At 55.8% G+C, this 230,686-nt stretch carries 211 protein-coding genes, 3 tRNA genes, 1 riboswitch and 1 other annotated feature (2 of these 216 only partly in view); of the genes, 120 read left to right on the plus strand and 94 right to left on the minus strand.

The window, feature by feature from the left end:
- The 5 genes from dndA to MT962_RS13025 form a co-directional block, all read left to right on the plus strand.
- Positions 1-206: the final stretch of a cysteine desulfurase DndA gene (dndA, locus tag MT962_RS13005; RefSeq protein WP_247365809.1), read on the plus strand. Its footprint begins 919 nt before the window's first position; 206 of the gene's 1,125 nt are visible here — the last part of the coding sequence; the start codon falls outside the window, past its left edge; the stop codon is at positions 204-206.
- Positions 193-1,038, plus strand: coding sequence for a restriction endonuclease (locus MT962_RS13010; RefSeq protein ID WP_247365810.1), 846 nt, complete (start codon positions 193-195; stop codon positions 1,036-1,038). Before dndA ends, MT962_RS13010 begins: the two co-directional genes overlap by 14 nt.
- Positions 1,039-1,341: 303 nt before the next feature.
- Entirely contained in the window at positions 1,342-1,449 is a 108-nt protein-coding gene (locus MT962_RS13015; RefSeq protein WP_247365811.1) for a DUF3289 family protein, read from the plus strand.
- A complete protein-coding gene (locus tag MT962_RS13020; RefSeq protein ID WP_247365812.1) occupies positions 1,442-1,831 on the plus strand; it encodes a DUF943 family protein in 390 nt (129 codons plus the stop codon). Before MT962_RS13015 ends, MT962_RS13020 begins: the two co-directional genes overlap by 8 nt.
- A 40-nt stretch (positions 1,832-1,871) precedes the next feature.
- A complete protein-coding gene (locus MT962_RS13025) occupies positions 1,872-2,276 on the plus strand; it encodes a putative T6SS immunity periplasmic lipoprotein (protein ID WP_247365815.1) in 405 nt (134 codons plus the stop codon).
- A gap of 53 nt (positions 2,277-2,329) precedes the next feature.
- Here the strand turns inward: MT962_RS13025 and MT962_RS13030 are convergent, their stop codons facing one another.
- Positions 2,330-2,581: a helix-turn-helix transcriptional regulator gene (locus MT962_RS13030; RefSeq protein ID WP_028019940.1), complete on the minus strand. Its 252-nt coding sequence runs from the start codon at positions 2,579-2,581 to the stop codon at positions 2,330-2,332.
- A 209-nt stretch (positions 2,582-2,790) separates the two neighbouring features.
- Here MT962_RS13030 and MT962_RS13035 point away from each other — a divergent pair, with 209 nt between their 5' ends.
- Positions 2,791-3,105 (plus strand): helix-turn-helix transcriptional regulator, encoded by a 315-nt coding sequence (locus MT962_RS13035; protein WP_247365817.1) that lies wholly within the window; start codon positions 2,791-2,793, stop codon positions 3,103-3,105.
- An 11-nt stretch (positions 3,106-3,116) separates the two neighbouring features.
- On the opposite strand, the gene MT962_RS13040 is transcribed toward MT962_RS13035, so the two are convergent.
- A complete protein-coding gene (locus MT962_RS13040; protein WP_247365819.1) occupies positions 3,117-3,389 on the minus strand; it encodes a hypothetical protein in 273 nt (90 codons plus the stop codon).
- Entirely contained in the window at positions 3,386-4,330 is a 945-nt protein-coding gene (locus MT962_RS13045; protein WP_247365821.1) for a hypothetical protein, read from the minus strand. The genes MT962_RS13040 and MT962_RS13045 overlap by 4 nt, the downstream gene beginning before the upstream one ends.
- 207 nt (positions 4,331-4,537) lie before the next feature.
- Here MT962_RS13045 and MT962_RS13050 point away from each other — a divergent pair, with 207 nt between their 5' ends.
- The 4 genes from MT962_RS13050 (at position 4,538) to MT962_RS13065 (ending at position 8,328) form a co-directional block, all read left to right on the plus strand.
- Positions 4,538-4,756 (plus strand): hypothetical protein, encoded by a 219-nt coding sequence (locus MT962_RS13050; RefSeq protein ID WP_247365823.1) that lies wholly within the window; start codon positions 4,538-4,540, stop codon positions 4,754-4,756.
- A 456-nt stretch (positions 4,757-5,212) separates the two neighbouring features.
- Positions 5,213-6,391 (plus strand): M20 aminoacylase family protein, encoded by a 1,179-nt coding sequence (locus MT962_RS13055; protein WP_247365824.1) that lies wholly within the window; start codon positions 5,213-5,215, stop codon positions 6,389-6,391.
- Positions 6,392-6,405: 14 nt separating this feature from the next.
- Positions 6,406-7,182 carry an ABC transporter substrate-binding protein gene (locus MT962_RS13060; RefSeq protein WP_024559729.1) on the plus strand — a complete coding sequence of 259 codons (777 nt, stop codon included), beginning with the start codon at positions 6,406-6,408 and terminating at the stop codon, positions 7,180-7,182.
- Positions 7,183-7,290: 108 nt separating this feature from the next.
- Complete coding sequence (locus tag MT962_RS13065) at positions 7,291-8,328, plus strand: hypothetical protein (protein WP_247365827.1); 1,038 nt, start codon at positions 7,291-7,293, stop codon at positions 8,326-8,328.
- Between the two features lie 44 nt (positions 8,329-8,372).
- Here MT962_RS13065 and MT962_RS13070 read toward each other — a convergent pair whose 3' ends face one another.
- The 8 genes from MT962_RS13070 to symE form a co-directional block, all read right to left on the minus strand.
- Entirely contained in the window at positions 8,373-9,326 is a 954-nt protein-coding gene (locus MT962_RS13070; RefSeq protein ID WP_024556538.1) for an ABC transporter permease, read from the minus strand.
- On the minus strand, positions 9,323-10,294 hold the full coding sequence (locus MT962_RS13075; protein ID WP_024556537.1) for an ABC transporter permease: 972 nt from the start codon (positions 10,292-10,294) through the stop codon (positions 9,323-9,325). The genes MT962_RS13070 and MT962_RS13075 overlap by 4 nt, the downstream gene beginning before the upstream one ends.
- Entirely contained in the window at positions 10,287-11,771 is a 1,485-nt protein-coding gene (locus MT962_RS13080; protein WP_024556536.1) for a sugar ABC transporter ATP-binding protein, read from the minus strand. Before MT962_RS13080 ends, MT962_RS13075 begins: the two co-directional genes overlap by 8 nt.
- A gap of 48 nt (positions 11,772-11,819) precedes the next feature.
- On the minus strand, positions 11,820-12,815 hold the full coding sequence (locus MT962_RS13085; protein ID WP_029591329.1) for an autoinducer 2 ABC transporter substrate-binding protein: 996 nt from the start codon (positions 12,813-12,815) through the stop codon (positions 11,820-11,822).
- A 352-nt stretch (positions 12,816-13,167) separates the two neighbouring features.
- Positions 13,168-14,448, minus strand: a complete 1,281-nt coding sequence (locus tag MT962_RS13090) for a DUF445 domain-containing protein (protein ID WP_024556534.1) — start codon at positions 14,446-14,448, stop codon at positions 13,168-13,170.
- A gap of 219 nt (positions 14,449-14,667) precedes the next feature.
- Positions 14,668-16,461 carry a DUF262 domain-containing protein gene (locus MT962_RS13095; RefSeq protein WP_024559732.1) on the minus strand — a complete coding sequence of 598 codons (1,794 nt, stop codon included), beginning with the start codon at positions 16,459-16,461 and terminating at the stop codon, positions 14,668-14,670.
- A 142-nt stretch (positions 16,462-16,603) separates the two neighbouring features.
- Positions 16,604-17,404 carry a hypothetical protein gene (locus tag MT962_RS13100; protein WP_024556533.1) on the minus strand — a complete coding sequence of 267 codons (801 nt, stop codon included), beginning with the start codon at positions 17,402-17,404 and terminating at the stop codon, positions 16,604-16,606.
- A gap of 131 nt (positions 17,405-17,535) precedes the next feature.
- Positions 17,536-17,880 (minus strand): endoribonuclease SymE, encoded by a 345-nt coding sequence (gene symE / locus MT962_RS13105; RefSeq protein ID WP_029697670.1) that lies wholly within the window; start codon positions 17,878-17,880, stop codon positions 17,536-17,538.
- A gap of 410 nt (positions 17,881-18,290) precedes the next feature.
- Between symE and MT962_RS13110 the strand changes: the two genes are divergently transcribed.
- The 7 genes from MT962_RS13110 (at position 18,291) to MT962_RS13140 (ending at position 25,211) form a co-directional block, all read left to right on the plus strand.
- Positions 18,291-19,157, plus strand: coding sequence for a MurR/RpiR family transcriptional regulator (locus MT962_RS13110; RefSeq protein ID WP_247365829.1), 867 nt, complete (start codon positions 18,291-18,293; stop codon positions 19,155-19,157).
- A gap of 14 nt (positions 19,158-19,171) precedes the next feature.
- Positions 19,172-19,756, plus strand: a complete 585-nt coding sequence (ddpX, locus tag MT962_RS13115; RefSeq protein ID WP_024559735.1) for a D-alanyl-D-alanine dipeptidase — start codon at positions 19,172-19,174, stop codon at positions 19,754-19,756.
- Positions 19,757-19,872: 116 nt separating this feature from the next.
- Complete coding sequence (locus MT962_RS13120) at positions 19,873-21,333, plus strand: ABC transporter substrate-binding protein (RefSeq protein ID WP_229701854.1); 1,461 nt, start codon at positions 19,873-19,875, stop codon at positions 21,331-21,333.
- A gap of 45 nt (positions 21,334-21,378) precedes the next feature.
- Positions 21,379-22,401 carry an ABC transporter permease gene (locus MT962_RS13125; RefSeq protein ID WP_024556528.1) on the plus strand — a complete coding sequence of 341 codons (1,023 nt, stop codon included), beginning with the start codon at positions 21,379-21,381 and terminating at the stop codon, positions 22,399-22,401.
- Positions 22,398-23,291: a D,D-dipeptide ABC transporter permease gene (gene ddpC / locus MT962_RS13130; RefSeq protein ID WP_024556527.1), complete on the plus strand. Its 894-nt coding sequence runs from the start codon at positions 22,398-22,400 to the stop codon at positions 23,289-23,291. The genes MT962_RS13125 and ddpC overlap by 4 nt, the downstream gene beginning before the upstream one ends.
- On the plus strand, positions 23,291-24,277 hold the full coding sequence (locus tag MT962_RS13135; protein ID WP_024559736.1) for an ABC transporter ATP-binding protein: 987 nt from the start codon (positions 23,291-23,293) through the stop codon (positions 24,275-24,277). The genes ddpC and MT962_RS13135 overlap by 1 nt, the downstream gene beginning before the upstream one ends.
- A complete protein-coding gene (locus MT962_RS13140; RefSeq protein WP_024556525.1) occupies positions 24,270-25,211 on the plus strand; it encodes an ABC transporter ATP-binding protein in 942 nt (313 codons plus the stop codon). The genes MT962_RS13135 and MT962_RS13140 overlap by 8 nt, the downstream gene beginning before the upstream one ends.
- A gap of 46 nt (positions 25,212-25,257) precedes the next feature.
- On the opposite strand, the gene MT962_RS13145 is transcribed toward MT962_RS13140, so the two are convergent.
- From MT962_RS13145 to MT962_RS13185, 9 genes are all read right to left on the minus strand, one after another.
- The gene (locus MT962_RS13145; protein ID WP_024556524.1) at positions 25,258-26,226 is read right to left on the minus strand and encodes an oligopeptide/dipeptide ABC transporter ATP-binding protein; all 969 of its coding nucleotides are present in this window, start codon (positions 26,224-26,226) and stop codon (positions 25,258-25,260) included.
- On the minus strand, positions 26,223-27,227 hold the full coding sequence (locus tag MT962_RS13150) for an ABC transporter ATP-binding protein (RefSeq protein ID WP_024556523.1): 1,005 nt from the start codon (positions 27,225-27,227) through the stop codon (positions 26,223-26,225). The genes MT962_RS13145 and MT962_RS13150 overlap by 4 nt, the downstream gene beginning before the upstream one ends.
- Complete coding sequence (gene opp4C / locus MT962_RS13155) at positions 27,224-28,171, minus strand: oligopeptide ABC transporter permease (protein ID WP_024556522.1); 948 nt, start codon at positions 28,169-28,171, stop codon at positions 27,224-27,226. Before opp4C ends, MT962_RS13150 begins: the two co-directional genes overlap by 4 nt.
- Entirely contained in the window at positions 28,171-29,130 is a 960-nt protein-coding gene (locus tag MT962_RS13160) for an ABC transporter permease (protein ID WP_048887808.1), read from the minus strand. The genes opp4C and MT962_RS13160 overlap by 1 nt, the downstream gene beginning before the upstream one ends.
- Positions 29,131-29,187: 57 nt before the next feature.
- Positions 29,188-30,882, minus strand: coding sequence for an ABC transporter substrate-binding protein (locus MT962_RS13165; protein WP_024559400.1), 1,695 nt, complete (start codon positions 30,880-30,882; stop codon positions 29,188-29,190).
- Between the two features lie 117 nt (positions 30,883-30,999).
- Positions 31,000-32,235, minus strand: coding sequence for an anaerobic sulfatase maturase (locus MT962_RS13170; protein ID WP_247365831.1), 1,236 nt, complete (start codon positions 32,233-32,235; stop codon positions 31,000-31,002).
- A gap of 2 nt (positions 32,236-32,237) precedes the next feature.
- Positions 32,238-33,068, minus strand: coding sequence for an ABC transporter permease subunit (locus MT962_RS13175; RefSeq protein WP_024559398.1), 831 nt, complete (start codon positions 33,066-33,068; stop codon positions 32,238-32,240).
- 7 nt (positions 33,069-33,075) lie between these two features.
- Complete coding sequence (locus MT962_RS13180; RefSeq protein ID WP_024559397.1) at positions 33,076-33,912, minus strand: ATP-binding cassette domain-containing protein; 837 nt, start codon at positions 33,910-33,912, stop codon at positions 33,076-33,078.
- Between the two features lie 99 nt (positions 33,913-34,011).
- Positions 34,012-34,944, minus strand: a complete 933-nt coding sequence (locus MT962_RS13185) for a LysR substrate-binding domain-containing protein (RefSeq protein WP_024559396.1) — start codon at positions 34,942-34,944, stop codon at positions 34,012-34,014.
- Between the two features lie 98 nt (positions 34,945-35,042).
- Here MT962_RS13185 and betC point away from each other — a divergent pair, with 98 nt between their 5' ends.
- The 6 genes from betC (at position 35,043) to MT962_RS13215 (ending at position 42,076) form a co-directional block, all read left to right on the plus strand.
- A complete protein-coding gene (betC, locus tag MT962_RS13190) occupies positions 35,043-36,587 on the plus strand; it encodes a choline-sulfatase (RefSeq protein ID WP_024559395.1) in 1,545 nt (514 codons plus the stop codon).
- Positions 36,587-37,534: a choline ABC transporter substrate-binding protein gene (gene choX, locus MT962_RS13195; protein WP_200864106.1), complete on the plus strand. Its 948-nt coding sequence runs from the start codon at positions 36,587-36,589 to the stop codon at positions 37,532-37,534. Before betC ends, choX begins: the two co-directional genes overlap by 1 nt.
- A 147-nt stretch (positions 37,535-37,681) precedes the next feature.
- Entirely contained in the window at positions 37,682-38,224 is a 543-nt protein-coding gene (locus MT962_RS13200; protein WP_048887758.1) for a hypothetical protein, read from the plus strand.
- A 118-nt stretch (positions 38,225-38,342) separates the two neighbouring features.
- Positions 38,343-40,010 (plus strand): methyl-accepting chemotaxis protein, encoded by a 1,668-nt coding sequence (tsr, locus tag MT962_RS13205; protein WP_048887757.1) that lies wholly within the window; start codon positions 38,343-38,345, stop codon positions 40,008-40,010.
- Positions 40,011-40,409: 399 nt separating this feature from the next.
- On the plus strand, positions 40,410-40,820 hold the full coding sequence (locus MT962_RS13210) for a DUF2382 domain-containing protein (RefSeq protein WP_247365834.1): 411 nt from the start codon (positions 40,410-40,412) through the stop codon (positions 40,818-40,820).
- 41 nt (positions 40,821-40,861) lie between these two features.
- On the plus strand, positions 40,862-42,076 hold the full coding sequence (locus MT962_RS13215) for a YsnF/AvaK domain-containing protein (RefSeq protein WP_024559390.1): 1,215 nt from the start codon (positions 40,862-40,864) through the stop codon (positions 42,074-42,076).
- A 57-nt stretch (positions 42,077-42,133) separates the two neighbouring features.
- Here the strand turns inward: MT962_RS13215 and MT962_RS13220 are convergent, their stop codons facing one another.
- From MT962_RS13220 to MT962_RS13275, 13 genes are all read right to left on the minus strand, one after another.
- Positions 42,134-42,520, minus strand: coding sequence for a VOC family protein (locus tag MT962_RS13220; protein ID WP_024559389.1), 387 nt, complete (start codon positions 42,518-42,520; stop codon positions 42,134-42,136).
- Positions 42,486-43,304 (minus strand): DeoR/GlpR family DNA-binding transcription regulator, encoded by an 819-nt coding sequence (locus MT962_RS13225; protein WP_024559954.1) that lies wholly within the window; start codon positions 43,302-43,304, stop codon positions 42,486-42,488. Before MT962_RS13225 ends, MT962_RS13220 begins: the two co-directional genes overlap by 35 nt.
- Before the next feature lie 114 nt (positions 43,305-43,418).
- The gene (gene dsdA, locus MT962_RS13230) at positions 43,419-44,735 is read right to left on the minus strand and encodes a D-serine ammonia-lyase (protein WP_188723988.1); all 1,317 of its coding nucleotides are present in this window, start codon (positions 44,733-44,735) and stop codon (positions 43,419-43,421) included.
- Between the two features lie 102 nt (positions 44,736-44,837).
- Positions 44,838-47,126, minus strand: coding sequence for a phosphatidylglycerol--membrane-oligosaccharide glycerophosphotransferase (gene opgB, locus MT962_RS13235; RefSeq protein ID WP_247365836.1), 2,289 nt, complete (start codon positions 47,124-47,126; stop codon positions 44,838-44,840).
- A 322-nt stretch (positions 47,127-47,448) separates the two neighbouring features.
- On the minus strand, positions 47,449-47,958 hold the full coding sequence (locus MT962_RS13240; RefSeq protein WP_024559956.1) for a DUF2501 domain-containing protein: 510 nt from the start codon (positions 47,956-47,958) through the stop codon (positions 47,449-47,451).
- 132 nt (positions 47,959-48,090) lie between these two features.
- Positions 48,091-48,216 carry a hypothetical protein gene (locus MT962_RS22235; RefSeq protein WP_268743918.1) on the minus strand — a complete coding sequence of 42 codons (126 nt, stop codon included), beginning with the start codon at positions 48,214-48,216 and terminating at the stop codon, positions 48,091-48,093.
- Between the two features lie 40 nt (positions 48,217-48,256).
- The gene (dnaC, locus tag MT962_RS13245) at positions 48,257-48,994 is read right to left on the minus strand and encodes a DNA replication protein DnaC (RefSeq protein ID WP_024559384.1); all 738 of its coding nucleotides are present in this window, start codon (positions 48,992-48,994) and stop codon (positions 48,257-48,259) included.
- Positions 48,995-48,996: 2 nt separating this feature from the next.
- Complete coding sequence (gene dnaT / locus MT962_RS13250; RefSeq protein WP_024559383.1) at positions 48,997-49,542, minus strand: primosomal protein DnaT; 546 nt, start codon at positions 49,540-49,542, stop codon at positions 48,997-48,999.
- Positions 49,543-49,752: 210 nt separating this feature from the next.
- Positions 49,753-50,181 (minus strand): organic hydroperoxide resistance protein, encoded by a 429-nt coding sequence (locus MT962_RS13255; protein ID WP_024559382.1) that lies wholly within the window; start codon positions 50,179-50,181, stop codon positions 49,753-49,755.
- 99 nt (positions 50,182-50,280) lie between these two features.
- A complete protein-coding gene (locus tag MT962_RS13260) occupies positions 50,281-50,736 on the minus strand; it encodes a MarR family transcriptional regulator (RefSeq protein ID WP_024559381.1) in 456 nt (151 codons plus the stop codon).
- Between the two features lie 44 nt (positions 50,737-50,780).
- Positions 50,781-51,422 (minus strand): TetR family transcriptional regulator, encoded by a 642-nt coding sequence (locus tag MT962_RS13265; RefSeq protein WP_024559380.1) that lies wholly within the window; start codon positions 51,420-51,422, stop codon positions 50,781-50,783.
- A 112-nt stretch (positions 51,423-51,534) separates the two neighbouring features.
- Complete coding sequence (locus MT962_RS13270) at positions 51,535-52,008, minus strand: threonine/serine exporter (RefSeq protein WP_048887754.1); 474 nt, start codon at positions 52,006-52,008, stop codon at positions 51,535-51,537.
- Entirely contained in the window at positions 51,999-52,775 is a 777-nt protein-coding gene (locus MT962_RS13275) for a threonine/serine exporter ThrE family protein (protein ID WP_024559378.1), read from the minus strand. The genes MT962_RS13270 and MT962_RS13275 overlap by 10 nt, the downstream gene beginning before the upstream one ends.
- Positions 52,776-53,071: 296 nt before the next feature.
- Here MT962_RS13275 and pobA point away from each other — a divergent pair, with 296 nt between their 5' ends.
- From pobA to bglJ, 4 genes are all read left to right on the plus strand, one after another.
- Positions 53,072-54,256 carry a 4-hydroxybenzoate 3-monooxygenase gene (pobA, locus tag MT962_RS13280; protein ID WP_024559959.1) on the plus strand — a complete coding sequence of 395 codons (1,185 nt, stop codon included), beginning with the start codon at positions 53,072-53,074 and terminating at the stop codon, positions 54,254-54,256.
- A 50-nt stretch (positions 54,257-54,306) separates the two neighbouring features.
- Entirely contained in the window at positions 54,307-55,197 is an 891-nt protein-coding gene (locus MT962_RS13285; protein ID WP_247365837.1) for a helix-turn-helix domain-containing protein, read from the plus strand.
- 356 nt (positions 55,198-55,553) lie between these two features.
- Positions 55,554-56,261 carry a LuxR C-terminal-related transcriptional regulator gene (locus MT962_RS13290; protein WP_024559502.1) on the plus strand — a complete coding sequence of 236 codons (708 nt, stop codon included), beginning with the start codon at positions 55,554-55,556 and terminating at the stop codon, positions 56,259-56,261.
- Positions 56,237-56,890, plus strand: a complete 654-nt coding sequence (bglJ, locus tag MT962_RS13295; RefSeq protein ID WP_024559503.1) for a DNA-binding transcriptional activator BglJ — start codon at positions 56,237-56,239, stop codon at positions 56,888-56,890. Before MT962_RS13290 ends, bglJ begins: the two co-directional genes overlap by 25 nt.
- A 104-nt stretch (positions 56,891-56,994) precedes the next feature.
- Here the strand turns inward: bglJ and MT962_RS13300 are convergent, their stop codons facing one another.
- Positions 56,995-57,453: a YbaK/EbsC family protein gene (locus MT962_RS13300; RefSeq protein ID WP_024559962.1), complete on the minus strand. Its 459-nt coding sequence runs from the start codon at positions 57,451-57,453 to the stop codon at positions 56,995-56,997.
- A 213-nt stretch (positions 57,454-57,666) separates the two neighbouring features.
- On the opposite strand from MT962_RS13300, the gene MT962_RS13305 reads away from it, so the two are divergent.
- Together MT962_RS13305 and MT962_RS13310 are read left to right on the plus strand one after the other, a co-directional pair.
- Entirely contained in the window at positions 57,667-57,972 is a 306-nt protein-coding gene (locus MT962_RS13305) for a PTS sugar transporter subunit IIB (RefSeq protein ID WP_247365838.1), read from the plus strand.
- Positions 57,973-57,985: 13 nt separating this feature from the next.
- Complete coding sequence (locus tag MT962_RS13310; protein ID WP_024559506.1) at positions 57,986-59,338, plus strand: PTS sugar transporter subunit IIC; 1,353 nt, start codon at positions 57,986-57,988, stop codon at positions 59,336-59,338.
- Between the two features lie 29 nt (positions 59,339-59,367).
- Here MT962_RS13310 and fhuF read toward each other — a convergent pair whose 3' ends face one another.
- Both fhuF and MT962_RS13320 read right to left on the minus strand, forming a co-directional pair.
- Positions 59,368-60,156, minus strand: a complete 789-nt coding sequence (gene fhuF, locus MT962_RS13315; protein ID WP_048887751.1) for a siderophore-iron reductase FhuF — start codon at positions 60,154-60,156, stop codon at positions 59,368-59,370.
- Between the two features lie 129 nt (positions 60,157-60,285).
- A complete protein-coding gene (locus tag MT962_RS13320; protein WP_247365839.1) occupies positions 60,286-61,350 on the minus strand; it encodes a diguanylate cyclase in 1,065 nt (354 codons plus the stop codon).
- 210 nt (positions 61,351-61,560) lie between these two features.
- Between MT962_RS13320 and MT962_RS13325 the strand changes: the two genes are divergently transcribed.
- Positions 61,561-61,833, plus strand: a complete 273-nt coding sequence (locus tag MT962_RS13325) for a DUF1435 domain-containing protein (protein ID WP_048887750.1) — start codon at positions 61,561-61,563, stop codon at positions 61,831-61,833.
- A 52-nt stretch (positions 61,834-61,885) separates the two neighbouring features.
- Here MT962_RS13325 and MT962_RS13330 read toward each other — a convergent pair.
- The 4 genes from MT962_RS13330 to rsmC form a co-directional block, all read right to left on the minus strand.
- Positions 61,886-61,971, minus strand: a tRNA-Leu gene (locus MT962_RS13330).
- Positions 61,972-62,001: 30 nt separating this feature from the next.
- A tRNA-Leu gene (locus tag MT962_RS13335) sits at positions 62,002-62,087 on the minus strand.
- 27 nt (positions 62,088-62,114) lie between these two features.
- Positions 62,115-62,201, minus strand: a tRNA-Leu gene (locus tag MT962_RS13340).
- A 131-nt stretch (positions 62,202-62,332) separates the two neighbouring features.
- Positions 62,333-63,361: a 16S rRNA (guanine(1207)-N(2))-methyltransferase RsmC gene (rsmC, locus tag MT962_RS13345; RefSeq protein WP_024559510.1), complete on the minus strand. Its 1,029-nt coding sequence runs from the start codon at positions 63,359-63,361 to the stop codon at positions 62,333-62,335.
- A 105-nt stretch (positions 63,362-63,466) separates the two neighbouring features.
- On the opposite strand from rsmC, the gene MT962_RS13350 reads away from it, so the two are divergent.
- From MT962_RS13350 to deoD, 12 genes are all read left to right on the plus strand, one after another.
- Complete coding sequence (locus MT962_RS13350) at positions 63,467-63,877, plus strand: DNA polymerase III subunit psi (protein ID WP_024559964.1); 411 nt, start codon at positions 63,467-63,469, stop codon at positions 63,875-63,877.
- Complete coding sequence (gene rimI, locus MT962_RS13355) at positions 63,846-64,289, plus strand: ribosomal protein S18-alanine N-acetyltransferase (protein ID WP_024559512.1); 444 nt, start codon at positions 63,846-63,848, stop codon at positions 64,287-64,289. The genes MT962_RS13350 and rimI overlap by 32 nt, the downstream gene beginning before the upstream one ends.
- A gap of 21 nt (positions 64,290-64,310) precedes the next feature.
- On the plus strand, positions 64,311-64,988 hold the full coding sequence (gene yjjG, locus MT962_RS13360) for a pyrimidine 5'-nucleotidase (RefSeq protein WP_024559513.1): 678 nt from the start codon (positions 64,311-64,313) through the stop codon (positions 64,986-64,988).
- 94 nt (positions 64,989-65,082) lie between these two features.
- On the plus strand, positions 65,083-66,672 hold the full coding sequence (prfC, locus tag MT962_RS13365) for a peptide chain release factor 3 (RefSeq protein WP_024559966.1): 1,590 nt from the start codon (positions 65,083-65,085) through the stop codon (positions 66,670-66,672).
- 428 nt (positions 66,673-67,100) lie between these two features.
- Entirely contained in the window at positions 67,101-67,715 is a 615-nt protein-coding gene (osmY, locus tag MT962_RS13370) for a molecular chaperone OsmY (protein WP_024559515.1), read from the plus strand.
- 127 nt (positions 67,716-67,842) lie between these two features.
- Positions 67,843-68,004, plus strand: coding sequence for a DUF1328 family protein (locus MT962_RS13375; RefSeq protein ID WP_002437547.1), 162 nt, complete (start codon positions 67,843-67,845; stop codon positions 68,002-68,004).
- A gap of 110 nt (positions 68,005-68,114) precedes the next feature.
- Positions 68,115-69,182 carry a patatin family protein gene (locus tag MT962_RS13380; protein WP_024559516.1) on the plus strand — a complete coding sequence of 356 codons (1,068 nt, stop codon included), beginning with the start codon at positions 68,115-68,117 and terminating at the stop codon, positions 69,180-69,182.
- Entirely contained in the window at positions 69,179-69,961 is a 783-nt protein-coding gene (locus MT962_RS13385; protein ID WP_024559517.1) for a TatD family hydrolase, read from the plus strand. Before MT962_RS13380 ends, MT962_RS13385 begins: the two co-directional genes overlap by 4 nt.
- Before the next feature lie 431 nt (positions 69,962-70,392).
- Positions 70,393-71,172, plus strand: coding sequence for a deoxyribose-phosphate aldolase (deoC, locus tag MT962_RS13390; RefSeq protein ID WP_247365840.1), 780 nt, complete (start codon positions 70,393-70,395; stop codon positions 71,170-71,172).
- A gap of 55 nt (positions 71,173-71,227) precedes the next feature.
- Positions 71,228-72,550 (plus strand): thymidine phosphorylase, encoded by a 1,323-nt coding sequence (gene deoA / locus MT962_RS13395; RefSeq protein WP_247365841.1) that lies wholly within the window; start codon positions 71,228-71,230, stop codon positions 72,548-72,550.
- Between the two features lie 52 nt (positions 72,551-72,602).
- Positions 72,603-73,826 (plus strand): phosphopentomutase, encoded by a 1,224-nt coding sequence (deoB, locus tag MT962_RS13400; protein WP_247365842.1) that lies wholly within the window; start codon positions 72,603-72,605, stop codon positions 73,824-73,826.
- 58 nt (positions 73,827-73,884) lie between these two features.
- A complete protein-coding gene (deoD, locus tag MT962_RS13405; RefSeq protein ID WP_004857662.1) occupies positions 73,885-74,604 on the plus strand; it encodes a purine-nucleoside phosphorylase in 720 nt (239 codons plus the stop codon).
- Positions 74,605-74,782: 178 nt separating this feature from the next.
- On the opposite strand, the gene lplA is transcribed toward deoD, so the two are convergent.
- Positions 74,783-75,799 (minus strand): lipoate--protein ligase LplA, encoded by a 1,017-nt coding sequence (gene lplA / locus MT962_RS13410; RefSeq protein WP_247365843.1) that lies wholly within the window; start codon positions 75,797-75,799, stop codon positions 74,783-74,785.
- 75 nt (positions 75,800-75,874) lie between these two features.
- Positions 75,875-76,537, minus strand: a complete 663-nt coding sequence (locus MT962_RS13415) for a YtjB family periplasmic protein (RefSeq protein WP_024556410.1) — start codon at positions 76,535-76,537, stop codon at positions 75,875-75,877.
- A gap of 106 nt (positions 76,538-76,643) precedes the next feature.
- Here MT962_RS13415 and serB point away from each other — a divergent pair, with 106 nt between their 5' ends.
- The 3 genes from serB to nadR all read left to right on the plus strand — a co-directional run bounded on the left by serB (position 76,644) and on the right by nadR (position 80,347).
- The gene (gene serB / locus MT962_RS13420) at positions 76,644-77,615 is read left to right on the plus strand and encodes a phosphoserine phosphatase (protein ID WP_024556409.1); all 972 of its coding nucleotides are present in this window, start codon (positions 76,644-76,646) and stop codon (positions 77,613-77,615) included.
- An 11-nt stretch (positions 77,616-77,626) separates the two neighbouring features.
- Entirely contained in the window at positions 77,627-79,009 is a 1,383-nt protein-coding gene (radA, locus tag MT962_RS13425) for a DNA repair protein RadA (RefSeq protein WP_024556408.1), read from the plus strand.
- A gap of 105 nt (positions 79,010-79,114) precedes the next feature.
- Positions 79,115-80,347: a multifunctional transcriptional regulator/nicotinamide-nucleotide adenylyltransferase/ribosylnicotinamide kinase NadR gene (nadR, locus tag MT962_RS13430; RefSeq protein WP_024556407.1), complete on the plus strand. Its 1,233-nt coding sequence runs from the start codon at positions 79,115-79,117 to the stop codon at positions 80,345-80,347.
- 107 nt (positions 80,348-80,454) lie between these two features.
- On the opposite strand, the gene MT962_RS13435 is transcribed toward nadR, so the two are convergent.
- Positions 80,455-81,456: a zinc-binding alcohol dehydrogenase family protein gene (locus tag MT962_RS13435; protein WP_247365844.1), complete on the minus strand. Its 1,002-nt coding sequence runs from the start codon at positions 81,454-81,456 to the stop codon at positions 80,455-80,457.
- A gap of 118 nt (positions 81,457-81,574) precedes the next feature.
- Between MT962_RS13435 and MT962_RS13440 the strand changes: the two genes are divergently transcribed.
- The 6 genes from MT962_RS13440 to MT962_RS13465 all read left to right on the plus strand — a co-directional run bounded on the left by MT962_RS13440 (position 81,575) and on the right by MT962_RS13465 (position 88,926).
- A complete protein-coding gene (locus tag MT962_RS13440; protein WP_247365846.1) occupies positions 81,575-82,480 on the plus strand; it encodes a LysR family transcriptional regulator in 906 nt (301 codons plus the stop codon).
- 382 nt (positions 82,481-82,862) lie between these two features.
- On the plus strand, positions 82,863-83,639 hold the full coding sequence (locus MT962_RS13445) for an ABC transporter permease (RefSeq protein ID WP_247365848.1): 777 nt from the start codon (positions 82,863-82,865) through the stop codon (positions 83,637-83,639).
- Positions 83,636-84,316 carry an ABC transporter ATP-binding protein gene (locus tag MT962_RS13450; protein ID WP_024556403.1) on the plus strand — a complete coding sequence of 227 codons (681 nt, stop codon included), beginning with the start codon at positions 83,636-83,638 and terminating at the stop codon, positions 84,314-84,316. The genes MT962_RS13445 and MT962_RS13450 overlap by 4 nt, the downstream gene beginning before the upstream one ends.
- Before the next feature lie 46 nt (positions 84,317-84,362).
- A complete protein-coding gene (locus MT962_RS13455; RefSeq protein ID WP_247365850.1) occupies positions 84,363-85,169 on the plus strand; it encodes a stealth family protein in 807 nt (268 codons plus the stop codon).
- Positions 85,170-85,453: 284 nt separating this feature from the next.
- Positions 85,454-87,751: a CDP-glycerol glycerophosphotransferase family protein gene (locus MT962_RS13460; RefSeq protein WP_247365851.1), complete on the plus strand. Its 2,298-nt coding sequence runs from the start codon at positions 85,454-85,456 to the stop codon at positions 87,749-87,751.
- Positions 87,748-88,926 (plus strand): DUF6270 domain-containing protein, encoded by a 1,179-nt coding sequence (locus MT962_RS13465; protein ID WP_247365852.1) that lies wholly within the window; start codon positions 87,748-87,750, stop codon positions 88,924-88,926. Before MT962_RS13460 ends, MT962_RS13465 begins: the two co-directional genes overlap by 4 nt.
- Before the next feature lie 10 nt (positions 88,927-88,936).
- Here the strand turns inward: MT962_RS13465 and MT962_RS13470 are convergent, their stop codons facing one another.
- From MT962_RS13470 to ettA, 5 genes are all read right to left on the minus strand, one after another.
- On the minus strand, positions 88,937-90,133 hold the full coding sequence (locus MT962_RS13470) for a capsular biosynthesis protein (protein ID WP_247365853.1): 1,197 nt from the start codon (positions 90,131-90,133) through the stop codon (positions 88,937-88,939).
- A 15-nt stretch (positions 90,134-90,148) separates the two neighbouring features.
- The gene (locus MT962_RS13475) at positions 90,149-92,170 is read right to left on the minus strand and encodes a capsular polysaccharide biosynthesis protein (protein WP_247365854.1); all 2,022 of its coding nucleotides are present in this window, start codon (positions 92,168-92,170) and stop codon (positions 90,149-90,151) included.
- A 12-nt stretch (positions 92,171-92,182) separates the two neighbouring features.
- Positions 92,183-93,853, minus strand: a complete 1,671-nt coding sequence (locus MT962_RS13480) for a polysaccharide biosynthesis/export family protein (protein WP_024556397.1) — start codon at positions 93,851-93,853, stop codon at positions 92,183-92,185.
- Positions 93,854-93,871: 18 nt separating this feature from the next.
- A complete protein-coding gene (locus MT962_RS13485; protein WP_247365928.1) occupies positions 93,872-94,912 on the minus strand; it encodes a capsule biosynthesis protein in 1,041 nt (346 codons plus the stop codon).
- Between the two features lie 590 nt (positions 94,913-95,502).
- Entirely contained in the window at positions 95,503-97,170 is a 1,668-nt protein-coding gene (gene ettA / locus MT962_RS13490) for an energy-dependent translational throttle protein EttA (RefSeq protein WP_247365855.1), read from the minus strand.
- Positions 97,171-97,406: 236 nt separating this feature from the next.
- Here ettA and sltY point away from each other — a divergent pair, with 236 nt between their 5' ends.
- Positions 97,407-99,341, plus strand: a complete 1,935-nt coding sequence (gene sltY, locus MT962_RS13495) for a murein transglycosylase (RefSeq protein WP_247365856.1) — start codon at positions 97,407-97,409, stop codon at positions 99,339-99,341.
- A gap of 55 nt (positions 99,342-99,396) precedes the next feature.
- Positions 99,397-99,726 (plus strand): trp operon repressor, encoded by a 330-nt coding sequence (gene trpR / locus MT962_RS13500; protein WP_024556393.1) that lies wholly within the window; start codon positions 99,397-99,399, stop codon positions 99,724-99,726.
- Here the strand turns inward: trpR and yjjX are convergent.
- Positions 99,717-100,232 (minus strand): inosine/xanthosine triphosphatase, encoded by a 516-nt coding sequence (yjjX, locus tag MT962_RS13505; protein ID WP_024556392.1) that lies wholly within the window; start codon positions 100,230-100,232, stop codon positions 99,717-99,719. The genes trpR and yjjX overlap by 10 nt on opposite strands.
- Before the next feature lie 54 nt (positions 100,233-100,286).
- Between yjjX and gpmB the strand changes: the two genes are divergently transcribed.
- Entirely contained in the window at positions 100,287-100,934 is a 648-nt protein-coding gene (gene gpmB / locus MT962_RS13510; protein WP_024556391.1) for a 2,3-diphosphoglycerate-dependent phosphoglycerate mutase GpmB, read from the plus strand.
- On the opposite strand, the gene robA is transcribed toward gpmB, so the two are convergent.
- A complete protein-coding gene (gene robA, locus MT962_RS13515; RefSeq protein WP_247365858.1) occupies positions 100,931-101,800 on the minus strand; it encodes an MDR efflux pump AcrAB transcriptional activator RobA in 870 nt (289 codons plus the stop codon). The two genes, gpmB and robA, sit on opposite strands and share 4 nt — an antisense overlap.
- A 210-nt stretch (positions 101,801-102,010) precedes the next feature.
- Between robA and creA the strand changes: the two genes are divergently transcribed.
- Positions 102,011-102,481, plus strand: a complete 471-nt coding sequence (gene creA, locus MT962_RS13520; RefSeq protein WP_024556389.1) for a protein CreA — start codon at positions 102,011-102,013, stop codon at positions 102,479-102,481.
- Between the two features lie 46 nt (positions 102,482-102,527).
- Here creA and arcA read toward each other — a convergent pair whose 3' ends face one another.
- Complete coding sequence (gene arcA / locus MT962_RS13525; RefSeq protein WP_024551224.1) at positions 102,528-103,244, minus strand: two-component system response regulator ArcA; 717 nt, start codon at positions 103,242-103,244, stop codon at positions 102,528-102,530.
- A 96-nt stretch (positions 103,245-103,340) separates the two neighbouring features.
- Here arcA and yjjY point away from each other — a divergent pair, with 96 nt between their 5' ends.
- The 7 genes from yjjY (at position 103,341) to MT962_RS13560 (ending at position 110,095) form a co-directional block, all read left to right on the plus strand.
- On the plus strand, positions 103,341-103,481 hold the full coding sequence (gene yjjY / locus MT962_RS13530; RefSeq protein ID WP_049293858.1) for a protein YjjY: 141 nt from the start codon (positions 103,341-103,343) through the stop codon (positions 103,479-103,481).
- A 396-nt stretch (positions 103,482-103,877) separates the two neighbouring features.
- Positions 103,878-104,564 (plus strand): tRNA/rRNA methyltransferase, encoded by a 687-nt coding sequence (locus MT962_RS13535; protein WP_247365860.1) that lies wholly within the window; start codon positions 103,878-103,880, stop codon positions 104,562-104,564.
- A gap of 210 nt (positions 104,565-104,774) precedes the next feature.
- Complete coding sequence (gene thrL / locus MT962_RS13540) at positions 104,775-104,843, plus strand: thr operon leader peptide (protein WP_071788444.1); 69 nt, start codon at positions 104,775-104,777, stop codon at positions 104,841-104,843.
- Positions 104,782-104,899 (plus strand) — a sequence feature (Thr leader region). Its footprint overlaps the gene before it by 62 nt.
- A 24-nt stretch (positions 104,900-104,923) precedes the next feature.
- Positions 104,924-107,386, plus strand: coding sequence for a bifunctional aspartate kinase/homoserine dehydrogenase I (gene thrA / locus MT962_RS13545; protein WP_188724004.1), 2,463 nt, complete (start codon positions 104,924-104,926; stop codon positions 107,384-107,386).
- Between the two features lies 1 nt (position 107,387).
- A complete protein-coding gene (gene thrB / locus MT962_RS13550) occupies positions 107,388-108,317 on the plus strand; it encodes a homoserine kinase (RefSeq protein ID WP_024556386.1) in 930 nt (309 codons plus the stop codon).
- A gap of 3 nt (positions 108,318-108,320) precedes the next feature.
- Complete coding sequence (gene thrC / locus MT962_RS13555; protein WP_024556385.1) at positions 108,321-109,610, plus strand: threonine synthase; 1,290 nt, start codon at positions 108,321-108,323, stop codon at positions 109,608-109,610.
- A 224-nt stretch (positions 109,611-109,834) separates the two neighbouring features.
- Complete coding sequence (locus tag MT962_RS13560) at positions 109,835-110,095, plus strand: DUF2502 domain-containing protein (protein WP_281732723.1); 261 nt, start codon at positions 109,835-109,837, stop codon at positions 110,093-110,095.
- A 31-nt stretch (positions 110,096-110,126) separates the two neighbouring features.
- On the opposite strand, the gene yaaA is transcribed toward MT962_RS13560, so the two are convergent.
- Positions 110,127-110,900 carry a peroxide stress protein YaaA gene (gene yaaA / locus MT962_RS13565; RefSeq protein ID WP_247365862.1) on the minus strand — a complete coding sequence of 258 codons (774 nt, stop codon included), beginning with the start codon at positions 110,898-110,900 and terminating at the stop codon, positions 110,127-110,129.
- Positions 110,901-110,979: 79 nt separating this feature from the next.
- Positions 110,980-112,413, minus strand: coding sequence for a sodium:alanine symporter family protein (locus tag MT962_RS13570; protein WP_188724008.1), 1,434 nt, complete (start codon positions 112,411-112,413; stop codon positions 110,980-110,982).
- A 203-nt stretch (positions 112,414-112,616) separates the two neighbouring features.
- Here MT962_RS13570 and tal point away from each other — a divergent pair, with 203 nt between their 5' ends.
- The 3 genes from tal to MT962_RS13585 all read left to right on the plus strand — a co-directional run bounded on the left by tal (position 112,617) and on the right by MT962_RS13585 (position 115,688).
- Positions 112,617-113,570: a transaldolase gene (tal, locus tag MT962_RS13575; RefSeq protein WP_188724009.1), complete on the plus strand. Its 954-nt coding sequence runs from the start codon at positions 112,617-112,619 to the stop codon at positions 113,568-113,570.
- Between the two features lie 94 nt (positions 113,571-113,664).
- Positions 113,665-114,252 (plus strand): molybdopterin adenylyltransferase, encoded by a 588-nt coding sequence (gene mog / locus MT962_RS13580; protein ID WP_024560535.1) that lies wholly within the window; start codon positions 113,665-113,667, stop codon positions 114,250-114,252.
- A 128-nt stretch (positions 114,253-114,380) separates the two neighbouring features.
- Complete coding sequence (locus MT962_RS13585) at positions 114,381-115,688, plus strand: MFS transporter (protein WP_024556379.1); 1,308 nt, start codon at positions 114,381-114,383, stop codon at positions 115,686-115,688.
- 47 nt (positions 115,689-115,735) lie between these two features.
- Here the strand turns inward: MT962_RS13585 and satP are convergent, their stop codons facing one another.
- Positions 115,736-116,338 carry an acetate uptake transporter gene (satP, locus tag MT962_RS13590; RefSeq protein ID WP_024556378.1) on the minus strand — a complete coding sequence of 201 codons (603 nt, stop codon included), beginning with the start codon at positions 116,336-116,338 and terminating at the stop codon, positions 115,736-115,738.
- 295 nt (positions 116,339-116,633) lie between these two features.
- On the opposite strand from satP, the gene dnaK reads away from it, so the two are divergent.
- The 4 genes from dnaK (at position 116,634) to nhaR (ending at position 122,221) form a co-directional block, all read left to right on the plus strand.
- Complete coding sequence (dnaK, locus tag MT962_RS13595) at positions 116,634-118,550, plus strand: molecular chaperone DnaK (protein WP_024556377.1); 1,917 nt, start codon at positions 116,634-116,636, stop codon at positions 118,548-118,550.
- Positions 118,551-118,636: 86 nt separating this feature from the next.
- On the plus strand, positions 118,637-119,773 hold the full coding sequence (gene dnaJ / locus MT962_RS13600; RefSeq protein ID WP_024556376.1) for a molecular chaperone DnaJ: 1,137 nt from the start codon (positions 118,637-118,639) through the stop codon (positions 119,771-119,773).
- Between the two features lie 308 nt (positions 119,774-120,081).
- On the plus strand, positions 120,082-121,254 hold the full coding sequence (gene nhaA, locus MT962_RS13605) for a Na+/H+ antiporter NhaA (RefSeq protein ID WP_024561323.1): 1,173 nt from the start codon (positions 120,082-120,084) through the stop codon (positions 121,252-121,254).
- Between the two features lie 67 nt (positions 121,255-121,321).
- Positions 121,322-122,221, plus strand: coding sequence for a transcriptional activator NhaR (nhaR, locus tag MT962_RS13610; protein ID WP_024556374.1), 900 nt, complete (start codon positions 121,322-121,324; stop codon positions 122,219-122,221).
- Between the two features lie 63 nt (positions 122,222-122,284).
- Here nhaR and rpsT read toward each other — a convergent pair whose 3' ends face one another.
- The gene (gene rpsT / locus MT962_RS13615) at positions 122,285-122,548 is read right to left on the minus strand and encodes a 30S ribosomal protein S20 (RefSeq protein WP_024551208.1); all 264 of its coding nucleotides are present in this window, start codon (positions 122,546-122,548) and stop codon (positions 122,285-122,287) included.
- Positions 122,549-122,878: 330 nt separating this feature from the next.
- Between rpsT and ribF the strand changes: the two genes are divergently transcribed.
- The 6 genes from ribF to rihC all read left to right on the plus strand — a co-directional run bounded on the left by ribF (position 122,879) and on the right by rihC (position 129,685).
- Positions 122,879-123,817 carry a bifunctional riboflavin kinase/FAD synthetase gene (gene ribF, locus MT962_RS13620; protein ID WP_247365863.1) on the plus strand — a complete coding sequence of 313 codons (939 nt, stop codon included), beginning with the start codon at positions 122,879-122,881 and terminating at the stop codon, positions 123,815-123,817.
- 47 nt (positions 123,818-123,864) lie between these two features.
- Positions 123,865-126,681, plus strand: coding sequence for an isoleucine--tRNA ligase (gene ileS, locus MT962_RS13625; protein WP_247365864.1), 2,817 nt, complete (start codon positions 123,865-123,867; stop codon positions 126,679-126,681).
- Positions 126,681-127,187: a signal peptidase II gene (gene lspA, locus MT962_RS13630; protein WP_024556371.1), complete on the plus strand. Its 507-nt coding sequence runs from the start codon at positions 126,681-126,683 to the stop codon at positions 127,185-127,187. Before ileS ends, lspA begins: the two co-directional genes overlap by 1 nt.
- 107 nt (positions 127,188-127,294) lie before the next feature.
- Positions 127,295-127,765 (plus strand): FKBP-type peptidyl-prolyl cis-trans isomerase, encoded by a 471-nt coding sequence (gene fkpB / locus MT962_RS13635; RefSeq protein ID WP_024556370.1) that lies wholly within the window; start codon positions 127,295-127,297, stop codon positions 127,763-127,765.
- Positions 127,746-128,696 carry a 4-hydroxy-3-methylbut-2-enyl diphosphate reductase gene (gene ispH, locus MT962_RS13640; RefSeq protein ID WP_024556369.1) on the plus strand — a complete coding sequence of 317 codons (951 nt, stop codon included), beginning with the start codon at positions 127,746-127,748 and terminating at the stop codon, positions 128,694-128,696. Before fkpB ends, ispH begins: the two co-directional genes overlap by 20 nt.
- Before the next feature lie 71 nt (positions 128,697-128,767).
- Positions 128,768-129,685, plus strand: a complete 918-nt coding sequence (gene rihC / locus MT962_RS13645) for a ribonucleoside hydrolase RihC (RefSeq protein ID WP_247365865.1) — start codon at positions 128,768-128,770, stop codon at positions 129,683-129,685.
- A gap of 13 nt (positions 129,686-129,698) precedes the next feature.
- Here the strand turns inward: rihC and MT962_RS13650 are convergent, their stop codons facing one another.
- Complete coding sequence (locus MT962_RS13650) at positions 129,699-130,607, minus strand: LysR family transcriptional regulator (RefSeq protein WP_048887732.1); 909 nt, start codon at positions 130,605-130,607, stop codon at positions 129,699-129,701.
- A 94-nt stretch (positions 130,608-130,701) separates the two neighbouring features.
- Here MT962_RS13650 and MT962_RS13655 point away from each other — a divergent pair, with 94 nt between their 5' ends.
- The 7 genes from MT962_RS13655 (at position 130,702) to kefC (ending at position 140,119) form a co-directional block, all read left to right on the plus strand.
- Positions 130,702-131,334: a serine-tRNA(Ala) deacylase AlaX gene (locus MT962_RS13655; RefSeq protein ID WP_024556366.1), complete on the plus strand. Its 633-nt coding sequence runs from the start codon at positions 130,702-130,704 to the stop codon at positions 131,332-131,334.
- Positions 131,335-131,539: 205 nt separating this feature from the next.
- Positions 131,540-132,361, plus strand: coding sequence for a 4-hydroxy-tetrahydrodipicolinate reductase (gene dapB, locus MT962_RS13660; RefSeq protein ID WP_024556365.1), 822 nt, complete (start codon positions 131,540-131,542; stop codon positions 132,359-132,361).
- Positions 132,362-132,829: 468 nt separating this feature from the next.
- Positions 132,830-133,978 carry a glutamine-hydrolyzing carbamoyl-phosphate synthase small subunit gene (gene carA, locus MT962_RS13665; RefSeq protein ID WP_024561320.1) on the plus strand — a complete coding sequence of 383 codons (1,149 nt, stop codon included), beginning with the start codon at positions 132,830-132,832 and terminating at the stop codon, positions 133,976-133,978.
- Between the two features lie 17 nt (positions 133,979-133,995).
- Positions 133,996-137,220, plus strand: coding sequence for a carbamoyl-phosphate synthase large subunit (gene carB, locus MT962_RS13670; protein ID WP_028019947.1), 3,225 nt, complete (start codon positions 133,996-133,998; stop codon positions 137,218-137,220).
- Positions 137,221-137,360: 140 nt separating this feature from the next.
- Positions 137,361-137,591 carry a YgdI/YgdR family lipoprotein gene (locus MT962_RS13675; protein WP_024558809.1) on the plus strand — a complete coding sequence of 77 codons (231 nt, stop codon included), beginning with the start codon at positions 137,361-137,363 and terminating at the stop codon, positions 137,589-137,591.
- Between the two features lie 142 nt (positions 137,592-137,733).
- Positions 137,734-138,264, plus strand: coding sequence for a glutathione-regulated potassium-efflux system oxidoreductase KefF (gene kefF / locus MT962_RS13680; RefSeq protein WP_024558808.1), 531 nt, complete (start codon positions 137,734-137,736; stop codon positions 138,262-138,264).
- Positions 138,257-140,119 (plus strand): glutathione-regulated potassium-efflux system protein KefC, encoded by a 1,863-nt coding sequence (gene kefC / locus MT962_RS13685; RefSeq protein ID WP_024558807.1) that lies wholly within the window; start codon positions 138,257-138,259, stop codon positions 140,117-140,119. Before kefF ends, kefC begins: the two co-directional genes overlap by 8 nt.
- A 28-nt stretch (positions 140,120-140,147) precedes the next feature.
- Here kefC and MT962_RS13690 read toward each other — a convergent pair whose 3' ends face one another.
- Positions 140,148-140,762: a LysE family translocator gene (locus tag MT962_RS13690; RefSeq protein WP_247365866.1), complete on the minus strand. Its 615-nt coding sequence runs from the start codon at positions 140,760-140,762 to the stop codon at positions 140,148-140,150.
- 258 nt (positions 140,763-141,020) lie between these two features.
- Between MT962_RS13690 and folA the strand changes: the two genes are divergently transcribed.
- Positions 141,021-141,500: a type 3 dihydrofolate reductase gene (folA, locus tag MT962_RS13695; RefSeq protein ID WP_028019948.1), complete on the plus strand. Its 480-nt coding sequence runs from the start codon at positions 141,021-141,023 to the stop codon at positions 141,498-141,500.
- A 75-nt stretch (positions 141,501-141,575) separates the two neighbouring features.
- Here the strand turns inward: folA and apaH are convergent, their stop codons facing one another.
- Genes apaH through lptD form a run of 6 tightly spaced genes read right to left on the minus strand, consistent with a single transcriptional unit; the run spans position 141,576 to position 148,327 of the window.
- Positions 141,576-142,427, minus strand: coding sequence for a bis(5'-nucleosyl)-tetraphosphatase (symmetrical) ApaH (gene apaH, locus MT962_RS13700; protein ID WP_024558805.1), 852 nt, complete (start codon positions 142,425-142,427; stop codon positions 141,576-141,578).
- Positions 142,428-142,431: 4 nt separating this feature from the next.
- Positions 142,432-142,809: a Co2+/Mg2+ efflux protein ApaG gene (gene apaG / locus MT962_RS13705; protein WP_024558804.1), complete on the minus strand. Its 378-nt coding sequence runs from the start codon at positions 142,807-142,809 to the stop codon at positions 142,432-142,434.
- A 3-nt stretch (positions 142,810-142,812) separates the two neighbouring features.
- Positions 142,813-143,634: a 16S rRNA (adenine(1518)-N(6)/adenine(1519)-N(6))-dimethyltransferase RsmA gene (rsmA, locus tag MT962_RS13710; protein WP_024558803.1), complete on the minus strand. Its 822-nt coding sequence runs from the start codon at positions 143,632-143,634 to the stop codon at positions 142,813-142,815.
- Positions 143,631-144,626 carry a 4-hydroxythreonine-4-phosphate dehydrogenase PdxA gene (gene pdxA / locus MT962_RS13715; RefSeq protein WP_247365867.1) on the minus strand — a complete coding sequence of 332 codons (996 nt, stop codon included), beginning with the start codon at positions 144,624-144,626 and terminating at the stop codon, positions 143,631-143,633. The genes rsmA and pdxA overlap by 4 nt, the downstream gene beginning before the upstream one ends.
- A complete protein-coding gene (gene surA, locus MT962_RS13720) occupies positions 144,626-145,912 on the minus strand; it encodes a peptidylprolyl isomerase SurA (protein WP_024558801.1) in 1,287 nt (428 codons plus the stop codon). Before surA ends, pdxA begins: the two co-directional genes overlap by 1 nt.
- A 51-nt stretch (positions 145,913-145,963) precedes the next feature.
- Positions 145,964-148,327 (minus strand): LPS assembly protein LptD, encoded by a 2,364-nt coding sequence (gene lptD, locus MT962_RS13725; protein ID WP_247365868.1) that lies wholly within the window; start codon positions 148,325-148,327, stop codon positions 145,964-145,966.
- A gap of 184 nt (positions 148,328-148,511) precedes the next feature.
- On the opposite strand from lptD, the gene djlA reads away from it, so the two are divergent.
- Complete coding sequence (gene djlA / locus MT962_RS13730; protein ID WP_247365870.1) at positions 148,512-149,330, plus strand: co-chaperone DjlA; 819 nt, start codon at positions 148,512-148,514, stop codon at positions 149,328-149,330.
- A 202-nt stretch (positions 149,331-149,532) separates the two neighbouring features.
- On the opposite strand, the gene rluA is transcribed toward djlA, so the two are convergent.
- The 7 genes from rluA to araB all read right to left on the minus strand — a co-directional run bounded on the left by rluA (position 149,533) and on the right by araB (position 160,317).
- Positions 149,533-150,189: a bifunctional tRNA pseudouridine(32) synthase/23S rRNA pseudouridine(746) synthase RluA gene (rluA, locus tag MT962_RS13735; protein WP_247365872.1), complete on the minus strand. Its 657-nt coding sequence runs from the start codon at positions 150,187-150,189 to the stop codon at positions 149,533-149,535.
- Between the two features lie 13 nt (positions 150,190-150,202).
- Complete coding sequence (gene rapA, locus MT962_RS13740; protein WP_247365874.1) at positions 150,203-153,109, minus strand: RNA polymerase-associated protein RapA; 2,907 nt, start codon at positions 153,107-153,109, stop codon at positions 150,203-150,205.
- 133 nt (positions 153,110-153,242) lie between these two features.
- A complete protein-coding gene (gene polB, locus MT962_RS13745; RefSeq protein ID WP_247365875.1) occupies positions 153,243-155,603 on the minus strand; it encodes a DNA polymerase II in 2,361 nt (786 codons plus the stop codon).
- Between the two features lie 64 nt (positions 155,604-155,667).
- Positions 155,668-156,282 (minus strand): YdcF family protein, encoded by a 615-nt coding sequence (locus tag MT962_RS13750; protein ID WP_247365876.1) that lies wholly within the window; start codon positions 156,280-156,282, stop codon positions 155,668-155,670.
- Between the two features lie 56 nt (positions 156,283-156,338).
- Positions 156,339-157,034, minus strand: a complete 696-nt coding sequence (gene araD / locus MT962_RS13755) for an L-ribulose-5-phosphate 4-epimerase (RefSeq protein ID WP_247365877.1) — start codon at positions 157,032-157,034, stop codon at positions 156,339-156,341.
- A 57-nt stretch (positions 157,035-157,091) separates the two neighbouring features.
- The gene (gene araA, locus MT962_RS13760; protein ID WP_024558793.1) at positions 157,092-158,594 is read right to left on the minus strand and encodes an L-arabinose isomerase; all 1,503 of its coding nucleotides are present in this window, start codon (positions 158,592-158,594) and stop codon (positions 157,092-157,094) included.
- A gap of 10 nt (positions 158,595-158,604) precedes the next feature.
- Positions 158,605-160,317 (minus strand): ribulokinase, encoded by a 1,713-nt coding sequence (gene araB / locus MT962_RS13765; protein ID WP_247365878.1) that lies wholly within the window; start codon positions 160,315-160,317, stop codon positions 158,605-158,607.
- A 340-nt stretch (positions 160,318-160,657) separates the two neighbouring features.
- Here araB and araC point away from each other — a divergent pair, with 340 nt between their 5' ends.
- Both araC and MT962_RS13775 read left to right on the plus strand, forming a co-directional pair.
- Positions 160,658-161,503, plus strand: a complete 846-nt coding sequence (araC, locus tag MT962_RS13770) for an arabinose operon transcriptional regulator AraC (RefSeq protein WP_029697791.1) — start codon at positions 160,658-160,660, stop codon at positions 161,501-161,503.
- Between the two features lie 122 nt (positions 161,504-161,625).
- A complete protein-coding gene (locus MT962_RS13775) occupies positions 161,626-162,396 on the plus strand; it encodes a DedA family protein (RefSeq protein WP_024558791.1) in 771 nt (256 codons plus the stop codon).
- On the opposite strand, the gene thiQ is transcribed toward MT962_RS13775, so the two are convergent.
- From thiQ to sgrR, 4 genes are all read right to left on the minus strand, one after another.
- Positions 162,393-163,091, minus strand: coding sequence for a thiamine ABC transporter ATP-binding protein ThiQ (gene thiQ, locus MT962_RS13780; protein ID WP_247365879.1), 699 nt, complete (start codon positions 163,089-163,091; stop codon positions 162,393-162,395). The genes MT962_RS13775 and thiQ overlap by 4 nt on opposite strands.
- Complete coding sequence (thiP, locus tag MT962_RS13785) at positions 163,075-164,685, minus strand: thiamine/thiamine pyrophosphate ABC transporter permease ThiP (protein ID WP_048887723.1); 1,611 nt, start codon at positions 164,683-164,685, stop codon at positions 163,075-163,077. Before thiP ends, thiQ begins: the two co-directional genes overlap by 17 nt.
- Positions 164,661-165,644 (minus strand): thiamine ABC transporter substrate binding subunit, encoded by a 984-nt coding sequence (gene thiB / locus MT962_RS13790; RefSeq protein WP_024558238.1) that lies wholly within the window; start codon positions 165,642-165,644, stop codon positions 164,661-164,663. Before thiB ends, thiP begins: the two co-directional genes overlap by 25 nt.
- A gap of 32 nt (positions 165,645-165,676) precedes the next feature.
- Positions 165,677-165,777: riboswitch (TPP riboswitch) on the minus strand.
- A 35-nt stretch (positions 165,778-165,812) separates the two neighbouring features.
- Entirely contained in the window at positions 165,813-167,471 is a 1,659-nt protein-coding gene (gene sgrR, locus MT962_RS13795) for an HTH-type transcriptional regulator SgrR (RefSeq protein WP_024560450.1), read from the minus strand.
- An 88-nt stretch (positions 167,472-167,559) separates the two neighbouring features.
- On the opposite strand from sgrR, the gene sgrT reads away from it, so the two are divergent.
- Together sgrT and MT962_RS13805 are read left to right on the plus strand one after the other, a co-directional pair.
- Complete coding sequence (gene sgrT, locus MT962_RS13800) at positions 167,560-167,742, plus strand: glucose uptake inhibitor SgrT (RefSeq protein WP_024558240.1); 183 nt, start codon at positions 167,560-167,562, stop codon at positions 167,740-167,742.
- A 102-nt stretch (positions 167,743-167,844) separates the two neighbouring features.
- Positions 167,845-169,023 carry a sugar efflux transporter gene (locus MT962_RS13805; protein WP_024558241.1) on the plus strand — a complete coding sequence of 393 codons (1,179 nt, stop codon included), beginning with the start codon at positions 167,845-167,847 and terminating at the stop codon, positions 169,021-169,023.
- Between the two features lie 107 nt (positions 169,024-169,130).
- Here the strand turns inward: MT962_RS13805 and leuD are convergent, their stop codons facing one another.
- Genes leuD through leuA form a run of 4 tightly spaced genes read right to left on the minus strand, consistent with a single transcriptional unit; the run spans position 169,131 to position 173,812 of the window.
- Positions 169,131-169,736 carry a 3-isopropylmalate dehydratase small subunit gene (gene leuD / locus MT962_RS13810; protein ID WP_024558242.1) on the minus strand — a complete coding sequence of 202 codons (606 nt, stop codon included), beginning with the start codon at positions 169,734-169,736 and terminating at the stop codon, positions 169,131-169,133.
- A gap of 10 nt (positions 169,737-169,746) precedes the next feature.
- Positions 169,747-171,147 carry a 3-isopropylmalate dehydratase large subunit gene (leuC, locus tag MT962_RS13815; RefSeq protein ID WP_024560682.1) on the minus strand — a complete coding sequence of 467 codons (1,401 nt, stop codon included), beginning with the start codon at positions 171,145-171,147 and terminating at the stop codon, positions 169,747-169,749.
- A 2-nt stretch (positions 171,148-171,149) separates the two neighbouring features.
- Positions 171,150-172,241: a 3-isopropylmalate dehydrogenase gene (gene leuB / locus MT962_RS13820; RefSeq protein ID WP_024558244.1), complete on the minus strand. Its 1,092-nt coding sequence runs from the start codon at positions 172,239-172,241 to the stop codon at positions 171,150-171,152.
- The gene (gene leuA, locus MT962_RS13825; RefSeq protein ID WP_247365880.1) at positions 172,241-173,812 is read right to left on the minus strand and encodes a 2-isopropylmalate synthase; all 1,572 of its coding nucleotides are present in this window, start codon (positions 173,810-173,812) and stop codon (positions 172,241-172,243) included. Before leuA ends, leuB begins: the two co-directional genes overlap by 1 nt.
- 832 nt (positions 173,813-174,644) lie before the next feature.
- On the opposite strand from leuA, the gene leuO reads away from it, so the two are divergent.
- Positions 174,645-175,592 carry a transcriptional regulator LeuO gene (leuO, locus tag MT962_RS13830; RefSeq protein ID WP_024560681.1) on the plus strand — a complete coding sequence of 316 codons (948 nt, stop codon included), beginning with the start codon at positions 174,645-174,647 and terminating at the stop codon, positions 175,590-175,592.
- On the opposite strand, the gene MT962_RS13835 is transcribed toward leuO, so the two are convergent.
- A complete protein-coding gene (locus MT962_RS13835; RefSeq protein WP_247365881.1) occupies positions 175,573-175,758 on the minus strand; it encodes a hypothetical protein in 186 nt (61 codons plus the stop codon). The genes leuO and MT962_RS13835 overlap by 20 nt on opposite strands.
- Before the next feature lie 236 nt (positions 175,759-175,994).
- Here MT962_RS13835 and ilvI point away from each other — a divergent pair, with 236 nt between their 5' ends.
- The 22 genes from ilvI to mutT all read left to right on the plus strand — a co-directional run bounded on the left by ilvI (position 175,995) and on the right by mutT (position 201,791).
- Positions 175,995-177,719, plus strand: coding sequence for an acetolactate synthase 3 large subunit (ilvI, locus tag MT962_RS13840; protein ID WP_024558247.1), 1,725 nt, complete (start codon positions 175,995-175,997; stop codon positions 177,717-177,719).
- A gap of 2 nt (positions 177,720-177,721) precedes the next feature.
- The gene (ilvN, locus tag MT962_RS13845; protein ID WP_024558248.1) at positions 177,722-178,213 is read left to right on the plus strand and encodes an acetolactate synthase small subunit; all 492 of its coding nucleotides are present in this window, start codon (positions 177,722-177,724) and stop codon (positions 178,211-178,213) included.
- Positions 178,214-178,391: 178 nt separating this feature from the next.
- Complete coding sequence (gene cra, locus MT962_RS13850) at positions 178,392-179,393, plus strand: catabolite repressor/activator (protein ID WP_024558249.1); 1,002 nt, start codon at positions 178,392-178,394, stop codon at positions 179,391-179,393.
- Positions 179,394-179,955: 562 nt separating this feature from the next.
- Positions 179,956-180,414, plus strand: a complete 459-nt coding sequence (gene mraZ, locus MT962_RS13855; protein WP_024558250.1) for a division/cell wall cluster transcriptional repressor MraZ — start codon at positions 179,956-179,958, stop codon at positions 180,412-180,414.
- A 2-nt stretch (positions 180,415-180,416) separates the two neighbouring features.
- Complete coding sequence (gene rsmH / locus MT962_RS13860; protein ID WP_024558251.1) at positions 180,417-181,358, plus strand: 16S rRNA (cytosine(1402)-N(4))-methyltransferase RsmH; 942 nt, start codon at positions 180,417-180,419, stop codon at positions 181,356-181,358.
- A complete protein-coding gene (ftsL, locus tag MT962_RS13865; protein WP_024558252.1) occupies positions 181,355-181,720 on the plus strand; it encodes a cell division protein FtsL in 366 nt (121 codons plus the stop codon). The genes rsmH and ftsL overlap by 4 nt, the downstream gene beginning before the upstream one ends.
- Before the next feature lie 15 nt (positions 181,721-181,735).
- On the plus strand, positions 181,736-183,502 hold the full coding sequence (locus tag MT962_RS13870) for a peptidoglycan glycosyltransferase FtsI (RefSeq protein ID WP_024558253.1): 1,767 nt from the start codon (positions 181,736-181,738) through the stop codon (positions 183,500-183,502).
- Positions 183,489-184,976 (plus strand): UDP-N-acetylmuramoyl-L-alanyl-D-glutamate--2,6-diaminopimelate ligase, encoded by a 1,488-nt coding sequence (gene murE, locus MT962_RS13875; protein WP_034882084.1) that lies wholly within the window; start codon positions 183,489-183,491, stop codon positions 184,974-184,976. The genes MT962_RS13870 and murE overlap by 14 nt, the downstream gene beginning before the upstream one ends.
- Positions 184,973-186,331 (plus strand): UDP-N-acetylmuramoyl-tripeptide--D-alanyl-D-alanine ligase, encoded by a 1,359-nt coding sequence (murF, locus tag MT962_RS13880; RefSeq protein WP_024560678.1) that lies wholly within the window; start codon positions 184,973-184,975, stop codon positions 186,329-186,331. The genes murE and murF overlap by 4 nt, the downstream gene beginning before the upstream one ends.
- The gene (gene mraY, locus MT962_RS13885) at positions 186,325-187,407 is read left to right on the plus strand and encodes a phospho-N-acetylmuramoyl-pentapeptide-transferase (RefSeq protein WP_024558256.1); all 1,083 of its coding nucleotides are present in this window, start codon (positions 186,325-186,327) and stop codon (positions 187,405-187,407) included. The genes murF and mraY overlap by 7 nt, the downstream gene beginning before the upstream one ends.
- 2 nt (positions 187,408-187,409) lie before the next feature.
- The gene (gene murD, locus MT962_RS13890; RefSeq protein WP_024560677.1) at positions 187,410-188,726 is read left to right on the plus strand and encodes a UDP-N-acetylmuramoyl-L-alanine--D-glutamate ligase; all 1,317 of its coding nucleotides are present in this window, start codon (positions 187,410-187,412) and stop codon (positions 188,724-188,726) included.
- Complete coding sequence (gene ftsW, locus MT962_RS13895) at positions 188,726-189,964, plus strand: cell division protein FtsW (protein ID WP_024558258.1); 1,239 nt, start codon at positions 188,726-188,728, stop codon at positions 189,962-189,964. Before murD ends, ftsW begins: the two co-directional genes overlap by 1 nt.
- A gap of 2 nt (positions 189,965-189,966) precedes the next feature.
- Positions 189,967-191,034: an undecaprenyldiphospho-muramoylpentapeptide beta-N-acetylglucosaminyltransferase gene (murG, locus tag MT962_RS13900; RefSeq protein ID WP_188724025.1), complete on the plus strand. Its 1,068-nt coding sequence runs from the start codon at positions 189,967-189,969 to the stop codon at positions 191,032-191,034.
- A 70-nt stretch (positions 191,035-191,104) separates the two neighbouring features.
- A complete protein-coding gene (gene murC / locus MT962_RS13905; RefSeq protein WP_247365882.1) occupies positions 191,105-192,580 on the plus strand; it encodes a UDP-N-acetylmuramate--L-alanine ligase in 1,476 nt (491 codons plus the stop codon).
- The gene (locus MT962_RS13910; protein ID WP_024560674.1) at positions 192,573-193,493 is read left to right on the plus strand and encodes a D-alanine--D-alanine ligase; all 921 of its coding nucleotides are present in this window, start codon (positions 192,573-192,575) and stop codon (positions 193,491-193,493) included. The genes murC and MT962_RS13910 overlap by 8 nt, the downstream gene beginning before the upstream one ends.
- Before the next feature lies 1 nt (position 193,494).
- Positions 193,495-194,325, plus strand: coding sequence for a cell division protein FtsQ (ftsQ, locus tag MT962_RS13915; protein ID WP_024558262.1), 831 nt, complete (start codon positions 193,495-193,497; stop codon positions 194,323-194,325).
- A complete protein-coding gene (gene ftsA, locus MT962_RS13920; protein ID WP_024558263.1) occupies positions 194,322-195,578 on the plus strand; it encodes a cell division protein FtsA in 1,257 nt (418 codons plus the stop codon). Before ftsQ ends, ftsA begins: the two co-directional genes overlap by 4 nt.
- Before the next feature lie 63 nt (positions 195,579-195,641).
- Positions 195,642-196,793, plus strand: coding sequence for a cell division protein FtsZ (gene ftsZ, locus MT962_RS13925; RefSeq protein WP_024558264.1), 1,152 nt, complete (start codon positions 195,642-195,644; stop codon positions 196,791-196,793).
- A gap of 101 nt (positions 196,794-196,894) precedes the next feature.
- A complete protein-coding gene (lpxC, locus tag MT962_RS13930) occupies positions 196,895-197,812 on the plus strand; it encodes a UDP-3-O-acyl-N-acetylglucosamine deacetylase (protein ID WP_024558265.1) in 918 nt (305 codons plus the stop codon).
- A gap of 259 nt (positions 197,813-198,071) precedes the next feature.
- Entirely contained in the window at positions 198,072-198,581 is a 510-nt protein-coding gene (gene secM, locus MT962_RS13935) for a secA translation cis-regulator SecM (RefSeq protein WP_024558266.1), read from the plus strand.
- 55 nt (positions 198,582-198,636) lie between these two features.
- On the plus strand, positions 198,637-201,342 hold the full coding sequence (secA, locus tag MT962_RS13940) for a preprotein translocase subunit SecA (RefSeq protein WP_024560673.1): 2,706 nt from the start codon (positions 198,637-198,639) through the stop codon (positions 201,340-201,342).
- Between the two features lie 56 nt (positions 201,343-201,398).
- A complete protein-coding gene (gene mutT / locus MT962_RS13945; RefSeq protein ID WP_024558268.1) occupies positions 201,399-201,791 on the plus strand; it encodes an 8-oxo-dGTP diphosphatase MutT in 393 nt (130 codons plus the stop codon).
- On the opposite strand, the gene yacG is transcribed toward mutT, so the two are convergent.
- From yacG to coaE, 3 genes are read right to left on the minus strand one after another with little or no spacing between them, the layout of a single operon-like run.
- The gene (gene yacG, locus MT962_RS13950; RefSeq protein WP_024558269.1) at positions 201,788-201,982 is read right to left on the minus strand and encodes a DNA gyrase inhibitor YacG; all 195 of its coding nucleotides are present in this window, start codon (positions 201,980-201,982) and stop codon (positions 201,788-201,790) included. The two genes, mutT and yacG, sit on opposite strands and share 4 nt — an antisense overlap.
- A gap of 18 nt (positions 201,983-202,000) precedes the next feature.
- A complete protein-coding gene (gene zapD / locus MT962_RS13955; RefSeq protein WP_024558270.1) occupies positions 202,001-202,744 on the minus strand; it encodes a cell division protein ZapD in 744 nt (247 codons plus the stop codon).
- Positions 202,744-203,364: a dephospho-CoA kinase gene (gene coaE / locus MT962_RS13960; protein WP_024558271.1), complete on the minus strand. Its 621-nt coding sequence runs from the start codon at positions 203,362-203,364 to the stop codon at positions 202,744-202,746. The genes zapD and coaE overlap by 1 nt, the downstream gene beginning before the upstream one ends.
- A 276-nt stretch (positions 203,365-203,640) precedes the next feature.
- Here coaE and MT962_RS13965 point away from each other — a divergent pair, with 276 nt between their 5' ends.
- Complete coding sequence (locus MT962_RS13965) at positions 203,641-204,684, plus strand: GMP reductase (RefSeq protein WP_188724026.1); 1,044 nt, start codon at positions 203,641-203,643, stop codon at positions 204,682-204,684.
- A 32-nt stretch (positions 204,685-204,716) separates the two neighbouring features.
- On the opposite strand, the gene hofC is transcribed toward MT962_RS13965, so the two are convergent.
- The 4 genes from hofC to nadC all read right to left on the minus strand — a co-directional run bounded on the left by hofC (position 204,717) and on the right by nadC (position 208,818).
- On the minus strand, positions 204,717-205,916 hold the full coding sequence (gene hofC, locus MT962_RS13970) for a protein transport protein HofC (RefSeq protein ID WP_247365884.1): 1,200 nt from the start codon (positions 205,914-205,916) through the stop codon (positions 204,717-204,719).
- The gene (gspE, locus tag MT962_RS13975) at positions 205,909-207,291 is read right to left on the minus strand and encodes a type II secretion system protein GspE (protein ID WP_048887714.1); all 1,383 of its coding nucleotides are present in this window, start codon (positions 207,289-207,291) and stop codon (positions 205,909-205,911) included. Before gspE ends, hofC begins: the two co-directional genes overlap by 8 nt.
- A gap of 11 nt (positions 207,292-207,302) precedes the next feature.
- Positions 207,303-207,740: a prepilin peptidase-dependent pilin gene (gene ppdD / locus MT962_RS13980; RefSeq protein WP_024558275.1), complete on the minus strand. Its 438-nt coding sequence runs from the start codon at positions 207,738-207,740 to the stop codon at positions 207,303-207,305.
- Between the two features lie 187 nt (positions 207,741-207,927).
- Positions 207,928-208,818: a carboxylating nicotinate-nucleotide diphosphorylase gene (gene nadC / locus MT962_RS13985; RefSeq protein WP_247365886.1), complete on the minus strand. Its 891-nt coding sequence runs from the start codon at positions 208,816-208,818 to the stop codon at positions 207,928-207,930.
- 87 nt (positions 208,819-208,905) lie between these two features.
- Between nadC and ampD the strand changes: the two genes are divergently transcribed.
- Positions 208,906-209,469, plus strand: a complete 564-nt coding sequence (gene ampD / locus MT962_RS13990; RefSeq protein WP_024560669.1) for a 1,6-anhydro-N-acetylmuramyl-L-alanine amidase AmpD — start codon at positions 208,906-208,908, stop codon at positions 209,467-209,469.
- Positions 209,466-210,320 (plus strand): beta-lactamase regulator AmpE, encoded by an 855-nt coding sequence (ampE, locus tag MT962_RS13995; RefSeq protein ID WP_024558278.1) that lies wholly within the window; start codon positions 209,466-209,468, stop codon positions 210,318-210,320. The genes ampD and ampE overlap by 4 nt, the downstream gene beginning before the upstream one ends.
- Before the next feature lie 12 nt (positions 210,321-210,332).
- On the opposite strand, the gene MT962_RS14000 is transcribed toward ampE, so the two are convergent.
- The 4 genes from MT962_RS14000 to aroP form a co-directional block, all read right to left on the minus strand.
- The gene (locus tag MT962_RS14000; RefSeq protein WP_029697756.1) at positions 210,333-211,289 is read right to left on the minus strand and encodes a family 43 glycosylhydrolase; all 957 of its coding nucleotides are present in this window, start codon (positions 211,287-211,289) and stop codon (positions 210,333-210,335) included.
- Entirely contained in the window at positions 211,286-212,695 is a 1,410-nt protein-coding gene (locus tag MT962_RS14005) for an MFS transporter (protein WP_247365888.1), read from the minus strand. The genes MT962_RS14000 and MT962_RS14005 overlap by 4 nt, the downstream gene beginning before the upstream one ends.
- A 171-nt stretch (positions 212,696-212,866) precedes the next feature.
- Positions 212,867-213,820, minus strand: coding sequence for a family 43 glycosylhydrolase (locus MT962_RS14010; RefSeq protein WP_188724030.1), 954 nt, complete (start codon positions 213,818-213,820; stop codon positions 212,867-212,869).
- 246 nt (positions 213,821-214,066) lie between these two features.
- A complete protein-coding gene (aroP, locus tag MT962_RS14015; RefSeq protein WP_024558282.1) occupies positions 214,067-215,440 on the minus strand; it encodes an aromatic amino acid transporter AroP in 1,374 nt (457 codons plus the stop codon).
- Between the two features lie 535 nt (positions 215,441-215,975).
- Between aroP and pdhR the strand changes: the two genes are divergently transcribed.
- From pdhR to traT, 5 genes are all read left to right on the plus strand, one after another.
- A complete protein-coding gene (gene pdhR, locus MT962_RS14020; RefSeq protein WP_024558283.1) occupies positions 215,976-216,740 on the plus strand; it encodes a pyruvate dehydrogenase complex transcriptional repressor PdhR in 765 nt (254 codons plus the stop codon).
- 241 nt (positions 216,741-216,981) lie between these two features.
- Positions 216,982-219,645 carry a pyruvate dehydrogenase (acetyl-transferring), homodimeric type gene (gene aceE / locus MT962_RS14025; protein ID WP_048887709.1) on the plus strand — a complete coding sequence of 888 codons (2,664 nt, stop codon included), beginning with the start codon at positions 216,982-216,984 and terminating at the stop codon, positions 219,643-219,645.
- 14 nt (positions 219,646-219,659) lie between these two features.
- Positions 219,660-221,564: a pyruvate dehydrogenase complex dihydrolipoyllysine-residue acetyltransferase gene (aceF, locus tag MT962_RS14030; RefSeq protein ID WP_024560665.1), complete on the plus strand. Its 1,905-nt coding sequence runs from the start codon at positions 219,660-219,662 to the stop codon at positions 221,562-221,564.
- Positions 221,565-221,771: 207 nt separating this feature from the next.
- A complete protein-coding gene (lpdA, locus tag MT962_RS14035) occupies positions 221,772-223,196 on the plus strand; it encodes a dihydrolipoyl dehydrogenase (protein ID WP_024555107.1) in 1,425 nt (474 codons plus the stop codon).
- A gap of 366 nt (positions 223,197-223,562) precedes the next feature.
- Positions 223,563-224,294, plus strand: a complete 732-nt coding sequence (gene traT / locus MT962_RS14040; RefSeq protein ID WP_024558286.1) for a conjugal transfer complement resistance protein TraT — start codon at positions 223,563-223,565, stop codon at positions 224,292-224,294.
- 123 nt (positions 224,295-224,417) lie between these two features.
- On the opposite strand, the gene MT962_RS14045 is transcribed toward traT, so the two are convergent.
- Genes MT962_RS14045 through MT962_RS14055 form a run of 3 tightly spaced genes read right to left on the minus strand, consistent with a single transcriptional unit; the run spans position 224,418 to position 227,090 of the window.
- On the minus strand, positions 224,418-225,212 hold the full coding sequence (locus MT962_RS14045) for a DUF2950 family protein (protein WP_024560664.1): 795 nt from the start codon (positions 225,210-225,212) through the stop codon (positions 224,418-224,420).
- 10 nt (positions 225,213-225,222) lie between these two features.
- Positions 225,223-226,767, minus strand: coding sequence for a DUF3300 domain-containing protein (locus MT962_RS14050; protein ID WP_247365890.1), 1,545 nt, complete (start codon positions 226,765-226,767; stop codon positions 225,223-225,225).
- Positions 226,764-227,090 carry a hypothetical protein gene (locus tag MT962_RS14055; protein ID WP_247365892.1) on the minus strand — a complete coding sequence of 109 codons (327 nt, stop codon included), beginning with the start codon at positions 227,088-227,090 and terminating at the stop codon, positions 226,764-226,766. The genes MT962_RS14050 and MT962_RS14055 overlap by 4 nt, the downstream gene beginning before the upstream one ends.
- A gap of 582 nt (positions 227,091-227,672) precedes the next feature.
- Between MT962_RS14055 and acnB the strand changes: the two genes are divergently transcribed.
- On the plus strand, positions 227,673-230,270 hold the full coding sequence (gene acnB, locus MT962_RS14060; RefSeq protein WP_125454218.1) for a bifunctional aconitate hydratase 2/2-methylisocitrate dehydratase: 2,598 nt from the start codon (positions 227,673-227,675) through the stop codon (positions 230,268-230,270).
- Between the two features lie 78 nt (positions 230,271-230,348).
- Here acnB and MT962_RS14065 read toward each other — a convergent pair whose 3' ends face one another.
- Positions 230,349-230,686, minus strand: partial view of a hypothetical protein gene (locus tag MT962_RS14065; protein WP_348773187.1) — the 3' portion only. 46 nt of this gene lie beyond the right edge of the window; 338 of the gene's 384 nt are visible here — the last part of the coding sequence; the start codon falls outside the window, past its right edge — the gene reads right to left on this strand; its stop codon occupies positions 230,349-230,351.

Consider the following 230,686-nt stretch of genomic DNA (forward strand, 5'->3'; position numbering starts at 1 on the left):
AAGCTGCTATGGTTGCGCTGAAAGGACTAATCGCTGTTTCGAATGGCTCTGCCTGTACTTCTCAAAGCTATTCCGCAAGCCATGTCTTAGAAGCTATGGGGCTCGATGATGAAAGAATCGATAGCGCAATTAGAATTTCTTGGTGTCATATGACTAAAGATATTCCTTTAATGGATATAAAGGAGAGGATTCGTGGGCTTCTTTAACCAACGGACTATAGCAGATGCTGCTCGTCAGGCTTTACTTTTTCTGGGTGGATCAGGCAGTTTGGAGGAAATTTATGAGCGGATTTGTCTCCATAGTCTATATAATTTTGGTGCTAAAGAACCAAAAACTGTTCTACGCATTACATTAGACAGACATTGCGCTAATAAAAGCTTAAGCGTAATGAATAGTAAAAAGATATTTATTAAGAGGAGCAATGGGGCATATTCCCTTATACAAGAGGAAGATAATAAAATTGTATCTGCTGAATACGTAATTAAAGATGACGAAGTTAATCTGTCTATAATAGAGATGAAAAAAATGGCAAAGCAGCAAAGAGATAAGGTAAAACAGGAAATTGCAGCTTGCTTAAGGAATTTGCCTCCAGAAAAATTTGAGAATTTTTGCCGCATCTTTTTGAAAAGATATGGTTTTTCGAAAATGGCTTTAACAAGCCGTGGAAGAGATGGTGGTATAGATATCTATGGGCTACTAAAAGTAGGGATTGCTAATATGAGGGTCGCTGTACAATGTAAAAGATATGCTTTAGATAATAAAGTAGGGCGGCCAGCTATTTCGGGTTTTCGTGGTGATATTACCGGAGAATACGAACAAGGAATTTTTATTACTACAAGCTCATTTACTAAGGAGGCTGAAGATATTTCCTTTAAACCTGGCTGTGTCCCAGTAATTTTAATTGATGGGGAGCAGCTTGCAGAATTTATGCTTGAGCGCCAAATTGGAGTGATTCAAGAGTCTATAGCTGTATATTCTTTTGAAGAAGATCTTCTTTGGAATGAGTCAGATTATTTGTATTTAACTCAACCACTCTAAACGGGTGCTGATTTTATATTTCCTGCTTTAATTTCGGCTTGTTTTGTTATGATAGCCCCGGATATCTTTATATTTAATTAGTTATGTAGATGTTTCGACTGTATTGATCATAAGTGAGAGTACCTCGGTCTCCTTATAAAAAAACGCCCCTCGGGCATCTCAACCTTCACTCCATTCTTCAACCCCTCCGCCTTATCAATCCGCCCCCTCCAAACTCCATCCTTGAAATACTGACTCGGCCAAATAACTTGGAGATCAAAGCCTATCGCCTCATTAATCAAACATTCTCCTTTAGACCAAAGGATGTTTAAAATTTGGTTTGTTCTTCAACGTTGGGTAAAATACGGTTATAAGCCCTTCATTACAGAAATAAACGCAACGGTGACTATTGAAGGAACAAAGTATGATTAAACGGATATTTTTAGTAGCAAGCTTAGCCATTCTGGCAGTGGTGGTATGGTGGTCTTTAAAACCAGTTGAGATTGTTGCAGTTCACGACCACAACACATTGTTGGTAAAAAATTTTCCGTTATTGAAAAGTCGGCAAATCGCCTGGTGGGAAGCCAACAAAGAGATGATAAAAGAGAAATACGGTATTTCTGTGCTGGATGAGGAAGGGTTCTATACCGTTTATTTTCAGGGGTTCGGGGAGGGTTACCGTGCCGACAGCGGTACGGATGAAGACTCAGACTTACTCTGTTTTGAGGATATGCCGGGTCCGGCAAATTGTATTGAAAAAGATCCTTTATTCAGTGTTTCTCATAGCCCGAATGTTGATATCTCATACGACTAATTCACTGCATAAAATTCTACCAGGATGAAAGCAGGGAGACATGAAAAAACTTCTCTTACCAGGCGCGGTGTTTCTGCTTACTGGCTGCCCCGGACCGATGGACCCTGTACGGGTTGAATTGCCTGCTCAGGTAACGTTGGTAAATAACAAAGTCTGTATTTTGGTTCCGGCAGAAGAAGGTGAGCGGATATTCTCCGTTCAGATAGGCAGTGAGGCCGAGCAGGAAATGCTCAAGACATTTGGTGATCCTGCTTCGCAGCCTCGAGCAGTGAAGGGGGAATGCCTCCCCACGTATGGTTTTGAGTTCAAGCGGGGCAACAGCTACGCAGCTTATTACAGTCTGGAAAAGACAACTATGGAGAAAGGGCGACTCTTTGCTGCAAGGTTCACTTTATCTCAAGACGCAGACGGCAGACTTAAAATCCTTCAGCAAAACCAACGCTGAACTTTTATAAAAAAGACGCCCCCTCCGGGCGTCTCAACCTTCACTCCTCAACCTCAACCCCTCCGCCGTATCAACACACTTCGCTCCACCATAACCCCGTCCTTGAAATATCGGCTCGGCCATATCACTGAAGGATGAACACCCACCGCCTCGGCAATTAAATATTCCCCTTTCGGCCACGGGCGGGTAAGCGCGTTGGCAAGCGTTGAAGAACCCAGCCCGGCAGCGCGTGAAAGCGCGGCGAGTGAAGTGCCCTTTTTGCGAAGCGCGGCGATGATGTCGGCCTGGTGCCAGTCGTTTGTCATGATTCCCTCCTGACGTTATTGCGTTAAACGTTACATTCTTAATTAAATGCTACGTTATTCGTAGTTTTGCTTTCAATGAGATTGTTACGTATTTCGTAGCTCTGTGACTGAAAGCAGAAAGCTATGAAACGCCGATGTAATGCCTTAAACAATTCATGCTACGTATAACGTAGTATCGTTGCGCTTAGAAAACTACGACTATCGTAGTCATGAGCGAATCGACTAACTACCCTCAAATTTTTTGTCTGCGTCTGAAATCGGCACGTGAGGCGAAAGGGCTATCTCAAAAGAAACTCGGCATACTCGCCGGGATAGATGAGTTCGTCGCGAGTACACGTATAAACCGTTACGAGAAAGGTGTGCATCAGGCGAGTATTGAAGTTGCACAGCAGCTAGCGGACGTTCTGAATGTTCCGCTTGCCTACTTTTATACTGAAGATGATGAGCTGGCCACGCTACTGCTTCACTGGAAACAGCTCGATCAGCAAACCAAAGACGCTATCTTCAAGCTCATTGTTCGCTAAATTAATGAGCACTAAGATTTGACGCGCTGTATTTCATGTTGCCTTGACCCTACGGCTATGCATTTTCCTTCAACCATACTGATGTAATAGTAAGAAGGCTCAGGCATTTCTTCTATCATCCAGGGAAGCTCTGTTGAGTAAGCAATAGCTGACGTGGCAATCATCCACACCGGTTCGCCTTCTAACGTTATGGCTGTGGCTTCCTGGAAATGCTCATCCCATCCTCTGCCACTCGTTTCCGCCCAAGACTTGGCTATGGCTAAGGCCTGTTGTTTCGTAATCATCTCTGCACCCCATACCACACGTTATACATCAATCCACCGACAACAACCGGCCCAAGAAGAATGCCAGCCGCTTCATGCCTCAACAAGGAAAAGGTAATCTCGTAAGTATTGCCTAGGGGAAATTTAAAGCCTTCAATAATATATTGGGCGCTCATACCTCTTGCGCGCATTAAACCAACCGTTTCTGCAAAAGCTTCCTCAAGGTAACGGAGCAGGTAAGACTTGTTGTATCCACTCTGTTTCAGGAATACGCGCAATTCACGTAACAAATAGAATTTTGGCGCTAGGGCCATATGTACCTGCTCATGATAAAGCGTGGTAAGCATCTTCAGATAAGCTTCATCTTTCGGCATAGCAGCAGGGTAGTAATTACGTCCGACAACCGCATCACCCCAGGGCTTAGTTGCCCCCTGATTGACATCTTTACGCTTGCTTATTTTTATCGTTGGGGTATATCGCCACCCTCCATTTTTCGGCAGGTTCATACGAGCCGCGATTGATTTACTGTAAGTAGGCATGGACACGCCTCGAAAAGGCTTCTTAAACGTGTCGTTTGGTTTCTTTTTAAGCAAAAGCGCGAGAAAAGTATTAACACCAATAAGCGTAATGGCTTCAGCAAGTTCACTGGCCGCAATATCGAGTTCTGCCTCTATATGCGCTTCATTCGTTTTGATGGCAAAGCTGTAGAGTTTTTGTCCTGCTTGCAGAGCTATTCCTCCCGTTGCCGCCCAGCCCACTATAAGCAAAATGAGATCAGCGATTTCGCCGATGCCAAAGAAATGGGCTCCTGCCCAAATAGTAATAACTGAAGCCATAACAGCCAGCGATTGCGGGGAGATAATAGCCAGTAGCTGCTGCCCAATGTCGGCTGGCAGTAAAGCTGCTGTTTTAGTGAGAACAACCCGAAGCCGTGCCTGTAAATCTAAATTTTGTACATCCATATAAATACCTTCCTGAAAGCCCTGAGAGCTCGCACCTTAAAAGGGATTAGTTTAGGTTAATTCTTTTGCAAGCCTTTTTCCAGACCTCTTCAATTACGCTTTTATGTAACCAGAATTACTAAGCTTTAAATTTTAACGCATACCTTAATAATTGATCCTGTATCCTCTTAATAACCTTTTCCATCGCCCACTATCCGGAACCCCGATATGACCAAAGCCGAAGCCGTCCGCACGCTAATAAAAAAGCACCTGTCGAAAATAGAAGGGAACGCGTCGCTTAGCACCAGAAAAATCGCCGTGTTGGCGAAGGAAGCTGAAGAGTATTTCGAATCGCTGGTAGTGGATTTAACCGGGTTTACCTTCTTTACCTGTTTCCCAGGTGAGGGCTCGGGTTCCTGCCGAACGCCATCGCGCCAGCCTGTATAAAACTGAATCATCACGAAGGCGCGTTATCCACTCTGCAATTACTGATTGAGCTCACAGAGGCCGGACGCAGGCTATTTGATTAACACGGTTTACCTGTGCAGCATTAACTTTTACGCAGCGTTATTATTCCATTGTGATATCATTCGCCTTCAGCTGTTTATGCATTTTCCACGCCAGGAAACACCGCCTGCCCATGCCTCTGAAACAACGTCGAATTTGCATCAGGTCAGCCGTTACCTCTGCAAAATTTCACACGTAAAGAATAAACAAAATAAACACAACGTAAATTAAGGAGGAAGTAAAAAATTATTTAAAATGCACGTTATGCACTTTTAACTGCATCATTAATAATCCCGATAATTTACCGCCTCGTCATAAGAAATCCTGCTTGCATAAATAACCGATAAAGATAATTTACCTGTTGCGCTAAAAAATAAACCCAGCCGGAGACCCCGCATGTCTGATTTCGTTATTCCAGAAATAAAAGCGTCTGAAGATGAAATGATTGCCATCCGTCATCATCTGCACGCTCACCCAGAATTAAGTCTGGAAGAGTTTCACACCAGCGAACTGGTCGCCGGTAAGCTTGAAGAGTGGGGCTATCAGGTCACCCGCGGCCTTGGCAAAACGGGCGTCGTCGGCTCGCTCAGTAAAGGCGCGGGCGGCAAGTCCATCGGTCTGCGTGCAGATATGGACGCGCTGCCGATATTCGAATCCACCAACCTGCCGTGGGCCAGCACGTCGCCTGGCAAAATGCACGCCTGCGGCCACGACGGCCACACCACCATCCTGCTGGCTGCCGCCAAATACATCGCGTCGCCTGCCTGTCAGTTTAACGGCACCGTGCACCTTATCTTCCAGCCTGCGGAAGAGGCCATCGGCGGGGCGGATCTCATGATCAAAGACGGCCTGTTCGAGCGCTTCCCGTGCGACTGCGTCTTCGGCCTGCACAATATGCCCGGCCTGCCGGTCGGCAAGTTCGGCTTCTATGCCGGCAATTTTATGGCCTCTGCGGATACGGTGAAGCTCACCGTGAACGGCTACGGCGGCCACGGCGCGCACCCGGACCGCACGGTAGACCCGATAGTCACCGGCGCGGCCATCATTATGGCGCTGCAAAGCATCGTCTCGCGCAACGTCACGCCGGGCGAGACGGCCATCGTCACCGTCGGCACCTTCCAGTCCGGCATCGCCTCGAACGTCATCCCGGAAAGCGCGGTCATGGAGCTCACGGTTCGCGCTATGAAGCCAGACGTGCGCAACCTGCTCATCAAACGCATCCAGGAAATCGCCGAGCTCACCGCCAAAAGCTATGGCGCGACGTGCGATGTGGAGGTGTACGACTCCTACCCGGTGCTGATTAACCGCGATGAAGAGACGGCGTACGCCCGCGCGCTGGCGGTGGAGGTGTTCGGCGCCGACGCGGTGCTGGATGAAATCCACCCCTCCACGGGAAGTGAAGATTTTGCCTTCATGCTGGAAAAACGCCCCGGCACTTATTTCCTGCTGGGCAATGGCGAAAAAGGGGAGAAGGGCGGCTGCATGGTCCACAACCCGGGCTACGACTTTAACGATGAAATCATCTCCACCGGCGCCTCCTTTTTCTCGCGCCTGGTTGAATCTTACTGCCGCTAATACAGGATGTTGCTATGAAAACGTTTATGCTGCCGCTGCTCGCGCTGTTAATCAGCGCGCCCACGCTTGCGAACAATATTAAAGAGATTCGTTTTGGGGTGGATCCAACCTTCGCGCCGTTTGAATCGAAAGATATCGACGGCAAGGTAATTGGTTTCGATGTCGATTTAGGCAACGCCATTTGCCAGAAGCTGCAGGCGAAATGCGTCTGGGTGGAAAATAACTTCGACGGTATTATTCCGGCGCTGAAGGCGCGTAAGTTCGACGCCATTCTCTCCGGCATGTACGTCACCGATAAGCGCAAAGAGCAAATTGATTTCTCCAACAAGCTTTATAACGGCCCGGTATTTTTAGTGGCGCGCAAGGGCGCGTTTACCGCGCCGGATGTGAAAGTATTGAAAGGCAAAACCATCGGCGTGGAGCAGGGCTCCGCCCAGGAAACCTACGCCAATAAATACTGGCGCAACGCGGGCGTGAACGTGGTGGCCTACCAGGGCGCAGACCGCGTGATTCAGGACCTGGAGTCCGGGCGTATCGACGGCGCCGTGCTCTCGGGCGTGATGGCGGAATACAGCTTCCTGAAAAAGCCGCAGGGGAAAGATTACGCATTCGTGGGCGGCGCGCTGCAGGATAACGACCTGTTCGGCGCGGGCGCGGCGATTGGCCTGCGTAAAGACGACGCCGCGCTTCGCGAGGCGATTAACGGCGCCATTGCCGAGATCCTGGCGGACGGCACCTATAAAAAGCTGGCCTCGCAATATTTCAGCTTCGATATTTACTCCGGCGCGTAATGACATCAGGCGGCCTTACGGGCCGCTTATTCCCCTCCCTGAATTGATGAATGTCCCTCTCCCTCCGCTTGCTTTACACTTCCCGTAACTGAATAAAAGGAATAACAGATGGCGGGTTACTGGAAAGATCTTCTCGACAGAGACAACAGCTGGCAGGGGCTGGAATTTACGATTCAGGATAACCCCGCCACGGGGCTCGCCATGGAGATGCTGAGCGGCTACTATGGTCGGATGGCGCTCACCGCCCACGGCACGCCGCTGTTCTGGGCCTCGGTGCTGGAAGACCACTCCGGCGTCTGGCTGGTGTTCAATAGTGATAACCCGTGCGCGCAGGCGCTGCTGCCGCCCGTGACGTCGGCGGATGTCGAAGCCATCAAAAAAGCGGGGCAGGAGGCCTGGCTTGTGCAGTGGTGCCGCTACTTCACGCAGCGCCTGATAGACTCCCCCGCCGCGCTGCTGCCCGCCCGGCGCTGGCTGCTGCGTCCGATGACGCAGGTGAAGCCCACCGCGCCTTATGTGGTGAACACCGCTTTGCCGCTGGCGCAGTGGCGTTTTAACTCGCCCGCCAGCAGCCAGCACATCTGGTGCGACTGGACGCTCTACGGCGAAGATTTTCCGGACCTGACCAAACCCGAAAAGGTGAAGCTCGTAGACTGGTGGTGGGGCGGCAACCTGCTGCTGGGGCGCTACGCCATTACGCCTGAAGCGGGGCGGCTGAAGTGGTGGCGCAAGAAGTGCCGCGAAGGGGCGCTGCCGCCGGTGCTGGTCTGGTATATCGCGGGCCTCGCGTCGTTCGTGGTGCTGGACGGCCATTACCGCTTGCAGGCGGCAATAGAAGAGGACATCCCGCCCGATTTCCTGGTGTTGAGCGAACTGGGCGAGCACAACTACCCGCTCGACCCGGAGCACGAGGCGCGCATCCTGCGCTCGCTCGAGATGCAGCAGCGTAAAAACCCGCAGTACAACCTCGACGGCATCAACCAGACGCTGATGAACCTCTACGACAACCGCTACTTCTACGCTCCCACCCACAGCCGCGCCATTTTAGGCAACGGCGAAGCCTGGGCGCGGGAAGTGACCGCCTACCTGCAAAAGCACAATCTTGCGAATGACTATCTGGAAAAGATTTTAACGCGGCAGGAATAAGCAAAAGCCAGCGCCGCTGGCTTTTGATGGTGGATTTGCTTCTCTTAAACCCGCTCCAGCCCCAGCATCCCTCTCGCCTGGATAAAGCAGAGCAGTAGTATCCCCCACAATGCCATGGTCAGGTACGGGCTGATGCCGAGGATGTTGAAACCGCTCTCAATGGTTTGCAGCAGAAACAGCGCCAGCACCATGCCGACGATGCGCCCGGTGCCGCCATCCGGGTTCACCCCGCCAAGCACCGCGGCGAGAATCGAAACCAGCAGGTAAGATTCGCCATACGACGCTTTCGCGGAGTTAAGCTTCGACATCATCAGAAACGCCGCCACGCAGCAGAGCAGGGCGGAGATGACGTAAACCCAAATCAGCACGCGGCGGGTGTTAATGCCCGAGTACCAGGTTGCGCGCTCGTTGGCGCCAATCAGGTAGATGGCGCGCCCGAGCGGGCTTTTCTCAAGGAGCACCCACAGCCCCAGCGCCACTACTGCGAACAGCCACATCGGCAGCGGGATGCCGAACCACTGCGCGCCGTTCAGCCACAGCACCCAGTCGGGGTAGTTGGCGATGGCGCTGCCGCCGGTTATCAGGATATTCACCCCCTTCAGCAGCGTCATCATCCCAAGCGTCGCCAGAATCGGCGATACGCGAATGCCGGCAATCAACACGCCGTTGCAAAGCCCAATGATCACCGCCGCGCCGGCGCCCGCCAGCAGCGTGGCGATGGCGGTGCCAACGCCCGGCGGATAGCTGGTGGCGACCCACGCCATCACCAGCGAGCAGGCGTTGGCCGTGGCGATAATCGACAGGTTAATGCCGCCGCACAGCATGGTCACCGCCATGGCCAGCGCCAGAATGCCCAGCACCGGCATCTGCGAGGCGATGGACTGAAAGTTGCTGGCGGACCAGAAAACATCCGGCATGGTGATGCTGAAGGCAATCACCACCAGCACCAGCAGGCCAATCAGGTAAGTTTCAACGTTATTACGCCACGATCGCTTCATAACAGGCTCCGGTTCTGATGCTGGCTCCATGCGGTGGCGCTGATGCTAAAGACGATGATCGCGCCGGTAATCAGCGTCTGCCAGTAGGAAGAGACGCCAAGCAGGTTGAGGCCGTTCTGCATCACGGCGAGCAGCACCACCCCCAGCAGCGTGCCGGTGAGGGTGCCGCGCCCGCCAATCAGGCTGGTGCCGCCGAGCACCACCGCCGCCAGCACCGTCAGCTCATAGCCGAGCAGCGAATCGGGCGCCACGGTCATCACCGTCCACGACTGCACCACCCCGGCCGCGCCGGACATTAGCCCCATGTAGCCGTAAACGAAGAGCTGCAGCTTCAGCACGCTAAAGCCGATGCGGCTCGCGGACTCCCGGTTGCCGCCCATGGCGTAAATCTGGCGGCCCACGGCGGTGAAGTTCATGATAAAGGCGGTCAGCAGCACCACCGCAATCATGGCGATAAGCGGCAACCCCAGCCCGTAGTCGTAGCCGTCCGCGTCGGTGAACTTAAACAGCATGATCCCCTGCTCAAACCAGGGCGGGAAGTCATACAGCCACACCCCTTTGCTGAACCACAGCAGCAGCCCGTAAAAGATGTTCAGCGTCGAGATGGTGATGATGATGGAAGGCACCCGCAGGCGGTTCACCAGCAGCGCGTTGATAAGCCCGAGCAGCACGCCAATACCGCCCGCTATCACAAACGCCACGGCGAAGTTGCCGCCAATCTTCTGCAACAGCAGCACCATGCCGTACTGGGCGATGATAGTCATGGCGGGGAAGGAGATGTCGATGCCGCCGGAAATGAGCACCACAAACAGCCCGCACGCCAGGATGGTCAGCATCGCGTAGTTATTAACCAGATCATAAAGGTTGCCGAAGGTCAGAAACTCATCGGTGCGCCAGGCGAGCGCGGCGAACAGGATGACGATAAGCAACGCCAGCCAGACTTCATGCCTTTTTCTCAGTTCAGCCATTCACCACCCCGGCAATCTGCTCCTGTGAACTCTGGTCCGGCAGGAAGCTGTGGGTAATACGCCCCTTCTGCATCACCAGAATGCGGTGGCTCTGATACCACGCTTCGTCAATCTCATCGCAAATCATCAGCACCGCGATGCCGTGCGAGGCCAGGTCGCTGATGATGTGATAAATCCCCGCCTTGTTGGCGATATCCACCCCCACGGTGGGGCTGTCGAGAATAAGCAGTTTCGGCGTGATGGCGAGCCATTTGGCGATGGAAACGCGCTGGGCGTTGCCGCCGGAAAGGGTGTTGACGGGCAGCCCGGTGTCCGACGTTTTGATGGTCAGCGCCTTCACCAGCCTGTCCACCAGTGCGCGGGTTCTGGACTCGCTGATAAGCCCGAACGCGCCTTTTACCTGGTGAAACACGGTGCTGATGACGTTGTTCTCAATCGACTGGCTCATCACCAGCCCGCGCGACATGCGGTCTTCCGACACGTAGCCGATGCCGTGGCGGATGGCGTCCTGGTTGTTGTGAAAGCGCACCGGGTGGCCGTTAATCAGGATCTCGCCGCTGTCGGGCTTCGTCATGCCGAACAGGCTCAGGCAAAGCTCGGTGCGCCCCGCGCCCAGCAGCCCGACGATGGAGACCACTTCCCCCGCCTCGACCTTCAGCGACACATCTTCATACTCGCCGCGGCGGCTTAAGTTGCGCACCTCCAGCACCGGCGTGCTCTGCGCGCCCTGGCGCAGCTCGCGCACCTGGTATTCAAACTCCATGCCGGTCATCAGGAAGCCCAGGCGTTTGGTGGTTATTTCGCTCGCCTGCCAGGTGCCGACCAGGTTGCCGTCTTTCAGCACCGAGATGCGGTCTGACACCGCCATCACCTCTTCAAGGCGATGGCTGACGAACACCACGCAGATGCCGCGCTCGCGAAGCTGGCGCACCACGTGCAGCAAGCCTTCCACCTCCTGGTGGGTGAGCGAGGCGGTGGGCTCGTCCATGATGATAAGCCGTGCGTCCTGCGCCAGCGCCCGGCAGATGGCGACCAGCTGACAGCGGGCGATGGACAACGACTCCACCGGCGCATCCAGCGGCAGATGCACATTGATGCTCGCCATCGCCTGTTGCGCCGTCTGGCGAAGCTGGCGGCGCTTCACCAGCACGCCGTGGTGATAATGGTTAATGGCGATGTTTTCCCAGACGCTTAAGTTCGGGAACAGCGATAAGTCCTGGTAAATCACCTGAATGCCCTGCGCGACAGAGGCCGCCGGGTGCAGGCGCGGCCAGCTTTTGCCGCCAAGCGTTATCTGCGCGCCGTTATCCGGCTGGTAAACGCCGGAGATAATCTTAATCAGCGTCGATTTTCCGCAGCCGTTCTGCCCCGCCAGGCAATGCACCTCGCCCGGCATAAAGTCGAGCGAGACATCGTTAAGGGCGCGGGTGCCGTGAAAGGTTTTGCTGACGTGACGAAGGGAAAGGAAAGGTTCCATGGCATCCCCTGGTGTTAGCGCGGGGCGGTCGCCCGCCCCGAAAATGGATTAATAGAGTGAATCAATATTATCTTTGTTAACCAGCAGCACCTTGTGGAAGCGAATGATGCGCTTGTCGGTATCCACGTCCGCTTTGCCGAGGTTTTTCAGCTCAAAGCCGGGCTTGATCTCTTCGCCTTTAAACAGCGTGCTGGCCACGGCGGTGAGCGCGTAGCCCGCGGTCGCCGGGTCGTACGTAATGCCTTCGGTGATGTCGCCGCTCTTGATTAACGACGCCGCCTGCGACGGGATCATCATGCCGTAAACCGCCACTTTGTTTTTGGCGCGCTTCTCTTTCACAGCGCGGCCGGCGCCAATCGGGCCGTTAGAGCCGAAGGAGACCACGGCTTTCAGGTCCGGGTAGGTTTTCATCATGTCGAGGGTGGTGCGGCGCGAGTCGTCCACGCTTTCCGCCACCGGCATGCGTTTGGTGACTTCGTGCATCTGCGGGTATTTTTCTTTCTGGTATTTCACCAGCAGGTCGGCCCACAGGTTGTGCTGCGGCACCGTCAGGCTGCCGACGTAAATCACATAGCCGCCTTTGCCGCCCATGCGCTTCGCCATGTGTTCCACATACTCGGCGGCGAACTTCTCGTTATCGATGATTTCCACATCCCAGTTGGCGCTCGGCTGGCCGGGAGATTCATTAGTCAGCACCACGATGCCCGCGTCCCGCGCTTTCTTAAAGACCGGTTCGAGCACGTTGGCGTCGTTCGGCACGATGGTGATGGCGTTGACCTTGCGGGCAATCAGGTCTTCGATAATTTTCACCTGCTGCGGGGCGTCGGTGCTGGCGGGGCCGACCTGCGAGGCGTTGACGTTAAACTCTTTGCCCGCTTCAACCACGCCTTCGCCCATGCGGTTAAACCAGGGCATGCCGTCCACTTTGGAGATATTCACCACCGTTTTTTGCGCCGCGTTTTCCGCTGCATAAAGAGGCGCAGAGGCAAACGCAATGCCGAGTAATAAAGAGGAAACCGTGTTCACAACCAAACGTTTATTCATGGCGTTGCCTCGTGATTTATCAGGGAGCAGAGGTGCGGGGGGAAATAACGTCCCGCTTCCAGGGGTATCTATAAGATTTTTTTAATGAATATATTTGAGAGTAAACAGGCCGCTATAACAGAGATAGTTAATAAGCTGCTACAGATATGGATAAAAAACCTGTTTTCCCCGTTTGTGACTGGATTCACATGGGGTTGTGCAACGGCTTATCGATAAGACATGAAAATGCATGATGGCATTTTTTATAAAATGGATTACGCCGCAAAAATAAAGGCGAAAAGGATTTACTTAATTCCTTTTCGCCTCGCGTAATGCAGTCAGAAAAATAAAACGGCGCAGGGTAACGCTATTTTTACATGCCCGCCATGCGCAGCAGCAGCGGTATTTGCGACAGCAGATAAAGCATCAGCCCTATCGCGCCGCCGACCAGCGTGCCGTTGATGCGGATAAACTGGAGATCTTTACCGATATTCAGTTCGATTTGCTGCGACATATCCCGCGCATCCCAGCTTTTTACCGTGTCGCTGATATGGCGCGTGAGGAACGCGGCGAATTCCGGCGCGACGTTGGTGGCGGCCCGCTCAAGGTGTTCGTTCAGCGAAGCGCGAAGCGTGGCGTCGTTCACCAGCGTTTCACCGAACCACTGGCCGGCGTCGGCGATGCGCTGGCGGGTGCGCGAGTCTTCGCTGTGCATATCCGCCCTCAGCCAGTTTCGCAGGTCCCCCCACAATTCGCCCAGATAACGGTTAAACGCCTCGTCTTCTTTCAGGTAGCTTTTAATGCTTTCCGCGCGCGCCGCCATCTCCGGGTCGCTTTTCAGCTTGTTGATAAACTTCAGGGTGGCGCGGTCAAACGCCTGGCGCAGCTGGTGGGCCTGATCCTGGCTGATGTCGTCGAGCATGGAGTTTACCGCGCTCGATACCAGTTCGGCGCTGTGTTCGCCCAGCCACTCGGTAGGCAGAATTTTGGATTTACGCGGATGCTCGGTCTTAAGCCAGTGCACAATCTGGCGGGCGATAAATTCACGCGAGCTCTCTTTCTGAATCAGCTTGATGAGTTGCGCGATAATTGCATCCAGCAGCACCTGGTGACGGTTATTCTTCGTCAGGCTCTCCAGCACCAGCGCGCTCGAGTGGGTGAGGTCCACTTTATCAATCGCCTTGTGCACCGCCCGACGCAACAACCCCTGGATGCGGCTGTCGTCAGTCAGCTCAAGAAAACCGCTCATCACCTGCAACAGCTGCTGCCCCACTCGCCGGGCGTTATCCGGCTGGCTGAGCCAGGCGCCGATAATGTTCGCCGGCTCGTGGCGGCGGATAAGGGCTATCAGCGACTGGGTATCGAGAAACTTCTCCTGCACGAAGCGCCCGAGGTTGTCGCCAATGCGGTCTTTATTGCGTGGGATGATAGCGGTATGGCGAGAGATAAACGGCAGCGGCACGCGGCGAAACAGCGCCACCACCGCGAACCAGTCCGCCAGCGCGCCGACCATCGCCGCTTCCGAAATTGCCTTCAGGCCGCTCACCCAGAAGTTTGGCGGCAGAAAGAGGGTCGTGATAAAGGTCGCTATCGCGACCAGCAGCAGCGAAAGCGCCAGGCGCTTGGTGCGTTTGAGTTCAGCTAATTTTTCCATGGGGTAAGCATAGAGGCGAAGGGGGGGATGGTGCAAAGGGGGAAATGTACGGCTACCCCGGCAGACCGGTTTTGCCAGAGCGCAAAGTAAAGCAAAACCCCTCTCGTTCAGGTTGGGCAATGAGCGCACAGAGAAAAACAGCAGTGAACCAGAAGGATATACAGCAGCCCGGCATGAGTAATTTGCCGGGCCGGTCTTCACTTGCAGGAATAACCACTTTTACGCTGGGTTAGACGCCTTGCCCATCGCTTTTTCAATCAGGGCTAATAGCGCTTTCTGGCGCAGTTCATAAAAGGTGATGAAATCATCTTCACGCAATGGGGCAACCGGCATGTGATGGCTTGCCAGCAGCTTATCCATAGAGGCATCGTCCAGTTGAACTTGCGGGTGGGATTGCAGCGCCGCCAGATAAACCGAAGGAGCCGAGCCGCCAATCATTCTGTTCGCTTTATAAGAGATCGGCGTTTTGTTGATGATCGAATCGTACAGGCGTCGTGTAATGCCGTTTTTCTCGCACCAGTCTTTAGGAAAAATATGATGAATATCTAATGCGACTTCATCCGCTTCAAGATTGCGGATCTGCGATTTCCAGAAAAGATCGTGCGCGCCTTCTCTTAAGACAAGAACATTAATCCCTTTATAAGCCGCGCTTAAGCGAGAGGTAAGAGAACTGAGGCGATCGATCTGGAATGTGGCATCATTAATGGTACGAGGCACATCTCCTGCGTGTTCAATCCAGCCCAGTAATTCTTCAACATCGTTAGCCATACGGCTTTCAACCGCGCCGCCGTAAAGCTCGCCTAAAACACCGCACCAGTACCAGCGCGCCAGCTTCTGGTAGATTTGCGGTTCGCGCCATCGTTCGTTATCGCCCATGACCGCCAGCACGGCCGCAAGAGGCGCCAGCTGTGTGCGGTAAGGCAAGTCCCGTTGTGATGTAAAACACTCCTGGCGCAGAAACTTGGCTGCCCGCAGGAACCCTTGCTCAACGGTATCCGTCCATTTCAGATACGCTGAAAGCGGCAACTCCAGTACGGAGGCGCGCTTGGCGCTTACGGGAGACACTTGTTTACCCGTTTTGCCTGCTGCCAGATCGGCTCTTCTTTTTTCCAGCGTGTGGAGCATGGTTATGGCCTGGAGAAAGTCGGTATTCTCCACGCCGCGCAGGAGCGGCTCAACGGCAAGCCGTTGCCGGCGGGATGAAACGTTGCGTAGTTCGCTGCCGTACCAGTCATCGCGCAAGTTATAGCCATCGGCAGCGTAGCTTGCCGTCACCAGTTCAAAGACGGAAAGCGGTACGCCGCCAGTATTCACTTTTTCGAATACCAGACACACCGCTTCTTTGCTGGTCTCTTTTTTCAGCACGATCAGCGGGATTTGGTAATCGTTGAAAGCGTCCAGCACCTGCGATTTAAACTCAAAGAATTGCGGTACAGCAGCGCTATTCATTTGATACAAATCCTGTAGCCATCCCATAGCTTCCAGAATTTCCGAGCAAGGGAAATAAAGCTGCTGGCATTCCAGCTCTCGCGTGGAAAGATCGAGAACAATGTTGCGGCCAAAATCGCTGCGGATCTGGCGGCTGCCGTCAGTCGCTATCAGGGCGTCATCCAGTCTGTCCGGCCCCGCCAGCGCCGTTGGAATATGAATGTAATAATAGCGGTCGACCGGTTTTCCTTTTTCCGTTGTGGTTTTTACCGGGCCTGAAAGCTTCAAAACTTGCGTCAGGGTGGTTAAGCGCTGTTGCCCGTCCAGAATCAGTTTTTCCGGAGCAGCAAGCCCTTGCGGCGGAACATTTTCTACGGGACGGACCTGGAAACGCACCTCGCCGCCGGTTTCGAGCAACATTACCGCCCCGACAGGAAACGAGCGGCCAAGGCTTACCAGCAGGCTGCGGACATGTTCGTCATCCCACACCCAACCGCGTTGAAAGTCGGGTAACTGTATTTTGCCGCTCACAATCTCTTTAAGAAGATCTTTCAGCGGGAGCTTAGTGCTATCGAAAGTCGACATAGGAACGTCCTTGCTGCGTGTTTAAATTTACAGGGAACTCTTGTTATTGATCTCAGATGCTAAACAGCACATCCGGATTAAACCATTAGCTGTAATAAGTTTTTTGAGCCTTTAAATATAACGGCAATGCTACCGGTTCTTCTTACGGTCTTCCTGCAAAAAACGCCGGGTCGATATGTTGTTCCTGCAACCACGGGTGGGCGCGAAGATAGCCATAGATCTCTTCCTCTGTAGTGAGGAGAGGGTAGCCGTATATTGCATCGAGCTGGCTTAGCGTGACGTGCAGCAGCGGGTTACGGCAATATCGCTGAATAGACGCATGCTGTTCGCGGTTCTCTTTTTGCAACTGCGCTATCAGCCAGAGAGTAGGACGCCACCAGTCATAAGCGAAATCGACATGTTTTATGACCTCTTTCGCCGCCTCTTTGTGGGAAAGCATGGCGAAAAAGTTAAGCGCATCGTCGAGCTTCAGCCGGGCGGCGCGGTCATAGTCGATGATCTCTTCGCGGCTTTTAGTCGCCAGCTCCGGTTTAAATGCCCTGTAATGCGCCAGCACCGAATCCGGAAACGGTTTGCGTTCAATCGGGAAAAGTCGGCTGGTAAGAAAACGCGCATACTGGCTGTCTTTCACCGCCAATAGCAGACAGAAAAAAGCATTGTCTTTTGTTTTTTGAAAATCGCTGGCGGTATAAAGCGTAAAAAGCTCTAGAATGGAGCGTTCCACCAACTCTTTAGAGGCGCGTCGGGATTCAGCCGTCTGGTAATAGAGAGAGCCAATCACCCCGGTAAAGGCAAGCGCCGTAAAGAGCACGTTAAACATATTAAAGAGGGTATTTGTGGGTTCGCTGACATCCGACATCGCAATATAACGAGAGAGGATGTAAACCAGCAGCCAGATAACAACAATGGCTACGGTAGGCAAAAGAACATAGCGTTTTTTCATTCGGGCATTCCCTTAACGGCGCGGCGTGCCGGACTTTGCAGCCCGGCTAAAAGCGTCATATTAGAGAATTCGCTTTAGGTTTAATACGCCATATTCTGGCAGGGCACGACCTGTAAAACGCGCTTCCGCGTTTATTTCCTCGCCGCGCTTCCCGTCACCACGCTGATAAACTCCTGCACCTGCTTTTGCTTACGCGCCGAAAGCTTGCATACCTTGCGCAGCGCTTTCATCAGCTCCGGCTCTTCCGGCTCCCGCGCGGCGGGACGGGCGGTGATGACAAGGCAGCCCGCCATAACGCGAATATCCGCTTCGGCGCCGGTGGGAAAACCGGCGGCTTCGAGCCATTTGCCTTTGAGGTTCAGCGCCGGAACAGGCACGTGGTCGCTGTGGCGGGTGGCGTAGCTCACTTTAATCCGATGCAGCGAAGCCTCTTCCACGCCCGGCTCTGACGTTATGTTATTCCCATCCACTGACATCATCATTTCCCTCCTGAAGCGGTTTGCGGTACGGGTAAGCTGCAAAACGAGCTGCGGCTTACCCTTAAAATACTGTGATTATATACAGTTAAATTTAACGGACTATTTATATAATCCGAAACAACGCTTACAGCGCGTCCGTTTTGCCGCCTTTATCACTTCTTCTTGCTTCGCCCGGGCCTGAACCGTGACCCCGCCGACGAAACCCGCGCCTTGCCGTTTATCTGCACCAAAACTGCACTATGCTGCACAATTGTTGATCTTTTGTTAACCAGAAGTATTTCTTATGACCCTGCCAGCCCGCTGCAGCGCGCCGTTTTTGCCTTCGGCGTAAACCTGGCACACGCCGTGCATTGTTAGTCATGTAACAGCGTGACGAGCGATGACAGCGAAATAACATCGAGGCGGTAATGGCGAGCAAACCCGAACTGATTGCCCGAATCGAAGCGACATTCAGCCAGCAAACCCCCAGCGGCAAACGCGTGGCGGGGTGGCTGCTCAACCACGCGGCGCAAATCCCGTTTGAAACGGCAGACAGCATTGCGCGCGCCACCGGCACCAGCGGCATTACCGTCGGGCGCTATTTGCGCAAGCTCGGCTACCGCAATCTGGAAGATGTGAAAAGCAGCCTGCGCGAGCAGCCGCAGGTGCCCTATCAGCCGTGGGGCATCAACGAGCGGCTCGACTCCTGGCAGCAGCAGCGCGGACTGCCAGACCGCGCTCGCCAGTCGCTGGCGCTGGAACTCGACGCCATCAATCACGTTTACCAGCTGGCGCAGGGCGAGGCGTTTCGCCGCGTGGCGGGGCGGCTCGCCAGCGCTGATGCGGTTTTTATTCTTGGCATTCAGTCCACGCGCGGCATCGCCAACGCCTTCTTTAGCCATCTGGAATATCTGCGCCCCCGCGTGAGCTACGCCGAAGGGCTTTCCGGCAGCTGGCTTGAGTCGCTGAACTCCGAATACGCCCGCCCCTATGTGGTGGTGACGGACACCCGCGCTTACTCAACCGTGGCTCGCCAGTATTGTCGGGTAGCGAGCAGCCGCGGCATCGGGCTTGCGCTGGTCACCGATCTCTGGTGCCCCTGGGCGCGGGATTTTGAGCTCGATCTGCTGCAGGTCAAAACCGACACCGGTCATTTCTGGGATTCCCTCGCGCCGGTGAGCTGTCTTTTCAACCTGCTGCTCTCCGCCGTGGTGGATGAGCTGGGCGAGCGGCTGGCGGGCCGTCTTGCGGCGAACCGCCAGCTGCAGCAGGAATTTGGTCAATTTGAACGCTAAACAGGACAGGTGCTATGACTCAGCCATATGAACTGGTCGAACTGGACGCCGTTTTCCCGACGCTCTGTATCGACCTGAAATACGCCAGCGCAGATAACATCACCGGCGCGCCAATCTATCGCGAAGCCCGCTGTTTGCTGCACCCGGACGCCGCGCAGGCGCTTTCAAAAAGTATCCACATCGCCGCGCTGGCGGGGCTGCGGCTGATGGTCTACGACGCGTATCGCCCGCAGCAGGCGCAGGCGCTGCTCTGGCAGGCCTGCCCGAACCCGGAATATGTCGTCGCGGTGGATATCGGCTCCAACCACAGCCGGGGCACCGCGATAGACCTTACGCTGATGGACGAGCAGGGCCGCATTCTCGATATGGGCGCGGGCTTTGACGAAATGCACGACCGCTCGCACGCGTACCACCCCTCCGTGCCGCCCGCCGCCCAGCGCAACCGCCTGCTGCTGAACGCCATCATGTACGGCGGCGGCTTTGTCGGCATCGAAAGCGAATGGTGGCACTTCGAGCTGCCCAACGCCGCCAGTTATCCACTGCTGAACGACCTGTTCGGCTGCTATGCGCCAAAAACCATAACGACACTTCCCCTTTGATCCGGAGCTTTGTGATGAAGACAACACACACCTGCGTTTCGCTGTTACGTCCGGCCCTGATTGCCGCCGCTATCGCCCTCTGCCTGCCCGCAGCCCAGGCGGCGGTGCCGAAAGATATGCTGGTTATCGGCAAAGCGGCGGACCCGCAAACCCTCGACCCGGCGGTCACCATCGACAACAACGACTGGACGATTACCTATCCCGCCTACCAGCGTCTGGTGCAGTACAAAACCGACGGGGGCAAGGGGTCGACAGAGGTGACAGGGGACCTGGCGGAAAGCTGGCAGGCTTCGGAAGACCAGAAAACCTGGACTTTTACGCTTAACAAAAACGCGAAGTTCGCCGACGGTTCGCCGGTGACGGCTGATGCGGTGAAACAGTCATTCGAGCGGCTGCTGAAAATCAACCAGGGGCCGTCAGAGGCGTTTCCCAAAGACCTGAAAGTGGACGCGGTGGATGAACACACCGTGAAGTTCACGCTGGCGACGCCATTTGCGCCGTTTCTCTACACGCTGGCCAACGACGGCGCCTCCATCATCAACCCGGCGGTATTAAAAGCGCACGCGGCGGACGACGCCCGCGGCTTTTTAGCGGAGAACACCGCCGGCTCCGGGCCATTTATGCTGAAAAGCTGGCAGAAAGGGCAGCAACTGGTGCTGGTGCCGAACCCGCACTACGCCGGGCCGAAGCCCAACTTTAAGCGCGTTTCGGTGAAGATTATTGGCGAGAGCGCCTCGCGTCGCCTGCAGCTTTCCCGCGGCGATATTGATATCGCGGATTCTCTGCCGACAGACCAGCTCACCGCGCTGAAGCAGGAGGGCAAGGTCGCGGTGGCGGAGTTCCCGGCGCTGCGCGTGACCTATCTCTATCTCAACAACAGCAAAGCGCCGCTGAACCAGGCGGATTTGCGCCGCGCTATCTCCTGGTCCACCGACTATCAGGGGATGGTGAAAGGCATCCTGAGCGGCAACGGCAAGCAGATGCGCGGGCCTATCCCGGAAGGGATGTGGGGCTATGACGCGGGGGCGATGCAGTACACGTTCGATGAAGCGAAGGCGAAAGCGGCCTTCGAGAAAGTGGCGGATAAGCCGAAAACCTTAAGCTTCCTCTACTCCGACAACGACCCGAACTGGGAACCTATCGCGCTCTCCACCCAGGCGAGCCTCAGCAAGCTTGGCATTAACGTGAAGCTTGAGAAACTCGCCAACGCCACCATGCGCGACCGCGTCGGCAAGGGCGACTACGACATCGCCATCGGCAACTGGAGCCCGGACTTCGCCGACCCGTACATGTTTATGAACTACTGGTTCGAGTCGGATAAAAAAGGTCTGCCGGGCAACCGCTCGTTCTATGAAAACCCGCAGGTGGACAAGCTGCTGCAACAGGCGCTCGCCACCACTGACCAGGCGGCGCGCACGAAGGATTACCAGGCGGCGCAGAAAACCGTTATCGACGAGGCAGCCTATGTCTATCTGTTCCAGAAAAACTACCAGCTGGCGATGAACAAAGAGGTGAAGGGCTTCGTCTTCAACCCGATGCTGGAGCAGGTCTTCAATGTCGCCACCATGAGCAAGTAAGCACTGAAACGCGGGGCCGAAGCAGCGGCTCCGCGAGGGGGATCTATGACTTTCTGGACCATTTTGCGCCAGCGCAGCTGGGGGCTTGTTCTCGTAATGGCGGGCGTGTGCGTTATTACGTTTATTATTTCGCATCTGATCCCAGGCGATCCGGCGCGCCTGCTGGCGGGCGACAGAGCGACGGATGAAATAGTGCAGCACATCCGCCAGCAGCTGGGGCTGGATCAACCGCTCTACATCCAGTTTTATCGCTATGTGACCGATCTTTTTCAGGGCGATCTGGGTACGTCGATCCGCACCGGGCGGCCAGTGCTGGCGGATCTCAAAACCTTTTTCCCGGCGACGCTTGAACTGGCGCTCTGCTCGCTGGTGCTGGCGATGGTCATCGGCATCCCGCTCGGCATTCTCTCCGCCGTTTACCGCAACCGCTGGCTCGATCACCTGGTGCGGCTGATGGCGATCACCGGGATCTCCACGCCCGCTTTCTGGCTGGGGCTTGGCGTCATCGTGCTGTTCTACGGCCACTGGCAGATCCTGCCGGGCAGCGGGCGGCTGGATGACTGGCTCGATCCCCCCGCGCGCGTGACCGGGTTTTATCTTATCGATTCGCTGCTGGCGGGCGATGGCGAGGTCTTTTTTAACGCCCTCCAGCACCTGATTTTGCCTTCGCTGACGCTGGCCTTCGTCCATTTAGGAATAGTGGCGCGGCAGATCCGCTCCGCCATGCTGGAGCAGCTTAGCGAAGATTACATCCGCACCGCCAAAGCGAGCGGGCTGCCGGGCTGGTACATCGTGTTGCGCTATGCGCTGCCGAACGCGCTGATCCCGTCCGTGACGGTGCTCGGGCTGGCGCTGGGCGACTTGCTCTACGGCGCGGTGCTGACAGAGACCGTCTTCGCCTGGCCGGGAATGGGCGCTTACGTGGTGGCTTCCATTCAGGCGCTCGATTTCCCGGCGGTGATGGGGTTCGCCGTGGTGGTGTCGTTCGCGTACGTGCTGGTTAACCTGCTGGTGGACCTGCTTTATCTGTGGATCGATCCGCGCATCGGTCGGGGAGAGACACAATGATGATGACCGAAGAGAGACCGGCTGCGATCGCGTCGCGCCGTCGCCGCATCGACTGGGCGAAAACCTTCTGGCTGCTCAGACGCAGCCCGCTGACGCTGGCGGGTGGCGTCATTATGGCGCTGATGCTGCTGTTGATGATCTTCTCGCCGTGGCTGACACCTTACGATCCGAACGCGCTGGATCTCACCGCCCGGCTGCAACCGCCCTCGGCGCTGCACTGGTTCGGCACCGACGAAGTGGGGCGCGATCTCTTCAGCCGGGTGCTGGTGGGCAGCCAGCAGTCCGTCACCGCCGGGCTGGTGGTGGTGGTGATTGCGGGCGGCCTCGGCTCGCTGCTGGGCTGCCTCTCCGGCGTGCTTGGCGGACGCGGTGACGCCGCCATCATGCGCCTGATGGATATCATGCTCTCCATTCCGTCACTGGTGTTGACCATGGCGCTGGCGGCGGCGCTCGGGCCGAGCCTGTTCAACGCCATGCTCGCCATCGCCATTGTGCGCATTCCTTTTTACGTGCGCCTGGCGCGGGGGCAGACGCTGGTGGTGCGTCAGTTCACCTTCGTGCAGGCGAGCCGCACCTTCGGCGCATCGCGCTGGCACCTCATCAGCTGGCATATTCTGCGCAACGCGCTACCGCCGCTGGTGGTGCAGGCGTCACTCGATATCGGCAGCGCTATCTTAATGGCCGCCACCCTCGGTTTTATCGGCCTGGGAGCGCAACAGCCTTCGGCGGAGTGGGGGGCGATGGTGGCCATCGGGCGCAACTACGTGCTCGACCAGTGGTGGTACTGCACCTTTCCGGGGGCGGCGATCCTTATCACCGCCGTGGGCTTTAACCTGTTTGGCGACGGCATCCGCGACCTGCTGGATCCGAAAGCGGGAGGACGACACTGATGAGCGATACCGTACTGCACATCGACGATCTGCAACTGAGCTTCCCGGTGTGGCGCGGCGAGGTAAGCGCCCTCAACCGCGTCTCGGTTGAGGTGAAGCGCGGCGAGATAGTGGGCCTTGTGGGGGAATCCGGCTCCGGTAAATCCGTGACCGCGATGCTGGCGATGCGTCTGCTGCCGGAGGAGAGCTACCGCATTCGCGGCGGGCGCGTCACGCTGCTTGGCGAAGATATCCTGAACGCGAGCGAGAAACAGCTGCGCCAGTGGCGCGGCGCGCGGGTATCGATGATCTTCCAGGAGCCGATGACGGCGCTGAACCCGACGCGGCGCATCGGCAAACAGATGGTGGAGGTGATCCGCCAGCATCAATCGCTCTCCCGCGAGGCGGCGAAGCAAAAGGCGATTTCCCTGCTCGACGAGATGCAGATCCCGGACGCGGAGCAGGTGCTGGCCCGCTACCCGTTCGAGCTTTCCGGCGGCATGCGCCAGCGGGTAATGATTGCGCTTGCTTTCTCTTGCGAGCCGCAGCTGATTATCGCCGATGAGCCCACCACCGCGCTTGATGTGACCGTGCAGCGTCAGGTGCTGCGTCTGCTGAAGCAAAAAGCGAAAGCGAGCGGCACGGCGGTGCTGTTTATCAGCCACGATATGGCCGTGGTGTCGCAGCTTTGCGACCGTATGTATGTGATGTACGCCGGGGCGGTGATTGAAAGCGGCCCGACGGCGCAGCTAATTGAACATCCCACGCACCCCTATTCGCTGGGGCTGCTGCGCTGCGCGCCGGAGAATGGCGAACCGCGCGCGCCGCTGCCCGCCATTCCCGGCACGGTGCCTAATCTCACTCAACTGCCCGCCGGCTGCGCCTTTCGCGACCGCTGTTTCGCGGCGGGACCGCGCTGCGGCGAAAAGCCCGCGCTGCGCCCGTGCGCGTCGCCCGGTCAACAGGCCGCCTGCTGGTATCCACAAGGGGAGGTAACTCATGTCTGACGTGCTGCTGGAACTTGATAATGTGCATGTGAATTTCCCGGCGCGCCGCAACTGGCTGGGGCGCGTCACCGAGCGGGTTCATGCGCTAAACGGGATGGACCTGCAGATTCGTCGCGGCGAAACGCTGGGCATCGTCGGCGAGTCGGGCTGCGGCAAAAGCACCCTTGCGCAGCTGCTGATGGGCATGCTGAAACCCAGTTCGGGCGAATGCAGCCGCGCCCGCGGCCCCAACTCCTGGGCGGGTAGCGGCATGCAGATGGTGTTTCAGGACCCGCTCTCTTCCCTTGACCCCAGGCTGCCGGTATGGCGCATCATCACCGAGCCGGTGTGGATCCAAAAGCACAACAGCGAAAACGAGCGTCGGGCGCTGGCGGAGAAGCTGGCGCTGCAGGTGGGCATTCGCCCGGAATACCTCGACCGGCTGCCGCACGCCTTTTCCGGCGGGCAGCGCCAGCGCATCGCCATCGCCCGGGCGCTCTCTTCCGAGCCCGATATCATCGTGCTGGACGAACCCACGTCGGCGCTGGATATCTCGGTGCAGGCGCAAATCCTCAACCTGCTGGTGACGCTTCAGCAGCAGCGCAACCTCACCTATGTGCTGATTTCTCATAACGTCTCGGTGGTGCGCCACATGAGCGACCGGGTGGCGGTGATGTATCTCGGGCAGATTGTCGAACTGGGCCAGGCGCAGCAGGTGTTGGGCGCGCCGCAGCATCCCTATACGAGGCTGCTGCTGGAGTCGGTGCCGCAGGCCGGGCGCCCGCTGCTGGACGACGCCCCGCGCAAAACCGAGCTTCCTGGCAACCGTCGGTTGCCGCAGGGCTGCTATTTTCGCGACCGCTGCCCCAGGGCGGCAAGCGGCTGCGAACAACCCCAGGCGCTGCGCGAAGGTGAGGGCGGCTGCGCGGTGCGGTGCTGGCGGGCCGTCGAGTAAGGCGACTCGATGCGTTAAGCGGAAAGCGCGCGGTGGCGTAAAACCGCTACACGTGATGGCAGGCCACGCGGTGCCCTGGCTCGTTGACGTCGCGCAAAAGCGGCGCTTCGCGCCGGCACAGGTCGGTGGCGTTGGGGCAGCGCGAGGAGAAGCGGCAACCCGGCGGCGGGCGGGTTGGGTCCGGGATATCGCCCTGGACGGCCGCCACCGGCTCGCTGTTCGGGTCAAGCGTTGGCACCGCCGCGAGCAGCGCCTGGGTATAGGGGTGCAGCGGCTGGCGAAAGAGGGCGTCGCGGCTTGCGGTTTCCACAAGCTGCCCCAGGTACATCACCGCCACGTCGTCGCACAGGTGTTCGACTACCCCGAGGTCATGGGAGATAAAAAGAAACGTCACGCCTAAGTCATCGCGAAGGTCGGCAAACAGGTTGATGATTTGCGCCTGGATCGACACGTCCAGCGCGGAAATCGGCTCGTCGGCGACGATAAACTCCGGCTGTAAAATCAGCGCCCGGGCGATGCCGATGCGCTGGCGCTGGCCGCCGGAAAACTCATGCGGGAAGCGGCTGGCGTATTGCGCCGGCAGGCCGCAGATTTGCATCACCTGCGCCACCTTGCCTGCAAGCTCCGCTCTGCTGCAAAGCTTATGCTCCAGCATCGCCTCGCCGATGGCGTCGCCCACGCGAATGCGCGGGTTGAGCGAGCTGTACGGGTCCTGAAACACCATTTGCAGCTTCGGGCTTAACGCTTTGCGCGCTTTGGGCGTTAAGGCGTGCAGCGGCTCGCCGTGAAACTTCACGCTGCCCGCCGTTGGCGCATAAAGCCCGAGCAGGGTGCGGCCCACGGTGGTTTTCCCGCTGCCCGATTCGCCCACCAGCCCGAAAATCGTTCCTTTGCGAATCGCGAAACTTACGCCGTCCACCGCCCGCACCTGGCCGGTGGCCGCGCCGAAAAGACCGTCGTAGACGGGAAAGTGCTTCACCAGGTTTTCGACTTCAATTACATAATCGTTGCTCACGGGCGCGCCTCCTGTTCCGCTTGCTCCTGAGGGGAAAGTTGACCGTGATAAAAGCAGGCCGCCTGCTGTCGTTGCCCGCTTAAGGGCGGAATGCCCTCGCGACAGCGCGGGGTGGCGCGCGCGCAGCGGTCCGCAAAGGCGCACCAGGGCGGGAGGGCGGCGAGGTCCGGCACCTGACCTGGAATCGACCCTAAGCGGCGGCGTCGCGTGCCCGGCACCGGGCGCGCGGCGATAAGCCCGCGGGTGTAAGGGTGCTGCGGCTGGCGCAGCACGTCGGCGGTCGGCCCCTGTTCCACGACCCGGCCGGCATACATCACCACCACATGCTCCGCCATCTGGGCGATCACCCCCAGATCGTGGGTGATCAGCATCAAGGCCATCTGCTGCCGCCTTGCCTGATCGCGCAGCAAACGGAGGATCTGCGCCTGCACGGTCACGTCCAGCGCGGTGGTGGGCTCGTCGGCTATCAGCAACTGCGGCTTACAGCTAAGCGCCATCGCAATCATCACCCGTTGCAGCATGCCGCCGGAAAGCAGGTGAGGGTAGCTCTCCATCAGGCTTTCCGCCCGCGCCAGCCCCACCTCGCGAAGAAGCTGCGTGGCGTGTTGCCAGGCGGCCTTAGGCGACTCGCCCCGGTGGCGGATAAGCGGCTCCACCAGCTGCTCGCCAAGCGTCAGCACCGGGTTGAGCGCGCTCATCGGCTCCTGGAAAATCATCGCCAGCCGGTTGCCGCGCAGGTCGCCCATTTGAGACGGGCGCAGCTTGAGCAAATCGCTGCCTTGATAAAGGATTTCTCCGCCGTCGATGCGCGCGCTCTGGGGAGGCAGCAGGCCCATCAGCGACATTGCCGTGACGCTCTTGCCGCAGCCGGACTCGCCGACAATGCCGACAATCTGTCCCGCCTTCACCCCGAATGAGACCTCCTGCACCGCCCGCACCCGTCCGTGGTCGGCGGCGAAAGAAAGGGAGAGCTGATTAAAGCGAATAAGCGGTTCGGTCATTTGATCCTCCGCTGCATTTTTGGGTCGAGGGCGTCGCGCAGACCGTCGCCCAGCACGTTAATGGCGATAACGGTGAGCAGGATAGCCACGCCTGGCGGCATCCACAGCCACGGGCGACGTTGAAAATCGATAAGGCTGTTGGCGGCGTCCATCATGTTGCCCCAGGAAGGGGTAGGCGGCACCACGCCGAGGCCGAGGTAGCTTAAGGCCGATTCGCTGAGAATCGCGTTGGCCACCGCCATGGTCGCCATCACCACCAGAATCGGCACCGTATTAGGCAGCAGGTGGCCGAACAGGCGTCGGCGGGCGCTTAAGCCCAGCACTTTCGTCGCCTGCATAAAATCCCGCTCGCGCAGCGAGAGAATTTGCCCGCGCACCAGCCGCGCCAGCTTCGGCCACTCCAGCAGGCTTAGCATAATAATCACCATATAAACCCGGGCATCGGCGGAGAAATCGAGTTCCGAGAGCATAGCTCCCATCACAATTAACAGCGGCAGGCTGGGGATGGTCATCACCAGGTCGGCAAAGCGCATAATCAGCTTGTCCGTCACGCCGCCCACGTAGCCGGAAAGCGCGCCCAGCAGGTAGCCGAGGGTGACGGAGAGCAGCATCGTCAGCAGCCCGACTATCAGCGAAATGCGCCCGGCCAGCAGCAGGCGGGTGTAAATGTCGCGGCCAAGAAAATCGGTGCCGAGCCAGTGCGCCGCGCTCGGCGCTTTGTTGATCATCAGCGCGTCGGTGGCGTCGTTGCGCCAGGGCGACCACAGCGGCCCCAGCACGCACCAGAGCGCCATCACCGCCAGCAGCGCGAGACAAAGCATCGCCAGCCGGTTGCGCTTAAGCCGCTGCCATGCCTGGCGCCAGGGAGACGGCGCGGCCTGCGCCAGCGCCGGGATCTCCGCCTTGCGCAGGCGACGTTGAGTGGAAAAAAGCGAATTGAGCATCACGACCTCACCCGAATGCGCGGGTCGGCCCACGCGTAAAGCACGTCGGCAAGCAGGTTGCCAAGAATGGTTAACACCGCCAGAAACAGCGTGAAGCCCATCAGCACCGGGTAGTCGCGGGCGGCCAGCGAGTCGATATGAATATGCCCGGCGCCGGGCCAGTTAAATACTTTCTCGGTAATCAACGCCCCGGAGAAAAGCCCCGGCAGCTCAAAGCCGAGCAGGGTGATGATGGGCAGCAGGGCGTTGCGAAGGGCGTGTTTGAGGATAACCGTACGCTCGCGAAGCCCCTTGGCGCGGGCGGTGCGGATAAAATCCATCTTCACCACATCAAGCAGGCTGGCGCGAAAATAGCGCGTCAGGCTGCCCGCCTGCAGCATCACCAGCGCCAGCACCGGCAATGCCAGATGCGCCGCGACCTGGGCGACCCACGCCCAGCCCGTCGCATCGCTGCCGGTATTGGTCATGCCGCCCACCGGCAGCCAGTGCAGATCGACTGCGAACCACTTAATCAGCAGCAGGCAGAGAAAGAAGGTGGGAAAAGACATCGCGGCGAAAATCAACACGCTCACCAGATGGTCGAACAGCGAACCGGGCTTCATGGCCGAGATAATGCCCACCGCCAGCGCGATAACCCAGTAGAGGATCATGGCGATGCTCGCCAGCAGAAAGGAATTCCAGATGTACTGGTTCAGCAGCTGGCTGACCGGGATCTGGTATTGCAGCGAAAAGCCTAAATCACCGCGCAGCAGCTGGCCCAGCCAGTGCAGATAGCGCGAAAGCAGCGGCTGGTCGAGGCCGTAGAGCGCCTTCAGCTCGGCGGCGCGCTGGGCGGTCAGCGTCACGTTGCCGTCAATAAAATCGCCGGGCGTTTTAGCGAACAGCAGAAAGATAATGAACGAGGCGAAGAACAGCATCGGAAGCGTTTGCAGCAGCCGGCGTAGAATAAAGTTTCTCATGACGTTCTCAGCGCCGCCGCGCCCGGTAAGACGCGGCGGCCGGGGGTTCAACGGATCTTACTTAACGATTTTCACATCCGGCAGGCTGCCGGTCAGGCCGTTATAAATGTCGGGCTTAAACCCGGTGACGTGGGCGCTGCTGGCCGACAAAATTTTGCGGTTGCCGAGCAGGATAACCGGCGGGTCTTCCGCCAGCACCTTGTAGAGCTGGTGGTAAATCGGCTTGCGTTTTTCCACCTCCAGCGTGGCGTTGCCTTCGGTGATGAGCCTGTCGACTTCGGCGTTGTGGTAGCCCTGCACGGCCGCCTCGCTGCTGTAATAATCCCAGACGCCGTCGTGCGGGTCGTTCAGCGTACTGGTGCTGAAAGAGGCCAGGTCATAGTTGCCCGCTTTGCGCGCCGCCATCAGGGCGTTGAAGTCCACCACCTGCGGCTTGAGCAGCACGCCAATCTGCTGGTAGTTCTCTTTGGCGACAGGCACCAGCGCGTCGTTCAGCACCTTCTTGCTCACCAGCAGGCTCAGCTCCAGACGCTTGCCGTCCTTCACGCGAATGCCGTCGGGGCCGGGCTTCCAGCCTGCTTCCTCCAGCAGCTTTTTCGCCTGCGCCGGGTCATATTTATACGGGTTCACGCCGCTTGTGTCGTAGGCCCAGGAGATAGGCGCGATGGGTTCGATGGCTACCGAGCCGTAGCCCTGGTAGACCACGTCAATCAGCTTCTGGCGATCCAGCCCGTAGATCAGCGCCTGGCGCACTTTTACATCCTGCAGGGCAGGGCGCTTGAGGTTGAACTCCACCTTGCTGTAGTCGCTTGAGCCATAAAGGTTGATGTTAGCGAAGCCCAGCAGCTTGAGCTGTTCGATGTCATCCGGGCGCGAGGTGAAGGCGTCATAATCCGTCTCGCCGGTCTGGAACAGCTGGAAGTTGGTGGACGGGTTAGTCACACGGTAGATAAAGCGCGGGGTAGGCGGCGTGCCGCGATAAAAATGGGTATTGGCGTGGAAACGGATCTCCTGGCCGGGGATGTATTTTTCATACACGTAGGGCCCGTTGCCGAGCGGCTTGCCGTGCAGCGTGCGCAGATAATCAAGCTGGCCGGGCTGGTAGCCTTTGCCGTAATACGCCTTCGAGAGCACCGGCCCGCCGATTTTCGCAAGCGTGGTGGCGCCCGGTTGGGTGGTGGTGACCTGCAAGGTCAGCGGGTCGAGCACTTTCAGGCCGCTGACGCGCTGCGCCTTGCCGGCTTTGTAGTCTGCGCCGCCTTCGATATTGGCAAGCGTGATGTCGGTGTCGCCGTCATATTTCGGGTCATGCAAAAGCGTGAGCGTGAACGCCACGTCTTCGGCGGTGAGCGGCGAGCCGTCGCTGAAGGTGAGGTTCGGGCGAAGCTTGATGGTATAGATTTTGCCATCGGGGCTTACCGTCCAGCTTTCAGCCAGTCCCGGCACCAGTTTGCCCTGGCTGTCCCAGTCGATAAGGCGCGAGAAAATGACGTTGGTCACGTTCTCATCCCAGCCGTTAACAAAAAAGTAAGGGTTAAAGATCCCCTGCGGTTCAGAGATGCCCGCCACCACCGTGTCTTTACGAAGCTTTGCCGCAGCGGGGAGCTGGCTTGCGTCTGCCGCGGGCGTAATGCCCTCTTTGAGCACATCGTCCGCGAGGCTCAGCGAGGAAAACACGACCGCGCCGCCGACCAGCGCCGCCTTCAGAAAAGACGGCGAAGCGAGTTGTAATACATTGATTAACCTTGCCAAAATCGATCCCTCTCGTGAAATAGTTATAGGTTTTCGTAAACAGCCCGAGCATAAAAAGGGGCTTCTGCTTTGTCTGACAGTGAAAAAACAGGCCTTATAGCGTTTTGCGCCAATGGCTTACGCCTGGTCGCGCTCACGCTGCTTTGCCGCGATAAACGGCGCGACGTTGATAATCTCTGCCGGCGGCTGGCGCCGGGCCAGCTGCTGCGCCATCCATGTCATATAAGGCGCGGCGTGGCGGAAAAAGGCGTAGTAGCCGCTGCACAGGTGGTTTTGCCGGTGCTTGCCGTCTCGCGCCAGGCGGTGCTTCGGACAGCCGCCCTGGCAGGCGAAGCGGTATTCGCAGCGCTGGCAGGTGGGCGACGTGGGCGTTTTGGCATTGCCGAAGCGCCGCTGCTGCTTGCTGGCGACCAGCTTGTCCGGCGCGTCGCGCAGGATGTTGCCGAGGTGGTGTTCGGGCGCGACGAAGTGGTCGCAGCTGTAGACATCGCCGTTCTGCTCCACCACCAGCGCCGCGCCGCAGGTTGGCTGCATCACGCACAGCTCCGGCGTGTTGCCGGTCCAGGCCGTCAGCGTGTTATCAAACATCTGCACGAAAACGCGGCCTACGTCGCGGCGCACCCATTCATCGAAGAGCGTTATCAGAAAACGGCCATACGCTTCGCTGGAGACCGACCACGGCGCCACCGCGCTGCCGTGCTCCAGCGCGATGGTTTCGCCAAAGCGGGCCGCTTGCGCCGCGCGCGGCATCGGCTCCACCGCCGGGATAAATTGCAGGTGCTGGCCGCCTAACTCCTGAGTCAAAAAGCGGTAGATCTCCAGCGGGTATTGCGCGGTGACGTCGTTGACCACCGCCAGCAGGTTGAACGCCACGCCGTGGCGCTTGAGGTGGCCGATAGCGTCGACCACTTTGTGAAAAACGCTGCCGCCCGACTGGGTTTTGCGGTAGGCGTCGTAAAGCGGCTGCGGGCCATCTACAGAGATGCCCATCAGGAAATGATGTTCCGCCAGAAAGCGCGCCCACTCGTCGTTAATCAGCACGCCGTTGGTCTGCATGCTGTTGGTGATGCGCTTGTTGCCCGCGTACTGCTTTTGCAGCGCCACGGCGCGGCGGTAGAAGTCCAGCCCCGCGAGCGTCGGCTCGCCGCCCTGCCAGGTAAACGCCACTTCATTGCCAGGCGAGCTTTCGATATAGCGCTTAATAAACTGGCGCAGCACCGGTTCGGACATCGCCCGCGACGGCGGCTGGCCGTGCAGCACCGTTTCGCCGTTCGGCAGGTAGAAGCAGTAATCGCACGCCAGGTTGCAGTGAAAGCTGGCGGGCTTGGCCATCAGGTGAAAGCCTTTTTTCATTTTTATCTCTCCCTGCGGCGGGCGAAGCTCGCCGAGAGGCGGTCGAGCAGGATAGCCATCAGCACCACCACAATGCCGCTTTGCAAGCCAAGGCCGATATCCAGTTGCTGGATGCTGCTGAGAATATCGTTGCCAAGCCCGCCTGCGCCGACCATCGAGGCGATAATCACCATCGACATCGCCATCATGATGGTCTGGTTCACGCCCGCCATAATGGAAGGCTGGGCGGCGGGCAACTGCACCTTCCACAGCAGTTGCCAGGGAGTGCAGCCAAAAGCGATGCCCGCTTCAAGGCGCGCGGCGCTGACCTGGCGAATGCCCAAATCGGTCAGGCGCACCACCGGCGGCATAGAGAAAAGAATGGTGGCGAAGATGCCCGGCGGCCTGCCAAGGCCAAACAGAATGGTGGCCGGGATAAGGTAAACGAAGGCGGGCATGGTCTGCATAAAGTCGAGCAGGGTGCGCACCACGCTTCCCACCCGCGCCCGGCGGGCGCTCCAGATGCCAAGCGGAATGCCGATAAGCAGGCTGAAAAAGGTGGAGGAGAGCGTCAGCGCAAGCGTAATTGAGGCGTGCTCGCTGTAGCCGCTGTAAATGATGTAGAGCGTGGCGAGCAGGGCGAAAAGCGCAAAGCCCTTGCCGATGCGCCAGGCGCCGATGCCGGTCGCCAGTATCACCAGCCCCCAGGGCGTGAGCCAGGCGGTCACGGTTTCAAGGCCGCCGGCGAAGGTATCAATCACCACCGCCAGCGCATCAAAAAAGCCGCCCGCGTGGGCGAGCAGCGAGTGGATGGCCTCGTCAATCTGGCGGCTGAAATCAAGCGGGTAGGTCATAAGCTCCTCAGCGCGGTTGCCAGATGTCGGTGTAGGTTTCCGCCATCTGCCAGCGGGACGTGTCCACGCCGGAGAAGAAATGGCGCACATAAGGGGTGGCAGGGGCGTTGATCAGCGCTTCCGGCGCGCCCACCTGCACCAGCTCGCCTTTTTCCATAATGGCGATGCGCGTACCGAGGCGCAGCGCCTCTTCCATGTCATGGGTAACGAAAACAACGGTGCGGCGAGATTCGGCCTGAAGCGTCAGCAGCAGCGACTGCATTTCGCGGCGGATAATCGGGTCGAGCGCCGAGAACGCCTCGTCCATCAGCAACACCGAAGGGTTCACCACCAGCGCCCGGGCAAGCCCCACACGCTGCTGCATGCCGCCGGAGAGCTGGTGCGGGTACTGGTTCGCCACGTCGCCAAGCCCTACTTTCGCAAGCATGGCGCGCGCCCGCTCGTGGCGTTCTGCACGCGCCATGCCTGCCACTTCCAGCCCGAAGGCGACGTTGTCCAGCACGCTTCGCTCATCAAAAAGCGCAAAAGACTGAAAGACCATGCCGATGTGCTCACGGCGCAGAGCGACAGTTTGCGCGGCCGTCAGCGAGCCAAGCTCGCGCCCCTGAAACAGCACCGCGCCTTTGCTCGGCGGTATCAGGTAGTTAAGCGTGCGCAAGAGCGTAGATTTGCCGGAGCCGGAAAGGCCGACAATGACAAAAATCTCGCCGGGAAATATCGACAGCGAAACCGCATTCAGGGCTTTTACCGGCTGCGCGTTTTCCGGGCGTGAAAAAAATGCGCGCTTCGCCGTTGGGTAATAATGTTTATTTACCCCGCGTAATTCAATTATCGGTTCAGACATGGCGTAATTATCTTTTTCAGCAATGTTTACACCCTACATTAAAAAAGCAAAATAAAGTTAATGCTTTTAATGCAGGCAATAGACAATTTCCGCATTAGCTTATTTATATTCCGGCAATGGATTATGGTTCAGGTGAAAATGCCAGGCTTCATCTAATAACCAGGCGCGGACTTTCTCCTGCTGTGCGGATAAAGGTTTACCGCTGGCGGAGATTAAATAGTACCCGCGCTCGGTACGCACTTCCGGCCCGCACTGAAGAAGCTGGCCGCTTGCCAGAAACGGCGTAACCAGAGGCCGCCAGCCAAGCGCCACGCCTTGTCCTTCAATCGCCGCCTGGATAACCAGCGAGTAGGCGTTGAAGGTGCGCGACGCGCCGTGGCTCTGGCCCCTGATCTGGTGGTGGCGAAACCAGTCTTCCCAGCTAAGCCAGCGCTGCGGGCGGGTTTCCGGAAGCTTCAGCAGGGGGAAATCAAGCAGCCGCTGCGCCGTCGGGTTGCCGCCGATTTCCTGTGCAAGGCTCTGATTGCAAACCGGAATGACCGATTCAGGAAAGAGCCGCTGCGCCTGGGTTCCCGGCCAGTTCCCCGCGCCGAAATAGATAGCCAGATGGGCGTTGCTGTCGCGAAAGTTATAGTCGTTAGGCGAGGTGGATACCTGCACCTCCACGCCCGGAATCAGCGCCTGCAGGGCGTTCATGCGCGGCAGCAGCCAGTAGCTGGCGAAGCCCATATCGGTGTCGATGCGAAGCACGCTGCGCTGGTAGCGCGTGCGCTCAATCTGCTCGCTTATTTCGTTGAGGCTTGCGCGCACTATCTGGTAAAGCCCGCTGCCCGCCTCGGTCAGCTGCACCCCCCGATGACGACGTTCAAATAGCGGCGCGTTGAGCAGATTTTCCAGCAGCTGAATACGCTGGCTGACCGCCGGTTGCGAAAGTCCAAGCTCGTTTCCCGCCGCGGTGAAATTACCGTGACGGGCTGCGGCTTCAAATACGACTAATACCTGTAAAGGCGGAAGCTGTAATTTACCTGCCATAAACTGACCTTATGTCATGATAATAAAATAGCCTCTTCACAGAATGAAAATGGCGTGCGATAAACCTGCCATGTTTTTATTTCTGTGGCGAGTTAATAATGCTTATAAATAAACCGAATATCGTTATTCTGATGGCGGATCAGTTAACTGCGAGCGCGTTGCGCGCCTATGGAAATAAAGTCAGCCTGACGCCGAATATCGATAAGCTGGCGCGTGAAGGTGTGGTATTTGAATCCGCCTACTGCAACAGCCCGCTCTGTGCGCCCTCACGCGCTTCGCTGATGACAGGGCAGTTTATCTCCCGCAACAAGGTGTTTGATAACGCCGCTGAGTTTCGCGCCGATTCGCCCACCTTCTGCCACTACCTGCGCGAACAGGGCTACCGCACCTGGCTTTCCGGCAAGATGCATTTTTGCGGCCCGGACCAGCTGCACGGTTTTGACGAGCGGCTTACCACCGATATTTACCCTGCCGATTTCGGTTGGACGCCGGACTGGCGACACCCGGAGCGCCGCCTCGACTGGTATCACAACATGAGTTCAGTGCTGGAGGCGGGCGAGTGCGTGCGCACCAACCAACTTGATTTTGACGACGAGGCGCTCTTTATGGCGCGCCAGCGGCTCTACGACGCCGCGCGCCAGCCCGACGAGCGGCCGTTCCTGCTGACGCTTTCGCTGACGCACCCGCACGATCCTTTCGCGATACCTAAGCGCTACCTCGACCGGTTCAGGGAAGACGATATCGATCTGCCGCAGGTTCAGGCCCGGGACGTAGAAAACGATCCGCACTCGGCGCGGCTGCGCGCCATGTACCAGTCAGAAGAGGGGCTGCTGAGCGAAGAGCAAATCAAACGCGCCCGCCATGCCTACTACGGCGCGCTGGCTTACGTTGACGACTGCTTTGGCGAAGTGCTGCGCACGCTGGAGGAGACGGGGCTTGCGGATAACACCGTGGTCTTTGTTATCTCGGACCATGGCGAAATGCTCGGCGAGCGCGGCCTTTGGTACAAGATGTCTTTCTTTGAGAACGCGGCGCGCATCCCGCTTATTGTCCACAGCCCGTCGCGCTTTGCGCCGGGGCGCATAAAAGCGAGCGTGTCGCTGGTAGATTTGCTGCCGACGCTTGTGGAGCTTGCGAGCGGCGAAGACCGCCGCGATGAGGCTGTCGCGCCGCTGGACGGCCAGAGCCTGGTGCCGCATTTGCGCGGCGAGCCGGGGCCGGACGGGGCGGTGAGCGAATATCTGGCGGAGGGCGCTATCGCGCCGATGCTGATGCTGCGTCGCGGTCCGTGGAAATATATGTATTCGCTGAGCGACGCGCCGCAGCTTTTCAACCTGGAGCAGGACCCGTTTGAGCTGAACAACCTTGCCGGCAAGGCTTCGCATCAGGACATCGCCCGCGAGTTCGCCGCGCGCGCAGCCGCGCACTGGAACGTGGAAGATCTGAACCAGCAGGTGCTGGCAAGCCAGAAGAAGCGTTTGTTTTTAACCCGCGTAGCGGGCCGCGACGCTATTGCGAAATGGGACTTTCAGCCCTTCAGGGCGGCCTCAGAGCGCTATATTCGCAACCACCAGACGCTGGACGAGCAGGAAGCCTTCGCCCGCTACCCGCGTCCTCACACCCACCCAGCCGGGGACAAATAATGAAAATGAAAAAACTCGCCGCCATGCTGTTGCCTGGCATCGCCTTGCTCACCGCTTTCCCGGGCTTTGCCGCCGAGCCGGCAAGCTGCGCCACCGTCAGTCAGTCTGATCCGGGCTGGACCGATATCGCCGCGACCAATGCGCTCTCCGGCACGGTGCTGAAAGCGCTGGGCTACGAGCAGAAGGTGCAGAACCTTTCCGTGGCGCTGGCCTATCAGGGGCTAAAAACCGGCCAGCTCGACGTTTTTCTTGGCAACTGGATGCCCGCCCAGCAGCCGGTTATCAGCAAATTTACCGAAGATGGCTCGGTTAAGGTGGTAGGCGCGAACCTGCCTGCCGCGAAATTCACTCTGGCGGTTCCCGACTATGTCGCCGCCGCTGGCGTGAAGGATTTTGCCGATCTGCAAAAAAACGCCGATAAGTTCGACCATAAGATTTACGGCATCGCTCCCGGCGCGCCCGCTAATCAGAACATCAAAAAGATGCTCGATAAACACGACTTTGGCCTGCAGGGCTGGAACCTGGTGGAATCGAGCGAGAGCGGCATGCTGGCGCAGGTGACCCGCGCCGTGAACCGCAAACAGTGGGTGGTGTTCCTTGGCTGGGAGCCGCACGCCATGAACACCCGCTTTAAGCTCACCTACCTGAGCGGTGGCGATGCTTATTTCGGCCCGAACTACGGCAGCGCCACCGTAAACACCGTGACGCGCAAGGACTACGCGACGCAGTGCCCGAACCTTAACCGCTTCTTTACCCAGCTGAAGTTCGATGTCGCGCTGGAAAACGCAGTTATCGCCCGCGTGCTGGACGACAAACAGGATGTGAACGAGGCGGCGAAAGCGGAGCTGGCGAAGCGCCCGGAACTGCTCTCCGGCTGGCTTAACGGCGTGACGACCCGCGACGGGAAACCTGCGGAGCCGGCGGTGAAAAAAGCGCTGGGGATCTAACCTGCGGCGGTTTTTAGCATATCGTCAGGCAAATTTTCCTCAGGGAAGAGGAAGATGGCTTATTAACGCCAGGGGTTTATCCGCGCTTTTCGCTGTCAGTCTGGGCTCGTAACATGCTGTTTTTTATCAGCACAGCAGAAAAGTAAAATGATTAACCGCGATTTTGACCACCTCTGCACGCTCCTTCACCCGTTTTTTATCCGCGAAGATATTCGCCAGAAGCTCAATATTATCGACCAGAACAACATTACCGGCTGGGAAGTCTGGCTGCAGATTGAGTTTTCGAGCCTGTTGGTTTCCACCGGGCATGAGTGGTGGCGCGAGCAAACGCTGAACGCCGATTTACGTAAAAACCCGGTACGCAACTCGCTGCGCACCGACTTCCTGCTGCGCAAGAAAGGCTGGACCCTGGACAGCTATATCGCGCTGGAGATTAAGCAGAATAACGATCCGACCAGCTGCGTGCGCAACATGGTGCTCGACCTTGAGAAAAGCGCGCGCATCAAAGCGTCGGAAATCGATCTGCGCAGCTTCTGGACGCTTGGCATTACCCGTACGATTGAACGCGAAAGGCTGGAAACGCTAATCGATCGCTACCTGATAGATAAGTACTACCAGACGAAAAGCCGGGACAGGCACGTACTGCTGGAACCCATTGAAGATACGCCATTTTGTTATATCGTCATCTGAACGCGGTTGTTTACAGGCCTGACCACAGGCGATACGTCATGAAAACCCTTCATTTTGTATAAAGTTTTCCCGGTATGTGCCGAAACCAGTGATTCTGTCGTACCGGAAATGAGAAACCATGTTAAACCGAGTCAAAGTTGTTACCAGCTTATTATTTGTGCTGGGGCTATTTGGGATTTTACAAATGGCTTCCGGTGGTCTGTTCTTCAATGCCATCAAAAATGACAAAGAGAACTTCACAATTCTGCAAACCATCCGCCAGCAGCAGTCTACGCTGAATGCCAGCTGGGTGGCCCTGCTCCAGACCCGCAACACCCTGAACCGCGCCGGCATCCGCTACATGATGGACGCCAACAACATGGGCAGCGGCGCGACCGTTAACGAACTGATGCAGATTGCCACCACCTCGCTTAAGCAGGCGGAAGAGAAGTGGGCGGCCTATCAGGCGCTGCCGCGCGACCCTCGCCAGAGCGAGCAGGCGGCGGTGGAAATTAAGCGCAACTACGATATCTATCACGGCGCGCTGGCCGAGCTTATCCAGCTGCTGGGCGCGGGCAAAATCAATGATTTCTTCGATCAGCCGACCCAGAAATACCAGGATGGCTTCGAGAAAGAATATAACGACTACATGCAGCAGAACGACAGCCTCTATCAGCTGGCCGTAGATGGCAATAACGGCTCTTACAGCCTGGCTATCTGGATCCTGATTGGCGTGCTGGCGGTTGTGCTTGCGGTGATTATCGCGGTCTGGTTCGGCATTCAGAAAGCGCTGCTGGCGCCGCTTCACAGCCTGATTGAGAGCATTCGCCATATCGCGAGCGGCGACCTGGTGCGTCGTATCGACGTGGAAGGCACCAACGAAATGGGCCAGCTGGCCGATAGCCTGCGCCATATGCAGGGCGAACTGGTACGCACGGTAAGCGTGGTGCGCACCGGCGCGGACGCTATCTATAGCGGCGCCAGCGAAATTTCCGCCGGCAATAACGATCTCTCCTCCCGTACCGAGCAGCAGGCGGCTTCGCTGGAAGAGACTGCAGCCAGCATGGAGCAGCTGACCGCAACCGTGAAGCAGAACGCCGAAAACGCCCGTCAGGCGAGCCAGCTGGCGCTGAGCGCCTCTGAAACGGCGCAGAAAGGCGGCAAAGTGGTGGATAATGTGGTGCAGACCATGCGCGATATCGCGGGCAGCTCGCAGAAAATCGCCGACATCACAAGCGTTATCGACGGCATCGCCTTCCAGACCAACATCCTCGCGCTTAACGCCGCAGTCGAAGCGGCGCGCGCGGGCGAACAGGGCCGCGGCTTTGCGGTGGTTGCAGGCGAAGTGCGCAACCTGGCGCAGCGCAGCGCTCAGGCGGCAAAAGAGATTAAAGGCCTTATCGACGACTCCGTGAGCAAAGTCGACGTGGGCTCAACGCTTGTGGAAAGCGCGGGCGAAACCATGGGTGAAATCGTCAGCGCGGTGACGCGCGTAACCGACATCATGGGCGAAATCGCTTCTGCTTCCGACGAGCAGAGCCGCGGTATCGACCAGGTAGGCCTGGCGGTGTCTGAAATGGACCGCGTGACCCAGCAGAACGCCTCGCTGGTGGAAGAATCCGCTGCGGCTGCGGCGGCGCTGGAAGAGCAGGCGAGCCGCCTGACGCAGGCTGTCACGGTGTTCCGCATCAAGCAGGACGCCCGTGAAGTGGTTCAGGCGACGCCTGCGCCGAAAGCGCCTGTCGCCCCGGTCGCTCCGCGCAAGCCGGTAGTGGCCGATGGCGGCGACAACTGGGAAACCTTCTGATTCTTCTCAGCTAAGTCCATCAACCCCCGTCCTGTGACGGGGGTTTTCTTTTTTCAGCCCAGCGATAAAACTATTGCCGGAATATTCTTAGCCGCTTTTCTGGTTTCGTTGAAATAATTTCCACACGGCGGGCTTATGCGCTTCGCTTATTTTTATGTGGCTCCATGTATAAGCGTGGCGGTAAAATCTCGCCTTCCGTGCCGATAAAAATAAAATTTCCTCTCTGATTTTTTATTAATTACGTAAGCTAACAGCGTTTTTATATTTATTAACAATTTCTTTCGCTCCGATTTTATTTTTCCCCCGTGCCGTAGTCTATGCTTATAACTATGTGATTGAATAATGACTATTTATTACGCGAATATTGTTCGGGAATATCGACCAGAGCCAGGAAACGCTATGTCAGATAAACATGATGATAACGAAACGACAAAGCCGGACGCAGAGCAGGCGCTGACGCTGGCCGAAGAGCAGGCGGAAATCACTAAAACGAAAGTTGTGGATCGCCGTATTCGCTTAACCCGAACTACGCACTCAGAAGAGAAAATACTTGAAACGGAATTATCTCAGGAACAGGTATTCATCGAGCATGTCATAAAAAATGAACCCGTTGATGAAAATAACATTCCGCAGGTTCGTGAGCAGGGGGATACATTAATTATCCCGGTAATAGAAGAGCAGGTCGAAATTATCAGGCGTTATGTCCTGAAAGAGGAAGTTCATATTCGCAAAGTGAAAACGACCGAGCCTTATCAGGAAAAAGTGATTTTACGACGCCAGGAGTTTGATATTTCCACGGATGAGGAATAAACGGAACGTAACCCAAAACCGAAGCACGAGGAGAATCTGTTATGGCACATGAGAAAATCGTTACTGCTTTTAAACAGCTTCAGCAGGCGGAAGTGGCAAAAGAGAAACTGATTGCAGAGGGTATCGCGGAACACAACATCGATATCATCTCGGGTGAACGGCTGCGGGTTGAAGACAAAGAAATACGCCACCCAAGCTTCTGGCAGCGGTTGTTTGGCGACGACGTGGATGATGATTACGCAGAAGAGTACAACCAGGCGATTCGTACTGGCGGCGTGCTGCTGACAGCGCGCGTGGATAAAGATGACGCAGACCGTATTGAGGCGCTGCTGGATGAATATTCATCTGATTATGCTTCCTCCGGCACTTACGGCGGCTACGGCGTGGGTAAAAGCCCGGAAAATGCCGACCGCGACCGCGAATTTATGGGCGAAACCGATGATGTGACCGGCACCGGCCGCACGACGGGCAGCCTGAACAGCGGCCTCGCGGGCATCGGCGCAGCAGGCGCAGGCGTGGCGGGCGGCACCATTAACGATCCGTCTGAAAAAGTGCCCGGCACAAGCGATGATACGGTGCCGGATGCGGATGATTTAACCCGCGATCGCACCCTGACCGGCCAGGGCGGCGCGGATTACGTGGATGACGATACCCTGCGCGATCGCGATGTTACGGGCCGTACTGGCGCGGGGCTGGTGGATGATGATGACATTAGCAACCGCGATCTGACTGGCCGCACAGGCATAGCGGATGATGACGACATTGCTAACCGCGGCTACGGCACGCCGGGCAGCGCCGTACCGACAGCGGCTGGCGCGATAAGCGGTGCCGACCGCGATGAGACGCTGAAGCTTGCAGAAGAGCAGGTGGAAATTGGCAAACGACGCGTGAGCGATGGTGTCGTGCGTCTGCGTCGTTACACCGTGGAAGAAGATGTCTCGGAGGATATTTCGCTTTTCGATCAGCATGCCGACGTATTCCGCCATGCGGTAGACGAACCCGCCTACCTGAACGACGTTGACTGGTCGGAAAAAACCATCGAAGTGGAAGAGTCTCATGAAGTGCCGACGGTGAACAAAACCGCCCGCGTGCGTGAAGAAGTGGGCCTGCGCACCGAAGGCAACGAGCGGGTAGAAACGGTAAAAGATACGGTGCGCCGCCAGGAGGTGGAAGTGGATAAATCTGGCGCCGACCGCCTTTCCGATACCGATAGCGACCGTCTGAAAGAGGATGACGATCCGCTGCTGCGCAAATAATCTTGCTTCAGCAAAACCGGCCCGCGCTGCCTCGCAGCGCGGGTTTTTTTATTGTCTTTAGCCTGCGGTTATCTCTACAAGGTTGCCGTCCGGGTCTTTCAATACCGCTTCGTAAAAACCGTCGCCGGTCATGCGCGGCCCGCTCAGCAGAATGCCCGCCTCTTTCGCCCGGTGCGCCAGCCGATCCACGGCCTGTTTATCGCCGACGTCCAGCGCGATATGCGCCCAGCCGCCATGTTCTTTATCGGCAGGCCCGTCGGGGAGCGCGGGCAGCGACATCAACTCAAGCGTGGCGCCTTCCGACAGCGTTACAAAACGCGAGGTAAAGCCCGGGCGGTTTTTACTGACGTAAAGCTCGCCTGCTTCAGCATGGAACCAGTCGGCCCAGAAGCGGGCCTGCGCGTCGAGATCAGTTGTCCACAGTGCGACATGGGCGATTTTCATTCACATTTTCTCCCGAAGGTAAGAGGGCATGAAGCACCGCGCCGCCGTGCTGGCGAACGTCCAGCTCCATCTCCGGGTGCGCGTTGCGTGAGGTAATGAGGTAATCGACATCGGCTGCGCCCATGAAATGGTACGGGGCAAAGCGGCCGGGTTTGTCGCTGCTGCACAACACCGCCACGCTTCCTGTATGGGCCAGAAGCTGCTGCTTAAACTGCGCGTCCTGATAATGCAGCGCGCCGAAGCCGCTCTGCGTTTCAAAGGCGCAGACGCCGATAAAAGCGACATCAAAGCGAAAGGGCCTGAGTTGCTCAAGCGCCCGGATATCCACCGCGCCGCCGACCTGCTCGTTCAGCTCTCCGCCCAGCATGATGGTGCGGATACCCGGTTTCGCCAGCAGCCGGGCGGCGATATCGACGCTGTTGGTGACGACAGTCAGGTCGCTGTCGCGCGGCAGCAAATCCGCCAGCAGCAGGTGCGTGCTGCCCGCATCGAGATAGAGCAGCTGGCCGGGGCAGAGAATGTGCAGCGCCGCCTGCGCCAGCGCCTGCTTTTCATCGGCGCTTACCGCAAGGCGCATCTGCGGCGTGCCGCTGGCGGGGGAGGGAAGCAACGCGCCGCCGTAGGTGCGTTTGCATCTCCCCTGGCGGGCCAGCTCACGCAGGTCGCGGCGGATGGTCGCTTCGGTAGCGCCAAGGCGCAGCGCCAGGTCGGCGGCCATCACTTTGCCATCCTCTTTCAGGATGTTAAGAATGATGGTCTGCCGTTCATCAGGAAAGAGTTTCATATCGCCATTTCATTGGTATGGAGTGTTCATGAATGTACATCAATGAATATAAATGTACATTGCTGGCGATAAAAAACGCGATCCCGGCTACACCGCCAGGATCGCGTGATGATCTTAACGCTGGCCTTGCAGGTACTTTTCCCGCTCAGCCTGCGGCACCATGCCGCCGCCCGTGGCCCAGACCAAATGGGTGGCGTTGTTAAGCTGCGCCGTGGTGAAACGGGAGAGGTAATCCGCCGTCAGCCGCCATGGGCCTGGCATGCCCGCCAGCGCGGAAGGCTCAAGCGTAATATGTTCTGCTTCATGGAGCTGGCGCAGCAGGGCGAACAGCGTTTCGTCGGCTACCGTAAAGTAACCGTCTATCAGCCGTTCCATCGCCCGCCCCACGAAGCCGGAGGCGCGACCAACGGCAAGACCATCGGCCGCCGTGACGTTATCAATGCCCAGTTCCTGAACGGAAATCGCCTCATGCAGGCCGGTGTGCACGCCAAGCAGCATGCACGGAGAGTGCGTGGGTTCGGCAAACAGGCAGTGAACGTTGTCGCCAAAAGCGAGCTTCAGACCAAAGGCGACGCCGCCCGGGCCGCCGCCCACGCCGCAGGGCAGGTAGACGAATAGCGGGTTATCGGCGTCCACGGTCACGCCTTGTTGTATAAACTGTTGTTTAAGCCTTTCCCCTGCTACCGCGTAGCCAAGGAACAGCGTGCGGGAATTTTCATCATCAATGAAAAAGCAGCGCGGATCGCGCTCTGCCGCCTTGCGCCCCTGCTCCACCGCCACGCTGTAATCCTGCTCGTATTCCACTACCTCTACGCCATGCTCGCGCAGCAGCGTTTTTTTCCACTGGCGGGCGTCGGCGGACATGTGCACGCTCACGTTAAAACCGAGCTTTGCGCTCATGATGCCAATGGACAGCCCCAGATTGCCGGTAGAGCCTACCGCGATGCGATACTGGTTAAAAAACTGACGAAAGGCGGGAGTGGCGAGTTTACGGTAATCATCCTGAAGGCTAAGCAGCTTCGCCTCCAGCGCCAGCTTCTCGGCGTGAGCCAGCACCTCATAGATGCCGCCGCGCGCTTTAATGGAGCCGGAGACAGGCAGATGGCTGTCTTTTTTCAGCCACAGCGCGCCGGGCAGCGGCTGACCGTAACGCTGCGCCAGCGCGTTTTGCATGGCGGGCACTGGCGCCACCTCCGATTCAATGATCCCCTGTGTGGCGCGCGTTTGTGGGAACACCTCGGCGATATAAGGCGCAAAGCGGGCCAGCCGCGCTTCGGCGTCGCGCACGTCGGCTTGCGTCAGCCCGACGTAAGGCAGCCCTTCAGCAAGGGAAGTGGCGGCGGGGTTAAACCAGGCGGTTTCGCGCAGGGCGATAAGATCGTTCAGTAAGGGAAAAGCGGCGGCCAGTTCGGCAGGGGAAGGCGTGGTCATGGCGTTCTCGCGTACGAAAAGGAAAAGAGCAGCATAGCAGCATGTGCGGCGAGGCAGAAACGGCGTCAGGCCGCTGGCGTAAAGGGCCAGCGGCGCGGTCTGTCACCCTTCGACATTCACCACTTTGATATCCACCATGCCGATACCCAACTGGCGCGGCGAGTGGCCGAGGATATTACCCTCGTTAGTGGTTTGCGGGTCCGGCGGCACAATGACCAGCGTGTTGCTGCGCGACGGGTTTTCAAAATGCAGCGTGGTGGTTGAGACATCGTTGCCAAGCGTCAACGTCTGCTCTTTGTCTCCCACCCGCACCGGAATCGGTTTGTTGGCGTTCGGGCCGAAGGCTTTCGCGGTGATAACCAGGTCGAATTTCTCCGGCAGCGGCGCGTTATATTCAATCTTCACTTCATTGCCGAGCTGCGCGTTTGACCAGCGCCCCCAGGATTCCGGACGCGAAATGCCGGTGAACTGCTTCACCTCTTCCGGCGCGCCCGCCACGTTAAAGACGAAGCTGTCGGCTTTGTAGCGAATATCGTTATCGACGATTTTCAGCAGGTCGACGTTGCGCTGGTAGCGGTCGGTGCTGATGACGGTGTCGCGAAACGCCGCTTTGCCCTGCCAGATGGCTTTATCCACCCGCTGCACTTTCTGCTCGCCGCCCAGTTGGCCCTGCGAGACGCAGAGGTCGGTAGAGAGCGCCAGTTCCGGCGCCCAGAGGCGCGCCATTTTGTAGCAGTTATCCACCCACAGGAAATTATCGCGCGGGGCGAAATCCGCCAGCTGGTAGCGCAGCGGCGCGGAGTATTCACTCTCCGGCAACGGCTCTATTTTCTTATCGGCAATGCGCAGCAGCAGCGGCAAGTGGAAGCGGCTGCCGGAGAACGCGATGGTTTTTTTCTGCTGATCGACCGTGAAGTCATCGATTTTGGTCGGGAAGTTCCACAGACGGATGATGTCCGGCTTCCAGGCGAGCACTTTCTCTTTCATGTTCAGGAACACAGTCGAGAGCGACTGGCCGGAGATGCTGCTGCGCCCCAGTCCGATGAAGTTGTCGCCGCCCAGGATATCCAGCACCGTTGCACCGTTGTCCATGGTGCTGCGCTTCACCGCCACCACGTCCTGCTGCGGTTTATCGCCGCGCAGGATAAAGAACAGATTTTCCCTGTCCTGCTTGCTCAGGTATTTATAAGCCGTGTTGTTCATCGCCAGATGGTCGGAAGAGACCACGATGACCGTATTTTTGAAGTACGGCGAGGCTTTGATTTTGTTGATAAGCGCCGCGATATGCTCCTGGCTGCAGGTTACGGCGCTGAATGACTGATTCGGTTTGCCTTCGAACGCGTAGCTTTTACGCTGGCAGGTGCGCGAGACGAAGCCGTCGGGATGGTGGGTGTCCACCGTCAGCGCGAAAAGGGAAAAGCGTTTGCCCGCTTTTGACAGTTCTTCATACTTTTTCCAGACCTGCTCGAGCACCGTATCGTCATAGAAACCCCAGTCGTTGCGATAGGCCGGGTCCGCCACGACGCCTTTCAGCTCCTCCGCGCCGTACAGGTGGTCAAAACCATGGGATTTCAGGAAGACATCTTTGCCGGCGAAGCGCAGATTCGCGCCCTGCATAAAGTAGTTTTCGTATCCGGAGTTTTTCAGGATATCGCCAAGACAGATATTTTGCGGGAAGAAGCTCGACATCGAGGCCGAGGCGTTGCCCTCGAACGGCGCAAAAAGCGGAATGCCGCACTGGGAGGCGACCATACCGGCGATGGTGTAGTCGGTGCCAGGGAGCTGCATCGTTTTGCTGAAATCCAGCCCTTCGTTTTTCAACGCGCCCAGTTCCGGCGCAAGCTGCGGGAACGCCTGATCGTCAAAATAGGTGCGCTCCAGGCTTTCGCCGTAGATATACACCAGGTTCAACTGCGGGTCGGGGATCGTTTTATTCGGCTCTTTATAATACGTGGCGAAATCAGGGTCGCCTTCGCGGCTTTGCGATTTCACCAGTTCGGTTATCTGGCGAAACGCCGGGCTTGCGTCCACCGAGGCGAGCGCCAGCGCCAGCGCCAACAGGCTATAGCCAAGGTGATGCGGATGGCGACGGCGGCGCAATATCCAGGCGAGCAGGCCGAACACCGCCACCAGGATGGCGATAAGCCCGACGGCGGGCAGAATGTATTTGGTCACGCCTGCGCCGGTAAGGCTGTTGGTAAGGGTGTAAAGCACCGCGTCGTTAATGCCGTCGCCGGTAAAATAGTTACTGGCGTAAAGCGTAATGTTCAGGATGACAAACAGCCCTAACACCACCAGCGTGGCGACAAACCACCAGGTATTGCGGCCCGCTTTTAGCGCGTAAATCGCCACGGAGGCGAGAAAAAAGACCACGGAAAGCAATTCTGACACTACCGCACCCTCACAGACGGCTCACGCCGACAGGCTTAATTCCACTTTTTTAGCGCTACAATCTAACTTTGCTGTCACGCTCCTGCAATTCTAGTGTCATGGTTTTGTGCTGTTGTTCGGAATTGGTTTAGATACGTTATTTTTTGACGCGTATCGCATCGCTGTGCGGCGGCGTTTTGCCGCCTGTTAGCCTTTTTCCTGTCTGGCGGTTTGCACCATGCGGTCAATACGAAATAAGCAGGGGCTTCAGGACGCGTGGTAAGCCAGATAAGCGAGGGGAGAAAAAGCGAACCCGGCGCGGCGACGCGCGCCGGGAGAGGCGTCAGGAAAGGAAATTCACGCCCTGTTTTAGCACGATGTCGCAGGCTTTGGTTTTCACCTTCTGGGCAAGCGGCGTGGTGCCGATGTTGTTCAGGTTTAAAGGCTGGCCGTCGCCTGTATCAAGCAGGCCCTGAGCGCCCTGCAGGAAATCGGGCTCCTGCTGCTGCTCCTGCGGCGTCGTGATGCCGAGCTTCTCCATCACCTGATTTTTAATATTCTCCGTACTGGTGGCGGAGACCAGCTTCTGCTTAATGCAATATTGCAGAATGCCTGCCGCGTTAGGCATGGTTTCGGCGCTCAGCGTTGAGGCGCCGCCGTTAAGCAGGCCGGTGAGCGAGGAGAGCGAAAGGCCGCCCTGCTGGGTCGTGGAGGCGGTTGCGCCGTTGCTGCTCTGCTGGCTGAGTTGACTGGCGGCGCTGGAAAGGGATTCCTGCCAGCTGGCGGCCTGGGCATTGCCGCACATAAAGCCAGCGGCGATCGCCGCAAGGCAAATACTTTTCACTGCTTTCATCACGCTTACTCTCTTTTATGGCAATAACGCCGGAAAACTGGCCCGAGTATAACGACGCTGACGGCGTAAATAAGCTCTCACTGCGCGCTAATTCGCAAAACGGCCTGCACAACGGCACTTTCCAGTTTTTTCTTAGGCGGCAGGGCGCGTTTTACCAAAACGGCGCTGGTCATCGGCTTTGCGCAGGGCGATGCTGATACTCACGCCTTCGCCCGCCGCGGGCAGCGGGCGGTGCGGGCGAAGCGTATTCAGCGACATCGGGGGGGATGAGCGCCAGGCGTGGGCGGGAGCGTAAAAATTAATACTCTTTGCCGGTGACGCGGCTGCGGTAGCTGTCCCAGTTGAAATTCACCCACAGGCTATTGCCAAGGCGCATACGGTCCATCACGCGCTCACCCAGAAGCTTGGTCATCTCTTCCATGTTCTGGTTAGTGAGCATGCCGGTGGGACGTTTGGAGGAGGAACGGCGATCCACAAGCTGGTTGATTATCACTTTTTCGTAGCGCGATTCGCTTTGCATACCTATCTCGTCGATGACAAGCAGGTCAACGTTGCTGAGATCCTTAAGCAGCTGTTCTTCACTGGTTTCACGATTGCCAAAGGTATCTTTCATCGCGGACATAATATCGGCCACCGTGATTATCATGACCGACTTGCCGCGCAACAGCAGCTCATTGCAGATAGCAGCGGCAAGGTGGTTTTTACCGGTTCCTGGCTTGCCTGCAAACACAAAGCTCGCAATGTTGCCATCAAACGCCTCGACATACTGGCGCGCCTTGTTAACCGCATTCATCTGCCCCTCATTTTCAACTCTGTAGTTGTCGAAGGAGCAGTTCTGGTGCAGAGGGCGAATGCCGGAGCGATTAAACGTACGCTGCATTTTCATCGCCCGGTTTTCACGCTCGATGGCTTCTGAGCGAAGACGTCCCTGCTCCTGCTGCCAGGCGAGAAGCTCTTCGCCGGTTTTAAACGCGGGCGTCACGTCAGGCGGCATAAGCCGCTTAAGACGCGCCATCAGGTCAGTGACGTTTTTCATCGTTAACCTCGGAATCCGTCAGGAATGTGGTCGTCTGGTTGCGGGATGGTATTCACATCGCGTCGCGCTCCATTGCCAGAGGCGGCGCGGTTCATCTGCACGCTGCGCGCCAGCTTCTGCTGCCACTGGATATGGTGAAACACTTTGCCTTCCGCCTGCCAGTAGGTAACGAAAGAGGCGAGCTCTTGCGGCGTGACTGGCTGAGAAAGCGGGATGCCCCATAGCGCCGCCATGCGCTGGAACTCCGCGTCAGGCTGCCAGCCCAGGTACATGCGAAATTTACCCGCCGGCGCAGGGACAGGCTGCGCAGGGTCGACAAACTCTTCATACAGCTGCGCATCCAGGACGACATCCGTTTGCGGCGCGGCAAGTTGCGCTTCTTTGGCCAGCAGTTCCGCCATGCGTTCCGGCGTAACGGCGTAAAAAGCAGGCGCATTGTTATCGAAAACCGCCACGGCGCCGCGTTCGGCCTGCGCCAGCACGCTGTCGGGATCGCGCCGGAAGGCGTTAATGTCGACGATGTCTGCGGTTAATACTCTGGAAGACATAAAACTATCTCAATCAACGGGTTAGCTAAGATTCGCTTGAGGGGGAACGCATCATAGCGTTTATGGCTTCATAGTAGCACAGTCGGGCTGCGTGTTTGAGGCCGCAGGCGCAGGAAAGGGCAGATATGCTGAAAAAAAACGCAGGCGCGCAAGTCGACTTACGCGCCTGTATTTCCCCGGCAGGGCAGTATTTTAAAGTAATGCAGCGAGTTAGCTAATGATGTTCAGCGTAACGTCGATGTTGCCGCGGGTCGCGTTGGAATAAGGGCAAACAATATGCGCCGCATCGACCAGTTTTTTCGCTTCCGCTGCGTCCATTCCCGGCAGGTGAATATTCAGCTTCGCTTCGATGCCAAAGCCGGTCGGCAGCGGTCCGATGCCCACTTCACCTTCAATGAACGCTTCTTTCGGCATGGCGATTTTGTCGCGCGCAGAAACGAACTTCATCGCGCCCAGGAAACAGGCGGAGTAGCCGGCGGCAAAAAGCTGTTCCGGGTTGGTAACGTCGCCACCCATACCGCCCATCTCTTTTGGCACGCCAAGCTTCACGTCCAGCACGCCGTCAGAGGAGGTGGCGCGGCCGTCACGGCCCCCGGTGGCTTTTGCTTTAGCGGTGTAAATCACTTTTTCTAATGACATGGCAGGTTCCTCGTCGTTTCGTTTTAGGGTAAAGAATATCGAGCTACAAAATAGCGCGCTATACATATGTTTTTTTTAAAACCCTCCCGCAGGAGGGTATTAAGCTTTATTCAGGCTGTCACGGAACGTTTCAAGCTGGGTCTTCAGGCTAACCAGCGTATCAATGTCGCAGTTCGCGGCGCAACGCACCGATTCCGGCAGCGATAGCGCTTTCGCCTGGAGGTCGCGTCCGTTCCCGGTCAGGGTGACGACGACCTGGCGTTCATCTTCGCGTGAGCGCTGGCGCAACAACAAACCGGCGCTTTCCATCCGCTTCAGCAGCGGCGTCAACGTAGCGGAGTCCAGAAACAGCCGCTCGCCAATCTGCGAGACGGTAATGTCATCCTGCTCCCACAACACCATCAACACCAGATACTGCGGGTAGGTAATGCCAAGCGGCGCCAGCAATTGCCGGTACAGCTTATTTAACGCAAGGCTCGCGGAGTAAAGCGCGAAGCAGAGCTGGTTATCCAGCCGGAGCGTTGTCTCTTCGTCAGCAGGTAATGTCGTTTTCATGGTTTTCAATATAGATAGCGCACAATTTAATTGCAAGTTATTTTTTACGGGCAGATGTAGCGCAGAACGACCTGGACGGCCATCTCCCGGTAATAGTCGAGCTGGGCGCGGCTGTCGGTCTCTTCTTCAAACAGCATAGAAAAGGTATAGCTATTGGCGACGTGATGAAAGCTGAAGCTGCTTATCAGGCGATGAACGTCGCGGGCGTTAACCTGTTTGCTGAAGAGCTGGCGCGCCTGGCCGCGGGCCAGGATCTCTTCCAGCAGCGTCAGGGCGCTGCGGTTGATATCGCGGATCCAGGCCGATTCTCGCATATAACGGCCGCGCTGCATGTTCTCCATGCAAATGATGCGAACAAAATCCGGATGGGCGGCGTGGTAGTCGAAACTGGCTTCCACCAACTGCACCATTGCTTCAACCGGCGGCATTGCCGACAGGTTTAACGCTTTTTCGCTGGCGCGGATTTGGGTATAGACATACTCCAGCACCTGCACATAGAGCCGCTCTTTCGTTTTAAAGTGGTAGACCACCATGCGCTTGGTGGTGCCCGCCTTTTCGGCAATTTGCTCCATGCGCGCGCCGTTAAGGCCGTATTCGGCAAACAGCTCAATGGCGCTGAAGAAAATCTTCTCTTTCAGGCTGGCTTCGTCAAAGCGCGTGGGCAGGTAAACATCATGATTTTCCACTACAACTCCTTGGTCCCGCAGGGATGAGCAGGGCGATTATGGCAGCGCGGGCGCGATGCACAAGCCCGCGATGGCAATTCTCTGCGTTAAACCAAAAAGAGAGTCGGGCGGCTCACACGCGCGGACGTTTACGATAAAGCCATAAACCCGGCAACGAAAGACCGATGGAAAGTGCGCCGACAATGGACGATGCCTTCAGAAAGTGGGTGACGAGCGCGATAAGATAAACCTCGTCATAGCCAAAGTGGCTGAGCTTAACGGCGGAGACCATCGCCGTGTAGGCGGAAATACCGGGGAACATCGGGATCACCGCCGCGACGGTAAAGACTTTCGGGTGCGCCAGATACCAGCGGGACCACTGAATGCCGATGCTGCCGACAAGAATCGCCGAGAGAAAAGTGCTCCACTCAATGTTGAGGCCGCAAAGCATCATCGCCGTACGTGACGTGTGGCCAATAGCGCCGAGCAGCGCGCACCACGGCAACGCGCGCAAAGGCACGTTAAATACCATCGCAAAGCCCACCGCGGGAATTGCCGACAGCACCATATCCTGCAGCAGAATCAGCGCAATATTTATTATGCCCATCCTGGCAGCCCCCATAAGGCCAGCGCGATTATCGCGCCAATACAGGTCGCCAGCGCCAGCATGCTCGCCATAGCCCAGCGCGCAAGTCCGGTATTCACATGGCCTTTAAACATATCCGCTACCGCGTTGATAAGCGGGAAGCCGGGCACCAGTAGCAGGATGCTGGCCGCCATTGCTACGGTCGGCACCTGGGCGAAAAGCGGCAGCCGTAGCATCAGCCCCGATACGGTGGTGGCGACAAAAGCGGTAATGCAGAAATTGATTTGCGGATGCAGGTGCTGGCTGGTCAGCACCTGACGAACGTACATGGCGAGGGAACTGGCGGTCAACGTGACCAGCGCGCCGTCCCAGCCGCCGTTGTTCATTTTGCAAAAACAGGCGCAGGAGAGGCCTACCATCAACACGACCAGCCAGCGCGGGTAGCGCAGCGGTTTAATCTGCGCGAAGCGCTTTTCCACATCGCGATAATCCAGCAGCTTATGTTCAGCCAGGATGACGATGCGCTGCACCTGGGTTACCACATGCATGTTAATGCCGCGATCAACATTCTTTCTGGTAGTCGTTAAGCAACGGTTGTCTTTAATGGTAGTCAGCACGATGGAGTTCGCTGAGATGGCGCTCTCGACGCTATCCATGCCGAGCGCGCGCCCAAGCCGGGTAGAGAGTTCATCTATCAGCGCGCTTTCCGCGCCGTGCTGTAAAAGGAAAAGCCCGCACTCAATGCAGAGGCGGGTGATATCGCGTTGCGATGAAGACTCAACTTCCATAGTTGACCCTTGCCGTTAAGTAAGGCGCCCGGGGCGCGAAAAGGCGAAAAAAGGTTGTAGCACAGGGCTGAAACGGCACGGGCGCAGGCAGATCAAATTTTCAGCGGGTTGCAGACGTTTTTACCTGGAGGTGGAAAATTTGAACCCGTCCGCAAAATTGTGTGAGTGTCGAAAAGTGCAACTTTTAACCCGAAATTGACCTTCTTTTCGCATGGAGAACGGTGAAAAATGCATTTTCACTCATTTGTGAAACATAAAAATAACATTTCAATCACCTTTCCGAGGCGAGCGACCCTATGAAGACTCAGGTTCTGATCGTTGGCGCCGGTCCGTCCGGCCTGCTGCTTGGCCAGTTGCTGCATAACGCTGGCATCAGCAACATTATTCTTGAACGCCAGACTCCGGACTATGTGCTTAGCCGCATTCGCGCCGGCATTCTGGAAAGCGGTACTGTCGAGCTGCTGCGGGAAGCGGGCGCGCATCAGCGTATGGACGCGGAAGGTCTGGTGCATGACGGCGTTGAATTTCTGGTCGAGGGCAGGCGTATTCCGGTGCCGCTCAAAGCCCTGAGCGGCGGCAAATCGGTCATGGTCTACGGCCAGACTGAAGTCACGCGTGATTTGATGCAGGCGCGAAGCGAAGCCGGCGCGCCAACGTTTTACAATGTCAGTGACGTTGCGCTGCATAACCTTAAAAGTGATAAGCCGTATGTCACTTTTAGTAAGGACGGCGAACCGTGCCGCATTGATTGCGATTACATTGCCGGCTGCGACGGATTTCATGGCGTTTCACGCAAAGCGATACCCACAGGCGTACTGCGGGAATATGAATGCGTTTACCCGTTCGGCTGGCTGGGGTTGCTTGCCGATACGCCGCCCATTCACCATGAACTTATCTACGCCCACCATGACCGGGGTTTTGTGCTTTGCAGCCAGCGCTCGCTAACGCGCAGCCGCTACTATTTGCAGGTGCCGCTTACCGATAAAGCCGAAGCCTGGTCCGACGATCGCTTCTGGGATGAGCTGAAGCGCCGCCTGCCGCAAGATCTTGCGGGTAAGCTGGTTACCGGCCCTTCGCTTGAGAAAAGCATCGCGCCGCTGCGCAGTTTTGTGGTGGAGCCTATGCAGTACGGCTCGCTGTTTCTGGTGGGCGACGCGGCGCATATCGTCCCGCCGACAGGGGCGAAGGGGCTAAATCTGGCGGCATCAGATGTTAATTATCTCTATCGCATTTTATGCGGCGTTTACCATCAGGGAAGGCGGGACTTGCTGGCTTGTTACTCGCAACTGGCGCTGCGTCGGGTATGGAAGGGGGAGCGGTTCAGCTGGTTTATGACGCGTTTGCTGCATGATTTTCAGGAGCAAAGCGGTTTTGACCGCCGGATGCAGCAGGCTGAGCGCGACTATTTCCTGGGATCGCAGGCCGGGCTTACCACCATCGCTGAAAACTACGTGGGGCTGCCGTTTGAAGCGGTGCGGTGATCGGCAGGATCTTTTCTACACTCTTTAAAAATGAGCGAAGAAGTCAGAACATGAAGCCTGTAACGCCGGTTCCCGTATTTACGCTTTATGGCGAAAGCCTTAACTGGCCAACGCCGGATCTGCTGCACTGTGAATCCATTCACAGCCGCAGCAGCCTTTATGAATGGCATATCCGCATCCATCAGCATGCGGATATCGTTCAACTGCTTTATCTGCATACAGGCAGTGCGGAAATCGAAATTGAGGGAGGAAAGCGGCGCGTTTCTGAGGCTTGTATTCAGGTCGTGCCTGCGCTCTGCGTGCATAGCTTTAAATTTTCGCCAGGCGCGCAGGGTTACTCGCTCTCCTTTTCTTCTCCGCTGGTCGCGCTTTTTGAGCAACGTTTCGGACAACCGCTGGAAGTGCTTACCCGGCCGCGCTGTCTGCCGGTAAAAGCGTCGCGCCATCGCATTAATGCTTTATTCAGCACGCTGCAGAGCGAATATGAAGGCGACAACCTGGCGCGCGAGATGATGCTGCATTCGCTTATCAGCGCGCTGCTGGTCTGGCTAAATCGACAGTGCGCCCAGAGCGAGGCGCTGCCGGAGCGGCCAAAACGCAACAAGGCGGCGATGCGCCAGTTCTCAAAACTGCTGGAACGCCACTACCGTGAGCAATGGCCTGTAACGGCATATGCGCAAAAGCTTGGGCTCTCCGTCACGCACCTCAATACGTTATGTCACGAGTTTCATGGCGCCAGCGCGTTAAATCTTCTTCACCAGCGCCTCACGCTGGAAGCCCGCCGCACATTGCTTTATACCAGCATGACGATAAGCCAGGTTTCAGATTATCTGGGGTTTAGCGACGTCACCTATTTCTCCCGTTTTTTTCGCCGTACGGTTGGCGTTACGCCGAAGGCGTTTCGCGATGCGGGCGCGGTAAACGCTTTGCTAAAGAAATAATTAAACTAAAAACTCTGTTTTAGATAATCTAATTGCGATATTACTTATTAAAACTTTCCTTTTTTAATGTGTATTAATCCACATGATTTTGACTATTTTAAATAAGAGTATATCAGTGTGTAGAGAAGGGCGGTTTTGTTATTTTTAACGCATTGACACTCACCTGGAGGCTTCATAAACTACTGACGCTCATCCCGGATGAATTTTAATTGTCTGTTTTGAATAAAAGCCCTGGCGCGTTTTATTAACAATAACGCCTAATGGCTTTTCTTTTTATATTTAATCATCTCATTATTATAAGCGTTGTTATTAGTTAGTCGTCATGCTTTTGCCGGAAGGGTTTAGCCGGAGGATATATGATACCAGGACGTTGCAAGCAGGGAATTATTATCAGCGCGCTACCCGTTATGCATAACGGGCTTAAAGCCATTATTACCCACCATTTCCCTGACATGGAATTACATCATTATCAGAGCAGTTGTGGGCTTTCTCCGTTGGTAATGCGGTGCGCCAACCTGATTATTCAGGAAATCCCGCCAGTAGCAGACGATGCCCGGGCGGAATGTGAAGCCTGCTATCGGCTTATCGCCCAACTGCCAGGCATCCATTGGATTTTTATGGTGCCGAAGAACGTATTCAGCCTGGCGGTAGAGTATTTAATGCGTCCGCAAACTACGCTGCTGGCGACGACGGAATCGGTTGAAGGCTTGATTGAAGCTATACGTCTTGGCAGCGAGCGCGCAGAACGTATCAGTCAGTTATTGCTTTCTCCTCACGAGGTAAAAATATCTGGTCAAGTTAGTACGGCCTGTACTTTAACCTCTTCAGAACGACAAGTATTACGCCTTTTGGGAAAAGGCTGGGGTATTAACCAGATAGCCCAACTGCTTAAGAAAAGTAATAAAACCATCAGTGCTCAGAAGAACAGCGCTATGAAACGCTTATCGCTAAAAGGTAATGCGGAAATGTACGCCTGGATTAATAGCTTTCAGGGCGTCAAAGAACTGAATTTGCTTTCACTGCAAAAGGAACAGGCAGAATGGAATTTATCACATCAGAAGTGAAAATCGCCCTTATTGAAAGCTGCGTGATGAGCGCAGCAGGGGTCAGTGTATTGCTGCAACAAAATCGCAGGCCGCGTTATCAGGTTTTCACTTTTACGACGCCGGCAGAATTTCTTGCGGCGCAAGAAGCAGAATCTTTTTCCGCCGTTATCTTCTCTTTACCGGGTACGCGTGAGCATCGGCGCGAATGTCTTACCTTTTTTGGTGAAATGGTAAAAAGCCACCCGAAAGTCAAGCGGCTGGTAATGGCGAACAACGAAGCGGAAGCGCGGCTGATAAACCAACTTTCCTTAACCTCATTTCATGGCGTACTGGATAAATCCGTGCCGCTTAATAGCTTTGCAGAAAATATTTTCGCAGCGCTGGGTGACAATCCCAAAAACAGTGAAGGCGCTAATAAGGCTAACCCGGTAAAAGCGGCACCGCGCCTTTTAAGCCCAACAGAGCGTACAATCTTACGTTATCTGACGGACGGCTACTCTATTTCACAAATTGCCTCTCAGCTGGAGCGTAACATCAAGACGATTCGCGCTCATAAGTTCAACGCTATGCTCAAACTCGGCGTCAATACAGATGCTGGCCTGCTTAACGCGGCAGATATGCTGCTACATCGCGCTACCCCTTTTTGATTTTCAGGCTCCGGCAGGGGATCTGACCGGAGCTTTTTTCTCACCACTTTTATTCCTGCCCATTCAGAAGGGTTCAGGATCAGGCTGCGCGGCAACATCGTTTTTTACTGGCAGACATCTATCCACTGCGCCTCGGTCAGTTCTGCAAGGCGAGAAGGGGAGATGCGCACGGCGCTATGAATGGCGCCAGCGGCGGGTAACACTTCCTGGTAACGCTTAAGCGATACATCGCAATAGACCGCAAGCGGGTGTTCCAGGCCGAAAGGGCAAACGCCGCCGACCGGATGGCCAGTCCAGGTGATCACTTCATCGCTGCTCAGCATACGCGCTTTAGCGCCAAAGGCGGCTTTGAGCTTTTTATTATCCAGTCGGGCATCGCCTTTCGCCACGATAAGGATAATCTCGTTCCTTACCTTTAACGACAGGGTCTTGGCTATCTGTCCTGGTTCAACGTTATGCGCGGCGGCGGCCAGCGCGACGGTCGCCGTACTTTCGTTGAGTTCAATAATGTCGATGTCGGGGGCTTTCTCGGCGAAAAACTGCCGTACAGATTCCAGACTCATGTGTTTCTCCTGCTGAAGACTTTCCTTTGCTGATATAAACCAGAATGGGCTGATGATTGTTATTGATTAACCCACCGGTAACAAGTCGGTGTTTTCTGGATCTTCTTCACAATCACAGAAACCGGTTACTGTAACCGGTTGCAGCCCGGCTCCGGGCGATTAATACTGGTTCCGTAACCACCCTCTGTATCCCTTAAATAATAAGAGCCGTCTATGAAACGTATCCTTGTATGCTGTGCCGCTGGTTTGTCGACCAGCATGGTAGTGAATCGTATGAGGCAGGCCGCAGAGCAGCAGAATATCGCTGTGGAGCTTAACGCGGCGGGCATGAACGTATTCACGGAGTCGTTTTCCCGTTATGACTGTTGCCTGCTGGGGCCACAGGTTAAAACACATCTTGAGGCATGCAGGGCACAGGCAGCCACCAGCCAGATACCTGTATCTGTAATTAACTCAATGGACTATGGAATGATGCGCGGCGACAAAATTCTCGCTGACGCACTCGCGTTATTAGCCTGACAGGAGAGCCGCTATGTCTGCCAACCATGCCGCCTTTAATGTGATTTTTCGCTTTGTAGAAAATTATGTTAGCCCTATTGCTGGGCGCATCTCTTCCCAACGTCACGTAATGGCCATTCGTGACGGTTTTATTTCTGCCATGCCGTTTATGATTGTCGGGTCATTTTTACTGGTTTTCGCCTATCCGCCTTTTTCGCCGGACACCACCTGGGGGTTCGCGCGCAGCTGGCTTGATCTCGCAAAGCAATTTGAAGGGCAAATCCTGACGCCGTTTGATATGACGATGGGCATTATGTCTATCTATATCTGCGCCGCTATCGCCTATAACCTGGGCAAACATTACGTTAAATCCCATCAGCTCGATCCCTTTATGTGCGCCATGCTGTCGCTGATGGCTTTTCTGCTGGTTGCGGCGCCGAAAACCAAAGGCACCTTACCCGTCGATAGCCTGGGCGGTACCGGCATTTTCACTGCCATTCTGGTGGCGATTTACTGTGTAGAGATGATGCGTTTTCTGAAAGCGCACAACATCGGCATACGTTTACCGGATCAAGTGCCGCCGATGATTAAAAACTCTTTCGACCTGCTGATACCGGTGCTGGTGGTCGTGCTGACGCTTTATCCGCTGAGCCTGTTTATCCAGACGCAGTTCGATATGCTGATCCCACAGGCGATCATGTCCCTCTTTAAACCGCTGGTTTCAGCAGCGGACTCGCTGCCTGCGATCCTGCTGGCAGTGCTGATTGGCCACCTGCTCTGGTTTGCCGGCATTCACGGCGCAGCCATTGTCTCAGGCATGTTGCAGATGTTCTGGCTGACAAACCTTGGGATGAACCAGAGTGCGCTGGCGCAGGGCGCGCCGTTGCCGCATATTTTTATGGAAGCTTTCTGGACTTTCTTTATCGTGGTGGGCGGGTCGGGCGCAACCATGGGACTGGTGCTCTGCTACTTGCGCAGTCGCTCGGTGCATCTGCGTTCGATTGGCCGTCTGAGCGTAGTGCCAAGCATTTTTAACATCAACGAACCGGTTATTTTCGGTACGCCTATCGTGATGAACCCGGTCTTCTTTATCCCGTTCCTGCTGGCGCCGATGGTTAACGCTATCATTGCCTGGGCGGCGATGAAGCTTGACCTGATTGGGCGCGTCATTTCGGTCGTGCCGTGGACGGCGCCTGCGCCTATTGGCGCCGCCTGGGGGCTGGGATGGGATTTTCGTGCGGCTATCCTGGTGGTAGTGCTGGCGGTCATTTCCGCCGTCATCTACTTCCCGTTCTTTAAAGTGTATGAAAAACAGCTGCTGGCGCAGGAAGCGGCGGAAGCGGATGCACAAAAAGAGGCGGAAGCCGAAGGGCGCCAGGTGGCGTAATTAAAGACGGCGGGGAGACCCGCCGTTATCTATTTCAGGGTGCAGTCGCCGCATTGCTGCACGTCCGGCAGACGGTAACGCTGACAGCAAGTGCGGCGAACCAGCAAACCTTCACGCAGCACAACGGTGCGGTAAAGCGGGTTATCCTGCCCGTTGCGTAGCTGTTTTTCAAAGAAGCAGGCTTCGCGAAGGGCGTTTACCGTCTCTTCGCCAAGAAACCCCTTCCACTCACCAAGGCACCAGTTGATCAGGTAGCCTGTGTTGCTCCAGATAAGCCGCGCGTTAATATCGCCGGTCGCCTCAAGCGCTTTCACAACCGGCTGCAAACACTCTGTCACCAGCTTCTCAATACGTTCGCGTGCGGATAACGCACTGGCGAGGTGATCTTCCTGCACGTTCAGCCAGAAGCAGGCGGCTCGACCGGTTTCATGGAATTCAACATGGATATGCGAAGGCGTAACGGCGATGGCCTGCGGCTGCGTCAGTAGCGCCAGCATGAGCGGCGGCGCGAGTAAACCCAGATACCACTGCGCCCAGAGCGAAACCAGCGGCTTGGCCTCACGCGGCTGCGTAAGATGGTTACGATAGATATGATCGGAATAGATAGCCATCAGAGAAGCAAGGCGGGTGGGATGCGCCCATTGTTCCAGCGTCATCGCCGCGTCTGGCGGCGTCTCATTCAATCGAATGATGTCATGAAAATGCGCGCGATGGGTGGTAAACGCTTCGCGTAACGCCTCCGCCAGCTCAGAAGAGGGCCGGTAAAGCGGGGCGCGCCAGATAAGATCATCAGCAATCTGAAAGGAGTGGTAAGCCATGACCCTGCTTAATAGCAAATCTAAATGATAATGATTGCCAATCCTAACTATAGGCGGAGCCGATAGCAAGCGGATTCGCCGAAGCGGGTATCCGTAATTCCTGGAGATGTGGAGCCAGACGCAAAATGCTCAGGCAGCGTGGCGAGATTCAGAGAAAAGAATGTGGTTACGTCCCTGATTTTTAGCTTCATAAAGCGCGGCATCCGCCTGACGCAGCGCCGAATCGATATCCTGATTTTCCAGCGGCGCAATGCCAATGCTTAGCGTCACATTGGTCGCCACGCTTTCGTTAAACATATGCGGGATACGTAAATCATAAACGCGTTGACGAATGTGCTCCGCAGCCTGGCGGGCGCTCTGAGGATCGGAATTCGTCAGAAGCACCAGAAACTCTTCGCCGCCGTAACGGGTAACGATATCGCGCGAGCGCACCGAATCGCGAATAGCGGCGGAAACCCGCGTCAGCGCCTGGTCGCCCATCATATGCCCGTAGTGGTCGTTATAAGCTTTGAAATGGTCGATATCCATCAGCATGACGAAATGCTGGCCGGTGCCGAGCGCCAGCACATGCTCCAGCCGGTTCTGAAAGCCGCGTCGGTTATAAAGACCCGTAAGCGGGTCCATCATGCTTAAATCAGTCAACGTCTCTTTTTCTTCCAGCAGCTTTAACATCAGCCCCTGCGAAAAGGTGTCGCTGCGTTTCTGAATGAGGTGCTGAATGGCGATGCCGAGCATTGGCAGCGCGACGGCATAAGCCATGCGCATCAAATGCTGTGCCTGGTCAAGCCAGATAACAGTGACGATAACCGGCAGGCAGTGGCAGGTAAAAGCGATGAGGTTATTGATAAAAGATAACGAGCCGATAAACAGTACGGTGAGCAACGCCACCAGCAGGTACGAGAGATCGGGTTTCGGAATCGCCGTGAATTTAAGGGCGATTTGCGCAGCCCACATCAGCCCGAAGAGTAAAGACACCAGGTTAATATTAATGCGTCGTTGGCTGTTCAGCGCGTGCCAGATAAGCAGCCCTGTACTGCCGACAAGCACGCCGGTTAAAGGCAGCGTAACTTGTTGAGCGGCATAAAGCGGGCTCACGATGCTAAACAGTGCGGAGAAAGCGTTAAGAAACAGAAACAAGCGTAGAGAGAGTTGATATTTCTCTTTAAGCAGGGCTCGCCAGGTTTGAGCTGTCATATATAAGTCGTTATTTATCAGCGCCGTAACAGATTTAAAAGCCAGGTGAAAGAAATAACGGGCGAAACAATAGTTTCGCAAAAGTTAAATAAGAGTTTAATGCTGCTGTAATGATGACCAATTTATCACCTTAGCGCAGGCATGTCATTAGCCATGCGCAAAGGATAACCCGCTTCATTGTAAACGCTGACAGATGAGAATTAATATCATATGATATTGTTTATCATTATCGATGCGAGAGACAGAGACATGTTGCAAAAGCGGCTGGAAAGCGGATGGGGAATTATCGTGCCCGGCATCCTGGTGATGCTGCTGGCGTTGAGCGATCTTAGCTTTGCGCAGTGGCGCTTGATTGTGGTGTTGGCGCTGCTTTCCACGTCACTAATGCTTTTTCACAAACGGTTACGCCATTTCCTGCTGCTGCCGTCGTGCATTGCATTCGCAAGCGGACTCATGCTGATGGTAATGAACCTGAAAGGGTAAAGCTTAAGGAAGGCAACTCAAGGAAAGAAAAAGAGAAGGGGTATTCAGAAAGTGGTGCGAGGGGGGGGACTTGAACCCCCACGTCCGAAGGACACTAACACCTGAAGCTAGCGCGTCTACCAATTCCGCCACCTTCGCACTGTATTCTGAATCTTGATATCGCCTCGTTGGTGCGAGGGGGGGGACTTGAACCCCCACGTCCGAAGGACACTAACACCTGAAGCTAGCGCGTCTACCAATTCCGCCACCTTCGCCCGGTGAGAGCAATATCATGTGGTCTTTGGTGCGAGGGGGGGGACTTGAACCCCCACGTCCGTAAGGACACTAACACCTGAAGCTAGCGCGTCTACCAATTCCGCCACCTTCGCATACCAGCAATACCGGGAAGTATTGCAACCACGGAGGCGCATTCTAGATGTTTTCTGGGCTTCGTCAACAGTTAATTGCGTGCCGCTTTTCTGAATGGTGCAAAAAGCGGCACTTTTGTGACGCGGAGCGATTAACGCTTTGCGTTACGGCCCATGACCGCGCGGTAAACCTTAAAGCGCCCGGTTTGCGCCAGTACTTCATGGTTGCCAAACATTTCGTCAAGCAAATTAGGGTAAGGAAGGAAAGCGTTCGCGACTATGCGCAGCTCGCCGCCATTGTTAAGGTGCTTAACCGCGCCGCGAATCAGCGTCTGAGCGGCTTCAAAGCTGGTCTGCAGCCCGTCGTGGAACGGCGGGTTGGAGATAATCATATCGAAGCGGCCTTTCACTTCAGAATAGACGTTGCTTGCGAAAGCTTCGCCTTCAAAACCATTCGCGGCAAGCGTTGCGCGGCTTGCTTCCACCGCAGGCGCGCTCACGTCGCACAGCGTCAGACGCACCTTCGGCGAGTGGCTGGCCAGCACCGCCGCCAGCACGCCGGCGCCGCAGCCCACATCGAGCACTTTGCCTTTGGTATGCGGCGAAAGGGTAGCGAGCAGCAGATCGCTGCCGACATCAAGCCCGTCGCGGCTGAAAACGCCCGGCAGCGTTTTGATGGTCAGTTCGTCCAGTTGATACTCGTTCCACCAGGCGTCTTTATCGAACGTCGGTTTGGCTTCAAGGCGACCGTGATAAAGACCGCAGCGGCGGGCGCTGTCGATTTTAGTCAGCGGGCAGTACTCTTCCAGCATCTGTTCGGCGCTGCGAACGCCGCTGCGGTTTTCGCCGACCACAAACACATCGCTTCCTACCGGCAGCAGGGAAAGCAGGTTCATCAACTGGAACTGCGCTTCGGGTTTGTTCTTCGGCCAGTAGTAGATAAGCGTGTCGCTGTCGCCAACCAGTTCGGCGTCAGCCGTCAGGCCATACTGCGCCCGCTCTCCCATTGGCTTGCTGAGCACCTGCCAGTGGTGGAACTGTTGCGTATGCGCGCGGCTTGCCGCCGTCTCGAGGCGCGCGGGCAGGTCATCCTGCATATCGCCGGCGAACAGCACGCGGCTTTCCAGAAAATCATCACTGTGGCGCAGCAGGACTTCGCTTGCCGGGGAAAAAGCGGACATGAAAAACTCCTTTGGAAACTTGAGGGGCGATTATAGTGGTTTGTTGGCGCATGTTCGACGGATTTGCTATATTTGCGCCCCTCCGGCATTCACTCAGGCACCGCTATGACATCCCGACGAGACTGGCGTTTACAACAGCTGGGCATCACCCAGTGGGTATTACGTCGCCCCGCCGCGCTGCTGGGCGAAATTGCTATCGCGCTGCCTGCTCATGTCCGTCTGGTCATGGTGGCGGAAGAACTTCCTGCGCTGAGCGAGCCGATTATTCAGGATGTGCTGCGTACGCTGAAGCTGCGTCCCGATGAGGTTATGCTGCTTACGCCGGATCGGGTGGCGATGCTGCACGACGGGCATTGCAACAGCTGGTGTCTTGGCGTGACGGAGCCTCTTGCGCTGCCGGGCGCGAAGCTGGTCTCGCCGGGGCTGGAAGGGCTTCGGCGCAGCAGCGCCGCTCGCGCCGCTTTGTGGCAACAAATTTGCGAAAATGATGACGATTTCTTCCCTGCAGCCGACTGATCTCGCGGCGGCTTACGCCATTGAGACGCGAAGTCACGCCTTTCCCTGGAGCGAGAAAACTTTCGCCAGCAATCAGGGCGAGCGCTACCTCAATTACCGCCTGGATGTGGCGGACAAGATGGCGGCTTTCGCCATTACCCAGGTCGTGCTCGACGAAGCAACCCTGTTTAATATCGCGGTCGACCCCGCTTATCAGCGGCGCGGGCTTGGCCGTCAGCTGCTCGAACATTTAATCAGCGAGCTGGAAACCCGCGGCGTGCTCACGCTCTGGCTTGAAGTGCGGGCTTCTAACGTGGCCGCCATCGCGCTATATGAAAGCCTGGGCTTTAACGAGGCGACTATCCGCCGTAATTACTACCCCACCAAAGAGGGGCGCGAAGACGCGATAATCATGGCCCTGCCGCTGGGCTGATAACAAAGAAAAGGTGATGTAATGAAGTGGGACTGGATACTCTTTGATGCTGACGAAACGCTGTTTACCTTTGACGCTTTCGGCGGCTTACAGCGGATGTTTCTCGACTACAGCGTGACCTTCACCGCCGAGGATTATCAGGACTACCAGGCCATCAATAAGCCGCTCTGGGTCGATTATCAGAACGGCGCCATCACGGCTTTGCAGCTTCAACACCAGCGTTTTGAAAGCTGGGCCGAGCGTCTTAATGTGCCGGCAAGCGACCTCAACCGCGCTTTTCTCAACGCGATGGCGGAAATTTGCGCGCCGCTGCCGGGCGCCGTGTCGCTGCTCGATTCGCTTAAAGGCAAGGCGAAGCTTGGCATCATTACCAACGGCTTTACCGCGCTGCAGCAAATTCGTCTTGAACGCACAGGGCTGCGTGACTATTTTGATCTCATTGTGATTTCGGAAGAGGTAGGGGTGGCGAAGCCGGACCCGCGCGTGTTTGATTATGCGCTGGAGCGCATGGGCAACCCGCCGCGCGAACGCGTGCTGATGGTGGGCGATACGGCGGAGTCGGATATTCTTGGCGGCATTAACGCCGGGATAGCGACCTGCTGGCTAAACCACCATGGGCGTACGCTGCCGGAAGATATCGCCCCGCTTTATCAGGTCACCTCATTGAGCGAACTGGAGCAACTGCTGTGTAAACAATAATTGTCTGCCCGCCACTGATGGGTACAATAGCCGCATTTTTCGACTCACACGCCGCGGGGCGCCTTGCCACGCGCTTACACAGAAGATTTTGACTATGACGTTGTCTCCTTATTTGCAAGAGGTGGCCAAACGCCGCACGTTTGCCATCATCTCTCACCCGGACGCCGGTAAAACTACTATCACCGAAAAGGTGTTACTGTTCGGACAGGCTATCCAGACCGCCGGTACGGTAAAAGGCCGCGGCTCCAGCCAGCATGCGAAATCAGACTGGATGGAGATGGAAAAGCAGCGCGGCATCTCTATTACCACTTCCGTGATGCAGTTCCCTTATAAAGAGAGCCTCGTAAACCTGCTTGATACCCCAGGCCACGAAGACTTCTCCGAAGATACCTACCGCACCCTGACGGCGGTGGACTGCTGCCTGATGGTTATCGACGCCGCGAAAGGGGTTGAGGATCGCACCCGCAAGCTGATGGAAGTGACCCGCCTGCGCGACACGCCGATCCTGACCTTTATGAACAAACTCGACCGCGACATCCGCGACCCGATGGAGTTGCTTGATGAAGTGGAGAGCGAGCTGAAAATCGCCTGCGCGCCGATCACCTGGCCGATTGGCTGCGGCAAGCTCTTTAAGGGCGTTTATCACCTTTATAAAGATGAAACCTACCTTTATCAGACAGGGCAGGGCCACACCATTCAGGAAGTGCGCATCGTTAAAGGTCTTGATAACCCGGATCTCGATAAAGCCGTAGGCGACGATCTCGCTCAGCAGCTTCGTGACGAGCTTGAGCTGGTGCAAGGCGCTTCGCACGAATTCGACCAGGAGCTGTTCCTGAGCGGCGAAATCACGCCGGTCTTTTTCGGCACCGCGCTCGGTAACTTCGGCGTTGACCATATGCTGGACGGTCTTGTGGAATGGGCGCCTGCGCCGATGCCGCGTAAAACCGACACCCGTGAAGTCGAAGCGAAAGAAGAGAAGTTTTCCGGCTTCGTCTTTAAGATCCAGGCCAACATGGACCCGAAACACCGCGACCGCGTGGCCTTCATGCGTGTGGTATCCGGCAAATACGAGAAGGGTATGAAGCTGCGCCAGGTGCGTATCGGCAAAGATGTGGTTATCTCTGACGCGCTGACCTTTATGGCGGGCGACCGTTCTCATGTTGAGGAAGCTTACCCGGGCGACATCATCGGTCTGCACAACCACGGCACCATTCAGATTGGCGATACCTTTACCCAGGGCGAAATGATGAAGTTCACCGGCATTCCGAACTTCGCGCCGGAACTGTTCCGCCGTATCCGCCTGAAAGATCCGCTCAAGCAGAAACAGCTGCTGAAAGGGCTGGTGCAGCTTTCGGAAGAGGGCGCGGTGCAGGTTTTCCGCCCGGTGGCTAACAACGATCTGATCGTAGGCGCAGTAGGCGTGCTGCAGTTTGATGTGGTCGTGGCGCGCCTGAAGAGCGAGTACAACGTTGAAGCGATTTACGAATCGGTAAACGTGGCGACCGCCCGCTGGGTTGAATGCGCGGACGTGAAGAAGTTTGAAGAGTTCAAGCGTAAAAACGAAGTGCAGCTGGCGCTGGACGGCGGCGATAACCTGACTTACATCGCGCCGACCATGGTCAACCTGAACCTGACGCAGGAGCGTTATCCTGACGTCGTTTTCCGTAAAACACGCGAGCATTAATTTTTCTTTCGGGGCGCGCCGCAAGCCGCGCCCCGCCTCTTTTTTCCGCGCTTTATCCCTCTGTTTTCCCGCTTGCGGAAATTTCTTAAATTCCTGCTTTCTTTGCCGTTTTGCCGTTTTTTCGCCTTCGCCACCATGCGTTTTTGAGAGAGTGATCTATATTTAACACTGTGATGGCAAGGTCGCTGGTTTAAACAACCATTCAATGCGTGTTTGGCAGTGTTTAAACCGCGAACTTATCACTTGTTTGATATTAATAACTGACTTAAGCCGGTGTGGCGAGAGTTACTGCAATAGCATGAGGCTGTTGACAGAACGCTTCACTGTCTGAGCAACCTTGAGCAAGGCCACAAGCCCTGCTGTTTAGGAAAAGCCAGTGTCGTTATGGCTTAAGGCTCAAATTCTGAGCAAACTACAGGAATGAATCGATGAACAAGACTAAGATTTCGAAAACTCTGCTGGCCGTTGTGTTGGGTTCTGTAATGGCGACTTCTGCGGTTCACGCTGAAAGCTCCGTTGCGGACAAAACAAAATCCACTGCCGATACCGCAGGGCAAAAAATCGATAGCTCTATGAATAAAGTCGGTAATTTCATGGATGACAGCGCCATCACCGCAAAAGTAAAAGCGGCCCTGGTGGACGATGAAAACATCAAGAGCACCGATATCTCCGTGAAAACCGAGAAAAGCGTGGTCACCCTGAGCGGCTTCGTAGAAAGCCAGGCGCAGGCTGAACAGGCGGTCAAAATCGCGAAAGGCGTTGAAGGCGTACAGTCCGTCAGCGACAAACTGCATGTTCGCGATGGTAAAGACCAGTCGGTGAAAGGTTACGCAGGTGATGCAGCGACTACCAGCGAAATCAAAGCTAAACTTCTGGCTGATGACATTGTGCCGTCTCGTAAGATTAAAGTGGAAACCACTGACGGTGTCGTTCAGCTCTCCGGTACCGTGGATTCTCAGAAACAGTCTGACCGGGCCGAAAGCATCGCTAAAGCCGTTGATGGCGTGAAAAGCGTCAAAAACGATCTGAAAGTGAAGTCGTAACACCCCAGACCCACTCTCCCGGATGTGGCCGGGAGAGAAGGTAAGTATGACCACCAAGAAAACACCGTCAGTGGGTCAGACGCTCACTAAGAAGCGGTAAAGTTTAACTATGGTAAAGGAGAGTCTTATGTTTCGTTGGGGCATTATTTTTCTGGTTATCGCATTAATCGCCGCCGCTCTGGGCTTTGGTGGCCTGGCGGGTACGGCAGCAGGCGCTGCGAAGATCGTCTTCGTTGTGGGTATTATTCTGTTCCTGGTCAGTCTTTTCATGGGCCGTCGTCGTCCATAGTGTGATAAAACTGTAACAGGCAGACGGGAAGGCCAGTCTTTATGACTGGCTTTCACGCTTTGGGAGCAAAATAAGCGCCTTCAAGGGCGCGATAAAAAGCAGGTGGCAGGGTGGGACAACGTATTCCGGTAACGCTCGGCAACATTGCGCCGCTGGCGTTAAAGCCGTTTCGTCCCGGCAAGCTGGCTATCGTATGCGAGGGCGGCGGGCAGCGCGGGATCTTCACAGCCGGTGTGCTGGATGAGTTCATGCGCGCTGAATTTAACCCCTTCGACGCGTTCTACGGCACTTCCGCCGGCGCCCAAAATCTCTCTGCTTATGTCTGTAACCAGCCCGGCTATGCCCGGCGCGTCATTACACGCTATACCACAACCCGCGAATTTTTTGATCCCGTTCGTTTTGTACGGGGCGGCAACCTTATCGACCTTGACTGGCTGGTGGAGGCGACTTCAAGCAAAATGCCGTTGGCGATGGACAGCGCGGCGCGTTTGTTTGACGCCGGTAAAGAATTTTACATGTGCGCTTGTCGAAGCGACGATTACTCACCCGGCTACTTTGCGCCGCAAAACCAGACATGGCTTGATATTATTCGCGCGTCCAGCGCCATACCGGGCTTTTATCGCACAGGCGTAATGCTGGATGGCGTAAGCTACCAGGATGGCGGCATCAGCGACGCTATCCCGGTGCAGGAAGCGGCGCGCAGAGGGGCAACCACGCTTGTGGTTATCCGCACCGTGCCTTCGCAAATGTATTACACTCCGCAGTGGTTTAAGCGCATGGAGCGCTGGCTCACTGACAGCAGCCTGCAGCCGCTATTAAACCTGGTGCAGCACCATGAAACCAGCTATCGCGCCATTCAGGAATTTATTGAAAAGCCCCCCGGCAAGCTGCGTATTTTTGAAATCTACCCGCCTAAGCCGCTGATGAGCATGGCGCTTGGCAGCCGTTTGCCGGCGCTGATGGCGGATTATAAAACTGGCCGTCTGTGCGGGCGTTATTTTCTGGCGACAGTCGGTAAGCTCCTGACCTCGAAGCCGCCGCTGCATCGCCATCGGGTGGCGACGCCGCCTACGCTCGTGGTGCCGCCAGCTACCGTTGCCAACGACGCGGTCGCGACGACGCCGCTTTTTGCGCCGGAGGCTAACGATGCGGCTTTTGATAACGAGGATCTGGCCTGATGCGGCGCTTTATCGACACCCATTGCCATTTTGATTTTGCGCCTTTTCCCGGCGACGAGGCGAGAAGTCTTGCGCAGGCGGCGCAGGCAGGCGTTGAGAAGATAATCTTACCCGCCATTGAAGCCGAGCGTTTCGCTACTGTGCTGTCGCTTGCTGAGGAGCATAAAGGCATCCATGCCGCGCTCGGTCTGCATCCCATCGTGATTTACAAACATAACGACGCGGCGCTGGCATTGCTCGAACACCACTTGCAAAACCGGCCGCAGAAAATGGTGGCGATAGGGGAGATTGGCCTCGATCTCTATATGGATAACCCGCTTTTTGAGCGCCAGGAAGCGATACTCGATGCGCAGTTGCAGTTGGCGAAACGTTATGAACTGCCGGTTATCCTTCACTCCCGCCGCACTCACGATAAGCTGGCGATGCATCTGAAGCGGCACGACCTGCCGCGTAAAGGGGTGGTGCACGGTTTCGCGGGCAGCCTGCAACAGGCGCAGCGTTTTGTCGAGATGGGCTATCGTATTGGCGTGGGCGGCACTATCACCTATCCCCGCGCCAGTAAAACACGCAACGTCATTGCGCAATTGCCGCTTTCAGCGCTGCTTCTGGAAACCGACGCGCCTGATATGCCGCTCAACGGTTTTCAGGGGCAGCCGAATCGTCCGGAACGAGTAAACGGCGTGTTTGACGTCCTTTGTGAGCTGCGCCCTGAGCCGCCTGAACTGATTGCCGACACCATTTTGCAAAATACCCTGCAGCTGTTCGATTTTTCCGCCTGAAATCCGGCGTTTTTCTTCTCTCCTGTGAAGAGTGTTCGCCTGCGCGTAACGCGGGTTTGCTACGCTTCACTCTAACAGCGATAAACCGCTCGTTGCTGTAGCATATGTTACTATTATAACATTTGCCGTCGCCTCAATCTGACGCAGGCGAGCACGCTATTTTTAATACATGGCCCGTGTACAGGCTGTTATAGTGTTATGTTAATCACATATAATGGTTGTACGAATGCAATCCATGCTTTTCAAATTGTGAAACGCGACACAAAATCATCTTCAGCGCTGATGTTAAAATTCTAACATCCTCTGTGGTGAACGGCGGTGAGAAGGATCTTAACGTGTTGGCGGTTAGCGCCACGCCTCTTCATGGAACCAAGCCCGCTCCAACGTGTTGAGTTTCTCCTCTGAGATACGTTTTTTTGTTGGAGATTTTTATGACTGATTTGACCAAAAGCAGCCTGCGTGCGCTGCAACTGATGGATCTCACTACCCTGAATGATGACGACACCGATGAAAAGGTGATTGCGCTTTGTCATCAGGCGAAAACCCCGGTTGGCAACACCGCCGCCATCTGCATTTATCCGCGCTTTATTCCGATTGCTCGTAAAACCCTGAAAGCGCAGGGGACGCCGGATGTTCGTATCGCAACCGTGACTAACTTCCCGCACGGCAACGACGACATTGAGATAGCGCTGGCGGAAACCCGTGCGGCCATCGCGTATGGCGCGGATGAAGTGGACGTCGTGTTCCCGTATCGCGCGCTTATCGCTGGCAATGAGCAGGTGGGTTTTGACCTTGTTAAAGCCTGTAAAGACGCGTGCGCGGCGGCTAACGTGCTGTTGAAAGTCATCATCGAAACTGGCGAGCTGAAAGAAGAAGCGTTAATCCGCAAAGCGTCAGAAATCGCTATCAAAGCGGGCGCCGACTTCATTAAAACATCTACCGGTAAAGTACCGGTTAACGCCACGCCGGAAAGCGCCCGCATTATGCTGGAAACGATCCGCGATATGGGCGTTCAGGACAGCGTAGGTTTCAAACCGGCGGGCGGCGTGCGCACGGCGGAAGACGCGGCTAAATACCTGGCGGTGGCGGATGCGCTTTTCGGCGCTGACTGGGCTGATGCCCGTCACTACCGTTTCGGCGCTTCCAGCCTGCTGGCGAGCCTGCTGAAAGCGCTCGGCCACGGCGACGGCAAAAGCGCCAGCCAGTACTAATCTCTTCTGCGGCGGGCCACCGCCGCTTTTAACCTGATGACGTCAGGGGGTTACCTTGTTTCTCGCACAAGAAATTATTCGAAAAAAACGCGATGGCCAGCCGCTGAGCGATGAAGAGATTCGTTTTTTTATCAACGGCATTCGCGATAATACGGTTTCCGAAGGGCAAATCGCCGCGCTGGCGATGACCATTTTCTTTCACGATATGACGATGCCGGAACGCGTATCGCTGACCATGGCGATGCGAGACTCAGGAACCGTGCTGGAGTGGAAGAGCCTTAACCTGAATGGCCCGATTGTTGATAAACACTCGACCGGCGGCGTGGGCGATGTCACTTCGCTGATGCTTGGCCCGATGGTGGCGGCCTGCGGCGGCTACATTCCCATGATTTCCGGGCGCGGCCTTGGCCATACCGGCGGCACGCTCGACAAGCTGGAAGCCATTCCGGGCTTCGATATTTTCCCGGACGACAACCGCTTCCGTCAGATTATTAAAGAGGTCGGCGTGGCGATTATCGGCCAGACCAACTCGCTGGCGCCTGCCGACAAGCGCTTTTATGCCACCCGCGACATTACCGCCACGGTCGATTCTATTCCGCTTATTACTGGCTCTATCCTTGCGAAAAAGCTCGCCGAAGGACTGGACGCGCTGGTCATGGATGTGAAGGTCGGCAGCGGGGCGTTTATGCCGACCTGGGAGCTCTCAAAAGAGCTGGCGGAAGCGATTGTCGGCGTTGCCAACGGCGCGGGCGTGCGCACCACGGCGCTGCTTACCGACATGAACCAGGTGCTGGCTTCCAGCGCCGGTAATGCGGTAGAAGTGCGTGAAGCGGTGCGCTTCCTGACCGGCGAGTACCGCAATCCCCGTCTGTATGAAGTGACCATGGCGCTGTGCGTGGAAATGCTCATCTCCGGCCAGCTTGCGAAAGACGAAGCCGATGCGCGCGGCAAGCTTCAGGCGGTGCTGGATAACGGCAGCGCGGCGGAAATCTTCGGCCGTATGGTCGCGGCGCAGAAAGGGCCGGGCGATTTTATTGAAAATTACGATCGCTACCTGCCGACCGCGATGTTGAGCAAAGCGGTTTACGCCGACCGCGCCGGTTTCGTCAGCGAAATGGACACCCGCGCGCTCGGTATGGCGGTGGTTGCCATGGGCGGCGGTCGTCGCCAGGCCTCAGACCGCATTGACTACAGCGTCGGCTTCACCGACATGGCGCGCCTTGGCGAGAAGGTCGATGGCGAGCGTCCACTGGCTATCATTCACGCCAGCAGTGAAGCGAACTGGAAACAGGCGGCGGAAGCGGTAAAAGCGGCAATCAAAATTAACGATGCCGTACCGGAAAGCTCGCCGGTTGTCTATCGCAGAATCAGCCAATAAGTGGCATACTGATCTGATCACTTTTTTACAGCGCAAAAGGTACGGAGAACATATGAAACGTGCATTTATTATGGTGCTGGACTCTTTCGGAATTGGCGCAACGGAAGACGCGGAACGCTTTGGCGACGCGGGTTCCGATACCCTCGGCCATATCGCCGAGGCCTGCGCGAAGGGCGAGGCGGATAAAGGCCGTCAGGGCCCGCTCTACCTGCCGAATCTGACCAGACTGGGTCTGGCGAAGGCGCATGAAGGCGCGACCGGTTTTATCCCCGCGGGTATGGATGGCGAAGCGGAAATCACCGGCGCCTACGCCTGGGCGCATGAACTCTCTTCCGGTAAAGACACCCCGTCAGGCCACTGGGAAATCGCCGGCGTGCCGGTGCTGTTCGACTGGGGCTATTTCACCGACGAGAAAAACAGCTTCCCGCAGGAACTGCTCGACAAACTGGTTGAGCGTGCGGATCTGCCTGGTTATCTCGGCAACTGCCACTCTTCCGGCACCGTGATTCTGGATGAGCTGGGCGAAGAGCATATGAAAACCGGCAAGCCGATTTTCTACACCTCCGCCGACTCGGTTTTCCAGATTGCCTGCCATGAAGAGACCTTTGGCCTCGACAGGCTCTATAAGCTGTGCGAAATCGCCCGTGAAGAGCTGACCGAAGGCGGCTATAACATTGGCCGCGTCATCGCGCGTCCGTTTGTCGGCGACAAAGCGGGTAACTTCCAGCGCACCGGCAACCGCCACGACCTGGCGGTTGAACCGCCGTCACCTGTCGTGCTGAAAAAACTGGTGGACGAGAAGGGCGGCCAGGTGGTTTCCGTGGGTAAAATTGCGGACATCTACGCCAACATGGGCATCACCAAAAAGGTGAAGGCCACCGGTCTTGACGCATTGTTTGACGCCACCATCAAAGAGATCAAAGACGCTGGCGACAATACCATCGTCTTTACCAACTTTGTGGATTTTGACTCCTCCTGGGGCCACCGTCGCGACGTGGCGGGTTATGCGGGCGGCCTTGAGCTGTTCGACCGCCGTCTGCCGGAGTTGCTGGAACTCGTTGGCGAAGATGACATTATCATCTTTACCGCCGACCACGGCTGCGACCCGACCTGGAAAGGCACCGATCACACCCGCGAACACATTCCGGTACTGATCTACGGCCCGAAAGTGAAACCGGGCTCGCTCGGCCACCGTGAAACCTTCGCCGATATCGGTCAGACCGTCGCCAAATATTTTGGCCTCTCTGATATGGAATATGGCAAGGCGATGTTCTGATTTTACGGGGCGGATTATTCCGCCCTGCTTTTTGTTTTAAACGTTAAGGAAAATAAAAATGGCTACCCCACACATTAATGCAGAGATGGGCGATTTCGCTGACGTTGTGCTGATGCCGGGCGACCCGCTGCGCGCGAAGCACATTGCAGAAACCTTCCTTGAAGACGTGCGTGAAGTGAACAACGTGCGCGGCATGCTGGGCTTCACCGGCACCTACAAAGGCCGCAAAATCTCTGTGATGGGCCATGGCATGGGCATTCCGTCCTGCTCCATCTACACCAAAGAGCTGATAACCGATTTCGGCGTGAAAAAAATTATCCGCGTCGGCTCCTGCGGCGCGGTGCGTGCGGATGTGAAGCTGCGCGATGTCGTTATCGGCATGGGCGCCTGCACCGACTCCAAAGTTAACCGTCTGCGTTTTAAAGACCATGACTTCGCCGCGATTGCGGATTTCGGCATGGTGCGCAACGCGGTGGACGCGGCGAAAGCGCTGGGCGTGGACGCGCGCGTGGGCAATATCTTCTCCGCAGATCTGTTCTACACGCCGGACCCGTCCATGTTCGACGTCATGGAAAAATACGGCATCCTCGGCGTGGAGATGGAAGCAGCGGGCATTTATGGCGTGGCGGCGGAGTTCGGCGCAAAAGCGCTGACTATCTGCACCGTTTCCGACCATATTCGTACCCATGAGCAGACCACGGCGGCTGAACGTCAGACCACGTTCAACGACATGATCAAAATCGCGCTGGAATCCGTACTGCTGGGCGATAAAGAGTAAGCGTTTACTGGAAGTGAAAAGGGCGCTGCGGCGCCCTTTTTTGTGGGTGCGGGATAACGACTGGCGCTCCGTTTACCTGCCCTGGAGGTAAAAGCGTGATTTGTAGCCTTGCAGGGGGAAGCGGAACGCACCCGCCCGCGGTTTTCTCCAGCGCCCTTTTAAGGGGGGAGGTGAAAATCTAGCGCACCACCTGCGCAATCCACTCCGCGACCTGGCGTAACTCCGCTTCCTGCGCCGGGAAATCGCCAATCAGCGTTTCGCACTCCTGCTTAAGCGCTTCTGGCCGATAAACACAGCCCTGCAGACGATTGGCCAGCGCCTCCAGCGGCGCGGGATTAAGGCTGTCGGTAAAGACCTGCGTGCGGGTGATGTGGCCTTTTTCGACATCGAAATGCAGCTCCACGCCGCCCCAGGTAAACCGCTCGTCAAGCAGATGGGTAAACGCGGGCGCCTGGCCGAAGTTCCACTCCCAGCTACTCTGGCGAGCAAAGGTTTCCGCAAAGCCGGGCAAATCCGGCGCGGCGTCCGGCGAAATCACTTCCGCCGCCGCCTGCTCGCCGTAGTAGTCAAAAAACGCCTGCGTTACCGCCGCGCAAACCTGCGCATGGGTGATGCCGGGAGAGAGATCGTTGAGGTTCGCCACGCGCCCGCGCACCGAGGTGATGCCTTTAGCCTGCAGTTTTTTCTTATCCGGGTTCAGGTAGTTGGCGAGACGGCTTAAGTCGGCGTTCAGTAGCAGCGTGCCGTGGTGGAAACCGCGATCCATCGTCTCCCGGTAGGCGGAGCCGGAGATCTTGCGGTCGCCTTCCGCTGTCGCCACCACCAGATCGTTACGCCCCGAAGCGCTCGCCGGAATGCCAAGCGTCGCCAGCGCGTTAATCACAATCGCCGTGGAGACGCTTTTGTCATATTCCGGCTTGCCCGCCATGAAGGTGAAGCAGGTGTTGCCGAGGTCGTGGAAGACCGCGCCGCCGCCGCTGCTGCGTCGCGCCAGGCGCACGTTATCCTCTTCCATTCTTCGGGTGTTGCACTCTTTCCAGGGGTTCTGGGCGCGCCCGATAACCACCGTATCGGCATTGCGCCACAGAAACAGCACCCGCTGAGTCGCAGGCATCTGGCGGAAAATGCACTCCTCCACCGCCAGGTTGAACCACGGGTCTTGGGAATCTGAAATCAGCAGACGCAAAGAAGACATAGCGATATCCATTCGTGAAGATGAAAAGCAAGGTTATCACGCCCGCGCGGCGCGGGCGGTGCGAAAAAGGGCCTTTTACGAGCCGCCGCGCGGCGGCGAATCGTTCTCGCTGGTCTCCTCTTCCGGGACCGATTTGCTGGCGGTAAGCAGGAAAGGAGATTGCTGCCAGCGAGTGCGCTTGCCCTGCAACAGCGTTCGCGTCAGCACAATGCCAATCGCCAGCGCGAGCAGCATCATCAGACGCAGGATGTTGGTGGTGTTATCCACCTGCTTGGCTTCGGTGGGCAGGGTATGGGTATCAAGCGTAATGCGCAAATAGCCAATCGGGCCGCTTTTATCCTGTACTGGCTGGACGATTTGTTCGTTAAAGTAGCTGCCCGCCTTTTTGCCATCCAGCGCCAGGCGGTCGCGCACCTCCACGCCTTCGCCGGCGCGGGCGATAAGTTCGCCCTCTTCATCATAGACGCCTGCATCAAGGATGCGGCTTCCCTCGGTAAGCTGGCGCAGCAGGGCGGTGATGCGTTTTTCGTCGGGGTTTTCCCCTTTCATCAGCGGCGCGAGGCTAAAGCTCACCTGGCGGGCCAGCGTGCGCGCCAGCTCTTCAAGCTGCACGTTGCGCATCCGCTGGTGGCTCTGACTGAACCAGGAGGCGCCCTGCATTAAGGCCACCAGCAGGGCGAGACAGATAAGGACGATGACTGCGCGATGCAGCCGAAATTTTAGTTTTGCGCGGGTCATAATTTACCTGCTTAAAATGTGAATCTTAATGTTGCCAGAAGCGCTGCGGACAAGGTAGCCTCATGCGTTGTTTTGTCCCGACCTGATTATATTTACAGGAGCTTGAATGCCGAACAGTCTGACCTGGTGCGACCTGCCGAACGACGTATCCCACTGGCCCGGCTTGCCGCTTTCCTTAAGCGGCGACGAAGTGATGCCGCTCGATTATCATGCCGGCCGCAGCGGCTGGCTCCTGTATGGACGGGGTTTAAATAAGCAGTCGCTGACCCAATATCAACGTAAACTGGGCGCGGCGATGGTTATCGTCACCGCCTGGTGCGTGGAAGATTATCAGGTGATCCGTCTGGCCGGTTCGCTGACGCCGCGCGCTACCCGCCTTGCGCACGAAGCCGGTTTCGACGTTGCGCCGCTCGGTAAAATTCCTCATTTAAAAACGCCAGGCCTGCTGGTGATGGACATGGACTCCACCGCCATCCAGATTGAATGTATCGACGAGATTGCAAAGCTTGCCGGCACGGGCGACCAGGTGGCGGAAGTGACCGAGCGCGCCATGCGCGGCGAACTCGATTTCACCGCCAGCCTGCGCAGCCGCGTCGGCACGCTGAAAGGGGCGGACGCCGATATCCTGCGTCAGGTGCGTGACGTGTTGCCGCTGATGCCGGGGCTGACGTCGCTGGTGTTAAAGCTTGAGTCGCTCGGCTGGAAAGTGGCTATCGCTTCCGGCGGCTTCACCTTCTTTGCCGACTATTTACGCGAGAAGCTGCATCTGACCGCCGTGGTGGCGAATGAGCTGGAGATCCGCGACGGCAAGCTGACGGGTGAAGTTATCGGCCAGATAGTCGACGCGCAGTTTAAAGCGCAGACGCTTAAAGCGCTGGCAGAGCAGTATGAGATCCCGATGGCGCAAACGGTGGCGATTGGCGACGGCGCCAACGATCTGCCGATGATCCAGACGGCGGGGCTGGGCATCGCCTACCACGCCAAACCGAAAGTGAACGAAAAGACGGAAGTGACTATCCGTCACGCTGACCTGATGGGGGTGTTCTGCATTCTTTCAGGCAGCCTGAACCAGAAATAAAGAGGTAAAAGGTGGCGAAAGCTCCAAAACGCGCGTTTGTGTGTAATGAGTGTGGTGCGGACTATCCGCGCTGGCAGGGACAGTGCAGCGCCTGTCATGCCTGGAATACCATCACGGAAGTGCGTATCGCCGCCTCGCCGCAAGCGGCGCGCAATGAACGGCTGGCAGGCTATGCGGGCAGCGCGGGCTCGGCCAAAGTCCAGAAGCTCTCTGAAATCAGCCTGGAGGCGCTGCCGCGCTTCTCCACTGGCTTTAAAGAGTTCGACCGTGTACTTGGCGGCGGCGTCGTGCCCGGCAGCGCCATTCTTATTGGCGGCAACCCCGGCGCGGGTAAATCTACGCTGCTGCTGCAAACGCTGTGCAAGCTCGCTGAGCAGATGAAAACGCTGTATGTGACTGGCGAAGAGTCGCTCCAGCAGGTGGCGATGCGCGCCCACCGTCTGGGCCTGCCGACCACTAACCTGAATATGCTTTCTGAGACGAGCATCGAAACCATCTGCCAGATTGCGGAAGAAGAGCAGCCGAAGCTGATGGTTATCGACTCCATTCAGGTGATGCACATGGCGGACATTCAGTCGTCGCCGGGCAGCGTTGCCCAGGTGCGCGAAACCGCAGCCTACCTGACGCGCTTTGCGAAAACGCGCGGCGTGGCGATTGTTATGGTCGGCCACGTTACCAAAGATGGTTCGCTGGCGGGTCCGAAAGTGCTGGAGCACTGTATCGACTGTTCAGTGCTGCTGGATGGCGACGCCGACTCCCGCTTTCGCACCCTGCGCAGCCATAAAAACCGCTTCGGCGCGGTGAACGAGCTTGGTGTATTCGCCATGACCGAGCAGGGGCTGCGCGAAGTGAGCAACCCTTCCGCCATCTTCTTAAGCCGCGGCGATGAAGTGACGTCCGGCAGCTCCGTGATGGTGGTATGGGAAGGCACGCGCCCGCTGCTGGTTGAAATTCAGGCGCTGGTGGATCACTCAATGATGGGTAACCCGCGTCGTGTGGCGGTGGGGCTTGAGCAAAACCGTCTGGCTATCCTGCTTGCCGTGCTGCACCGCCACGGCGGTTTGCAGATGGCGGACCAGGATGTGTTCGTCAACGTGGTGGGCGGCGTAAAAGTCACCGAGACCAGCGCCGACCTGGCGTTGCTGCTGGCGATGGTATCAAGCCTGCGCGACCGTCCGCTGCCGCAGGACCTGGTGGTCTTCGGTGAAGTGGGGCTGGCGGGCGAAATTCGCCCGGTGCCGAGCGGCCAGGAACGCATCTCCGAGGCGGCGAAGCACGGCTTTCGTCGCGCCATTGTGCCCGCGGCCAACGTGCCGAAAAAAGTGCCGGAAGGGATGAAAATCTTTGGCGTGAAAAAACTGTCGGATGCATTAGCCGTCTTCGACGACCTATAATCCATAAGCTCATGTTTTGGCGGGTGGCATGCTGCTGACCCGCCTTACTGCGTTCTGTATATTCAGCCATTATTTTCCGGCACGACCATTCAGCAGGAGGCTCTTGTGTCATCATTCGACTATCTTAAAACCGCGATCCGTCAAAAGGGCTGCACCTTGCAGGAAGTCGCGGAAGCTTGCGGCATGACCAAGGGTTATTTAAGCCAGCTCCTGAACGCCAAAATCAAAAGCCCCAGCGCCCAGAAGCTTGAGGCGCTGCATCGCTTTCTCGGGCTGGAATTTCCCCGCCTGCAAAAAAGCGTCGGTGTGGTCTTCGGTAAGTTTTACCCGCTGCATACCGGCCATATTTATCTTATCCAGCGCGCCTGTAGCCAGGTGGATGAGCTGCACATCATTATGGGCTTTGACGAAAAACGCGACCGTCAGCTGTTCGAAGAGAGCGCCATGTCGCAACAGCCCACCGTGCCTGACCGCCTGCGCTGGCTGTTGCAAACCTTCAAGTATCAAAAGAATATTCGCATTCACGCCTTTAACGAAGAGGACATGGAGCCGTACCCACACGGCTGGGATGTCTGGAGCAACGGCATTAAGGCGTTTCTTGAAGAAAAGGGCATCCATCCCGACCGGGTTTACACCTCAGAAGAGGCGGATGCGCCGCAGTATCGCGAGCACCTTGGCATTGAGACGGTGCTTATCGACCCGAAACGCACGTTTATGAACATCAGCGGCGCGCAGATCCGCGAAAACCCGTTCCGCTACTGGGAATACATTCCTACCGAGGTAAAACCTTTCTTCGTGCGCACGGTGGCGATACTGGGCGGGGAATCAAGCGGCAAATCGACGCTGGTGAATAAGCTCGCCAATATTTTCAACACCACCAGCGCCTGGGAGTATGGCCGCGATTATGTCTTTTCGCATTTGGGCGGCGACGAGATGGCGCTGCAATATTCCGATTACGATAAAATCGCCCTCGGCCACGCGCAGTACATTGATTTTGCAGTGAAATACGCCAACAAGGTGGCGTTTGTCGACACGGATTTCGTCACCACGCAGGCGTTCTGTAAGAAATATGAGGGGAGGGAGCACCCCTTTGTGCAGGCGCTGATAGACGAGTACCGCTTCGACCTGGTTATCCTGCTGGAAAACAACACGCCCTGGGTGGCCGATGGGTTAAGAAGCCTTGGCAGTTCGGTAGACCGTAAGGAGTTTCAAACCATGCTGGTGTCGATGCTGGAAGCGAACAATGTCGATTTTGTGCATGTTGAAGAAGCGGATTATGACGCCCGTTTTCTGCGCTGCGTCGAACTCGTTAAGCAACTCATGGGCGAGCAAGTATAGCGGCGCTTTACGCCGTCCGGCTTTTCTGTGGCGGGTAAGCGAAGCATCACCCGCCATCTGAAAATAGAGCCCGCCCTTTAAACAGGGCGGGCTCTTATTTTTGAACCTTAAAACGCCACCACGACCTTGCCGCGCATATGGCCTTCGAGCACTTTCGCATGCGCTTCAGCGATGCTTTCCACGCTAAGCCCGTGCAGCGTTTCGCTCAGCGCGCTTTCCACCACACCCTCATCCACAAGCTTCGCGACGTTATCTAAAATCTCGCCCTGGCGCGCCATATCGGCGGTCTGGTACATGCTGCGGGTATACATAAACTCCCAGTGCAGCGCTGCGGATTTCGATTTTAGCGCATCCTGATTTAACGGATGTTTGTTTTCAACAATGGTGCAGATATGGCCCTGCGGCGCGATCAGCTGGCTTACTGCCTCCCAGTGGCCGTCAGTATCGTTGAGGATAAAGATATAATCGACGAACTTAATCTCATGTTTCGCCAGCTCGCCCGGCAGATCGTGATAGTTCACTACCAGATCGGCGCCGCGGTCGCGACACCACTGCGCGGAATCTTCGCGTGAGGCGGTGGCGATGATTTTTACTTTGCTGTGGTGACGGGCAAAGGGAATGGCGAGCGAACCCACGCCGCCTGCGCCGCCGATAATCAGCAGCGTTTTATCCTCCGCCGCGTCCTGAATATTCAGGCGTTCAAACAATCCTTCCCAGGCTGTCAGCGCGGTTAAAGGGATGGATGCGGCAGCCGCCCAGTCCAGCGTGCCCGGTTTATGCCCCACGATGCGAGCGTCAATCAGCTGATGCGTCGTATTGCTGCCGGGGCGCGTAATATCGCCTGCGTAATAGACTTCGTCGCCGGTTTTGAAACCGTTCACTTTGCTGCCCACGGCTTTCACAACGCCGCTGGCATCCCACCCCAGCACGCGCGGCTCCTGCAGGCCATTTTTTTGCAGACCGGCGTGAACCTTCGTATCCACCGGGTTGATGGATACCGCTTTTACTTCAACCAGCAGATCGTAGTCGCCAGGTTGCGGCATCCCGGAGGTGATTTCAATAAAGCTGTTCGGATCCTGCGGGTTAACGGCAATGGATTTAACGGACATAAGGAACTCCTCATAGAGACGGTGAAGTACGTGACTTGATGAATGTAGACTACGCGCCGACGATGCGGGTGATAAGATGGACAATCCCGAACGAAGTGTTCATACAGGATGAACAATCATGTTTAAACAGCTGCAGGATATGGCCCTGTTTGCCCTGGTGGCGGAAACCGGCAGTTTTACCGCAGCGGCTGCCAAAGCGGGGCTGCCTAAGTCGAGCGTCAGCCAGCGCATCAGTCAGCTTGAAAGCCAGATAGGGCTGCGGCTGCTCAACCGAACCACCCGCAAGCTCAACCTGACTTTCGCGGGCGAGCATTATCTGGTGCACTGTCGTGAGATGCTGGCGGCAAGCGAACGGGCGGAACTGGCGGTGCAGCGCCTGCGCGATAACCCAAGCGGCAGGCTGCGCATCACTTGTCCGGCGGGAATTGGCGCTACGCTGCTGGCGCACATGAACGCGCAGTTTCAGGCCCGCTATCCTGATGTTTCGCTGGACGTGTGCGTTTCGGATGACGTGCTGGATCTGGTGGAAGAGGGGTTCGATGTGGCCTTACGGACCGGTAAGCCGCAGGACTCCTCGCTAGTGGGGCGGATGATTGGCCACTGCCCGCGCTATCTGCTCGCCTCGCCCGATTATCTGGCTCGCTACGCGCCGATTACCCACCCGAGCCAGTTGGTTGAACACCGCTGCATTGTGCATAAAGCCTGGTCGCAATGGCTGTTTCAGCGAGAAAACGAAGACTATCTTTGCCTGCTGAACCCCGCTCACCAGACCGATAACCTGCTTTATGCCCGCGGCAGCGCCATTGCCGGAGCGGGCATAACGTTACTTCCCGCTTTCTTACTGGAAGATAACCTTGAGAAGGGGCTGCTGGCGCCTGTACTGCCGCAGTGGCAGGTCGCGGGCAACGATCTCTGGCTTATCTATCCAGGGCGTAAGCTCAATTCGCCGGCATTAATGCGTTATATAGATTTTGTCCTGCGCTCCGATGAAGTAAGGCATTTTTATATGGAAATAAATAGTTAATTTTAATAGGGGATAGAAAAAGGCAGATCCTGATAAATTAATACGCCATGGCTTGGCGTATATATTTTTTTGCCAGGGTTATATTCTGCTTTGTTTATTATTAATCATTCAGGTGAATAAGACTCTTCTTAGTTATTGCCTGAATAAAGGATTAGCGTTATCTTTTTGCCCGCATAGTGGAAATGAGTATTGCCTGAATCAATATAATCCCATGGATTATATTTTTTATTTATGAATGTTGCGCAATGCAGCATAACTCCTCAGGCGCAGTTTTACTCCTCTTAACGAAAAATTGACTTAATTCATTGCCTGCAGGCGGTGGCGGATGCGTCATTGCCTGTGCGGTAGCCTGCGCGGCCCTTCTTAAATACGGATTATGTTTATGATAAGAAAAGGATTTCACATTCAGAAATCAACAGTGATTGCGCTATTTTTGCGTGAGATTAAAACCCGTTTTGGTAAATACCGACTCGGCTACTGTTGGGCATTGCTGGAGCCCGTCCTGCATTTGTTCGTACTATGGGTTGTTTTTGACTATGTGATGCAACGGGCAATGTCCGATATTTCTTTCCCCGTTTTCTTGCTTAACGGACTCATTCCCTATTTCTTGTTCAGCAACATCGCCACGCGGTCCATTAATGCTTTTGAGGCAAACCAGGGGTTATTCAACTATCGCCCGGTAAAGCCTGTCGATACTGTTATTGCACGCGCTGTTCTGGAAACATTTATTTATACCATGGTGTATTTTCTGTTAATGGCGTTGTTGCTGCTGAATGGGGAAGTTATTGATAAAATTAATCTTATTGAGCTTTGCACCGTAGGATTCCTGCTGGTTGTCTTCTCTTTCGGCCTGGGGTTAATCGTCATGGTCGTGGGTAATGCTTTTCCAGAAATGGAAAAATTTCTTCCTGTTATTATCAAGCCGCTTTATTTCATCTCCTGCATTATGTTTCCGCTGAATGCGGTGCCTGAAGAGTATTGGGGCTGGCTTCTCTGGAACCCGTTGCTTCATGTGGTGGAGCTTGCCCGCGAGTCGCTGGCTATTAACTACCAGAGCGAGGGCGCAAGCCTCGCTTATCTCGCTTTTAGCACGCTGATTGTGCTGTTTGTTGGACTACTGCTTTACCGCAGCCGTGAAGAGGCGATGTTGACCTCATGATTAAAATTGAAAACCTTACCAAGTCTTATCGCGTGCCGAACGGCAGGCACTATGTATTTAAAGATCTCAACCTTGAACTGCCCGCCGGGAAAAGTGTGGCGCTGATTGGCCGCAATGGGGCAGGTAAATCCACTTTATTGCGCATGATAGGCGGTATTGATAAGCCTGACTGTGGGCGCATTGTTTCCCAACGCTCAATCTCCTGGCCGGTGGGGCTTTCCGGCGGTTTTCAGGGAAGCCTGACAGGGCGGGAGAACGTAAAATTTGTGGCTCGCCTCTACGCCAGTAAAGCGGAGCTGAAAGAGAAGGTGGCTTTTGTCGAGGAGTTTGCTGAGCTTGGCAACTACTTTGATATGCCTATTAAGACCTACTCGTCCGGCATGCGTTCCCGGCTCAGTTTTGGGCTGAGCATGGCGTTTAAATTTGACTATTATCTGGTTGATGAAGTGACGTCTGTGGGGGATGCGAGGTTTAAAGCGAAGTGCCAGCAAATTTTTGAAGAACGGCATAAAGATTCTTCATTTTTGATGGTTTCTCATAGTATGGAAACGCTAAAAAGTTATTGCGATATTGCTTTATATATAACAAGAGAAGCGAAAGTAACTATTTATAATGACGTACAAGAAGCGATAGACGCATATTTAGTTAACGAAAAAATTATAGCCATCAATGGATGATGCGTGCTGATTGTAGTTGTTACTTAAAAAGTTAAGGAGATAACATATGAAACGGATTCAAAAACTATTTAAGCATCCATCTTTATTTTTTAGAGATTATTTCAACAAACGATACCCAGTAGTCAGGAACGAGATTAAATGCCCTGAAGAGGAAGAGTATATTCTTATAAAAAATGACTTAATGCTTGAATCATTAATGTCGAATGATTTTCCTATAGATGTGGTTTTTACTTGGGTTGATAACACAGACCCGGTCTGGCAGTCAAAGTTTGAAAAATTCAAGAAAATTACTTATCTTGCCGAAGGAAATTATTCGCAGGATGAGTCACGTTTTAAAAATCACGATGAAATTTATTATGCCTTAAAAAGCATAGTAAAGAATTTACCTTGGGTTAATAACATTTATATAGTTACTGATGCACAACAGCCTCGTTGGATTAATGAATTTAGCAACATAACTATAATTGATCATAAAGATATTATTCCGCAAAATTATCTGCCCACGTTCAACTCACATGTGATAGAGGCTTTTTTACATAAAATCCCTTCACTAAGTGAAAATTTTATTTATTTCAATGATGATGTGTTTGTGGCAAGGCCTTTGCCAGCAGGGCATTTCTTTAAAAGTAATGGAATAGCTTCGCTCTTTATATCATTAAAAAATATTAACCAAATGGTCAAGCAGGGGGTTCAAACGCCGACGCTAAGTGCCTCTTTGCGTAGTATTGACCTGCTGGAAAGAGATTTTCAGTCGACTGTAAACAACCCATTAGTTCATACTTACGTTCCTCTTAAAAAGAGCATGTATGAACAGGTATGGAAAACATATAGTGAGGAGATTGAGATTTTTTAAAAAATAAGTTTAGAAATAATAATGACCTCAATCTTGCTACTTTTCTGGTGCCATGGTTTACTTATTTTAAAGGCCTGGCCGTACAATCTCGTGACATATGCTATTATTTTAATATCCGCTCTCCTGCAGCTCGGGGAGTGTATAGTGCGTTATCACAAGAAAAAAAACGACGCTTTTATCCTCATTCTATTTGTGCTAATGATTTCAATTCAAAGAATACTGCACTTAAAGATTATGATTTCCTGTTAAAGAAAAATCTAAACGATTTAATTGAGTAAGCTAACATGAATGTTGATAAGATAGTAAACGGAACGAACTATCTAATTTCGGTTATTATACCTATTTATAATACAGAGAAATATCTTGCCGAGTGTATTGATTCTGTCCTTGCGCAAAATATTAAAGGAATAAATGCCGTCAATGTTATAGAGATCATATTAGTAAATGACGGTTCGCGTGATTCCAGTGGTAAAATTATTAATGAATATGCTAATAACTATGCAAATATTATAGCTATTCACCAAGAAAATGCTGGCCAGTCCGTAGCCCGCAATAATGGTATTGAAGTGGCCAGGGGGGAGTATATCTATTTCCTGGATTCAGATGATCTTTTACCCCCTGGTGCGCTATCCTCGCTTTATAAGCTTTCAATAAATACGGGCTCGGATGTTGTTATAACACATTGCAAAGCCTTTAACAGTCGAAGAAGTTGGTTTATTGATGATCATGCCGAGGTTGCTAGTTCATGTTTTAGGCAGGTCAAATTTTCTCATCGTTCAATATTGATGAATACACCCGGGCCTGTAGCGAAATTATACAAAAAAAGCTTGCTTTTAAAACACCATGTTAGATTTCCTTTAGGTATTAAAATTGGTGAAGATTGGATCTTTGTCTTAAATGCCATGTTTCATGCTAACCATATTTCTTCTTCACCTGATATAACCTACTTGTATCGTGCTCGTGAAGATGAGGATAACCCTTCCTGCACACAAGTAGTTAACGAGAAAGTATTCTATGATTTTATAGAAGTATATAAACTTACTTACCAATTTAAATTGCCAGAGAGACAAACCAGGCTAGCAAAGTTATTTGTAATTAAAGGAATACTTTACCGTCTTGAAAAATATTCACAAGAAAAATCTTTCGCCGACTGTAAAAAAATATACAAAGCGCTAGGCGTCTTTTTTAGAGAGCACATTGGCTTAGATATTATTAATATTTTTACCTCTCAGCGCCGTTTAGTGATGAATTTGATATATTATTCATTTTATTCGGAAACGCATCGAGTGTTCAATAAGCAGCTTAAAAGAAGTTGCTTAAGGAAAGGTATTGCTCTAAATAATGAGTTTATCGTTCATGACTATGTTGCGCTTAGAAAAAATAATAGATTAAGGAAGATTAATTACTATAAGAGAAAGGCTTTAAAACCATTTAATCTATCCAAATGGGTAATAAAGTATAAGATTTCTCAATTTTTAAGTAAATTTATAAAGACCGAAAATGTCGTTCTTGTTGGAGAGAGATTAGGCCAAACAGCTAATGATACGAGTTATTTTCTCTTTAAAAAAGCATGCCAAACTAAAACAAAAAATAATTTTTATTATGTGATAAATAAAAAAGCGACCACTACAAGTAATTTGGCTGGCTTGCCTAATGTATTACATTATGGTTCTTTAAAGCATTTTATTTATTTTAACAAAGCATCTACTTACGTATATAGCGATAGCTTAAGGGATGTTTTTCATCATTGGTCAGACGTACATAAAGAGCATTCCCATAAAAAGAAAATATTTTTACAGCACGGTATATTCGCTACCAGTAGAGCTAAAGGCTATTATGATCGTAACTCAATGTTACGCAGACATGAGCTGCCAGATAAGTTTGTGGTAAGTTCAACTTATGAAGAGAAGTTATTGCAACGGCAATTTGGTTTCTTGAAAAATGAAATCGCTGTAACCGGGTTGACCAGATTTGATTATCTTCCTAAAAATAATGATAAAAAACATCGCAGCATACTTTTTATGCCAACATGGCGTGAATGGCTGACAAATACTAATGATGATGCTTTCATTAAATCCGAGTTTTACAAAAAACTCACAGAGCTTTTTTTGTCGAAAGATATAAATGAATTACTTGCCAAATATAACTATAAGATGAATATTTGCATTCATCACCAACTTAAAAAACATATTGATAATTTCAAAAGAAACTTTTCTAATATTGAATTTTTGTGTATTCAGGAAATCAATGTTCAGGAACTAATTATTGCTTGCGATCTGATGATTACGGACTATTCCTCTGCTTCTTTCGATGTGCTATATCAGAAAAAACCAGTGATATATTATCAATTCGATTCTGCTCGTTTTTTTGCTACTCGTGGTGGGCCATTGATTTGTCCATTAACTGAGTTTCCCGGGCCTGTGACAAAGACGTTAGATTCTTTAATAGATGAGTTGAAAAATCTTCTTGATAATAATTGTCAACCCTCTTCTCGATATGTTAAAGCTGCAAACAAATTCTTTTCCTATAGGGATAATAATAATAGCAGGAGAGTTCTCCAGTTAATTGAAGGTGAGAAATGAACAAAACATTATTAATAGGCAATGAAAATGAAGCGGTTAAAGAATTTATCGCAAGCCGGGGCTATGGAGTTGACTACTCGTTTTCTGCTGACATTTTACACCTTTTATTTCAACTACCTAAGGTGAGCAATGTCTTCATTGAAAATACTCAAACAGTGCGTGATTTTTGTGAAATTGCTAATGGTATTACTAATATTAATTCGGTTATTATAAGTATTGAACTTGCTACGTCATTGCCCTTAAATGTACGAAGAAATCTGGCAACTTTCTTAACGGTGTTTCCTGAATATACATCAATATATGTTGTGGCAAATGACTCAAGTTATGATGTTAGTGCTCTGGATTTTATAACGCGAAAATTTTACGTTATTGATATTTCAAGTCCAGGAGCAATGAGTCTTTTAGGCAAAGAAGAGCATCTTCATAAACATGAGGTCGTGATTCTTGGCAGCTGTGTTGCACGAGATTCAATGGAAATAAATAATGTCGTGTCGCCTTTGAAGCTAAATGTCATTGAGTATATTGGTCGAAATAGCATCGCAGCATTTGGGTCGAAGAAAGTAATATATCCTGAGGGAACCGCATCATTACCCAGCAATTTTTTGACTAAATGCATTACTTATGACCTCGAGAAAAAGACAGTTGAACATATTGCAAATTCATTAGCCCGGAATAGATTGTTATTATTGGATTTTATGGATGAGCGTTTTGATTTGGTCGAAGTGAAAGGTTCATTAATAACTAATTCCTGGGACTATCGCGAGACGACACTCTGTAAAAAGCATGTCATACCTGATACAGTTCACAAGTTCTACTCCCAGTTTAAGCTTGAATTATGGAAAGATAACTTCTCGGAATTTATTAATAAAGTGAGCAAGTCGTGTCTCCGTAAAAATATAATTATATTTTTACCGGCAATGACAAGAATATACTATCGCGAGAGCGACATCGTGACCTTTGATGAATCAAGGTACAAGATTAATGAATACAACGAAATGCTGCAATTGTTTAAAGCCTTTCTTGTAGATGCCCATCCAGATATAAAAATTATAGAGCCCTTGCCCTGGATGATGTTTTGTGATTATCGACATAAATGGGGGGGGCATCCTTATCATTATAATAATTATCTGTATATGTATTTCAGTCGTCAGATCAAAAACCATACTCCAGGTTAATCTCTGTAAACTACTTTGAAAACAATTTATAATTTTTGCTATAAAAAACCGCATTTATCTGTGTGCTTGTTTTCAAATAAGCGTGAAACTTGCAAAACAGTTCGCCGTCGGGTTTGAAGTCTGACGTCCAGAACGCGTCCAGGTGCCCCTGAAAGGTTAAGCCGTCTATGTTATACATTGCGCGGCCCATGACCTTCAGGGGTTTTTTATGTACCAACGCAGAGATACCCGCAGTACTGTTAATAGTCACTACGGCTCTGGCATGATGCAATAACTGCGGCATCGGTAGGTCGTGTACGTAAATTACCTTATCACTAACGCCGTAAATATCACTGAGCCGTTTAATTAACGGGCCATACATGCGGTGTCCACGATCCATCGGGTGATGCTTGATCACAAGGTGTTCGCGCAGCGGCGCGTTTTTGGCAAAAGAAGCGATAACCTCTTCAATATACTCCCTTACATCGCCATAGTTACTGTGTTGGCTTACCTGGCTGTCGTTATAAACCTGCAGGATTGCCAGATAATAATGCTGACTAAGTTCGTTACCCAATCTCTTCAATATTTTACTTTCCAGCAGCCTGTACCACTGTTTCCGCCAGCCGGCACGCCACCAGCAACGCGCTTCGTACCAGGGAGAAAAACATTTGTGGTGCCGGTAATGGGGAAAATCATCACGATGATAGCTGCCCATCAGATAATAAACGGCCGCATGCCAGCAACGCCGGAAAGCGGAGGCTTTGATCTCTTCAGCCTGCAAGGGGGGAAGATCGTGCAGATTGCGATAAAACGCGGCATCCCGAGGTAATGAAGACCAGGCGTTAACGCCATTTTCTTCAAGCGTGATGTAATGTGGTCTGAGATAGCCCTCTTCAAACACCAGAAAACGTACCCCATTTGCCTGCGACCACTGCCTGGCGGCCTGATGCAGCGGGCGGCAATCGCCAAAGCAAATCACGGTATCAAAACGATATCCCTGCCAGGTTTCTTCCAGCCATTGCGGAAACTCTGCCGCTGTCTTTCGCCAGGCGTAAGCTTTTACTTTGCGGCAATAAAACTTATCGCCGCCGTTGAAAACAACGTTTACCGCCTGGCGCCCCTGCCTTTCCAGCCACCGGGCAAGCTCGCTGAAGAAAGGCCCCATAGGTCCCTGCAGCAGTAAATAACGTTGTCCTGCAAGCAGGGTTTTCATGGCGTTGCTGTTCATGCTGGCGTTCCGTTGTTAGCGATGCTTCAGTGAGGTGAGAGCCAGCAGTTCGCGCACCAGGCGCAGATAACGAGCGAGCGGCACCGGTGAAGGGCGCGCCCTGGCAGTAGCGCAAATCAGATAATCCACCGCGTCCTCAACGGCGATAACCTTTTTGCTGATAGGGTGGATATAGGTGGGGTAGGCGATTAGCGCCTGGTAAACCAGCGCATCGAGCGTGAGTACTCGGGTGCGCCTGGGAGAGCTAAAAGCATCGGTTGTCAGCCCCCATCCGGCATAGAAAGGCAAACCGTAGCAAAACACCTTTTTGCCGTGCAGCAGGCCTTCAAAACCACAAAGCGAAGTCATGGTATGGATTTCATTCGCCTGTCGGATGCAGTCGATAATATTCGCCTTTTCGGCGATGACATCCGCCCAGCGCAACGCTTCCCGCGGCGTGATAAGTCCGGGGCGATGACCGTAAGAAACATCCGGATGCGGTTTATAAACGATAAACGCATCAGGACGGACCTGACGCACGGCGCGTAGCAGCGCAAGGTTAGTCGTGATACCTGGCGCGCCGGTTTGCAGAGAAGCATCGTCTTCAACCTGGCCCGGCACCAGAACGACTGATTCTCTTTTTGCGTATTCAGGCAGCCGCCACGGCTCGCCGAAATTGTATTTACACAGGCGCGCCTGGGTAAGACGCAGGCGCAGGCGCTTCGCCCGTTGAGCTTCGCTCTGGTTAAGCTCGCTGTGTTGCAGCAGCGCCTCCAGGTCGCTTGGCCTGGTGGCGTCGTAGTAAATGCCTTGTTTATCCAGCACCAGCGAAAGCGGCGCGTGGAGGTCGCTGCCAAGGCCGACCGAGCGCAGAAAACCATCTTCCATACGCCAGACGGGCAGTCGCCGCGCGCTGGCCGCGCTTTCCCATCGCTGCTCGCCTTTGGTGCCCCAGACCACGCAAGCGGTCGTTTGCGGCCTGGCTTTGGTAAAACTCAGCCCGGAAAAAGGCGTTTTTAAAAAAGGCGTCAGAATCGCCCGTTTCCACAGGGTTAAGCCCGGCGCCCACAGTTCGCCAGCGCGCGTTGCGCAAAACTGGCGCTGACGTTGCAGATAATCAATTACGTCAAACAATGTACCGGGGCGGCCCGTAAGCGGATGGATGTAACGGCTGTAACGTAAGTAGGCGGCTACGAAAAGATGCTCCAGCGGCGCAGGCTGCCGGCGAGCGGCAAGCGTGGCGGCCTGGGGATGGCGGTCATCCGTCAGGCCCCAACCCGCATACCAGGGTTGTCCAAAGCAAACTACAGGCTTACCGGCAAGCAAAGCCTCAAAACCATAGTGCGAAGTCACAACATATACGCGCTGCACATGGCGAAGCAGCGAAAGCGGAGCAACCTCTTCGGCAATAATGCGTACCCGCGGATGCGCCTCGAGACCTGTCAGATAGCCTGTTTTTTTACCGCACAGTACATCCGGATGAATTTTTACCCAGACCTTCGCCTGCGGGTTTTCCGCCAGCGCAGCCTCCAGCATCCGCCTGAAAGAAAGCGCATCGGCGTTGCCGTAGCGTACGGCCATATCGTTGCGAGTCTGATCGACTACCAGCACCGCTTCTTCGCTATTGTCGGCACGAAAGGCAGGCGCGTGGTTATATTTCGAAAGCTGATGCTTAAGGATAAGGCTGATAGCTTGCTTCGCCTCGGCGATGCGCAACTGGTTGCCCGTGTTATCCTGAACTAAGCGCTCAAGCGTGGAAGGACGGCTGGCGTCGTAATAAATTCCCTCTTCATCTACAACCAGCGCAAGCGGCGCTTCACCTGTTACCCCAGGGCGCAGCGAGCGAATAAACCCATCTTCCAGACGAATGACAGGCAGATTGGCAAGGCGACTTTTTTTCACAGCCCGTGCTGTGCCTGGTCGATAACCCCATACCGCAATGGTATGAATGTCTTTGGGTAAGCGCCTGTATAAACAGAGCTTCCGGCACTCCGTAAGAAGGAAACTGTCGAGATGGGGGATACGCCACATCCCCCTTGAGTAAATGCCTGTCGCCATAAACGTATCTGATTACAACGTCAAAATAACTTTAGCGGCAACGGCTAACTGATAAAGAATGGTGGAAATACCGCGAGAAACTTCAAGGTTTTTGGTCTCGTATTTCGGCAGTACCATCAGTTCATCGCCAGGCTGCATCTCATCAACATCATCAGCGTCCAGCGCTGCGCCATTCTGGCGGATCACAATGACTTTGGCATTACCCGACTTCTGCGTCATGCCGCCGCATTTATCGATATAGTCCTGCGGATCCAGCCCTTTCTGCCAGCTAACGGCGTTCGGGAAGAGCACTTCGCCATGCACCATCACCAGTGACGTTTTCTCGGGAATCGTTATCACATCGCCATCTTCCAGCAGTACCTGGTCGAGGTTGCTTTCGTTAAGAACAACTTCGCCTTTGGGCACGACGGTGCGCGCTTTAGCGACAAAGCGGCTGACAAGCTGCGCTTCCTGCATGCGCAGACGCGCCTCTTCCTGGGTGGAAGACTGGGCGGAGAGTGAGGCTTGCTCCAGTTTCTGCAAGGCGAGATCCAGCATCTCTTTCTGCCTTATGGCGACCGATTTACGGTAAAGCTGGATGGCGCCAAGTTGCGACATCGCGTTCGGGCGGATCTTTGCAAGCACCTGACGCATAGAGGCGCCATAAGGCAACACCATGGCATGCTCGCCGGAGTGCGCCCCTTCGATCCTCACCTGAATCGTCCCTGCATACCGGTCTGAGCTTATCACCATTCTGTCACCGTCCTGCAGCGTACGCCCTGCCGCGCTGCTGATCGGGAAATACTCGCTTTGCTTCATCGCGCCTTGCTGGCGAATCAGGGTAACGTGCGTAGCGCCGGGTTTCGGCCGCGCCCATTTCAACGCCTCAGTGACCGGAATGGCGCCATCTTCAAACTCAAAGTCATAGCCGTTAAAGACATCCCCTTCAACGCTGAAAGTATGCTGGCGCGGCCCGACTACAATGGTGTCGCCCTCGGAAAATTGAGAAAGACCAAGGCTGCCGTTGAGCAGGAAATCATACAGGTTGACGTGCGAGCGTACCTTCTGGCCGCGCTTGACGGTGATATCTACATAGCTGCCGCGCTCGCTGTCCACGCCGCCTGCTTTGTTCAGGTACGAAAGCAGGGAATCGGAAGCGACGCCGCCGTACAGCCCCGGGGTGCGAACATAGCCTGTGACAAACACCTTCACCGGCTGCGCCTGCAGGAGCGAAGCGTAGACATTAACGTTCGCCTGATAGACTTCTTTTACCCGGTTAGTCACCAGCGTGTTGAGCTGGCCGTTAGTGATGCCTGCGACCTTCAGCGGCCCGACATTGGGCAGGAAGATATTGCCTTTCGGATCGACGGTCAGCGTGCCGTCGTAAACGAACGCGCCCCACAGACGCACCTGCACGGTGTCGCCAAGGCCAATGATGTAGTTAGGGTTGAAACCGATGCCCGTTCCGCTGTCGGCGCCCGGCGCCGTAAAAAGCTGCGCGCCGAACATACGGCTCAACGGTGCGGGCGCGGCGGGAGCCGGGGTATTATCAAACCCCTCGGCGCTGCTCTGCGTACTGGCGGCGGCCAACAAGGCCGGGAATGGCGCCGCGCCAGTCAGGGCAGGGTCTGCTGTGAGATCGACTGCGTTGACGCTGGTGGCCGTCAGCAGCAGGAAAAGCGTCCCTGTTTTACGTAATTTCATAACTATCTCTGAAAAAAATCAGTTTCTGTGATCGTCCACGATGGACAGTAAAAGCTTGAGGGTGCCGTAAAGCAGGCCGCAGACTAAAAGCCAGCTTGCCAGCAGCCAGGGCACATCCGGAAAGCGAGACTGCTGGGGCAGTTGCGGCGAACTGATAACCGAAAGGCTTTTTAACTTGCGTGCAGCTTCAACGCGGGTTTTTTCAATTGCCGTCAGCGCAAGGCGATAAAGGTCGGTATCAAAGGCGACTTTGGATTTCAGTTCGTCGAAATCCGCCGCCATACGGTTGAGTTTGTCGCCTTCCGGCGCGGTAATGTTGCGCTGCTCTTTTGCAATCTGCGCCTCGACAGACGCAAGCGCGTTTTTAGCGGTAACGACCTGCGGGGCATCTTCACGCAGATAGGTGAGCAGGTTGCGCAGTTCGGTTTCGAGCTTAATTTTCTGCTCGGTCAGATTGTTTACCAGCGTATTGGCCGCCAGCGCCGTCGCCTGCGGGTCCAGCACGTTGTTGCTGTTCTGGTAAGCGAGCAGGGCGCCTTTGCTTCGGTTCAGCCGCTCGCTCGCCCGGGCCAGCTCCTCTTCCGAGAAACGCTGCTGATCGCGCGCGATGCGATGCGAAAGCTCGTTGATAAAGCGCTCCGCCTCTTTTAGCGCCGCCTGGTTGAAGCGCAGGGCGAACTCGGGCGTAAACCCCTGGGTTTGAATGGTCAGCAGGCCATTTTTATTATTAAAATTAATGGTGATGCGGTGGCGGTAGTAATCAAGAAACTCCTCCGCCGTGGCATTACGTGAAAGATGATAGAAAAAATCTAAGCCGCTTTCGCCAAAGGCTTTTTTAAAGTCGAGCTGCTTATCGAGAATTGACAGCATATCCGGCGAATGCAGATATTCTTTCAGATAGAGCGCATCTTCAGAGGAGCTGGGATTCGATGCGCCCATCAGCAAGCCGATATTTAAGCTGGCGTTATCGATATCGCTAGCCCGCTTAATGGCGACTTTGGATTCGCTTAAGTACCGCGGTTGGCTGAAAATAACTAAGTAAAGCAACAGCAAAACCATGGGGATTAAAATAATTACCCGGCCCGTATAGTGTTGCAAAACAGTAAATATTGCCGATAAGCCTTTTTTAAAAAGCCCGGCTAATGAAGCGGTCAGTTTTTTAATGCGCATACGACTGTTGTGACTCGATTGCGGTAATGTCGAGAGGTGCTCTGCTATTAGCACACCAGTAACAATTAATGTGTGCTAACCTGCCAAATTTGGAACACCATCGGCCTTGATGAACGCTACTGGCAGCGCGTTTTAACAACGCCCTGAAGCGGCTATCCCTGTTTTGTTCCTGTTATTCCTGTTATGGCTAAGGCTTATCACGAAGTGGCAATAGCGCGCTTCTGACCCAGCGAGGAAGTAAGTAAAAACTATAATGGCTCGTCTGTTTTTAGTCGAGAGAACAGAACGTACAGAAAGGACAGGTGTATAATATAAATGTATTATTTTAGAAAAATATAAAAAAAGATGTTTAATATGTAGGAAAATAATTGAATGCTGCTTTCTTTAATTGAAATTAAATTCGCTATTTATTAAAAATAAATATCCAGAAGAATTAGAACAGATAAAAAAATGGCCTTCGCAGAGAAGGCCATTGTGATTTATTTCGCGATACGTTTGTACTTAATACGCTTCGGCTCCAGCGCTTCCGCGCCCAGCGTGCGTTTTTTGTACTCTTCGTATTCGGTGAAGTTACCTTCGAAGAACTCCACTTTACCTTCATCCTGGTAGTCCAGAATATGGGTGGCGATACGGTCAAGGAACCAGCGGTCATGCGAGATAACCATCGCGCAGCCCGGAAACTCCAGCAGGGCGTTTTCCAGCGCACGCAAGGTTTCGATATCCAGGTCGTTGGTCGGTTCATCAAGCAGCAGCATGTTGCCGCCCACCTGCAGCAGCTTCGCCAGGTGCAGACGACCACGCTCACCGCCGGAAAGGTCGCCAACGCGTTTACCCTGGTCTACACCTTTGAAGTTAAAGCGACCAACATAAGCGCGGCTTGGCATCTCGGTGTTGCCGATCTTCATGATATCCAGCCCGCCGGAAACCTCTTCCCAGACGGTTTTACTGTTGTCCATTGCGTCACGGAACTGATCAACGGAGGCGAGCTTCACGGTTTCGCCAAGGGTAATGGTACCGCTGTCCGGCTGTTCCTGCCCGGACATCATACGGAACAGTGTGGATTTACCCGCGCCGTTCGGACCGATGATGCCGACAATCGCGCCTTTTGGCACGGAGAAGCTCAGGTCGTCAATCAGCACGCGGTCGCCGTAAGATTTTCGCAGGTTGCTGACTTCAACCACTTTGTCGCCCAGACGCGGTCCCGGCGGAATAAAGAGCTCGTTGGTCTCGTTACGTTTCTGGTATTCGACGTTGTTAAGCTCTTCAAAGCGGGCCAGACGCGCTTTACCTTTAGACTGACGGCCTTTGGCGCCCTGACGCACCCACTCCAGCTCTTTCTCAATGGATTTACGGCGAGCCGCTTCCTGAGACGCTTCCTGCGCCAGACGCTGATCTTTCTGCTCAAGCCAGGAGGAGTAGTTGCCTTCCCACGGAATGCCTTCGCCGCGGTCAAGCTCGAGGATCCAGCCTGCTACGTTGTCGAGGAAGTAGCGGTCGTGGGTGATAGCCACCACGGTGCCTTCGAAATCATGCAGGAAGCGCTCCAGCCAGGCGACGGATTCGGCGTCCAGGTGGTTAGTCGGTTCGTCGAGCAGCAGCATGTCCGGCTTTTCCAGCAGCAGGCGGCAGAGCGCGACGCGGCGGCGTTCGCCACCGGAGAGGTTGGCTATCTTCGCGTCCCAGTCCGGCAGGCGCAGCGCGTCTGCGGCGCGCTCCAGCTGCATGTTCAAATTGTGGCCGTCGTGAGCCTGGATAATCTCTTCCAGTTTGCCTTGCTCGGCGGCGAGCTTGTCGAAATCGGCATCCGGGTCCGCATACAGCGCATAAACTTCATCCAGACGCTTAAGCGCGTTAACCACTTCGGAAACGGCTTCTTCGATAGATTCGCGAACGGTATGTTCGGTATTGAGCTGCGGCTCCTGCGGCAGGTAGCCAATCTTGATGCCAGGCTGCGGACGCGCTTCGCCTTCGATATCTTTATCGATGCCAGCCATAATGCGCAGCAGGGTAGATTTACCGGCGCCGTTTAAGCCCAGCACGCCGATTTTAGCGCCCGGGAAAAAGCTCAGAGAGATATTCTTCAGAATATGTCGCTTCGGCGGAACCACTTTGCCGACGCGATGCATGGTATAAACGAATTGAGCCACGTTGCGACTTCGCCTCTTTTATCGTGATAAAGGTGTTTCCCAACTGCGGAGTGTAGCCTTTTTCCGTCGCTAATCCCAGCCAACAAGGCGTGCGCAAGCGCCCGGCGTGCAGGAGCGTGAGATGGGTAAAAAAGTGTCTGTAACGTGGCGCAACCGCACCACCCTGGTTAGCATGAAGTAATCGCCTTATCAAAGCGGCAAGATGCTGCGATGCCATTTCACTGTGAGGAGTTGTTGTGGGGAAAGCCAAACAGGTTGCCTGGCGGCTGTTAACGGCAGGGATGTGCCTGCTTTCGCTAAGCCAGGCTGCACGCGCTGATTCGCTGGATGAACAGCGCAGCCGTTATGCGCAAATCAAACAAGCATGGGATAACCGACAGATGGACGTGGTGCAGCAGTTGATGCCCACACTGCAAAATTATCCCCTCTATCCTTATTTGCAATATCGCCAGCTCAGCGATGATTTAATGAATCAGCCTTCGCTGACTGTCAGCCAGTTTATTCAGGCTAACCCGACGCTGCCGCCTTCGCGCACGCTGAAATCGCGTTTTGTGAATGAGCTGGCGCGGCGCGAAGACTGGCGTGGGTTGCTTGCCTTCAGCCCTGAGCCGCCGGGCAGCACAGAGGCCCAATGCAACTACTACTATGCGAAATGGAACACGGGCGATGCGCAATCCGCCTGGGAAGGAGCCAAAACCCTCTGGCTGACCGGTAAAAATCTGCCAGATGCCTGCGACCGCCTCTTCTCGGTATGGCGCAGTTCCGGAACACAGGATCCGCTTGCTTATCTGGAGCGTATCCGGCTGGCGATGAAAGCTGGCAATACTCGGCTGGTGAATACGCTGGCAAACCAGCTGCCCGCCGATTACCAGACTGTCTCCAGCGCGCTGGTGAGTCTCGCCAACGATCCCAACAGCGTGATGACTTTCGCCCGCAGCGTCGGCGCTACCGATTTTACGCGCCAGATGGCGGCCGTGGCGTTCGCAAGCGTGGCGCGTCAGGATGCGGAAAACGCGAGACTGATGATCCCTTCGCTTGCGCAGGCGCAACAGCTTAACGAGGATCAAACTCAGGAACTAAAAGAGATTGTGGCGTGGCGCCTGATGGGCAACGACATCACCAGTGAACAGGCGCGCTGGCGCGACGACGTGATTATGCGTTCGCAATCCACTTCGCTTATCGAACGCCGCATTCGTATCGCGCTTGGCGCAGGCGACCGCAACGGGCTAAACACCTGGCTTGCGCGTCTGCCGATGGAGGCGAAAGATAAAGACGAGTGGCGCTACTGGCAGGCGGATCTATTGCTGGAGCGCGGACGTGACGAAGAGGCGAAAACCATCCTGCATGCGCTGATGCAGCAGCGCGGTTTCTACCCGATGGCGGCCGCGCAGCGGCTGAATGAAGATTATCCATTGCGCGTCGATAAAGCGCCTGCGGTTAACGCCGCGCTCTTTCAGGGGCCGGAAATGGCCCGCGTGCGCGAGCTGATGTACTGGAACATGGATAACACGGCGCGCAGCGAATGGGCGAACCTGATTACCAGCCGTCCGAAGCAGGAGCAGGCGGCGCTGGCGCGTTACGCCTTTGATCAGCGCTGGTGGGATCTCAGCGTACAGGCGACCATAGCCGGTAAACTTTGGGATCAACTGGAAGAGCGTTTCCCGCTGGCGTACAAAGATCTGTTCGCCCGCTACGTCAGCGATAAAGCGGTTACGGCAAGCTACGCTATGGCGATAGCGCGCCAGGAGAGCGCCTGGAACCCGAAAGTCCGCTCGCCGGTGGGCGCGTCGGGGCTGATGCAGATCATGCCTGGCACCGCCACCCATACGGTGAAGATGTTTAATATTCCCGGCTATAGCAACGCAGGCCAACTGCTGGACCCGGAAACCAATATCAACATCGGCACCAGCTACCTGCAGTATGTTTATCAGCAGTTCGGTAACAACCGCATTCTGACTTCAGCGGGTTATAACGCGGGTCCCGGGCGGGTGCGCACCTGGCTTGGCAATAGTGCGGCGCGCATTGACGCGGTGGCCTTTGTTGAAAGCATTCCGTTCTCGGAAACGCGCGGCTACGTAAAAAATGTGCTGGCCTACGACGCCTATTATCGCTATTTCATGGGCGATAAACCGGTGCTGATGACCGACGCAGAATGGCAGCGCCGTTACTGATCCTCTCCGCTTTGTGCTATGCTGCCGTACTAGTTAAAGAGTATGGCAGCCTATCATGACCCAGCATTCTACCTATTCCGCGGCGCATGCCGAACAGAGTAACCAGGAGTGGCTTCGCTTCGTCGAGTTGCTGAAACAGTCGTTCGATGAACAACTGCATCTTCCTCTGTTAACGCTTTTACTCACGCCAGATGAACGCGCTGCGCTCGGCACGCGGGTGCGGATTATCGAAGAGTTGCTGCGCGGCGAAATGAGCCAGCGCGAGTTGAAAAACGAGCTCGGGGCGGGCATCGCCACGATTACGCGCGGCTCCAACAGCCTGAAGGCCGCCCCGCCGGAGCTGCGCGCGTGGCTTGAGCAGGAACTGCTGAATCATCAGCGATAAATCGCGTTGTGGAAAGGACTTAACGCGAGGATCACCGCCTGGTGATAAACGCTGCTGCGGGTGAGCTTGCCCCCGGTGAACACGCCGATTGCCCCTTCTTTGCGTCCCACTTCGTCAATGCCGGTCCAGGCAGACATTACCGGTCCCAGGGCTTCGCCCGCCCGCACTTTTTCCAGAATCACCGCAGGCAGCGGCAGCGTGGCGGAACGCGCTTCGCCACGTTGTTGCGCATTTTCAATCACGACCCAGCTGAAGGTGCTGTCGTCGTCGATGCCCGCTTCGATGGCGACCCAGAAATCGGCCTGCGGGCACGCTTGACGGGCATTGATGACGCGCTGACGCGCGCCGGTGCGTGTCTCGTGGCTGCCGAAGGGCTGTTCCGGAACGCCGCTCTCGACGTCCACAGAGGCGATATGGCAGGATGCTTCACCGAAAATCTCGCTAAACGCTCGCAGAATAGCCTGAATTTTGGCTGGGTTAGTGGTGGCGCAGACAACTTCGTACATAATCAACTAACACTCTGACGACTAAATTTCGAAGCAGTATAACGGATAAAAAGCATGTTACAGGTATACCTTGTTCGCCACGGTGAAACGCAGTGGAATGCCGAACGCCGTATTCAGGGGCAGTCTGACAGTCAGCTTACCGATAAAGGCGAGCGCCAGGCGTGGCAAGTGGGAGAGCGGGCAAAAACGCTCGGCATTACCCACATTATCGCAAGCGATCTGGGCCGCACGCGGCGCACCGCTGAAATTATCGCTAAGGCGTGCGGCTGCGATGTGCAACTCGACTCGCGTCTGCGTGAGCTCGATATGGGCGTACTGGAAAGACGCCATATTGAGTCGCTGACTGAAGAAGAAGAGGGCTGGCGCCGGCAGCTTGTCAACGGTACGCCGGATGGACGTATTCCGGATGGCGAGTCGATGCAGGAGATGAGCGAAAGGATGCATGCGGCGCTGAACGCCTGTCTGGATCTGCCGCCGGGAAGCCGTCCGCTGCTGGTCAGTCACGGCATGGCGCTCGGCTGTCTGGTCAGCACCATTCTCGGGCTGCCCGCTTATGCGGAGCGCCGGTTGCGTCTGCGCAACTGTTCAATTTCTCGCGTAGATTATCAGCAAAGCCCGTGGCTGGCTTCCGGTTGGGTGGTGGAAACGGCAGGAGACGTCTCGCATCTGGACGCTCCCGCACTGGATGAGCTTCAGCGTTAACGGCGCAGCGGAATCAGATATTCACAGCGTAAATAGACGGGGCGCTGGTTTGTGCGCGTTTCGCTTGCCGGAAAGTAACGCTCGATATCCAGGCCTTTACGGCGCGTGAGGCCCAGCGCGGGCATGCAGGTGCCGTAAACGGTCAGGATAAATTCCTGCAGCCCGGTGCCTGGCCCTTCGTAAGTAAACTGGACGTAATCGCCCCCTTCAAGCATGACCGGGTGGGCGTTCTGGATGTAGCCGTTTGCCAGTTCCGGTGAAAGCGCGGTGGTGTAAAAAACCTCCTGCTCGTCGTCTTTTTCGTAGCTTGGGCGTGATTCATTCAGGCCGTAAAGTTCCGGCGGCAGCGTCGGGCAATTGGCGAGAAACTGCGTCCAGAACTGCACGCGCATTTCGTGGCGGAAATCGGAAATTTCTTCCAACGAGCAGGTGTAATTTTGCGTTAAGCCCACTAAAGGCGTCTGCGCAAGCGTAACGAATTTATGCTGCGGCGGCGTGAAATCGCCCAGCCGGATAGGCGGACAAATGCCGGAAGCATTCCAGTCCGCGGCGCGGCGGTAAAGCGCGGGGGTCAAAGAAAACTGTTTTTTGAAAGCGCGCGTAAAGGTTTGCTGCGAATCAAAGCGATATTGCAGCGCGATATCCAGGATAGGACGAGCAGTAAGGCGTAAGGCGACAGCGGATTTAGACAGACGACGCGCGCGAATATAAGCGCCAATCGCCTGACCCGTTACCTCTTTAAACATTCGTTGTAAATGCCACTTGGAATAACCCGCTTTGGCCGCCACATTGTCCAAAGAAAGGGGCTGATCCAGATGGCCTTCAAGCCAGGTAAGCAGATCGCGAATGATCACAGCCTGATCCATAGTTAATCCTCATCCTGAATGCGAGTGCCTTCGATATTAAGGTAGCGAATAGTAGCATTTTTTGTTCTTTTAGCATTGCGTGTTTTTTTTAACTGAATGTGCTTACCAGGTCCGCGCCAGCGCACATTTTTTGTAAAAACCTGATATTTAATACTTTTTCTATAAAAAGACGAATAGTCACTCCGATCAATTTTTAAAGATGGTAACAATATGAAATGTAAGGCCTTAATAGCGTCAGTTCTGCTTTTTGCTTTTGCCGGCGGCGTCCATGCCGAGGAAATTGGCTCGGTTGATACGGTTTTCAAGATCTTTGGGCCGGACCATAAAATTGTCGTTGAAGCGTTTGACGATCCGGATGTGAAAAACGTTACCTGCTACCTGAGCCGGGCGAAAACCGGCGGTATCAAAGGCGGGCTCGGGCTGGCGGAAGACACGTCGGATGCCGCTATCTCCTGTCAGCAGGTAGGGCCGATTGAGCTTAGCGAAAAAATCAAATCTGCAAAGGGTAAGGGGATCGTTGTTTTTCAGAAACGCACGTCGCTTATCTTTAAAAAGCTGCAGGTGGTGCGTTTTTATGACGAGAAGCGCAATACGCTTGCCTACCTTGCTTACTCTGACAAAGTCGTGGAAGGCTCGCCGAAGAATGCGCTGAGCGCGGTGCCGATTATGCCGTGGAAATAAAAAAAGGGCGGATTAACCGCCCCTTATTGTTTTGCGCCTGACAGGCTTATTCCTGCAGGTCGCCGCAGAAACGGTAACCTTCGCCATGAATGGTGGCGATGATTTCCGGCGTATCCGGCGTTGATTCGAAATGTTTACGAATGCGGCGAATAGTGACGTCTACAGTGCGGTCATGCGGCTTCAGCTCGCGACCGGTCATTTTCTTCAGCAATTCCGCACGGGACTGGATCTTGCCCGGGTTCTCGCAGAAATGCAGCATAGCGCGGAATTCGCTGCGCGGCAGTTTGTACTGCTCGCCGTTAGGGCTAATCAGCGAACGGCTGTTGATATCCAATTCCCAGCCGTTGAACTTGTAGCTTTCCACGCTGCGACGCTCTTCGCTCACTGTACCCAGATTCATGGTGCGGGAGAGCAGGTTGCGCGCGCGGATAGTCAACTCGCGAGGATTGAAGGGTTTAGTGATGTAATCATCTGCGCCGATCTCAAGGCCCAGAATCTTGTCCACTTCATTGTCGCGGCCCGTCAGGAACATCAGCGCCACGTTCGCTTGCTCGCGCAATTCGCGCGCCAGCAGCAGGCCATTTTTGCCCGGCAGGTTGATATCCATGATGACCAGGTTGATATCATTATCAGAGAGGATTTGGTGCATCTCAGCGCCATCGGTCGCTTCGGATACATCATAGCCTTCTGCTTCGAAAATACTTTTTAACGTGTTGCGTGTTACCAACTCGTCTTCAACGATAAGAATGTGCGGGGTCTGCATGTTTGCTACCTAAAATTGCCAACTAAATCGAAACAGGAAGTACAAAAGTCCCTGACCTGCCTGGTACATGTCCCGAATTAACATGTCCGGCCTAATGTGACTAAAGTACGTAATTGCGTTCTTGATGCACTTTCCATCAACGTCAACAACATCATTAGCTTGGTCGTGGGTACTTTCCCTCTGGACCCGACGGTGTCAAAAACGGCTGACATCCTAACCACTTTAACAGCAACATAACAGGTTGAGACGCTGCCGACACCAAATAAAACTACGCTTCGTTGACATATATCAAATTCAATTGTAGCACGTTAACAGTTCAATGAAATCATCGTAGCGTATTCCTGACTTTAATTACATTCTCTTAATATCTCAGGCCGTTGCGCCAAATAATTAATAAACAATTCGCGATCTAATAAAATTGCCGTATTGCATTGATTTTATCTATAATAAACAAAAGGATAACATAAAAATGCCGGGTTTATACGCCGCGTTTTTTTGAATGAAGTATCAAAACTATTTATGATTAATAAGGCACCGATTCGCCCGTTTATGTTGATCTAATGTAAATTTGCGCTGCGTATTATGTGACCTGTGCTGTCTTTCTGACCTGTTAACCTGACATTGAGAAAGCTTATGCGTTTGCCTGTAATCCTGGTCTCTCCCGCCAGGGCTGAAAATATTGGCGCGGCCGCCCGCGCGATGAAAACCATGGGGTTTACCGAGTTGCGCATCGTCGCAAGCGAAGCGCACCGGGAGCCAGCAGCCCGTATAGTTGCGCACGGAGCGGGAGATATCATTGATAATATTAAAGAATTTGAAACGCTTGAGCAGGCGCTGGCCGATGTGGATTTTACCGTCGCCACCACGGCCCGCAGCCGGGCCCGGTTTCATTACTATGCCACCCCGCACACGCTTTTGCCTGTTTTAGCGGAAAAAGCGCAGTGGATGAATACGCTGGCGCTGGTGTTTGGTCGCGAAGATTCGGGGCTAACCAATGAAGAACTGGCGCTGGCGGATATGCTCACCGGCGTGCCGATGGTCGCGGATTACCCGTCGCTGAATCTGGGCCAGGCGGTGATGGTCTACTGTTATCAGTTAACCTCGTTAATGCAAACGGCGTCGGTTAAAGCGCAACACGCCGACAATCATCAGCTGCAGGCTTTGCGCCAGCGAATGAACGATCTGCTTACGCGTCTTGAAGTGGCGGATGATGTAAAAATGGCCGACTGGGTTCAGCAGCGTCTTGGGCTGCTTGAGCAACGCGACACCGCCATGTTGCACAGATTGCTGCATGATATTGAAAAAAAGCTCGCCGGATAAAACGCCTTATAAGTTTTCCATATTGGTTTTATATGCTGGATAAGCGTAGCCAATGACAACGGAACAGGATGAAAGGAGACGGTAAGGCAGCGCAACGGCGGATATTTACGACCGGTGCGTAAATGAAATATTCATTGACTTGCCGCAGCCAATACTTTAACCAATAGAGCACTAACACAAGAAAGTCCTGATTAAGAGCACACAACATCCATGATTCGCATCAGCCTGATTACCACAATTATTACCACCACCATTACCACAGGTAACGGTGCGGGCTGACGCGTACAGGAAATACTGAAAAAAGCCCGCACCTGAACAGTGCGGGCTTTTTTTTCGACCAAAAATCAAGAGGATCCACCATGCGAGTGTTGAAATTTGGCGGTACATCAGTGGCGAACGCGCAGCGGTTTCTGCGCGTTGCCGATATTCTGGAAAGTAATGCCAGACAGGGGCAGGTGGCGACCGTGCTCTCTGCCCCGGCGAAAATTACTAACCATCTGGTGGCGATGATTGAAAAAACCATTAGCGGCCAGGATGCACTGCCGAACATCAACGACGCTGAACATATTTTTGCCGATCTGCTTAACGGCCTTGCCGAAGCGCAGCCTGGGTTTCCGCTGGCTCGTCTGAAGGCGGTGGTCGACCAGGAATTCGCTCAAATCAAACACGTTTTGCACGGCATCAGCCTGTTGGGGCAGTGCCCGGACAGTATCAACGCCGCGCTTATCTGCCGGGGCGAAAAGCTTTCCATCGCTATTATGGCGGGGTTGCTGGAAGCGCGAGGCCATAAAGTTTCGGTTATCGACCCGGTCGAAAAACTGCTCGCCGTGGGGCATTACCTTGAATCTACCGTCGATATTGGCGAATCAACCCGCCGCATCGCCGCCAGTAAAATCCCGGCGGATCATATGATCCTGATGGCGGGCTTTACTGCTGGCAATGACAAAGGGGAACTGGTCGTGCTGGGCCGTAACGGCTCTGATTACTCCGCCGCCGTGCTGGCCGCTTGCCTGCGCGCCGACTGTTGTGAAATCTGGACCGACGTGGATGGCGTTTATACCTGCGACCCGCGTCAGGTGCCGGACGCCAGGCTGCTGAAATCCATGTCTTATCAGGAGGCGATGGAGCTCTCTTACTTCGGCGCCAAAGTGCTTCACCCCCGCACCATTTCCCCCATCGCCCAGTTCCAGATCCCTTGCCTGATTAAAAACACCGGTAACCCGCAAGCGCCAGGTACGCTGATTGGCGCGACCAGCGACGAAGATGGCCTGCCGGTAAAAGGCATCAGCAACCTGAATAACATGGCGATGTTTAACGTCTCCGGCCCAGGCATGAAAGGCATGCCCGGCATGGCGGCGCGCGTATTCGCCGCGATGTCCAGCGCGGGCATTTCCGTCGTGCTCATTACCCAATCTTCTTCGGAATACAGCATCAGCTTCTGCGTACCGCAAAGCGATAGCGTGCGGGCGCGTAAGGCGCTGGAAGAGGAGTTTTATCTGGAGCTGAAAGAGGGGCTGCTGGAGCCGCTTTCCATCATGGAGCGTCTGGCGATTATTTCTGCTGTAGGCGACGGCATGCGCACGCTGCGTGGCATTTCCGCGAAGTTCTTCGCCGCCCTCGCTCGCGCTAATATTAATATCGTCGCGATTGCCCAGGGCTCCTCCGAGCGCTCTATTTCTGTCGTGGTTAATAACGACGACGCCACCACCGGCGTGCGCGTAACGCACCAGATGCTCTTTAATACCGACCAGGTGATTGAAGTCTTTGTTATCGGCGTTGGCGGCGTGGGCGGCGCGCTGCTGGAACAGGTGAAACGTCAGCAGGCCTGGCTTAAGCAGAAGCATATTGACCTGCGAGTCTGCGGCGTAGCCAACTCAAAAGCGCTGCTTACCAACGTGCATGGTCTCGATCTGGAAAACTGGCGTGCGGAACTGGCGGAAGCGAAAGAGCCGTTTAATCTGGGCCGCCTGATTCGCCTGGTGAAAGAGTATCATCTGCTGAACCCGGTGATTGTCGACTGTACTTCCAACCAGACGGTTGCCGACCAGTACGCTGATTTCCTTCGCGAAGGGTTTCATGTCGTCACGCCGAACAAAAAAGCGAATACCTCTTCGATGGCGTATTACCATCAGTTGCGCCACGCGGCGGCAAAATCGCGCCGTAAGTTCCTTTACGACACTAACGTCGGCGCCGGGTTGCCTGTCATTGAAAACCTGCAAAACCTGCTCAACGCGGGCGATGAATTGCAGCGCTTCTCCGGCATCCTGTCGGGTTCGCTCTCTTTCATTTTCGGCAAGCTGGATGAAGGCATGAGCCTGTCGGAGGCGACCGGCATTGCACGTGAAATGGGTTACACCGAACCGGACCCGCGTGACGATCTCTCTGGCATGGATGTGGCGCGCAAGCTGCTTATCCTGGCGCGAGAAACGGGACGCCACCTTGAGCTTTCCGATATTGTGGTGGAGTCGGTGTTGCCGCAAAGCTTCGATGCTTCCGGCGACGTGGCAAGCTTTATGGCGCGCCTGGCGCAACTGGATGACGAGTTTTCCGCTCGCGTGGCGCAGGCCCGTGACGAAGGCAAAGTGTTGCGTTATGTCGGCAATATTGAAGAAGACGGCGTCTGCCGCGTGAAGATTGCCGCCGTGGACGGCAACGATCCGCTCTATAAAGTGAAAAACGGCGAGAACGCGCTGGCCTTTTACAGCCGTTATTATCAGCCGTTGCCGCTGGTGCTGCGCGGCTATGGCGCAGGGAATGACGTGACGGCGGCGGGCGTATTCGCTGACCTGCTGCGTACGCTCTCATGGAAGTTAGGAGTCTAATATGGTTAAAGTTTATGCCCCCGCTTCCAGCGCGAACATGAGCGTCGGCTTTGACGTGCTGGGCGCGGCGGTGACGCCGGTGGATGGCGCGCTGCTTGGCGATTACGTTACGGTAGAAGCGGCAGATCGCTTCAGCGTGCAAAACCTTGGCCGCTTCGCCGATAAGCTGCCAACGGAGCCCCGGGAAAATATCGTCTGGCAGTGCTGGGAGCGTTTCTGTCAGGAACTTGGCAAAACGGTGCCGGTTACGATGACGCTTGAGAAAAATATGCCTATCGGTTCCGGGCTTGGCTCCAGCGCCTGTTCTGTGGTCGCGGCGCTGGTGGCGATGAACGAATATTGCGGCAAGCCGCTTAGCGACTCGCGGTTATTGCTGCTGATGGGCGAGCTGGAAGGGCGTATTTCCGGCAGTGTGCATTACGACAACGTCGCGCCTTGTTTTCTTGGCGGCATGCAGCTGATGATTGAGGAAAACGGCATTATCAGCCAGTCCGTGCCAGGCTTTGAGGAGTGGTTATGGGTGCTGGCTTATCCGGGAATTAAGGTTTCCACCGCCGAAGCGCGGGCCATTCTTCCGGCGCAGTATCGCCGCCAGGACTGCATCGCTCACGGCCGTCATCTGGCGGGCTTCATTCACGCCTGTCATACGCGTCAGCCTGCGCTTGCCGCGAAACTGATGCAGGACGTTATCGCCGAGCCGTATCGCACTAAGTTGCTGCCAGGCTTTGGCGAGGCGCGCCAGGCGGCGATGGAGACTGGCGCGCTGGCGTGCGGCATCTCCGGATCCGGACCCACGCTTTTCGCCGTCTGCGATAAACCGGAAACCGCGCAGCGCGTGGCGGAGTGGCTGGGCCAACACTATCTGCAAAATCAGGAAGGCTTTGTACATATTTGCCGTCTCGACACGGCGGGCGCACGAGTACTGGGATAAAAAATGAAACTCTATAACCTTAAAGATCATAACGAGCAGGTCTCCTTCGCACAGGCCGTCACGCAGGGCCTTGGCAAAAATCAGGGGCTCTTCTTTCCGCACGACCTGCCGGAATTCAGCCTGACGGATATCGACGCCATGCTGGAGCTCGATTTCGTCGAGCGCAGCAGCAAGATCCTCTCTGCGTTTATCGGCGACGAAATTCCGCAAGAGATTCTGGAAGAGCGCGTGCGCAAGGCATTTACCTTCCCGGCGCCAGTGAAGCCGGTTGAAGAAGATATTGGTTGCCTGGAGCTGTTCCACGGCCCGACGCTGGCGTTTAAAGATTTCGGCGGGCGCTTTATGGCGCAGATGCTGGCGCACATTAGCGGCGATAAACCGGTCACCATTCTTACCGCCACCTCCGGCGATACCGGCGCGGCTGTGGCCCACGCCTTCTATGGCCTGAAAAACGTGCGCGTTGTTATCCTCTACCCGCGCGGCAAAATCAGCCCGCTGCAGGAGAAGCTGTTTTGTACGCTTGGCGGCAACATTGAAACCGTGGCCATCGACGGCGATTTCGACGCCTGCCAGGCGCTGGTAAAACAGGCGTTTGATGATGAAGAGCTGAAGCAGAAGCTGGGGCTTAACTCGGCGAACTCCATTAACATCAGCCGCCTGCTGGCGCAGATTTGCTACTACTTCGAAGCGGTGGCGCAACTGCCGCAGGAAGCGCGCAATCAGCTGGTGGTGTCTGTGCCGAGCGGCAACTTCGGCGACTTAACGGCGGGGCTGCTCGCTAAAGCGCTGGGGCTGCCGGTAAAACGCTTTATCGCCGCTACCAATGCTAACGACACGGTGCCGCGTTTTCTGCAAAACGGCGAGTGGTCGCCAAATCTTACCGTCGCCACGCTTTCCAACGCCATGGACGTCAGCCAGCCGAACAACTGGCCGCGCGTGGAGGAGCTGTTCCGTCGCAAAAACTGGCGTCTGAAAGATCTGGGCGTGGCGGCTATCGACGACGAAACCACGAAAGCCACCATGCGTGAGCTGCAAACGAAAGGGTACGTTTCAGAGCCGCACGCGGCGGTGGCATACCGCGCGCTGCGCGACCAGCTGCACCCGGGCGAATATGGGCTGTTCCTCGGCACCGCGCATCCGGCGAAGTTCAGCGAGAGCGTGGAAGCGGTGCTGGGCGAAACGCTGACGTTGCCGCAGGCGCTGGCGGAGCGCGCCGGGCTGGAGCTGCTCTCACATAACCTGCCGGCGGATTTCGCCGCGCTGCGCGAGCTGATGATGAGCAAAGCGCAGTAACCCTTCAGGGAGAGGCCAGACCTCTCCTTTTTTTGTTTTTTTACCGCCAACTGTGAAGAAAATCGGCAGGAATCTGGCAGGAAAAAAGCAGAAATTCCCAATAAATGCGCTAACTAAGCAATTAGGATTGCAGAGACTAACGCATGGCGCGCGTTCGGCATAAGCTCTCCCCATCGACCCATTCAGGGTAATGATGTTGCGAGGAGTGACCTATTTTGAAATCAATGATTCTGGCGTTAACCGTAATGATGGTGGCTCCGTTCGCGGCGCAGGCGTCCGAGATTACGCTGCTGCCTGCTGTAAAACTGCACATTGGCGACCAAGACAACCACGGTAATTACTGGGACGGCGGCCACTGGCGCGACCGCGGCTGGTGGAACAAACACTACGAGTGGCGCGACAAACACTGGCAGCCGCACGGACGCGACCATCGCCCGGGCCCACGCTTTGAAGGTCGTGACGACCATGGACGTCATCATCACTAATAAAAAACGCCAGCTTAAGCTGGCGTTTTTGTTATTGCTCGTGGCGCTTAAAGACCAGCTCTGTCGGTCCGGACGCCGCGTCGTCAAAGAAATAGCCTTCGCTGTTGAAATCTTGCAATTGCTCCGGCTTCGTCAGCCGTTTTTCGATAATAAAACGGCTCATTAGCCCGCGCGCTTTTTTGGCGTAGAAACTGATCACCTTAAACTTGCCATTTTTCTCATCCAGGAACACGGGCTTGATGATTTCCGCATTCAGCTTGCCTGGCTTCACCGCTTTGAAATACTCATCGGAAGCCAGATTGATAACGATATTGTCGCCCTGCGCGGCGATAGCTTCGTTAAGCTTATGGGTGATCGTCTCGCCCCAGAAACTGTAGAGATCTTTACCGCGGGCGTTCTCCAGGCGGGTGCCCATTTCCAGGCGGTAAGGTTGCATTAGATCGAGCGGGCGCAGCACGCCGTAGAGGCCGGAGAGCATGCGCAGATGCTGCTGAGCGAAATCGAAATCCGCTTCGCTGAAGGTTTCCGCCTCAAGCCCGGTGTAAACATCGCCCTTAAACGCGAGGATCGCCTGACGGGCGTTTTCCGGCGTGAATTCCGGGTGCCAGTCGTGGAAGCGGGTCGCGTTAAGCGCCGCAAGCTTGCTGCTGATGCTCATCAGGTCCGCTATCTCTGCATCAGAAAGGCGGCGCGCCACATCGATTAACTGTTGTGAATGGTCCAGCAGTTCCGGCTGCGTAAAGCGCTGCGTTGCGAGCGGGCTCTGGTAATCCAGGGTTTTGGCGGGTGAAATAAGAATCAGCATCTCTTTTCCTTCTCGAAATTTCCCCGAACTTTACCAAAAAACGTCGCCGGAGTGACCAATAGGTGTGATTGAAAACCGCTCATTCACGGGGCAGATCCTTCCAGCTGTCCGCCTCTAGTTGTCTTTCGATATCGGGATAGCGTCTGACGTCAAAAACAGGTTTTATGCCAAGCTTGCGCTGGCGTAGGTAATCATCCGCAATCAGCTTAACGACGGGTGAAAGCAGCAAAATGGCGATGAGATTGGTTATCGCCAGCAGCGCCATAGCGATATCAGCCAGTTGCCAGACGGTGGGGAAGGTCGCGAACGTACCGAAAAGCACCATCGACAGCGTACCCGCGCGAAGCAGCCACAGGCGCAGCGGCGTGCTGCGGGTCAAAAACAGCAGGTTATTTTCGGCATAGGCGTAATTCGCCACAATCGAGGTAAAGGCAAAGAACATCACAATAATGGCGACGTAGCCGGAGGCCCAACTGCCTGCAAGCGTGGCGAGCGCCTGCTGCGTGAGCATGATGCCATCGTAAGAGGCGCTGGTTTGCTCCTGCGCGCCGGAGAGCAACACAATAGCCGCCGTAGCGGAACAGATAATCACCGTATCGATAAACACGCCAATCATCTGGACGATGCCCTGCGCAGCGGGATGAGGGGGCCATGATGCGGCGGCGGCCGCTGCATTCGGCGTGGAGCCCATTCCCGCTTCATTCGAAAACATGCCGCGCTGAAAGCCGCTGGTTATTGCCTGGCTCAGGGTCCAGGCGAGCGCGCCGGAGGCCGCTTCGTGCCAGCCGAACGCGCTTTTGAAAATCAGCGCTACTACGTCAGGCAGGCGGGGCAAATTCAGCAGCACGACAATAGCGGCGGTCAGCGCCCATGCGCCCCCCGTTATGGGCATAACCCACTGCGAAAAGCGGGCCACGCCTTTCATGCCTCGCAGAATAACCAGCAGCGTGGCGGCTACCAGCACCACAGCGATAAACCATTTAGGGGCATTGAAGGCATGGTTCAGGGCAAGGGTGAGCGAGTTTGCCTGTACGGCATTAAAAACCAGGCCAAAGGCGATAAGCAGGAAAATAGAGAACAAGACGCCCATCCAGCGCATGCCGAGACCGCGCTCCATGTACCAGGCGGGGCCGCCGCGAAAGCGCCCGCTCGCGTCTCGCCCTTTATAGAGCTGCGCCAGAGAACATTCGGCGAAAGAGGTCGCCATACCCACAAGAGCCGTTACCCACATCCAGAACACGGCCCCCGGCCCGCCCGTGGCGATGGCTATCGCCACGCCTGCGATATTGCCGCTACTGACGCGGGCGGCGAGACTGGTGCAAAGAGCCTGGAAGGAGGTTAGCCCATCGGTGGCGGGAGTTACGCTTCTGCGCAGGCTTTTCGCGAAATGGCGAAGATAACGGAACTGAATCCCGCCAGTGCGAAAGGTGAACCAGATTCCTGCCCCAGGCAGCAGGTAAATCATCACCGAACCCCAGAGTATATCGCTGATAAAATACAGAAAATCGGACATTCATTTCCCTCTTGCCGCCGTCTGGCCTTGTCCGGTGCTGGCATGCTGTTCTCTGTGCCGCCGGGACTGACAACGAACAGGCCAGCGCAGTTTACCACAGCGGCCAGGCCCGCTTGCCCCGGTTGCGCTGAAAGTGTCTCGTGTTATCATCAGCGCAGGCCGGTTACATCTCCCTAACACGAAGTTTTAAGAGAAACATTATCATGACGGATAAATTGACCTCCCTTCGTCAGTTCACCACCGTAGTGGCTGACACTGGAGACATCGCGGCAATGAAGCTGTATCAGCCGCAGGATGCCACCACCAACCCTTCTCTGATCCTTAACGCCGCGCAAATTCCTGAGTACCGCAAGCTGATTGATGACGCTGTGACCTGGGCGAAAAGCCAGAGCAGCGACCGTGCGCAGCAGGTTGTGGACGCGACCGACAAGCTGGCGGTAAATATTGGTCTGGAAATTCTTAAGCTCATCCCGGGCCGTATCTCTACCGAAGTGGATGCGCGTCTCTCTTATGACACTGAAGGCAGCATCGCCAAAGCCAAGCGTCTGATCAAACTTTATAACGATGCTGGCATCAGCAATGACCGCATCCTGATCAAGCTGGCCTCGACCTGGCAGGGTATCCGCGCGGCGGAGCAGCTGGAAAAAGAGGGCATCAACTGTAACCTGACGCTGCTCTTCTCCTTCGCGCAGGCGCGTGCTTGCGCTGAAGCGGGCGTGTTCCTGATTTCCCCGTTCGTAGGCCGTATCCTCGACTGGTACAAAACCAATACGGACAAAAAAGAGTATGCGCCGCAGGAAGATCCGGGCGTGGTTTCCGTCAGCGAAATCTACCAGTACTACAAGCAGCACGGTTATGAAACCGTGGTGATGGGCGCAAGCTTCCGCAACACAGGCGAAATCCTTGAGCTGGCAGGTTGCGATCGTCTGACTATCGCTCCGGCGCTCCTCAAAGAGCTGGCGGAAAGCGAAGGTGCTGTGGAGCGCAAGCTTGCTTACTCTGGCGACGTAAAAGCGCGTCCGGAGCGCATCACCGAGTCTGAGTTCCTGTGGCAGCATAACCAGGATCCGATGGCGGTAGACAAACTGGCGGACGGCATCCGCAAGTTCGCCGTCGACCAGGAAAAACTGGAAAAAATGGTCGAAGCGCTGCTGTAATCCCTCCGTGGCCGGGCATTCCGGCCACGTTTCTTCCCGCTTTACCCCGCTCGCGTGTATCATTTCGCAAAGTGAATCTGTTTTCGGAATTGATATGAACACGTTACGCATCGGCTTAGTTTCCATCTCTGATCGCGCCTCCAGCGGCGTTTACCAGGATAAAGGCATTCCCGCCTTGCAGGAGTGGCTCGCGCAGGCGCTGACCACGCCGTTTGTTATTGAAACCCGCCTTATTCCCGATGAGCAGCCGCTTATCGAGCAAACCTTATGCGAGCTGGTGGATGAAATGGGCTGTCATCTGGTGCTGACTACCGGCGGCACCGGCCCCGCGCGCCGCGATGTGACGCCAGACGCCACGCTTGCCGTCGCCGACCGCGAAATGCCGGGCTTCGGCGAACAGATGCGCCAGATAAGCCTGCGCTTCGTCCCTACCGCTATCCTTTCACGTCAGGTGGGCGTCATTCGTAAACAGGCGTTGATTCTTAACCTGCCGGGCCAGCCGAAATCGATTAAAGAGACGCTCGAAGGGCTAAAGCAGGAAAACGGTGAAGTCGTAGTGCCGGGCATTTTTGCCAGCGTACCGTATTGCATACAGCTTCTCGATGGGCCTTATATTGAAACTGACCCGCAAGTGGTAGCGGCTTTTCGCCCTAAAAACGCGATACGTGAAATTAAATGCTGATTATTTTTTGATTATAAGATAAACGCCAGAACGCTCTGGCGTGAAGTATTTATGCCGTTATAGTAAGGATAGGTTTACGGCTTCGTCGTAAATTAATTCTAACAATTCTCTTTACAAACGGCTTTCTTATGTCAGAACACACGCGACCTCTCAATCGACAGGATTATAAGACCCTGACGCTTGCCGCTCTTGGCGGCGCGCTGGAGTTTTATGACTTCATCATCTTCGTTTTCTTTGCCGCCGTGGTAGGCGAGCTCTTCTTTCCTGCGGATATTCCTGAATGGCTGCGCCAGGTGCAGACCTTCGGTATTTTCGCGGCAGGCTATCTGGCGCGACCGCTGGGCGGCATCATCATGGCGCATTTTGGCGACCTGGTCGGCCGCAAAAAGATGTTTACGCTCAGCATTTTATTGATGGCGGTGCCTACGCTGGCTATCGGTTTGCTGCCGACTTACGCCTCATTGGGCATCGCTGCGCCGTTGTTGCTGTTGTTAATGCGGGTATTGCAAGGCGCGGCCATTGGCGGCGAAGTGCCTGGCGCCTGGGTTTTTGTCGCGGAGCACGTGCCCGCTAAGCGTATCGGCATCGCCTGCGGCACGCTGACGGCGGGGCTGACGGTAGGTATTCTGCTCGGTTCAGTGGTCGCCACGCTTATTAACACCAGCATGACTCAGCAAACGATCCATGACGGCGGCTGGCGTATCCCCTTCCTGCTCGGCGGCGCGTTTGGTCTGGTCGCGATGTACCTGCGCCGCTGGCTGCAGGAAACGCCTGTTTTTATCGAGATGCAGCAGCGTAAAGCGCTGGCGGAAGAACTGCCGTTAAAAGCGGTGGTGGTGAATCACAGGAAAGCGGTGGTGGTATCTATGCTGCTGACCTGGCTGCTTTCCGCAGGCATTGTCGTGGTTATCCTGATGTCTCCTGTCTGGCTGCAAAAGCAACTGGGCATCGCGCCGGCATTGACCCTGCAGGCCAACAGCCTCGCTACCGTTATGTTGACGCTGGGATGCCTGGCGGCAGGGACAGTTGTGGATCGCGTAGGGGCGAGTAAAACCTTTATCGCGGGCAGCCTGCTGCTGGCGGTATGCAGCTGGCTCTTCTATCACCTGACGGCAGGCAATCCCGCTTACTTATTCCCGCTTTATGGGCTGGTTGGGTTCAGCGTTGGCGTAGTCGGCGCGGTGCCTTATGTGATGGTGCGCGCTTTCCCGGCGGAGGTTCGTTTCACCGGCATTTCGTTCTCTTATAACGTGGCATACGCTATTTTTGGCGGCCTGACGCCGATTCTGGTGACGCTGCTAATGAACGTATCGCCGATGGCGCCGGCCTGGTATGTGCTTGCACTGGCGCTGCTGGGGCTGGGGGTAGGGATCTGGCTGCGTCAGGATATTCATCAGCCGGATAGCGTTTCTGAAAGCTCACCAGCGCATATCTGATCTATTACAGAGAGAAAAAAGCCCACCGTGCGGGTGGGCTTTTCGTATTACTGCGCCAGAGCGGTCATCGCGGCGTTTGAAGCTTCATGGCGTTCGCCAATCGGCAATACAGTGCGGCCGTACTGCTCGTTCAGCACTTCGCCCATCGCCAGGTAGATGGCGCTGGCGCCGCAGATGAGACCAATCCAGCCCGCCACGCGCACAATGCCTTCGTTATCCAGCAGATGACCTGCCGCCAGCAGCGCAAAAAGCACCGTCAGGCTCAGGAAAACAAATTGCAGCACGCGCGCGCCTTGCAGGGTGCCGAAGAACATAAACAGCGTAAACACGCCCCAGACGCCAAGATAAACGCCAAGGAAGTGGCCGTTCGCCGCTTCCGCCAGGCCGAGCTTCGGCAGCAGCAGGATAGCGACCAGCGTCAGCCAAAAAGAGCCGTAAGAGGTAAAGGCGGTTAAGCCGAAGGTATTGCCTTTTTTATATTCCAGCAGGCCGGCAAAGATTTGCGCGATGCCGCCATAGAAAATGCCCATCGCCAGGATAATGCCATCCAGCGGGAACAGGCCGATATTATGCAGATTGAGCAGAATGGTCGTCATACCAAAGCCCATAAGGCCCAGAGGAGCCGGATTTGCCAGTGTGGTGTTACCCATAAACCCTCATAAAATAGGTAATAAATTGAAATTAAAAAGGCCCGTCGCCAGCATGCTCTGAGCGGGGCGCGGCATCATAATCGCGGCAATTTTCACCGTCTATGATCTGAACAGGGGGAAAAGAAAAAAATTTTCAGCCGTCCCCCTTGATGCCCGGTGATGCGACCCCATCTTCTGGTTAACCGAAAAGGGTGAACCTGAAAAAAATGATGATTTGGGCAGTTGAAACCGCACGTTTCGCCCGCATAACAGGTTCACACCACATATTGACCGAATTTTTAGTGGAGACGTTTAGATGGGTAAAATTATTGGTATCGACCTGGGTACGACCAACTCTTGTGTAGCGATTATGGACGGCACTACTGCACGTGTGCTGGAGAACGCCGAGGGCGATCGCACCACGCCTTCTATCATTGCTTATACCCAGGATGGTGAGACTCTGGTTGGTCAGCCGGCTAAACGTCAGGCAGTGACGAACCCGCAGAACACCCTGTTTGCGATCAAGCGCCTGATTGGCCGCCGCTTCCAGGACGAAGAAGTGCAGCGCGACGTTTCTATCATGCCGTACAAGATCATCGCGGCTGATAACGGCGACGCATGGCTGGACGTAAAAGGCCAGAAAATGGCTCCGCCGCAGATTTCCGCTGAAGTGCTGAAAAAAATGAAGAAAACGGCGGAAGACTACCTGGGCGAAGCGGTAACGGAAGCGGTTATCACCGTTCCGGCTTACTTCAACGATGCTCAGCGTCAGGCGACCAAAGACGCCGGCCGCATCGCGGGCCTGGAAGTAAAACGTATTATCAACGAACCGACTGCGGCAGCGCTGGCTTACGGTCTGGACAAAGAGACCGGCAACCGCACCATCGCGGTTTATGACCTGGGCGGCGGTACTTTCGATATCTCCATCATCGAAATCGATGAAGTTGACGGCGAAAAAACCTTTGAAGTGCTGGCTACCAACGGTGATACCCACCTGGGCGGCGAAGACTTCGACAGCCGTCTGATTAACTATCTGGTAGAAGAGTTCAAGAAAGACCAGGGCATCGATCTGCGTAACGACCCGCTGGCGATGCAGCGTCTGAAAGAAGCGGCTGAGAAAGCGAAAATCGAGCTCTCTTCCGCTCAGCAGACCGACGTGAACCTGCCGTACATCACCGCAGACGCGACCGGTCCGAAACACATGAACATTAAAGTGACTCGCGCGAAACTGGAAAGCCTGGTGGAAGACCTGGTGAACCGTTCCATCGAGCCGCTGAAAGTCGCTCTGCAGGATGCCGGCCTGTCCGTGTCTGACATCAACGACGTTATCCTCGTTGGCGGCCAGACCCGTATGCCGATGGTGCAGAAGAAAGTGGCTGAGTTCTTTGGCAAAGAGCCGCGTAAAGACGTTAACCCGGACGAAGCTGTGGCAATCGGCGCAGCGGTGCAGGGCGGCGTACTGACCGGCGACGTGAAAGACGTTCTGCTGCTCGACGTAACGCCGCTGTCGCTGGGTATCGAAACGATGGGTGGCGTGATGACTGCGCTCATCAACAAAAACACCACCATCCCGACCAAGCACAGCCAGGTGTTCTCGACGGCGGAAGACAACCAGTCTGCGGTAACGATTCACGTGCTGCAGGGTGAGCGTAAACGCGCTGCCGATAACAAGTCTCTGGGTCAGTTTAACCTGGATGGCATCAACCCGGCGCCGCGCGGTATGCCGCAGATCGAAGTTACCTTCGACATCGACGCCGACGGTATTCTGCACGTCTCTGCGAAAGACAAGAATACCAACCGCGAACAGAAAATCACCATCAAGGCCTCTTCCGGTCTGAACGAGGAAGAGATCCAGAAAATGGTGCGCGAAGCGGAAGCGAACGCTGAAGCTGACCGTAAATTCGAAGAGCTGGTGCAGACCCGCAACCAGGCCGATCACCTGGTGCACAGCACCCGTAAGCAGGTGGAAGAAGCAGGCGACAAACTGCCGGCTGACGACAAAACCGCTATCGAATCGGCGCTGAGCGCGCTGGAAAGCGCTCTGAAAGGCGAAGACAAAGCGGATATCGAAGCGAAAATGCAGGCGCTGGCGCAGGTTTCCCAGAAGCTGATGGAAATCGCTCAGCAGCAGCACGCGCAGCAGCAGGCGGGCGGCGCTGACGCTTCCGCAAGCAATGCGAAAGATGACGACGTTGTCGACGCTGAGTTCGAAGAAGTGAAAGATAAAAAATAATCGCCCTGATGCAGGGTAGATAAACCAGCACGGGCGTAGGAGTTATCTCCACGCCCGTGCTCGCATGTTAAGGGCAGAAAACCAAAATGGCGAAGAAAGACTATTACGAGATTTTAGGCGTTCCGAAGACGGCGGAAGAGCGTGAAATCAAAAAGGCCTATAAGCGCCTTGCCATGAAATATCACCCGGACCGCAATCAGGGCGATAAAGAGGCGGAAGCCAAATTTAAAGAGATTAAAGAAGCTTATGAAGTGCTGACCGACGCACAAAAACGCGCGGCTTACGATCAGTATGGCCACGCCGCGTTTGAGCAGGGCGGCATGGGCGGCGGCTTTAATGGCGGCTTCGGCGGCGGGGCAGATTTCAGCGATATTTTCGGCGACGTATTCGGCGATATTTTTGGCGGCGGACGTGGTCGTCGCGCCGCGCGTGGCGCCGATCTGCGCTACAACATGGAGTTAACGCTGGAAGAAGCGGTTCGCGGCGTAACCAAAGAGATCCGCATTCCTACGCTTGAAGAGTGCGACGTTTGCCACGGCAACGGCGCTAAACCGGGCACCCAGCCGCAGACCTGTCCGACCTGTCATGGTTCCGGTCAGGTACAGATGCGTCAGGGGTTCTTTGCTGTGCAGCAGACCTGTCCGCACTGTTCGGGACGCGGTACGCTGATTAAAGATCCGTGCACCAAATGCCACGGCCACGGTCGCGTAGAGAAGTCCAAAACCTTGTCCGTTAAGATACCGGCGGGGGTTGATACGGGCGACCGCATCCGTCTTGCAGGCGAAGGCGAAGCGGGCGAGCACGGCGCGCCGGCAGGCGATCTGTACGTTCAGGTACAGGTGAAGCAGCACCCGATCTTTGAGCGCGAAGGCAATAACCTTTACTGCGAGGTGCCGATTAACTTCGCGATGGCGGCGCTCGGCGGTGAAATCGAAGTGCCGACGCTGGATGGCCGCGTGATGCTGAAAGTGCCGAACGAAACCCAGACAGGCAAGCTGTTCCGCATGCGCGGCAAAGGGGTGAAATCGGTGCGCGGCGGGGCGCAGGGCGACCTGCTGTGCCGTGTCGTGGTGGAAACGCCGGTTGGCCTGAATGACCGTCAGAAACAGTTGCTTCAGGAGTTGCAGGAAAGCTTCGGCGGCCCGACGGGCGAGAAGAACAGCCCGCGCTCCAAAAGCTTTTTCGACGGCGTGAAGAAGTTTTTTGACGATTTGACTCGCTAATCGTCTGTCTTACGACAGAAGCCCGAGCCTTATTCAGCGCTCGGGCTTTTTTATGGCCTTTTTGTGAGTCCTGGCGCTTCCTCTGCGATTTGGATTAAGGCAGCATACTCTGCTGGCGCAATAAAACCCTTTATCAATCAAAGCATCACTGTTTGCTGTTCTATAATAAGTTCGCTAATAGATCCTCCATCAATGCATTTTATGCGAAAAAACCGATACAATAAGCCGTTATAATCTGCTTTTAACGAGTATTCCTGCGCGATAGGCTTGAGTGGATACTTACTTTATAAAGCGCAGGGTTACAAATGATGAAGGTAGTGAAACGTTTAATGGCTGGCGAAGCGAGCGGAGGCATTATCCTTATTATCGCCGCATCGCTGGCGATGGTGCTGGCAAACCTTGATGTCACCAGCGTGCCTTATCAGGCGTTTCTGGATACGCCTGTTGAGCTGCGTATTGGTTCACTGGAGATAAATAAAAACCTTCTGCTGTGGATCAACGACGCGCTGATGGCGGTTTTCTTTTTGTTGATTGGCCTGGAAGTGAAGCGCGAATTACTGCAGGGCTCGCTTGCCAGTTTGCGTCAGGCTTCTTTTCCGATCATCGCCGCGCTGGGCGGCATGGTTATCCCGGCGGCGCTCTATCTGGCGTTTACCGTTCAGGACCCTATTACGCGTGAAGGTTGGGCTATTCCGGCCGCAACGGATATCGCTTTCGCGCTCGGGGTGCTCGCGCTGCTTGGCAGCCGCGTGCCGCCGGCGTTGAAAGTATTTCTGATGGCGCTGGCGATTATTGACGACCTGGGCGCGATTATCATTATCGCCTTGTTTTACACCCATGAGCTTTCGCTGCTGTCGTTGATGATTGCTGCTGGAGCGATTTTTGTACTGGCGTTGCTGAATGTTTGCAATGTTCGCCGCACCGGGGTTTACATCCTGGTCGGACTGGTGCTGTGGACGGCGGTGCTGAAATCAGGGGTTCACGCCACGCTCGCTGGGGTGGCGATTGGCTTTTTTATTCCGCTAAAAGAGCAGGGCGGGAAATCGCCGGCGAAATCGCTGGAGCATGTGCTTCATCCGTGGGTTGCGTTTCTGATCCTGCCGCTTTTTGCTTTCGCTAACGCAGGCGTCTCGCTCGAAGGCGTAACTCCGCAAGGGCTGGCTTCGCTGCTGCCGCTTGGCATTATCGCTGGCCTCTTTATCGGCAAGCCGCTCGGCATTAGCCTTTTCTGCTGGTTTGCGTTGAAGCTTGGGCTGGCGAAGCTGCCGCAGGGTGCGACTTTTCGTCAGATTATGGCGGTGGGCGTGCTATGCGGCATCGGCTTTACCATGTCGATTTTTATCTCCACGCTGGCGTTTGGGGATGTGGAGCCTGCCCTTGTCAAATGGGCCAAGCTGGGAATTCTCATTGGTTCGCTACTGGCGGCGGTAACAGGTTACAGCCTGCTGAGGTTCAGTTTTAAGGTTCCGCATCGGGCCTGACTTCGCGTGGCGCGCTCCAGGGGGGAGCGCGCTTTATTGATCATTCAACATCAGGGAGCGAAAGGCTATGTCGCATATCAATTACAACCACTTGTACTACTTCTGGCATGTTTACAAAGAAGGCTCTGTAGTCGGGGCTGCCGAGGCGCTTTACCTTACGCCCCAGACGATAACCGGTCAGATTAAAGCGCTGGAAGAGCGCCTTCAGGGAAAACTGTTCAAGCGCAAGGGGCGCGGGCTTGAGCCCAGCGAATTGGGGCAACTGGTTTTTCGCTATGCCGATCGGATGTTCACGTTGAGCCAGGAGATGCTGGATATCGTGAACTACCGCAAAGAGTCGCATTTGCTGTTTGATGTCGGTGTGGCTGACGCGCTGTCTAAACATCTGGTGAGTGGCGTGCTGGAAGCGGTGGTGGTTGAGAATGAACAAATTCATCTGCGCTGCTTCGAGTCCACCCATGAAATGCTGCTGGAACAGCTAAGCCAGCATAAGCTGGATATGATTATCTCGGATTGCCCCATCGATTCCACTCAGCAGGAAGGGCTCTTTTCCGTGAAGATTGGCGAATGCAGCATCAGTTTCTGGTGCCAGAACCCGCCGCCGAACAAACCGTTCCCGGAATGCCTGGAAGAACGCCGTCTGCTCGTCCCGGGCCGCCGTTCCATGCTCGGACGTAAGTTGCTTAACTGGATTAACTCTCAGGGGCTGAAGGTGGAAATCCTGGGCGAGTTTGATGATGCGGCGCTAATGAAAGCCTTTGGGGCGGCGCATAATGCGATATTTATCGCGCCGACGCTTTACGCGCAGGATTTTTACAGCGATGACAGCATTATTGAGATAGGGCGAATAGATAACGTGATGGAAGAGTATCATGCGATTTTTGCCGAGCGGATGATCCAGCATCCCGCTGTGCAGCGTATCTGCAACAAGAACTATTCGGCGTTATTTAATCTTCACGAAGACTGAACGGCAGGCATAAAAAAACCCGCATTAAGCGGGTCTTTTTAACAAGCAACAACGAACGGACGATTAAGCCAGTTTGTTGATCTGCGCGGTCAGGTTAGCCTTATGGCGCGCTGCTTTATTTTTGTGGATCAGACCTTTGCTGGCCTGACGGTCCACGATCGGTTGCATTTCGTTAAATGCTTTCTGTGCAGCTTCTTTATCGCCTGCTGCAATCGCCGCGTATACTTTCTTGATGAAAGTACGCATCATAGAGCGACGGCTTGCGTTGTGCTTACGGGCCTTTTCAGACTGAACGGCACGCTTCTTAGCTGATTTGATATTAGCCAAGGTCCAACTCCCAAATATGATCTATGTGGACAATTCAAAGGCCGAGGAATATGCCCCGTTAGCCTTCTTTTGTCAATGGATTTGTGCAAATAAGCGCCGTTTACTATGGCGGCGCTCGTTACGTAGTGATGGCGCAAGATTCTACCAGCTTGCCCGCCCTGAATACAGTCTTTATCGGACAAAATTCGTGCCTGCAGGCCTGATTTCTCGCAAATTGCGGTACTGTATCAGGAAAACCCTGATGCTTTCTGCCCGGCAGCGCCAATCGCCGGTTAACCTTGGGCGCTGTACAAGGTATAATCCGACGATTTTCACTGTCCTGAGCCTGTCATGAAGCTGATACGCGGCATACATAATCTCACTCCTGAACACCACGGCTGTGTCCTTACCATCGGCAATTTCGATGGCGTTCACCGTGGCCATCAGGCATTGCTTAACGGGCTGCGTGAAAAAGGGCGCGAGCGCCGTCTTCCGGTCATGGTGATGATTTTCGAACCGCAGCCGCTGGAACTGTTCGCCGCCGAAAAAGCCCCCGCGCGGTTGACGCGCCTGCGCGAAAAGCTGCGCTATCTGGCGCAGTGCGGCGTTGACTATGTGCTGTGCGTGCGCTTTGACCGGCGCTTCGCGGCGCTGACGGCGCAAAGTTTCGTCAGCGAACTGCTGGTTAAGCGCCTCGGCGTGCGTTTTCTCGCCATTGGCGACGATTTCCGCTTCGGCGCTGGTCGGCAAGGCGATTTCTTGTTATTACAAAAGGCTGCGCGCGAATATGGCTTCGAAGTCACCAGCACGCAAAGCTTTTGTCAGGATGGCTTGCGCATCAGCAGCACGGCGGTGCGCCAGGCGCTGGCTGAAGACAATCTTGAACAAGCGCAGACGTTACTGGGCCGTCCATTCGCCCTTTCTGGCCGCGTAGTGCACGGCGACGCGCTGGGACGCACCATAGGTTTTCCGACGGCGAATATCCCGCTGCGCCGTCAGGTCACCCCGGTAAAAGGGGTTTATGCGGTGGAAGTGATGGGGCTTGGCGAAAAGCCTGTGCCAGGCGTCGCCAATATTGGCACCCGTCCAACGGTGGCAGGTCTACGCCAGCAGCTGGAAGTTCATCTGCTGGATGTTGCAATGGACCTTTATGGACGCCATATAGATGTGGTGCTGCGTAAAAAAATACGCAACGAGCAGCGGTTTGCTTCGCTTGACGAGCTGAAAGCGCAAATCGCCAGAGATGTAATCACCGCCCGCGACTTTTTTGGGCTACCGACACCGGCTTAACGCCTGATCGGCTAATTATCACACCGAAATACGGAACCGAGAATCTGATGAGTGACTATAAATCTACCCTGAATTTGCCGGAAACAGGGTTCCCGATGCGCGGCGATCTCGCCAAACGCGAACCGGGCATGCTGGCGCGTTGGAATGATGACGATCTGTACGGCATCATCCGTAATGCGAAAAAGGGCAAAAAAACCTTCATTCTGCATGATGGCCCTCCTTATGCGAACGGTAGCATTCATATTGGTCACTCGGTTAACAAGATTCTGAAAGACATTATCGTTAAGTCCAAAGGGCTTTCCGGTTTCGACTCGCCTTATGTGCCGGGCTGGGACTGCCACGGTCTGCCTATTGAGCTGAAAGTCGAGCAGCTTATCGGCAAGCCGGGTGAGAAAGTCTCCGCCGCCGAGTTTCGCGCCGCGTGCCGAAAATATGCCGCTGAGCAGGTAGATGGCCAGCGCCAGGATTTTATCCGCCTGGGCGTGCTGGGCGACTGGTCGCATCCATACCTGACCATGGATTTTAAAACCGAAGCCAACATCATCCGCGCGCTCGGTAAAATCATCGGCAACGGCCACCTGCACAAAGGCGCGAAGCCGGTGCACTGGTGCGTTGACTGCCGCTCTGCGCTCGCGGAAGCGGAAGTGGAGTATTACGACAAGACATCGCCGTCTATCGACGTCGCCTTTAATGCGGTCGATGCGGGCGCCGTAGCCGCTAAATTCGGCGCGCAAAATGTCAACGGCCCGGTTTCTCTGGTTATCTGGACCACCACGCCGTGGACCCTGCCGGCTAACCGCGCTATCTCGCTGCATCCGGAGATCGAATACGCGCTGGTGCAGGTAGAAGGCCAGGCGCTGATCCTCGCTAAAGATCTGGTAGAAAGCGTTATGAAGCGCGCCAACATCAGCGAATGGCTGATCCTTGGCACCGTGAAGGGCGCGGATCTTGAACTGATGCGCTTTAAGCACCCGTTCCTGGATTTCGACGTGCCGGCCATCCTTGGCGAGCACGTTACGCTTGATGCAGGTACCGGTGCGGTGCATACCGCTCCCGGCCACGGTCCTGACGACTATGTCATCGGCCAGAAATATGGCCTCGAGACAGCGAACCCGGTTGGGCCGGATGGCACCTATCTGCCGGGCACTTACCCGACGCTTGACGGCGTTCAGGTATTCAAAGCCAACGACATCGTGGTTAACCTGCTGCGCGAGAAAGGCGCGCTGCTGCACGTAGAAAAACTGCTGCACAGCTACCCGCACTGCTGGCGTCACAAAACGCCGATTATCTTCCGCGCTACGCCGCAGTGGTTCGTCAGCATGGATCAAAAAGGCCTGCGCGAGCAGTCATTGAAAGAGATTAAAGGCGTGCAGTGGATCCCGGACTGGGGCCAGGCGCGTATCGAATCCATGGTTGCTAACCGTCCGGACTGGTGTATCTCCCGCCAGCGCACCTGGGGCGTGCCGATGTCGCTGTTCGTCCATAAAGAGACGCAGGAATTGCATCCGCGCACGCAGGAGCTGATGGAAGAAGTGGCGAAGCGCGTGGAAGCAGACGGCATCCAGGCATGGTGGGATCTGGACCCGCGCGACATCATGGGCGACGACGCGAATAGCTATGAAAAAGTGCCGGATACCCTCGACGTCTGGTTCGATTCTGGTTCTACGCACGCCTCTGTCGTCGATGTGCGCCCGGAATTCGCAGGTCACGCGGCGGATATGTATCTGGAAGGCTCCGACCAGCATCGCGGCTGGTTTATGTCTTCTCTGATGATCTCCACGGCGATGAAAGGCAAAGCACCGTATCGTCAGGTGCTGACGCATGGCTTCACCGTGGACGGCCAGGGCCGCAAGATGTCGAAATCTATCGGCAACACGGTCAGCCCGCAGGATGTGATGAACAAACTGGGCGCGGATATTCTGCGTCTGTGGGTCGCTTCCACTGACTACACCGGTGAAATGGCGGTTTCTGACGAGATCCTCAAACGCGCCGCCGACAGCTATCGCCGTATTCGCAACACTGCGCGCTTCCTGCTGGCTAACCTGAACGGTTTCGACCCGGTGAAAGACATGGTCAAGCCGGAAGAGATGGTCGTGCTGGACCGCTGGGCGGTGGGCTGCGCGAAAGCGGCGCAGGAAGATATCATCAAAGCGTATGAAGCGTATGATTTCCACGAAGTAGTGCAGCGCCTGATGCGTTTCTGCTCCATCGAAATGGGCTCGTTCTACCTCGACATCATTAAAGATCGCCAGTACACCGCGAAAGCGGACAGCGTGGCGCGCCGCAGCTGCCAGACTGCGCTCTATCACGTAGCCGAAGCGCTGGTGCGCTGGATGGCGCCTGTCATGTCCTTCACTGCTGACGAGATCTGGGGCTACCTGCCGGGCGAACGCGAGAAATATGTCTTTACCGGCGAGTGGTACACCGGCCTGTTTGGTCTGGCGGAAACCGAAGCGATGAACGACGCTTTCTGGGATGAGCTGCTGAAAGTGCGCGGCGAAGTGAACAAGGTTATCGAGCAGGCGCGCGCCGATAAACGCATCGGCGGTTCGCTGGAAGCGGCCGTTACCCTGTTTGCCGAGCCGGAACTGGCGGCGAAGCTGACGGCGCTGGGCGATGAATTACGATTCGTCCTGTTGACCTCGCAGGCGAAGGTTGAGGATTATGCGCAGGCGACGGACGAAGCCCAGCAGAGCGAACTGCTGAAGGGGCTGAAAGTGGCGCTCGCAAAAGCCGAAGGTGAGAAATGCCCGCGCTGCTGGCATTACACCACCGATGTCGGTCTGGTAGCGGAACACGCAGATATCTGCGGTCGCTGTGTCAGCAACGTAGCCGGTGACGGCGAAAAACGTAAGTTTGCCTGATGAGTAAACCGATCTTCTCAACCGGGCTCCGCTGGCTTTGGCTGGTGGTAGTCGTACTGATTATCGATCTGGGCAGTAAGGCGTTAATCCTTCAGCACTTTGCGCTGGGAGAGACGGTTTCTCTGTTCCCGTCGCTTAATCTGCACTATGCGCGTAACTATGGCGCCGCCTTTAGCTTCCTTGCGGATAAAGGCGGCTGGCAGCGTTGGTTCTTCGCCGGTATCGCCATCGGCATCTGTGTGGTGTTGGCGGTGCTGATGTACCGTGCGAAAGCGAGCCAGAAGCTTAACAACATTGCTTACGCGCTGATTATTGGCGGCGCGCTCGGCAATCTTTTTGACCGCCTCTGGCACGGCTTTGTTGTCGACATGATCGATTTTTATGTCGGCGACTGGCATTTCGCCACCTTCAACCTGGCCGATACCGCCATCTGCATTGGCGCGGCGCTGGTAGTGCTGGAAGGGTTTTTACCTTCGCCGGGTAAAAAGCAGCCCAACCAGGCCTGATGATTGATGAATGGCGGAGCCATCCGCCATTCGTTTTTTCAGCAGAGATTAACCGCCTCGCGAAGACAACAACGCAGATATCCGCTACACATAAAAGGCTGTAATGCATGACTAACTCTGTACAGAGCAACAGCGCAGTGCTGGTGCACTTCACGCTGAAACTCGAAGATGGCTCCACGGCGGAATCCACGCGCAATAACGGCAAGCCGGCGCTGTTTCGCCTGGGCGATACTTCACTCTCCGAGGGGCTGGAACAGCAGTTGCTGGGCCTGCATGCGGGCGACAAAAAAGCGTTTTCGCTGGAACCCGATGCGGCGTATGGCGTACCGAGCCCGGACCTGATTCAATATTTTTCGCGTCGCGATTTTATCGACGCGGGCGAGCCGGAAATCGGCGCGATTATGTTATTTACCGCAATGGATGGCAGTGAAATGCCTGGCGTGATTCGCGAAGTGAACGGCGACTCCATCACCGTTGACTTTAACCACCCGCTCGCCGGGCAGACCATCCATTTTGATATCGAAGTGCTGGAAGTCGATCCGGTACTGGAGGAGCCTGATGCAGATCCTGTTGGCTAACCCACGCGGCTTTTGCGCGGGCGTGGACCGCGCTATCAGCATTGTTGAGAACGCGCTGGCGATTTATGGCGCGCCCATTTATGTCCGTCATGAAGTGGTGCATAACCGTTACGTGGTGGACAGCCTGCGCGAGCGCGGCGCTATTTTTATCGAACAGATAAGCGAAGTGCCGGACGGCGCGATCCTGATTTTCTCCGCCCATGGCGTTTCTCAGGCGGTGCGCAACGAAGCGAAAAGCCGCGACTTAACGGTTTTTGACGCCACCTGCCCGCTGGTGACGAAAGTGCATATGGAAGTGGCACGCGCCAGCCGTCGCGGCGAAGAGTCTATCCTTATCGGTCACGCGGGCCACCCTGAAGTAGAAGGCACGATGGGTCAGTACAGCAACCCGGAAGGGGGCATGTATCTTGTCGAATCGCCGGACGACGTCTGGAAACTTGACGTTAAAAACGAGGCGAAGCTGTCGTTTATGACCCAGACGACGCTCTCTGTGGATGACACTTCCGAGGTTATCGACGCGCTGCGGAATCGCTTCCCGAAAATTGTCGGACCGCGTAAAGACGACATCTGCTACGCCACGACCAACCGTCAGGAAGCGGTACGCGCGCTGGCTGAACAGGCTGACGTGGTATTGGTGGTCGGCTCGAAAAATTCGTCTAACTCCAATCGCCTGGCCGAACTGGCGCAGCGTATGGGGAAAACGGCATTTCTGATTGACGACGCGACCGATATCCAGGAAGAGTGGGTGAAAGCGGCGAAGTGCGTCGGCGTCACCGCTGGCGCCTCCGCGCCGGATATCCTGGTGCAGAATGTCATTGCCCGCCTGCAGGAACTGGGTGGCGGCGAAGCGGTGCCGCTGGAAGGCCGGGAAGAAAATATTGTTTTTGAAGTGCCGAAAGAGCTGCGCATGGACGTTCGTGAAGTCAACTAACCTTCATCCGCTCTGTTTATGAGAAGATGCCAGACGCTAATCCCGTCTGGCATTTTTTTATGGAGAAAATCATGAGCCCGTTACCCTTCATTCTGGATACCGACCCGGGCATCGACGATGCCGTCGCCCTGGCTGCTGCCATCTTCTCGCCTGAACTCGAACTGCGGCTGGTTACCACCGTGGCGGGCAATGTCAGCGTGGAGAAAACAACCCGCAACGCTCTGCAACTGCTCCATTTCTGGCAGCAGGACGTGCCGCTGGCGCAGGGCGCCGCCATGCCGCTGGTGCGTCCGCTTCGCGATGCGGCTTATGTTCACGGCGAGTCGGGCATGGAGGGGTATCACTTTGTGGCTCACGACAGGCTCGCGCTGGAGACGCCCGCTTTTCAGGCTATTTATGATTGCCTGACGGCAAGCGAGGAACCCGTCACGCTGGTGACCATCGGCCCGCTGACCAATATCGCGCTGCTGCTGACCCATTACCCCGACTGTATTAGTAAAATCAAACGGCTGGTGATGATGGGCGGCTCTGCCGGGCGCGGTAACTTTACCCCTAACGCTGAATTTAACATCGCTATCGACCCGGAGGCGGCGGCGCGTGTTTTTCGAAGCGGGCTGGAGATTGTGATGTGTGGTCTTGATGTCACTAACCGGGCGCAGTTAACGCCAGCATATCTCGCCGCGCTTGCTACCCTTAACCGCACCGGCGCGATGCTGCATGCGCTTTTTAGTCACTACCGCAGCGGCAGTATGGCTACTGGGCTTCGGATGCACGATCTCTGTGCGATTGCATTTCTGGTTAAGCCCGAGCTATTTACCCTGAAATCGTGTTTTGTGGCTGTGGAGACGCAGGGTGAATACACCGCTGGCACAACGGTTGTCGACCTTGACGGCAGGCTGGACCAGCCCGCTAATGCGCAGGTCGCGCTGGATATTGACGTCCCGGCCTTCCAGGCGTGGGTGGCGCAAACCCTCGCGCTGGCGCCATAGCGAAAGAGAGAGATTATCGATTGTTAACGGCCAGCTTCTCAGCCAGATAATCAATCATCACCCGCATTTTTACCGGCAACTGGCGGCCTGCGGACCAGAGCAGCCAGAGCTGGCCGGAATAGGTGCTGATAAATTCCCATTCCGGCAGTACCTGTACAATCTCGCCGTTCGCCAGCGCTTCACGGGCGGTGAACAGCGGCAGGCTGCCAATGCCCAGGTGTTGCTTCACCGCGTCCAGCCGCACCCCGGTATGGTTTGCCGCATAGCGCCCGTGGGTTTGCACCACCAGCGTTTTGCCGTGCTGGCGAAACTTCCAGCGCGAGTCGACTGGCGTTTCCCCAAGGCTGATGCAGCTGTGAGCCCGCAAATCCTGAGGGTGCTGCGGCGCACCATGCTGCGCCAGATAATGCGGCGTGGCACACAACAGATGTGTGATAGGCATTAGCGCTTTGCCATGCAACCCCGGCGAAGGGGTATTGGTGATACGCAGCGCGAGATCCACGCCATCGTCAATCAGGTCCATATAACGATCTTCAAGCCGCAGACAGATGTCTACCTGCGGATAGCGAGCCAGAAATTCCGCCATTACCGGGTGCAGTACAAAGCGGCCTACCGCTTTGGGCACGCTCAGGGTGAGCTTGCCCTGCGGCGCCTGTTGATCGATGCCGCCCTGCGAAAGGACCAGGCGCGCTGAGTCCAGCATTACCGTGGCGGATTTTAACACCTCGCTGCCTGCGTCGCTCAGGCGCAGCTTGCGGGTAGTGCGATGCAGCAGCTTAACGCCGAGCTCTTTCTCCAGCCGTGAAATGCTGCGGCTGACGGAAGAGGGCGTTGCGCCGAGCTTGCGGGCGGCGGCAGAGAAGCTGCCGCTCTCCACCACGATGACGAAGGCGGCGATTTCGGGCAATAACGTCAGGTTCATATTTATGCGTCGTATGCAAAGGTGCATTGTCTGAGGGCGGGATTATCTTCCCCGGGTTAATCAATATACTGTCTGGATAACCGGGAGGACAATAATGACTGAAAAACGCTATTACACCAGCGATGCCGTAAGCGGCGAAGCGCAGGTGCTGCGCTGCGAGGCGAACAGCGACGGGCTCTATGAAGTGGAACTTGATGCCACGCTGTTTCATCCCCAGGGCGGCGGGCAGCCTGCTGACAGCGGTACGATTAACGGGATCCCTTTGGTGCGCCTGGAGAACCGCGGCGATAAGGTTATTCATTTTCTCGGGCAGCCTGTGGCGCAAGAAAGAGTAAAGCTGGAGGTGAATGCGTCGTTGCGTAAGCTGCATTCCCGCTGGCATTCAGCAGGGCATTTGATTGGTTATGCAGGCGAGCAGCATGGCTGGCGCCCGGTAAAAGCGCACCACTGGCCGGGCGAAGGCAAAATCACCTTTAATGCGACAGAAGGCGCGCTTGCGCCTGAGGCCTGCGCGCTAAGTGAAAAAATCGCCGCCTGGATAGCTGACGATTTGCCGCGCCTGGTCACCTTCGACAATGCGCTTCGCCAGGTGCGCTTTGGTGATTTACCCGTTTACGGCTGCGGCGGCACGCATGTCGTTTCGCTGGCGGAGTTAGGGGAAGTGAAACTCACCAGCCTGAAAGTGAAAAAAGGGCAACTGATCGTGGCCTACCAGCTGGCAGAATAGTCTTTTCTGCAACTATTAAGCGCTTCTGTCTCACAGGCGTATGCTTATCCATAAAAAGCATGCGCCTTTAATGTCTTTTACTGATATCCCCTCCGTTTTGTCATAAATTTCTAATTATGCGCGTTTTTCGCTGGCAGCTCGTGGGTGGGCTGGTTAACCTGAGAACGTTTTATAAGCAATTCCTTAACATACGAAGAGTATAACTATGCAAGAAGCACAAATCCGCGTCGCCATCGCCGGAGCAAGCGGCCGCATGGGGCGGCAGTTAATCCAGGCGGCATTACAGATGGATGGCGTGGCGCTTGGCGCGGCGCTGGAGCGTGAAGGCTCATCGCTGGTCGGCAGCGATGCCGGAGAACTGGCGGGCGCGGGTAAGTCAGGAGTCATCGTCCAGAGCAGTCTCGATGCGATCGTCGATGATTTCGATGTATTCATCGATTTTACCCGACCGGAAGGCACGCTGGCGCACCTGGCGTTTTGCCGCCAGCATGGCAAAGGCATGGTCATCGGCACGACCGGTTTCGACGAGGCGGGCAAGCAGGCCATCAGCGAAGCCGCCAGGTCCATCCCGGTCGTTTTTGCCGCTAATTTTAGCGTTGGGGTCAACGTCATGCTGAAGCTGCTGGAGAAAGCGGCGAAAGTAATGGGCAACTACACCGACATCGAAATTATCGAAGCTCACCATCGCCATAAAGTGGACGCGCCATCCGGCACGGCGCTGGCGATGGGGGAGGCGATTGCTCAGGCATTGGATAAAGATCTTAAAGCGTGCGCTGTTTATGCGCGCGAAGGTTATACCGGCGAGCGGGAGCCTGGCACCATCGGCTTCGCTACGGTTCGCGCAGGCGATATCGTTGGCGAGCATACCGCTATGTTTGCTGATATCGGTGAACGCATTGAGATTACGCATAAGGCTTCAAGCCGGATGACTTTTGCAAATGGCGCGGTTAGATCTGCTTTATGGTTAAAAGGCCATGAAAATGGACTTTATGATATGCGTGACGTGCTCGATTTAAACAATTTGTAGTCAGAATTACCCATCGTGATGTGGTTGTTACAATCATAACTCTTTGATTGGAAGGGCAATAATTTATTGCCCTTTTTATTTTTATTGCATTTCAACGTTCTTGCGTTTATATCATGGCTAAATCTCAATAAGAGGTGGTCTTCTTTAGTTTTTATGTTGCCATACTGTAAATTTTGACCAAATGGTCCACTTTTTTCCTTCCTGACGTTTTGTTTTCGGTTTTCGTTGTCAACGAAACGGTTTCGTCACTGAGTTTTACTCTATTTTTAGCTGCATTTAAGCGTATTCACTGTCAGTGAGCTAAAAATATCAGAAAAAATCACCTGCAGAGTAGACTTTGCCCTGTGTTCTCTCTAGAATGCCGCCGTTTGCCAAAAATTCGTCAGGCAGGCTGTTTTGCAATTGATTCATCCCTGCTGTTTGAATTAATATGCAAATAAATTGACTGTTTATTCCCTGGAGGACGTTTTGATTAAGTCAGCGCTGTTGGTTCTGGAAGACGGGACCCAATTTTACGGTCGGGCCATTGGGGCATCAGGTTCGGCGGTTGGGGAAGTCGTTTTCAATACTTCAATGACCGGTTATCAAGAAATCCTCACTGATCCTTCCTACTCCCGCCAGATTGTCACTCTTACTTATCCCCATATTGGTAATGTCGGTACTAACGAAGCCGATGAAGAATCCTCCCAGGTGCACGCGCAAGGCCTCATCATTCGCGATCTGCCGCTGATTGCCAGCAACTATCGCAACACCGAGGATCTCTCTTCTTACCTGAAGCGCCATAACATCGTGGCGATTGCCGACATCGACACCCGTAAACTGACCCGCCTGCTGCGTGAGAAAGGCGCGCAGAACGGCTGCATCATTGCGGGCGACAATCTGGACGCGCGTCTGGCGCTGGAAAAAGCGAAGGGATTCCCGGGGCTGAACGGCATGGACCTGGCGAAAGAGGTCAGCACCGCTGAGCCTTACAGCTGGACACAGGGAAGCTGGACGCTTTCAGGCGAGCTGCCGGAAGCGAAGAAAGACGAAGAGCTGCCTTACCACGTGGTGGCTTACGACTACGGCGTGAAGCGCAACATTCTGCGTATGCTGGTAGACCGCGGCTGCCGCCTGACCGTGGTGCCGGCGAAAACCCCGGCGGAAGAGGTGCTGAAAATGAATCCGGACGGCGTGTTCCTCTCAAACGGCCCCGGCGACCCGGCGCCGTGCGACTACGCCATCGACGCGATCGACAAATTCCTGCAAACCGACCTGCCGGTGTTCGGCATCTGCCTGGGTCACCAGCTGCTGGCGCTGGCGAGCGGCGCGAAAACGGTGAAGATGAAGTTCGGCCACCACGGCGGCAACCACCCGGTGAAAGACGTGGAGAACAACCGCGTAATGATTACTGCGCAGAACCACGGTTTTGCAGTAGATGAAGCGACGCTGCCAGCCAACCTGCGCGTCACGCATAAATCGCTGTTCGACGGCACGCTGCAGGGGATTCACCGCACCGACAAACCCGCCTTCAGCTTCCAGGGACACCCGGAGGCGAGCCCGGGCCCGCACGACGCCGCGCCGCTGTTTGACCATTTCATTGACTTAATTATGCAATACCGTAAGACCGCCAAATAATCAGGAGAAAATGAAACATGCCAAAACGTACAGACATTAAAAGCATCCTGATTCTTGGCGCAGGCCCGATTGTTATCGGCCAGGCGTGCGAATTCGACTACTCCGGCGCCCAGGCGTGTAAAGCGCTGCGTGAAGAGGGCTACCGCGTTATTCTGGTGAACTCCAACCCGGCGACCATTATGACCGACCCGGAAATGGCGGATGCCACCTACATCGAGCCGATTCACTGGGAAGTGGTGCGCAAAATTATCGAAAAAGAGCGCCCGGACGCAGTGCTGCCGACCATGGGCGGCCAGACGGCGCTGAACTGCGCGCTGGAGCTGGAGCGCCAGGGCGTGCTGGAAGAGTTTGGCGTCACCATGATTGGCGCCACCGCCGATGCGATTGATAAAGCCGAAGACCGTCGTCGCTTTGACGTGGCGATGAAAAAAATCGGTCTTGAGACCGCGCGCTCCGGTATCGCCCACACCATGGAAGAAGCGCTGGCGGTCGCGGCAGACGTCGGTTACCCGTGCATCATCCGTCCTTCTTTCACCATGGGCGGCACCGGCGGCGGCATCGCTTACAACCGCGAAGAGTTTGAAGAGATCTGCGCGCGCGGACTCGACCTCTCCCCAACTAAAGAGCTGCTGATTGACGAGTCGCTTATCGGCTGGAAAGAGTACGAAATGGAAGTGGTGCGCGATAAGAACGACAACTGCATCATCGTTTGCTCCATTGAAAACTTCGACGCCATGGGTATTCACACCGGCGACTCCATCACCGTGGCGCCAGCCCAGACGCTGACCGACAAGGAATACCAGATCATGCGTAACGCCTCGATGGCGGTACTGCGTGAAATCGGCGTCGAAACCGGCGGTTCCAACGTGCAGTTTGCGGTTAACCCGAAAAATGGCCGCCTGATTGTTATCGAGATGAACCCCCGCGTATCGCGCTCCTCTGCGCTGGCGTCTAAAGCCACCGGCTTCCCGATTGCCAAAGTGGCGGCGAAGCTTGCGGTGGGGTACACACTCGACGAGCTGATGAACGACATTACCGGCGGACGTACCCCGGCGTCGTTCGAACCCTCTATCGACTACGTCGTTACCAAAATTCCTCGCTTCAACTTTGAGAAATTCGCCGGCGCGAACGACCGCCTGACCACCCAGATGAAATCGGTGGGCGAGGTGATGGCGATTGGCCGCACCCAGCAGGAATCGATGCAGAAAGCGCTGCGCGGCCTGGAAGTGGGCGCAACCGGCTTCGACCCGAAAGTGAGCCTGGATGACCCGGAAGCGCTGACCAAAATCCGCCGTGAGCTGAAAGACGCGGGCGCCGAGCGTATCTGGTACATCGCCGACGCCTTCCGCGCCGGGCTGTCCGTCGACGGCGTTTTCAACCTGACCAATATCGACCGCTGGTTCCTGGTGCAGATTGAAGAGCTGGTGCGTCTGGAAGAGAAAGTGGCGGAAGTGGGCATCACCGGCCTTGACGCCGATTTCCTGCGCGCGCTTAAGCGCAAAGGTTTTGCCGACGCGCGGCTGGCGAAGCTCGCTGGCGTTCGCGAAACGGAAATCCGCAAGCTGCGCGAGCAGTACAACCTGCATCCGGTCTACAAGCGCGTGGATACCTGCGCGGCGGAGTTCGCCACCGACACCGCTTATATGTACTCCACTTATGAAGAAGAGTGCGAGGCGAATCCGAACCAGGATCGCGACAAGATCATGGTGCTGGGCGGCGGGCCGAACCGTATCGGCCAGGGCATTGAGTTCGACTATTGCTGCGTACACGCGTCGCTGGCGCTGCGCGAAGATGGTTATGAAACCATCATGGTGAACTGCAACCCGGAAACCGTTTCGACCGACTATGATACCTCCGACCGCCTCTACTTCGAGCCGGTTACGCTGGAAGATGTGCTGGAAATCGTCCGCATCGAGAAGCCGAAAGGGGTTATCGTGCAGTACGGCGGCCAGACGCCGCTGAAGCTGGCGCGCCAGCTTGAAGCCGCAGGCGTGCCGATTATCGGCACCAGCCCGGACGCCATCGACCGCGCCGAAGACCGCGAGCGCTTCCAGCAGGCGGTTGAGCGCCTGAAGCTCAAGCAGCCAGCTAACGCCACGGTAACCACCATTGAGCAGGCCGTCGAAAAAGCGGTGCAGATTGGCTACCCGCTGGTGGTACGCCCTTCCTATGTACTGGGCGGACGCGCGATGGAAATCGTCTATGACGAGGCGGATCTCCGTCGCTACTTCATGACGGCGGTCAGCGTTTCTAACGACGCGCCAGTACTGCTTGACCGCTTCCTGGACGATGCGGTGGAAGTCGACGTGGATGCTATCTGCGACGGCGAAACCGTGCTGATTGGCGGCATCATGGAGCACATCGAGCAGGCGGGCGTGCACTCAGGCGACTCCGCGTGTTCGCTGCCGGCTTACACGCTGAGCCAGGAAATTCAGGATGTGATGCGCCAGCAGGTGCAGAAACTGGCGATGGAACTGCAGGTACGCGGCCTGATGAACGTGCAGTTCGCGGTGAAAGATAACGAAGTTTATCTGATTGAAGTGAACCCACGCGCCGCGCGTACCGTGCCGTTCGTTTCTAAAGCGACCGGCGTGGCGCTGGCAAAAGTCGCCGCGCGCGTCATGACCGGCAAAACGCTGGTGGAGCAGGGCCACACCAAAGAGATCATCCCGCCGTACTACTCGGTGAAAGAGGTGGTGCTGCCGTTCAACAAGTTCCCGGGCGTCGACCCGCTGCTGGGGCCGGAAATGCGCTCCACCGGCGAGGTGATGGGCGTAGGGCGCACCTTCGCGGAAGCGTTCGCGAAAGCGCAACTTGGCAGCAACTCCACCATGAAGAAGAAGGGCCGCGCTTTGCTCTCCGTACGCGAAGGCGACAAAGAACGCGTGGTGGATCTGGCCGCCAAGCTGTTGAAATACGGCTTTGAGCTGGACGCCACCCATGGCACGGCGATTGTGCTGGGCGAAGCGGGCATCAACCCGCGTCTGGTGAACAAGGTGCATGAAGGCCGTCCGCACATTCAGGACCGCATCAAGAATGGCGAATACACCTACATCATCAACACCACCGCAGGCCGTCAGGCGATTGAAGACTCCAAGCTGATTCGCCGCAGCGCGCTGCAGTACAAGGTGCATTACGACACCACGCTGAACGGCGGCTTCGCCACTGCGATGGCGCTGAATGCCGACGCGACCGAAAAAGTCACGTCAGTGCAGGAGATGCACGCGCAGATTGCGAAGTAACTTCTACACCGCTTAGCCAAAAGCCAGCCTCATGATGAGGCTGGCTTTTTACTTTTCAGGAATGTTCCGTTTCTGTGCGACCTGTTAGCCATCTGAGCTAGGCTTTGAAATGAAACCAACAAAGACGCAGGGAGATAACCATGCGAACGCAATTACTTCTCGCTTCCTCTTTTACCGCTGCGGCGCTGCTGATGGGCGGCTGCTCCTCTAACCAGGCGGTAAAAACCACTGACGGTCACACCATAGTGACCGATGGCAAACCGCAGGTAGATAACGATACCGGGCTGGTATCCTATGAAAACGCGGAAACCGGTAAAACCGAGCAGATTAATCGCGATCAGGTTAAGTCGATGAACGAGCTGGATAACTGATCCTTTCGCTTTACCGCAGCAGCAGTGGCATCTGCCACTGCTTCCTCTTCTTTCCTAAAAGCCCTGCATATTGTCTCTGTAAGCGAAACGTCAATCCGTCTACACTCTGAGGATTAACCGCGTCCGCAAGACAGGCGACTCCATGATTTTGATTATTTATGCACATCCCTACCCGCGACACTCCCATGCCAACCGCCATATGCTTGAGCAAATCAGCAATTTGCCGGATGTGGAAGTTCGCTCGCTCTACCAGCTCTATCCTGATTTCAATATCGATATTCTCGCCGAACAGGAAGCGCTAAGCCGGGCGGAGTTAATCATCTGGCAGCATCCTATGCAGTGGTACAGCGTGCCGCCGCTATTTAAACTCTGGATAGATAAAGTGCTGACTCACGGCTGGGCCTATGGTCACGGCGGCACGGCGTTGCATGGCAAAAGCGTGCTCTGGGCGGTTACTACCGGCGGCGACGCGCACCATTTTGACCTTGGCGATCATCCGGGTTTTGACGTACTGGCCCAACCGCTGCAGGCTACCGCAATCTATTGCGGGCTAAAATGGTTGCCGCCTTTTACGCTGCATGGCGCTTTTGTCTGCGACGATGAAACGCTGGAAGGCCAGGCGCGTCACTATAAGCAACGGTTGATGGAATGGCAGGAGGGGCGCCGTGGATAGTCATACTCTGATTCAGGCTCTTATTTACCTTGGCTCAGCGGCGCTGATCGTGCCGCTGGCGGTACGGCTGGGATTGGGTTCGGTGCTCGGCTACCTGATTGCAGGTTGCATTATCGGCCCGTGGGGCTTGCGGCTTGTCACCGATGCACAGTCCATCCTGCACTTCGCCGAGATTGGCGTGGTGCTGATGCTCTTTGTCATCGGACTGGAGCTGGACCCGCGTCGCCTCTGGACGCTGCGCGCGTCGGTATTCGGCGGCGGGGCGTTGCAGATGATCGCCTGCGGCTTGTTGCTGGGCCTGTTCTGTATGACGTTGGGTCTGCGCTGGCAGGTGGCCGCGTTGATTGGCCTGACGCTCGCGCTCTCCTCTACGGCGATAGCGATGCAGGCAATGAATGAGCGCAACCTGACGGTGTCGCAAATGGGCCGCAGCGCCTTTGCGGTGCTGCTGTTTCAGGATATCGCCGCGATTCCGCTGGTGGCGATGATCCCGCTGCTGGCCGCCAGCGGCGCGGCGACCACACTCGGCGCTTTCACGCTTTCCGCGCTGAAAGTGATCGCTGCGCTGGCGATAGTCGTGCTGCTTGGCCGCTACGTTGCGCGTCCGGCGCTGCGCTTCGTGGCGCGCTCCGGGCTGCGCGAAGTGTTCAGCGCCGTCGCGCTGTTTTTAGTGTTTGGCTTCGGTTTGCTGCTGGAAGAAGCCGGGCTTTCCATGGCGATGGGGGCGTTTCTCGCGGGCGTGCTGCTGGCAAGCTCCGAATATCGCCATGCGCTGGAAAGCGATATCGAACCGTTTAAGGGGTTGCTGCTCGGTCTCTTTTTTATCGGCGTTGGCATGTCCATCGATTTTGGCACGCTGGTGGCGAACCCGCTGCGGGTGATTATTCTGCTGGTCGGGTTTCTTGTCATCAAGACCGTAACGCTGTGGCTGGTGGCGAAGCCGCTGAAGGTGCCTGGCAAACAGCGCCGCTGGTTCGCTGTATTGCTGGGGCAGGGGAGCGAATTCGCTTTTGTGATTTTCGGCGCGGCGCAGATGGCGCAGGTGCTTGACCCGGAATGGGCGAAATCGCTCACTCTCGCGGTGGCGCTTTCCATGGCGGCAACGCCAGTGCTGCTGGTGTTGCTGACGCGTCTTGAGAAAGCGGCGCCGGCGCAGGCGCGTGAGGCGGATGAAATCGACGAAGAGCAGCCGCGGGTTATTATCGCGGGCTTCGGCCGCTTCGGGCAGATCGCCGGCCGTTTGTTGCTTTCAAGCGGCGTAAAAATGGTGGTGCTCGATCACGACCCGGACCACATCGAAACCCTGCGCAAGTTCGGCATGAAGGTCTTTTACGGTGATGCCACGCGGGTGGACTTGCTGGAATCAGCGGGGGTGGCGAAAGCCGAGGTGCTAATCAACGCAATAGACGATCCGCAAACTAACCTGCAGCTTACCGAGCTGGTGCAGGCGCACTTCCCGCAGGTGCGCATCATCGCCCGCGCTCGCGATGTCGATCATTACATTCGGCTGCGTCAGGCGGGCGTGGAGCAGCCTGAGCGTGAAACCTTCGAAGGCGCTTTAAAAGTGGGACGACTGGCGCTGGAAGGGTTAGGGCTGGGGCCGTATGAAGCGCGCGAGCGTGCCGATGTGTTCCGCCACTATAACCAGCAGATGGTGGAAGAGATGGCGGATGGCGATAACGATACCGCCGCTCGCGCCGCGACGTTCCGTCGCACCAGCGCGATGCTGACCGAAATAATCAGCGAAGACCGGGCGCATCTTTCGGTGGTGCAACGCCACGGCTGGCAGGGAACGCAGGAAGGCAAACATACCGGCAACGAGGCGGACGAACCGGAAGTGAAACCGCAAGCGTGATAAGAAACGCCCCGAAAGGGGCGTTTTTTTAGCTCAGCGCGACTTTAATGCCCAGCGCCAGCAGCATGCCGCCGAGCAGTTTATCGATAATTTTCTGCGCTTTGGTCAACCCGCGGCGCACCGGCTCGCTCTGAATCAGCACCACCAGCAGTGGCCACCACACTACCGTCAGGCCGACGATAATGCCCGCATACCAGAGTTTCTCACCGAGGCCCGAATTCACGTTTAACACCTGAGTAAACATCGCCAGGAAGAAAAGCGTGGCTTTCGGATTAAGCAGGTTGCACAGGTAGCCCTGTAAAAAGGCTTTCCTCAGCGACACCTCTTCACAGGCGACATCGCTCACGGCAAGCTTGCTCCCGCCTCGCGCAAGCAGCGCCTGTACGCCGAGCCAGATGAGATAGGCGGCGCCCGCGTATTTCAGCAATCCAAACAACCAGGGCGTGGTGGTTATCACGACGGCGATGCCTGCCACGCAATAAGTCATGTGTGTTATCACCCCGAAAATGACGCCCGCTGCGGTGGTGAGTGCGGCGGCGCGACGATAGCGGGCTGCGTTTTTAATCACCAGAAAAAAATCGGGGCCGGGGGAGAGCATTCCCAGCGCGGCGATGGTCGCCACAAACAAAGTGGTTTCAAGCATGCGCAAACCTCATCGTAAAACGTGGGCAGAACTATAGCGCAAAACGTTGTCAAAATGATCGCTGAGGTCGCCTGAGATCGTCGCGTTTGGCCACGATGTTGAGCCAGGGCGTTAAGTGGATGGTCCTCTGTCCAGCGAACGTTGTGGGTAAGCTGGCAGAACCAAAAATTTTACCGATCCCCTGCGTTGCGTTAGTCGACTAAGGAATGCGCTTTACGTATAGTGGCGACAATTTTTTTACCATCTGGGAATCAATCAATGATCAGTCTGATTGCAGCGTTAGCTGTGGATCGCGTTATTGGCATGGAGAACGCCATGCCGTGGAATTTGCCGGCCGATCTCGCCTGGTTCAAGCGCACGACCCTGAATAAACCGGTCATCATGGGCCGTCTTACCTGGGAATCAATTGGCCGTCCGCTGCCGGGCCGTAAAAATATTGTGCTTAGCAGCAAAGCAGGCGATGACGATCGCGTGGTGTGGGTGAGCTCGGTGGAAGAAGCGCTGAAGGCCTGCGGCGATGCAGAAGAGATCATGGTGATCGGCGGCGGTCGCGTTTATGAGCAATTCCTGCCGAAAGCGCAGCGTCTTTATCTCACGCATATTGATGCAGAAGTGGAAGGAGACACCCATTTTCCGGATTATGAACCGGACGAATGGCAGTCAGTTTTCAGTGAGTTTCATGACGCTGACGAGCAGAACTCGCACAGCTATTGCTTTGAGATTCTGGAGCGCCGATAAGCGGCGCCGCTTGCGGGTATAACGTTACCCGACGCCTCTCATTCGGCCGCCCTCGCCAGAGGGCGCCGACGCTTATTACGACGCTACTGCGGTTTCGCCTTCATCCAGATCGAGCTGGCGATTCGACGGCTGAGCGAAGAACGCTTTGTCTTCCCAGCGCAGGCAGGTCAGCGTGCCTCCCCAGCAGCATCCCGTATCCAGCCCGTAGACATTTTCCGGCGTGCCTTTGCCTTCAAGCGACGCCCAGTGGCCGAAGACAATGGAATAGTTCTGCGAAACCGGACCCGGAATAGCGAACCACGGCTTCAGCGGCGCGGGGGCATTTTCCGGCGTGTCTTTACAGAACATATCAAGCTGGCCATTCGGGAAGCAGTAGCGCATCCGGGTCAGCGCGTTAGTGATAAAGCGCAGGCGCGCAAGGCCGGTCAGTTCTGAAGACCAGTTGTTTGGCATGTCGCCATACATGGCGTCAAGAAACAGCGGATAGCTGTCGCTTGCAAGCACCGCTTCCACATCGCGGGCGCAGCCCATGGCGGTCTGCAGATCCCACTGCGGCGTGATGCCGGCATGGGCCATCACCAGTTTTTTCTCTTCATCGACCTGCAGCAGCGGCTGGCGGCGCAGCCAGTTGATCAGCTCATCGGCGTCGGGCGCTTCCAGCAGCGGGGTAATTCTGTCTTTCGGCTTATTACGGCTGATGCCCGCGTAAACCGCTAACAGATGGAGATCATGGTTGCCCAGCACCACGCGCACCGCGTCGCCAAGCGAGCGGACATAGCGCAGCACTTCGAGCGAACCCGGTCCGCGCGCCACCAGGTCGCCGGTCAGCCACAGCGTATCCTTGCCGGGAGTAAATTCGACATGCTTTAGCAGGGCGACCAGTTCATCGTAGCAACCGTGAACGTCGCCAATCAGGTATGTTGACATCGTATTAATGAATGAGTGTTGGTAAGGCCAACCGGAAAACCGGGATGGCGATGCGAAAGCGGCTGCCTTGTTCATCGACCATTTCATAATGGCCTTCCATCGTGCCGAACGGCGTTTCTATCACCGCGCCGCTGGTGTACTGGTATTCGCCGCCCGGGGCGATAAGCGGCTGTTCACCGACAACGCCTTCACCCTGAACTTCCGTTTCGCGTCCGTTGCCGTTAGTGATAAGCCAGTAACGGCTCAGCAACTGAACGGGAGTTCGCCCCAGGTTGCGGATAGTAACGGTATAGGCAAAAACGAAACGCTCTTCATCCGGCGAGGATTGCGATTCGATATAAACGCTTTGCACCTGAACGCAGACACGGGGCGAATCTAGCATGGCTTAGCTCTCCTTCGAGGGAGGATTGTCGGCTAAATAATTAGCCATCTGACAATATTGCGCCACAGAAATGTTTTCTGCACGCAGGGCCGGGTCTATCCCGAGCTCCGTCAGCACTTCCGGGCTAAAGAGGTTGCCGAGGCTGTTGCGGATCGTTTTACGGCGCTGGTTGAACGCCTCTGTCGTCAGGCGGCTCAGTAAACGCAGATCTTTTACCGGGTGCGGCAACTGTGCGTGCGGCACCAGGCGAACCACAGCGGAATCTACTTTCGGCGGCGGCGCGAACGCTGTCGGCGGCACTTCCAGCACAGGGATTATCTGGCAGTAGTATTGCGCCATAACGCTTAAACGACCATACGCTTTACTGTTCGGCCCTGCAACCAGTCGATTTACCACCTCTTTTTGCAACATGAAATGCATGTCGGCAATCGAATCAGTATAGCTAAACAGATGAAACATCAGCGGCGTTGAGATGTTGTACGGCAGATTGCCGAATACGCGCAGCGGCTGGCCAAGCGTGGCAGAGAGCTCGCTGAAGTTCATGGTCATCGCATCCTGCTGATAAATGGTCAGCTTAGGCGCAAGGAAAGGGTGCGTTTGCAGGCGGGCGGCGAGGTCGCGGTCCAGCTCAATAACCGTGAGCTTGTCCAGCCGTTCGCCTACCGGCTCGGTCAGCGCGCCGAGACCGGGGCCGATTTCCACCATCGCCTGGCCTTTCTGCGGATTGATGGCGGAGACGATGCTGTCGATAACGAACTGGTCGTTAAGAAAGTTTTGCCCGAAGCGTTTGCGGGCTAAATGGCCCTGATGGACTCGATTATTCATTCGTTCTTACTGTTCAAAATCATCTGGATGGCGAGGTTAAGCGCCGTAATAAAACTGCCGACACTGGCGGTGCCCTGGCCTGCGAGTTCCAGCGCAGTGCCGTGGTCGACCGAGGTGCGAATAAAGGGCAGACCAAGCGTGATATTAACCGCGCGGCCAAAGCCCTGGTATTTTAGCACGGGCAGCCCTTGATCGTGGTACATCGCCAGTACTGCGTCGGCGTGGTCGAGGTATTTCGGCTGGAACAGCGTATCGGCAGGGAGCGGGCCGGTGAGGTTCATGCCGCGTGCGCGCATCTCTTCCAGCACAGGGATAATCGTGTCTATCTCCTCGGTGCCCATATGACCGCCTTCGCCCGCGTGCGGGTTCAGGCCGCAGACCAGCACATGCGGCTGCGCAATACCGAATTTGCTCTGCAGATCGTGATACAGCGTGGTGATGATATGACGCAGCAGCTCCGGCGTAATCGCTTCCGCAATCGCTTTAAGCGGCAGATGAGTGGTAGCCAGCGCGACGCGCAGCTCTTCGGTCGCCAGCATCATCACGACTTTTTCGCTGTGCGAACGCGCTTCAAAAAACTCCGTGTGGCCGATAAACGGGATGCCCGCATCGTTAATGATGCCTTTATGCACGGGGCCCGTGATGAGCGCGTCGAATTCGCCGTTCAGACAGCCGTCACAGGCGCGCGCCAGCGTCTCTACTACGTAGTCGCTATTGCGAACATCCAGGACACCCGGAGTAACTGGCTCCCGCAGGGCGATGGGCAGGACGGTCAACGTACCCGCACGTTGCGCAGCGGCAGGCGCATCAGGCGTATAGGGAAGGAGCGTTAGCGGCAGACCAAGAAGCGTAGCGCGTTCGGCGAGCAATTCAGGAGAGGCGCAGACGACCAGTTCAGCGGGCCAGTCGCGTTGCGCCAGCGCGATGACCAGGTCGGGACCAATCCCGGCGGGTTCGCCGGGAGTGAGGGTCACACGAGGGGTGTTTGCCATCAGTTACTCAGAATTTTGACATAGGCGCTGGCGCGCTGTTCCTGCATCCAGGTTGCCGCTTCTTCAGAGAATTTACGGTTAAACAGCATGCGGTAAGCGCGCTCTTTCTGCGCGGCGTCGGTTTTATCCACGTTGCGCGTATCCATCAGCTCAATCAAATGCCAGCCGAAAGAAGAGTGCACCGGAGCGCTTAACTGACCGCGCTGCAGGCGGGTCAGCGCATCGCGGAAGGCCGGATCGTAAACTTCCGGAGAAGCCCAGCCCAGGTCGCCGCCCTGGTTAGCTGAACCTGGATCTTGCGAGAAGGCTTTCGCAGCATCAGCAAAAGAGGTTTTACCGCTCTTGATATCCGCCGCGATCTCTTCAAGCTTCAGGCGCGCCTGCTGATCGGTCATGATCGGCGAAGGCTTCAGAAGAATATGGCGCGCATGAACTTCCGTGACGGAAATGCTTTGCGACTGACCGCGCATGTCGTTGACTTTCAGGATGTGGAAACCGACGCCGGAACGGATCGGGCCGACGATATCGCCTTTTTTCGCTGTGCTTAACGCCTGAGCGAAGAGAGAAGGCAGTTCCTGAATACGTCCCCAGCCCATCTGGCCGCCTTTCAGCGCCTGTTGGTCTGCGGAATAGGTAATAGCCAGCTTGCCGAAATCACCGCCGTTGCGTGCTTCATCGACAATAGAACGCGCCTGCGTTTCTGCTTCATCTACCTGCGCAGAAGTCGGGTTTTCCGGCAGCGGAATCAGGATGTGGCTCAGGTTCAGTTCAGTGCTGGCATCATTCTGGTTGCCAACCTGCTTCGCCAGCGTTTCCACTTCCTGCGGCAGGATCGTTACGCGACGGCGCACTTCGTTATTACGCACTTCAGAAATAAGCATTTCTTTGCGGATCTGGTTGCGATAGGTGCTGTAGTTCACCCCTTCGTAGGCCAGACGGCTGCGCATCTGATCCAAAGACATATTGTTTTGCTTTGCGATATTCGCGATAGCCTGATCAAGCTGTTCGTCAGTTATCTTGACGCCCATCTTCTGGCCCATCTGCAACATTATCTGATCCATGATCAGACGCTCCAGGATCTGATGACGCAACGTGCTGTCATCAGGAAGCTGCTGCCCCGCCTGGTTTGCATTGAGCTTTACTGACTGCATCAGGCCATCAACGTCACTTTCCAGCACTACGCCGTTATTCACGACGGCTGCAACTTTATCGACAACCTGCGGCGCAGCGAAGCTGGTATTCACTACCAAAGTGATACCAAGAAGCAGCGTTTTCCAGTTCTTCATACCTTTTCCATTTCGATTAACCGCAAAGCGGATTACGTTTAATTCAGTGCATTACAGCGAGCTTTGGTACGGCAAAATGTTGGAGCGCAGCATCTGATGCGTGCCGAGACCATAGTTGGAGCTCAGGCCGCGCAGCTCAATGTTGAAACCGAACACTTCGTCATACTTGCTCTGATCTTTTTCCCAACCGTTAATCTTCCGCTCATAACCGACACGGATGGCATAGCAGCAGGAGTTATATTGCACGCCCAGCATCTGGTCGGCTGGTTTGCTGGCGTTGGTGTCATAGTAATAGGCTCCAACCACAGACCAGCGATCGACAACAGGCCAGCTCGCGGTTACGCCTACCTGGTTAATGCCCTCTTTATATTGCTCAACAGTAGAGTAGGAAGGCAGCGTCGCCTGGATATACTCCGGGCTGGCGTAACGGTAGTTCAACTGCAGCAACCGGTCTTCATCGCGGCGATATTCAATTACGCCGTTGCCCGTCGCCACGTTGTTAAGCCGCGCGTCATACTGTACGCCGCCGCGCAAGCCCCACCGGTCGCTGATGCGCCAGTAAGTATCTCCCGCCCATACCATCGAGCCGGTCTCTTTGTCTTTCTCCCAGTTAATGTTGTCATCACCGGTACGGGACTCGGTGAAATAGTAGATTTGACCAACAGAAACGTTAAAACGTTCAACGGACTTATCGTCATAAACGCGGGATGTGACGCCGGTCGTTACCTGGTTGGCGGAAGCGATGCGGTCCAGGCCGCCGTAGGTGCGGTCGCGGAACAGGCCGGAATAGTCAGACTGCAGCAGCGAAGAGTCGTAGTTATTGATGGTGCTCTGGTCGCGATAAGGGATGTAAAGATACTGCGCGCGCGGCTCCAGCGTTTGCGTATAACCTTCAGCAAGGGAACTGAAATCACGTTCAAAGACCATCTTACCGTCAACTTTAAACTGCGGGAGGACGCGATTGACAGAATCTTCCAGGTTGTTGGCCGCAGCATCATTACCACCGCGGTAGTTACGATAGCGCTCCAGATTATCCTGCTGATAATGCGTCGCCATCAGCTTGGCTTCGGTGTTAATGCTGCCCCAGTCATTGGAGAGCGGCAGGTTGATGGTCGGTTCCAGATGCAGACGTGTCGCTTCCGGGTAGTTTTCGTTTACGTTGGTAAACTTCACCGCCTGCGCATAAAGACGCGTATCGAAAGGCCCTACGTCATTCTGGTAGAAGTTAACGTCAAGCTGCGGCAACGAGCGGTAGGTGTTGCCGATATTGTTAAATACCTGAAAATCACGCGCCGAGAGGCGGGCATCGAAATTTTCCACCGCATAGCCCACGCTGAAGAATTGTGTCGCGTAGCCGTCGGTGCTTGAACCATATTTAGTACTAAAATCATTGAAATAGCGATCGTCACTGACCTTGGTATAGTCAACGTTGAAGCGCCATACCTGATCCAGCACGCCCGCATGCTGCCAATAGAACAGCCAGCGGTGCTCGTTATCATCGGTGCGGGCGGTATCGTCCCGGTAGACATCATCGGAAGGCAGGTAATCAAACTCCATCAGGCCAACGCCCGCCTGCGTCAGATAACGAAACTCGTTCTGCCACTGGACGTTGCCGCGCTTTTCAATGTAATGCGGCGTAATCGTCGCATCGAAGTTAGGCGCGATATTCCAGTAGTAGGGAAGAGTGAACTCGAACCCATTGTTGGTACCGTATTTCGCATTCGGAATAAGGAAACCGGAGCGGCGTTTATCGCCTATGGGCAGTTGCAGATAAGGGCTGTAAAAGACCGGAACCGGGCCCAGCTTGAAACGGGCGTTCCAGATTTCCGCGACCTGCTCTTCACGATCGTGAATAACTTCGCTGCCCACAACGCTCCAGGTGTCGGAACCCGGCAGACAGGAGGTAAACGTGCCGTTTTCGAGTATGGTGTAACGGTTTTCGCCTCGCTGTTTCATGAGGTCGGCGGTGCCGCGGCCCTGACGCCCTACCATCTGGTAGTCGCCTTCCCAGACGTTAGTGTCTTTGGTGTTGAGATTCGACCAGGCTTTCGGACCTTTCAGGATGACCTGATTGTCGTCATAGTGCACATTACCCAGGGCGTCGACCGTACGCACCGGATCCGGCTGGCCTTCTACCTGTTTCTGATGCAACTGAACTTCGTCAGCCTGAAGCCGACCGTTACCTTGTTGAATATCCACATTGCCGCTGAATACCGCGTCGTCAGGGTAGTTTCCCTTTGCGCTATCGGCATTGATAGTTACGGGTAGCTGGTTTGGCTCGCCTTGTACCAGAGGGCGGTTATAGCTGGGCACGCCGAGCTTACACTGTGAAGCGAGATCGGCAGCCATCCCTTGTTGGCTATAGAGGGCTGTGCCAATCATCGTGGCCAGCAAGGTGGGAATACGTTTTTTCATACGTGTTATTCGTTGTTCCGTCATCATTGGCTTGGCGCCGGCAAACGGTCAGAGACTAACTTACTCATCACCACAGCGCTAGTGTTAATCCTGCCCGCTTTCGAGCCTCTGTGTTAGGCACGGCTTAGAATGACGGGTATGATAAAGCAAATTCTAGCCGACGGCATGACGATTTGGGGAGTATATGCAGTATTGGGGAAAAGTGGTTGGCGTGGCGATAGCGCTGCTGATGGGCGGCGGTTTCTGGGGCGCCGTCATCGGCTTGCTGATAGGCCACATGTTTGATAAAGCGCAAAGTCGTCGTACCGTCTGGTTTGCCAGCCAGCGCGAGCGTCAGTCGCTCTTTTTCAGCACTACCTTTGAGGTTATGGGGCATCTGACTAAATCCAAGGGGCGAGTGACCGAGGCGGATATCCATATCGCCACGCTGCTGATGGACCGAATGAACCTTCACGGCGAGTCGCGCCGCGCGGCGCAGCATGCTTTTCGCGTTGGTAAAGAAAACGGCTATCCGCTGCGGGAAAAAATGCGCCAGCTCAGAAGCGTCTGTTTTGGCCGCTTCGACCTGATTCGGATGTTTCTGGAAATTCAGATTCAGGCGGCTTTTGCCGATGGCACGCTTCACCCAAACGAGCGCGAAGTGCTGTATGTCATCGCAGAAGAGCTGGGCATCTCACGCGTGCAGTTCGACCAGTTCCTGCGCATGATGCAGGGCGGCGCGCAGTTCAACGGCGGGTACCAGCAGCAGTCGCAGCAGAATGGCGGCTGGCAGCAGGCGCAGCGCGGTCCAACGCTTGAAGATGCCTGCAACGTATTAGGCGTGAAGGCCACGGATGACATGACCACCATTAAGCGCGCCTACCGCAAGCTGATGAGCGAACATCACCCGGACAAGCTGGTCGCAAAAGGGCTGCCGCCTGAAATGATGCAGATGGCCAAGCAAAAAGCGCAGGAAATTCAAAAGGCGTACGATCTCATTAAGGCCGCGAAAGGGGGCAAGTAAGCGCGCTTTGATGCTCCATCCCCGTCCTCTCCTCTACGAGGAGAGGAGGCCAATCTCTTTATTATGGTGCAATCAACGGGCGTATTTGCAGGCCGAACAGGCGCAGCGCCGCCGACCTTTCACGGCAGTGATGTTTCAAAAAAGGTTGCCGCTTTTGTCAGGTGGGTGAGCAGAGCGCTACCCACCTTATACTGTTGCGGCGTCAGAAATCCGCAGGGGCGCGGAAGGTCATAGACGAGCCGTAGGCGGGATGGGTGATGGTCAGCGACTCCGCGTGCAATAACAGGCGGTCCGCCTGCGCGAACGCTTGCGGCGTGGCATAGAACTTATCGCCGAGAATCGGATGACCAAGCGCCATCATATGCACGCGCAGTTGATGCGAACGCCCGGTAATGGGTTTCAGCAATACGCGCGCAGTGTTATCCGGCGCGTATTCCAGCACTTCATATTCCGTCTGCGCCGCCTTGCCGGTTTCATAACACACTTTTTGCTTCGGCCGGTTCGGCCAGTCGCAAATCAGCGGTAAATCCACCAGCCCTTCGGCCTTCACGGGATGGCCCCACACCCGCGCCACGTACTGCTTTTTCGGCTCCCGCTCGCGGAACTGGCGTTTAAGCTCCCGCTCCGCCGCTTTGGTGAGGGCAACCACAATCACCCCGCTGGTCGCCATATCCAGACGATGCACGGATTCCGCCTGCGGGAAATCGCGCTGGATGCGCGTCATCACGCTGTCTCTGTGCTCTTCGAGACGGCCCGGCACGGAGAGCAGGCCGCTCGGTTTATTGACCACCATAATATGGTCATCCTGATAAAGGATGACCAGCCAGGGGTCCTGCGGCGGATGGTAAGATTCGAGCATCGTCCGGCTCCGTTTACTGATGCGTTACGACAATAAGACGCAGCGCGTCCAGACGCCAGCTCGCCTCGTCGAGGCTCTCCAGCACCTGCTGGCGATTCGTCTCAATGGCGCTCAGCTCATCATCGCGAATGTTTGGGTTCACCGCCCGCAACGCTTCCAGGCGAGAAAGCTCCGAGGAAAGTTTCTCATCCGCCTCTTCGCGCGCCGCCGCGATCAGCGCCTGCGCCGCTTTCTCTACCTGAACTTCCGCCAGTTGCAGAATAGCGTGCACGTCCTGCTGCACCGCGTTCACCAGCTTGCTGCCGGTATGGCGATTCACCGCGCTCAGCTGGCGGTTGAAGCTTTCAAACTCCACCTGCGAAGCCAGGTTAGTGCCATTTTTATCCACCAGCATGCGCACCGGGGTCGGCGGCAGGAAGCGATTGAGCTGTAGTTGTTTTGGCGCTTTTGCCTCGACGACATACATCAGCTCCAGCAGCAGCGTTCCTACCGGCAGCGCCTTGTTCTTCAGCAGCGAAAGCGCGCTGCTGCCCGTATCGCCGGAGAGGATAAGATCCAGGCCATTGCGAATCAGCGGATGTTCCCAGGTAATAAACTGCGCGTCTTCGCGGGAAAGCGCCACGTCACGGTTGAAGGTAATGGTGCAGCCGTCTTCCGGCAGGCCCGGAAAATCGGGCACCAGCATATGATCGGAAGGGGTAAGCACAATCATATGCTCGCCGCGGTCATCCTGGTTAATGCCGATAATATCGAACAGGTTCATGGCGAAGTTCACGAGGCTCGTGTCGTTATCCTGGCCGGCGATCTCCTCTGCCAGGCGCTGCGCTTTCTCGCCGCCGTTGGAGTGGATCTCCAGCAGGCGGTCGCGACCCTGCTCCAGCTGCGTCTTCAGCGCTTCATGCTGCTCGCGGCAGGATTTGATGAGCTCGTCGAAGCCTTCTGTATCTTCCGGCGCGGCGAGGTAGCCGATAAGCGAATCGTAAACGCTGTCATAAATCGCGCGGCCGGTCGGGCAGGTGTGTTCGAAAGCGTCCAGCCCTTCGTGATACCAGCGCACCAGCACCGACTGCGCGGTTTTTTCCAGATAAGGCACATGGATCTGGATATCGTGCATCTGGCCGATACGATCCAGACGGCCGATGCGCTGCTCCAGCAGATCGGGGTTAAACGGCAGGTCGAACATCACCAGCTGGCTGGCGAACTGGAAGTTACGGCCTTCGGAGCCGATTTCCGAGCAGAGCAGCACCTGCGCGCCGGTATCCTCTTCGGCAAACCAGGCGGCGGCGCGGTCGCGCTCGATAATCGACATGCCTTCATGGAACACGGCGGCGCGAATGCCTTCCCGCTCGCGCAGCACCTGCTCCAGCTGCAACGCCGTGGCCGCTTTTGCGCAGATAACCAGCACTTTCTGCGAGCGGTGGCTGGTAAGGTAGCCCATCAGCCATTCCACGCGCGGATCGAAGTTCCACCAGGTGCCGCTGTCGCCTTCGAACTCCTGATAAATTTGCTCCGGGTAGAGCATATCGCGGGCGCGATCTTCCACCGATTTGCGGGCGCCCATAATGCCCGAAACTTTAATCGCCGTCTGGTACTGGGTCGGCAGCGGCAGTCTGATGGTATGCAGCTCGCGTTTCGGGAAACCTTTCACGCCGTTGCGGGTGTTGCGAAACAGCACGCGGCTGGTGCCGTGGCGGTCCATCAGCATATCGATAAGCTCATGGCGCGCATCTTCGGCGCCGTCGCGGTCGCTGTTGGCGGTCTGCAGCAGCGGTTCGATATCCTGCTCGCCAATCAGATCGCTTAAGGTATTGAGTTCTTCGTTGCTGAGCTTGTTGCCGGCGAGCAGCAGCGCCACGGCGTCGGCCACCGGACGGTAATTTTTCTGCTCTTCGACAAACTGCGCAAAGTCGTGAAAACGGTTCGGGTCCAGCAGGCGCAGGCGGGCGAAATGGCTTTCCATGCCCAGCTGTTCCGGCGTGGCGGTCAGCAGCAGTACGCCCGGCACCTGCTCGGCCAGCTGTTCAATTGCCTGATACTCGCGGCTCGGCGCGCCTTCGCTCCAGACCAGGTGGTGCGCTTCGTCGACCACCAGCAAATCCCACTGCGCTTCGCACAGGTGCTCCAGTCGCTGCTTGTTGCGGCGCACGAAATCGAGCGAGCAGATCACCAGCTGTTCCGTATCGAACGGGTTATCCGATTCATGCTGCGCTTCGGTGTAGCGTTCATCGTCAAACAGGGCGAAGCGCAGGTTAAAGCGGCGCAGCATCTCTACCAGCCACTGGTGTTGCAGCGTTTCCGGCACCACGATCAGCACGCGCTCGGCAGCCCCGGAGAGCAGTTGCTGGTGAATAATCATGCCCGCTTCGATGGTTTTCCCAAGCCCCACTTCGTCCGCCAGCAGCACGCGCGGCGCATGGCGGCGGCCCACGTCGTGGGCGATATTGAGCTGGTGAGGAATAAGATTGGTGCGCTGGCCGCGCAGGCCGCTCCACGGCATGCGGTACTGCTCGCTCTGGTATTTACGGGCGCGATAGCGCAGGGCGAAGCGATCCATGCGGTCAAGCTGGCCGGCGAACAGGCGATCCTGCGGCTTGCTGAACACCAGCTTGCTGTCGAGCAGCACTTCGCGCAGCATCACGTTCGCTTCCTGCGTATCCAGACGAGTGCCGATATAGGCCAGAAGGCCGTTCTCTTCCTTTACTTCATCCACTTTCAACTGCCAGCCTTCATGGCTGGTCACGGTGTCGCCCGGGTTAAACATCACGCGGGTGATGGGGGAGTCATTTCGGGCATACAGACGATTTTCACCGGTAGCCGGGAAAAGCAGGGTGACCATGCGGGCATCAATCGCCACTACGGTTCCCAGTCCCAGTTCGCTCTCCGTATCGCTGATCCAGCGTTGACCAAGTGTAAAAGGCATATATCGGCTCTATTCTCGTTACAAATTTGCAGGCAATAGTATGACTCCCGCCTGCGAAGAGGCGGGGGGTCGAGATTGGGTACGGTTTTGGAAAGGGCGCTATGGTACTGGATGGCAACGCATTCGTCACCTGTCAAAATAGCCCTAACTGCCCCGTCATCAGTGTAGCAAAGTCATCCTCAAGGAAAGGTAAAATGCCTTGCGCAACAGGCTGAAGCTGTTTTTCCAGATAGTGGTCGTAGTCAAGCGGCGAGCGTTGATAATCGACCGGCTCAGGACCGTTGGTGGTCCAGACATATTTAATGGTGCCCCGGTTTTGGTACTGCGCCGGGCGGCCAAGCTTCAGGTTCTCTTCATCCGCAAGCCTTGCGGCGCGCACGTGCGGCGGCACGTTGCGCTGGTATTCAGCCAGCGGTCTGCGCAGCCGTTTGCGATAGACCAGCTGGTCATCAAGTTCGCCCGTCATCAACTTTGCGATAGTCTCGCGCACAAAATCCTGATAGGGCTCCTTGCGAAAAACCCGCAGGTAAAGATGCTGCTGGAACTGCTGGGCGAGCGGCGTCCAGTCGGTGCGCACCGTCTCTAAGCCCTTAAAAACCATGCGCTGGCTTTCGCCTTCCTGAATAAGCCCGGCGTAGCGCTTTTTGCTGCCAAGCTCCGCGCCGCGGATGGTTGGCATCAGGAAGCGGCAGAAGTGCGTTTCGAACTCCAGCTCCAGCGCGCTGGTTAGCCCCAGGGTTTGCTGTAAATGCGCGCGCCACCAGGCGTTGACATGCTCCACCAGCTGTTGGCCGATGCGCGCGGCCTCCGCTTCGCTATGAGGGGTTTTAAGCCAGACGAAGGTGGAATCCGTATCGCCATAAATCACCTCATACCCTTGCGCTTCAATCAGTTCGCGGGTCTGGCGCATGATCTCATGGCCGCGCATGGTAATTGAGGAGGCGAGACGCGGGTCGAAGAAGCGACAGGCGCTGGTGCCAAGCACGCCATACAGGGCGTTCATGATAATTTTCAGCGCCTGGGAAAGCGGCTTATTGCCCTGGCGCTTCGCCTCTTCGCGTCCCTGCCAGATTTGCGTCACTATCTCCGGCAGGCAGTGGTTAACGCGTGAGAACCGCGCGCCGATAAAGCCTTCAATGCTGTGCTGCTGATCAGGCTCCGCGAGCCCTTCCACCAGTCCCACCGGGTCTATTAAAAAAGTGCGAATAATCGACGGATAAAGACTTTTGTAATCCAGCACCAGCACGGAGTCATACAAGCCGGGACGGGAATCCATCACGTAACCGCCAGGGCTTGCCTGCGGCGGCACGTCGCCGAGATTGGGCGCGACGAAGCCCGCACGGTGCATGCGCGGAAAATAGAGATGGCTGAAAGAGGCGACGGAGCCGCCGTGGCGGTCCGCCGGCAGGCCGTTTACCGTCGCGCGCTCCAGCAAAAAGGGCATCAGCTCGGTTTTATGGAAGATACGCGTCACCAGTTCGCAATCTTTTAGATTATAGGTGGCGAGCGCCGGCTTATCTTCGGCGAAACGGCGGTCTATCTCCGCCATACGGTGCCACGGATCGTCGATGGCTTTGCCCTCGCCCAGCAGTTCTTGCGACACCGATTCCAGCGAGAAAGAGGCGAAATTCCAGAACGCGGATTTTAGCGCGTCGATGCCGTCGATAATCAGCCGGCCCGCGGCCTGGGCAAAAAAGACGCCGTTTTTGAAGCCATGTTCGCGCCACTCCAGCTCGCTGTTTCCGCGCCCCAGGCGCAGCGGCACGCCGTAACGTTCGGCATGTTTTTGCAGCATGCGCAGGTCAAACTGCACCACGTTCCAGCCTATCAGCACGTCGGGGTCATGCTGCGCAAACCAGGCGTTGAGTTTCTCAATCAACTGCGGACGGCTTGCCACATAGTCAAGCTGAAAGTCGAGCGCGCTGGCGTCGCCGTTTTCCGGACCCAGCATATAAACCACGCGCTGACCACAGCCTTCAAGCCCGATGCAGTAGAGTTCGCCATGGCGGTTCGTTTCGATATCCAGCGATACCCATTTCAGCGGGGGACGGTAGTGTGGATTCGGCTTCAGGCGCGCGTTGCTTAACATCGCGCCCTGCGGCTCGCCGCTCACCCACACCGGCGCGGTGATAAAGCGTTCCATTAAAAAACGCTCTGGCGGGCGAATATCTGCTTCATAGAGCGTAACGCCCTGTTTGCGCAGCAGTTTTTCCAGGCGCATCAGCTGGCGGTGGGAGCGACAGTAAAGCCCGCAGACAGGCTGATGATGAAAATCTTTAAGGGCGAGCGGCGCAAGGCGCGCATCGCTTTCATTCGCCAGCAGACGCTGCGCCTGGGCGCGCTGAGCTTCGGGGATAAATGCGACGGATTCCTGCGGCGGCAGGCGAACCTTCAGCGGGCCGTCGTCGGTCGCCAGCCAGAATTCCACTTCCGTACCTTGCGTGCTATCCCGCCAGTGGCGGGTCAATATAAAACCCTGACGCGCTTCAGACACACCGTTATCCCGCACAAAAAACCAGGCCTGATTATAGCCTGGCTTGGGCTATTTTGCTGGTGTTTTATACAGTGCTAAGCAGGCTCTGCTTTAACCGAAGCAGCTGATAGCCAGAGTAATAAAACGTCTCGCGGATAAGAAAAGAGAGCCGGGCTTCGAAAGAGCGATAGCGGGTTGTAGGCGTGGGAGAAGGTCGGGCGTCAATCCCCTCATCGCGGGCAATGAGCATGGCTCTTTTCATATGTAATGGATCGCTAACCAGTAAAGCCGTACGTAAATGATGCGCTGCCATAATCTGCCGGGCATAACGGAAGTTCTCCCGCGTCACACGAGATTTTTCTTCGAGGAGAATGGCTTTTTCGCTCACCCCTTTAGTAAGAAGGTAAGTGCGGGCGATAGCCGCATCCGATAGAGAACTGCCCGCGCTGGTTCCACCCGTCAGGATGATTATTGGCGCATAACCCTGACGATATAGTGCAAAAGCATGGTTGAGGCGTTCCTTAAAGACGGGAGAGGGCTGGCTGTCGGCTATCCCGGCGCCTGCCACAATAGCGCAATCGGCGCGCTGCGTTTCATTAAGCAGGCTGTACTGGTAAATCGATACGGCATTGACCACGCCCAACGTAGCGATAAGCAGCAATACCGCAGCGAGCAGGCCGAACGATTGTCTGATATTCATGGCCAGTCGCTCTCCCTGAGACATTTTTCTGGCCAAATCTTAACAGGATAAAAGGCCTATTGCCCGTAATAAGCCTTCGCGCCGTGCTTACGCAGGTAGTGTTTATCGAGCAGCGTTTGCTGCATATCCGGCAACTGCGGGGCGAGCTGGCGGCAGAAGATGCCCATGTAGGCGACCTCTTCCAGCACGATGGCGTTATGCACCGCATCGGAGGCGTCTTTACCCCAGGCGAAAGGGCCATGCGAGTGTACCAGTACGCCAGGCATTTGCGCCGGATCGATCCCTTTTTCGCGAAAGGTCTCGGCGATGACCACGCCGGTTTCCCACTCATATTCGCCGTTTATCTCCGCGTCCGTCATTTTGCGGGTGCAGGGGATGGCGCCGTAGAAATAGTCCGCGTGCGTAGTGCCCGTCGCCGGAATCGGCAAACCCGCCTGCGCCCAGATAGTGGCGTGGCGCGAATGGGTGTGCACAATGCCGCCAATAGTCGGGAACTGCTGATAGAGCAGACGATGCGTCGGCGTATCTGAAGAGGGCTTTTTCGTTCCTTCCACCACCTCGCCGGTCTCTATGCTCACCACCACCATATCTTCGGCGGTCATTACGGTGTAATCGACCCCCGAAGGCTTAATAATGAAAACGCCGCGTTCGCGGTCAACGGCGCTGACGTTGCCCCACGTGAGCGTCACCAGGTTATGTTTCGGCAGCGCCAGGTTCGCTTCCAGCACCTGACATTTTAACTCTTCGAGCATCCTGAACCTCCTGATAAAAAAGAGGGCCAGCCCTTGCGAGCTGGCCGAACCCTGTTTTTACCGTTTGAAACCGTAGTAGACCTCGTTCCAGCGCAGCGCGTCTTTAAAGGCGGGCAGGCGAGTGTCGTTGTCGATAACCGCGATCTCTACGTTATGCAGCTCAGCGAACTGGCGCATATCGTCAAGATTCAGCGCCTGGCTGAAGACGGTGTGGTGCGCGCCGCCAGCGAGGATCCACGCTTCGGACGCGGTCGGCAGATCCGGTTGCGCTTTCCACAAGGCGTTGGCGACCGGCAGCTTCGGCAGGTCGTGCGGCGCTTTTACCGCATCTACGCAGTTGACCAGCAGGCGGAAGCGATCGCCAAGATCGATAAGGCTGGCGTTAATGGCAGGTCCGGTGGTGGTGGAGAAAATCAACCGCGCCGGGTCCGCTTTGCCGCCAATGCCGAGGTATTGCACGTCGAGGATCGGTTTTTCATCGGTGGCGATAGAAGGGCACACTTCCAGCATGTGGGAGCCGAGCACCATGTCGTTGCCCGATTCGAAGTTATAGGTGTAATCCTCCATAAAGGAGGTGCCGCCCTGCAGGCCGGTGGACATCACTTTCATGATGCGAAGCAGGGCGGCGGTTTTCCAGTCGCCTTCGCCCGCGAAGCCGTAGCCCTGTTGCATCAGGCGCTGCACCGCAAGACCGGGAAGCTGTTTTAAGCCGTGCAAATCTTCAAAGGTAGTGGTGAAAGCATGGAAGCCGCCCTGTTCCAGGAAGCGCTTCATGCCAAGCTCAATACGCGCCGCATCGATAACGTTCTGGCGTTTGTCGCCATTGACCTGGGCTGCGGGAGTAAGGCGGTAGCTGCTTTCATATTCGTCCACCAGCGCGCTGATGTCGCCTTCGCTTACTTCATTCACGACAGCCACCAGATCGCCGACGCCCCAGGTGTTTACCGAGAAGCCGAACTTGATCTGCGCGGCCACTTTATCCCCTTCAGTGACCGCCACTTCGCGCATGTTGTCGCCAAAGCGCGCCACTTTCAGGTGGCGGGTGTCCTGTTTCGAGACCGCCTGACGCATCCACGCGCCGATGCGTTTATGCGCTTCGCCATCCTGCCAGTGGCCGGTGACGACGCTGTGTTGCAGGCGCATGCGGGCGCCGATGAAGCCGAACTCGCGGCCGCCGTGAGCGGTCTGGTTCAGGTTCATAAAGTCCATGTCGATGCTGCCCCACGGGATCTGCGCGTTGAACTGGGTATGAAACTGCAGCAGCGGCTTGGTGAGGATAGAGAGGCCGTTTATCCACATTTTGGCGGGCGAGAAGGTGTGCAGCCATACCACCAGGCCTGCGCATTTGTCGTCATAGTTGGCGTCGCGGCAGATGTCGGTAATCTGGTCCGGCGTCGTGCCGAGCGGTTTCAGCACCAGCTTGCAGGGCAGTTTCGCCTCGGCGTTGAGGGCATTCACCACCTGTTCGGCATGCTGGTTCACCTGGCGCAGCGCTTCGGGTCCATACAGATGCTGGCTGCCAATTACAAACCACACTTCATACTGGTCGAAAATAGTCATCGTCATATCCTTAATGTGTCAGTGCTGCCTGGCCTTCGCGGTGGGTTGCGCCGCAGGCCGGTAGTGAAGGGAGATAATGCTGTTCCGCGCTGGCGGACCACTGCTGATAGCGGCGATAGAGCTGCTCAAAGCGGGCGGCCCGTTCCGGAACAGGCTGCAGCGTGTTTTCAATCTGGCTCGCCATCGCCTGCTGCGCGGCGGGAATATCTGTGTGCACGCCTGCGGCGACGGCGGCGAAAATCGCCGCGCCCAGCGCGCAGCATTGATCGGAGGCGACGATTTGCAGCGGACGGTTCAGCACGTCGCAGCAGACCTGCATGATCACCGGGTTTTTACGGGCGATGCCGCCCAGCGCCATCACGTTATTCACCGCGATGCCCTGTTCGGTAAAGCACTCCATAATGGCGCGGGCGCCGAAGGCGGTGGCGGCGATCAGTCCGCCGAAGAGCAGCGGGGCGTCGGTAGCCAGATTTAAATCGGTGATGACCCCTTTCAGACGCTGGTTGGCGTTCGGCGTACGACGGCCGTTGAACCAGTCAAGAATGACCGGCAGATGATCAAGCGAAGGGTTTTTCGCCCAGGCTTCAGTGAGCGCGGGAAGCAGCTGCTTTTTGCTGGCGGCGAGGGTCTCTTTCAGCTCCGGATGCTGCTGCGCCAGCTGATCGAGCGGCCAGCCGAGCAGGCGGCCAAACCAGGCGTAAATATCGCCGAAGGCAGATTGTCCCGCTTCAAGCCCGATAAATTCCGGCACCACGCTGCCGTCTACCTGGCCGCAAATGCCCTTCACCGCGCGGTCGCCCACGCTTGGCTTGTCTGCAATAAGAATGTCGCACGTGGAGGTGCCGATAACTTTTACCAGCGTATTAGGCTGAGCGCCTGCGCCCACCGCGCCCATATGGCAGTCAAACGCGCCGCCGGAAATCACCACGCTTTCCGGCAAGCCCAGCCGCGTCGCCCATTCCGGGCTGAGGTTGCCCACGGGGATCTCCGCAGTCCAGGTGTCGGTAAACAGGGGGTAGTCAAGATGCTGGTTGATGATGGGGTCGAGTTCATCAAAGAAGCTGGCCGGCGGCAAACCGCCCCAGCTCTCATGCCACAATGATTTATGCCCGGCGCTGCAGCGTCCGCGGCGAATATCCGCCGGACGAGTCGTACCGGAGAGCAGAGCGGGCACCCAGTCGCACAGCTCAATCCAGGAGACGGCCGCCTGCGCCACGGCGCTGTCCGCCCGCGTCACGTGGAGAATTTTGGCCCAGAACCATTCGCTGGAGTAAACGCCGCCGATGTAGCGCGAATAGTCCACTTTATCCGGCTGGTGGCACAGCCGCGTTATCGCTTCCGCTTCTTCCACCGCCGTGTGATCTTTCCACAGCACAAACATGGCGTTGGGGTTATCGGCGAACTGCGGATTGAGCGCCAGCACGTTGCCCTGCGCGTCAATCGGCGCAGGGGTTGAGCCCGTTGAATCCACGCCGATGCCGACCACCTCGGCGCGCTGCTTTTCGCTCAACTCGGCCAGAACGCGCTTCAACGCCGCTTCCATTGACTCAATGTAATCGAGCGGGTGATGACGAAACTGGTTATGGGCGGCGTCGCAGTAGCGACCTTCCTGCCAGCGGGGATACCACTCCACCTGGGTGGCGAGCTCGGCGCCGCTTGCGCAATCCACCGCCAGCGCGCGTACTGAATCACTGCCGAAATCAAGTCCCAGCGCAATAGCCATCTTCACACTCCATGAGGTAAACAAACATGCAGAGAACATTAGTTTTACGGGCTGAAAAGGGTCAGGGTGGATTCGCTGAACTTATGGATTAAAATGCTATGGGTTGGGAAATTGTGACGCCACGCAAATTATCGATGTGGACATTCCTGCCATGTTTATAGACACTTTAGCCATCATTGAAAAAGCCTGATGAAACAGACGCGACGGGCTAAATTCTGTGATGGCGCGGCTTTAACAACCCCGTTAAGCTGAAGAGAGCGTAAGCAGAACGGTGAGCTGGCCTGCTTTTTGCGATATGGACAAATGGTTTCCTTAATCTAGCTTCGGAGCACCGCTGACGATGGCCGAAACGCAAAACGATCCCCTGTTGCCGGGGTACTCTTTCAACGCGCATCTGGTTGCCGGGCTGACCCCCATTGAGGCCAACGGCTATCTCGATTTCTTTGTCGACCGCCCGCTCGGCATGAAGGGGTTTATTCTTAACCTGACCATACGGGGCGAAGGGGTGGTGAAAAATCAGGGGCAGGAGTTTGTCTGCCGTCCGGGCGATATGCTGCTCTTCCCGCCTGGCGAAGTGCACCACTATGGCCGCCATCCGGAGGCGAAAGAGTGGTATCACCAGTGGGTTTATTTCCGCCCGCGGGCTTACTGGCACGAGTGGCTGAACTGGCCGACCATCTTCGCGCACACCGGCTTTTATCGCCCTGATGACGCCCATCAGTTGCAGTGCTCCACGCTTTTTCAGGAGATAATCAACGCCGCGCAAGGGCCGGGACGTTACGCCGAACTGCTGGCGATTAACCTGCTGGAGCAGCTGTTGCTAAGACGGGTGGAAGCGATAAACGAATCGATGAAGGCGCCGCTCGACAACCGCGTGCGCGACGCCTGTCAGTACATCAGCGACCATCTGGCGGACAGCCATTTTGATATTTCAAGCGTGGCGCAGCATGTCTGCCTGTCGCCGTCTCGACTGTCGCACCTGTTCCGCCAGCAGCTTGGCGTTAGCGTGTTGAGCTGGCGCGAAGATCAACGCATTAGTCAGGCGAAGCTGTTGCTCAGCACGACGCGCATGCCGATTGCAAGCGTAGGGCGCAACGTGGGTTTTGAAGATCAGCTCTACTTTTCGCGGGTTTTTAAAAAATGTACGGGCGCCAGCCCCAGCGAGTTTCGGGCAGGCTGCGAATAAGCTAAACCGAAACTAAATGCTTTTACGAATGTCGTAACCGGTAACTTATTCAAAGCACGGATATCTTGACGCAGGTCAAGGCCGCCGGGAGAATCTTTTCTCCTCACTCAACCGGGTACGTTATGGAAGCCTTGCTGGAACATTTTATTACGCAGTCGCTCGCTTATTCGCTTATCGCCGTGGCGCTGGTGGCGTTTCTCGAGTCGCTGGCGCTGGTAGGGCTGTTATTGCCGGGTACGGTGATGATGGCGGCGCTGGGGGCGCTGATTGGCAGCGGCGAGGTAGGGTTTTACGAAGCCTGGGCGGCGGGCATTGTAGGCTGCCTGCTGGGCGACTGGATCTCCTTCTGGCTGGGTTGGCGCTTTAAGAAACCGCTGCACCGCTGGAGCTTTTTGAAAAAGCACAAGGCGCTGCTGGATAAAACCGAGCACGCCTTGCATCAACACAGCATGTTCACCATCCTGGTTGGGCGATTTGTGGGACCTACGCGTCCGCTGGTGCCGATGGTCGCGGGCATGCTCGACCTGCCCGTCGCGAAATTTGTTCTGCCGAATATTATTGGCTGCCTGCTCTGGCCGCCGCTCTACTTTCTGCCGGGCATTCTGGCCGGCGCGGCTATCGACATTCCCGCCGACATGAAAAGCAGCGGCTTTAAGTGGCTGCTGCTTGGCGTGGCGCTGTTGCTGTGGCTGGCGGCATGGCTGTGCTGGCGCTGGTGGCGCAGCGGCAAAACCACCGACAGGCTGTCGCACGTCCTGCCGCGCTCACGCCTGCACTGGCTTGCGCCTTTGACGAGCGGTGTCGCGCTGGCGGCTTTTATCGCCATCCTGCAGCATCCGTTGATGCCGGTGTACCTTAATATCCTCGGGAAAGTCGTCCGCGGCGGACATTAAGGCGTTATGCCAAGTAGCGTCGAGGCGCTTGCTTTCCCGCTTGCCAGTTGAGCGGTATCGCCATCCCAGACGATGCGCCCATCCACCACCACTATTGAGCGCGGCGCAATGCGCGCCGCATCTTCAATGCTGTGCGACACCATCAGCAGCGTCAGGTGCTGTTCAACGCAAAGGCGTTCAAGCAGCGTAAGCATCTCCTGGCGCAGAGCCGGGTCGAGCGCCGAGAAAGGCTCATCAAGCAGCAGGACCGGCTGCTGGCGTATCAGGCAGCGCGCCAGCGCCGCCCGCTGACGCTGGCCGCCCGAGAGTTCGCCGGGCAGTCGCTCAAGCAAATCGCCCATCGCCATTTCATGCGCGATATGCGCTACTTTTTCGCGCTGCGCCGCCGTCAGCTTCAGGCCCGGATGCAGGCCAAGCCCGATGTTTTCACGCACCGTCAGGTGATTGAACAGGTTGTTTTCCTGAAACAGCATAGAGACCGGGCGGGCGGATGGCGGCGTGAGGGTATGATCGGCATTATTCAGCCGCAGCGTGCCGCTCGCCGGCGGCAGGAAGCCCGCGATTAAATTCAGCAGCGTGCTTTTTCCCGCGCCGCTTGGCCCCAGCACCGCCACGCGCTCGCCCGCTTTGACCTCAAGCGAGAAGCGCATCGGCAGATGATGATAAAGCCAGGTGAGATCAATCAGTGTCAGCATGACGCCCCGGGAGTTTTTCTATCAGCGTAAAGAGCAGGAAGCAGAGCAGCAGCAGGAGCAGCGCCGTTACGGCTCCCGCCTCGCTGCGGTAAGAGCCAATCTGTTGGTAAAGATAAAAGGGCAGCGTGCGGAAATCTTCATTACCGAACAGAGCCACGACGCCGAAATCGCCTATCGAAAGTACGCTGGCGAAAGCCAGAGCCTGGGCCAGCGGTCTTTTCAGCGCGCGAAATTCAATCAGACGCAAGCGGTTAACGCCGTGGATATCGAGCGACGCGCAAAGCGGGGCGTAACGGGCGGCCAGATCGCGCATCGGGTTTTCCAGCACCTTCAGCGCGTAGGGGATAGCCATCAGCGCGTTAGTGAAAATCACAATGCCGTCCGCTGATTGCGGCAGCCCAACGGTGCTGTTAAGCAGCAGAAAAAAACCGGTGGCGAGCACGATGCCCGGCATGGCGAGAATCAGCATGCCGCTCAGCTCAAGGCTCTGGCCCGCCAGGCGTCGCTCACGCAAATAAAGCTCGCGCGCGCTCCACAGCAGCATCATGGTCAGCGCCACGCAAAGCAGCCCGGCGGCGAGCGCGATGCGCAGCGACGTCCAGAGCGCGTGCCACAGCGCCGGCTGAAAAAGCGACTCGCCCGCGCTGCCCGTGAGCCCATCGGCTACCACCGCCAGCAGCGGCGGCAGTAGTAACAGCATAGCGAGAAAAATCAGCAGGCTATCGGTAAACCGGCTTAAGCGGGAATCTTGCGGGTCGCGCCAGCCGCGCAGTTGTGTCGCCCCAACCGGTATCGCTTTGCTGAGCTGCTGGCTTAGCAGCATCAGCGCAAGGCAGCAAATCATCTGCACCAGCGCCAGCAGCGCCGCCCGTCCCGGGTCGTAGTCGTAACTCAGCGCCTGATAAATGGCGAGTTCAATGGTGGTTGCCTGCGGACCGCCGCCAAGCGACAGCACCGTGGCGAAACTGGCAAAGCAGAGCATAAAAATCAGCGCGGCGGCGGGCGGAATTTGTCGGCGCAGCCATGGCCATTCAACGAGCCGGAAAAAGGCCCAGCCGCGCATGCCGAGCTGGGCGGCAATCTGGCGCTGCTCACCGGGGATATTTTCCAGCGCCTGCAACAGCAGACGGGTCGCCATCGGCATATTAAAGAAAACATGGGCCAGCAGAATGCCCGGCAGCCCATAGGGCGAGAAGCGCCATTCCACGCCCAGCAGGTGGCAAAGCCCGGCTATCCAGCCGCTGCGGCCATAGACGCTTAAGATGCCGAAAACGGCAACCAGCACCGGCAGGATAAGCGTCATGGCGCAAAGCCGCAGCAGCGCGTTGCGGCCGGGAAAGCGGCGGCGATAGAGCGCGCGGGCGAGAAAAATAGCGGGCACGACGGAGAGCAGGGCAGAGAGAAACGCCTGCCAGAGGGAGAAGCGCACCACGCGCCACAGGTAACTGTCCTGCAGCAGCGCCGGAAAATCGATTTGCGGGGCGTTAAGCCAGAGCGCGGAGAACGCCGCCAGGGCGACCGCCGCCATTAGCAGGGCGGCGAGCAGCCCCGGCCACAACCAGCCGGGAATTAACGGCTGACGGCGCGAAGCCATTCGTTAATCCATTGCGTGCGCTGTTGCGCCACGACCTGCGGCGTAAATTCCAGCGACGTTTGCGGTTTTTGCAGGGCGTTGAAGCCTTCCGGCAATGCGACATCGGTTACCGGATACATCCAGTTTCCGGTGGGAATGGTGCTCTGGAAGGCGGGCGAAACCATAAACTTCAGGAATTTTTCCGCCAGCGCCGGCTGCTTGCTGGCGGCGGTGCGGGCCGCCACTTCAACCTGAAGGTAATGACCTTCGCTGAAGTTAGCCGCGGCGTAGTTCGCTTTTTTCTCTTCAATGAGGTGGTATGCGGGCGAGGTGGTGTAGCTCAGCACCAGATCGCCTTCCCCCTTCAGGAACAGGCCGTACGCTTCGCTCCAGCCTTTGGTGACGGTGACCGTTTTCGCTGCAAGCTTCTGCCAGGCCTGCGGCGCTTTGTCGCCATACACTTTTTGCATCCACAGCAGCAGGCCAAGGCCCGGCGTGCTGGTGCGCGGATCTTCATAAATGACACGCCATTTTTCATCGCCCTCCACCAGATCTTTTAAGCTTTTCGGCGGGTTCTTCAGCTTGTTTTTGTCGTAGACGAAGGCGAAATAGCCGTAATCGAAGGGCACAAACGTGTCGTTCTTCCAGCCGCCCGGCACGTTAACGGCCTCCGCCGCTACGCCGCTCGGTGCAAAAAGTTTCGTGGCGGCGGCGGCTTCGAGCAGGTTGTTATCCAGCCCCAGCACCACGTCCGCCTTGCTGTTTTTGCCTTCCATACGCAGGCGGTTAAGCAGCGATACGCCATCTTCCAGCGCCACGAACTTCAGCTCGCAGCCGCAGTCGGCTTCAAACGCTTTTTTTACTTTCGGGCCCGGGCCCCAGTCGGCGGAGAAGGAGTCGTAGGTGTAAACGGTCAGAACGGGTTTGGCGAAAACGGGCGCGGCGACCAGCGCCAGCAGCGGGAGATATTTTTTAAGCACTTTGCACCTTTGAGCATAGGGGGCAAAGGATTTTGAGCGGTAGCCTCAAATCCCTTCGCCGGCGTTATCCGGATCAGGTTCGACGGGTATTATCTCAGCGCGCACGAACGGTGCGGCACCCCGTTGAGAACGGTTCATTGTAATGATTTGCTGAATGTTTCGAAAGGGTTACGGCTCCGGCGGCGCAAACCAGGCGGATTTAAAGTCAAACCACCCTAGCGTGTTCATACGCAGGCCGCGCATACTGCGCTGCCCCTGCAAAATCAGCCAGTGATGCACGAGCGGCAAAAGGTGCTGGCTTTCAAGCAGTTGTTTACACCATGTTGGTAAATCCAGCGCCCCGGCGCGCCAGCTTTCGGCATCCTGCTGCCAGTTCAGCGGCACGCATTTTTGCATCAGCGGCGTTTCATAGAAGTTCGCAAACAGTGAGAAATTCAGCGGCAACGTGAAGTTAACGCTGTTCAGCCACAGATCGCTTACCGTTTCACCCTGATGCCACTCAGTGTAGTCCACCTCGTTTATCGCTACTTTTACGCCCTGTCCGGCGAGCAGCGTCACTATGATAGCGCCGATAGCGCGGTTTTCGATATGGTCGCGATAGTAAGTCAGCGTTATCTTCTCAAGGCCTGCGGGGCGCTCAACGACGGCAGTTCGCGGCGCATGGTGCCAGCGCGGCAGCAGGCCATAAGCGGGGAACCAGTAGCGCTGATAGTGTTCTGCGGCGTGATAGAGAAAATTAACCGGAGAGAGCAGGTGGCTCAGCCACTGTCGCACCTGCGGATTTGCGCCCGCAGGAGAGCGGGAGTCAAAAAGCAGGTAGTAACATCCCTCTTCGAGGCGGCTTTCAACGGCTTTCTCGCCGCCGGTGGGGCCTTCAAGCTGGACGCTGCCGCCCAGCTCGTCGCCAATATCCGGCAACACCCAAAAGTTCACTTCATCAATCAGCGCCCGGTAGCCGAAGTAATCATCAAAAGCATGGATCTTGAGCTGATTGTTGTTATTACGTACCACGGCATACGGGCCGGTACCGATCGGTTTACTGGCGAAATGGGGCAGGGTTGTCCATTCGCGAGGCAGGATCATCGCCGCTACGCTGCCCAGCAGCCAGGGCAGCCATTCATCTGGCTGGCTGAGATGAATATCAAGCGTCCACGGAGTAGGGGAGACGACATGGGAGAGATGGGAATAAAGCGGCAACGTATTGATGCGTTCAAGCGAACTGATGATATCGAGCATATCGAGTTCGCGACCATGATGAAAATGGATGCCCGGGCGCAGGAAAAACCGCCAGTGCAGCGGGGAAATTTTCTGCCAGTGATGAGCAATGTCCGCTTCCAGTTCCCCATTTTCCTCGTTTATGCGTGTCAGTCCGCTAAAAATTTGCCGCACCACGTGCGTTTCCGAACGGCGCAATGCGCTGCCCGGCAGCAGGTTCTGCAACGGACGATAGTACAGCACCCGCAGAATATGCCGCCCCTGCCGGAAGCTGCGCCCCAGATGAGAGATAAGCATCTGGCGCACCGCGGTTTTATCGCCGACTATCTGCACCAGCTGGTCGATTCTGTCCTGCTCAAGCAAATCCTCGGCGCGCTGTTGCTGGAGCGCGAGGCCGGTATAGAGAAAGGTTAAGCGTGAGCGCTTGCCGCGCCCGGCTTCCGCTTCCCATTTCAGCCAGCCCTTTTCCTGCATGGTATTGAGTAAGGTGCGCATGTGGCGGCGCGAGCAGTTCAGCAGCTCCGCCAGATCGTTAAGCGTGGTTTCCTGCGTTTTGCCATCACAGCATTGCCACAGGCGAATAAATTGCTGTTGCAGACGACCAGTGGACATAAAAGGGGAACTCCTCGCCAAAACTCATCAATTTATCTTTCCCTATATTACGCCAATAATTCTCTTCGATGAAAGCGAGGAGGCATTTATGAAACGGTCATCGGCATACACATTCTGGCAGCACTACTTTTTCGCAACGCAGGACGCTGGCGCATCCTGGCTGGCCCGCCTGAGCGCATCGCAGCGCTTGCAGATGCTGGACTCGGTGATGCAGTGGGAGGTTACAACCCCCGTTTCCCTGAAACGCCTCTCCCGCCAACATCGAGTGTAACTGAGTATTGGTGCTCTTCACCGGCCAGCAGTTTCTACTGCTGGCTTTTTTCGTTGTTGTTTGCTGAACTTATCCCCCGCCTTATTGAAAGGATGCATTTCAATGCTCTGGTTTTTAACCCAAGGCCGTCGCCTGAATCGGGTCTATGTCGCCTTTATGTCCGTGGCTTTTATGATGGGGGTTGCGGGCGCGCTGCAGGCGCCGACCCTCAGTCTGTTTCTTAGCCGTGAAGTGGAAGTGCGCCCGTTCTGGGTCGGACTCTTTTATACGGTGAACGCCATTGTCGGCATTCTGGTGAGCCTGTGGCTGGCGAAACGCTCGGACAGCCGCGGTGATCGCCGCAAACTGATTATGTTCTGCTGCCTGATGGCGGTGGCGAACTGCGTGCTTTTCGCCTTTAACCGGCACTATCTGACGCTGATTACCGCAGGCGTATTGCTGGCCTCGCTGGCGAACACCGCCATGCCGCAAATTTTTGCCCTGGCGCGCGAATACGCCGATAAATCGGCGCGCGAGGTGGTGATGTTTAGCTCTGTTATGCGCGCTCAACTGTCGCTTGCATGGGTCATCGGCCCGCCGCTCTCTTTTATGCTGGCGCTTAACTACGGCTTTACAACGATGTTCCTGATAGCGGCGGGCATATTTATTATCAGCCTCGCCATTATTACTTTCGCGCTGCCTTCGGTGGAGCGGGTGGAGCAACCGACAGACGTGGCGCTGACGCAGGTTAGCGGCTGGAAAGATAAAAACGTGCGGCTGCTGTTTATCGCCTCGATGCTGATGTGGACCTGCAACACCATGTACATCATCGATATGCCGTTGTGGATAAGCCAGGATCTGGGGCTGCCGGATACGCTGGCGGGCGTGCTGATGGGCACGGCGGCGGGGCTGGAAATCCCGGCCATGCTGCTGGCGGGCTACTGCGTTAAGCGTTTCGGCAAGCGTCGGCTGATGGTGCTGGCGGTGGCGGCGGGCGTGCTGTTTTATCTGGGGCTTATTCTGTTTCACAGCCACGAGGCGCTGTTAGGGCTGCAAATTTTTAATGCGATATTTATCGGCATTATCGCCGGTATCGGCATGCTCTGGTTTCAGGACTTAATGCCGGGGCGCGCGGGTTCCGCGACGACGCTTTTTACTAACAGTATTTCTACGGGCGTGATTCTTGCCGGGGTGGTTCAGGGGGCGCTGGTGGAAAGCTTCGGACATTTTGCCGTTTATTGGGTCATTGCAGGTATTTCGCTGCTGACGCTTGTGCTGACAAGCCGGGTGAAAGACGTTTAAGAACGAGCGTCGCGACAATGGCGGATGGCGCTACGCTTACCCGTCTGCCTCTCTTAAGACAGGTGAAAACAAGATAATAAAAAAGGCGTCCGCAGACGCCTTTTTCATCACCCCATAAACGCGGGCTGCTTGTTCTCGTAAGCGGCAATGGCGTCTTCATGCTGCAGCGTCAGGCCGATGCTGTCGAGGCCATTCAGCATGCAGTGGCGGCGGAAAGCGTCGATAGTAAAAGCGTAGGTTTTCTCACCTGCTTTCACGACCTGCGCTTCCAGATCCACCTCGAAACGGATCCCCGGATTCGCCTTAACCAGTGTGAACATCTCATCCACTTCCTGCTCGCTCAACGTTACAGGCAGCAGCTGGTTATTAAAGCTGTTGCCGTAGAAGATATCAGCGAAGCTCGGCGCAATGACAACTTTAAAGCCGTAATCGGTCAGCGCCCACGGCGCGTGTTCGCGCGACGAACCACAACCGAAGTTCTCCCGCGCCAGCAGGATAGAGGCGCCTTTGTATTGCGGAAAATTCAGCACAAACTCCGGGTTCGGTTGTTCGCCTTTATCGTCCAGAAAGCGCCAGTCGTTAAACAGATGGGCGCCGAAGCCGGTGCGCGTGACCTTCTGCAAAAATTGCTTCGGAATAATGGCGTCAGTATCGACATTGGCGGCATCCAGAGGAACCACCAGGCCGGTGTGTTGCGTAAATTTCTCTGCCATGGTGTTCTCCTTATTTCATGCCGCGAATATCGGCGAAATGGCCGCTTACGGCGGCCGCTGCCGCCATCGCCGGGCTGACCAGATGGGTGCGTCCGCCGCGGCCCTGACGGCCTTCAAAGTTACGGTTGCTGGTGGAAGCGCAGCGCTCGCCCGGGTTCAGACGGTCATTGTTCATCGCCAGACACATAGAGCAGCCCGGCAGACGCCACTCAAACCCGGCCTCGATAAAGATTTTATCCAGCCCTTCCGCTTCCGCTTGCGCTTTCACCGGGCCGGAACCCGGCACCACTAACGCCTGGACGCCAGGGGCGACTTTGCGGCCTTTGGCGATTTCCGCCGCGGCGCGTAAATCTTCGATGCGCGAGTTAGTGCAGGAGCCGATAAATACTTTATCGATAGCCACTTCAGTCAGCGGCACGCCCGGTTTCAGGCCCATATAAGCCAGCGCTTTTTCGGCGCTGGCGCGCTCTACCGGATCGATGAAAGAGGACGGATCCGGAATAATATCCGTGACGGCGATAACCTGGCCTGGATTGGTGCCCCACGTAACCTGCGGCGCGATATCTTCGGCATTGAGCGTAACGACCGTATCAAACTGCGCGCCTTCGTCGGTTTTCAGCGTTCTCCAGTAAGCGACCGCCTCTTCAAAATCCTGACCTTTCGGCGCGTGCAGACGGCCTTTCACATAGTTGAAGGTGGTATCGTCCGGCGCGACCAGGCCCGCTTTGGCGCCCATCTCGATAGCCATATTGCAAAGGGTCATACGGCCTTCCATACTCAGCGCCTCAATGGCTTCGCCGCAGAACTCGACAACATGACCCGTACCGCCCGCGCTGCCGGTTTTTCCGATGATCGCCAGCACGATATCTTTGGCGGTGATCCCCGGCGCGGCTTTGCCTTTTACTTCAATTTTCATGGTTCGGGCGCGGCCCTGCTTCAGGGTCTGGGTCGCCAGCACGTGTTCCACTTCAGAGGTGCCGATGCCGAACGCCAGCGCGCCGAACGCGCCGTGGGTCGCGGTGTGCGAGTCGCCGCACACAATGGTCATTCCCGGCAGAGTAATGCCTTGCTCCGGCCCCATCACATGAACAATGCCCTGATAAGGATGGTTCAGGTCATACAGCTCAACCCCGAACTCGTTACAGTTCTTAATCAGCTCCTGCATCTGAATACGCGCCATCTCGCCGGAGGCGTTGATGTCTTTCGTCTGCGTGGAGACGTTGTGGTCCATCGTCGCGAAGGTTTTACGCGGCTGGCGCACCGGGCGGCCGTGAGCGCGCAAGCCGTCGAAAGCCTGCGGCGAGGTCACTTCATGCACCAGATGACGATCGATGTAGAGCAGCGGGGTTTCATTCGGCGCTTCATAGACCACGTGGGCGTCAAACAATTTTTGATATAAGGTCTTTGCCATGATTACACCCCTTCGGCGACATAGCGGGCAATGATGTCGCCCATTTCATCGGTACTGACTGCCTGACCGCCACGGGCCAGGTCGCTTGTGCGCACGCCTTCTTCCAGCGCGCGGTTAATGGCTTTTTCAATGGCCGTAGCGGCTTCGTCCGCCTCCAGGCTGTAGCGCAGCAGCAGCGCCAGCGACAGGATTTGCGCCACAGGGTTGGCGATGTTTTTACCGGCGATATCCGGTGCGGAGCCGCCTGCGGGTTCATACAGGCCGAAGCCCTGTTCGTTGAGGCTGGCGGAAGGCAGCATGCCCATCGAGCCGGTAATCATCGCGCATTCATCGGAAAGGATATCGCCGAACAGGTTGGAGCAGAGCAGCACGTCGAACTGAGACGGGTCTTTAATCAACTGCATGGTGGCGTTATCAATATACATGTGCGCCAGTTCAACGTCCGGGTACTCTTTGGCGATTTCATTAACGATTTCGCGCCACAGCAGCGATGTTTGCAGCACATTCGCTTTATCAATAGAGGTCACTTTGTTGCGACGTTTGCGGGCGGATTCAAAAGCGATGCGCGCGATGCGTTCAATCTCGAAACGGTGATAAACCTCAGTGTCGAACGCTTTTTCGTGCATGCCGCTGCCTTCGCGGCCTTTCGGCTGACCGAAATAGATGCCGCCGGTCAGTTCACGCACGCAGAGGATGTCAAAGCCGTTAGCGGCAATATCGGCTCGCAGCGGGCAGAAGGCTTCCAGCCCCTGGTACAGCTTCGCCGGACGCAGGTTGCTGAAGAGCTTAAAATGTTTACGCAGCGGCAGCAGGGCCCCGCGCTCCGGCTGCTGGGCAGGCGGCAGATGTTCCCACTGCGGGCCGCCTACGGAGCCGAACAGAATCGCGTCGGCCTGCTCGCAGCCTTCCACCGTTGCCTGCGGCAGCGGATTGCCGTGACGGTCGATGGCGATGCCGCCTACGTCATAGCTGCTGGTGGTAATACGCATATCAAAACGGCTACGAACTGCATCCAGTACTTTCAGCGCTTGCGCCATCACTTCCGGGCCAATGCCGTCGCCCGCTAAAACTGCAATATGATAATTTTTAGACATCACACGGTTTCCTGATTGTGTTCTTTATTCTGTGCCTTGCGTTGCAACTCTTTTTCCACTTCGCCTGCGCGCCAGATATTGTTCAGCACGTGCACCATGGCGCGGGCGGAAGATTCGACGATATCGGTCGTCAGCCCCATGCCGTGGAAGCGGCGGCCGTTATAGTTGACGACAATATCCACCTGCCCCAGCGCGTCTTTACCGTGACCTTTGGCGCTTAAGCCATATTTCACCAGTTCAATGTTGTAATCCGTGATGCGGTTAATTGCCTGGTAAACGGCATCCACCGGGCCGTTGCCGTTGGCTGCTTCGGCTTTCACTTCGTCGCCGCACGCCAGCTTCACGGAAGCCGTGGCGATATCGTTAGAGCCAGACTGCACGCTGAAGTAATCCAGACGGAAATGCTCCGGCTCTTCCTGCTGCTTATTAATGAAGGCCAGCGCCTCCAGATCGTAATCGAATACCTGGCCCTTTTTATCCGCCAGCTTCAGGAAAGCCTCATACAGATCGTCCAGGTTGTAGTCTTCTTCGTGATAGCCCATCTCTTCCATGCGGTGTTTTACCGCCGCGCGTCCTGAGCGGGAGGTCAGGTTCAGCTGCACCTGGTTCAGACCGATGGATTCCGGCGTCATGATTTCGTAGTTTTCGCGGTTTTTCAGTACGCCATCCTGATGGATGCCGGAAGAATGGGCGAAGGCGCCCGAACCTACCACCGCTTTGTTCGCCGGGATCGGCATATTGCAGATCTGGCTGACGGTCTGGCTGGTGCGCCAGATTTCATGATGATTGATAGTGGTATGAACATTCAGCAGGTTCTGACGCAGCTTAATGGCCATGATGACCTCTTCCAGCGCGCAGTTGCCGGCGCGTTCGCCGATGCCGTTCAGCGTCCCCTCGACCTGACGCGCTCCGGCTTGCACCGCCGCGATGGCGTTGCCGACGCCCATGCCTAAATCGTCATGGGTGTGCACAGAGATAATGGCTTTATCAATGTTAGGTACGCGTTCATACAGACCGGTAATGATATTGCTGAATTCGAAGGGCAGGGTATAACCGACGGTATCCGGGATATTGATAGTGGTGGCCCCAGCGTTAATCGCGGCCTCTACAACGCGGGCCAGGTCGTCGATTGGCGTGCGGCCTGCGTCTTCACATGAAAACTCTACATCATCGGTATAGTTGCGGGCGTGTTTGACCATATAGACAGCGCGCTCAATCACCTCATCCAGCGTGCTGCGCAACTTGGTGGCAATATGCATCGGCGAGGTGGCGATGAAGGTGTGAATGCGAAAAGCTTCAGCGACGCGCAGCGCTTCGGCGGCGACGTCAATATCTTTTTCAACACAACGCGCCAGCCCGCAGACGCGGCTGTTTTTAACCTGGCGGGCGATGGTCTGGACAGATTCAAAATCGCCAGGGGAAGAGACCGGGAAGCCGACTTCCATAACGTCAATTCCCATACGCTCCAGCGCCAGCGCAATTTGCAGTTTCTCTTTCACGCTCAGGCTCGCCTGCAGCGCCTGTTCGCCATCGCGTAAAGTGGTATCGAAAATAATGACTTGCTGGCTCATGGTTACGGTCCTTATCCTGTCTGAGGGCGCCTGCTACGAGCATAAAAAAACCCGCGCATTGGCGCGGGTTTCTGTATTTTGCTGATGGCTTGATGTCACTCAGTGGCAACCGTCGCCCAGCACTCTACCGCGCACAGTAAATGCGTTTAGTAGTAGTAGCGCTGCCAGACGAGTCGTGCGAATCATGAATCAAGCCTCGGAATTGGAAACTGTTAATCGGAATATGCTTTTAGTGGTACTTGATACGCAGGGAGGTGTCAACCCCTTAACGCAATGTTAAGGCTTTTCTCGCCGATCCGGACGAGAGTGATATTTAGCGTATTGTGCTAAAAATTCTCGCGTATGAAGAGATAAACGTTAGCGACGTCTCAGGCCTTATTTGTAATTTGTCGCATTTATACATACTTTTTATAAACTATGGTGTAATTGTGCTCGGTCTATCTGTTTATTTATCTTGATGATATACAAGATATAATTCGCTTCGTGAATATAATTTAATATATTTATTTTTGAATTGCTGCTGTTTTGTTAAATACAGCGGGAATAGCGCGGTAACATTTTAATAAAGCTTAAATAACTATTCACCGGATGAATTCTTGTGAAGTTGCAGGTTTTATGATTTGATCTCGCCGCTTAAAAGAAAAAGCATCAATTAAGCATGCGAGAATCGCTTTTTCGTGTTCAGCCCTGCCAAAATTTTCATATTTCCTGATAAAGCTTTGGTTTTTTCTGAATTGTTGTCTTCGACCTTTTGCTTGCGATTGCTACATGTTAAACGAAATAGTTGTGGTGCTTCCTGGCCAAGGGAATTGATGAATAAGTGGAGTAGACTATGTCTGAGGATTATATTGAGCATCCGCCAGTACAAGAAGGTTTAAAAACACAATTACGCACGGTAGACCTTAATCTTTTAACCGTTTTTGATGCGGTTATGCAGGAGCAAAACATCACCCGGGCTGCGCAAATGCTGGGGATGTCGCAGCCAGCGGTCAGCAATGCGGTAGCCCGGCTTAAGGTGATGTTTAATGACGAATTGTTTGTTCGTTATGGTCGTGGAATACAACCTACCGCACGAGCCCATCAGCTGTTTGGTTCCATCCGTCAGGCGTTGCAATTAGTCCAAAACGAATTGCCTGGTTCAGGATTTGAACCCCTGAGCAGCGAAAGGTTGTTTAATCTATGCGTCTGCAGTCCACTGGATAATCTGCTTACCTCGCTTATCTACAATAAAGTTAATAACATTGCGCCTAATATCCATTTGGTCTTTAAATCTTCACTTAATCAGAATATCGAACATCAGTTACGTTATCAGGAAGTTGAATTTGTTATTGGCTACGATGATTTCCGTCGCCCGGAATTTTCCTGCGTGCCGCTCTTTAAAGATGAGATGGTATTAGTGTGTAGTAAAAACCATCCGCGTCAAAACGAGCTGACGCTTGAATCAAATATCTACCAGGAGCAGCATGCCGTTGTGGTGCTGGACCGCTATGGTTCGTTCAGCGCGCCCTGGTATAACACGCCTGAAAAAGAAGCCTGCATCGCTTATCAGGGAATGGCGATGACCAGCGTCTTAAACGTGGTGTCACGCACGAATCTCGTCACTATTGCTCCGCGCTGGCTGGCGGAAGAATATGAGCAAACATGGAATTTAGCCGTACTGCCGTTGCCTTTAGTACTGAATAACCGCACGTGTTATCTCTGCTGGCATGAGGCTGCGGGTAGAGATAAAGGCCACCAATGGATGGAAGAGTTGCTGGTTTCTATTTGCCAGCGTAGTTAATTTCAGCCAGAGAAAAACCGGGTGGTTTACGCTGCCCGGTTTTTCTGTTTTTAAAGGTTTTTTCAGCATATTCGACTGTCAGGGTCGCTATCAGAGGTCTTGTTTCGTTAAAAACGACATTAATTTGATTTAACGCTGCAAATTGACCCTCTGACAACATTTCCATTCATCGCTTTTGCTTATATTTAGTGTTTCTTACCGTATCGCCTCGGTTTTTATCATTGTGTTCACCGCTACGGCTGGCCTTTGACCTGCGTTCGCCATTTGATTGCCTCATTTTCAACGGTTATGTTAGGGCCATTACTCAAATGATAAAAATGACAGGGCACGCTTACCTGTGACAATGACAGGGTGGAAATGATTTCTGCCGTCAGCCTATAAACACAAGCCTGGAGGCAAACCATGGAGATGTTATCAGGAGCCGAGATGGTCGTCCGATCGCTTATCGATCAGGGCGTAAAACAGATATTCGGTTATCCCGGAGGGGCGGTGCTGGATATTTATGACGCGCTTCATACCGTCGGCGGTATCGATCATGTGCTGGTGCGTCATGAACAAGCGGCGGTGCATATGGCCGATGGGCTTGCCCGTGCAACAGGCGAAGTGGGCGTTGTGCTGGTGACATCCGGTCCTGGCGCCACTAATGCGATTACCGGTATCGCGACGGCTTATATGGACTCCATTCCGCTGGTGGTGCTATCCGGCCAGGTGGCGACTTCTCTTATTGGTTATGATGCTTTTCAGGAATGTGACATGGTGGGGATCTCCCGCCCGGTGGTAAAACACAGCTTTCTGGTTAAGCAAACGGAAGATATTCCAACCGTACTGAAAAAAGCGTTCTGGCTCGCTGCAAGCGGTCGTCCCGGTCCTGTAGTGGTGGATCTGCCGAAGGATATTCTCAATCCGGCGAAAAAGTTGCCCTACGTTTGGCCTGAATCCGTCAGCATGCGTTCTTATAATCCCACTACGCAGGGGCATAAGGGACAGATCAAGCGCGCCCTGCAAACGCTGGTTGCGGCGAAAAAGCCGGTTATGTATGTAGGCGGCGGGGCGATTAATGCCGCTTGCGAAACGGAACTGCGCGCCGTAGCGGAAAAGCTGAATATTCCCGTTGCTTCTTCTTTAATGGGGCTTGGCGCTTTTCCGGGATCGCATCGCCAGGCGCTTGGCATGTTAGGCATGCACGGTACCTATGAAGCCAATATGACGATGCATCATTCAGACGTGATTTTTGCAGTGGGCGTGCGTTTTGACGATCGCACTACCAATAATCTTGCAAAATATTGTCCGAATGCGACGGTACTGCACATTGATATCGACCCGACTTCCATTTCCAAAACCGTGTCGGCAGATATCCCTATCGTGGGTGATGCTCGTCAGGTGCTGCAGCAAATGTTGGAACTGCTGGAGCAAGAAGAGGCTCAGCAGCCGCTCGATGACATCCGCGACTGGTGGCAGCAGATAGAACAATGGCGCGCGCGTCAGTGTCTGAACTATGACCGCGACAGCGGCAGCATTAAGCCGCAGGCGGTGATTGAGACGCTGCACCGTTTAACCCATGGCGACGCCTACGTCACTTCCGATGTAGGTCAGCACCAGATGTTCGCCGCGCTGCACTACACCTTTGATAAGCCGCGTCGTTGGATTAATTCCGGCGGCCTCGGCACCATGGGGTTTGGCTTGCCTGCGGCGCTGGGCGTTAAGCTTGCCTTGCCGGACGAAACCGTCGTCTGCGTTACGGGCGACGGCAGCATCCAGATGAACATTCAGGAACTCTCCACCGCGCTACAGTATGAGTTGCCGGTACTGGTGCTCAACCTGAACAACCGCTATCTCGGCATGGTGAAGCAGTGGCAGGATATGATCTATTCCGGCCGCCACTCGCAGTCTTATATGGAATCGCTGCCGGATTTTGTTCGTCTCGCGCAGGCTTATGGCCACGTGGGCATCGGCATCACCAAACCGGAGGAGCTTGAAAGCAAGCTTAGCGAAGCGCTGGAACATGTACGCAATAACCGCCTGGTCTTTGTGGATGTGACGGTGGATGGCACTGAGCACGTTTATCCTATGCAGGTCCGCGGCGGCAGTATGGATGAAATGTGGTTAAGCAAAACGGAGAGAACCTGACTATGCGCCGGATATTATCTGTCTTACTGGAAAACGAGTCGGGCGCGTTGTCCCGGGTCATTGGGCTTTTCTCCCAGCGCGGCTACAACATTGAAAGCCTGACGGTCGCACCGACCGATGATCCCACCCTTTCACGTATGACCATCCAGACGGTGGGCGATGAAAAGGTGCTGGAGCAAATTGAAAAGCAGTTGCACAAGTTAGTTGACGTGCTTCGCGTCAGTGAACTGGGGCAGGGCGCGCACGTTGAGCGCGAGATTATGCTGGTTAAGATCCAGGCGAGCGGTTATGGGCGGGAAGAGGTAAAACGTAATACTGAAATCTTCCGCGGCCAGATTATTGATGTCACCCCGTCGCTCTATACCGTTCAGTTGGCGGGCACCAGCGAAAAGCTGGATGCTTTCCTCGCTACGCTGCGCGATGTAGCCAAAATTGTTGAAGTCGCGCGTTCCGGCGTGGTGGGCCTTGCCCGCGGCGAAAAGATTATGCGCTAGTCGCTAAAGTTGCCTCTTTATTAGCCCGATGCATCCGCTCGGGCTTTTTTTTTGCAGCCGCTCAGGCATGTGCCTATAAAAGCAGTTGCCCAGGTTACTGTTCTGCGCTTAGATGTTAAGGATTTTAACTTATAACCCTGCAAAGGTTATGGAGTAACATTTTTATTAAGGGGCAATCGTGAAACTGGATGAAATCGCGCGGCTGGCTGGCGTGTCGCGCACCACGGCGAGCTATGTCATCAATGGAAAAGCTAAACAGTATCGGGTCAGTGACAAAACTGTTGAAAAAGTGATGGCGGTGGTACGAGAGCACAATTATCACCCTAACGCCGTTGCCGCCGGGCTTCGGGCCGGACGCACCCGCTCTATCGGTCTGGTTATCCCGGATCTGGAAAACACCAGTTATACCCGTATCGCCAACTATCTTGAACGTCAGGCGCGCCAGCGGGGTTATCAGTTGTTGATTGCCTGTTCGGAAGACCAACCCGACAACGAAATGCGCTGTATTGAGCATCTTCTGCAACGGCAGGTCGATGCCATTATCGTTTCGACTTCCTTACCGCCAGAGCATCCTTTTTATCAGCGCTGGGCCCGTGATTCCTTCCCCATCGTCGCACTGGATCGCGCCCTCGATCGCGAACATTTTACAAGCGTCGTCGGCGCCGATCAGGATGATGCCGAGATGTTGGCCAGCGAGCTTCGTAAGTTTCCTGCTGAAACCGTACTTTACCTGGGCGCGTTGCCGGAACTTTCCGTCAGTTTTCTGCGCGAGCAGGGTTTCCGCCAGGCATGGAAAGATGACCCGCGCGAAGTGCACTTCCTTTACGCTAACAGCTATGAACGCGAAGCGGCCGGCCAGCTGTTTGAGAAATGGCTGGAGAAGCACCCCATGCCGCAGGCGTTGTTCACCACCTCTTTCGCATTGCTGCAGGGCGTTATGGATGTAACGCTGCGCAGAGAAGGGCGTTTGCCTGAGAATCTGGCTATTGCGACTTTCGGTGACAATGAGCTGCTGGATTTCCTGCAATGCCCCGTCCTTGCGGTCGCCCAGCGTCATCGCGATGTGGCGGAACGCGTACTGGAGCTGGTGCTGGCGAGTCTGGATGAACCGCGCAAACCCAAACCTGGCTTGACGCGCATTAAGCGTAACCTTTACCGGCGCGGCAGCTTAAGTCGGTAATGATGAAAGGCGGCCCAGACCGCCTTTTTTTATTATTCGGATTTATCCAGTCACCCTGGAAAATGCGATTACGAATGAAGGCCGCCGACTATTTGCTTTTTTATAAAATGCGCGTGCAATGATAAGCACCTGCTTATTATGTATTATTTTGTTACAGCCGTTTCGTTTATCAGCGTGACATCGCTTTGCCTCTTTTTGTCACAAGCCCGCGATTACTAGCATGGGCCGCTACGCTAACTCTCGCTGTTACCAAAAGAAGTTTTGCCTTAAAATGCCGCCCGTGTCGCAAACTCCATACGGAGTTAGCCCCAGGGCTTGAATGAAGCCAATTTTATCACGCTGCGAATAGCCGTTATTTTTTTACAAATATTCATAGCCTTAATTTCAAGGGAATTACCTGCCTGGTTTTTTCTCCGCTCCGGCTTAAGCAATGAGGTGAGATGTTTTGTCTGTGCCTGCCTGCGCGCTGGCTTGACAAGCTTTTCCTCCGCTCCGTAAACTCGCGTTGGTGGTAATTTGTGGGATAAAGTGGTGGGAATGAGCATAACCGGATGAGGCAGGTATGTTCCGTGGCGCGACGTTAGTTAATCTCGACAGCAAAGGGCGTTTATCCGTCCCGACCCGCTATCGGGAAAAATTAATCGAAGCCGCATCAGGCCAGATGGTATGCACTATTGATATCCACCATCCCTGTCTGCTGCTTTATACACTCCCCGAATGGGAAATTATCGAACATAAGTTGTCTCGTCTGTCGAGCATGAACCCCGTGGAACGTCGCGTTCAGCGCCTGCTACTGGGGCATGCCAGCGAATGCCAGATGGACAACGCCGGCCGATTGTTGCTGGCACCCGTATTGCGCCAACATGCCGGGTTGACCAAAGAAGTGATGCTGGTTGGGCAGTTCAATAAGTTTGAGCTGTGGGACGAAACGACCTGGTATCAACGAGTCAGGGAAGACATCGACGCTGAGCAGTCGTCTTCGGATACGTTGTCAGAACGACTGCAGGATTTGTCTTTATAAAGATGATGGAAAATTATAAACACACGACGGTATTGCTTGATGAAGCCGTCAATGGCCTGAATATTCGTCCAGATGGCATCTATATTGATGGCACTTTTGGTCGCGGCGGTCACTCACGTCTTATTCTTTCCCGCCTCGGACCCCAGGGGCGGCTACTGGCGATCGATCGCGATCCGCAGGCTATTGCCGTGGCGGAAACCATTGACGATCCTCGCTTTTCTTTTGTACATGGACCTTTCTCCGCGCTGGCTGACTACGTGCAGGAGCGCGATCTGACTGGCAAGATAGACGGCATTTTGCTCGATCTCGGCGTTTCATCGCCGCAATTAGACGACCCAGAACGCGGTTTTTCCTTTATGCGCGACGGCCCGCTGGATATGCGTATGGATCCCACCCGCGGCCAGTCTGCCGCCGAGTGGTTGCTGACGGCGGACGAGGCGGATATCGCCTGGGTGCTGAAAACCTACGGCGAAGAGCGTTTCGCTAAGCGCATTGCGCGCGCAATCGTCGAGCGTAATCGCGAGCAGCCGATGACCCGCACCAAAGAGCTGGCTGAAGTGGTGGCTGCCGCTACGCCGGTAAAAGATAAGTTTAAGCATCCAGCGACCCGTACTTTCCAGGCGGTGCGCATTTGGGTGAACAGTGAACTCGAAGAGATTGAGCAAGCGCTCAAAGGTTCTTTGACGGCGCTGGCTCCAGGCGGGCGCCTTTCTATTATCAGTTTCCACTCGCTTGAAGACCGTCTGGTGAAGCGCTTTATGCGCGAGCAAAGCCGTGGCCCGCAGGTGCCGGCGGGGATCCCAATGACGGAAGAACAGTTGCGCAAACTGGGCGGGCGGGAGTTACGTGCGCTAGGTAAGTTGATGCCGGGCGAAGAAGAAGTGGCGGAAAACCCACGCGCCCGTAGTTCAGTGCTGCGTATTGCAGAAAGGACCAGCGCATGATCAGCAGAGTGACAGAGACCTTCAACAGAGTCACCGGCTCGCTTTCCGGTACCGAGCGCCATGCCCTGCCTGGCGTAATCGGCGGCGATCTGCTGCGTCACGGGAAACTGCCACTCTGCCTGTTTGTCGCCATTATTATCACCGCCGTGATGGTGGTCACCACCGCGCATCACACACGCCTTTTAACGGCGCAGCGCGAGCAGCTGGCGGTAGAGCGCGACGCGCTGGATATTGAATGGCGAAACCTGATCCTTGAAGAAAACGCCCTGGGCGATCACAGCCGGGTGGAGCGGATAGCGACCGAGAAGCTGCAACTGCAGCACGTCGATCCCTCGCAGGAAAATATTGTGGTACAGAAATAAGGATTAACGCGACGAATGAAAGCAGCGGCAAAATCGCTTAAACCGAAACGCCAGGAAGATCAGGCCAGCTTTGTAAGCTGGCGTTTTGCGTTGCTTTGCGGCTGTATTTTGCTGGCGCTGGCATTCCTGTTAGGGCGCGTGGCGTGGCTTCAGATTATCAATCCCGATATGCTGGTGCGCCAGGGCGACATGCGTTCCCTGCGCGTACAGGAAGTGTCTACCTCCCGCGGCATGATAACGGACCGTTCAGGCAGGCCGCTCGCGGTGAGCGTGCCGGTTAACGCTATCTGGGCAGACCCGAAAGAGCTGCATGACGCTGGCGGCATCACGCTCGATAACCGCTGGAAGGCGTTATCTGATGCGCTCAAACTGCCGCTGGACCAACTCTCTGCGCGGGTAAACGCCAACCCGAAAGGCCGCTTTATCTATCTTGCCCGTCAGGTCAACCCGGATATCGGGGAATACATTAAAAAACTGAAGCTTCCTGGCATTCACTTACGTCAGGAATCTCGTCGTTATTATCCGTCAGGCGAAGTAACCGCTCACCTCATCGGCTTTACCAACGTCGATAGCCAGGGGCTTGAAGGCGTGGAGAAAAGCTTCGACAAGTGGCTTACCGGCCAACCGGGCGAGCGTATCGTCCGTAAAGACCGCTACGGTCGGGTCATTGAAGATATCTCTTCTACCGACAGCCAGGCCGCGCATAATCTTGCCCTCAGTATTGATGAGCGTCTTCAGGCGCTGGTTTACCGCGAACTAAGCAATGCTGTCGCCTTTAACAAGGCGGAATCGGGCAGCGCTGTGCTGGTGGACGTCAACACCGGCGAAGTGCTGGCGATGGCTAATAGCCCCTCGTACAACCCAAACAATATTTCCGGCACTCCGAAAGATGTCATGCGTAACCGCACCATTACCGACGTGTTTGAACCCGGTTCCACGGTCAAACCCATGGTCGTGATGACGGCGTTGCAGCGCGGCGTGGTGCGTGAGAATACCGTACTGAATACCGTTCCTTACCGAATTAACGGCCATGAAATCAAAGACGTGGCGCGTTACAGCGAATTAACCCTGACCGGGGTATTGCAGAAGTCGAGTAACGTCGGCGTTTCCAAGCTGGCGTTAGCGATGCCGTCCTCAGCGTTAGTAGATACTTACTCACGTTTTGGACTGGGAAAAGCGACCAATTTGGGGTTGGTCGGAGAACGCAGTGGCTTATATCCTCAAAAACAACGGTGGTCTGACATAGAGAGGGCCACCTTCTCTTTCGGCTACGGGCTAATGGTAACGCCGTTACAGTTAGCGCGAGTCTACGCAACCATCGGCAGCTACGGCATTTACCGTCCGCTGTCGATAACCAAAGTTGACCCGCCAGTGCCAGGGGAGCGCGTCTTCCCGGAATCTATCGTCCGCACCGTCGTACATATGATGGAAAGCGTGGCGCTGCCGGGCGGCGGCGGCGTGAAGGCGGCTATCAAGGGTTACCGCATCGCCATTAAAACCGGTACGGCGAAAAAAGTAGGGCCGGACGGGCGCTACATCAACAAATACATCGCTTATACCGCAGGCGTTGCGCCAGCCAGCAATCCGCGTTTCGCGCTGGTGGTGGTTATCAACGACCCGCAGGCGGGTAAATATTACGGCGGCGCGGTGTCAGCGCCTGTGTTCGGCGCCATCATGGGCGGCGTATTGCGCACCATGAATATCGAGCCGGACGCGCTGGCAACGGGCGAGAAAAGTGAATTTGTAATTAATCGAGAAGAGGGAACAGGTGGCAGATCGTAATTTGCGCGACCTTCTCGCTCCCTGGGTGCCTGGTGCACCGGAGCGGGCACTGCGGGAGATGACGCTTGACAGCCGTGTGGCTGCATCGGGCGATCTCTTTGTGGCGGTGGTCGGTCATCAGGCGGACGGGCGTCGATATATCCCGCAGGCAATAGCGCAAGGTGTGGCTGCCATCGTTGCTGAAGCGCAGGGCGAAGCAACCGACGGTGAAATCCGCGAAATGCATGGCGTACCGGTTATCTATTTAAGCCAGCTCACTGAGCGCCTGTCCGCGCTGGCGGGCCGCTTTTATGAAGAGCCTTCCGAACGCCTTCGCCTGATTGGCGTTACCGGCACCAACGGTAAAACGACCACGACTCAACTGCTGGCGCAGTGGAGCGCGCTGCTTGGCGACTCCAGCGCCGTGATGGGCACAGTAGGCAACGGGCTGCTGGGTAAAGTTAGCCCGACGGAAAACACCACTGGCTCGGCAGTAGATGTACAGCAAGTGCTGGCGAGCCTCGCAGGGCAGGGCGCAACAGTCGCCGCCATGGAAGTCTCTTCCCACGGTCTGGTGCAGCATCGCGTGGCGGCGCTGAAATTCGCCGCCTCGGTCTTTACCAACTTAAGCCGTGACCATCTGGATTATCACGGCGACATGACGCACTACGAAGCCGCCAAATGGCTGCTCTTCTCCTCGCACCACTATGGGCAGGCCATCGTAAATGCCGATGACGAAGTGGGTCGCCGCTGGCTGGCAAAGCTGCCGGATGCCGTAGCGGTGTCGATGGAAGAGAATATTGCCCCGAACTGCCATGGCCGCTGGTTGAAAGCGACCGGCGTGGATTATCACGACAGCGGCGCCACTATCCGCTTCGCCTCCTCCTGGGGAGAGGGCGAAATCGAAAGTCGTCTGATGGGCGCGTTTAACGTCAGCAATCTGCTGCTTTCACTGGCGACGCTGCTGGCGCTGGGCTACCCGCTGGCTGAATTGCTCGCCACCGCTTCGCGTCTTCAGCCCGTCTGCGGACGTATGGAAGTTTTTAGCGCGCCGGGTAAACCCACCGTGGTTGTCGATTACGCCCATACGCCGGATGCGCTCGAAAAAGCGCTTGAGGCTGCGCGACTGCACTGCGCGGGCACCCTATGGTGCGTTTTTGGCTGCGGCGGCGATCGCGATAAGGGCAAACGTCCTCTGATGGGCGCTATCGCTGAACAGTATGCTGATATCGCCGTGGTTACGGACGATAACCCGCGCACTGAAGAGCCAAAGGCGATTATCGCTGATATTCTCGCCGGCATGATGGACGCGGGCCGTGCTCGCGTGGTGGAAGGCCGCGCTGAGGCGGTAACCAGCACCATTATGCAAGCGAAAGAGAACGACGTCGTGCTGATAGCGGGCAAAGGCCATGAAGATTATCAGATTGTCGGCACCCGTCGCCTCGATTACTCCGACCGCGTTACTGCAGCCCGCCTGCTGGGAGTTGTTGCATGATCCGCGTTTCTTTAAATCAGCTTGCCAGCATCCTGAACGCTGAGCTGCATGGCAGCGATACCGATATCGCAGAGGTGACGACCGATACCCGCAAAGTTACCGCAGGCTGTCTGTTTGTCGCGCTGAAAGGCGAACGTTTTGACGCGCATGATTTTGTCGACCAGGCGAAAGCGGGCGGCGCGGGCGCGCTGCTGGTCAGCCGTAAGGTCGAGTGCGAGCTGCCGCAGCTGGTTGTTGAGGATACCCGCCTGGCGTTCGGCGCGCTGGGCGCCTGGGTGCGTCAGCAGGTGCCGACGCGCGTCGTGGCGTTGACCGGCTCTTCCGGCAAAACCTCGGTGAAAGAGATGACCGCGTCCATTCTTAGCGAATGCGGTAACACGCTTTATACGGCAGGTAACCTCAATAATGACATCGGCGTGCCGATGACGCTGTTGCGCCTTACGCCAGAACATGAGTTTGCGGTGATTGAGCTTGGCGCTAACCATCAGGGCGAAATCGCCTGGACCGTCAGCCTGACGCGTCCTGAAGCGGCTCTGGTGAACAACCTCGCAGCGGCGCACCTGGAAGGGTTTGGCTCGCTTGCCGGCGTAGCGAAAGCGAAAGGGGAAATTTTTACCGGCCTCCCGAAGGACGGTATCGCCATTCTCAACGCGGACAATAACGACTGGCTGAACTGGCAGAGCGTAATTGGCAATCGTAAAGTATGGCGCTTCTCGCCCAACGCGGCGCAGAGCGATTTTACCGCCACCAATATTCATGTGACTTCCCACGGTACTGAGTTCACGCTTCGCACGCCGACAGGCGATGTCGACGTCGTGCTCCCGTTGCCGGGACGTCACAACATCGCGAACGCGCTGGCGGCATCGGCGCTGGCGATGGCGGTTGGCGCAAGTCATGAAGCGATCAAAACGGGTCTCGCGAAGCTTAAAGCTGTACCGGGGCGCCTGTTCCCCATCGCGCTTGGCGAAAACCAACTGCTGCTGGACGACAGCTACAACGCTAACGTCGGCTCCATGACGGCGGCGGCTCAGGTGCTTTCCGACATGCCTGGCTACCGGGTCATGGTGGTAGGCGATATGGCCGAGCTGGGCGCGGAAGCCGTGGAGTGCCATCGACAGGTGGGCGAGGCGGCGAAAGCGGCGGGCATCGATCGCGTTTTAAGCGTGGGTAATCTTAGCCAGACGCTCGGCGAAGCAAGCGGCGTGGGCGAGCATTTTAGCGATAAAGCGGCCTTAGTCGCGCGTCTGCAGGCGCTGATAGCAGAGCATTCCATCATCACCATTTTAGTGAAAGGTTCACGTAGTGCCGCCATGGAAGAGGTGGTACGCGCATTACAGGAGAAGGGGACATGTTAGTTTGGCTGGCCGAGCATTTGGTCAAATATTATTCGGGCTTTAACGTCTTTTCTTATCTGACGTTTCGCGCCATCGTCAGCCTGCTGACCGCGCTCTTCATCTCTTTATGGATGGGGCCGCGCCTCATTGCGCGCCTGCAACAGCTCTCTTTCGGTCAGGTTGTCCGCAACGACGGCCCGGAATCGCACTTCAGCAAGCGCGGCACGCCGACCATGGGCGGCATCATGATCCTGACTTCCATTGTGGTTTCGGTGCTGCTCTGGGCTTACCCCTCCAATCCGTATGTCTGGTGCGTGCTCTTCGTTCTGGTAGGTTACGGCGCGGTAGGATTCGTGGATGATTACCGCAAAGTGGTGCGCAAAGACACTAAGGGGCTGATTGCGCGCTGGAAATATTTCTGGATGTCGGTTATTGCGCTGACGGTGGCTTTTGCGCTCTACATCACCGGTAAGGATACGCCTGCGACGGAACTGGTCGTGCCGTTCTTTAAAGATGTTATGCCGCAGCTAGGCATTTTCTACGTCCTGCTGGCCTATTTCGTGATTGTCGGTACCGGTAATGCCGTTAACCTGACGGATGGCCTCGACGGGCTGGCGATTATGCCGACCGTGCTGGTGGCGGGCGGCTTCGCGCTGGTGGCCTGGGCGACCGGCAACATGAACTTCGCTAGCTATCTCCATATTCCTTATCTGCGTCACGCGGGCGAGCTGGTAATTGTCTGTACTGCTATTGTCGGCGCGGGGCTGGGCTTTTTATGGTTCAACACCTACCCGGCGCAAGTCTTTATGGGCGATGTCGGGTCGCTTGCGCTTGGCGGCGCGCTCGGCGTTATCGCCGTGCTGCTGCGTCAGGAGTTTTTATTGGTGATTATGGGCGGCGTGTTTGTTGTAGAGACCCTGTCGGTGATCCTTCAGGTAGGCTCCTTTAAGCTGCGCGGCCAGCGTATTTTCCGCATGGCGCCTATCCATCATCACTATGAACTGAAAGGCTGGCCGGAGCCGCGCGTTATCGTGCGCTTCTGGATAATTTCGCTGATGCTGGTGCTGATTGGCCTGGCAACGCTTAAGGTACGTTAATCATGGCAGAGTATCAGGGTAAAAAAGTCGTCATCATTGGCCTTGGGCTAACCGGGCTTTCCTGCGTGGACTTTTTCCTGGCGCGCGGCGTTACGCCGCGCGTAGTGGATACTCGTCTCTCTCCGCCAGGCCTCGATAAGCTGCCGGAAGCGGTAGAACGACATCTTGGCGATTTAAATGAAAGCTGGCTGCTGGACGCCGATCTCATCGTCGCCAGCCCTGGCATCGCGCTGGCGCATCCGGCGCTGAGCGCGGCGGCGGATGCAGGGGTAGAAATTGTTGGCGACATCGAACTCTTTTGCCGTGAAGCGCAGGCGCCCATCGTTGCTATTACCGGTTCAAATGGTAAAAGCACCGTTACCACGCTGGTAGGCGAGATGGCGAAAGCGGCTGGCGTGAATGTGGGCGTCGGCGGCAACATCGGTCTGCCTGCCCTGATGCTGCTGGATGAAGAGCGGGAACTCTACGTGCTCGAGCTTTCCAGCTTCCAGCTTGAAACCACTTCCAGCCTGAAGGCTGCGGCCGCCACGATCCTTAACGTGACGGAAGATCATATGGATCGCTACCCGTTTGGCCTGCAACAGTATCGTGCGGCAAAACTGCGTATCTACGAGAACGCGAAGGTCTGCGTCGTTAACGCCGACGATGCGTTGACTATGCCGGTGCGTGGCGCGGATGAGCGTTGCATCAGTTTCGGCATTGATGTGGGCGACTATCACCTTAACCGTCAGCAGGGCGAGACCTGGCTGCGGGCTAACGGTGAAAAAGTGCTTAACGTGAAAGAGATGAAGCTTGTTGGCCAGCATAATTTCACCAATGCCCTGGCGGCGCTGGCGCTGGCGGATGCCGCAGGCCTGCCGCGGGCCAGCAGTCTTAAGGCGCTGACTACCTTTACCGGTTTGCCTCACCGCTTCCAGTTGGCCTTTGAGCATAATAAGGTTCGCTGGATCAATGATTCTAAAGCCACCAACGTCGGCAGCACCGAGGCGGCCTTAAACGGGCTGAATGTAGACGGCACGCTGCATCTGCTGCTGGGCGGCGATGGTAAATCCGCGGATTTCTCCCCGCTGCGTCGTTATCTGCAGGGCGATCGTATCCGCCTGTGGTGTTTTGGCCGCGACGGGGCGGAACTGGCGGCGCTGCGCCCTGACGTCGCTCAACAGAGCGAGACGATGGAGCAAGCGATGCGTCAGATAGCCGCTGTGGTGCAGCCAGGCGATATGGTGCTGCTCTCTCCCGCCTGCGCCAGTCTCGATCAGTTTAAAAACTTCGAGCAGCGTGGCGACATCTTTACCCGACTGGCGAAGGAGTTAGGCTGATGCGCTTGTCTCTTCCACGCCTTCGTCTGCCGCGCGTACCGGGATCCGCTATCCTGGTATGGCTGTTTATGGCGGTGAAAGGCTGGGTGATGGGATCGCGGGAAAAAGATGCCAACAGCATCGTGCTGTACGACCGCACCCTGCTGTGGCTGACCCTCGGCCTGGCCGCCATTGGCTTCATCATGGTGACGTCAGCCTCAATGCCCGTAGGGCAGCGGCTGGCGAACGACCCCTTTCTGTTTGCCAAGCGCGATGCGCTGTATATCGTGCTGGCGTTTTGCCTGGCGATGATCACGCTGCGTTTGCCGATGGCCTTCTGGCAACGGCACAGCGCCGCCATGCTTATCGCATCCATCATTATGTTGCTTATCGTGCTGGTGGTTGGCAGCTCGGTTAACGGGGCCTCACGCTGGATTGCCCTTGGCCCGCTGCGTATTCAGCCTGCGGAGTTCTCCAAGCTTTCGCTGTTTTGCTTCCTCTCCAACTATCTGGTGCGCAAGGTGGATGAAGTGCGAAACAACCTGCGGGGCTTTTTAAAGCCGATGGGCGTGATTCTGGTGATGGCGGTGCTGCTGCTGGCGCAGCCGGACCTTGGTACGGTAGTGGTGCTGTTTGTTACGACACTTGCGATGCTGTTCCTGGCAGGCGCCAAGCTCTGGCAGTTCATCGCCATTATCGGCATGGGCATTTCGGCCGTGGTGCTGCTGATCCTGGCCGAACCTTACCGTATTCGCCGCGTCACCTCTTTCTGGAACCCGTGGGAAGATCCTTTCGGCAGCGGCTACCAGTTGACCCAGTCGCTGATGGCCTTTGGCCGCGGCGAGCTTTGGGGTCAAGGACTTGGCAACTCGGTGCAGAAACTGGAGTACCTGCCGGAAGCGCATACCGACTTCATCTTCTCCATCATTGCTGAAGAGCTGGGTTATATCGGTGTGGTGCTGGCGCTTTTAATGGTATTCTTCGTGGCTTTTCGTGCTATGTCGATAGGGCGTCGCGCGCTGGAGATAGACCAGCGCTTTTCCGGTTTCCTGGCCTGTTCCATCGGTATCTGGTTTAGCTTCCAGGCGCTGGTGAACGTAGGGGCGGCCGCCGGCATGCTGCCGACCAAAGGTCTGACGCTGCCGCTTATCAGCTACGGCGGCTCGAGCTTACTGATTATGTCGACGGCTATCATGCTGCTGTTGCGAATTGACTATGAAACGCGCCTGGAGAAAGCGCAGGCGTTTACAAGAGGTTAAGAATGACTGGTCAACCGAAGCGGTTAATGGTGATGGCGGGCGGAACGGGCGGACACGTCTTTCCGGGCCTTGCCGTGGCGCACCATTTAATGGCCCAGGGCTGGCAGGTGCGCTGGCTGGGTACCGCGGATCGCATGGAGGCGGACCTGGTTCCGAAGCACGGGATTGAGATCGATTTTATTCGCATCTCAGGCTTACGGGGCAAAGGCATAAAAGCGTTGGCGCTGGCGCCGCTGCGTATTTTCAACGCCTGGCGTCAGGCGCGGGCCATCATGAAGCGCTTTAAGCCGGATGTCGTGCTGGGCATGGGCGGCTATGTTTCCGGCCCCGGTGGGCTGGCGGCCTGGTCGCTCGGCGTGCCGGTGGTGCTGCATGAGCAAAACGGCATTGCAGGCTTGACGAATAAATGGCTGGCGAAAATCGCCCGCAAAGTTATGCAGGCTTTTCCCGGCGCTTTTCCTGACGCAGACGTGGTAGGCAACCCGGTGCGCACTGATGTGCTGGCGCTTCCGTTGCCGCAGACGCGTTTAGCGGGGCGTGAAGGCCCGGTGCGCGTATTGGTCGTTGGCGGCTCGCAGGGCGCGCGCGTTTTAAACCAGACGATGCCGCACGTGGCGGGGCGTCTGGGCGATAAAGTCACTATCTGGCACCAGAGCGGCAAAGGCGCGCAGTCAGATGTGCAACAGGCCTATGCCGCTGCGGGCGAACCGCAGCATAAGGTCACCGAATTTATTGATGATATGGCTGCGGCCTACGCCTGGGCTGACGTGGTCGTGTGTCGTTCCGGCGCGCTGACCGTCAGTGAAATTGCCGCAGCAGGCCTGCCGGCGCTGTTTGTGCCTTTCCAGCACAAAGACAGGCAGCAGTACTGGAATGCGCTGCCGCTTGAAAAAGCGGGCGCGGCGAAAATTCTTGAACAACCGCAGTTCACCGTTGAGGCGGTGGCTGAAACGCTGGCGCAGTGGGACAGAGCCACGCTGCTGTCTATGGCTGAGCGAGCTCGCGCCGCCGCCATTCCAGACGCTACCGAGCGGGTGGCGAACGAGGTCCGCGCTGCCGCGCTGGCGTAACTATTGCGGATGCGTGTTGCTCCGCGTGATTTGAGATGTTGATGGCGTTGATGCCGAAGGCTTTAAGAGAATGAATACACAACAACTGGCGAAACTGCGTTCTATCGTGCCCGAGATGCGTCGCGTCCGGCACATTCACTTTGTTGGTATCGGCGGCGCCGGTATGGGCGGCATTGCCGAAGTGCTGGCCAACGAAGGCTACCAGATCAGCGGTTCCGACCTGGCGCCGAACGCTGTCACGCAGCAGTTGACGTCGCTTGGCGCGACAATTTATTTCAACCATCGCCCTGAAAACGTACGCGACGCAAGCGTGGTGGTGGTTTCCAGCGCGATTACAGCGGATAACCCGGAAATCGTCGCCGCTCATGAAGCGCGCATCCCGGTTATTCGTCGTGCGGAAATGCTGGCGGAATTAATGCGTTTTCGTCACGGCATCGCCGTTGCGGGTACGCATGGCAAAACCACGACCACGGCGATGGTGTCCAGCATTTACGCTGAGGCGGGCCTGGACCCGACCTTTGTTAACGGCGGTCTGGTGAAAGCGGCGGGTACGCATGCCCGTCTCGGCAACAGTCGTTATCTGATTGCCGAAGCGGATGAAAGCGATGCTTCCTTCCTGCATTTGCAGCCAATGGTGGCGATTGTTACCAACATCGAAGCCGATCACATGGATACCTACCAGGGCGACTTCGAAAATTTAAAGCAAACCTTTATCAACTTTTTGCACAATCTGCCGTTTTATGGACGTGCGGTTATGTGCGTGGATGACCCGGTTATCCGTGAATTGCTGCCTCGCGTTGGACGTCAGACGACGACCTACGGTTTCAGCGACGATGCTGACGTGCGCATTGAAGAGTACCGCCAGACTGGCGCGCAGGGGCACTTTACGCTGGTGCGCCAGGATAAACCGGAACTGCGCGTGACGCTTAACGCGCCGGGCCGCCATAACGCGCTGAACGCGGCGGCGGCAGTCGCAGTGGCGACGGAAGAGGGTATTGAAGATGACGCTATTCTGCGTGCGCTGGAAAGTTTCCAGGGCACCGGGCGTCGCTTCGATTTCCTTGGCGAATATCCGCTGGAAGCGGTGAACGGCAAAGCAGGCACCGCCATGCTGGTGGATGACTACGGTCATCATCCGACTGAAGTGGAAGCGACTATCAAAGCGGCGCGCGCTGGCTGGCCGGAGAAAAACCTGGTCATGATTTTCCAGCCGCACCGTTTTACCCGCACGCGCGATCTCTATGACGATTTCGCCAATGTGCTGGCGCAGGTTGACGTGCTGCTGATGCTGGACGTTTATCCGGCAGGTGAAGCGCCTATTCCCGGCGCGGACAGCCGTTCTCTGTGCCGCACCATTCGCGCTCGCGGCAAAGTCGATCCGATTCTGGTCTCCGACCCGACTCAGGTAACGGAAATGCTGGCGCCGGTACTGTCGGGCAATGATTTGATTCTGGTGCAAGGGGCAGGCAATATCGGGAAAATCGCCCGTCAGCTGGCGGAAGCGAAGCTGCAACCCTGTACGCAAGAGGAGACGCAACATGGCTGAGAAAATCGCCGTTCTGTTGGGCGGAACATCCGCTGAGCGTGAAGTCTCTTTACAGTCCGGTGCTGCGGTGCTGGCTGGCCTGCGTGAAGCGGGCGTCAACGCGCATCCGGTGGACACGCGTGAGGTTCCTGTCACCACGCTTAAGGTTCAGGGCTTCGATAAAGTGTTTATCGCGCTGCATGGCCGCGGCGGCGAAGACGGTACGTTGCAGGGAACGCTGGAGTTTCTTGGCTTGCCTTATACCGGCAGCGGCGTAATGGCTTCGGCCATTACAATGGACAAAATGCGCACCAAATTGCTCTGGCAAGGCGCCGGACTGCCCGTGGCGCCGTGGGTGGCGTTAACCCGCCAGCAAGTAAGCCAGGGACTGGACGCGCAGACCGAGGCACGCATTGCCGCGCTGGGGTTGCCGGTTATTGTTAAGCCGAGCCGTGAGGGGTCAAGCGTGGGCATGTCGAAGGTGGATAAGCCGCAGGCGCTGTCAGACGCGCTGCAGCTTGCCTTTGAGCATGACGATGAGGTGTTAGTCGAGAAGTGGTTGAGCGGCCCGGAATTTACCGTGGCTATCGTGGGAGAAACAATTCTTCCTTCGATCCGCATCCAACCCGCAGGCGTCTTCTATGATTATGAGGCGAAGTATCTCTCTGACGAGACACAATATTTTTGCCCAAGCGGTCTTGAAGCAGAGCGTGAGGCGGCGTTACAGGCGCTGGTGATGCAAGCCTGGAACAGCCTCGGCTGCGAAGGGTGGGGGCGAGTAGACGTCATGCTGGACAGCGACGGCGCGTTTTATTTGCTGGAGGTAAATACCGCCCCTGGAATGACGAGCCATAGCCTGGTGCCGATGGCGGCGCGTCAGGCAGGGATGAGCTTCTCGCAACTGGTGGTGCGTATTCTGGAGCTGGCGAACTGATATGTCTCAGGCTGCTCTGAACACGCGTACACGCCAGGAAGAGATTGCGTCCTCTCGTCGGAATAATGGAACGCGTCTTGCAGGAATCATTTTCCTGCTGGCAGTATTGTTGACCGTGTTTTTCGGCGGCTGGATGGTGCTTGGCTGGATGGATGACGCGCAGCGACTGCCGCTCTCGAAGCTGGTAGTGACTGGCGAGCGGCATTACACCCGTAATGATGATATTCGTCAGTCAATTCTGGCGCTTGGCGCGCCCGGCACGTTTATGACGCAGGACGTTAATATCATCCAGAGTCAGATTGAGCGCTTGCCCTGGATCAAACAGGCAAGCGTAAGAAAGCAATGGCCTGACGAATTGAAGATTCATCTGGTTGAATATGTGCCTTTAGCGCGTTGGAATGACCAGCATATGATAGATGCCGACGGAAACGCTTTTAGCGTGCCGTCGGACCGCACCAGCAAGCAAAACTTGCCGATGCTTTCGGGCCCTGAAGGGAGCGAGAGCGAGGTTTTACAAGGTTTTCGCGCGATGGGGCAGGTATTGGCTAAGAGTAATTTTACGTTGAAAGAGGCGGCAATGACCGCCCGGCGCTCCTGGCAGTTGACGCTGACCAACGGGATTAAGCTCAACCTTGGCCGGGACGAAACGATGAAACGGCTGGATCGCTTTGTGGAACTTTACCCTGTTTTACAACAGCAGGCGCAGGCCGACGGGAAACGGATAAGTTACGTTGATCTGCGTTATGACTCCGGCGCGGCGGTTGGCTGGGAGCCCGCCCCCATCGAGGAATCTAATCAGCAACAGAATCAGGCACAGGCAGAACAACAATGATCAAGGCGACGGACAGAAAACTGGTAGTTGGACTGGAGATCGGTACCGCAAAGGTTGCCGCTTTAGTAGGGGAAGTTCTGCCCGACGGTATGGTCAATATCATTGGCGTAGGGAGCTGCCCTTCCCGTGGTATGGATAAAGGCGGCGTTAACGACCTGGAATCGGTGGTGAAGTGCGTACAGCGCGCCATCGACCAGGCCGAACTGATGGCGGACTGCCAGATTTCGTCGGTATACCTGGCGCTGTCCGGCAAACACATCAGTTGCCAGAACGAAATCGGTATGGTGCCAATTTCTGAAGAAGAAGTTACACAGGAAGATGTTGAAAACGTCGTCCATACCGCAAAATCGGTTCGCGTTCGTGATGAGCATCGCGTATTGCATGTGATTCCACAGGAATACGCTATTGATTACCAGGAGGGGATTAAAAACCCCGTTGGGTTATCCGGCGTGCGTATGCAGGCAAAAGTGCACTTGATCACATGTCACAACGATATGGCGAAAAACATTGTTAAAGCCGTGGAACGTTGTGGTCTTAAAGTTGACCAACTCATTTTTGCCGGTCTTGCCGCCAGCTATTCCGTCTTAACAGAAGACGAACGTGAGCTGGGCGTCTGTGTAGTGGACATTGGTGGCGGTACAATGGACATGGCTGTCTACACTGGCGGCGCGTTGCGCCATACGAAAGTTATCCCTTACGCAGGGAATGTCGTCACTAGCGATATCGCCTATGCGTTTGGTACCCCGCCGAGCGACGCCGAAGCGATTAAAGTTCGTCACGGCTGCGCGTTAGGTTCGCTGGTGGGGAAAGATGAAAGCGTTGAAGTGCCAAGCGTGGGCGGGCGACCGCCGCGCAGCCTGCAACGCCAGACGCTGGCTGAAGTGATTGAGCCGCGTTATACCGAGCTGCTTAACCTCGTTAACGAAGAGATCCTGCAGTTGCAGGAGCAGCTCCGCCAGCAGGGTGTGAAACATCATTTGGCGGCGGGGATTGTATTAACGGGTGGCGCGGCGCAAATTGAAGGCCTGGCTGCCTGCGCGCAGCGCGTATTCCATACGCAAGTGCGCATTGGGCAACCATTGAATATTACAGGTCTTACCGACTATGCCCAGGAGCCTTATTACTCCACGGCGGTGGGTTTGCTGCATTACGGCAAAGAAACCCACCTGAGCGGTGAGATGGAAGTGGAAAAGCGCGCCTCGGTGGGTTCGTGGATCAAGCGAATCAACAGTTGGCTGCGAAAAGAGTTTTAATTTTTTTCAGAGACCGGACAAAATTAGCGGTCTCAGGCGACAGGCACAAAACGGAGAGAAATTATGTTTGAACCTATGGAACTGACCAACGACGCGGTGATTAAAGTCATCGGCGTCGGTGGTGGCGGTGGTAATGCCGTTGAACACATGGTGCGCGAGCGCATCGAAGGTGTTGAATTCTTCGCTGTGAACACCGATGCCCAGGCGTTGCGTAAAACGGCTGTAGGCCAGACCATCCAGATCGGCGGTGGCATCACCAAAGGTCTCGGCGCAGGCGCAAACCCTGAAGTGGGCCGTAATGCTGCCGAAGAAGATCGCGAAGCGCTGCGCGCTGCGCTGGATGGGGCGGATATGGTGTTCATCGCAGCCGGTATGGGCGGCGGTACAGGCACAGGCGCGGCGCCGGTCGTCGCAGAAGTTGCTAAAGATCTGGGTATCCTGACGGTTGCGGTTGTTACCAAGCCGTTCAATTTTGAAGGCAAAAAGCGCATGGCGTTTGCCGAACAGGGCATCGCTGAGCTCTCCAAACATGTCGACTCGCTTATCACCATTCCTAACGATAAGCTGTTGAAGGTGCTGGGTCGCGGTATCTCTCTGTTGGACGCTTTCGGCGCGGCGAATGACGTGCTGAAAGGCGCGGTACAGGGCATCGCCGAACTGATCACTCGTCCGGGCCTGATGAACGTCGACTTTGCAGACGTGCGCACCGTGATGTCCGAAATGGGCTACGCGATGATGGGCTCTGGCGTGGCGCGTGGTGAAGACCGTGCGGAAGAAGCGGCTGAAATGGCTATCTCCAGCCCGCTGCTGGAAGATATCGATCTCTCCGGCGCCCGCGGCGTGCTGGTCAACATTACCGCTGGCTTTGATTTGCGTCTGGATGAGTTCGAAACGGTGGGTAACACGATTCGCGCCTTCGCTTCTGATAACGCTACTGTGGTCATCGGTACTTCTCTTGACCCGGATATGAACGATGAGCTGCGTGTTACTGTCGTGGCGACCGGTATCGGTATGGATAAACGTCCGGAAATCACTCTGGTGACAAACAAACAAGCGCAGCAGCCAGTGATGGATCGCTATCAGCAGCATGGCATGGCGCCGCTGACGCAAGAGCAGAAACCGGCGTCGAAAGTGGTAAACGACACCACTTCACAGGCGGCGAAAGAGCCTGATTATCTGGATATTCCGGCCTTTTTGCGTAAGCAAGCCGACTAAGAATAAGCTGGAAGTTGGGGTTATCCGCTCTTTGTGCTAAAATGCGCTGCCGGTTGTGATGTACACTATCGGTAAGGTGAATAATTTGGCGAGATTATACGATGATCAAACAAAGGACACTTAAACGTATCGTTCAGGCGACTGGCGTCGGTTTGCATACCGGCAAAAAAGTCACCCTGACGCTACGCCCTGCGCCGGCCAATACCGGGGTCATCTATCGTCGCACCGACTTGAATCCCCCGGTAGATTTCCCGGCCGATGCCAAATCTGTGCGTGATACCATGCTCTGTACGTGCCTGGTGAATGAGCATGACGTACGGATTTCGACAGTAGAGCATTTGAACGCCGCGCTGGCGGGCCTTGGCATCGACAACATTATTGTTGAAGTCGATGCGCCGGAAATCCCGATTATGGACGGTAGCGCCGCGCCATTTGTTTATCTGCTGCTGGATGCCGGCATTGATGAACTGAACGCCGCTAAAAAGTTCGTTCGCATTAAAGAGACCGTGCGCGTCGAAGATGGCGACAAATGGGCAGAGTTCAAACCGTTTAACGGTTTCTCTCTGGATTTCACCATTGACTTCAACCATCCAGCGATTGATGCGAGCAATCAGCGTTACAGCATGAATTTTTCTGCGGAAGCGTTTATGCGTCAGATCAGCCGCGCTCGTACTTTCGGCTTTATGCGCGATATCGAATATCTGCAGTCTCGTGGGTTGTGCCTGGGCGGCAGCTTCGATTGCGCGATCGTCGTCGACGATTACCGCGTGCTGAATGAAGACGGGCTGCGTTTTGAAGATGAGTTTGTGCGCCATAAAATGCTGGACGCCATCGGCGACCTGTTTATGTGCGGCCACAATATTATCGGCGCGTTTACCGCCTACAAATCAGGCCATGCTCTGAATAACAAACTGCTGCAGGCAGTCCTGGCTAAACAAGAAGCCTGGGAATATGTGACCTTCGAAGACGAAGCAGAACTGCCGCTGGCATTCAAAGCGCCTTCTATGGTTTTCGCATAATCCTGGCGGTTTAAAGATAACGACTGGTTGATTCAGGTACTCTCTCCGGCCTGAATTGCCAGTCGTTTCTGTTTTTATCGATTAATTTTCTCGCTTTCCCCCTTCATTTCTGCCTCTGGGCATTTAATTGCCTTTTTCCTGCTCGTTTTTAGACCGCTTCGCTTGCGATACTGCTGCCGCTGTGCGGGATTAATGTTACTATTTATGCGCTCGTTTCTATGAACTTCGACAGGGCCACGCCTTGTCCCCGGTGAATAAAGTGTCTGGAATTTTTACGTGTTGGCGAAAATTAGGCAGGCGTTACTTTTGGCCGCATCTCCTTTTGGGGATGGTCGCGGCAAGCCTTGGCCTGCCCGCGTTAGCCAGTACTGCTGAACCCGGCGCGCCCGCGGAAGCGGCAACGAGTAATTTAAATCGCGTTAATCCGATACGCTTAGACAGTCTGGCACTATTGCAGGACGCTAACCGTCGTCCTTCATTCAGCGTTGACTACTGGCACCAGCACGCCATCCGTACGGTTATTCGCCACCTTTCTTTCGCCATGACGCCGCAGGCTGCTTCGGTCGCTAAAGAAGAGACTCTGCCGCTTCAGGTACAACATCTTGCGCTGCTTGATACGCTCAGCGTTTTACTGACGCAAGAGAATCTGTCGTCTGGCAAAGCGCAGCCTGATGCCTTTTTGCCTCACCCACCTGTTAATGTCTTTCGCGTCACGGACTGGATAAGTCGCGTTCAGGCTATTCGCGCAGGTCCACAACGTCCTTGCTAAAACGTTTACCCCCTGATTAACTAACTTCGCTAAGCAAGGCGTTTGAGATTTTATTATGCTAATCAAATTATTAACTAAAGTTTTCGGCAGTCGTAACGACCGTACTTTGCGCCGCATGCGCAAAGCTGTCACCCTGATTAACAGTATGGAGCCTGAGCTGGAGAAGCTCTCCGATGATGAGCTGAAAGGGAAAACCGCTGAATTCCGCGCACGCCTTGAGAAAGGCGAGGTGCTGGAGAACCTGTTGCCGGAAGCGTTCGCCGTAGTCCGTGAAGCCAGCAAGCGCGTTTTCGGCATGCGTCACTTTGACGTACAGCTGCTGGGCGGTATGGTGCTGAATGACCGCTGCATCGCGGAGATGCGTACCGGTGAAGGTAAAACCCTGACCGCAACGCTGCCTGCTTACCTGAACGCCCTGACCGGCAAAGGCGTGCACGTTGTTACCGTCAACGATTATCTCGCCCAGCGTGACGCCGAAAACAACCGTCCGCTTTTTGAGTTCCTTGGTCTCACCGTCGGCATCAACCTGCCGGGCATGCCTGCTCCGGCGAAGCGTGAAGCATACGCTGCTGATATTACTTACGGCACCAACAACGAATACGGCTTCGATTACCTGCGCGACAACATGGCTTTCAGCCCTGAAGAACGCGTACAGCGTAAACTGCACTATGCGCTGGTGGATGAGGTGGACTCCATCCTTATCGACGAAGCGCGTACGCCGCTTATCATCTCCGGCCCGGCGGAAGACAGCTCCGAGCTTTACAAGAAAGTTAATAAAATCATTCCTCATCTGGTGCGTCAGGAAAAAGAAGACTCTGATACGTTCCAGGGCGAGGGCCATTTCTCTGTTGATGAAAAAGCGCGGCAGGTTAACCTGACCGAGCGCGGCCTGGTGCTGGTGGAAGAACTTTTGGTTAACGAAGGCATCATGGAAGAGGGCGAGTCGCTCTATTCTCCTGCCAACATCATGCTGATGCACCATGTTACCGCTGCGCTGCGCGCTCATGCGCTCTTTACCCGCGATGTGGATTATATCGTTAAAGATGGCGAAGTTATCATCGTTGACGAGCACACCGGGCGTACCATGCAAGGTCGCCGCTGGTCTGATGGTCTGCACCAGGCCGTTGAAGCCAAAGAAGGCGTGCAGATCCAGAATGAAAACCAGACGCTGGCCTCCATCACCTTCCAGAACTATTTCCGTCTTTATGAGAAGCTGGCAGGGATGACCGGTACAGCAGATACCGAAGCCTTTGAATTCAGTTCAATCTACAAGCTGGATACCGTCGTCGTGCCAACCAACCGCCCGATGATCCGTAAGGATCTGCCGGACCTGGTTTATATGACCGAAGCGGAGAAAATCGCGGCGATTATCGAAGATATCAAGGAGCGTACCGCTAAAGGCCAGCCGGTGCTGGTTGGTACCATCTCGATTGAAAAATCAGAGCTGGTATCGCAGGAGCTGACCAAAGCGGGTATCCAGCACAACGTGCTGAACGCCAAGTTCCATGCGCGCGAAGCAGATATCGTGGCGCAAGCTGGTTATCCGGGTACGGTGACCATTGCTACCAACATGGCGGGCCGTGGTACCGATATCATGCTGGGTGGCAGCTGGCAGGCAGAAATTGCTGAACTGGAAAATCCGACGCCGGAGCAAATCGCCCAGATTAAAGCGGACTGGCAGAAGCGCCATGATGACGTACTGGCTGCCGGTGGCCTGCATATCATTGGTACCGAGCGTCATGAATCCCGCCGTATCGATAACCAGCTGCGCGGCCGTTCCGGTCGCCAGGGCGATGCCGGTTCCTCTCGCTTCTACCTCTCTATGGAAGATGCGCTGATGCGTATTTTTGCATCCGATCGCGTTTCTAACATGATGCGTAAACTGGGCATGAAGCCGGGCGAGGCTATCGAGCATCCATGGGTGACCAAAGCTATCGCCAACGCACAGCGCAAGGTCGAGAGCCGCAACTTCGATATCCGTAAGCAACTGCTGGAATATGATGATGTGGCCAACGATCAGCGTCGCGCTATCTATACGCAGCGTAACGAATTGCTGGACGTGGCGGATATTAGCGACACCGTTAACAGCATCCGCGAAGATGTCTTCAAAACCACAATCGACGCGCATATTCCGCCGCAGTCTCTGGAAGAGATGTGGGATATCCCGGGCCTGCAGGAGCGCCTGAAAAACGATTTCGATCTTGAATTGCCGATTGCGGACTGGCTGGATAAAGAGCCGGATCTGCATGAAGAGACGCTGCGCCAGCGCATTCTGGATACCGCTATTGACGTTTACAAGCGCAAGGAAGAAGTCGTAGGCGCAGAAATGATGCGCAACTTCGAAAAAGGCGTAATGTTGCAGACGCTAGACTCCCTGTGGAAAGAGCATCTGGCGGCGATGGACTACCTGCGTCAGGGTATTCATCTGCGCGGCTATGCGCAGAAAGATCCAAAGCAGGAGTATAAGCGTGAGTCTTTCGCTATGTTCGCCTCGATGCTGGAATCACTGAAATATGAAGTGATCAGCACGCTCAGCAAGGTTCAGGTGCGCATGCCGGAAGAAGTGGAAGAGATGGAGCAGCAGCGTCGCCTGGAAGCGGAGCGTCTGGCGCAGATGCAGCAGCTCAGCCATCAGGACGATCAGTCTGCCGCTGCGGCGGCTATCGCCGAGCAAACCGGTGAGCGCAAAGTGGGCCGTAACGACCCTTGCCCTTGCGGTTCCGGTAAAAAATATAAACAGTGCCATGGCCGTCTGAGCTAAGGCACCCAGAAACAAAAAGGCGCAGCGTGCTGCGCCTTTTTTTACGGGTAAAGCAAATGAAAAAACTGACCATCGCAACAGGCATTATTCGTAATCGCCAGGGGGAAATCTTTATTACGCGTCGCGCCGCAGACGCGCATATGGCGAATAAATGGGAATTTCCGGGCGGTAAAGTAGAAGAAGGCGAAAGCCCCGAGCAAGCGCTGAGGCGCGAGCTGGCTGAAGAAACAGGGATCAACGTTACATCCGCCACGCTCTTTGAATCGCTGGACTACCAGTTTCCGGACAGGCACATCACCTTGTGGTTTTTCCTGGTAGAGAGCTGGGAAGGCGAGCCGTGGGGCAAAGAAGGGCAGCCGGGAAGATGGGTGTCGCAGCGCGAGCTCATCGCCGACGAGTTCCCGCCCGCTAATGAGCCCGTTATCACTAAACTGCGTCAGTTGCCTTAAGGCTGCTGTTCGCTCCAGTCGTCGCTTTCAGAGCGGTCGCCGCTGCTTGGGATCCGCTTCTCTTCATCCGCCCATTCGCCAAGATCGATAAGCTGGCAACGCTTAGAGCAGAAAGGGCGGTAAGGGTTTTTCTCGCTCCACTCCACAGGCTTCCCGCAGGTGGGGCAGTTAACTACGGTAATATCAGACATACTCGACTCCAGGCTTGCTTAGCAACAAGCCAGTTCAAAATCGAACCGCTCCGGCACACGGCCATGTTCACTGTCGAGCGGCATAAAGCGAATAGCAAAACGGCTTTTATGACCGGATACCTGCGGATAAAGCGCATCGGTCAACTGCAATTGAAGGCGCAGTAAATCGGCGTCTTCGCCGTTATCCTGGTAAAAGCCGTTGAGGCTGGTCTGTTTGCGAAACGGCGCGGAGTGACGAATCAGATCCAGTATCATGTCCAGGGCCTGGGTCAGCGGTTGCAGGCTTGCAAGCCAGCTATCGACCAGGCGGTCGCGTTGCTCCTGCGGCACATGCAGCCATAAATGCAGCGTAGGTAAATCGAAGCTGCAACAGCCGCCCGGAATGCTCAGACGCTGGCGCACCAGAGCGATGAGCTTGTCTTCACGCAGCGTCTGACCCAGGCGTGGCGCGGCCATCAGCGTGGCGCTGCGTTGCTTAAGCTCCTGACGCAACTGCGCGATACGATCGTTATCAACACCCGGCACTTCTGCCCAGCTTTGCAGTTTGCGCTGCTGGCGTTCAAATTCTTTGTGCAACTCTGCGCGGATATCGCCGCGCTCAAAAACATCCAGCAGATCGCCTACATTGCGAAAAAAGTGAAGCGCTGATGCGTGATCGCTGACAGGCAAATGGGATTTCATTTGCTGGATCAGAAATTCAATACGCAGCCAGGTGCGCATTTTTTCATTAAGGGGATGTTCAAAAAGAACCTGGGTATGCATTACCTGTTTTCCTGTTGTGCTGCCTGCGCCGCCAGATGCTGATAGCGCTGGTGCAGACGTTCCACGTCTGCGGCAAGAGCATCTGGCGCGCCGTTATTATTAATCACATCATCCGCAATGGTTAAGCGCGCTTCGCGCGTCGTCTGCGCGGCGAGGATCTGCTCTGCATGCTCGCGTGAAACATTGTCCCGCAACATGGTTCGCTGGATCTGCGTTTCGGGCGTTACATCGACCACCAGCACACGGTCGGCCCGCTTATGAAGCTGGTTTTCAACCAATAGCGGCACTACCCACAGCACATAAGGCGAGGTAGCCTGCGCGATTTCTGTACGCGTTTGCTGTTGAATCAACGGGTGAAGCAGCGCGTTAAGCCAGGCTTTTTCTTCGGGCTTCGCAAAGATCCTTTCTCTGAGCGCGCGACGATTAAGCGTGCCATCGGGATGGAGAATAGATTGACCAAAATGCGTGGCGATAGCCTCAAGGGCGGGCTGCCCGGGTTCCACAACCTGTCGGGCAATAATATCTGCATCGATAACAGTAACGCCTAAACGGGAAAAGGCATCGGCGACAGTACTTTTTCCACTACCAATTCCCCCCGTCAACGCGACCGTATAACCCATAACGCCATCATCCAGAATGTTGTAAAAACAAAACGTTAGCGGGAGGCTTTTTTTGCTTTGTCACGCCGGGCCCGCCACCGGGAAAGAAAAAGCGAACCTGATGAAACCGCTTTTCTCTCCACAAGGTAAATTTATAGGATTGTAGCGTAAAAAAGAGCGCTTTCGCAGTCTTGCGGGCCCATTATTAGTGCGTATGATAGCGTCACTGGAGTTGGCAGTTGTTCCGCCGCTTACGCTTACGTTCACGCGTTCATCGCCATTACCAGGAATCCGCTCATGCGTATTGAAGAAGATCTGAAGTTAGGTTTTAAAGACGTTCTTATCCGCCCTAAACGCTCTACCCTCAAAAGCCGCTCCGAAGTCGAGCTTGCTCGTCAATTCACATTCAAACAGTCTGGCGTTCAGTGGTCCGGCGTACCTATTATCGCCGCTAACATGGATACCGTCGGTACCTTTGATATGGCGAAAGCGCTGGCGGCATTCGATATTCTGACTGCCGTACATAAGCACTATAGCGTGCAGGAGTGGCAGGAATTCCTGAACGCCGTGCCGGAAACCGTGTTGCAGCACGTGATCGTTTCTACTGGCACTTCTGACGACGATTTTAATAAAACCAAAGAGATTCTGGCGCTTTCTCCGTTGCTTAAATTTATCTGTATTGATGTCGCGAACGGCTATTCCGAGCATTTCGTGCAATTCGTCAGTAAAGCGCGTAAAGCCTGGCCGGACAAAGCGATTATCGCGGGCAACGTGGTGACCGGTGAGATGTGTGAAGAGCTTATTCTCGCAGGCGCGGATATCGTTAAAGTGGGCATCGGTCCGGGCTCGGTTTGCACCACGCGAGTGAAAACCGGCGTCGGCTATCCGCAACTTTCTGCAGTTATCGAATGCGCTGACGCAGCGCACGGTCTGGGCGGGCGTATTATCAGCGATGGCGGCTGCACCGTGCCGGGGGATGTGGCGAAGGCGTTTGGCGGCGGCGCGGATTTCGTTATGCTGGGCGGCATGCTGGCGGGCCACGATGAGAGTGGCGGCACTGTGGTTGAGCAAGATGGCGAGAAATTTATGCTGTTCTACGGGATGAGTTCCGAGTCTGCAATGAACCGCCACGTGGGCGGCGTTGCGCAATACCGCGCGGCAGAAGGTAAAACGGTGAAGCTCCCGCTGCGCGGCCCGGTAGAAAATACCGCTCGCGATATTATGGGCGGGCTGCGTTCCGCCTGCACTTACGTCGGCGCTTCTCGTCTGAAAGAGCTGACCAAACGCACCACTTTTATCCGCGTTCAGGAACAGGAAAACCGCATTTTCAACACACTGTGATGTTCCCAAACCGGCGCAGCCTCTGCGCCGGTTTATCGCACGCCGCTCATGGCATCGCCCAGGTTAAACAGCGGCAGGTACATCGCAATCACCAGCGTACCTATAATCAGCCCAATCACAATCATCATGATGGGTTCAAGCGAAGTCGCCAGCGTTTCCGCTCGCTGCTGCGTTTGTTGAGTATGCCATTGCGCAAGACGCGCCAGCATGATGTCCAGCGCGCCGGTCTCTTCGCCTGTCCGTATCATCTGCATACACAACGTACTGAACCCGGCTTCGTCTTCTATCGCCTGACAGAAAGGCAACCCTTGCGCTATCTTCGTGCGGATCCGCGCAATCGTTGCTTGCCAGAGGGGAGAGGAGAGCGTCATTTCTACTGAGGTTAACCCCTGCAGCAGGGGGATGCCCGACTGCTGCGTCATCGTCAGCACGGTATAAATCTGGCTGAGTTTCTGGCCACGCAACAACAGACCGAACAGCGGCAGCTTAAGCCCCATTTTTTCTTCAGCCAGCCGCCAGGCGGGACGTTTGCGGAAAAATATAATAGCGGCGACGCAAAGCGCTCCTGCGCTTATCCATACCGGACCATAGCGTGTAAGCCCCTGCGAAAACGCGATAACCGCACGCGTTATCCAGGGCAATGGCGTTGAAAAAGAGGCGTAAATCGCCGCGAACTGCGGCAGCACAAACCCCGCCATGCCCAGAGTCATCGCCAGCGCCATAATAAGGATAATCACCGGATAACGCAGCGCTTTGCCGACTAACTGGCGAAGACGCTGCTGCTCTTCCTGTTGGTTTGCCAGCTTCTCGCAGCAAATATCCAGCTTACCCGTCATCTCGCCGGTGTTAACTAAAGAGACCGCCAGTGGCGTGAACACGTCCGGCCATGCCTTCATCGCCTGAGAAAGCGTTACACCGCGCTGGACTTCACCGGCAATTTGCTCCAGCAGCGCGCGCCATTGAGCGGAACTTTGCTGTTGGGCAAGCAACGCTAATCCATCGGTAAGAGAAACGCCCGCCTGTAGCAGCGTTGCCAGTTGGCGAATAACCGGCAGGCTGTGCATACCCCGCCAGAGACGTTTATTCACCGGGGCCTTGCGTAACGAAAGCGGATGCAACCCGGCCTCGCTGAGATGCAGCAAGGCCTGAGGGCGGTCGCTTGCCCAGAGCTGGCCGCTCAGGCGCTCTCCCAGGTTGTTTAGCCCTTGCCAGCGCCAGAGTTGATTAGCCATCCGGGAAGCCCAGCACCCGGTAAATCTCTTCGATGGTTGTCAGCCCCTCTTCAACAGCCAGACATCCGCTTTCGAACAGTGAAACCATCCCCTGTTGGCGGGCCAGCGCTTCGATTTCCCGCGCAGGTAAACCCTCCAGCATTGCCTGACGAAGCGCAGCGTTTACCGGCAGCAGTTCAAACAGCGCGAGCCGCCCGTAAAAACCGCTGTAGCAGCGTTCGCAACCGTTAGCTTGCCATTGAGGCAGTGGACGAGGAAAAAGACCGGCTGGTAAACGTAGCGGCTCCGGCAGAGCGCTGCGACAGCAAGAACATAGCTTCCTTACCAGCCGCTGGGCGATAACCAGTTGAAGCGCGGAGGTTAACATCCAGCGCGGCACGCCCATCTGCTCCAGCCTGACGAGCGTATCCGACGTGGAGTTAGTGTGTAGCGTCGAAAGCACCAGATGGCCCGTCTGCGCCGCTTTAATAGCGATTTCCGCCGTTTCGCCGTCACGGATTTCACCAATCATGATGATGTCAGGGTCCTGGCGCAGCAGCGCACGCAACACACGCTGAAAAGTCAGCCCGGCTTTGGGATTGATTTGCGTCTGGTTGAGGCCCGGCAAAGGGATCTCTACCGGATCTTCCACGCTGCAAAGATTGACCTGCGGGTTATTCAACGCGCCAAGGGCGCTGTAAAGCGTAACGGTTTTTCCGCTTCCCGTGGGGCCGGTGACCAGTATCAAACCTTGCGGGCAGTTTAGCGCCTGTGAAAAGCAGGCCTGCTGCTGCGCCGACATCCCCAGCGCTTCCACCTCCAGCGCCTGCTCCGTCTGTTGCAGTACGCGAAGCACCACTTTTTCACCATGTCGGGAGGGCAGAGTGGAAAGGCGAAACGAGACATTCTTACCTTCAAGCTCAATGGTGAACTGGCCATCCTGCGGCAGACGACGCTCGGCGATATCCAGCTTGCCGAGCACCTTAAGGCGCGCCGTTAACGTCAGGCCCGTTTCCACAGGCAGCGGCGTAAGGGATTGCAACACGCCATCAATACGCAGCCGTATACGACAGGCGGTTTCGCCAGGCTCGATATGAATGTCGGAGGCGCGTCGTGAAAGCGCCTGTTGCAGAATATGGTTGACCCGCTCCGTCGCGTTGCCGTTTTCCTCCGCAAGCAGGCTTGAGCCGGAAGGCGTTTCGAGCCGTTGCTGTTTTTCAAACCGTTCGGCAGACCAGCATTCAATATCGATATGCTTTTGCGTGGCGAAGCGTAACGCTTCCATTAACTCCTGCGCCGGGCTGCCGACTACGGCGATGTGAATCGCCGTTTCGTCTACCGCCAGCACCAGCGCGTTGTAGCGCTGGCACAAGCGGTTCAATGCATCCTGATTCATACTGACCTGCCTTATTTCCCGTCAAAGCGGAACACATCTTCGCAGGCCTGCTGCAGGGCGCCGCCGCCGGTCACGGAGCAATTTCTCTGCCATGACTCCATGCCATTGTTATTGTTCCATTTAGGCGTCAATGTCAGCGTTAAGCCGTTCAGGCTTTCCTGGCCTGTAATAGCGATGACCCCCGCCGCCACGCTCATCTCTGAAATGTACCGTGTGGTTTTGACCGCCGGAATGGCGTTGCTGCCCGCGTCGCAGCTGCTGACGCCGCCACGATCGATGGCGCAAAGCTCCACGGCCGTGCGGTAAGGCGTGATGGTTTGCAGTACATCCGTCAGCGCCGCTTTACGCAGGTAGTTCTGGTAAGCGGGCACGCCGATGGCGCTAAGAATAGCGATGATGCCGATAACCACCATCAGTTCGATGAGCGTAAAACCTCGTTGTTTTTCCATGGTTCCTCCTTGTTGTCAGTGGCGACACTGTGACAAGAGAGGCGGTAATAGACGAGTGGCAAAAGTGGTTTCAGGAAGGATGATTCCAGCCTGTTTTCATCGCTTGCAATGAAACGAAACGGGTTTACGAGCAGGCTCGCAAAGTTGAGAGAAGGATGGGCGGATAGCCCATCCTGAAGCGGGGCGGTTAGCGAAAACGCATAGAGAGATCGAGCGCGCGGATGTGCTTCGTCAGCGCGCCGACCGAGATATAGTCAACGCCGGTTTCAGCAAATTCGCGCAGCGTTTGCGAGGTGACGTTACCGGAAACTTCCAGCCGCGCCTGGCCTGCGGTACGGCTTACCGCCTCACGCATCTGGGCGACCGTGAAGTTATCCAGCATGATGATATCGGCGCCCGCTTTCAACGCTTCGTCCAGCTCCTCCAGCGTCTCCACTTCCACTTCAACCGGCACATCCGGGTGGAGCCAGAACGCTTTTTCGACAGCCTGACGTACCGAGCCGGAGGCGATGATATGGTTCTCTTTTATCAGGAACGCATCAGAGAGGCCCAGGCGATGGTTGTTGCCGCCGCCGCATAGCACGGCATATTTCAGTGCGGTACGCAGGCCGGGTATGGTTTTGCGGGTATCCAGCAGCTGAGTTTTTGTCCCGGCAAGCAAAGCGACATACTCGCGCACCTGGCTTGCAACACCGGAAAGCGTCTGGACGAAGTTAAGCGCGGTGCGCTCGCCGGTAAGCAGCACGCGGGCCGGGCCTTCGAGTTCAAACAGCGGCTGATCCGCTTTCACCTGGTCGCCATCTTCCACATGCCAGGTTACCTTTACATTGCCGCCGAGCTGGATAAAAACCTCTTCCACCCAACGTTTACCGCAAAACACACCCTCTTCGCGTGTGATGACTACTGCATGAGAGCAACTCTCTGACGGCAACAATTGCGCGGTAATATCGTTGTCGGCGTTAATGTCGCCGCCCAGGTCTTCTCGTAGCGCCAGGGCCACTGTTTGCGGGATATCAAGGTTGATTCGTTCCAGTAGCGCGTCACGTCGGTGGTCGGGGTTGTAGCGGCGAGGCGGCATGATAAAACTCCAGATTGGTGGCTAATCATCAGAGTGAAACATGCTACTCTGAAGCGACTTTCAGTACCATATTAAGGAGAATCTTACATGCAGCTGAGAGATGGCTGGCTGGAGGGGGCAAGGCGGGAGCCTTCGCCGCATTATGACTGCCGACCTGAGGATGAGACCCCTTCATTGCTGGTGGTGCACAATATCAGCCTGCCGCCCGGGGAGTTTGGCGGCCCGTGGATAGACGCGCTGTTCGCCGGCAGGCTCGATCCTGATGCGCACCCTTACTTTGCCGGCATCGCCCATCTGCGCGTTTCCGCCCACTGTCTGATTCGTCGCGACGGTGAGATCGTGCAGTATGTTCCTTTTGATAAACGCGCATGGCATGCGGGCGTTTCTACCTATCAGGGCCGCGAACGCTGCAACGACTTCTCCATCGGCATTGAGCTGGAAGGCACCGATACGCTGCCTTATACCGATGAGCAGTATCGGCAACTGGTTGCCGTTACCCGCGCGCTTATCCCGCTTTATCCGCAGATTGCCGCTAATATTACAGGCCATAGCGATATTGCCCCGGCGCGTAAAACCGACCCCGGCCCGGCGTTTGACTGGACGCGTTTTCGCAAGGCGTTGGCCGGTCAGGTGGAAAAGGAGATGAGATGACGTTATTTACGCTGCTGCTGGTGCTGTTTGCTGAACGCCTGTTTAAGCTTGGCGAGCACTGGCAGCTTGACCACCGTCTCGAAGCGCTGTTTCGTCGCCTGCGCCACTTTTCACTGGTCCGCACGCTTGGTATGACGATCCTGGTGATGTTGATCGTCTTTCTTTGCGTTCGCGCGCTGCAGGGGATCTTTTTTAATGTGCCGCTGCTGGTGTTCTGGATACTGCTGGGGCTGCTCTGCATCGGTGCAGGCCAGGTGCGCCTGCATTATCATGCGTACCTGAAGGCCGCCAGTCGGGATGATGCTCATGCCCGCGAGAACATGGCCTATGAGTTAACGCTTATTCACGGCGTGCCGCCGGATTGCGATGAGCGCGAGTACTTGCGCGAGCTGCAAAACGCGCTGCTGTGGATTAACTACCGTTTTTATCTGGCGCCGTTGTTCTGGTTTGTCGTGGGCGGCCCATGGGGGCCGGTCACGCTGATGGGCTATGCCTTCCTGCGCGCCTGGCAGACCTGGCTTGCGCGCCACCATTCGCCGCGCCAGCGCCTTCACTCCGGCATCGACGCGATCCTGCATGTGCTTGACTGGGTGCCGGTAAGGCTTGTCGGGGTGGTTTACGCTCTGCTGGGGCACGGCGAGAAGGCGTTGCCCGCCTGGTTCGCCTCGCTTGGCGATCGCCACTCTTCGCAGTATCAGGTGTTGACGCAGCTGGCGCAGTATTCTCTCGCCCGCGAACCACATCTCGATAAAATCGAGACGCCTAAAGCGGCCGTCTCGATGGCGAAGAAAGCGTCGCTGGTGATAGTGGTTATCGTGGCGCTGCTGACGATTTACGGCACGCTGGTGTAGCGTGCCGCGCTGTCAGGGACGATCGGCGGGAGGGATGCCAAATTGCGGCATCCCTTCTTCATTCCAGCCGATGAGCTTCAGCCGGGTATGGCGGTTCGGGTCATAGAGCGGGTCGCCTTCTATTTCCGTGTAGTTGCGGGCGTGATAGACCAGCACATCCTGCCCGTCCTCCGTCGTGGTAAAGCTGTTGTGCCCTGGCCCGTACTGCCGGTTTTCGTAGCTGGTGGTAAAAACCGGCTGCGGCGATTTACGCCAGTTATGCGGGTTGGTTATCTCCGCCGCCAGGTCTATCCACAGCAGCCCCATGCAGTAGTTCTCATCCGTCGCGCTCGCGGAGTAGCTAATAAACAGACGCTCGCCGTGTCTGAGAACCGCAGGCCCCTCGTTGACCATAAAGCCCCGGCACTCCCAGTCGAACTCCGGCTTGCTTAACATCACCGGCTCGCCCTTGAGCGTCCACGGGTTGGCCATCTCACAAAGATAAATGTTCGAGTTGCCAGGGATGTCGGGCGCTTTCTGCGCCCATAAATACCAGCGCTTGCCCTGATGCTCGAAGGTGGTGGCGTCCAGCGCGAAAGTATCAAACTGCGTTTTTATCTGGCCTTTCTCCTCCCAGGTGCCGGTGAGCGGATCGGCGTCGGCGCATTCCAGCGCGAACATGCGGTGCTGGAACATATTGAGATGATCGAGCGCTTTGGTAGGCGCGGCGGCGTAATAGATGTACCACTTGCCCTGAATAAAGTGCAGCTCCGGCGCCCAGATGAGTTCGCTCATCGGGCCGCGCTCCGGCTTGCGCCAGACCACGACCGGCGTTGCGTGGCGCAGCCCTGCAAGCGTGGCGGAGCGGCGAATTTCCAGACGGTCATATTCCGGCACCGAGGCGATGAAGTAATAAACGCCGCTGTGGCGCAGAATAAACGGGTCGGCGCGCTGCTCAATAAAAGGGTTCGGCCAGGCAGAAATGGTCATAATGCTTTCCTTACTGTGTCGGCGGTCTTGATATCCTGATAGTCGTGCAGCTCATGGTAGTTAACGCGACGTTTCTCAAGATCGGCCTGAATCGTTTTCATCAGGTCGCGATCCACTTTCAGCAGGCGAACCACGCCGGCGGTAATGAGGTAACCCACGCCCGGGATCACGGTGAAGAGCAGCATAATGCCGTTGATAGCCGTCGCGCTTTGCTGCTTCGCACCGGCGTCGTAGCCATACCAGGAGAGCAGAAAGCCGACCATCGCGCCCGCTATCGCCAGCCCAACCTTCAGGAAAAAGATATTGCCGGAAAAGCTAATGCCGGTGATGCGCTTGCCGGTTTTCCACTCGCCATAGTCATCCACATCCGCCATCAGCGACCAGTGCAGCGGGGAAGGGATTTGATGCAGCACGTTCAGCAGGAAATACATCGTCACGATGAGCGCGGTGGCATGCGGATTCAGGAAGTAAAAGCCCACCGAGAAAATAGCGAGCGCGACGTTAATCCAGAAGAAGACCTTAAGCTTGCACCAGCGGTCGGTGAGCACTTTCGCCAGCATGCTGCCGATCATCATGCCCACCACGCCGAGGCTGATAAACAGCGTGGCGAAGCTGGTGCTCTGGCCCATCACCCAGGTCACGTAATACATGGTGGCGGCCATGCGGATAAAGCCCGGGCAGACGTTGCAGAGGGTCAGCAGCAGAATGCGCACCCACTGGTCGTTTTTCCAGATATCTTTCATGTCCGCTTTCAGGTCGTCATTGCTCGGCACCGCCGGCTGAATACGCTCGCGCACCGTGGCGAAACTGAACAGAAACATGCACATGCCAATCAGGGCCAGCACGGTCATCGCCATCTGGTAGCCCTTCGCTTTATTATCGCCGCCGAACCAGTCGGCCATCGGTAACAGCGTCAGCGAAAGCAGCAACGTGGCGATGCCTACCATAACAAAACGATAAGACTGGCAGGCGACGCGCTCCTGCGGGTCGTTGGTGATGACGCTGCCGAGCGAGCAATAGGGGATGTTGATCGCCGTGTAGGTCAGCGAAAGCAGGAAGTAGGTGACAAAGGCATAGACAACCTTGCTGCTATAGCTCCACTCCGGGGTAGTAAACATCAGCACGCTGAAGAGGGCATAAGGGACGGCAATCCACAGCAGCCATGGACGAAACCGGCCAAACCGGCTGCGGGTTCGGTCCGCAATCGCGCCCATTATTGGGTCCGTTACCGCGTCTACCACGCGGATAGAGAGCAATAATACGCCCACCAGCGCCGGCGCCAGGCCAAAAATGTCCGTATAAAAATAGTTAACAAACAGCATGATGGCGCCAAAGATGATATTGCATCCGGCATCGCCCATTCCATAGCCGATTTTTTCTTTTACCGACAGCTTGTTGTTATTCATCGACGCGACTCCATTGAATCATTATGGACAGGAGTATTGGTCCGATGAGAGAAAAGTGCGCAGCAGTAACAGGGCGTAGAGATGGATAATCGGGCTATCGAAGCCAAAATGTGAAGCAGATAACAAAGCGCTTCGGCAGTTGAAACAGGGCAGGGCGCGATAAGAGATTCATCAGGGGTGGTCGGGCGGCGGAACGCCAAATTGCGGCATGCCGTTGTCATCCCAGTGGAAGATCTTCGCCCGGGTATGGCGGCACGGGCAATATGCAGGGTCGCCTTCGCCTTCCGTACTCATGCGCGCATGATAAACCAGCACATCCTGGCCATCCGGCGTTTTAGTAAAGCTATTATGGCCAGGACCGTACTGCTGGTTTTCAAGGTGGGTCATAAAGACCGGGTCGGGTGATTTATGCCAGCTTTCGGCGTTAAGCAGATCGTCAGTGATATCCGCCCAGAGCAGGCCTAAGCAGTAGTGCTTGTCTGTGGCGCTGGCGGAATAGCTGATAAAAATGCGGTTGCCATGCGTCACTGCGGCTGGCGCTTCGTTAACCGGATAGCCCTGTTTTTCCCACTCATAATCAGGCTTGCTCAGCAGCACCGCCTTGCCTATCAGCGTCCACGGGTTTGCCATTTCACTCAGGTAGATATTGGAGTTGCTCTCAATATTGGGCGTCTTTTGCGACCATGTGTACCACAGCTTGCCTTTAAGCACGAAAACGGTAGCGTCCAGCGAAAACGTATCCAGCGCCGTTTTAATCTGCCCTTTGTCTGTCCATTTACCGGTAAGCGGGTCCGGGTCGCTGCACTCCAGCACAAACATACGGTGCTGCCGCGTGTTGCCCTTCATTTCATGTGTTGAGGTGGCTGAGAAGTAGAGATACCACTTGTCCTGAATATTATGCAGCTCTGGCGCCCAGATAAGCAGGCTCATCGGGCCGCTATCGGGTTTACGCCAGACCACCACTGGTTTCGCCGTATTAAGCCCCTCAAGCGAGGAGGCGCGGCGCAGCTCAAGCCGGTCATATTCCATGACTGACGAAGCAAAGTAGTACTGGCCGCCATGCAGCAGTACGGAAGGATCCGAGCGATAACGAACAAGCGGGTTCGGCCAGGGAGAATCATTCATGCGGCCTCCTCTTTCTGTATTCAAGTTGTATAAGTGTGCGCTAAATCACTGGCTCTGCGCGGCTCCAGTAGACGATTCTGCGCTGAAAAAGCAGTCGCGGCGAAGAGTTACGCTATCTGTGGCTTTATTCGTGAACGTAAACAGGGGATTGGCGGGAAGCGAATGTTGCGGCGTTTGAAAATAATATTTGTAAAGAAAACGCCCCGGGCAGCAAGCCGACCGGGGCGTTTTGATGCAAAAAATGGATTAATGCGCTTTTACGGTTTTCGCGCTGCGCTGCGTTTTAATCCAGTAACCGATGCCCAGAATGGCAATCCAGACCGGGATCAGCCAGACAGAAATCGCCATCCCCGGCGTTACTGCCATAATCACCAAAATCGCCGCCATAAAGAGCAGGCAGACCCAGTTGCCCAGCGGATAGAAGAGCGCCGGGAAGCGGGTTTTCACGCCCTGACTATCTTTCTTACGGCGGAATTTGATATGGGCAAGGCTAATCATGGCCCAGTTAATCACCAGCGCCGAGACGACCAGCGCCATCAGCAGGCCAAAGGCTTCGCCTGGCATCAGGTAGTTAATCACCACGCACAGCGCGGTGGTAACCGCAGACACCAGGATGGTATTGACCGGCACGCCGCGTCTGTCTACTTTCAGCAGCGATTTCGGCGCGTTGCCCTGCTGCGCCAGGCCGAACAGCATACGGCTGTTGCAGTATACGCAGCTGTTATAGACCGACAGCGCCGCCGTGAGGATAACGATATTCAGCGCATTGGCTACCAGCGAGTCGCCCAGCTCGTGGAAGATAAGCACAAACGGGCTGGTATCCGCGGTTACGCGCGTCCACGGCATCAGCGAAAGCAATACCGCCAGCGAGCCTACATAGAAGATGAGGATGCGATAGATAACCTGATTCGTTGCTTTCGGGATGCTGACTTCCGGGTTATCCGCTTCTGCCGCGGTAATGCCCACCAGTTCAAGGCCGCCGAAAGAGAACATGATGATAGCCATCATCATCACCAGCCCCATGGTGCCGTGCGGCAGGAAACCGCCTTGCTCCCAGAGGTTGCGCACGGTCGCCTGCGGGCCTGCGCCGCCGCTGAACAACAGCCAGCCGCCAAAGAGGATCATGGCGATAACAGCGACCACTTTGATAATCGCAAACCAGAACTCCATCTCACCGTACACTTTTACGTTGGTCAGGTTAATGGCGTTGATAAGCACGAAGAAGGCCGCCGCAGAAACCCATGTTGGGATCTCCGGCCACCAGAACTGAATATACTTGCCGACAGCGGTGAGTTCCGCCATTGCCACCAGAACGTAAAGCACCCAGTAGTTCCAGCCGGAAGCGAAACCGGCGAAACCGCCCCAGTATTTATAGGCAAAATGGCTGAAGGAGCCGGCTACCGGCTCATCAACCACCATTTCGCCAAGCTGGCGCATGATTAAAAATGCGATAAAGCCGGCAATCGCGTAGCCAAGGATAATGCCGGGACCCGCAGACTGGATAACGGATGCGCTGCCCAGAAAGAGCCCCGTTCCGATTGCTCCACCCAGCGCGATAAGCTGGATATGGCGGTTTTTAAGGCCGCGCTTCAGCGTTTCGCCGTGCTGTTGACCTTCCATAAGTGAACCTCGTGTGTGGTTGTTTCTCTTCAGCGTGGCCGCTGTAATTTATTAATTCCGTCGTTTGTAGTTTTTTCTTTACGGAGCAAAAACCGGAATTTTTATATAAATGCTTCCGTAGGGCCAAGAATAGTGATAAGCGCCCGCGAATGCACCTGCTTTCGCGAGGGGCACTGTCGGAGTGAATAAAAAGAAACCATTTGTAAATGGCGCGGTGCGGAGACGCTACGGGTCGATGAGGAAGATTAAGCTAAAAATACGCCTGGTTATTCATATAACTTTGTAGTGAATCGGTTCAGGATGAAAAGTTGTGCGTTTCGATAAAGTTAAAACTACTCCTTGCGAGGTAAATGGTTAATTTGTTCAAAGTTACATTTCTGAAACGTCATTTCTGTAGGGTTGTTAAAATGTGCCTGCTTTCCTGATTTCAATCAAAACCAATATGGACAGAAGGTGAATACTTTGTTACTTTAGCGTCACGAACATGCAATTGGTCATACCAATTGACTCCGGGCGAATGGCAGAGACAGGGAACATGGCCTACAGCAAAATCCGCCAACCTAAACTTTCTGATGTGATTGAGCAGCAACTGGAGTTTCTCATCCTCGAAGGGACGCTGCGTCCCGGCGAAAAACTTCCTCCTGAACGTGAGCTGGCCAAACAGTTCGACGTTTCTCGTCCCTCCCTGCGAGAGGCTATCCAGCGTCTCGAGGCGAAGGGCCTGCTGCTTCGTCGCCAGGGTGGCGGCACGTTTGTCCAGAACAGTCTGTGGCAGAGCTTCAGCGACCCGCTAGTGGAACTGCTCTCCGATCATCCCGAATCCCAGTTTGACCTGCTTGAAACCCGCCACGCGCTGGAGGGCATCGCCGCGTATTACGCTGCGCTGCGCAGCACGGACGAGGATCGGGTGCGCATTCGCGAGTTGCATCACGCCATTGAGCTGGCGCAGCAGTCCGGCGATCTGGATGCGGAATCCGATGCAGTGATGAAGTACCAAATTGCGGTGACAGAAGCCGCGCACAACGTAGTGTTGCTACACTTGTTGCGCTGCATGGAGCCGATGCTCGCTCAGAATGTTCGCCAGAATTTCGAATTACTGTATGCCCGGCGGGAGATGCTTCCGCTGGTCAGCAGCCATCGCACCAGTATTTATGAGGCGATTATGGCGAGGGAGCCGGAGCAGGCGCGCGAAGCGTCTCACCGTCACCTGGCCTTCATTGAGGAAATCTTGCTGGACCGCAGCCGTGAGCAAAGTCGTCGTGAACGCTCACTGCGCCGCCTACAGCAACGTAAGGACTAAGCGCCAGTTTTTTAGAGCGCGGCAACTAAACGCAGAACCTGTCTTATTGTGCTTTTAGTTGTTCAAATAATTTGGGTTATATCGCGGCGGCAAGCGCGCGAATCCCCGGGAGCATAGCGAACTATGTGACCGGGGTGAGGAAGCGCAGCCAACAAAGAGAAACCTAAAATATGAAGAACAAAGAGCGCAATGGGACAGGTTCCAGACAAATCAACGTATTAGAGAGATAAGGAATACCCCCATGTCAGAACGTTTCCAAAATGACGTGGATCCGATCGAAACTCGCGACTGGCTACAGGCGATCGAATCGGTCATCCGTGAAGAAGGTGTTGAGCGCGCTCAGTATCTGATCGACCAGTTACTCTCCGAAGCCCGCAAAGGCGGCGTGAAAGTAGCGGCTGGTACAGGGGCTAGCAACTACGTCAACACTATTGCCGTTGAAGATGAACCGGAATACCCGGGCAATCTGGACCTTGAGCGTCGTATTCGTTCTGCCATCCGCTGGAACGCCATTATGACCGTTCTGCGCGCGTCCAAAAAAGATCTGGAACTCGGCGGCCACATGGCTTCCTTCCAGTCTTCAGCGACCATTTATGAAGTGTGCTTTAACCACTTCTTCCGCGCTCGCAACGACAAAGACGGCGGCGATCTGGTTTACTTCCAGGGTCACATCTCTCCGGGCGTTTACGCGCGCGCCTTCCTTGAAGGTCGTCTGACTGAAGAGCAGATGAATAACTTCCGTCAGGAAGTTCACGGCAACGGCCTCTCTTCTTATCCGCACCCGAAACTGATGCCGGAATTCTGGCAGTTCCCGACCGTTTCCATGGGTCTGGGCCCGATCGGCGCTATCTACCAGGCGAAATTCCTGAAATATCTGGAACATCGCGGCCTGAAAGATACCTCTGAGCAGACCGTTTACGCGTTCCTCGGCGACGGCGAGATGGACGAGCCGGAATCCAAAGGCGCCATCACTATCGCGACCCGTGAGAAGCTGGACAACCTGGTCTTCGTTATCAACTGCAACCTGCAGCGTCTGGATGGTCCGGTAACCGGCAACGGCAAGATCATCAACGAACTGGAAGGCATCTTCAGCGGCGCTGGCTGGAACGTCATCAAAGTGATGTGGGGTTCCCGTTGGGATGAGCTGCTGCGTAAAGACACCAGCGGCAAGCTGATTCAGCTGATGAACGAAACCGTTGACGGCGACTATCAGACCTTCAAATCCAAAAACGGCGCCTACGTTCGCGAGCACTTCTTCGGTAAATACCCGGAGACCGCCGCGCTGGTCGCTGACTGGTCTGACGATGAGATTTGGGCGCTGAACCGCGGCGGCCACGATCCGAAGAAAATCTACGCTGCATTCAAAAAAGCGCAGGAAACCAAAGGCAAAGCGACCGTCATCCTTGCTCACACCGTTAAAGGTTACGGCATGGGCGACACCGCCGAAGGTAAAAACATCGCGCACCAGGTTAAGAAAATGAACATGGACGGCGTGCGTTACGTTCGCGACCGTTTCAGCGTTCCGGTAGCCGATGCTGACCTGGAAAAACTGCCGTACATCACCTTCCCGGAAGGCTCTGAAGAGTACAAATACCTGCATGAACGCCGTCAGGCGCTGCACGGTTATCTGCCGTCCCGTCAGCCGAACTTCACCGAGAAGCTTGAGCTGCCGACGCTGGAAGACTTCCGTTCTCTGCTGGAAGAGCAGAACAAAGAGATCTCCACTACCATCGCTTTCGTTCGCGCCCTGAACGTGATGCTGAAGAACAACTCGATCAAAGATCGTCTGGTTCCGATCATCGCCGACGAAGCGCGTACCTTCGGTATGGAAGGTCTGTTCCGTCAGATTGGTATCTACAGCCCGAACGGCCAGCAGTACACCCCGCAGGACCGTGAGCAGGTGGCGTACTACAAAGAAGACGAGAAAGGCCAGATTCTGCAGGAAGGGATCAACGAGCTGGGCGCAGGTTCTTCCTGGCTGGCGGCGGCGACCTCTTACAGCACCAACAACCTGCCGATGATCCCGTTCTACATCTACTACTCCATGTTCGGGTTCCAGCGTATCGGCGACCTGTGCTGGGCAGCGGGCGACCAGCAGGCGCGCGGCTTCCTGATCGGCGGCACCTCCGGTCGTACCACCCTGAACGGCGAAGGTCTGCAGCACGAAGATGGTCACAGCCACATTCAGTCTCTGACTATCCCGAACTGTATCTCTTACGACCCGGCTTACGCTTACGAAGTCGCTGTGATCATGCACGACGGTCTGGAGCGTATGTACGGTGAGAAACAAGAGAACGTTTACTACTACATCACCACGCTGAACGAAAACTACCACATGCCGGCGATGCCGCAGGGCGCCGAGGAAGGTATCCGTAAAGGTATCTACAAACTCGAAACCGTTGACGGCGCGAAAGGTAAAGTTCAGCTGCTGGGCTCCGGCTCTATCCTGCGTCACGTACGTGAAGCAGCGCAGATCCTGGCGAAAGACTACGGCATCGGTTCCGATGTTTACAGCGTCACCTCCTTCACTGAGCTGGCTCGTGACGGTCAGGATTGCGAGCGCTGGAACATGCTGCACCCGATGGAAACCCCGCGCGTTCCGTACATCGCTCAGGTGATGAACGATGCGCCGGCCGTGGCGTCCACTGACTATATGAAACTGTTCGCCGAGCAGGTTCGTACTTATGTACCGGCTGATGATTACCGCGTACTGGGTACCGACGGTTTCGGTCGCTCTGACAGCCGTGAAAACCTGCGTCACCACTTCGAAGTTGACGCTTCTTACGTGGTTGTAGCAGCGCTGGGCGAACTGGCTAAACGTGGCGAAATCGACAAGAAAGTGGTGGCGGAAGCAATCACCAAATTCAACATCGATGCAGATAAAGTCAACCCGCGTCTGGCATAAGAGGTAAAAGAAGAATGGCTATCGAAATCAATGTACCGGACATCGGGGCGGACGAAGTTGAAGTCACCGAGATCCTGGTCAAAGTGGGCGACAAAGTTGAAGCTGAACAGTCGCTGATCACCGTAGAAGGCGACAAAGCCTCTATGGAAGTGCCGTCTCCGCAGGCGGGCGTTGTTAAGGAGATCAAAGTCTCCGTTGGCGACAAAGTCGAGACCGGCAAACTGATCATGATTTTCGATTCCGCCGAGGGTGCAGCCGCCGCTGCACCTGCGCAGGAAGAGAAAAAAGAAGCGGCTCCGGCGCAGTCTGCTGCCCCGGCTGCTGCGGCTGCAAAAGAGGTTAACGTACCGGATATCGGCGGCGACGAAGTTGAAGTCACCGAAATCCTGGTTAAAGTGGGCGACCAGGTTACCGCTGAGCAGTCTCTTATCACCGTTGAAGGCGACAAAGCCTCTATGGAAGTGCCGGCGCCGTTCGCCGGTACGGTTAAAGAGATCAAAATCAACACGGGCGACAAAGTTTCCACCGGTTCTCTGATTATGGTCTTCGAGGTGGCGGGCGAAGCGCCGGCTGCGCAGGCTAAACCGACCGTTACCGAGCAGGCGGCAACCGCGCCGGCGGCTGCTGCGGGCGCGAAAGAGGTTAACGTACCGGATATCGGCGGCGACGAAGTTGAAGTCACCGAAGTGCTGGTGAAAGTGGGCGACAAAGTCTCCGCTGAACAGTCTCTGATCACCGTCGAAGGCGACAAAGCTTCCATGGAAGTTCCGGCGCCGTTCGCGGGCACTGTGAAAGAGCTGAAAGTGAATGTGGGCGACAAAGTCTCCACCGGCTCGCTGATTATGGTCTTTGAAGTGGAAGGCGCTGCGCCTGCTGCTGCTCCGGCGGCGAAACAGGAAGCGGCGGCGCCCGCTCCGGCTGCACAACCTTCTAAACCGGCTGCTGCTCCGGCGGCAAAAGCGGAAGGCAAGTCTGAGTTCGCTGAGAACGACGCTTACGTACACGCCACCCCGCTGATTCGTCGCCTGGCGCGCGAATTCGGCGTTAACCTGGCGAAAGTGAAGGGCACCGGTCGTAAAGGCCGCATCCTGCGCGAAGACGTTCAGGCTTATGTGAAAGAAGCGGTTAAACGCGCTGAAGCGGCACCTGCCGCCGCTGCCTCTGGCGGTTCTCTGCCGGGCCTGCTGCCGTGGCCGAAAGTGGACTTCAGCAAGTTTGGTGAAGTGGAAGAAGTGGAACTGGGCCGCATCCAGAAAATCTCTGGCGCGAACCTGAGCCGTAACTGGGTGATGATCCCGCACGTTACGCACTTCGACAAAACCGACATCACCGACCTGGAAGCGTTCCGTAAACAGCAGAACGCCGAAGCGGAGAAGCGTAAGCTGGATGTGAAGATAACCCCGGTGGTCTTCATCATGAAAGCTGTCGCCGCAGCGCTTGAGCAGATGCCGCGCTTCAACAGCTCCCTGTCCGAAGATGGCCAGCGTCTGACGCTGAAGAAATACATCAACATCGGCGTGGCGGTGGATACCCCGAACGGCCTGGTGGTTCCGGTGTTCAAAGACGTGAACAAGAAAGGCATTATCGAGCTGTCTCGCGAGCTGATGACCATTTCCAAAAAAGCGCGTGATGGCAAGCTGACCGCTGGCGAAATGCAGGGCGGTTGCTTCACCATCTCCAGCATCGGCGGCCTGGGCACCACCCACTTCGCGCCGATCGTCAACGCGCCGGAAGTGGCTATCCTGGGCGTCTCCAAATCGTCCATGGAACCGGTCTGGAATGGTAAAGAGTTCGCGCCGCGCCTGATGCTGCCGATCTCGCTTTCCTTCGACCACCGCGTGATCGACGGGGCTGATGGTGCGCGCTTTATCACCATCATCAACAACACGCTGTCTGACATTCGCCGTCTGGTGATGTAAGCGAAGAAGCCGGCCTGACGGCCGGCTTTTTTCTGATAATCTCAAGAGTTGCGTAAGATTATCGGCTGCTAAACAGGATTCGTTTGCCGTTTGTTGTTTCAAAATTGTTAACAATTTTGTAAAATGCGAGCGGATAGAACGTCCCGGTGGATGATGGGCGTAATAACAAAAGCGTCAGACCCGCCGGATATAAATTAAGAGGTCATGATGAGTACTGAAATCAAAACTCAGGTCGTGGTACTTGGGGCAGGCCCGGCAGGCTACTCTGCGGCCTTCCGTTGCGCGGATTTAGGTCTGGAAACCGTCATCGTAGAACGTTACAGCACCCTCGGCGGTGTTTGCCTGAACGTGGGTTGTATCCCTTCTAAAGCGCTGCTGCACGTAGCCAAAGTCATCGAAGAAGCGAAAGCGCTGGCGGAGCACGGTATCGTTTTTGGCGAGCCGAAAACCGATATCGACAAAATTCGCACCTGGAAAGAAAAAGTTATCAATCAGCTGACCGGTGGTCTGGCTGGTATGGCCAAAGGCCGTAAAGTGAAAGTGGTTAACGGCCTGGGTAAATTCACCGGCGCCAACACCCTGGAAGTTGAAGGCGAAAACGGCAAAACCGTTATCAACTTCGACAACGCCATCATCGCGGCGGGTTCCCGTCCGATTCAGCTGCCGTTTATTCCGCACGAAGATCCGCGCGTATGGGATTCCACTGATGCGCTGGAGCTGAAAGAAGTGCCGAAGCGCATGCTGGTCATGGGCGGCGGCATTATCGGTCTGGAGATGGGTACCGTTTACCACGCGCTGGGTTCAGAGATCGACGTGGTTGAAATGTTCGACCAGGTTATCCCGGCTGCCGATAAAGATGTTGTGAAAGTCTTCACCAAACGCATCAGCAAGAAATTCAACCTGATGCTGGAAACCAAAGTGACTGCCGTTGAAGCGAAAGAAGACGGTATCTACGTTTCCATGGAAGGCAAAAAAGCGCCGGCTGAAGCGCAGCGTTACGATGCCGTGCTGGTGGCTATCGGCCGCGTGCCGAACGGTAAAAACCTGGATGCGGGCAAAGCGGGCGTGGAAGTGGACGACCGCGGCTTCATCCGCGTTGACAAGCAGATGCGCACCAACGTGCCGCACATCTACGCTATCGGCGATATCGTCGGTCAGCCGATGCTGGCGCACAAAGGCGTTCACGAAGGCCACGTTGCCGCTGAAGTTATCGCGGGCATGAAGCACTACTTCGACCCGAAAGTGATCCCGTCCATCGCTTACACCGAGCCGGAAGTGGCATGGGTCGGTCTGACCGAGAAAGAAGCGAAAGAGAAAGGCATCAGCTACGAGACCGCCACCTTCCCGTGGGCAGCGTCGGGCCGTGCTATCGCTTCCGACTGCGCAGACGGTATGACCAAGCTGATTTTCGACAAAGAGACCCACCGTGTTATCGGCGGCGCGATTGTCGGCACCAACGGCGGCGAGCTGCTGGGTGAAATCGGTCTGGCTATCGAGATGGGCTGTGACGCTGAAGATATCGCACTCACCATCCACGCTCACCCGACTCTGCACGAGTCTGTGGGTCTGGCTGCTGAAGTGTTCGAAGGCAGCATTACTGACCTGCCGAACCCGAAAGCGAAGAAAAAATAAGCTTCTTCGCTTTAGTGATAAACGCCTCTTCGGAGGCGTTTTTTATTCCCGCTTTACTCCTCCCGCTGCGTCATTCTTCCGTAACTACCTAATCTGGTAGGCAATTTTCGCTCAACCTTCATTTCTCGCTGCCGATATAAGGTTAAACAAGCTTACCGAGTGAGCTGTTCATTTATTGCTGTTGCCGTTAGCGGCGCACGGACAGGTATGCGCAGGACAAGGAATGCCGTTGAGTTTTGACCTTCTCTCAAATCGTGCCGCCGTTGTGCGGTCTACACAATCTCACTGCATTTGGCTGGCGCGCCAGGCGTCCGGCTTTCTCTTTTTCGTCTCTCAGACGATTTCATCGACAAAAAAGGAAAAACTATGTCTTTTAAAAAGTTGGCTGCTGTTAGCGTGGTGTTGACCGCCTTTGCTCTCTCTGGTTGCGGCGCGATGACGACCGCTGTGAAAAAGCGTAACCTGGAAGTGAAAACCCAGATGAGCGAAACCGTCTGGCTGGAGCCTTCCTCTGAGAAAACGGTCTATATCCAGGTGAAAAACACCTCTGATAAAGATATGAGCAACCTGCAGACGCTGATTGCAAACGATCTTTCCGCGAAAGGTTACAAGGTGACCAGTTCGCCGGATACCGCTTACTACTGGGTGCAGGCTAACGTGCTGAAGGCCGACAAAATGGATCTGCGCGAATCGCAGAATTACCTGAAGAGCGGTTACGAAGGGGCGGCTATGGGCGCGGCGTTGGGTGCGGGCATCACCGCTTATAACAGCAATTCGTCGGGTGCGGCGCTGGGCGTAGGCCTGGCGGCGGGGCTGATTGGCCTGGCGGCTGACGCGATGGTGGAAGATGTTAACTACACCATGGTCACTGACCTGCAGATTTCAGAGCGCAGCAAAGCGGCGGTAACCACCGACAACATCGCAGCCCTGCGTCAGGGAACCTCCGGCATCAAACTGCAAACCAGCAGCGAGCAGGGTAACCGCGCGAAATACCAGACCCGCGTCGTTTCCACCGCCAACAAAGTTAATCTGAAGTTTGAAGAAGCGAAACCACAGCTCGAAGCGCAGCTGGCGAAATCGGTCGCCAATATTCTGTAACCGTAGCGATAACGGACCGCTGACCAGGGCGGTCCGTTAAGCCGTAAGGCTATCGCCGCGGTGTTACGCTTTTGTCGCCAAAGCTACGGCTGACGTCGCAAACAAACCCGGCGGATAACGCGCCTACGGCGCCACAAGCTGCCACTGCCCATCCGGCTTATAGACCGATACCGCTTGCGCTTTTTCAGCCGTGTCGGGGCCAAGGTCCGCCTGCCAGACGTCGTCGTCGCCGTTAATCATAAAGCTCATTATGCCGCTTTCCCCATAACTGACCGGCCAGGCAATCATCGCAAAGCCGTTACGGTTATCAGGCAGAATACGAAAATGGTAGCCGTGATATCCCACGCCCGGTTCTTTTGGGCTAAAAGCGGGGCCAAGCGGGCTGGGGGATTCCCCGGGTTTGACTGGCCAGTAAAGGCCATCTTTTTTCCCGGAAGTGCTGACGATTTTTTCCGCATAGCGTTGATGCATCGCGTAATAACGTTGTTGCGCATCCACATAGGCGTGCAGCGCCTCGATAGCGGCCAACTCGTTGCGGCCAATGGCGCGAGTCAATATTTCATCCTCCGCCGCCTGCATATCAAATCGCCAGCCTTCTGCCGCTTTTACCAGCGGAATCGGCAGCTGCCAGCCGTTATCGCCAACCACCAGGTGCGCGGTATTGCCTTGCTGAACGATACGATGGCCGGTTTTCCAGTCGCGCAGAAAACGCGCAACGGCCTCGGGATCAACCCCTTCAGGAGGTAAAAATTGTCGCCAGTCCTCGCCGAGAAGTTGATTCAGCGCGGTTTCGTTTTGTTGTTCAATCGCCTGCGTCAGCGCATCGGCAGCCTGTTCCGGGGTAGTGAATGGCTGATTGGCGAAGGCGTGAACGGAGACCATGAACAACGCCAGCGCAGTGAGTCGTTTTAGCTTCATTTTCTGTCCCTTAGCGATGGCGGTTAAAGTCGCGGTTTTCAGCGCGTCGCTCTCTGGCGGGCGCGCGCTCCCGATTTGTCGACGCATATTGACGGCTCAGCATTCCGCGCTGTTGTTGCGCCTGCCAGCTGGCTGAGCGGCTGTCGTTACCGCTTAACGCATTCGCGCGCGCCGTGTTATAGCGAGTCGGTGACGGACGCGCCGCAGAGATGGCTTCACGCTGGGGTTTATTCGCCCGCTGCGTTTTCTGCGGGCGGTTGGCCTGTTGCTGCGCGCGGGGTTTATCGGTGTCGTAGCCCCGGTAGTTATTGCGTTGCGCTATCTGCTTGAGCTGCTGATTCGCCGCCTGCCGCTGCGCATCTTTTGTGGCCGGGCGTGGCGTTGACGTCCGGTTTTTACCGGCGGCTTGCTGGAGCTGCGCCATGGCTGCCTGTCGCTGGCTATCCCGGTTAACCGGTTTCGGCGAAACGGCGTTTACGCTTGCTGCGGCGTTGGCGCGATACTGCGTGGCGACACGGTTGTCAGAGTAGGGAACGCCGTTGCGATAGGCGGGATTATGCTGCCAGCGCAACGCGTTATCGACGCGATGCTCTCCGGTTATCTTGTTGAAATTATTTACATTGATGTTGATGTTGTCGCCATCGTGGTAATAGCCGTCGCCGTGATGATGGTCGTCATGGTCATCGTCGTCCCAGTCGATACTGCTGAACAGCGCATAGGTCGTCGCGACGCCGAGGCTGTAACCCAATCCTTTAACGAAGCTCTCGCCGAATTGCTCGCCAGGCGTCGGCGGCAGGTAAACCGGCGGGTAACTGGCGTTCGGCCACGTGCCGTAGACCGTCGCCGGGTTATAGGTCGGCACATAAACAACCTGCGGATCGGCGGGTTCGATTTTAATAATCGTCGGGCTGCTGGCGGGTTGCGGTGCTGCCCCGTTAGCTTCTTTTGTCGGGGCAGGCGTTGCCGCTTTTGTCGTCGTGGTGACTTTCTGCTGCGCAGTAGAGGTCAGCGCGCCGGTTTGCTGAGCCAGTGCGCGCAGCCTTTGCACCGAGTCCATCACATCGTTGGGCTGCGCCAGGAATGCGTCGCCGAGATTTTGCACCCACTGCGGGTTTTCACCCAGCAATGACATGAGCTGCGGGAAGGCGACCAGCGATTTTACGCTCGCGTCCCAGGGCTGGTTCTTAGCCGCCTCTATCGCCGCATCGCCCTGCAGTCTGGGGTTATCCCGCGACCACTGCACCGCCTGAAGCACATTCGCGGGGTAAGTCGCCGCCATCAAAATTTGCGACAGCAGCGCGTCAGGGTAGAGCGCAACGGGCGCAACCCATTGGTCAATTTGCGCGGCCGTATAAGTGGGCGAGACAGGCGTTACGGGAGCGGGCTGGTTCGGTGCCGACGCGGTGGCGGCAGGCTGAGTTTGCGCTGGTGCGACAGGCGTGGTTTCGTTCACAGCCGCAGGCGTCTGGCTTTTTACGAATAGCGCGCCTGAGGCCGCCAGGAGCCCGGCGCTGCATAGCAGGGCAAACAGATGTGGCTTGAAAGGCAACTTCATAGGAAACTCCGACGAGAGCGATGCCATAGGGCGTTTGGGGTGCCGCGAGTATATCCTTCGTTTTTTTGCGGTTTTAGCTTTAACTGGCGATGAACCGCATCCGTCCAAATAAAACTGTGAGTATTTATTGCGCAATTATAAGCGACAATAAATTTGCCGCTGTGATGTCGCCTGAAAGACCGCCCTTGCGGGCGGTCAGGAGCGTAATTGCCTAAGTTCAGGATGAACCGAATGTGGATGTCTGAAATGTTCCAGCCACCCTGCATCAGCGTCATCGCTGCGCTTAATACAATGAGAAGCGTATAGAGCAAACGCATTTCCATTGCGCGTAATCCCTTGCGGGCTACGTCGATTCCTTCTTCACCGGGAAAGGCAGAACCAGGCAAGTGTGTTGTACTTGCCACGTAGGGTCAGGGAACTGCTTCCGGGCCCGGTGACTGGCTGCTACGCCAGCGAAGCAGGCCAGCGGGCAAGGTAAACCGTTTTTTCCAGGGCTGAAAGCCGTTTTAAAGCGTTGCATTGGCTTACATGTAAATTCCGAAAGCGGTGCGCAAATCGTACAGTTCGACTTGCCCCTTTTTTTAACCGATGGCATGATTCATTTCGTGTTGTACTTGCCACATAACCTGTGTGAAGGTGCCTGCTACCACCCGCACACAACAAGAAGACCGCCGTCAGGCGGTTTTTTTGTGCCTGAAATCTCACTTCTGAAACGCGTTATGCGTTGCTTAACGATTCAGCAAATATTTAATGTTGCTTTTTTGTAAACAGATTAACAGAGACCCCAATTCCTGCTATTCTGCCCGACGCGGAACCGGGCATTTACCCTACAAACTGCTGTCTCACAGGAGCGTGAAGAGAATAGCCTGGCTCCCCATATGACAATGAGAGCGAGGAGAACCGTCGTGCTAGAAGAATACCGTAAGCACGTAGCTGAGCGTGCCGCCGAGGGGATTGTAGCCAAACCCTTAGATGCAACCCAAATGGCCGCGCTCGTCGAGCTGCTGAAAACCCCGCCAGCGGGTGAAGAAGAGTTTCTGTTAGATCTGCTTACCAACCGTGTACCCCCAGGCGTTGACGAAGCCGCCTACGTAAAAGCCGGATTCCTTGCCGCTATCGCCAAAGGCGAAGCCTCCTCTCCGCTGGTCACCCCGGAAAAAGCGATTGAACTGCTGGGCACCATGCAGGGTGGTTATAACATTCACCCGCTGATTGACGCGCTGGATGATGAAAAGCTGGCGCCGATTGCCGCCAAAGCGCTGTCTCATACGCTGCTGATGTTCGATAACTTCTACGACGTGGAAGAGAAAGCGAAAGCGGGCAACGCCCACGCGCAGCAGGTTATGCACTCCTGGGCGAATGCCGAGTGGTTCCTGTCTCGCCCATCGCTGCCTGAGAAAATTACCGTTACCGTCTTTAAAGTGACGGGCGAAACCAACACCGACGACCTTTCTCCGGCGCCGGACGCCTGGTCGCGCCCGGACATCCCGCTGCACGCGCTGGCGATGCTGAAAAACGCCCGTGACGGCATTGAGCCGGATCAGCCAGGCGCAGTCGGCCCTATCAAACAAATTGAAGCGCTGGCGCAAAAAGGCTTCCCGCTGGCGTATGTTGGTGACGTCGTGGGCACCGGTTCATCCCGTAAATCCGCGACCAACTCCGTGCTGTGGTTCATGGGCGAAGATATCCCGTTCGTGCCGAACAAGCGCGGCGGCGGCGTGGTGCTGGGCGGCAAAATCGCGCCAATCTTCTTCAACACCATGGAAGATGCGGGCGCACTGCCGATCGAAGTCGATGTGTCGAACCTCAATATGGGCGACGCTATCGATATCTACCCGTACAAAGGCGAAGTGCGTAATCACTACACTGATGAGCTGCTGGCCTCCTTTGAACTGAAAACCGACGTGCTGATTGACGAAGTGCGTGCGGGCGGCCGTATTCCGCTTATCATCGGCCGTGGGCTGACGACCAAAGCGCGCGAAGCGCTGGGTCTGCCGCACAGCGACGTGTTCCGTCAGGCGAAAGATGTCGCCGAGAGCGACCGCGGCTTCTCGCTGGCGCAGAAAATGGTCGGCCGCGCTTGCGGCGTAGCGGGTATTCGCCCGGGCCAGTACTGCGAACCGAAGATGACCTCCGTAGGTTCCCAGGATACCACCGGCCCGATGACCCGCGACGAGCTGAAAGACCTGGCGTGTCTGGGCTTCTCCGCCGATCTGGTGATGCAGTCCTTCTGCCACACTGCGGCGTATCCGAAGCCGGTTGACGTTACCACGCACCACACGCTGCCGGACTTCATCATGAACCGCGGCGGCGTGTCGCTGCGCCCGGGCGACGGCGTTATCCACTCCTGGCTGAACCGCATGCTGCTGCCGGATACCGTTGGCACCGGCGGCGACTCCCACACCCGTTTCCCGATCGGCATCTCTTTCCCGGCGGGTTCCGGCCTCGTGGCGTTCGCCGCGGCGACTGGCGTGATGCCGCTGGATATGCCGGAATCGGTGCTGGTGCGCTTTAAAGGGAAGATGCAGCCGGGCATTACGCTGCGCGACCTGGTTCACGCTATCCCTTACTATGCCATCCAGCAAGGTCTGCTGACCGTTGAGAAGAAGGGCAAGAAGAACATCTTCTCCGGCCGCATTCTGGAAATCGAAGGTCTGCCGGATCTGAAAGTCGAGCAGGCGTTTGAGCTGACCGATGCTTCCGCCGAGCGTTCTGCGGCAGGTTGCACCATCAAGCTCAACAAAGAGCCGATCATCGAGTACCTGAACTCCAATATCGTGCTGCTGAAATGGATGATTGCCGAAGGCTACGGCGACCGCCGTACGCTGGAGCGCCGTATCCAGGGCATGGAGAAGTGGCTTGCGGATCCGCAGCTGATGGAAGCGGATGCCGATGCGGAATACGCGGCGGTGATCGATATCGATCTGAACGACATCAAAGAGCCGATTCTGTGCGCGCCGAACGATCCGGACGACGCGCGCCTGCTCTCTGACGTTCAGGGCGACAAGATCGACGAAGTGTTTATCGGCTCCTGCATGACCAACATCGGCCACTTCCGTGCTGCCGGTAAACTGCTGGACAGCCATAAAGGCCAGCTGCCGACCCGCCTGTGGGTGGCGCCGCCGACCCGTATGGACGCCGCGCAGCTGACCGAAGAGGGGTACTACAGCGTGTTTGGTAAGAGCGGCGCGCGTATTGAGATCCCGGGCTGCTCGCTGTGCATGGGTAACCAGGCGCGCGTGGCGGACGGCTCGACGGTGGTTTCCACCTCGACCCGTAACTTCCCGAACCGCTTAGGCACCGGTGCGAATGTCTATCTGGCGTCTGCGGAGCTGGCGGCCGTTGCGGCGCTCATCGGCAAGCTGCCGACGCCGGAAGAGTATCAGACCTTTGTCGCGCAGGTGGATAAGACCGCGGTGGATACTTATCGCTACCTGAACTTCGACCAGCTTTCCCAGTACACCGAGAAAGCGGACGGCGTGATTTTCCAGACCGCAGTTTGATGCAACACGTGCCCGGTTCGCCGGGCCGCACGAAAAAAGGGAAGCCTCAGCGCTTCCCTTTTTTTATGCATTATCGCCTCAGGAGTTTGCTTTGCCGTCGTAGCGCGGCAGGCTGACCACGGGATAAGTAAAACTCTCTTCCGTCCGGCAGCGCTCCGGCTTTTGCTGGTCGGCATAAATCAGGAAATAGCTCTCTTTGGCCGGGAAGTAGATTAAGTCATCGCCGTTGCGAAAGGAGATGACCTCATAAGGGGTACCCGTTTTCGTTCTGGCTTTATGAATGCCGGAGGCGATTTGAAAATGATTGCCCCACTTCATGGTGGTGAGGTGATACTTAAAAAAGGAGATCAGCACGTTTTGCCGCGTCAGGCAGTCAAGCCGCACCGCTTCGCCCGCATAAGCGGCGGAAAGGGGCA

Source organism: Franconibacter sp. IITDAS19 (assembly GCF_023079515.1).
Classification (GTDB): domain Bacteria; phylum Pseudomonadota; class Gammaproteobacteria; order Enterobacterales; family Enterobacteriaceae; genus Franconibacter; species Franconibacter pulveris.

Bases quoted from the DNA above. Each gene is read 5' to 3' on its own strand.
- MT962_RS13015 (WP_247365811.1), top strand. From the start codon at position 1,342: ATGTTTAAAATTTGGTTTGTTCTTCAACGTTGGGTAAAATACGGTTAT.
- MT962_RS13020 (WP_247365812.1), top strand. From the start codon at position 1,442: ATGATTAAACGGATATTTTTAGTAGCAAGCTTAGCCATTCTGGCAGTG.
- MT962_RS13025 (WP_247365815.1), top strand. From the start codon at position 1,872: ATGAAAAAACTTCTCTTACCAGGCGCGGTGTTTCTGCTTACTGGCTGC.
- MT962_RS13030 (WP_028019940.1), bottom strand. From the start codon at position 2,581: ATGACAAACGACTGGCACCAGGCCGACATCATCGCCGCGCTTCGCAAA.
- MT962_RS13035 (WP_247365817.1), top strand. From the start codon at position 2,791: ATGAGCGAATCGACTAACTACCCTCAAATTTTTTGTCTGCGTCTGAAA.
- MT962_RS13040 (WP_247365819.1), bottom strand. From the start codon at position 3,389: ATGATTACGAAACAACAGGCCTTAGCCATAGCCAAGTCTTGGGCGGAA.
- MT962_RS13045 (WP_247365821.1), bottom strand. From the start codon at position 4,330: ATGGATGTACAAAATTTAGATTTACAGGCACGGCTTCGGGTTGTTCTC.
- MT962_RS13050 (WP_247365823.1), top strand. From the start codon at position 4,538: ATGACCAAAGCCGAAGCCGTCCGCACGCTAATAAAAAAGCACCTGTCG.
- MT962_RS13055 (WP_247365824.1), top strand. From the start codon at position 5,213: ATGTCTGATTTCGTTATTCCAGAAATAAAAGCGTCTGAAGATGAAATG.
- MT962_RS13060 (WP_024559729.1), top strand. From the start codon at position 6,406: ATGAAAACGTTTATGCTGCCGCTGCTCGCGCTGTTAATCAGCGCGCCC.
- MT962_RS13065 (WP_247365827.1), top strand. From the start codon at position 7,291: ATGGCGGGTTACTGGAAAGATCTTCTCGACAGAGACAACAGCTGGCAG.
- MT962_RS13070 (WP_024556538.1), bottom strand. From the start codon at position 9,326: ATGAAGCGATCGTGGCGTAATAACGTTGAAACTTACCTGATTGGCCTG.
- MT962_RS13075 (WP_024556537.1), bottom strand. From the start codon at position 10,294: ATGGCTGAACTGAGAAAAAGGCATGAAGTCTGGCTGGCGTTGCTTATC.
- MT962_RS13080 (WP_024556536.1), bottom strand. From the start codon at position 11,771: ATGGAACCTTTCCTTTCCCTTCGTCACGTCAGCAAAACCTTTCACGGC.
- MT962_RS13085 (WP_029591329.1), bottom strand. From the start codon at position 12,815: ATGAATAAACGTTTGGTTGTGAACACGGTTTCCTCTTTATTACTCGGC.
- MT962_RS13090 (WP_024556534.1), bottom strand. From the start codon at position 14,448: ATGGAAAAATTAGCTGAACTCAAACGCACCAAGCGCCTGGCGCTTTCG.
- MT962_RS13095 (WP_024559732.1), bottom strand. From the start codon at position 16,461: ATGTCGACTTTCGATAGCACTAAGCTCCCGCTGAAAGATCTTCTTAAA.
- MT962_RS13100 (WP_024556533.1), bottom strand. From the start codon at position 17,404: ATGAAAAAACGCTATGTTCTTTTGCCTACCGTAGCCATTGTTGTTATC.
- symE (WP_029697670.1), bottom strand. From the start codon at position 17,880: ATGTCAGTGGATGGGAATAACATAACGTCAGAGCCGGGCGTGGAAGAG.
- MT962_RS13110 (WP_247365829.1), top strand. From the start codon at position 18,291: ATGGCGAGCAAACCCGAACTGATTGCCCGAATCGAAGCGACATTCAGC.
- ddpX (WP_024559735.1), top strand. From the start codon at position 19,172: ATGACTCAGCCATATGAACTGGTCGAACTGGACGCCGTTTTCCCGACG.
- MT962_RS13120 (WP_229701854.1), top strand. From the start codon at position 19,873: ATGCTGGTTATCGGCAAAGCGGCGGACCCGCAAACCCTCGACCCGGCG.
- MT962_RS13125 (WP_024556528.1), top strand. From the start codon at position 21,379: ATGACTTTCTGGACCATTTTGCGCCAGCGCAGCTGGGGGCTTGTTCTC.
- ddpC (WP_024556527.1), top strand. From the start codon at position 22,398: ATGATGATGACCGAAGAGAGACCGGCTGCGATCGCGTCGCGCCGTCGC.
- MT962_RS13135 (WP_024559736.1), top strand. From the start codon at position 23,291: ATGAGCGATACCGTACTGCACATCGACGATCTGCAACTGAGCTTCCCG.
- MT962_RS13140 (WP_024556525.1), top strand. From the start codon at position 24,270: ATGTCTGACGTGCTGCTGGAACTTGATAATGTGCATGTGAATTTCCCG.
- MT962_RS13150 (WP_024556523.1), bottom strand. From the start codon at position 27,227: ATGACCGAACCGCTTATTCGCTTTAATCAGCTCTCCCTTTCTTTCGCC.
- opp4C (WP_024556522.1), bottom strand. From the start codon at position 28,171: ATGCTCAATTCGCTTTTTTCCACTCAACGTCGCCTGCGCAAGGCGGAG.
- MT962_RS13160 (WP_048887808.1), bottom strand. From the start codon at position 29,130: ATGAGAAACTTTATTCTACGCCGGCTGCTGCAAACGCTTCCGATGCTG.
- MT962_RS13170 (WP_247365831.1), bottom strand. From the start codon at position 32,235: ATGAAAAAAGGCTTTCACCTGATGGCCAAGCCCGCCAGCTTTCACTGC.
- MT962_RS13175 (WP_024559398.1), bottom strand. From the start codon at position 33,068: ATGACCTACCCGCTTGATTTCAGCCGCCAGATTGACGAGGCCATCCAC.
- MT962_RS13180 (WP_024559397.1), bottom strand. From the start codon at position 33,912: ATGTCTGAACCGATAATTGAATTACGCGGGGTAAATAAACATTATTAC.
- MT962_RS13185 (WP_024559396.1), bottom strand. From the start codon at position 34,944: ATGGCAGGTAAATTACAGCTTCCGCCTTTACAGGTATTAGTCGTATTT.
- betC (WP_024559395.1), top strand. From the start codon at position 35,043: ATGCTTATAAATAAACCGAATATCGTTATTCTGATGGCGGATCAGTTA.
- choX (WP_200864106.1), top strand. From the start codon at position 36,587: ATGAAAATGAAAAAACTCGCCGCCATGCTGTTGCCTGGCATCGCCTTG.
- MT962_RS13200 (WP_048887758.1), top strand. From the start codon at position 37,682: ATGATTAACCGCGATTTTGACCACCTCTGCACGCTCCTTCACCCGTTT.
- tsr (WP_048887757.1), top strand. From the start codon at position 38,343: ATGTTAAACCGAGTCAAAGTTGTTACCAGCTTATTATTTGTGCTGGGG.
- MT962_RS13210 (WP_247365834.1), top strand. From the start codon at position 40,410: ATGTCAGATAAACATGATGATAACGAAACGACAAAGCCGGACGCAGAG.
- MT962_RS13215 (WP_024559390.1), top strand. From the start codon at position 40,862: ATGGCACATGAGAAAATCGTTACTGCTTTTAAACAGCTTCAGCAGGCG.
- MT962_RS13220 (WP_024559389.1), bottom strand. From the start codon at position 42,520: ATGAAAATCGCCCATGTCGCACTGTGGACAACTGATCTCGACGCGCAG.
- MT962_RS13225 (WP_024559954.1), bottom strand. From the start codon at position 43,304: ATGAAACTCTTTCCTGATGAACGGCAGACCATCATTCTTAACATCCTG.
- dsdA (WP_188723988.1), bottom strand. From the start codon at position 44,735: ATGACCACGCCTTCCCCTGCCGAACTGGCCGCCGCTTTTCCCTTACTG.
- MT962_RS13240 (WP_024559956.1), bottom strand. From the start codon at position 47,958: ATGAAAGCAGTGAAAAGTATTTGCCTTGCGGCGATCGCCGCTGGCTTT.
- MT962_RS22235 (WP_268743918.1), bottom strand. From the start codon at position 48,216: ATGTCGCTGAATACGCTTCGCCCGCACCGCCCGCTGCCCGCGGCGGGC.
- dnaC (WP_024559384.1), bottom strand. From the start codon at position 48,994: ATGAAAAACGTCACTGACCTGATGGCGCGTCTTAAGCGGCTTATGCCG.
- dnaT (WP_024559383.1), bottom strand. From the start codon at position 49,542: ATGTCTTCCAGAGTATTAACCGCAGACATCGTCGACATTAACGCCTTC.
- MT962_RS13255 (WP_024559382.1), bottom strand. From the start codon at position 50,181: ATGTCATTAGAAAAAGTGATTTACACCGCTAAAGCAAAAGCCACCGGG.
- MT962_RS13260 (WP_024559381.1), bottom strand. From the start codon at position 50,736: ATGAAAACGACATTACCTGCTGACGAAGAGACAACGCTCCGGCTGGAT.
- MT962_RS13270 (WP_048887754.1), bottom strand. From the start codon at position 52,008: ATGGGCATAATAAATATTGCGCTGATTCTGCTGCAGGATATGGTGCTG.
- MT962_RS13275 (WP_024559378.1), bottom strand. From the start codon at position 52,775: ATGGAAGTTGAGTCTTCATCGCAACGCGATATCACCCGCCTCTGCATT.
- pobA (WP_024559959.1), top strand. From the start codon at position 53,072: ATGAAGACTCAGGTTCTGATCGTTGGCGCCGGTCCGTCCGGCCTGCTG.
- MT962_RS13285 (WP_247365837.1), top strand. From the start codon at position 54,307: ATGAAGCCTGTAACGCCGGTTCCCGTATTTACGCTTTATGGCGAAAGC.
- MT962_RS13290 (WP_024559502.1), top strand. From the start codon at position 55,554: ATGATACCAGGACGTTGCAAGCAGGGAATTATTATCAGCGCGCTACCC.
- bglJ (WP_024559503.1), top strand. From the start codon at position 56,237: ATGGAATTTATCACATCAGAAGTGAAAATCGCCCTTATTGAAAGCTGC.
- MT962_RS13300 (WP_024559962.1), bottom strand. From the start codon at position 57,453: ATGAGTCTGGAATCTGTACGGCAGTTTTTCGCCGAGAAAGCCCCCGAC.
- MT962_RS13305 (WP_247365838.1), top strand. From the start codon at position 57,667: ATGAAACGTATCCTTGTATGCTGTGCCGCTGGTTTGTCGACCAGCATG.
- MT962_RS13310 (WP_024559506.1), top strand. From the start codon at position 57,986: ATGTCTGCCAACCATGCCGCCTTTAATGTGATTTTTCGCTTTGTAGAA.
- fhuF (WP_048887751.1), bottom strand. From the start codon at position 60,156: ATGGCTTACCACTCCTTTCAGATTGCTGATGATCTTATCTGGCGCGCC.
- MT962_RS13320 (WP_247365839.1), bottom strand. From the start codon at position 61,350: ATGACAGCTCAAACCTGGCGAGCCCTGCTTAAAGAGAAATATCAACTC.
- MT962_RS13325 (WP_048887750.1), top strand. From the start codon at position 61,561: ATGATATTGTTTATCATTATCGATGCGAGAGACAGAGACATGTTGCAA.
- rsmC (WP_024559510.1), bottom strand. From the start codon at position 63,361: ATGTCCGCTTTTTCCCCGGCAAGCGAAGTCCTGCTGCGCCACAGTGAT.
- MT962_RS13350 (WP_024559964.1), top strand. From the start codon at position 63,467: ATGACATCCCGACGAGACTGGCGTTTACAACAGCTGGGCATCACCCAG.
- rimI (WP_024559512.1), top strand. From the start codon at position 63,846: ATGATGACGATTTCTTCCCTGCAGCCGACTGATCTCGCGGCGGCTTAC.
- yjjG (WP_024559513.1), top strand. From the start codon at position 64,311: ATGAAGTGGGACTGGATACTCTTTGATGCTGACGAAACGCTGTTTACC.
- prfC (WP_024559966.1), top strand. From the start codon at position 65,083: ATGACGTTGTCTCCTTATTTGCAAGAGGTGGCCAAACGCCGCACGTTT.
- osmY (WP_024559515.1), top strand. From the start codon at position 67,101: ATGAACAAGACTAAGATTTCGAAAACTCTGCTGGCCGTTGTGTTGGGT.
- MT962_RS13375 (WP_002437547.1), top strand. From the start codon at position 67,843: ATGTTTCGTTGGGGCATTATTTTTCTGGTTATCGCATTAATCGCCGCC.
- deoC (WP_247365840.1), top strand. From the start codon at position 70,393: ATGACTGATTTGACCAAAAGCAGCCTGCGTGCGCTGCAACTGATGGAT.
- deoB (WP_247365842.1), top strand. From the start codon at position 72,603: ATGAAACGTGCATTTATTATGGTGCTGGACTCTTTCGGAATTGGCGCA.
- deoD (WP_004857662.1), top strand. From the start codon at position 73,885: ATGGCTACCCCACACATTAATGCAGAGATGGGCGATTTCGCTGACGTT.
- lplA (WP_247365843.1), bottom strand. From the start codon at position 75,799: ATGTCTTCTTTGCGTCTGCTGATTTCAGATTCCCAAGACCCGTGGTTC.
- MT962_RS13415 (WP_024556410.1), bottom strand. From the start codon at position 76,537: ATGACCCGCGCAAAACTAAAATTTCGGCTGCATCGCGCAGTCATCGTC.
- serB (WP_024556409.1), top strand. From the start codon at position 76,644: ATGCCGAACAGTCTGACCTGGTGCGACCTGCCGAACGACGTATCCCAC.
- MT962_RS13435 (WP_247365844.1), bottom strand. From the start codon at position 81,456: ATGTCCGTTAAATCCATTGCCGTTAACCCGCAGGATCCGAACAGCTTT.
- MT962_RS13440 (WP_247365846.1), top strand. From the start codon at position 81,575: ATGTTTAAACAGCTGCAGGATATGGCCCTGTTTGCCCTGGTGGCGGAA.
- MT962_RS13445 (WP_247365848.1), top strand. From the start codon at position 82,863: ATGATAAGAAAAGGATTTCACATTCAGAAATCAACAGTGATTGCGCTA.
- MT962_RS13450 (WP_024556403.1), top strand. From the start codon at position 83,636: ATGATTAAAATTGAAAACCTTACCAAGTCTTATCGCGTGCCGAACGGC.
- MT962_RS13455 (WP_247365850.1), top strand. From the start codon at position 84,363: ATGAAACGGATTCAAAAACTATTTAAGCATCCATCTTTATTTTTTAGA.
- MT962_RS13460 (WP_247365851.1), top strand. From the start codon at position 85,454: ATGAATGTTGATAAGATAGTAAACGGAACGAACTATCTAATTTCGGTT.
- MT962_RS13465 (WP_247365852.1), top strand. From the start codon at position 87,748: ATGAACAAAACATTATTAATAGGCAATGAAAATGAAGCGGTTAAAGAA.
- MT962_RS13470 (WP_247365853.1), bottom strand. From the start codon at position 90,133: ATGAACAGCAACGCCATGAAAACCCTGCTTGCAGGACAACGTTATTTA.
- MT962_RS13475 (WP_247365854.1), bottom strand. From the start codon at position 92,170: ATGGCGACAGGCATTTACTCAAGGGGGATGTGGCGTATCCCCCATCTC.
- MT962_RS13480 (WP_024556397.1), bottom strand. From the start codon at position 93,853: ATGAAATTACGTAAAACAGGGACGCTTTTCCTGCTGCTGACGGCCACC.
- MT962_RS13485 (WP_247365928.1), bottom strand. From the start codon at position 94,912: ATGGTTTTGCTGTTGCTTTACTTAGTTATTTTCAGCCAACCGCGGTAC.
- trpR (WP_024556393.1), top strand. From the start codon at position 99,397: ATGACCCAGCATTCTACCTATTCCGCGGCGCATGCCGAACAGAGTAAC.
- yjjX (WP_024556392.1), bottom strand. From the start codon at position 100,232: ATGTACGAAGTTGTCTGCGCCACCACTAACCCAGCCAAAATTCAGGCT.
- gpmB (WP_024556391.1), top strand. From the start codon at position 100,287: ATGTTACAGGTATACCTTGTTCGCCACGGTGAAACGCAGTGGAATGCC.
- robA (WP_247365858.1), bottom strand. From the start codon at position 101,800: ATGGATCAGGCTGTGATCATTCGCGATCTGCTTACCTGGCTTGAAGGC.
- creA (WP_024556389.1), top strand. From the start codon at position 102,011: ATGAAATGTAAGGCCTTAATAGCGTCAGTTCTGCTTTTTGCTTTTGCC.
- arcA (WP_024551224.1), bottom strand. From the start codon at position 103,244: ATGCAGACCCCGCACATTCTTATCGTTGAAGACGAGTTGGTAACACGC.
- MT962_RS13535 (WP_247365860.1), top strand. From the start codon at position 103,878: ATGCGTTTGCCTGTAATCCTGGTCTCTCCCGCCAGGGCTGAAAATATT.
- thrA (WP_188724004.1), top strand. From the start codon at position 104,924: ATGCGAGTGTTGAAATTTGGCGGTACATCAGTGGCGAACGCGCAGCGG.
- thrB (WP_024556386.1), top strand. From the start codon at position 107,388: ATGGTTAAAGTTTATGCCCCCGCTTCCAGCGCGAACATGAGCGTCGGC.
- thrC (WP_024556385.1), top strand. From the start codon at position 108,321: ATGAAACTCTATAACCTTAAAGATCATAACGAGCAGGTCTCCTTCGCA.
- MT962_RS13560 (WP_281732723.1), top strand. From the start codon at position 109,835: ATGATTCTGGCGTTAACCGTAATGATGGTGGCTCCGTTCGCGGCGCAG.
- yaaA (WP_247365862.1), bottom strand. From the start codon at position 110,900: ATGCTGATTCTTATTTCACCCGCCAAAACCCTGGATTACCAGAGCCCG.
- MT962_RS13570 (WP_188724008.1), bottom strand. From the start codon at position 112,413: ATGTCCGATTTTCTGTATTTTATCAGCGATATACTCTGGGGTTCGGTG.
- tal (WP_188724009.1), top strand. From the start codon at position 112,617: ATGACGGATAAATTGACCTCCCTTCGTCAGTTCACCACCGTAGTGGCT.
- mog (WP_024560535.1), top strand. From the start codon at position 113,665: ATGAACACGTTACGCATCGGCTTAGTTTCCATCTCTGATCGCGCCTCC.
- MT962_RS13585 (WP_024556379.1), top strand. From the start codon at position 114,381: ATGTCAGAACACACGCGACCTCTCAATCGACAGGATTATAAGACCCTG.
- satP (WP_024556378.1), bottom strand. From the start codon at position 116,338: ATGGGTAACACCACACTGGCAAATCCGGCTCCTCTGGGCCTTATGGGC.
- dnaK (WP_024556377.1), top strand. From the start codon at position 116,634: ATGGGTAAAATTATTGGTATCGACCTGGGTACGACCAACTCTTGTGTA.
- dnaJ (WP_024556376.1), top strand. From the start codon at position 118,637: ATGGCGAAGAAAGACTATTACGAGATTTTAGGCGTTCCGAAGACGGCG.
- nhaA (WP_024561323.1), top strand. From the start codon at position 120,082: ATGAAGGTAGTGAAACGTTTAATGGCTGGCGAAGCGAGCGGAGGCATT.
- nhaR (WP_024556374.1), top strand. From the start codon at position 121,322: ATGTCGCATATCAATTACAACCACTTGTACTACTTCTGGCATGTTTAC.
- ribF (WP_247365863.1), top strand. From the start codon at position 122,879: ATGAAGCTGATACGCGGCATACATAATCTCACTCCTGAACACCACGGC.
- ileS (WP_247365864.1), top strand. From the start codon at position 123,865: ATGAGTGACTATAAATCTACCCTGAATTTGCCGGAAACAGGGTTCCCG.
- lspA (WP_024556371.1), top strand. From the start codon at position 126,681: ATGAGTAAACCGATCTTCTCAACCGGGCTCCGCTGGCTTTGGCTGGTG.
- fkpB (WP_024556370.1), top strand. From the start codon at position 127,295: ATGACTAACTCTGTACAGAGCAACAGCGCAGTGCTGGTGCACTTCACG.
- ispH (WP_024556369.1), top strand. From the start codon at position 127,746: ATGCAGATCCTGTTGGCTAACCCACGCGGCTTTTGCGCGGGCGTGGAC.
- rihC (WP_247365865.1), top strand. From the start codon at position 128,768: ATGAGCCCGTTACCCTTCATTCTGGATACCGACCCGGGCATCGACGAT.
- MT962_RS13650 (WP_048887732.1), bottom strand. From the start codon at position 130,607: ATGAACCTGACGTTATTGCCCGAAATCGCCGCCTTCGTCATCGTGGTG.
- MT962_RS13655 (WP_024556366.1), top strand. From the start codon at position 130,702: ATGACTGAAAAACGCTATTACACCAGCGATGCCGTAAGCGGCGAAGCG.
- dapB (WP_024556365.1), top strand. From the start codon at position 131,540: ATGCAAGAAGCACAAATCCGCGTCGCCATCGCCGGAGCAAGCGGCCGC.
- carB (WP_028019947.1), top strand. From the start codon at position 133,996: ATGCCAAAACGTACAGACATTAAAAGCATCCTGATTCTTGGCGCAGGC.
- MT962_RS13675 (WP_024558809.1), top strand. From the start codon at position 137,361: ATGCGAACGCAATTACTTCTCGCTTCCTCTTTTACCGCTGCGGCGCTG.
- kefF (WP_024558808.1), top strand. From the start codon at position 137,734: ATGATTTTGATTATTTATGCACATCCCTACCCGCGACACTCCCATGCC.
- MT962_RS13690 (WP_247365866.1), bottom strand. From the start codon at position 140,762: ATGCTTGAAACCACTTTGTTTGTGGCGACCATCGCCGCGCTGGGAATG.
- folA (WP_028019948.1), top strand. From the start codon at position 141,021: ATGATCAGTCTGATTGCAGCGTTAGCTGTGGATCGCGTTATTGGCATG.
- apaH (WP_024558805.1), bottom strand. From the start codon at position 142,427: ATGTCAACATACCTGATTGGCGACGTTCACGGTTGCTACGATGAACTG.
- apaG (WP_024558804.1), bottom strand. From the start codon at position 142,809: ATGCTAGATTCGCCCCGTGTCTGCGTTCAGGTGCAAAGCGTTTATATC.
- rsmA (WP_024558803.1), bottom strand. From the start codon at position 143,634: ATGAATAATCGAGTCCATCAGGGCCATTTAGCCCGCAAACGCTTCGGG.
- pdxA (WP_247365867.1), bottom strand. From the start codon at position 144,626: ATGGCAAACACCCCTCGTGTGACCCTCACTCCCGGCGAACCCGCCGGG.
- surA (WP_024558801.1), bottom strand. From the start codon at position 145,912: ATGAAGAACTGGAAAACGCTGCTTCTTGGTATCACTTTGGTAGTGAAT.
- lptD (WP_247365868.1), bottom strand. From the start codon at position 148,327: ATGAAAAAACGTATTCCCACCTTGCTGGCCACGATGATTGGCACAGCC.
- djlA (WP_247365870.1), top strand. From the start codon at position 148,512: ATGCAGTATTGGGGAAAAGTGGTTGGCGTGGCGATAGCGCTGCTGATG.
- rluA (WP_247365872.1), bottom strand. From the start codon at position 150,189: ATGCTCGAATCTTACCATCCGCCGCAGGACCCCTGGCTGGTCATCCTT.
- rapA (WP_247365874.1), bottom strand. From the start codon at position 153,109: ATGCCTTTTACACTTGGTCAACGCTGGATCAGCGATACGGAGAGCGAA.
- MT962_RS13750 (WP_247365876.1), bottom strand. From the start codon at position 156,282: ATGAATATCAGACAATCGTTCGGCCTGCTCGCTGCGGTATTGCTGCTT.
- araD (WP_247365877.1), bottom strand. From the start codon at position 157,034: ATGCTCGAAGAGTTAAAATGTCAGGTGCTGGAAGCGAACCTGGCGCTG.
- araA (WP_024558793.1), bottom strand. From the start codon at position 158,594: ATGACTATTTTCGACCAGTATGAAGTGTGGTTTGTAATTGGCAGCCAG.
- araB (WP_247365878.1), bottom strand. From the start codon at position 160,317: ATGGCTATTGCGCTGGGACTTGATTTCGGCAGTGATTCAGTACGCGCG.
- araC (WP_029697791.1), top strand. From the start codon at position 160,658: ATGGCCGAAACGCAAAACGATCCCCTGTTGCCGGGGTACTCTTTCAAC.
- MT962_RS13775 (WP_024558791.1), top strand. From the start codon at position 161,626: ATGGAAGCCTTGCTGGAACATTTTATTACGCAGTCGCTCGCTTATTCG.
- thiQ (WP_247365879.1), bottom strand. From the start codon at position 163,091: ATGCTGACACTGATTGATCTCACCTGGCTTTATCATCATCTGCCGATG.
- thiP (WP_048887723.1), bottom strand. From the start codon at position 164,685: ATGGCTTCGCGCCGTCAGCCGTTAATTCCCGGCTGGTTGTGGCCGGGG.
- sgrR (WP_024560450.1), bottom strand. From the start codon at position 167,471: ATGTCCACTGGTCGTCTGCAACAGCAATTTATTCGCCTGTGGCAATGC.
- sgrT (WP_024558240.1), top strand. From the start codon at position 167,560: ATGAAACGGTCATCGGCATACACATTCTGGCAGCACTACTTTTTCGCA.
- MT962_RS13805 (WP_024558241.1), top strand. From the start codon at position 167,845: ATGCTCTGGTTTTTAACCCAAGGCCGTCGCCTGAATCGGGTCTATGTC.
- leuD (WP_024558242.1), bottom strand. From the start codon at position 169,736: ATGGCAGAGAAATTTACGCAACACACCGGCCTGGTGGTTCCTCTGGAT.
- leuC (WP_024560682.1), bottom strand. From the start codon at position 171,147: ATGGCAAAGACCTTATATCAAAAATTGTTTGACGCCCACGTGGTCTAT.
- leuB (WP_024558244.1), bottom strand. From the start codon at position 172,241: ATGTCTAAAAATTATCATATTGCAGTTTTAGCGGGCGACGGCATTGGC.
- leuA (WP_247365880.1), bottom strand. From the start codon at position 173,812: ATGAGCCAGCAAGTCATTATTTTCGATACCACTTTACGCGATGGCGAA.
- leuO (WP_024560681.1), top strand. From the start codon at position 174,645: ATGTCTGAGGATTATATTGAGCATCCGCCAGTACAAGAAGGTTTAAAA.
- MT962_RS13835 (WP_247365881.1), bottom strand. From the start codon at position 175,758: ATGGAAATGTTGTCAGAGGGTCAATTTGCAGCGTTAAATCAAATTAAT.
- ilvI (WP_024558247.1), top strand. From the start codon at position 175,995: ATGGAGATGTTATCAGGAGCCGAGATGGTCGTCCGATCGCTTATCGAT.
- ilvN (WP_024558248.1), top strand. From the start codon at position 177,722: ATGCGCCGGATATTATCTGTCTTACTGGAAAACGAGTCGGGCGCGTTG.
- mraZ (WP_024558250.1), top strand. From the start codon at position 179,956: ATGTTCCGTGGCGCGACGTTAGTTAATCTCGACAGCAAAGGGCGTTTA.
- rsmH (WP_024558251.1), top strand. From the start codon at position 180,417: ATGATGGAAAATTATAAACACACGACGGTATTGCTTGATGAAGCCGTC.
- ftsL (WP_024558252.1), top strand. From the start codon at position 181,355: ATGATCAGCAGAGTGACAGAGACCTTCAACAGAGTCACCGGCTCGCTT.
- MT962_RS13870 (WP_024558253.1), top strand. From the start codon at position 181,736: ATGAAAGCAGCGGCAAAATCGCTTAAACCGAAACGCCAGGAAGATCAG.
- murF (WP_024560678.1), top strand. From the start codon at position 184,973: ATGATCCGCGTTTCTTTAAATCAGCTTGCCAGCATCCTGAACGCTGAG.
- mraY (WP_024558256.1), top strand. From the start codon at position 186,325: ATGTTAGTTTGGCTGGCCGAGCATTTGGTCAAATATTATTCGGGCTTT.
- murD (WP_024560677.1), top strand. From the start codon at position 187,410: ATGGCAGAGTATCAGGGTAAAAAAGTCGTCATCATTGGCCTTGGGCTA.
- ftsW (WP_024558258.1), top strand. From the start codon at position 188,726: ATGCGCTTGTCTCTTCCACGCCTTCGTCTGCCGCGCGTACCGGGATCC.
- murG (WP_188724025.1), top strand. From the start codon at position 189,967: ATGACTGGTCAACCGAAGCGGTTAATGGTGATGGCGGGCGGAACGGGC.
- murC (WP_247365882.1), top strand. From the start codon at position 191,105: ATGAATACACAACAACTGGCGAAACTGCGTTCTATCGTGCCCGAGATG.
- MT962_RS13910 (WP_024560674.1), top strand. From the start codon at position 192,573: ATGGCTGAGAAAATCGCCGTTCTGTTGGGCGGAACATCCGCTGAGCGT.
- ftsQ (WP_024558262.1), top strand. From the start codon at position 193,495: ATGTCTCAGGCTGCTCTGAACACGCGTACACGCCAGGAAGAGATTGCG.
- ftsA (WP_024558263.1), top strand. From the start codon at position 194,322: ATGATCAAGGCGACGGACAGAAAACTGGTAGTTGGACTGGAGATCGGT.
- ftsZ (WP_024558264.1), top strand. From the start codon at position 195,642: ATGTTTGAACCTATGGAACTGACCAACGACGCGGTGATTAAAGTCATC.
- lpxC (WP_024558265.1), top strand. From the start codon at position 196,895: ATGATCAAACAAAGGACACTTAAACGTATCGTTCAGGCGACTGGCGTC.
- secA (WP_024560673.1), top strand. From the start codon at position 198,637: ATGCTAATCAAATTATTAACTAAAGTTTTCGGCAGTCGTAACGACCGT.
- mutT (WP_024558268.1), top strand. From the start codon at position 201,399: ATGAAAAAACTGACCATCGCAACAGGCATTATTCGTAATCGCCAGGGG.
- yacG (WP_024558269.1), bottom strand. From the start codon at position 201,982: ATGTCTGATATTACCGTAGTTAACTGCCCCACCTGCGGGAAGCCTGTG.
- zapD (WP_024558270.1), bottom strand. From the start codon at position 202,744: ATGCATACCCAGGTTCTTTTTGAACATCCCCTTAATGAAAAAATGCGC.
- coaE (WP_024558271.1), bottom strand. From the start codon at position 203,364: ATGGGTTATACGGTCGCGTTGACGGGGGGAATTGGTAGTGGAAAAAGT.
- MT962_RS13965 (WP_188724026.1), top strand. From the start codon at position 203,641: ATGCGTATTGAAGAAGATCTGAAGTTAGGTTTTAAAGACGTTCTTATC.
- hofC (WP_247365884.1), bottom strand. From the start codon at position 205,916: ATGGCTAATCAACTCTGGCGCTGGCAAGGGCTAAACAACCTGGGAGAG.
- gspE (WP_048887714.1), bottom strand. From the start codon at position 207,291: ATGAATCAGGATGCATTGAACCGCTTGTGCCAGCGCTACAACGCGCTG.
- ppdD (WP_024558275.1), bottom strand. From the start codon at position 207,740: ATGGAAAAACAACGAGGTTTTACGCTCATCGAACTGATGGTGGTTATC.
- nadC (WP_247365886.1), bottom strand. From the start codon at position 208,818: ATGCCGCCTCGCCGCTACAACCCCGACCACCGACGTGACGCGCTACTG.
- ampD (WP_024560669.1), top strand. From the start codon at position 208,906: ATGCAGCTGAGAGATGGCTGGCTGGAGGGGGCAAGGCGGGAGCCTTCG.
- ampE (WP_024558278.1), top strand. From the start codon at position 209,466: ATGACGTTATTTACGCTGCTGCTGGTGCTGTTTGCTGAACGCCTGTTT.
- MT962_RS14000 (WP_029697756.1), bottom strand. From the start codon at position 211,289: ATGACCATTTCTGCCTGGCCGAACCCTTTTATTGAGCAGCGCGCCGAC.
- MT962_RS14005 (WP_247365888.1), bottom strand. From the start codon at position 212,695: ATGAATAACAACAAGCTGTCGGTAAAAGAAAAAATCGGCTATGGAATG.
- MT962_RS14010 (WP_188724030.1), bottom strand. From the start codon at position 213,820: ATGAATGATTCTCCCTGGCCGAACCCGCTTGTTCGTTATCGCTCGGAT.
- aroP (WP_024558282.1), bottom strand. From the start codon at position 215,440: ATGGAAGGTCAACAGCACGGCGAAACGCTGAAGCGCGGCCTTAAAAAC.
- pdhR (WP_024558283.1), top strand. From the start codon at position 215,976: ATGGCCTACAGCAAAATCCGCCAACCTAAACTTTCTGATGTGATTGAG.
- aceE (WP_048887709.1), top strand. From the start codon at position 216,982: ATGTCAGAACGTTTCCAAAATGACGTGGATCCGATCGAAACTCGCGAC.
- aceF (WP_024560665.1), top strand. From the start codon at position 219,660: ATGGCTATCGAAATCAATGTACCGGACATCGGGGCGGACGAAGTTGAA.
- lpdA (WP_024555107.1), top strand. From the start codon at position 221,772: ATGAGTACTGAAATCAAAACTCAGGTCGTGGTACTTGGGGCAGGCCCG.
- traT (WP_024558286.1), top strand. From the start codon at position 223,563: ATGTCTTTTAAAAAGTTGGCTGCTGTTAGCGTGGTGTTGACCGCCTTT.
- MT962_RS14045 (WP_024560664.1), bottom strand. From the start codon at position 225,212: ATGAAGCTAAAACGACTCACTGCGCTGGCGTTGTTCATGGTCTCCGTT.
- MT962_RS14050 (WP_247365890.1), bottom strand. From the start codon at position 226,767: ATGAAGTTGCCTTTCAAGCCACATCTGTTTGCCCTGCTATGCAGCGCC.
- MT962_RS14055 (WP_247365892.1), bottom strand. From the start codon at position 227,090: ATGGAAATGCGTTTGCTCTATACGCTTCTCATTGTATTAAGCGCAGCG.